Genomic DNA, 230,686 nt, shown 5'->3' on the forward strand with positions numbered 1-230,686 from the left:
GGCCGACTCGCTGCGCGCGCTCGATATCGGCGCGGTGCCGGTGGCCACGCCCACCGGACGCCTGGTCGGCGCCCAGGGCCTGCTGCTCGAGTCGAGCGGCTGCCGCCTGCACACCGGGCAGCGCTGCCGCATCGAGACCGTCGACGGCGAATGGCTCGACGCCCAGGTGGTCGGCTTTCGCGAAAAGATCTCGTACCTGATGCCGTTCAAGAAGGCCACGGGCCTGGCCACCGGCGCGCGCGTGCTGCCGGCGCCCGACAAGAACGAACTGATGATCGGCCCCAGCTGGCTGGGGCGCATGGTCAACGGCCTGGGCGAACCGATCGACGGCCTGGGCCGCCTGGGTGGCGACCAGCCCTTGTCCAGCACCCCGCCGCGCGTCAATCCCTTGAAGAAGACGCCGGTCGAAGAGCCGCTGGATGTCGGCGTACGCGCGATCAACAGCATGCTCACCATCGGCAAGGGCCAGCGGGTCGGCCTGATGGCCGGTTCCGGCGTCGGCAAGTCGGTGCTGCTCGGCCTGATCACGCGCCAGACCGTGGCCGACGTGATCGTGGTCGGCCTGATCGGCGAGCGTAACCGCGAGGTGCGCGAATTCGTCGAGCGTTCGCTTGGGGCCGAAGGCCTGAAGCGCGCGGTGCTGGTGGTTGCCCCGGCCGACGACAGCCCGCTGATGCGGGTGATGGCGACCGAGATGTGCCACGCGGTGGCCGCGCACTTCCGCGACCGCGGCCAGAACGTGCTGCTGCTGTGCGACTCGCTGACGCGCTACGCGATGGCGCTGCGCGAAGTCGCGCTGTCGCTGGGCGAGCCGCCGGCCACGCGCGGCTATCCGCCGTCGGTGTTCTCGAACCTGCCGCAGCTGGTCGAATCGGCCGGCAATGGCGAGAACCCGCAAGGCAGCATGAGCGCCATCTATACGGTGCTGGCCGAAGGCGACGACCAGCAGGATCCTGTGGTCGATTCGGCGCGCGCCATCCTCGACGGCCACATCGTGCTGACGCGCGAACTGGCCGAGCGTGGCCACTATCCGGCGATCGACGTCGCGCAGTCGATCTCGCGCTGCATGGCGCAGGTGGTGGGACAAGACCATGCGCTGGCCGCGCGCAAGCTGAAAGCCGCGCTGGCGAAACACGCACGCGTGCGCGACCTGATCCCGCTCGGTGCTTACGTGCCGGGCGCCGATCCCGAGACCGACCGCGCGGTGGCGCTGCAGCCGCAGATCGAGGCCTTCCTGTGCCAGGGCACGCGCGAAGCCGCGCCGCTGCAGGGCTGCGTCGACCAATTGAAAGCGATGATGGCATGAGCAAGCAGAACACCATCGACAGCCTCGGCACCCTCGTGCAGCTGCGTTCGACCCAGGTCGAGCGCCTGCAGCGCGAACTGGCCAGCCAGGAAGCGACCCGGGTACGCTACCAGAACAATCTGCAGCGCCTGACCAGTCTGGCGCTGGGAAGCGGCGCATCGGGTGCCAGCGTGGCCCTGGCGCCAGCGCTGGCCCTGAACTGCGGCGCCTACAAGCAGGGCGTGCTGGCGCTGGCCGACAGCCACCGGGTCGACCTGCAGCTGCACGAAGCGAACATGGCGGTCGCGCAGCGGCGCGTGCACGAAGCCTGGGCCAAACGCGAACTGCTGGGCAAGGTGCTCGAGCGCGCGCAGGACGCGCAGGCTTCGGTGCAGGAACGCGCGACCCGCAAGCGCGAAGACGAGATCGCCACCCAGTCGTGGATGGCGGGACGGGCGGCCTGACGCACGTCGTCACACCAAGGAGAAAGAAATGGCATCGGTAATCACTTCCCCCACCTATGACCCGATCACCACTGCGGCCGCGCTGGCCGACAAGTACGTGGCGGCACGACGTGACATCCTCGGCTCGCAAACGCTGCAGGCGAATGCCAGCGCACGTGGGCTGGCCGAACTGGGTTCAGCGATCTCGGCATTCCAGACCAGCCTGGCAACATTGACCGGCAGCGGCAAGACCATGTACGCACAATCGGTTGCGTTCAGCGACACGGCAATTGGTAGCGGCAGCGCCGACGCCACCGCTACATCCGGCACCTATGCCTTCTTTGTGAAGCAGTTGGCTACGGCCAGCCAGGTATCGATTGCTGGACTGACGAGCGACAAGGGCGTAGGTGGAGAACTGGCGCTCAACATGGGTGGCACGCTCGCCTTCAAGGTCGACCTCAATAAAGCAGACGCCAACAAGGACGGGTTCCTCACTCCGCGTGAACTTGCGGCGGCAATCAACTCCGCTCCGGGCAACGCATCGAAGGTTACTGCATCGGTGGTCGGCACGGGGACCACCGCAGAACTGGTTTTGACTGCCAAGGACACGGGTGCTAATAGTGCCATCACGCTCAATACCAGTGCCATCACCGGTCCCTCTAGCTTGAAAGCAAATGCAGGGGCCTTGCGTGTTCTGACCGTGGCCAAGGATGCGGTCGTGCACGTGGGCGCCGAAAGCGGCACCGCAATCGTCCAGGCCAGCAACACATTCACGAATATCGATGGCGTGACGATGACTTTTCGTAAGGAGCAAGCCGCTGGCTCGGCTCCGGTCACCGTCACCTCCGGGCCCAACAACTCAGCAACCACCGCCAATGTGCAGGCTTTCGTCGACGCCTACAACAAGCTGATGACGAGTCTGTCGGCCATGATTTATCCGGGCAATCCGTCAAGTGGCACCGTAGCCGGTACTTTTGCCACTGATGGCGGCGTGCGCGCCTTGCACGACCGTCTGGTAAGCATGATGCGCCCGGTGGGAGGGGCAAGCCTGGCTGCATACGGGATTGTCGCTACCAAAGACGGCACGCTTGAGGTGCGCTCCGATCGTTTGCTGGCTCAGCTCGCGATTACACCGAATGGTCTCGACAAGCTAATAGGCAGCAGCTCTGCCGCCAACCCCAGCGGTATTGCCAATGAAATGAACAATTATCTAAAGAGCTGGAATGATGCATCGAATGGTCAGATCAGCAAACGCTTGGCCGCCACCCAAGATCTGCAGGCATCGCTGACTGAGCGCGAAGCCCTGATCGACCAGCAATACGACGCCGCTTACCAGCGCTACCTGGCCCAATTCACGCAGCTTCAATCGGTACAAAGCATTATGAACAGCAATGTCTCGCTATTCGACGCCTTGTTCGGCAGCGATAAAGACTAGCGATTAACGGAATCCAAACATGTCCTATCAAGAAGCCTACGGCGAATACCACGCTGTCAACCTCGATGCGCAGACCTCGCACGCCTCGCCGGTGGAACTGGTCCTGCTGCTCACCGACGGCCTGCTCGACGAGCTGGCGCGGGCGCGCGCCCACATCGAAGCGCGCCGCTACGAGCAGAAGGCAGCCAGCATCGACAAGTGCGTCGAGATCATCAACGGCCTTTCCAGCTCGCTCGACTTCGACTCGGGCGGCGAGACCGTCGCCAACCTGGCGCGCATCTACGAATTCTGCGCCAACCACCTGAACGGCGCCGGCATCAAGCTCGATCCGACCATGGTCGACGAAGTGATCCGCATCCTGAGCACCATCCGCCAAGGCTGGAAAGGCGTCCAGGAACGCAATGGATAGAACCCGCATCATCGACCGGCTGGGACAACAGCTCGACGCGCGCCTGCAGGAAGCGGGCGCGCGCTCCGACTGGACCCTGCTGGAACCGAGCGTACGCGAACTGGCGCCGCAACTGCAGGCGCTGGCCGCACGCGGCCCGTGGAGCGGCACCGAACGCGCCGCATTGACGCGCCTGCGCGCGGCGCACGAACGCGCCGCCCAGGGTTGCGCCGTGGCTGCCGCCGGCATCGCCGCGCGCCTGGACGAGATGCGCAACAACAAGAAAGGCTGGATGGCCTATGCCCTCGCGGGCGAACACGATATGGACCGACCATGACTCTTTCGATGAACAGCGTTTCACTCAACACCGCCATGAACACGATCGGCCAGAGCGCCGTGGCGGCCGGCGCCGGCGTCGCGCCTGACGCCGGCGTGCCGGCCATCGACCCGCTGCTGGCCGGCCCCCTGCCCGCCGCCGCCGCACCAGCCCCGGTGCTGCCGTTCCAGCAGTGGATCGGCGTGGCTCCGGTCCTGCCCGACGCCGAAACACAGGCGCCGGCCGATCCGCTGCCCGCCGCCAACGACGCCGAGATGCTTGAAGCGCCCGAAACGGCGGAGCAGCCGGCCGACGCCTTGCTGCTGGCCGCCATGTCGGCGCCGCTGATGCCGGCCAGCCTGCCGTCGGCCATGCCAGCCATGATGAAGGCGATGCCGGGCGTGAAAACAACTCCCACCCAGGATGCCGCTGCCAATGCGGCGGCACCGGCGGCACCGGCGGCACCGGCAGTCGCTGCCGTGCTGTCGGCGCCGGCAAGCATCGCCCCGGCCAGCGCGCCGGCGGCGAATGAGCCGGCGCCGGCAGAGATCGTCCTGGCCGCCGCAACGCGCACCGAAGCCGCACTTGTAACGCAGGTACAAACGGCGGCAGCCGCGACCAAGAACGTGGCCGCCGCAGCAGCGCTGGCGCCCGACGCCGCGAACGCCGACAGCGGCACGGCAGACGCCGCTCCGACCGGCAGCAGCGTCGCCGTCGCGGCGCCCCAGCCGACCGCCGCGCGCGGCGCCGACAGCGTGGCGCTCTCGGGTCCACCGGCCGCATGGCGCCAGACCCTGCACGAAGCGCTGGGCGAACGCCTGCAATTGCAGGCCGGGCGCGGCGTCGAGCAGGCCACGATCCGCCTCGAGCCGCCGATGCTGGGCCGGATCGACATCGCGATCCGCCACAGCGCCGGCAGCCTCGAAGTGCACATCGCCGCCAGCAACGGCGAGGTGCTGCGCCAGCTGAACACGGTCAGCGACGCCCTGCGCAGCGACCTGGCCGGGCGCCAGTTCAGCAGCGTCTCGGTGAGCGTGAGCGAAACCCCGCGCGCCCAGGCCACGGCGCAAGCCGGCAACCAGCCAGGCCAGCAGAACCAGGCCGGCGCGGACGCCCAGGGCCGCGGGCGCCAGCCGGGCCAGGATGGGCGCAGCCCGGGCCTGGCCCTGAACGACGCCGGCGACGCCGACTCCCTCTTTTCCATGAACGGACGCGACTGAACCATCCATGAAAGCAAAACTGATCATCGCATTCGCCGGCGTCGCGCTGGCGGCAGCGGCCGCCGCGGGCGGCGCCATGTGGTACATGAAGCCGGCGCCAGCCGCCGGCGCGGTCGCGGCCAAGCCGGCGCCGGAAAAGTCGCTGACCAAGTACGTCACCCTGGACAAGGTGATCGTCATGCTGCGCCGCGCCCCGAACGAACAGGCCGCGCACTACCTGTCGGTCGACCTGGTGCTGGCCACCAGGCCGGAAGACGAAAAGACCACCAAGGAACACTTGCCGCTGCTGCGCAGTATCGTCGTGTCGGCGCTGTCGGCGCGCACCCTGGCGGAAGCGTCGAGCATGACGGTCGACCAGTATGCGGCCGAGCTGAACAAGACGTTCAACGCCAGCTACGAAAAGGAAAATCATGTGAAGCCGTTCACCGAAGTCATGATCGGCAAGCTGATCATCGAGTGATGCGGGACGCCACGTGGCCTACATGACCGACTACCTCGATCCCGCCGCCGCCGACTACGGCGACGCGGCCGCCAACGCCGGCATGAGCCCGGCCGAGGAAGGCCGCCACCTGCTGGCGTACGCGCCGCTGGTCAAGCGCATCGCGCGCCAGCTGTCGAGCCAGGCGTCGGGCGCGCTCGGGCGCGAGGACCTGGAACAGATCGGCCTGATGGGATTGCTGGAAGCGCTGCGCCGCTACGGCGCGCCGGACACCGGCTTTTCCAGCTACGCCGCGCTGCGCGTGCGCGGCGCCATCCTCGACGAGCTGCGGCGCCAGGACTGGCGCCCGCGCGCCGTGCGCCAGGACAGCCACCGCCAGCGCGACGCCCTGCGCGCCCTGACCCGCAAGCTGGGGCGCGAGCCGAACGAGAAGGAAGCGGCCGAGGCGCTGGGTCTCACGGCCGAGGAATACAACCAGTATCTGCTGGACGACAGCGCCGAAGAGATGCTGAGCTTCGACGAAGTGCTGCAGGAAGCGGTCAGCGAAGCGCATAGCACGCCCGGTCCCGAAGAAGGCTACCTGGTGCGGCGCAGCCTGGAACAGGTGCTGGGCAGCCTCAACGAAAAGGAGGGGCGCGTGATCCAGATGATCTACGAGTTCGAACTGAGCTACAAGGAAATCGCCGCCGTGCTCGACCTGTCCGACGCCCGCGTCTGCCAGCTGAACAAGAGCGCGCTGGCCAAGATGAAGGCCGCGCTGCAAGGCGCCTGACACCCCGACCAACAAGAGAAACAACAGAACTACCGCCAGAAAGGCATACGTCATGCAGCAATTACTCGGTATCGCCATCGTGCTCGGCGCCGTCTTCGGGGGCTTTACCCTGATGGGCGGCACCTTCGCCTCGATCTTCCACCCGGTCGAACTCCTGATCATCGGCGGCGCCGCCCTCGGCGCCCTGGTGCTGGGCAACCCGAAGCACGTGCTGGCCGAACTCGGCCACCAGCTGAAGAAGGTCGCCACGCGCAAGAAACACGATTCGGAATTCCAGCGCCAGCTGCTGCTCCTGATGTACGAACTGCTGCAGACCGCCGCCGGCGGCCTGAAGGCCCTCGACGCCCACGTCGAAGCCCCGAGCGAGAGCCCGCTGTTCCAGCGCTACCCGCGCATCCTCGAAGAGCCGAAGCTGCTGGCCTTCATCGTCGACAACTTCCGCCTGATGGCGATGGGCAAGATCAACGCCCACGAGCTGGAAGGCGTGCTGGAGCAGGAACTGGAAGCCATTCACGAAGAGCTGACCCAGCCGGCCAAGTCGCTGCAAAAGATCGCCGAAGCCATGCCGGGCTTCGGCATCCTGGCCGCGGTGCTGGGCATCGTGATGGCCATGTACTCGGTCTCGGGCGGCGCCGGTTCGGGCGAGATCGCCGAAAAGATCGGCGCCGCGATGGTCGGCACCTTCATCGGCATCTTCTTCTGCTACGGCCTGCTGGAGCCGCTGGCCAACATGATGAAGCAGAACGTGAATTCGGAAGCCTCGACCATGGAAACCGTGAAAGTGGTGCTGTGCACCCACGTGGCCGGCAAACCTGCGCTGCTGGCGATCGACGCCGGCCGCCGCCTGATCCAGCTGAACACCAAGCCCAGCTTCTCGCAGCTGGAGCAGTGGATCAACGCCATGGGCGGCGAAGACGAATCGCAGAACAAGCGGCGCCGCAGCGGCGACCGCATGGCGGGGTAACACGTGTCGAAGGCCAACGACAAACACGAATCGACCATCGTCAAGCGCGGCGGCGGCAAGCACCAGCACGACGAGCACGGCGGCGCCTGGAAGGTGGCGTTCGCCGACTTCTGCCTGGCGCTGATGGCGCTGTTCCTGGTGCTGTGGCTGATCGCCACGCGCGAGCAGCAGAACCTCGAGCAGATCGTGCGCGACGCCAACAACAGCGGCATGCTCGAGGGCCAGGGCCAGAAACCGGCCATCGCCACCGAGCAGAGCGGCAGCCTGATCGAACGCTTCGCCGTGCCGCGCACCGGCAACGGCGGCAGCGGCGATCCGGGCAGCCCGAGCGCGCCGAAAGTGGCCTACGAAACCCCGTCCGACCTGGCGGCGCTGTCCAAGGCGCTCACCGAGCTGTCCAGCAGCGCCGGCCTGGCCTCGAACCTGGCCACGGTGGTCACCCCCTACGGCCTGCGCGTGATGCTGCACGACACCGACCAGCAGGGCATGTTCATGCGCGGCAGCGCGCTGCCGACCGACCGCTTCGCGCTCCTGCTGCAAAAGATGGGCCCGCTGTTCGCGCAGATGCGCAACCAGATGCTGATCGTCGGCCACACCGACGCCAGCCGCTATGCGCGCGCCGACAAGGGCGGCTACTCCAACTGGACGCTGTCGACCGACCGCGCCCACGCCGCGCGCGCCAGGCTGCTGGCCGGCGGCATGCAATCGAGCAGCGTGCTGCAGGTGGTCGGCATGGCCGACCGCGGACCGCTGCATCCGGAAACGCCGCTCGACGGCCGCAACCGCCGCATCGAACTGCTGATCCTGACGACTGCCCAGTCGCGCGCCGTGTCGGCCATGTTCGGCGCCCCGGGCAGCCCGGGCACGGCGCTGGGCCCTGGCGCCACCGTCAGCCTGCCCGACGCGGCGGCGCTGGACACCCTGCGCGGCCAACTGCCGACCACACCATGACGATCCAATCGAAATCCCGAGGTAACCGCATGAAGATTACGGGTTCCCCAGTCTCCACCGTCAGCGTCGGCGCCGCGCGCGTCGACGTGTCCGCCGGCAGCGACGCCGCGCCAGCCGCAGCCGCCGCCGGCGCGCCGGCCGCGCTGCAGTCCGAAGTGCTCAAGCCGGCGGCCGAAGCGCTGCGCGCCATGCCCGACTTCGACGCCGCCCGCGTGGCCGAGCTGCGCGACGCGCTGGCACGCGGCGAGCTGCCGTTCGACCCGGCCCGCCTGGCCGGCCTGATCCAGAAATTCCACGGAGGACGCTGAGCATGGCCACCCTGACCCGCCAGCAGGCCAACGCCCTGCTCGCCAACGGCGTGCAGCTCGACCTGCGCGAAGCCGGCGCCGTGCATGCGCTGCTGGAACAGCAGTTCGAGGCCGCCGTGCGCCACCGCAGCAGCGAACTGTCGCTGCTGGCCGAACAGCTCGAGCCGCTGCTCGAAGGCATGGAAGCGCGCCGCAAGCAGCGCGTGTCGCTGGTGCGCGCGCTGGTCGGCGCCCAGGGCGGCATGGCGGATTATTTCGCCACGCTGCAGCCGGCGCCGCGCGCCACGCTGGAGAACGCCTGGGGTGAGCTTGAACGCATCGTGCGCGACTGCAAACAGGCCACGCTGCGCAACGGCAGCCTGCTGGCCGAACAATACTCGGTGATGCAGCGCGTGCTGCATGGCGAGGAGCAGATCTATGCGCCACGTTGATCTGTCGATGCCGTCGATCGCACCGACGGCGGCCACCAGCGCGACCAGCGCAACTCGCCCCACCGCCGCGATCGGCGGCGGCGAAGGCTTCGGGCGCACGTTCAGCGAGCTGCAGAGCGAGGTGATGCAGTTCATCGAAAGCGGCGACAGCGCCGCCAGTTCCCTGAACGCCGAAAGCGCCATGCTGCGCGCCCGCATTAGTGGCCTGCTGGGCAGCGAACCGGTCGGGCTCGAAGGAAAACTGGCCAGCGGCACCGGCGCGAATTCGCCCGCGCAGCAAGCTTTCCTGGACCGTATCGCGCCGTGGGCGCAGAAGGCGGCCGCGCGCCTGGGCGTGGCGCCGGAACTGGTATCGGCCCATGCCGCGCTGGAATCGGGCTGGGGCCAGCGTCCCCTGCGTGCGGGCGACGGCGCCGCCACCCACAACCTGTTCGGCATCAAGGCCGGCGCCGGCTGGGATGGCGCCACCAGCGATTCGGCCACCACCGAATACGTGAACGGCGCCGCCCTCAAGACGCGCGAACGCTTCCGTGCCTATCCGGACGCGGCTTCCGCCTTCGACGATTATGCGCGCATGCTGCTGGAAAACCCGCGCTACCGCGGCGCCCTGAACACCGGCAGCGACGCCCACGCCTTCGCGCAGGGACTGGCGCGCGGCGGCTACGCCACCGATCCGGCTTACGCGGCCAAGCTGGCCAAGGTGGCGGCCAGCCTGCAGGGCGGCGCCGAGTGAGCGCTTGGCCGGGCCATCACTCGCCCAGCGGCAGGTCGACCGGCTGCACCGCGCCGGCGCCGAGCACGCGCATGCGCACGATCTGGCCGCTGGCGCTGTTGCGCACCCGTACCACGGCGCCGCGCGCGCCGGCGTCCAGCGCCTCGCCCGCCATGCTGACCTCGATGCCGTCGTGGCTGGCCTGCATGATCACCTGGTCGCCGCGCTTGACCGCGATCGGCGCCGTCAGCTGGCTGGCGCGCAGCACTTCGCCCGCGCGCAGGCTGCGCCGCGTACTCTGGCCGACCGCCGCGTCGAGCACGCCGACCGGGTCGGAGATATTGGTCACATCGCGCCGCTCGAGCGTGACGTCGGCGTCGTTCAATGCCTGGTTGACGCCGACCGGCGCCGCCGTCACCGCCACCAGCGCCGAGATCCGCGCGCGCACCGTGAAGTCGTGGCGCCAGCCGCGCCCGTCCGGACAGCGCGCCGCGAAGCGCATGCGCGCCGGCTGGCGCGTATCGAGCGCCTCGACCGTGACCGGGGCGGTGCAGGCCGGCGCCGGACGCGCGCTGACGACGTTCAGTTCGAATGCCGGCTCGCCCAGCCCGCTGCCCGCCGCCTGGCGCTCGAGCTCCTCGCGCGCAGCATCTTCGATCTTCGACTCTATCTTTGCGGAAAGAGTTTGCGCCGACCATGCTGTCGTGCACAAGAGACAGGTTACAATACTTATTGTTGCCTTATGGAAAGCAATCATCGGACAATACGGATGGGGCGAAAAATCCCATTCTACCCGTTCACACTGCAGTTCACGGAGAAACGCCCATGTCGATTAATTTCAAAGAAGCCCTCGGCGTGCACGCCGACGCGCTGCAGCTGCGCGCCGAACGCACCCGCGTGCTGGCCGCGAACATCGCCAACGAGAGCACGCCCGGCTACACCGCGCGCGACATCGACTTCGCCTCCATGCTGCAGGAACGCATCGACGCCGAAGACGGCCTGCCGACCCTGTCGGAAGACGGCCCGCTGTTCCGCGTGCCCTACCAACCGAGCGCAGACGGCAACACCGTCGAGATCGGCGTGGAGCAAGCCGCCTTCTCGCAGAACGCCTCCGATTTCCAGACCAGCCTGACCTTCATCAACATGAAGCTGCGCGGCCTGAACAAAGCCATCACCGGCCAGTAACTGAACCGATAAGGAACGACAGAATGGGTTTCAAGGATATCTCCCAGATCGCCGGTTCGGCCATGGCCGCCCAGACCGTGCGCATGAACACGATCGCCAGTAACCTGGCCAACGCCAACGCCGTCGCCACCACCGAGGCCGATGGCTACCGCGCGCGCAAGCCGGTCTTCGCCGCCCTGGTCGGCGACGAAGGCGTGGCCCGCGTGCAGGTGCTGGACGTGGTGCAGTCGAGCGAACCGCTGCGCCGCGCGCACGAGCCGGACAATCCGCTGGCCGACGCCGACGGCATGGTGTACTACGCCAACGTCAACGAAGTGGCCGAGATGGCGGACATGATGGCCGCCTCGCGCGCTTTTGAAACCAACGTCGAAGTCATGGGCCGCATCAAGTCGATGCAGGCGTCGCTGCTGAAACTGGGAGAAGGCTGATCATGGTCACCGCCACCAACGCCTTCGGCCTCAACGGCAATTCGTCCAGCACCGTGAGCGACCAGGTCACGCCGAGCGCGGCCCCGGTCAGCGACAACAAGGACATGTTCACCAAGCTGCTGGTGGCCCAGATCCGCAACCAGGATCCGCTGGCCCCGTCCGACCCGAGCGAATTCGTCAATCAGCTGTCGCAGCTGTCGCAGACCGAAGCGCTGCAGCAGTTGAGCCAGACCACCGCCGCCAGCGCCAGCGTGCTGCAAAGCCTGCAGGTGCTGGCGATGGGCGCGCAGGTCGGCTCCGATGTCTCGGTGTCGACCAGCCGCGTGCAGCTCGACGGCGCGAAACTCTCCGGCACCATCCAGCTCGGCGGCGCCAGCACCCTGACCCACCTGGTGCTGACCGACGTGGCCGGCAAGCAGACCCGCATCGAACTGCCGCCGCACGGCGCCGGCGCCCAGGCGTTCACGATCGATCCAGGCGCGCTGGGCCTGCCGGCCGGCAAGTACAGCATCGCCGCCGAAGCCTCGGACGGCACCAAGCCGGGCGTCGAGATCGACGGCCGCCTGGACAGCGTACGGCTGTCGTCCTCGGGCGCGATCGTGATGCAGGTGTCCGGCGTCGGCGAAGTCGAGCCGGGCCTGATCACCGGATTCAAAGGCAAGACCACTCCCGCCGCGCTGGCGTCCCTGTCCACCGAAAACTAAAGGATTCCCCATGAGCTTCAATATCGCCCTGTCGGGCATCCAGGCCATCAACGAGCAGCTCAACGCGCTGTCGAACAACATCGCCAACGCCGGCACCTACGGTTTCAAGAGCAGCCGCGCCAACTTCGCGTCGGTGTATGCCGGCACCCAGGCCAACGGCGTGGAAGTGTCGTCGCTGACCCAGAACATCGGCCAGAACGGCAGCCTGTCGACCACCGGCCGCAGCATGGATGCGGCGATCCAGGGCCGCGGCTTCTTCACCAGCCGCGACGCCCAGGGCGTGATCTCGTACTCGCGCGTCGGCATCTTCTCGACCAACGCCGACGGCTACCTGGTCGACGCCACCGGCAAGAACGTGCAGGGCTATGGCCCGACCGTGGGCGGCGTGCTGGGCGTGATGGGCGACGTCAAGATCCCGACCGGCCAGATCCCGGCCCTGGCCAGCACCGGCGTCACGTACGTCGGCAACCTGTCGAATGACTGGACCAACCCGACCGTGGCCCCGTTCAACAAGGACAGCCAGAACAGCTACAACATGGTCAAGCAGTCGGTGGCCTACGATTCGCTGGGCACCCAGCACACGGTGTCGCAGTATTTCGTGCGCAGCGACGCCGATACCGTCAACGTCTACTACAGCGTCGACGGCCAGGCCACCACCGGCCCGCACGCCCTGGAATTCAGCGAGACCGGCCAGCTCGAAGCGGCATCGGTTACCGGCCCGGCAGTCACTCTGACGGTCGACGGCGCCGCGCCGCTGTCGGTCCGCTTCGACTACACCGGCACCACCAAGTTCGCCGGCGAAGCCACCACCACCACCAACCGCAGCAACGGCTACGCCTCGGGCACCTTTGTCGGCGTGGAGCTGGCCGAAGACGGTTCGATCGTCGCCAAGTACAGCAACGAACAGCAGCAGGTCGTGGGCACCGTGGCGATCGCCACCTTCCCCGACGAAGGCAGCCTGGTGCCGGTCAGCGACACGGCCTGGATCGCCAACAGCGCGTCCGGCGCGCCGCTGTACACCACCCCGGGCGTGGGCCTGGGCGGCAAGCTGTCGAAAGGCACGCTGGAAGGCTCGAACGTCGACATCACCTCGGAACTGGTCGGCCTGATGACATCGCAGCGCAACTACCAGGCCAACTCGAAGGTGATCACCGCCGAGAACCAGATGATGCAGTCGCTGATGCAGGCGCTGTAATCGAAAGACTGTCATGGACAAGCTGATCTTCACCGCCGTCAGCGGCGCCGAACGCACGCTGCGCGCGCAACAGGTGCGCGCCAACAACCTGGCCAACGCCGACACCCCGGGCTTTCGCGCCAACATCGAATTGGCGTCGGTGCAGGCCCTGGCCGGCTACGGCTACGACGACGTGCACCTGTCGCGCACCGAGGCCGACACCATCTCGACCCGCGCCGGCACGGTGCGCGAGACCGGCCGCGCGCTCGACGTGGCCTTGGCCGGCAACGGCTACCTGGCGGTCGACTATGACGGCGGCGAAGCCTACACCCGCGCCGGCGCGATCGACATCGACGCCACCGGCGCGCTGTCGGTCAACGGCCGCCCGCTGCTGGGCGAAGGCGGCCCGATCGTGCTGCCGCCGAACACCGCGGTCGACATCGCCCCGGACGGCACCATCTCGGTCATGCCGGAAGGCGCGACGCTGACCCAGGTGGTCGACCGCCTGCGCCTGGTGAGCGGCGCCGGCGCCGACCTGACCAAGAACGAAGCGGGCCTGATCGTGTCGCGCAACGGCGACCCGCTGCAGGCCGACCAGAACGTCACCGTGCGCAGCCGCGCCCTGGAAGGCAGCAATGTGTCGGCGGTCGAGGAAATGGTCGCCGTGATGAGCCTGAATCGCAGCTTCGAGATGCAGATGAAGATGTTCAAGGCCAGCGACAGCATGAACGAAAGCGGCAACCGCCTGCTCGGCGCGTAAGCGCGGGCCACTAACCAATACGGAGCAACCATGAATCCAGCAATGTGGATCAGCAAGACCGGCGTGCAGGCGCAAGACGCCAAGCTGCAGGCGATCGCCAACAACCTGGCCAACGTCAACACCGTCGGCTTCAAGCGCGACCGCGTCGTGTTCGAAGACCTGTTCTACCAGGTCGACGCCCAGCCGGGCGCGCAGAACGCCGACAACACCGTCAGCAACGGCGTCCAGCTCGGCAACGGCGTGCGCGTGGTCGGCACCCAGAAAGCCTTCACCAACGGCAGCCTGCAAACCACAAGCCAGCCGCTCGACGTGGCGATCTCCGGCGCCGGCTTCCTGCAGGTGCGCCGTCCCAACGGCGACCCGGCCTACACCCGCGCCGGCCAGCTGCAGGTCGACGCCAACGGCACCCTGACCAATGCCCAGGGCTTGCCGCTGGTGCCGCAGATCACGATTCCGCAGAACGCCAGCGCCGTCACCATCGGCGAAAACGGCATGGTCTCGGTGACCGTCCCGGGCCAGGCCGCGCCGCAGGAAGTCGGCCAGTTGAACCTGACCGCCTTCATCAACCCGGCCGGCCTGCTCGCCCTGGGCGACAACCTGTTCCAGGAAACCGCGGCCAGCGGCGCGCCCAACGAAGGCCGTCCGGGCGACGCCGCCTTCGGCAAGCTGAAACAGGGCGCGCTGGAAGGCTCGAACGTGCAGGTGGTCGAAGAGATGGTCGACATGATCGCGGCCCAGCGCACCTACGAGATGAACACCAAGGTGCTGTCGGCGGCCGACAATATGCTGCAATACCTGGCGCAGGCGGCGCGCTGATGAAAACCCTCGCCGCCGCGCTCCTGCTCGCGCTGCTGACGGGTTGTGCTTCGCGCGCGCCCGTGTCGATGCCGGACGACGACGACGCCATGCCATTGCAGCGCATGGCGCGCGGCGGCGTCTCGGGCGGCGTGTTCACCGCCGACACCGTGTCCCTGACCTCGGACAGCCGCGCCTACCGCGTCGGCGACGCCGTCACCGTGATCCTGCAAGAGACCACCCAGGCCAGCAAGCGCGCCGGCACCAGCATCTCCAAGGGCTCGTCGGTCGGCATCACGCCGCTGGCGGCTTTGGGCAAGGTGTACGACAAGGCGGCGATCGACATCTCGGCCGATCGCGATTTCCAGGGCGACGCCACCAGCACCCAGCAGAACGCTTTATCCGGCGCGCTGACCGTGATCGTGCAGGAAGTGCTGCCCAACGGCCTGTTGCGCGTGGCCGGCGAAAAGAACCTGATGCTGAACCAGGGCGAGGAATTCGTGCGCCTGAAGGGTTTCGTGCGCGCCGCCGACATCGACGCCGACAACCGCGTCTCGTCGCTGCGCGTGGCCAACGCCCGCATCGCCTATTCGGCGCGCGGCGCGCTGGCCGAAGCCAACACCCCGGGCTGGCTGACGCGCTTCTTCAACAGCCCCCTGATGCCGTTCTGAGGATTGCCATGAACTCCACCCGCCTCCTTCCCCCGCTGTTGGCCACTGTTCTGGCTGCCGTGCTGGCCGCCGGCGCCCTGCCCGCCCAGGCGGCGCAGGCGCTGCGCAACCTGGTCAGCGTCGAAGGCGTGCGCGAAAACCCGCTGGTCGGCTACGGCCTGGTGGTCGGCCTGAACGGCAGCGGCGACTCGACCCAGGTCAAGTTCGCCAGCCAGTCGGTGATCAACATGCTCAAGCAGTTCGGCGTGCGCCTGCCCGAAGGCGAAGACGCCAAGAACAAGAACGTGGCGGCCGTGATGGTCTCGGCCACCTTCCCGCCCGGCTACCGGCGCGGCCAGAGCATCGACGTCACCGTGTCGTCGCTGGGCGACGCCAAGAGCCTGCGCGGCGGCACCCTGCTGCTGACCCAATTGCGCGCGGCCGACAACGAAATCTACGCCCTGGCCCAGGGCAACGTGGTGGTGGGCGGCCTGAACGCCACCGGCCGCAGCGGCTCCTCGGTCACCGTGAATACCCCGACCGCCGGCCGCGTGCCGAACGGCGCCCTGATCGAACGCGAGATCGCCACCGACTTCGCCACCCGCCCGCAAGTGCTGCTGCGCCTGCGCCAGCCGCACTTCGAGACCGCCACCAACGTGGTCGAAGCGATCAACAAGCGCTTCGGCCAGATCGCCACCACCCAGGACGGCACCAGCGTCGAAGTCGTCGCGCCGGCCAATCCGACCGAGCGCGTCGCGTTCGTCGCGCGCCTGAACGCCCTGAGCGTGGAATCCGGCATCGAAGTGCCGAAGGTGGTGTTCAATTCGCGCACCGGCACCGTGGTCATCGCCGACGGCCTGCGCGTGAAAGCCGCCGCCGTGACCCACGGCTCGCTGAAAGTGATCATCTCGGAAAGCTCGCGCGTCAGCCAGCCGGGCCCGTTCTCGCGCGGCCAGACCGCGGTGACGCCGGAATCGAAACTGTCGGTGGACCAGGGCTCGGGCCAGATGTTCCGCTGGCCGCCGGGCGCGCGCCTGCAGACCATCATCGACACCGTCAACAGCCTGGGCGCTTCGCCCGACGACATCATGGCGATCCTGCAGGCGCTCGACCAGGCCGGCGCGATCGAAGGCGAACTGGTGGTGATCTGATGCGCATCGACGATTTCCGCAACCAGCTGGCCGCCCCGGCCGAGGCCTCGGTCGCCGCGGCCGCCGACCAGCCGTCGAACGACCCGGCGTACGTGGCGAAAGCCACCAAGGCCTCGGTCGAATTCGAACGCTTCTTCATCTCGCACATGCTGCGCACCATGCGCTCGTCGACGCGCGCCATGGCCGACGAAGACAGCGTGTTCAACAACCGCGTCAACCAGGACATGCAGGACATGGCCGACGACATCCTGGCCGGCAACCTGGCCGGACAGCGCGCCTTCGGCATCGCCGACGCCATCCTGCGCCAGTTGGCGCCGGACGCCAAGCCGGTCAAAAGCTGAGCCCGGGGCGCGCGTCGGCGCGTCATGACACTACTTCAGGCCCCGGACTTAATGAAAAGCAAGATCCGGTCGCCTTATCAGGTTAACCCTGTCTCCGAGAACGAACTCGCACCATGACGATCATCAATAATGCCCTGTCGGGCGCCCTCGCCGCCCAGATCGCCCTGTCGGCCAGCAGCCAGAACGTCGCCAACCTGCAGACCAAAGGCTATACGCGCCAGGCGGCGCTGTTGACCGCGGTCGGCCCGGACGCCAGCGGCAAGTCGCCCGGCAACGGTGTGCAGGTCAGCTCGCTGCTGCGCTTCTCGGACAACTACAAGAACCAGGCCATGTGGCGCGCCGCTTCCGAGCAAGGCGTGTACTCGCAGTCGCAGCCTTACCTGACCCAGCTCGAGAGCGTGATGGGCGACGCCTCGGCCAGCCTGTCGGCCGGCATCGACGACTTCTTCAAGGCGCTCAACGCGGTCGCCGGCGACCAGGGCTCGACCCCGCTGCGCGGCCAGGTCCTGACCGCCGCCGGCCTTCTGTCCGAACGCTTCAACGGCCTGAACAACGTGTTCAACGCCCAGCTGGCCTCGGTGCGCCAGCAGCGCAGCGCGCTGGTCGATTCGGCCAACGCCCAGATCGCCACCATCGCGCGCCTGAACCAGCAGATCGTCGAGACCCAGGCCGGCGGCGTGTCCGCCTCGAGCCTGATCGACACGCGTGACCAGGCGATCGACGAACTGGCCAGCAAGATGGCGCTCGAAGTGTCGGACAACCCGGACGGCAGCCGCGACGTGTCGCTGAAGACCGGTCAGGCGCTGGTGCTGGGCAGCGTGTACGGCACCCTCAAGGCAGCGGCGACCGCCGATTCGCCGCAGGAATTCAGCCTGTCGATCGCGGGCACCACCTTCGTGCTCGACGCCAACCGCATGGGCGGCCAGCTCGGCGGCCTGGCGCAGTACGAAACCAACACCCTGCTGCCGCTGCAGCAGGACATCGCCACCCTGGCCGAAGAGATCGCGAAACGCGTCAACGACCAGCTGGCGGACGGCTATACCGCGCCGGGCGTCAAGGGCACGGCACTGTTCGTCTACACTCCCGGCAGCGGCTCCGACATGCTGAAGGTCGTGACCGGCTTCAAGGCCGAAGATCTGGCGTTCTCGGGCGACGGCAATCCGGGCGACACCGGCAACCTGCAAAAACTGGTGGCGATCAAGAGCCAGCCGGTGACGCTGCCGGGCATCGGCACCGTCCTGCTGGGCGACGCCGACAGCCAGCTGCTGGGCAAGCTCGCCGTGGATAGCAAACTCAACAAGGCCGCGCTGAAGACCACCGAAACCATGCGCACCCAGTCGCTCGACGACTGGGCTTCGACCAGCGGCGTCAACGAAGACGAAGAAGCGGTCAAGCTGGTCGAATTCCAACGCATGTACCAGGCCAATATGCGCGTGATCTCGGTCGCCAACGCGCTGTTCGATTCCACCCTGGCGATGATGGGCTAAAGGAGACTGGCATGCGCATTGCAACTTCCCAATACCAGTCGACCATGAACCAGTCGCTCCAGATCAACCAGGAGCGCCTGTCGACGATCACCCAGCAGATGGCGACCAACAAGCGCATCCTGCTGCCGTCCGACGATCCGGTCGACAGCGTGCGCCTGGCGCGCCTGGCGCGCGAAGAAGCCACGGTGCAGCAGTACCGCGACAACATCGGCTCGCTGCAGCTGCGCCTGACCAAGTCGGAAGGCTACCTGAGCAATATGGTGGACGAGATGCTCAGCGGGCGCGACCTGCTGGTGTGGGCTTCCGACGGCGGCAACGCCCCGGACGACCTGAAGGCGATGATCGCGCCGCTGGAAACCCTGCGCGAAAGCCTGTTCTTCGCCGCCAATACCATCGACCAGGAAGGCAACTACCTGTTCTCGGGCACCGCGACCAAGACGGCGCCGCTGGCTTATGACAAGAATGCGGACCCCGGCGAGCGCTACAGCTACGTCGGCAACACCAATCCCCAGAACGTGGTGGTCGGCAACGGCATCACCCAGGCCGCCAACCAGAACCTGAAAGGCCTGGAAGACCTGCTGAACCACCTCGACCGCACCATCAGCACGCTGAAGAGCCCCGGCGCCTCGCCCAACGATCCCGCAGTGCGCGCCGTCCTGACTGGCGCCCTGGACGGCTTCGACAGCGCCCAAGCGCTGATCTCGGGCAAGGTCGCCAACCTGGGCGGCAGCCAGAACATCATCCGCTCGCTGGACGCCAACCACGCCAACATCAGCCTCTCGAACAAGATGGCGATCACCGACATCGGCCAGCTCGACGTCGGCGTCGCCGCCACCGAACTGAACGGCTATTCGACGGCGCTGCAGGCCACCTACAAGGCCTACGCCAAGATCGGCAATCTGTCCCTGTTCTCTGCAATCTGACGGCCATGGAAGCAGCTCTTCGCACCTCGTCTCTGACCTCGACCACGGCCACCGCCACCACCGGCAACGGCGCCCTGAACAGCGTCCTCAACAGCGCAGTCGTCAGCGGCAACACCGGCGCCCAGAGCACGCCGGCGACCGGACGCGCGGTCGCGGTGCGCACCCCCGACGCCGACAGCCGTCCGGTCACCCGCACCCCACCCGGCTCGGGCGCGCTCAAGCGCGGCATCGACTGGAACCAGAACCTGCAAAGCGAGGTCGCGCGCGCCCAGCAAGCGATCGACTACCTCGAACGCGTCGCCAGCCAGCTCGAAGCACTGAAGGCCGACCTCAGCAGCAGGATCTCGAACCGCGGCGGCAACGCACGCCAGCTCGAGGCCCGCGCCGCCCAGCTCGGCCGCACGCTGGACGCGCGCCGCAGCCAGGGCGGCGACGGCCTGGACGCCCAGCTCGAGTTCAACGACGGCCAGCCGGCGCAGCAGCGCTTCCGCATCGCCAGCCTCGACCTGGCCTCGCTGCAGGCAGCCGCGCCGCAGACGCTCGGCTTCTCGGTCGGCGCCGCCGGCGGCCCGCAGCTGTCGGCCACGATCGAACCCGGCATGACGGCGGAAGAAGTCGCCAAGCGCCTGGATCGCGCCCTGGCGCCGGTCAACGTGCGCGCCGGATTGGACCAGAACCGCCAGCTGGTGTTCACCACGCCGGAGTCGAGCTGGAGCGGCGTCAAGGACGCCATCGCCGTCACCGGCCGCGGCCGCGTCGACACGGCCGAAGTGCCGGCTTCGCTGGCGCCGCAGGAATGGGAACTGGGCAACGCTGACGCCCTGCGCCAGAGCCTGCGCGAAGTGGTGCAGGCGCTGGCGCGCGTGCGCCGCTCGCAGGACGCGGCCTCGATGGCGCTGAGCGCGGCGATGGCGCGTACCGCCCAGCCCGAGATTCCGACCGTCGAACTGGAACAGATCGCGCAAGACTTTTCGGCGACTGCCGCCAGCCATGACTACGAGTCGCTGCTGGCGATCACGTCGGCGCTGGTCGGCGTCAGCCGGGAGCGGGTGCAGGCGCTGCTCGGTCTGCGCTGATCCCACTCACGATCCCCAAAAAGCTCCGCGGCCCTGCCCCGGAGCTTTTTTTGTAGGGTTGGCGGCTTGCCGCCGACGCGTTCAACAGCGGTATGCGTTACTGCGATGCGTGCGCTGGCTGAACGCGTCGGCGGCAGAGCCGCCAACCCTACTCCCAATACTCTCGACGTAAAAAAAACCCGCTTGCAAAGCAGCGGGTTTTTCATTGGCAGGCAGCCGAAGCTGCCCATGCCACGGACGCTTACGCGCCTTCGCGGCTTGCCTTCTTGCGCTCGTGCTCTTTCAGGTAACGCTTGCGCAGACGGATCGATTTCGGGGTGATCTCGACCAGTTCGTCGTCCTCGATGAACTCGACGGCGTATTCCAGCGACATCTGGATCGGCGGCACCAGGCGCACGGCTTCGTCGGTACCCGACGAACGCACGTTGGTCAGCTGCTTGCCCTTGATCGGGTTGACGACCAGGTCGTTGTCGCGCGAGTGGATGCCGATGATCATGCCTTCGTACACCGGGGTGTTGTGCTCGACGAACATGCGGCCGCGGTCCTGCAGCTTCCAGATCGCGTAGGCGACGGCGGCGCCGTCATCCTGCGAGATCAGCACGCCGTTGCGACGGCCGGCCAGTTCGCCCTTGCTGTTGTCGACGGCGGCGTATTCGTGGAACACGTGGCTCATCAGGCCGGTGCCGCGGGTCAGGGTCATGAATTCGCCCTGGAAGCCGATCAGGCCACGGGCCGGGATCAGGTATTCCAGACGAACACGGCCTTTACCGTCGGATTCCATGTTCTGCAGGTCGCCACGGCGGCGGCCCAGTTCTTCCATCACGCCACCCTGGTTGGCTTCTTCGACGTCGACGGTCAGGTTTTCGTACGGCTCATGGCGCACGCCATCGACCATCTTGTACACCACGCGTGGACGCGACACCGCCAGCTCGAAGCCTTCGCGACGCATGTTTTCCAGCAGAATGGTCAGGTGCAGTTCGCCGCGGCCCGACACTTCGAAGGTGGTGTCGTCGTCGGTCGGCGACACGCGCAGCGCGACGTTGGCCTTCAGTTCACGCTCCAGGCGCTCGCGCAGCTGGCGGCTGGTGACGAACTTGCCTTCGCGGCCGGCCAGCGGCGAGTTGTTGACCATGAAGTTCATGGTCAGGGTCGGCTCGTCGACGGTCAGCATCGGCAGCGCTTCCGGGGTGTCCACGGCGCACACTGTCGAACCGATGCCGATTTCTTCGATACCGTTGATCAGACAGATGTCGCCGGCAACGGCTTCGTCGACCAGCACGCGCTCCAGGCCCTTGAAGTTCAGCACCTGGTTGATGCGGCCTTTGATCGGGGTCGAATCAGGGCCGTTCAGGACGATCACGTCCTGGCCGGTCTTGACGCGGCCACGGTTGACGCGGCCGATGCCGATCTTGCCGACGTACGACGAGTAGTCCAGCGAGGTGATCTGCATCTGCAGCGGGCCGTCGGGATTGTCGTCACGCACCGGCACGTATTTCAGGATGGCGTCGAACAGCGGCTTCATGTCGCCGCCGCGCACGCTTTCGTCCATGCCGGCGTAGCCGTTCAGGCCCGACGCGTAGACGATCGGGAAGTCCAGCTGCTCGTCGGTCGCGCCCAGCTTGTCGAACAGTTCGAAGGTCTGGTTGATCGCCCAGTCGGCGCGCGCGCCCGGACGGTCGATCTTGTTGACCACGACGATCGGCTTCAGACCCAGTGCCAGCGCCTTGCGGGTCACGAAGCGGGTCTGCGGCATCGGGCCTTCCTGCGCATCGACCAGCAGCAGCACCGAGTCGACCATCGACAGCACGCGTTCCACTTCGCCGCCGAAGTCGGCGTGGCCCGGGGTGTCGACGATGTTGATGTGGGTGCCTTCGTACTCGACCGCGCAGTTCTTCGACAGAATCGTAATGCCGCGCTCTTTTTCGAGGTCGTTCGAGTCCATGACGCGGGTGTCCACGGCCTGGTTCTCACGGAAGGTGCCCGACTGACGCAGCAGTTGGTCCACCAGGGTGGTCTTGCCGTGGTCAACGTGGGCAATGATTGCGATATTACGAATCGCGCGTTTGGTGTTTGACATGGTCTTATGAAAGTTGCGTGGTGTACGAAGGTGTACGTGACTGCCGTACGAAAGTCCGATACTGCCGACTAGTGCGATGTTTGCGATTTCGGAAACCGACTAGTATAGCATGGATAGTTTGTGCTCTTGCCGGAGAATAGCCGCAGCCTGTGACAGGCTGGTGACACTGCCGGGGCCGTGTCACCAGGATGTGGTTGTTGCGTCAAGGCGCGGTCGAAATCAGGCGCTCCGGGGCCAGGATCGCATATTCGCCCAATTGCCCGGTGCCGAGCAGGCGGCCATCGTGGTAGATGCGCACCCTGCCCTGCTGCTGCGGCACCTCGATCGCTTCCTTGCCCAGCGCCAGGCGCTGGCCCTGCAGGAAGCGCTTGGCCAGTTCGGCCGTGAGCTCGACCGATGGGAAGGTCGACAGCAGCGCATCGACCGGCCGCAACAGCGACAGCGGATCGGGATGGGCCAGCAGCGCGTCGAGCGTGATCATGCCGGTCACGTCCAGCGCGCCGACTTCGATGCGGCGCAGCGCGTTCAGGTGCGCGCCGCAACCGAGCGCGGCGCCGATGTCCTCGCCCAGCACGCGCACGTAGGTGCCCTTGCTGCACGTGACGCGGATCTTCAGGAACGGCGCGGCGTACTCGACCAGCGACAGCGCATGGATGGTGACCGGACGCGCTTCGCGCTCCAGCACGATGCCTTCGCGTGCGTATTCGTACAGCGCCTTGCCGTCGCGCTTGAGCGCGGAATACATCGGCGGCACTTGGTTAATCGGGCCACGGAAGCGCGCCAGCGCCGCTTCGATCTGCTCGGGCGTGACGTCGACCTCGCGCGTTTCGACCGCTTCGCCTTCGGTATCGCCGGTGGTGGTGACGATGCCCAGGTGGACAGTCGCCTCGTAGGTTTTATCGGCTTCCAGCAAGTCCTGCGAGAACTTGGTTGCCTCGCCAAAGCACAGCGGTAGCAGGCCGGTGGCGAACGGGTCCAGCGTGCCGGTGTGGCCGGCCTTTTTCGCGTTCAGCACGCGCTTGGCCTTGATCAGGGCGTCGTTCGACGACAGGCCGACCGGCTTGTCGAGCAGCAGCACGCCGTCGACCAGGTCGCGCGGCTTCTTCGGTGGGCGAGCGCTCACTTGCTTGTTCACTCCCGCTCTTCCTTGCTGCCTGCCTGGTCCTGGTTTTCTTCGTAGTCGGCGGCGCGGGTCGCGTTTGCCTGGTCGATCAGGGCCGACATCGCCATGCCGCGCACCGTGGAGGTGTCGTGGTGGAAGTGCAGCGACGGCAGCGTGTGGATGTGCAGGCGCTTGCCCAGCATGTTGCGCAGGTAGCCGGAGGCCTTGTTCAGGCCTTCCAGGGTCTGGCGCACTTCTTCCGGACTGTCCTTCAGCAGGGTGAAGTAGATCTTGGCGTGGGCGTAATCGGGGGTCAGCTGCACTTCGCTGATGGTGACCATGCCGACGCGCGGGTCCTTGAGTTCGAAGGCGATCAGTTCCGACAGGTCTTTCTGGATCTGGTCGGCGACGCGCAGGCCGCGCTGGGGAATGCTTTTGCTGTGTTTTGCCATGATGTTGCTCGGTCTATTCTTATCGTGAATCCGGGCGCCGTCGGGTACGGAGCCAAATAAAAGGGCCAGGCCCTTCGCGACATTCGCCGCAAAGCGTCCTGGCCCTATCGTACGCCAACCGAATGGGTTACAGCGTACGCGCCACTTCCTGCACTTCGAACACTTCCAGGACGTCGCCGACCTGGATTTCGTTGTTGCCCTTCAGCGACAGGCCGCATTCCAGACCGGCGCGCACTTCTTTCGCGTCGTCCTTGAAGCGCTTGAGCGAGTCGATCTCGCCGGTCCAGACCACGATGTTGTTGCGCAGCAGGCGAACCGAGGAGGAACGCTTGACCACGCCATCGGTGACCAGGCAGCCCGCGATCGCGCCGACTTTCGAGACCAGGATGACCTGGCGAATCTCGACCTGGCCGGTGATGGTCTCGCGCTTCTCCGGCGCCAGCATGCCCGACAGTGCGGTCTTGATCTCGTCGATCGCATCGTAAATGATGCTGTAGTAGCGGATGTCGACACCGTTGGCTTCGGCCAGCTTGCGCGCCTGGGCGTCGGCACGGGCGTTGAAGCCGATGATGACTGCCTTCGACGCGGTCGCCAGGTTGACGTCCGACTCGGTGATGCCGCCGACCGCCGCGTGCACGATCTGGACCCGCACTTCCGAAGTCGACAGCTTCTGCAGCGAACCGACCAGCGCTTCCTGCGAACCCTGCACGTCGGTCTTGACGATCAGCGGCAGGTTCTTGACTTCGCCTTCGGCCATCTGCTCGAACATGTTCTCGAGCTTCGCGGCTTGCTGCTTGGCCAGTTTCACGTCGCGGAACTTACCTTGACGGAACAGGGCGATTTCACGCGCCTTGCGCTCGTCGGCCATGACCATGACTTCTTCGCCGGCGCTCGGCACTTCGGTCAGGCCCTGGATCTCCACGGGAATCGACGGACCGGCGTTGGCGATCGCCTTGCCGTTCTCGTCCAGCATGGCACGGACGCGGCCGAACGAGGAACCTGCCAGCACGACGTCGCCGCGCTTCAGGGTACCCGACTGCACCAGAATCGTCGCGACCGGGCCGCGGCCCTTGTCCAGACGGGCTTCGACCACCAGGCCACGCGCCAGCGACTCGGTCGGCGCCTTCAGTTCCAGCACTTCGGCCTGCAGCAGCACGTTCTCGAGCAGGTCGTCGATGCCGGTGCCGACTTTCGCCGACACTGGCACGAATGGCGACTCGCCACCGTATTCTTCCGGCACCACGCCTTCGGCGACCAGTTCCTGGGTCACGCGATCCGGGTTGGCGCCCTGCTTGTCGATCTTGTTGATCGCCACCACCAGCGGCACGCCGGCCGCTTTCGCGTGGGCGATCGCCTCTTTCGTCTGCGGCATCACGCCGTCGTCCGCCGCCACCACCAGGATGACAATGTCGGTCGCTTTCGCGCCGCGGGCACGCATTGCCGTAAAGGCTTCGTGGCCCGGGGTATCCAGGAAGGTGATCATGCCGCGCGGGGTGTCCACGTGGTACGCACCGATGTGCTGGGTAATGCCGCCGGCTTCGCCCGAGGCGACTTTGGCGCGACGGATATAGTCCAGCAGCGAGGTCTTGCCGTGGTCGACGTGGCCCATGACGGTCACGACCGGCGCACGCGGCGTCGATTCGAACTCGGTATGCTCGCCCTGGTCGGCCAGGATCGCTTCCGGATCGTCCTCGGCGGCAGCGAAGGCCTTGTGGCCCATCTCTTCCACCAGGATCATCGCGGTTTCCTGGTCCAGCACCTGGTTGATGGTGCACATCTGGCCCAGCTTCATCAGCTGCTTGATGACCTCGGATGCCTTGACCGACATCTTGTGCGCCAGTTCCGCGACCGTGATGGTCTCGGGAACGTGCACGTCCTTCACGATCGCCTCGGTCGGGGCCTGGAAGTTCGATTCGCGGTCGTCGCCATGACCGCGGCGACCGCCACGGCCACCGCTGCGCCAGCCGTCACGGCCACCGCCGCCGGCAGGTGCGCCACGGGTCTTCAGACCCTGGCCGCCACGCTTCTTGTCATCCGACCAGGTCGACGACACATTGGCCGACTTGATCGACTTCTTGTCGCCCGGCTTCTTGGCGTCGTCCTTCTTGACTTCGCCCGGCTTCTTGTCGGCAGGCTTGTGCAGCGTGCCGGCAGGCGCGGCGGCCGGAGCGGCCGGCTTCGGCGCCGGTTCCGGCGCCTTGATCACGCGGCGCGGCTGGCTCATCATGGCCTTGATCTGCGCCACTTCGTCGGCCACGGCCTTGCGTGCGCGCTCGGTGGCGGCAGCGCGTTCGGCGGCTTCCTTGGCGGCGGCTTCGTTGCGCGCCTTCAGTTCGTCGGCAACGCGCTTGGCTTCGGCATTGACCTGCTCGTTGGCAGCGGTCGCGGCGCCGGCGGCGGCCGCTTCCTTGGCCGCGCCCGCAGCAGCGGCGGCAGCCTTCTCGGCCGCAGCCTTGTCGGCGGCGTCGCGCTTGGCTTGCTCTTCGGCTTCGCGCTTAGCCTGCTCTTCAGCGGCCTTGGCTTGCGCCTTTTCTTCGGCTTCCAGCTTGGCCAGGCGTTCCTGCTTTTCACGCAGGTCGGCTTCCTGACGCGCGATCAGCTCGGTCTGACGGCGTGCGTCTTCCTCGCGGCGCGCCTGTTCGGCGGCGTCGACGACCGGTGCTTCCGGCGCCTTGTTGGTGACCAGATCGTCGCGCTGGACGAAGGTGCGCTTCTTGCGCACTTCGACCTGGATCGTGCGCGACTTGCCCGACGAATCCGCCTGCTTGATCTCGCTGGTTTCCTTGCGCGTCACCGTGATCTTTTTCTTCTCGCCGGTGTCGCTTGCGCCGTGGGTACGGCGCAGGTGGTTCAGCAGCTTGTCCTTATCATCTTTCGACAAGGGATCTGACGTCGAGCTTTTCTCGACGCCGGCCGAACGCAGCTGGGTCAGCAGCAGGTCTGCAGGCATCTTCAGCTCGGTGGCAAATTGGGCTACGTTGTTACTCGCCATTCAGTCCTCTTTTCTACGTGTCGCGACAGATGATAAGAAATTACTCAAGCTTTGGCCGTTTCCACCAGGCTCCAGGCTTTCGCCTGCAGTGCTTTCGCCCGGTCGTCATACTTGCCATCGACCAGTTTCATCTCGTCGTCGGTCACATCATTAAATTCACTCTTGATCAGTTCGCGTGCACGGTCCGACGACAACGCCAGGATGGCGCCGAATTCGTCATAGGCGAGTGCCGCGAATGCTTCGACCGTCTTGATACCAGCCAGGCCAAGCTTGCCGGCAACGGTACGGTCCATGCCTTCCAGATTGACCAGGGCTTCTTCCATGCCCTCGAGGCCTTCTTCGGAAGCGATCGCTTCGGTCACCAGCGCGTCGCGAGCGCGGGTGCGAAGTTCGTTGACGGTGTCTTCGTCGAACGATTCGATTTCCAGCATCTCGGAAATTGGTACATAAGCGATTTCTTCAAGGCTCGAGAAGCCTTCTTCCACCAGGATGTCGGCCACTTCCTGGTCGACGTCCAGTTTTTCCATGAACAGCACGCGGATCGCTGCCGTTTCCTGGGCCACCTTGTTGGCCGATTCCTCGGCCGTCATGATGTTGATCTTCCAGCCGGTCAGCTCGGACGCCAGGCGCACGTTCTGGCCCGAACGGCCGATCGCGATCGCCAGGTTTTCTTCGTCCACGACGACGTCCATCGCGTGCTTTTCTTCATCGACCATGATCGACGACACATTGGCCGGAGCCAGCGCGCCGATCACGAACTGGGCCGGATCGTCCGACCACAGCACGATGTCCACGCGCTCGCCGCCCAGCTCGCCGGTCACGGCCTGCACGCGCGAACCGCGCATGCCGACGCAGGTGCCGATCGGGTCGATGCGCTTGTCGGCCGTGAACACGGCGATCTTGGCGCGCACGCCGGCATCGCGGGCCGCCGATTTGATCTGCAGCAGGCCTTGCTCGATCTCTGGCACTTCCAGTTCGAACAGCTTCATGATGAATTCCGGCGCGGTGCGCGACAGAATCACCTGCGGGCCGCGCATATTGCGGTCCACGCGCAGGATGTAGGCACGCACGCGGTCGCCGATACGCAGGTTTTCTTTCGGGATCATCTGGTCGCGCGGCAGGCGCGCTTCGATCTTGCCCGACTCGACGATCGCATCGCCGCGTTCCATGCGCTTGATGGTGCCGGTGACCAGCGAGTCGCCGCGCTCCAGGAAGTCTTGCAGGATCTGCTCGCGCTCGGCATCGCGCACGCGCTGCAGCACGACCTGCTTGGTGTCCTGGGCGAAACGACGACCGAACTCGACCGACTCGATCGGCTCTTCGATGTATTCGTCGACTTCGATGTCCGGAATCTGTTCCTTGGCTTCGAAGTGCAGGATTTCCTGGTCAGGCAGCTGCAGGCCGGCTTCGTCGGGAACGACGTGCCAGCGGCGGAAAGTCTCGAATTCGCCGGTGTCGCGGTCGATCGATACGCGAATGTCGACCTCGCCTTCATAGCGCTTTTTCGTGGCTTGCGCCAGCGCGAACTCGAGCGCTCCGAAAACGACTTCCTTGTCGACGTTCTTTTCGCGCGCGAGCGCATCCACCAGCAATAAAATTTCGCGACTCATGCTTTGCGACTCCTAAAATCCACCTGCGGCACCAAACGTGCCTTGTCCAATTCGGCCAGCGTAAATTCCAACAACGCCGCGCCATCTTTATCATCAAATTCCAGCCCGACCTTGTCGCCTTCGACGCCGCGCAGGATACCGGTATAGGTTTTCCGGTTGGCGGTGCCGGGCATGGCGACGCGCAGCTTGACCGTGCACTCGAGGCCGGCAAAGCGCGCAAAGTCGGCCAGGGTCCGCACCGGGCGATCGAGGCCCGGCGACGAAATTTCCAACCGTTCGTAATCGATGTTCTCCACCGTCAGCACGTGCGACAGCTGGTGGCTCACCGTGGCGCAGTCCTCGACCGTGATCGGGCCCTTCTCTTCCACCATGTCGGCCGGAAAATCGATGTACACGCGCAGAATCCCGCGCTCGCCCCGTTCGACTTCAACGAGTTCGTAGCCAAGGCCAGCCACCGTCGTGGCGATCAAATCAAACTGCTGCACGGTCCTTCTCCAGGGCTTTAAAACGATTTACCAAAAAAAAAATGGGCATCTGCCCATCTTTTTGTATTCACAACCCAACCAGATGAAAGCACTTGCACCAGATACACGCGTATTCGATACGCTGGATACCACGTTGGGAAGGACTTCGATTAGGCTGCAAATTATACGGCTTTTTCACTTATCCCGCAATCGCCGCACTAAAAATGAACAGCTAAACAACAGTTAACGCAACGTCATTGCCTAGCTACATTTTTATAACAATGTGGCACCAACAGCGGCGTAAATCGGGCACTCCGGCGCAGACCTGCGCCGAAGAAACCGATCAGTACGACCGTGAGCTCTGCCGGGCCGGTTTAGCCGCGGCGACCGCGGCGCGGCAGGCCGTGCTCGGAACCGCGCGGACCCTGGCCGCCACGGCGACCGCCGCCGCCGGCGCCGGCATAGCCGAAGGTGGTCTGCAGCGGATCCGGCTGGCGCGGACGGCTGGAGGTCGGACGGCCGCTCTGGCCGCCGGCACTGGCGTTACCGCCGAAACCACCCTTGCCCTTGCCGCCCTGGCCGCCGCCGTTCGGACGACCGCCCTGGCGTGGACCGGCAGGCTGCTTCACGCCCGGCAGCGGACCGTTCAGGATGCCCTGGCCGCGCTGCGCACCGACGCGCGCCACCGGCGGACCGAAAGGATCGACGTTGCGGTTGGCGTCGGCGCGGTCGATGCGGTTGCCGTCGGCACGGTCGCGGTTGCCGTCGCGCTGACCCTGCTCGCGCGCCTTGGCCGCCTTGGCGCCCTTGGCCTGCGCCTTCTCGCTCGGACCGCTCTTCTTCTCGATGCCGAACGCCGCCATGAAGTTGCGCACGTCGTTCTCTTCCAGCTCTTCCCAGCGGCCGCGCTTGAGCCCGGTCGGCAGGGTCATGGCGCCGTAGCGGGTACGGATCAGGCGCGAGACGGTCAGGCCGACCGCTTCGAACATGCGGCGCACCTCGCGGTTGCGGCCTTCGCCGATCACCACGCGGTACCACTTGTTGATGCCTTCGCCGCCGCCGTCCTGGACTTTCGAGAAGTTGGCCTTGCCGTCGTCGAGCTCGACGCCGGCGAGCAACTTCTGGCGCATGCCTTCTTCCAGCTCGCCCAGCGTGCGCACCGCGTATTCGCGGTCGATGCTGTAGCGCGGGTGCATCAGCCGGTTGGCCAGGTCGCCCGAGGTGGTGAACAGCAGCAAGCCTTCGGTATTGAAGTCAAGGCGGCCGACGGCCAGCCATTTGCCGGTCTTCATGGTCGGCAGGCGGTCGAACACCGACGGACGGCCTTCCGGATCGTCGTGGCTGACGATCTCGCCGGCCGGCTTGTGGTACACCAGCACGCGCGGCGGCTTGCTGCTCACGCGGCGCTGGATCAGCTTGCCGTTGATGCGCACCGCGTCGGTCGGCAGGATGCGCTGGCCGATGTGGGCCGGCTCGCCGTTCACCGACACGCGGCCGGCGACGATCAGTTCTTCCATGTCGCGGCGCGAACCCAGGCCGGCTTCGGCCAGCACCTTGTGCAGCTTCGGCGCGTCGTCGTCGGCGGTCAGGTCGCGGCGCGCGGCCTTCGGCGCATTGCCGCGGCCGCCTTCGCTGGCGTCGAACGCGTCCGAGGTGACGAACGAGAACACGGCGTCGGCCTCATTGCCCTTGCCCGGCTTGCCTTTGGCTTGCTGCTTGCCCTTGCCTTGCTGCTGGCGGCCGTTCTGCTGGCCCTGACCTTGGGCCTGGCCCTGGCCTTGCTGCTGGCCCGGCCTGGCGTTCTGCTGGCCACGCTTGCCCTGCTTCTGGTTGCGGCCACGGCTTTCGGGCTTGCCTTCCTGCGGCGCTTCGGCGGCCGGCGCCACGTCCTGCTGCGCGGCCTGGACCGGCTCCTCGGCGGCGACGGCGGGCGCGGCGGCCTGCTGCAGCGCTTCGCGCACGGCGCGCTGCTCGCGCATCTGGCGCGGGCCGCGCGGCTTGCGGGTTTCGGTCGAGGTCGCTTCAACGGCCGGCGCTTCAATGGCGGCTGGTGCGCTCTCGACCGGTGCTGCGGCCTGCTCTTCCCTGGCGGCCTTGGTGGCGCGCGGCTTGCGCGGCTTGGCGGCCGGCTTCTCGACGGCTTCTGCCGGAGCGGCAGCCGGCGCTTCTGCGGCAGGCGCGTCGGCGGTGTCGGCAGCGGCGGTCTTGCGGGTGCGCTTCGGCTTGGCCGGCGCTTCGGCGACGCCTTCCGCTGCAGGTGCAGCAGCGGTTTCGGCGGCGATTGCGGCCTTGGTGCGGCGCTTCGGCTTGGCGGCGGCGGTTGCGCCGGCGTCGACAGGCGTCGTCTCGGTTGGTTCAGTTGGATTCATCATTCGTGTCTTTATTGTGCAGACCCGTCTCGGCAATTCCGTCTCCTGTCGGGTCATGAATCGGCACTTCAACGGGTGAAGTATCTGTATCTGGTGCAATATCGGCGATGGCCGCGCCGGCATCCGCCTTGTCAAAGTTGTCGTTCAATGCCGCCTCCAGCGCTTCCAGGCTGCGGCTGTCGGGGCCTTCGGCCAGCGGCTGCAGCGGCGGCAGCTGGGACAGCGCATTCAAGCCCAGGTCGTCCAGGAACTGGCGCGTGGTGCCCAGCAGCGCCGGGCGCCCCACCACTTCGCGGTGGCCAACCACATCGATCCAGCCGCGGTCTTCCAGCATCTTGATGGTCTGCGAATTGACCGCCACGCCGCGGATCTCTTCGATGTCGCCGCGCGTGACCGGCTGACGGTAGGCGATGATCGCCAGCGTTTCCAGCGTTGCGCGCGAATACTTCGGCGGCTTCTCGGGCGACAGGCGGTCGAGATAGGGCTTCATCTCGGGCCGGCTCTGGAAGCGCCAGCCGGATGCCAGGCTGACGATCTCGATGCCGCGCCCATCCCAGTCCTGGCGCAATTCTTCCAGCAAGATCTTGATCGTGTCGGCGCCGACACCGGCGCCGACCGGGCGACCGCCCGCATCGACCTCGGCGAACAGACGCTTCATGCCATGGATCGTCATCGGCTCGCGGGCGCACAACAAGGCGGTTTCGAGGACGCGCTTGGCCTCGTCAGTATTCATATCGCAATGAAAGTCACATCAAACAAAACCGGTTCGGCCGGCATTTCCACAGGCAGGCGGTGCGGATCGGCACGTGCCGGCAACCATGGCATCTGGCCGCCGTCGTTTCGACGCTCTCTGTCGACCACCTGAAACCGGAAATCCAAGGCCCGGGCATGGACGCGCCGGGCTGACATACCATGACGGGCAAGGAACCCGCCGGAGGCGGCCCGCTTTGCGCGGCGGGCTGCTAGCTACTGATTTTGAAGCGGTTGATTTTAACGCGCATGCTCTTGTTCATGCCAGTGCAGACGCGGAACTCGGGCACCGCCGCGGACCAGGGGCCCCGGGGCGCGCGGCCTGGTGCGGCACGCGAGTGGAAGGCGTCTTTCTTGCAACTGGCGGCCATTGTAACCGATAAAACCGGCCAGTGGACAAGCGGGCGGCGGCGTCAAGCGCGATTCGCCCGATTGAATGGCGTCAGTCGGACAGTTTTTCCGACAAAATCGCCGACACGCCAAGAAACGCCGGGTACTCGGCGGTGATGACGTACACCGGCACGCCGGCCAGGTAATCCTTGAAGCGGCCCTTCTGTTCGAAGCGGGCGCGGAAGCACGAGTCGTGGAAACGCTGACCCAGGCGCGGCACGATGCCGCCGCCGATATAGATGCCACCCGAGGCGCCCAGCGTCACCGCCAGGTTGCCGGCCACGGTGCCGAGCATGCCGCAGAAAGCTTCCAGCACCTCGTTGCACAGGGCACATTCGCCACCCAGCGCGCGGCGCGCGATCTCGGGCGCGTCCAGGCGCTCGCCCGGACGGCCGGCACGATCGGCCAGGGCGCGGTAGATCAGCTCGATGCCGGCGCCGGACAGGAAGCGCTCGGCCGAAACGTGCTCGAACTCGCGCCAGGCGTATTGCAGGATCGCGACTTCCTGCTCGTTGGCGGGCGAAAAGGTGACGTGGCCGCCTTCGCTACGCAGCGCGGTCCAGCTTCCATTGCACGGGATCAGCCCGGAGACGCCAAGACCGGTACCGGCGCCGAGCAGGCCCAGCGGCGAATCCGGCTGCGCCGCACCGCCGCCGACCTGCACCTTCTGCGCGCCCAGATGCGGCAGCGAACGCGCCAGCGCCGAAAAGTCATTCACCACCAGCAGCGTCTCGAGGCCGCATTCCTGGCGCAGCGCTTCGGTCGAGAATTCCCAGTGGTGATTGGTCATGCGCACGTAGTCGCCGTTGACCGGATTGGCGATGGCGATCGCCGCGTGGCGGATCGCGCCGCCGTTGTCGGCCGCTGCCTGCAGGACCGCCGGCAGCGCCAGGTAGGCGCGCATGGCGTGGCCCAGCGTCTCGTGGGCCTTGCAGGCCAGCACTTCGACGTGGGCGATCCGGCCCGGCCCCAGCTCCAGCGCGAGACGGCAATTGGTGCCGCCGATATCGGCGAGCAGGCGGGCGCCGCCGGCGTGCTGGCGCGGTGCGGTCGAAGAGCTGGGCGAGAAAGCGGTCATTGCAAAACGTGTAAAAGCGATGGGGGCCAAGCTTACACAAGTTTCTGCATGCACAGCAAATGATTTTTGTAGTTTAGGTACAGGGTGCGCAACAGATTCGGTCCTGAGTAGCTAGCCGCAGTGCCACAGCGCGTAGTAGAACTACTAAACACCCTTGCCTTGGTGGGTCAGCAAGTCGCCGGATCGAGTTCCGGATCGGCCGGACGGCGCCCGTTCCACGCATCCAGCCCGCCCTTGAGCGGCCGCGCACGGTGGAAGCCGTTGGACACGAACTGGCGCGCCACCTCCGCCGCGGTGACGTCGTTGGGGCAGCTGCAGTAGACGACGATGTGGCGATCGCGGTCGAGCGAAGCCATCAGGTGCTCGGGCTGGCACGCCTTGAACACCAGCGCGCCGGGAATCGCCGCTTCCATCTGCTGCGCGCTCAGGCTGCGCGCGTCGATGATCAACGGGTCGCGCCCGCTGTCGATCAGGTCCAGCAGTTCGCCGACCTCGATCCGCTCCATCGCGTTGCGTGCGCGGTGGCGGCGGCGCTCGGCGTACTTGAAGGCGACGAACAGGCCAAGCAGGCCGGCCACCACCACCAGCGCCGTGCTGCCGGTGGTCGAGAGCGTGTCGAGCACGCCGTCGACGCTGTTGTGGAACCAGACCCCGAGCAGGATGCCGGTGCCGCTCCACAGCGCCGCGCCGGTAATCGAATACAGCAGGAATTCGCGCTTGCCGGTGCCGATCGCGCCCGACAGCGGCGTGGCCACGGTATTGAAGCCGGGGATGAATTTCGACACCAGCAGCGACTTGACGCCGAACTTGCGGAAGCGGTCTTCGGTCTGGTTGACGCAGGAATCGGGCGACAGCGAGATCTTGCACAGCAGCCGCAGGATACGCTTGCCGTAGAAGCGCCCGGCGCGGAACCAGAAATAGTCGCAGATCAGGCAGGCGCCGATCGCTGCCAGCCACACCAGGTGCCACGAGACATCGGCATCGACCGACAGCGCGCCGGCCACGATCAGGACCGGATAGGCAGGAATCGGCAGGCCGAACTGTTCGACCAGGACGATGGCGAACACGATCAGCACACCATACAGCTGAATCAATTCGGCTAAGTGGGGCATCCATGTAGTTTATCCCAATTCCCCGGCGCCGGCAGGACGCGCCCCAGGGCTTTGGCGGATGTGCAACGCCGCCGTTTTTTTGACCGGATCACCCCACTTTCGGGATGGCGGCCAGCAGCGAACGGGTGTAGGGATGACGCGGATCGCGGTATAACTGGTCCGCGTCGGCCAGCTCGACCACGCGCCCGGCCTGCATCACCATCACCTGGTCCGAGATGTACTTGACCACCGACAGATCGTGCGAGATGAAGATGTAGCTCATGCCGTATTCGTCCTGCAGGTCTTGCAGCAGGTTCAGCACCTGGGCCTGCACCGACACGTCCAGCGCCGACACCGATTCGTCGCACACCAGGATCTCGGGCCGCATGGTCAGGCAGCGCGCGATCGCGATGCGCTGGCGCTGGCCGCCCGAGAATTCGTGCGGGTAGCGGCCATAGGCGGCGTCCGGCAGCCCGACCCGGCCCAGCAGGCGGCGCGCCATGTCGATGCGCTCGGCGTCGCTGGTCCCGATGCGGTGGATGCGCATCGGTTCCAGCAGGATCTGGCCGACCGTGAAGCGGGGATTGAGCGAGGCGTACGGATTCTGGAAGATGATCTGGATCCGCCGCTTGTACGGCTGATAGTCGCGCGCGGACAAGGCCAGCAGGTCACGGCCCTCGAACATGGCCGTGCCGCCGGTCGCGCGGTGCAGGCGCAGCAGGGTCAATCCGACCGTGGTCTTGCCGGAGCCGGATTCGCCCACCACACCCAGCGTCTTGGCGCGTCCCAGCGTGAACGACACGTCCTTTACCGCCTGGAATTCGCGCTTGCCGAACAAGCCCTGGCGCAACCAGAAACTCTTGGACAGCTTGTTCACCACCAGCAGCGGCGGCTCGCCGGGCGTCGTGCCGCGCTCGCGCTGGGGCAGGTCCGTGACACTCCGCCCCGCCAGCACGTCGTCGATCACCGGCAGGCGCAGCGGCCGTGCATCGAGCCGCGGCCGGCACTGCAGCAATGCGCGCGTATAAGCGTCGCGCGGGGCGCCGAACACTTGCACCGCGCTGCCCTCTTCCCGCACTTCGCCATGGCGCATCACGATCACGCGGTCGGCGATCTCGGCCACCAGCCCCAGGTCATGAGTGATGAACAGCACCGCCATCCGCCGCGTCTTTTGCAGGCGCGCGATCAGCGCCATGATCTGCTGCTGGATGGTCACGTCGAGCGCGGTGGTCGGCTCGTCGGCGATCAGCAGTTTGGGTTCGCAGGCGATCGCCATCGCGATCATCACGCGCTGCTGCTGGCCGCCCGACATCTGGCTCGGATAGGCGTCGATCCTGGTAGCAGGATCGGGAATGCCGACCTCTTCCAGCAGTTGCAGCGTGCGCGCGCGCGCCGCGCGCCGGTCCATGCCGATGTGCAGGCGCAGCACTTCTCCGATCTGGAAGCCGATCGTGAACACCGGATTGAGCGAGGACATCGGCTCCTGGAAGATCATGGCGATGTCCTTGCCGCACAGCGCGCGCCGTTCCGCCTCCGGCAAGCCGAGCAGCTCACGGCCCTCGAAGCGGATGCTGGAGCCGGGATCGATGATCGTGGTCTGCGCCGGCAGCAGCCCCATCACGGCCAGCGAGCCGACCGACTTGCCGCTGCCCGACTCGCCCACCAGCGCCACGGTGGCGTCCTGCGGCACGTCGAACGATACGCCTTTCAGGGCCTCGACCGTGCTGGTCTTGCCGGTGCGGAAGGCAATGCGCAGGTCGCGCACCTGCAGCAGCGGTTCGTTTTGCTGGCTCATTTGATCTTTGGATCCAGTGCATCGCGCAGCGCGTCGGCGAACAGCGAGAAAGCCGTCACCAGGGTCGCCATCGCGCCGGCCGCGGCCGCCATCTGCCACCACTTGCCAAGAATCAGCTCGTTCTGCGCTTCGTTCAGCATGCTGCCCCACGAGACGGTCCCGACCGGCACGCCGAAGCCGAGGAAAGACAGGATCACCTCGGCCTTGATGAAGCCGACCGTCAGGATCGACAGCTGCACCAGCGCCACGTGCGCCACGTTCGGCAGGATGTGGCCGAACATGCGGCGCAGGCTGGAAGCGCCGATGGCGTCGGCCGCCATCACGTATTCGCGCGCCGTGTGCTTGATGTACTCGGCGCGCATCAGGCGGTACGGCCCGGTCCAGCCGGTCAGGCCCAGGATCAGCACGATGGTGGCCACGCCCTTCTGCTGCAGCACCGCGGCCACCGCCAGGATCATCAGGATCGCCGGAATCGCCGTGAAGATGCTGTAGAACCAGTTGAACAGATCATCGACCCAGCCGCCGTAGAACCCCGACACGGCGCCGAACAATGTGCCCAGCGTCACCGCCAGCAGCGCCGCCACCAGGCCGACCACGATCGAGGTCTCGCCACCCTTGATGGTCTTCTTGACGATGTCGTGGCCCCATTTATCCGCGCCGAACGGCAGCGTGGTCAATTTCTCCACCGGCGGATGGGTGGCCGCCAGCTGCGCCTTGAGTTCGGCCAGATCAGCCGCCAGCGGATCGAAGGCGTTCGGCGGCGTCGCGCGCGGCAATTGCGCCTGCGCCAGTGCGCGACCGGCGGCGTCGGCCCCGACGAAGGTCGGCGGCGCGTAGTTGACCGCCACCTCTTGCTCCCAGTCGTCGGCCACCAGGCCCATGCCGGACAGCAGCACCAGCAGCAGGCAGGCGGCCACGGTCGCCAGCGCCGCCATCGCGACACGGTCCGCGCGCAGGCGGCGCCAGGCCAGCAGCCACAGTCCGGCCGAATCGTGGGGCGCCGAATCATGGCGTGCGTTCATGGCGTCCTCATTTCAGCTGCACGCGCGGATCGACAGCCCGGTACAGCAGGTCGGCCAGCAGGTTGAATACCATGGTCGCGGCGGCCACGTACACCGTGATCGCCTTGATCACCGGAAAATCGCTGCGTTCGACCGCCAGGATCACCTCGCGCCCGATGCCGGGAATGCCGAAGAATCGCTCCAGCAGAAAGGCGCCGATCAGGAGCGCCGGCAGGCTGGCCATGACGTGGGTGATGATCGGGATCGCGGCGTTGCGCAGCACGTGCACCCACACCACGCGCCGCTCGCTCAATCCCTTGGCGCGCGCAGTACGCACGTAGTCCTGCCCGGTTTCGTCCAGCACGAAGCTGCGGTACAGGCGCAAGGTCGGCGCGATCGACACCGCCAGCCCGATGACGATCGGCAGCAGCGCATAGTGCAGCAGGTTCTGGCCGAGGCTGTCGCCCCAGCCCTGCACCGGGAACAGCCCGAGCCGATAGGCAAATACGTACTGGAACACCGAGATATACACCAGGATCGAGATCGACATCCCGACCGTGCACGCCACCATCACCGCGCGGTCGGTGAGCGAGCCGCGCACGAAGGCGATCGCCAGCGCCAGCGCGATGCCGAACAACGTTTCAAGCAAAGTGAGCGGCACCAGCACCGTCAGGGACGGCCCCAGGCGGCTGGCGATGATGTGCGACACCGGCTCGCCCGTGCTCCAGGCGTTGCCGAAGTCGAAGGTCAGGATCTGCTTGACGAAGATCCACAGCTGCACGTAATACGGCTCATCCAGGCCGAGCTGGCGCCGGATGTTCTCGATCGCCGCCGTGTCCGCCATCTTGCCGGCCAGCAGGTAGGCCGGATCGCCGCCGACCCAGTTGAACAGCACGAACACCAGCAGCACCACGCCGCCCATGGTCGGCAGCATCTGCCACAGCCGGCGCAGGACGTAGGGCAGCATGGCGTGGCGCCGGCCCGCGCGTCAGTCCTGGCGCAGGCGGCGCTGGCGCACGGCGGCGGCCAGGTTTTCCAGCACCTGCACGCTGGTGTCCCAGTCGATGCAGCCGTCGGTGACCGACTGGCCGTAGGTCAGCTCCTTGCCCGGCACCAGATCCTGGCGCCCTGCCACCAGGTGCGATTCGACCATCACGCCGACGATGCGGTCGTCGCCGGCCGCGACCTGAGCCGCGATGTCGGCGCACACCGGCACCTGGTTTTCCGGCTTCTTGGAGCTGTTGGCGTGCGAAGCGTCGATCATCAGGCGGCTGGCCAGACCGAGCGCCGCGATCTGCTTGCAGGCTTCGTCGACGCTGGCGGCGTCGTAGTTCGGCGCCTTGCCGCCGCGCAGGATGATGTGGCAATCCTCGTTGCCGGCGGTCGAGACGATCGCCGAGTGGCCGCCCTTGGTCACCGACAGGAAGTGGTGCGGCTGCGAAGCGGCCTTGATCGCCTCGGTCGCGATTCGGATGTTGCCGTCGGTGCCGTTCTTGAAGCCGACCGGGCACGACAGGCCGGAGGCCAGTTCGCGGTGCACCTGCGACTCGGTGGTGCGGGCGCCGATCGCGCCCCAGCTCATCAGGTCGGCGATGTACTGCGGGCTGATCACGTCCAGGAACTCGGTGCCGGCCGGCAGGCCCAGCTCGTTGATGTCGCGCAGCAGCTCGCGCGCCATGCGCAGGCCGTCGTTGATGCGGAAGCTGTTGTCCATGTACGGGTCGTTGATCAGCCCTTTCCAGCCGACCGTGGTGCGCGGCTTTTCGAAATACACCCGCATCACGATCTCGAGTTCGCCGGCGAAGCGCTTGCGCTGTTCGGCCAGGCGGTGGGCGTATTCCATCGCGGCCCTGGTGTCGTGGATCGAGCACGGGCCGATCACCACCATCAGGCGGTCGTCCTGGCCGTGCAGGATGCGGTGCAGGGCGACGCGGGCGCCGGCCGCGGTCTGTTCGGCGGCCGGCGTCACCGGGAATTCGCGGATCAGGTGCGAGGGCGGCGTCAGTTCCTTCATTTCGCGGATGCGGAGGTCGTCGGTACGCGGCATGCTGGTTCCTCTTGTCTTGGTGTTGCCTTGCTGTTGCTGGGCCTGAAAATAAAAAACCGCCATCGCTGGCGGTTTGTCTGGATGTTGCCGGGACCGTTACTGCGCGTACCCGCCGCTGTTCCACCGCCAGGGGCTGGAATGGCTAAAGTAAAAATAACGGGTAAAAAAAGCGTGGCGCATGGGCGTGGTCCGGTTAGGTCGAATTGACTATAACAACAACCCATGAACCTTGGCAAGCGCTTTGTCGGCCAACAAAAGCTTGTACAGACAACAATCGGTTGTACAAAAAGCACGCCCTACCCCCAGCTTGGCTGCGCCCTTGTGATACATCAGTCCCGTCCTGCGCTCGGATGCAACAGTCGATCCAGCCCCCGGCCGCGCCGCGCTATCCGGGAACCACCCATCCACCTGGAGTCAGGACCATGACTGAAACCCTGCTTTCCCGTACCGTGCGCCGCCTGTTCGCCGGCGGCGGCGCCGTCGGCCTTGCACTGGTCGGCCCCGTGCTGGTCGGCCCCGTACTTCTCGCCACCCCGGCGCCGTCGCAGGCGCAGGAGGCCGCCCAGGGCCCGGTCGCACGGGTCCAGATCACCGGCTCGAACATCCGCCGCGCCCAGGCCGAAACCGCCTCGAGCGTGCTGACCGTGAACCGCGCCGACATCGAGCGCTCGGGCAAGACCAGCGTCGCCGAGCTGCTGCAGACGCTGGCGGTCGACAACCAGGGCTCGGTGCCGATGACCTTCGGCAGCGGCTTCGCGGCCGGCGCCTCGGGCATCTCGCTGCGCGGCCTTGGCACGGCCTCGACCCTGGTGCTGCTCAACGGCCGCCGCATGGCGCCCTACGGCCTGGCCGACGACGGCCAGAAGGTGTTCGCCGACCTCAACGTGATCCCGACCGACGCCGTCGAACGGGTCGAGATCCTCAAGGACGGCGCCTCGGCCATCTATGGTTCCGACGCCATCGCCGGCGTGGTCAACATCATCCTGCGGCGCGACTTCCAGGGCAGCAGCGCGCGCGTGCTGGGCGGCACCGGCGAATCGGGCGACGGCCAGCAGCACAACGTCGCGCTGGCCTGGGGCTTCGGCGACCTCGACACCGACCGCTACAACCTGCTGTTCAACGTCGAGTACAAGCACACGCAAGAACTGCGCTACCGCGACCGCGCCGACCGCGACTACATCGGCCGGGTCGACCTGCGGCCATGGGGCTATTCGGCCCAGGAATTCCTGGGCGGCACCGGCGCCATCACCGGCAACAACGCGGCCGGCAACGCCATCAACGGCAACGTGCGCAACCCGGTCACGCTCGACTACTACAACCGCGGCAACCTGGCCGGCACCGGCTTCACCCGCACCTTCCCCGGCGCCGCCTGCAGCAACTTCACCAATCAGCCGCAGGGCGACCCCGGCGGCGGCTGCCTGGTCGACTCGTCCCTGCTGTACAACGAGATCCAGCCCGACAGCGAATACGTGTCGCTGTACAGCCGCGGCACGCTCAAGCTGCAGGGCGAGACCGAGGCCTATGCCGAGGTCAACGTGTACAACAGCCTGGCCCAGTCGCAAACCACGCCGAACCCGATCGCCGGCAGCGTCGGCTATCCGGGCGGGCCGGTCAGCAATGCCGGCGTCCAGCTCGGCGCCAGCCACCCGGACAACCCGTATTTCGGCACGGCTGCGCGGCTGCGCTACCTGCCGTTCGACGTCGGCCCGCGCACGTCCGACATCTCCTCGACCTTCGTGCGCGCCCTGATCGGCGCACGCGGCACCGAGGGTCCGTGGGAATGGGACAGCTCGCTGCTCTACTCGCGCAGCAAGGTCAGCAACGATCGCGACGGCTACCTGCAGCGCGACGCCACCTTCGCCCTGCTCGATCCGTCGCCCGCCAACGTGGCGGCGGCCCAGGCCAACCCCGGCTATCGCGCGCTGCCGCCCGGCACCTTCTGGCGCATCGCCGAGAACGCCGGCCTGAACGCGCCGGGCGTGTACGCGGCCCTGTCGCCGACCATCTCGAACGACGCCGAAACCGAGATCGCGCAAGTCGACTTCAAGGCCACGCGCGAGTTCGGCAAGCTGGCCGGCGGCGCGCTGGGGGTGGCGCTGGGCGCCGAATTCCGCCACGAATCGGCGTGGCTGGAGCCCACCGCCGGCACCGAGCGCGGCAACATCATCGGCCTCGGCTATTCGGCCTACGACGGCCAGCGCAACGTGACCGGCATCTATGGCGAAGTGCTGGCGCCGGTGCTGCCGGGCCTCGAACTCACCGGCGCCATGCGCTACGACCACTTCACCGACGTCGGCGACGCCTGGACGCCGAAGGTCGGCGTCAAGTGGAACCCGCGGCGCGAGCTGGCGCTACGCGCGACCTGGGCCAAGGGCTTCCGCGCCCCGAGCCCGGCCGAGAACGGCGTCGGCGGCCTGGCCGCGTTCGCCAGCGCCGCCGATCCGCTGCGCTGCGGACTCGGCGTGCAGCTGGCCTGCAGCGCCGGCTCGCTGGCGGTGATCACCTCGCCCAACCAGGACCTGAGCCCGGAACGCTCGAAGAGCTGGAACGTCGGCGCGATCTGGGACCCGCTGCCGCGCACCAGCATCTCGCTCGACTTCTGGCAGATCCGGCGCAAGAACGAGATCAACCAGCAGCAGATCGACGCCTCGATCGCCGCCGGCAACGTGGCGCGCGATCCGTCCACGGCCGACCCGAACATCCCGGGCGACCCGGGCGCGATCACGGCGGTGCTGGCGCGCTACGTCAACTCGGCCGAGACCGAAGTGCGCGGCATCGACCTCGACGCGCGCCAGGGCTTCGTGCTGCCTAGCGGCTGGGGCAACCTTACTTTTGATGCCAAGTACACCTACCTCGACAAGTGGGAGCGCACCGAGCAGGACGGCACCCGGCGCGACTATGCCGGCACCCACGGCAACTGCGACGTCAGCAATTGCATGGGCACGCCCGACCACAAGGTCAACCTGCGCGCCACCTGGGACCGCGACAACTGGCGCCTGTCGGCCAACCTCAACTACCGCGGGCCGATCGACAACACCTTCTTCAAGGACGATCCGGAAGGCTGCGCCAGCCACTTCGCCAACGGCCAGGACGCGCTGACCGATTGCGAACTGGCCTCGTTCACGACGGTCGACCTGGTGTTCCGCTGGAAGCCGCAGCCACGCTGGGAAGTGTACGGCTCGATCCAGAACGTGTTCGACAAGCAGGCGCCGCTCGATCCGCTGACCTATGGCGCGGTGTCGTACAACCCGCTGGACTACTACGGTGCGATCGGCCGTTTCTTCACGCTGGGGGCGCGTTACTCGTTCTGAATGCGGATGTCAGCTGATAGATGATCGCAGGGTGGACGGCTCTGCCGTCCACCCTGCGATCGTGGCGGTGGGATAGCTGCCCGATGAGGCTTCAGTGGCCCTCAGCCACCGAAGTGGTAGTTCAGCTCCACATACCCGGTCCGTCCCGCCGGGCTGTAGCTGCCGACCGCATAGTTGGGCCAGCCGCCCGTGGTGTCGTGCTTGATGCGGTCGAACACGTTGTTGACGATGGCCGACAAGGTCAGGCGGTCGCTGAAGCGGTACACGACGCTGGTGTTGACCAGGGTGGTCGGCGTCAGGTAGTCGGTCTGGGCCTGGTTCGGGATCTTGCCGTAACGGGTCGCGAACAGGGTGGCCGACCAGGCGTCGCGGTTCCAGTTCAGGCTGGCGGCCAGCTTGTCCGGCCAGTCCGAGCTGGTGAGCGAATTGAGTTCGTCGCGCAAGGTATCGGCGGCGAACTGCCTGGTACGGCGGGTCAACGTCTTCGAGTAATTGCCGCGCAAGGTAAAGGTGCCGAAGCCGGCTGTGCGCAAGGCATAACGCGCGCTGACGTCGATGCCGCTGCTTTCTTCCTGCGCCGCGTTGATCGGGTTGACGCGGATTTCGCGGATTTCGCCCGGACGCACCGGCGAATTGGCGGCGTAGCGGGTGATGCGCGAGATCGTGTCGACGCAGGTCGGCGAGCCGGCGTCGAGCGTCCCCAGGCGGCAGGCGGCTTCGTCGCGCAACAGCTGGTCGGCCGACAGATTGGTCACCAGGTCGTCGATGCGGATGTTCCAGTAGTCGACCGAGGCGTCGAAGCTGCTGGTTGGCGACCAGACGATGCCCGCGCCGTAGGATTTGCCCTGTTCCGGCTTGAGATCGGTGCTGCCGTATTGCACATAGTCGGCGCCCGGCGACACGTTGGCGAACTCGCAGCTGGCCAGCGGCTGGCCGCTCTGGCCGCAACGGTAGTAGTCGGTGGTGGACGAGTAATAGCCGGTGCCGCGCGCCTTGTAGATGTAGTTCATGTCCGGAGCGCGGAAGCTGGTGGCGTAGTTGGCGCGCACCAGCACCTCGCGCGTCGGACGCAGTTCCAGGCCGCCGTTGTAGGTGAACTTGCCGCTATCGCGCTCGGCGAACTCGTAGCGGTCGTAGCGGCCGGCCACGGTGGCGGTCAGGATGCGGTGCAGCGGGATATTCGCTTCGGCGCCGATGGCGTAGCGGTTGCGGGTGCCGGCGGTGACGGTGCTGTTCGGCGCCAGGTTGAAATAGCCTTGGTTGATGCGCTCGTCCGGCGCGTTGGTGAAGCCCTGGCGGCCGGCCTCGGCCACCACCGCCAGCTGCAGCGGACCGGCCGGCAGTTGCAGCAGTTCGCCGTTGGCGCTGGCCGACAGCGTGTGGGTCCACGACTCGTCGTCGCTCTCGGTATAGCCGGTGATGCCGCGGAACTCTTCCGGCGTCAGGCGCGTGGCCAGACGCGCCGGATCGGGCGCGTGGATGGCGACGCCGCTGGCGTCCACGCCCAGCTGCGGGCCGAGGAAGAAGCTGTCGATATTGGCCAGTGCGCGCGGCGTGCGGCCTTTGCTTTCATACCACGAGGCGCTATAGCCGGCTTCCCATTTCCAGCTGGTGCCGGGCACGATGCCGCGCGCGCCGAGCGAGGCGGCAACGGCGCCGTCTTCCCAGAAACGGTTGTAGTTGGCCAGGCCGCCCATTTCTTCCGGCGAGATATAGCGGGTCCAGGCTTCGTAGTGGCCGGTGTTCTGGTTCAGGAAGTAGCTGTTGCCGGTCGACTTCGAGGTCCATGATGGGCCGCGCGTATTGTTGACGGTGTCGTTGCGGCCCAGCAGGACGTCGGCGAACAGCGTGGTGTTCTGGTCCAGCTCGAAGTTGGCGCTGCCGAAGGCGTTCTTGCTGCGGTTCTGGGTCTGCACCGACCAGTAAGTGGGGCTGACCTTGTTGCTCGCGCAGTAGTTGCCGGTGCGCGAAGCGTAGTTGACCACGCTGCCGCCGAACAGGTCGCCCAGCGCCGCGCAATCCGGCGTGATGTAGCGGCCGACCGTGGCGTCGCGCCGCGACAGCAGGTTGGTCGGGGTGCCGGAACGCTCGGCCATGAAGTCGCGCTGGTAGGCGCCGATCGGATTGCGCTCGGAGAATTCGAGCGCGAACACGGTGTTCAGGCGCCCCGATTGCTGGCCACCCGTCAATTGCACGCGGCGCTCGGCGCCACCACCACGGCTGGTACCGCCCAGCTTGACGTTGACGTCGACGCCTTCAGCTTTTTTCTTGAGGATGATGTTGACCACGCCGGCGATCGCGTCCGAGCCGTAGATGGCCGAGGCGCCGCCGGACAGGATCTCGATGCGCTCGACGATCGACGACGGGATATTCGCCAGGTTGGTAAAGTTGACCGTGCCTTCGTAGGCAATCGGGAAATCGGCCAGGCGGCGACCGTTGAGCAGGATCAGCGTGTGGTTCGGGCCCAGGCCGCGCAGGCTGATGGTGTTGGCCGACGGCGTGAAGGTGTTGCCGAAGTCGGCGCCCTGCACGAAACCGCTGTTCTGCACCTGGTTGCTGAGCGCGTCGAACACGTTCTTGTAGCCCTGGCGCGTGATGTCGTCGCCGCTGATCACGGTGACGGCGGACGGGCCTTCGAGGGTGGTGCGGGCGATGCGCGAGCCGGTGACGACGACGGCGGCCGGCGCGGCGCCGCGCGCCGTCGCGGCCGCTCCAGTTGAAGACGACGCGCTCGCGCTATCGGTGGTGGCCGGCACATCGGTCGACGTCGGCGCGCTCTGGCCATGCGCCAGTGGCGCGGCGCCGAACATTGCGGCGGACAGGGCGGCGAAAAGTGTGGTGTGTTTCATGGTTGGCTTGTTGTTCTTGGGGGGACGCGAACTCTAACAAGCCGGTGCTGCGGGACGAACGAATTATTCTGAGCAACTTTATAAGATTTACGCACGAGAATGGTGCGCGCGCTATTTTTCGCTGCAGGAGCCCCAACAACGACAACGCCCGGCATGCAGCCGGGCGTCCTGTACGCGAACGCGCAAGGAAATCAGGCGGTGCCGCCCACCGTCACGCCGTCGATGCGCAGGGTCGGCTGGCCCACGCCTACCGGCACGCTCTGGCCTTCCTTGCCGCACACGCCCACGCCCGAATCCAGGCGCATGTCGTTGCCGATCATCGAGATCCGGTTCATCACGTCCGGACCGTTGCCGATCAGGGTCGCGCCCTTGACCGGATAGGTGATCTTGCCGTCCTCGATCATGTAGGCTTCGCTGGCCGAGAACACGAACTTGCCGTTGGTGATGTCGACCTGGCCGCCGCCGAAGTTCACCGCGTACAGGCCGTTCTTGACCGAGGCCAGGATCTCCTGCGGGTCCTTGTCGCCGGCGCGCATATAGGTGTTGGTCATGCGCGGCATCGGCAGGTGGGCGAACGATTCGCGCCGGGCGTTGCCGGTGATCGGCATCTTCATCAGGCGCGCATTCATCGTGTCCTGGATGTAGCCCTTCAGGATGCCGTCCTCGATCAGCGTGGTGCACTGGGTCGGGTTGCCTTCGTCGTCCATGTTGAGCGAGCCGCGGCGGTCCTGCAGGGTGCCGTCGTCGACCACGGTCACGCCCTTGGCCGCCACCCGCTGGCCGATCATGCCGGCATACGAGGACGAGCCCTTGCGGTTGAAGTCGCCTTCCAGGCCGTGGCCAACCGCCTCGTGCAGCAGCACGCCGGGCCAGCCCGGTCCCAGCACGATGGTCATCGGCCCTGCCGGGGCCGGACGCGCTTCCAGGTTGACGCAGGCCGCTTTCACCGCGTCGGCCGCATACTGGTCCAGCACTTCATCGGTGAAATAGGCGTAGTCGTAGCGTCCGCCGCCGCCCGAGGAGCCGACTTCGCGTCGGCCGTTCTGCTCGGCGATCACGGTCACCGACACGCGCACCAGCGGCCGGATGTCGGCCGCCAGCACGCCGTCGCTGCGCACTACCAGCACCACGTCGTATTCGCCGGCCAGGCCGGCCATCACCTGCACCACGCGCGGATCCTTGGCGCGCGCCATCTTCTCGACGCGCTCCAGCAACTTGACCTTGGCGGTGGCGTCGAGCGAGGCCAGCGGGTCGTGCGGCAGGTACAGCGAGCGTCCGCCGGTGTGCTTGGTGGCGGCCGCGATCTTGATGCGGCCGGCGCCGGCGCGGGCGATGGTGCGGGTGGCCGATGCCGCGTCCAGCAGGGCGCTTTCGGAAATCTCGTCGGAATACGAAAAGGCGGTCTTGTCGCCCGAGATGGCGCGCACGCCGACGCCCTGGTCGATCGAGAAGCTGCCGGTCTTGACGATGCCCTCTTCCAGGCTCCAGCCTTCGCTCTTGGTGAACTGGAAGTACAGGTCGGCGTAGTCGACCTTGTGCGTGAACATCGTCCCCAGTGCGCGCAGCAGCTTGCCCTCGTCGAGGCCAAACGGCGTCAACAGCACGTCGCGGGCGACGGCGATGGAGGAAAGATTCGGTTCGAATGGAGTCATGGTCGGTAAGCGGTCGTCAATAAGCGTTCGATTGGAAAGGTCATTGTGCCATATCCGCGCCATTCATACCGGCCATGCCCCATAGTAGGGCATGGAACAGGGCGGGCAACAGGCCAGGCAAGCCGCCCTGCAATATTTACATCTTGCGATGACGCAATGCCGGCAGGCTCTCGCGCACGCCGGCCAGGAAGTCCTCGTCGAGCGTGCCGCTGATCACGCCTTCGCCTTCCGGCAGCACCGCCTTGACCTCGCCCCACGGGTCGACCAGCATGCTGTGGCCGAAGGTGCGCCGTCCGTTGGCGTGCTTGCCGCCCTGGGCCGAGGCCAGCACGTAGCACTGGTTCTCGATGGCGCGCGCCCTCAACAGCACTTCCCAGTGCGCCAGGCCCGTGGTGTGGGTGAACGCGGCCGGCACCACGATCAGCGCGCACTCGCCCATCGCCCGGTACAGTTCCGGAAAACGCAGGTCGTAGCACACCGACAGGCCGACGCGGCCGAACGGCGCCTCGAACGTGCCGACGTTCTCGCCCGGCACGATGGTGCGCGCCTCGTCATACGATTCGCTGCCCTTGTTGAAACCGAACAGGTGGATCTTGTCGTAGCGGCTCACGCTGCGCCCTTGCGGGTCGTAGACCAGCGTGGTGTTGAGCACCTTGCCGTCCTGCGGCGACACCATCGGCAGCGTGCCGCCGACCAGCCACACGCCGTGTTCGCGCGCCAGCGCCATCATGCAATCCTGGATCGGACCGCTGCCGGGATGCTCGGCATGCGCCACCTTGTCGCTGTCGCTCATGCCCATGATCGGCCAGTATTCGGGCAAGGCAATGAAGCCGGCGCCTTCGGCGGCGGCCTGCGCGACCAGGCGGCGCACGGCGGCCAGGTTGTCGGCAACGTGCGGGGTCGACACCATCTGTACGGCGGCAACCGTCGTGTTCTCGATGCTCATCTCATTCCTTTCTGGCGTTGGCGGCCGGCTGCGGCGGCGCATCCGGCGGGGTGGCAAGCTTGGTGATGGTGGGCGACTTCCACGGCCCCGTGATCTGCATCTGGTACGTGAGCGCCTTCATCACCGGCGCACGCAGGAACAGCTGGGCCAAAAAGCCGGTCAGTCCGATCACCGGATTGACCGCCAGCCCGTACACCAGCGGCCCGGTGCCGAGATTGAATTCCGGGATCACCACCACCCGCAGGTTGGTCGATTCGTTGGCGATGTCGGCGGTGCCGTTCATCAGGACCGTGGCCGCCACGCCGTGCATCTTGAGGTTCTCGGTGCGCACCACCCCGCGCTCGATCACGGCGTCGGCGCTGATGCCGTCGAACGCCAGGCCTTCCGAGAACACGTCGTGGAAGTCCAGTTTCAACAGGCGCGGCAGCGCTTGCAGGCTGAGCACGCCCAGCAGCTTGGCCGCGCCCGGGTCCTGCTTCAGGAATTGTCCCGATGCGACGTCCATCTCGATCTGTCCCGACAGGCTCGGAATGTCCATCGCATACGGCAGCCCGGCCCACGAGATGTCGCCCGCCAGCTTGCCCTTGCCGCGCCCGATCGTGCCCGGGAAGCCGAGCCGGTCGAGCAGGCGTCCGGCGTTGTCGATGTCGAGCGCGAAGTTCAGGCTGGTATTGCTCTTGCCGTCCTTGGTCACCCAGCGCCCACTGGCCTTCAACTGGCCATCCGGGTTGCTCAGCGCCAGGCGCTCGATGCGCCACTCGCGCCCGGCGCGCGCGCGCACGTTGCTGGCGCGCAGGTCGAGGCGGCCGAACGGCTTGTTGAACAGCTCGAAGTTGTCGGCCACGATGTCGAGCGAGGGGATGGTGGCGGTAGCGCCGCGATTGGACTCGAGCAGGTCCTTGACCTCGGCCTCGGCCGACTCGGGAATCACGAGCGACGCCAGGCGCGCGGTCACCTTGCCCAGGCCGCTCGGGGTCTCGGCCCAGGTCACGTAGCCGCTGGCCTGGCGCGAATGCAGGTTGGCCTGCCAGGTGTCCTTCACATGGCTGGCGCCGACCACCACGTCGGCCATGCGCCGCTCGCCGATGGTCAGTTCGCCGACGCGCCCGGCCACCATGGTCGGCAGCACGTACTGGGCGAAGCCGGCGCCGTCGGCGGCAGAGGCTTCGGCAGCAGCGGCGTCATCCTCGCCGGCCGCCTCGCCCAGCCCGGCGATGGCGCGTCCGGCCGCGATCCAGGCGTCGACGTTCAGCGCCTTCATGTCGGCATGGATCATCATGCCTTCGTCCGGCTGCGGCGCCGGCGCGTTGACGCCGATGCCGCCACTGAGCAGGCGCCACGGAGCGCGGCCCTGTTTTTCGCGCACGTAGCGCGCCGCCACGGCCTTGCTTTCACCCAGCTCGATCCGGATCTCGTCACGGCCCAGGCCGTTGACGGTGGGTTCGCCCTCCAGCGTGAAGCGCAGCGGCAGCGCATCCGGCGCCGGCTTGTTCAATGGCGCCGGCAGTTCCAGCCCCAGGCCACTGAGGCTGGAGTCGACCGTGATCGTGCGCCGGCCCTCGCGCACCACGATCGCCCCGGTGTAACGCGCCTCGCCCGACAGTTTCTCGGCCAGGCGCCGCAGCGGCGCCATCGGCGCGGTGCGGCGCATGCCGTCAGCCGACAGCGTGCCGTCCAGCCGCACCACGGTGGCGCCGTCGCGCGCGGTGCCGCCGCTGACCGACAGCGGCGCGCCCAGGAAGCTGGCGCCGACGCCGTTCAGGTTGAAGCCGTGCTCGTGGAATTCGATCTTGCCCAGCGCCGCCTGCAGCGGCGGCAGTTCCGGGAACAGCGTCAGGTCGTTGTTCAGCAGTTGCAGGCTGCCACTGACCTTGGTGTCGTGCAGGTGCGACAGCGGCATGCGCAGCTTGAGGCCGAGCCTGGCGTTGCCGCTGGCGCGCGACTCTTCCGTGAAGTGGCCGATCCAATCCAGCACCGGCGTCGCCGCCACGTAGCCCAGGAATTCCTGTAGCGGACCGTTGCCGTTGCCGTCGATCTCGAGCGACATGTTTTCGTGCGCCAGCAGGTCGGGAATCACCGCCTTCACGTTGGACAGCGCCACGCCCAGCGTGCGCAGGGTCTTGCCGTGGATTTCCATGCGCGCGCGGTCGAACTCGATGCTGCCGTCGATCGCCTCGGCCAGCGGCCATAGCGGCGTGCCGTCCGGATGGCGGTGGCCCGGCGCATATTCCAGGCGCGCCGCTTCCAGCCGCCCGGCGACATTGAATTCGCCATCCCCCGACTTGAACGGGAAGCCGGCCAGGTCGCCGCGCAGGCGCAGGCGCGCGTCGCGCAGGCGCCCGCCCTGCAGCGCGCCGGCCAGCCAGTCATGCAGGCCAGGTGGCGTGGCCAGCGGCAGGAAGCGTCCGACCTGGCCGATCTCGAAGCCGTCCAGCTCGCCGGTGAAATCGGCCGTGCCCGGACCATGGCCGGGGGTGAGCGGCAGCACGTGGCGGCCCGATACTTCGCCGCTGAAACCGCCCTGGCGGAACGCCAGCTCCTCGACCTCCACCGTCACCTGTTTCTTCGGCTCGATGTTCCAGCGCGCGTTCAGGGCCAGGCGGTCGAACGGCATGCGCGCCTCGGCAAACCACGATGGCAGCAGCAACGCCATGCGCTCGGACTCGACCTTGATGCTGCCGCCGTCCTGGCTGGCGTCGACGCTGCCGCTCAGGTTCTCGAAGCCGGGCGTGGCCGGACGCGCCGGCAAGGCCGGCAAGCCCCCCGCGGCCGCCTGCGCCGGGCGCGCCGGCTGCGCATTCAGCGCCAGCGCGGCGACCTCGCCCTTGAGGCGGTAGCCGCTCACGTCCGGATAGCGGCCATCCCATTCGGCGCGCACGTCGACCAGGCGCCCGCGCGGCGCATAGTCGGCCAGCAGCTGGCGTTGCACCGCCGTGATCGGCAGGTACTGGGCCAGCGCCGCCAGCGCGCCCAGATCGAGCTGGCGCGCCTGCAGCACGGCGTGCTCCGGGCGTCCGGCGCGCGCCGGGCGCCAGCTTTGTTCGACGGTGGCCGGCGGCAGCGCGCGGCCATTGCGCGCCACCACGGCGAACTTTTCCAGACGGATGGTGTGGCCGTTGGCGCCGAAGGTCGGCTTGCCGTCCTGCGGGCCCGGCAGCAGTTCCTCGCGCGCCGACAGCCGTCCGCTGACGCGCGCCAGCGCCAGCGGCGCGATGTCCTTGCCGAGGCGCGCATGGACGTTGGCCAGCGCCAGGTCGGCGGTGAAGCCGGCCAGGCGCGCCTGGTCGACGCCCAGCCACAGGCGCAACGAGCCGCGGCCGCGCTGGACCTGGATCGGATAGTCGATGTGGCGGCGCCAGGCCGCCAGGTCGACCTCGCGCAGGTCGGCGTACAGTTCGCCCTTCCAGCGCGAGACGTCCGACGGCGCGCCGCCGAAGCGGTGGCGGAACTGGGCGCGCACGTCGATCGGACGCGCGAGCGCGCGCGGCGGCGTGGCCTTCAACGCGAAATGGTGGGTGCCCCAGCGATTGAGCAGGGCCAGGGTGACGTCATGCAGCGCCAGCGTGGGCGCGCCGCGTAATTCATCGGTCCAGTCGACGCGGCCGCCGCGGATCACGATCTCGCGCTGGCGCAGCAGCCAGTCGGCGCCGCCGCCCTTGCTTTCCTGGCGCGGGTCGATGCGCACCCCGGCCACCTCGAACACGCCGTCGCGTCCGCGCCGCACCGCCAGCCGCGGTCCAGTGATCTCGAGCGAAGCGAAGCGCGGCTCGAGCGCGGCTACGCTCCACCAGCCCAGCGTTGCTTCGACCTTCGGCAGCACCAGCGCCGGACGGGCGCGCGCATCGTGCAGGCGCACCCCGCTCAGCGACAGCGCCGGGCGCAGGCCGTGCCAGGAGGCGGCGATCCGTTCGATGGTGACCTTGCCGCCGATGGCGTGGCCGGCGGCCCGTTCGATGTCGTCCTTGTACAGGCCGATATTCGGCAGGATGGCGTAGCGCAGCACCAGGAACAGCACGGCCAGCGCGAAATAGACCAGCAGGACCAGCTTGACGGTGAAGCCGAGCACGTGGTGCGACGCCAGGTTCGCCATGCGATAAGCGGCGCGCGCCCTCCCCCAGCGCGTGGCTGGCGGGACGGATGCGGACGCCGCCTGCGGATCCGGGTTGTGCATCAAGGTGCTAATAACAAAGGCTCGCCGTAAATTTAACTCTTCAATGCCAACGCGCTCAAACAGGTCGCTTGCAACAGGCGCGGCGTCTACCTTACCATCGGTGCTGACCCAGGCAGCAAAGCGGGCCATTCTACCGCATCGACGGCGCGGCACAGCCGTTTTGACGCTGCTTTACAGCCAGTTCGGTGCGCCTTGCGGCCTGTTCGCCGCAGCTTTGGCGCAAGTTCGCCGCCGCGCGCCGCCTGCCGCCCCCAACCAATCCAGGACGACGATGACCCCAGCTTCCCCGGCCGCACCCGCCTCCAGCCCCGCTCCCGCTTCTGTCCAAGCTTCTGTCCCGGCTTCTGTCCCCGCTTCGGTCCCACTCCAGGCTGCCGCCGCCTCGCGCTTCGCCCAGCGCTGGCTCGACGCCGCACCGGAACGGCCGGCGCAGCTGGCCGCCCTGTCGGCATTATCGCTGGGCGGCGTCGATTTCCGCGTCCTGTTGGATCGCGAGCTGAGCCTCGGCCTGCCCCTTGAACGCGCCATGCGCCGGGTCCGCAACCTGTTGGTTAGTTCCATTATTGGTCGCGACCTGGCCGGCCTGGCCGACCTCGACGAGGTGGTGGCGGCGATGACCGCTTTCGCCGACTTCGCCATCCGCACCCACGTCGACACCCTGATGGGCGAGATGGTGGCCGCGCACGGCATGCCGCTCGGCGAAGAATCCGGCCGCCCGCAGCAGCTGATGGTGCTGGCAATGGGCAAGCAGGGCGGCGGCGAGCTCAACGTCTCGTCCGACATCGACCTGATTTTCGTCTACCCGGAGGACGGCGAAACGGCAGCCCAGCTTGACCTCGGCCAGCGCCAGCTGTCGAACCACGAATTCTTCGTGCGCCTGGGGCGGCGCCTGAACACCGCCCTGTCCGAGGTGATCGAGGACGGCTTCACCTTCCGCGTCGACATGGCGCTGCGCCCCAACGGCAAGTCGGGTCCGCTGGCGGCGAGCCTGAACATGGTCGAGGAATACCTGATCGTGCAGGGCCGCGAATGGGAGCGCTATGCCTGGGTCAAGGCGCGCGCGGTCACCGGCGAGCTTGACGACATCGCCGCGCTCGACGCGATCGTGCGTCCCTTCGTGTTCCGGCGCTACCTCGACTTCGGCGTGATCGACGCGATCCGCAACATGCACGCCCAGATCCGCGCCGAGGTCAAGCGCCAGGAGCGCCAGCATCCGGAGCGCAGCCACAACGTCAAGCTCGGCCGCGGCGGCATCCGCGAGATCGAATTCCTGGCCCAGGTGTTCCAGCTGATCCGTGGCGGACGCGACCCGGCGCTGCGCGAAAAATCGACCCGCAAGACGCTGCGCCTCCTGGCCGAGCGCGAACTGCTGGCGCCCGATACCGTGGAGCAGCTGTTGGAGGCTTACACCTTCCTGCGCAACCTCGAGCACCGCGTGCAATACCTGGAAGACGCCCAGACCCACACCCTGCCGACGGGCGAGGCCGACCGGCTGGCGGTGGCGCGCATGATGGGGTGCGCGGACGAAGCTGCGCTGCTGGCGCAGCTGGAACGGCAGCGCACCTTCGTCGCCCAGCAGTTCGACGCCATCTTCGCCGACAAGGAAACGCCGGAGCAGGACCCGGACGCCCCGGCCCTGGACGACGAGCTGGACAACCTGGATGCGCTCGCGGCGCGGCTGGCGCAACTGGGCTTCGACGACGCCCGCGCCGGCGCCGCGCGCCTGGCCGCGACACTGCAGGGCCCGCGCCTGGCCAGCCTGCCGGATGCCAGCCGCGCGCGCCTGACCACGCTGCTCGAATCGGCCCTGCCCCAGGTCGCCACCGTGGTGGGCGAGGCCGGCATCGGCAGCCACGCCGCCACCCTGGGCCGCCTGCTCGACCTGTTCGAGGCGATCGCGCGCCGCTCGGCCTACCTGGCGCTGCTGACCGAATATCCGCACACGCTCGAGCGCGTGATCCGCATGATCAACGCCAGCGGCTGGGCCGCCACCTTCCTCACCCAGCACCCGATCCTGCTCGACGAGCTGCTGGACGACCGCAACGAGGGCGCCGGCGACCTCTCGCAATTGGCCAGGCTGCTCGACGAGCATCTGAGCGAAGCCCAGGGAGACACCGAGCGCCAGCTCGACATCCTGCGCGAAGCCCATCACGCCCAGCTGTTCCGCCTGCTTGCGCTGGACCTGGCCGGCGAGTTGTCGGTCGAGCGCCTGGCCGACCACCTGTCGGCGCTGGCCGACACCATCGTCGGCGCCAGCGTCAAGCACGCCTGGAACACGGTGGCCAACCGCCACCGCGATGCGCCGCGCTTCGCCGTCATTGCCTATGGCAAGCTGGGCGGCAAGGAACTGGGCTATGTGTCCGACCTGGACGTGATCTTCCTGTTCGAGGACGACGACCAGGACGCGCCGCCGCTGTACGCGAAACTGGCGCAGCGCTTCATCACCTGGATGACGGCGCACACCGCGGCCGGCATCCTGTTCGACGTCGACACCGCCCTGCGCCCGGACGGCGCCAGCGGCATGCTGGTTTCCTCCGTCAACGCCTTCGAGCGCTACCAGAACGGCGCGGCCTGGATCTGGGAACACCAGGCCCTGACCCGGGCGCGCTTCTGCGCGGGCGAGCCCACCATCGGCGCGCGCTTCGAGGCGATCCGCGAACAGGTGCTGCGCAAGGACCGCTCGCAGCAGGAAGCGCAGCTGAAGGATGAGGTGACCGGCATGCGCAAACGGATGCGCGAGGCCAACGTCAACCGCAGCGCCCAGTTCGACCTGAAGCAGGACCCGGGCGGCATGATCGACATCGAGTTCATCGTCCAATACCTGGTGCTGCGCCACGCCCACGCCTACCCGCAGCTGACGGCGAACGCCGGCAACATCGCCCTGCTGCGCCTGTGCGGCGAGCTGGGCCTGATTGATGGGCAACAAGCAGCAGCGGTGGCCGACGCCTACCGGGCGATGCGCAAGCTGCAGCACGCGGTGCGCCTGCAGGGCCAGGACAAGACCCGGGTCGAGCCGGCGCTGGTCGGGCACCATCCGGACAGCGTGCTCGGGTTGTGGAAGGCGTGCTTTTCGAGCACAGAAAATTGACACTGTAATGACGCCGTTTCACAACGGTTGATCATATTTACCGTATGCACAATTGACACTATTCCATTGTCTCGGAAGAATGAAACATTGGTTTTTCTGAAACCAACGCAGCGGTTGCGCGCAGTCGGCGCAGCTTGTTCATTCCCCAAGGAGCATAACTAAAATGATGGAAACAGTCCTGTCCCGCTCGATCCGGCTGATTTGCCTGGGCGGTGTCGCAATGAGCATGCAAGCGGCCTACGCGCAGAACGCGCCGGCCACGGGCGCCACACAAACCGTGCAGGTGACCGGTTCGCGCATCAACGCACCGGGCGCCGAATCGCCGTCCCCGCTGCAGGTGCTGAGCGCAGCCGACATCGCGGCGTCGGGCGCCACCAACCTGCAGGAACTGCTGCTGGAAAACCCGACCCTCGGCACGCCGACCTACAGCCGCACCAACTCCAACTTCCTGACCTCGAGCGCCGGCGTCTCCACCGTCGACCTGCGCAACCTGGGCACCTCGCGCACCCTGGTGCTGGTCAACGGCCGCCGCTTCGTGGCCGGCGTGCCGGGCGAGACCGCGGTCGACCTGAACACCATCCCGACCGACTTCATCGAGCGCGTCGAACTGCTGACCGGCGGCGCCTCGGCGGCCTATGGCTCGGACGCGGTGGCCGGCGTGATCAACATCATCACCAAGCGCAACTTCAACGGTTTCCTGGCCGACGCCCAGATCGGCGAAACCTACGAACAGGGCGACGACCAGAAGCGCAAGGTCGGCCTGACCTTCGGCACCAGCAACGCCGACGGCACCGCCAACGTCATGGGTCACCTGGGCTACTCGCGCCAGGGCTCGGTGATGTCGCGCGACCGCGCCGCCTCGGCCTTCGACCAGTACACGCGCCTGGCCCGCACCGGCAACCCGGCCGATGCCTTCATCGCCGACCGACCCTACAACTCGAGCTTCGCGCCGCAGGGCACCTTCTTCCACGACACCGGCAGCTTCACCTACGACGCCGCCGGCAACCCGATCCCGGTCGCGACCAACGGCACCGCCACCCAGGCCGCCACCGGCTTCAACCGTTCGGCCTACCGCTCGATCGCGGTGCCGACCGAACGCTTCCTGATGGCGCTCAACGGCGACCTGCAGCTGAACCAGAACCACTCGGCCTTCTTCGAAAGCACCTACGCCTCGACCAAGGTCTCGACCACCATCGAGCCGTACCCGCTGGGCGCCGAAGACATCTACCCGGCCAGCGGCGGCCAGGTGCCGGCCGAATCGTTCGTGAACGGCGTCGCGGTGCGCAACCCGCTGGTGCCGCAATACCTGTACGACCGCATCAGCGACACCGACGGCGACGGCCTGCGCGACTATTACTTCACGCGCCGCATGGCCGACTTCGGCAACCGCACCAGCCGCGCCGAGCGCGACACCTTCCGCCTGGTCACCGGCCTGAAGGGCAATATCCTCAACAGCAGCTGGAACTACGAGGTGTACGGCGCCTACGGCAAGACCAAGGAAGCGCAGGATTCGAGCGGCCAGGTCAACGTGCTGAACTTCCGCAACGCGCTGGAAGCGGTGCCGGGCCCGAACGGCTCGGTGGTCTGCCGCGACGCCAACGCGGTGGCCCAGGGCTGCGTGCCGGCCAGCGTGTTCGGCTTCAACGCCCTGAGCCCGGAAGCGATCAAGTACATCGCCGCCCCGGGTTCGCTGCAAACTTCCACCACCCAGAAACTGGCGGGCGGTTCCGTCACCGGCGACCTGTTCGAGCTGCCGGCCGGCGCCGTGTCGATCGCGACCGGCTTCGAATGGCGCAAGGAAGAGTCGCGCGCCACCCCGGACGTGCTGACCCAGGCCGGCCTGAACGGCGGCAACGCGATCCCTGAAACCGCCGGCTCGTTCAGCGTCAAGGAACTGTTCATCGAAAGCCGCGTGCCGCTGCTGAAGGACGTCGCCTTCGCCAAGTCGCTGAGCTTCCTGGGCGCCTTCCGCGCCGGCGACTACTCGACCGTGGGCCGCACCAACAGCTGGAACGGCGGCTTCGAATGGCAGCCGACCAGCGACATCAAGCTGCGCGCCACCCGCGCCCTGTCGACCCGCGCGCCGAACATCAACGAGCTGTTCCTGTCGCCGAGCCAGGACTTCCCGAGCGGCCTGGTCGACCCATGCGTGGGCGTGACCGCCACCTCGACCGGCCAGTTCGATGCGGCCTGCCGCGCGGCGCCGGGCGTGCTGGCCAACATCAACGCCAACGGTTCGTTCACCCTGAACCAGTCGGACATCCAGGGCATCAGCGGCTTCAATCGCGGCAACCCGAACCTGATGGAAGAGAAAGGCCGCTCGACCACGGTCGGCCTGGTGCTCACCCCGCGTTCGATCCCGATGCTCAGCCGCATGAGCTTCACGGCCGACTACTTCAAGATCGACATCGCCGACGCCATCGTCAGCACCCCGCGCCAGTACGCGCTGCAGAACTGCTACAGCGGTTCCAACACCGCGTTCTGCGACTTCATCCGCCGCCGTCCGGCCGCGGTCGGCGCCAACAGCGCCGGTTCGCTGGACGAGATCGATACCGCCGTCAGCAACAGCGGCGGCCTGGGCACCGAGGGCGTCGATGTCACCGCCTCGTGGAACGACCAGGTCGGTCCTGGCCGCATGAACGCGCGCCTGGCCTACACCTACGTACGCGAACTGTGGAACCGTCCGCTGCCGGACAGCGAGATCGATCCGCAGGAAGGCGAAATCGGCTCGGCCAAGAACAAGGCCACCCTGAACCTGGGCTACCGCTGGAACGGGTTCAACATCCAGTCGACCGTCAGCTACATCGGCAAGTCGTACCTGGACGACCAGTTCCTGTTGCAGAACGAACTGGCGCCGCGTTCGATCGGCATCGGTTCGCGCACCTACACCGACCTGCAGGTGACCTACGCGCTGCACCGCACGACCGAGCTGTACTTCGGCCTCGACAACGTGTTCGACACCAAGGCGCCGCCGATCATCAGCGGCCTGCCGGGCAGCGACACCGGCACCGAGACCGATGCCGGCACCTACGACGCCATCGGCCGCCGCTTCTACGTCGGCCTGCGCGTGCGCCTGTAACGGTCTGCGCAGTCCTGTCGAAAACGCCCTGCGGGGCGTTTTCTTTGGCGCTGTCACCGCTTGGTGTTGAAAACACCGATCGCCGCTCGCAGCAAGTCATCCGCCGAGCCAATGCGCTCGCCGTCCAGGGCCCAGCGCCAGCCGAGATAATTCGGCAGGTAGCGCGAGGCCACGCCATTGACGCGCGCCAGCCAGTGCCGGAACCGCCTGTGATAACCGTTCACGTTCTGCACGTGCACGGCGCCGCGCACCCGCTCGCCCTGGCGCAGGTTAACGGCCTCATGAGAAATGCCGGCTTCGCGGGCAAAGGCGCGGTAGGCGCCATGGCTATCGGTCACCAGCAAGACGCTGGCATCGAGCACCGGCAGCAGGTGCCGGTGCAGTTGCGCCGCCGTGACGGCGCCGCGCCCGGGCACGAAATCGAAGGTCCGCCCGTCGCGGTCGCGCGCCACCAGCACGCAGTCGTGCTCCTTGCCGATGCCGCGGCGACCGGCGGCGCCTCCGCGCTTGCGTGCCGGACGCGTCATCTGGCGTGCGCCCTTCTGCGACTCGAGCAGGAACAGCTCATCGGCCTCGGCGATGCCGCGCAAGCCGTCGGGTCGATCGTGCTTGCCCAGGTGAAGAAAGCGGTGGCGCCAGCGAAAGCTGGTGTTGCGGTGTATGCCGACCGCCCTGGCGCCGGCGCGGACCGAACTCGAGTCGAGCATCTTGCCGAGGTAGTCGAGCCATTTGGAACGATGCCGCAGCCTGGCCAGCGGCGTGCCGGTCAGCGCCGTGAAGGTCTTGCCGCAAGCGCGGCAGCGATAGCGCTGCAGGCCACGATGCAAGCCATGCCGGTAGCATTTGGCGGCGCCGCAGTACGCGCAGTCGCAGGAGGCTGCGCGAGTGGCGTTGATCAGTGTGCAGACGCGGTCGAGGCCGACCGCCGGCTGGATCAGCGCCAGCAAATGCGCCCGCTGCTGCCTGCTCAGTTGCGACAATTGCGCCGACCATCGTTTGAAGGCTGCCGCTTTCATCATCGCTCCATCTGGTCCCGATACTCGTCAGACCACTTGGCCCCTCAGCAGTTCAATCAATTCAACACGCAACGGTGACAGCGCCTTTTCTTTTTTCCTTCGCGGTATGATGGCGGTTTTGCCGCGCGCGCGGCCCGTACGAAACAACAATGACCATCAAACTCAAGAACGACAAGGACATCGCCAAGATGCGCGTCGCCGGCCGCCTGGCCGCCGAGGTGCTGGCGATGATCAGGGAACACGTGGTGCCGGGCGTCTCCACCGAGGAGCTCGACCGCCGCTGCAACGAATACATCCGCAAGGTGCAGAAGGCCACGCCGGCCAATGTCGGCTACCACGGCTTTCCCAAGACCCTGTGCACCTCGATCAACGGCGTGGTCTGCCACGGCATCCCGAGCGACAAAGAGATTTTGCAGGACGGCGACATCGTCAACATCGACGTCACCGTGATCAAGGACGGCTGGCACGGCGACACCAGCCGCATGTACTACGCCGGGACGCCCTCGCCTGAAGCGAAAAAGCTGGTCGACACCACCTACGAGGCGATGATGGCCGGGATCCGCGCCGTGCGCCCCGGCGCGCGCCTGGGCGACGTCGGCCACGCGATCCAGAAGCTGGCCGAAGGCGCCGGCTTCTCGGTGGTGCGCGACTACTGCGGCCACGGCATCGGCCGCGTCTACCACGAAGAGCCGCAGGTGCTGCACTACGGCCGCCCGAACACCGGCCTGCTGCTCAAGGAAGGCATGACCTTCACCGTGGAGCCGATGATCAACGCCGGCGCCGACGACGTGATCTGCCTCGAGGACGGCTGGACCGTCAAGACCCGCGACGGCTCGCTGTCGGCGCAGTGGGAACACATGATCGTGGTGACCAGGAACGGCTTCGAGATCCTGACGCCGTGGCCTGACCAGAACTAAGCGGCTGATCGTCCATGCATGAAAAAGGGCCGGACCCCGCGAGGGATCCGGCCCTTTTTTCTGCCCGGCCAACAACGGCCGGGCAAGGCATCTACCAGGCTTAGAACTTGTAGTTGCCGGTCACGTAGATCTGGCGGCCCAGCGGATCGGCGTAGCGCGGGTCGAAGCCAACTTGATGGCCCGACGACGAACGCAGCGACAGTGGCGGCTTGCGGTCGAAGATGTTCTTCATGCCGGCGCGCAGCGTGAAGTTCTCGGTGAACGCGTAGCGGCCCTGCCAGTCGAAGGTCGTGAACGACGGCACTTCCAGGCGGAAGTTGCGCACGTTGGCGCCGGTGTTGAAGTTGAACACGGTCGCCGCCGCATCGGTGTAGCCGTTGCGGTAGTTGGCGATCAGGGTGTTCGACAGCTTGCCGGTATCCAGCGAGGTCGACAGGCGAATCACGTGGCGGAACACCACCTCGTTGTTCAGGCCGAAGAAGTTCAGGCTGGTGGTCCACTGGTCGGTGGTGCCCGGCACGGTGTAGTCCGACTTCAGCATGTAGGTGCCGTTCAGGGTCGTGGTCCAGGTGCCGATGGCGAGGCGCTGGCGGCTGGTCACGTCCCAGTCGATACCGCGGTAGTGCGATTGGCCGATGTTGAGCGGCGCGCGCAGGAAGGCCCAGTAGGTGTTGCCGGTCGCCGGTTCGGTGTAGGTGCTGAACAGCTCAGGCACCGACGCCGGGTTGGCCCAGGCCTGCTGCTCGCTGACCGAACCCACACGGTCCTTCATCTTGATGTCCCACAGGTCGAGGCCGGCCGACAGGCGCGCCGACGGTTCCCAGCGCGCACCGATGGTGTACTGCTTCGAGGTTTCCGGACGCAGGTCGGCGTTACCCGACGACAGCACGTTGTACTGGGTGGTGCCCGGACGGCACAGGGTCGCGTCGGCGATCGGGCAGCCCCACGAGGCGGCGGTGAAGCCGGCGTTGACCACCGGCTGGGCGATGTCGAGCATCGACGGCGCCTTGAAGCCGGTGCCGTATGAACCACGGAACAACAGCTGCGGCACCGGCTGGTAGCGGGCCGAGACCTTGTAGGTGGTCTTCGACTGATCCTTGCCGACCTTGCGACCGCTCAGCGCGTCGTCGATGGCGGCGATGTCGTCGTAGCGCAGGGCTGCCGTCAGTTCCAGTTCCTTGGTGATCGGGGCCAGCACTTCGGCGAACACGCCGATGTTCTCGCGCGTCATGTCATACGCGGCCGGCGCGTTGAAGTTGTAGATCACGCCGTTCACGGCATCGCTCGACGGCGTCTGCTCGTAGGCGTATTCGCGGTAGTCGCCGCCGACGGCCAGCTGGGCCGCGCCGCCGCCGAGGGCAAACAGTTCGCGCGAACCGCGCACGTCGAAGGCCTTCAGGGTGGTCGAGGCTTCACGGATCGAGCCGTGATAGACCGAGTTGTCGATGCGCTGCTGGGTCTCGGGGCTGAGCGTGGTGATCGGCGCGAACGGGTTGACGGTGCCGTCGGCCAGCAATGCGCGGAACTCGGTGTTGCGCATGTAGCCGCCGACGTAGCGTTCGTCGATCGAGTTCTGCGACCAGGTCAGCGCGGTGTTGACGTTCCAGCCGGCCACTTCGCCTTCGACGCCGATCACGGCGTGCTTCGATTCGGTGATGGTCTGGCTGTCGCGGGTGCCCCAGTCATACGCGCGGTAGTTGCCGGCGACGCTGCTGACCCGGTCGATCTGCGCCTGGGTCAGGTAGGGGCGCACGTACCGGTCGAACTGGGCCGAATTGGTGGCGACGGTAAACGGCGCGGTATTCGGCGCGATGCGCGCGGTCAGGTCGAAGCGCGAATAGGCGATGTCGGTGAATGCTTCCCAGTTGTCGCCGAGTTTCTTGGTGCCCTTGACGAAGAAGCTGTCACGCTTGTTCTCCGGCAGGATCTCGATGGTCGCGACCGAGTCGAAGGTGCAGTTCCGGGTGGTGGCGGTGTTGTTCGAGCTGACCACGTTCATGGTCGGGCAGTTGCCGTTGGCCAGCAGGTACGGCGAGAAGCCGACCGAGTCCATGCGCGGCACGCCGGCCGGATTGCGGAACGCCACCGTGACGTTGCCTGGCACCGAGGCAGTGCTGGTGTTGTCGTAGACGTAGTTGGCGCCGTTGTACGAGAAGCGGCGGTAGCCGGTGTTGGCGAAGTCGCGGTCGATCGCCTTGATCTGGTCCTGCTCGTCGCGGCGGTAGCTGGCCAGCACGTTCCAGCCGTCGGTGTCGATATCGCCCCAGCCGTAGGTGGCCGCGATGTAGCGCGAGCCGCCGGCGCGGCCGGCGGTCGGCTGGCTGTAGTTGGCTTCGATGTCGCCGCCCTGCTGATTCTTCTTCAGGACGAAGTTGATCACGCCGGCGATCGCGTCCGAACCGTACAGGGCCGAAGCGCCGTCGGTCAGGATCTCGACGCGCTCGACCGCGCTCATCGGGATTGCCTGCAGGTTGACTTCGTTGCCCGAACCTTGCGGCGCCAGGCGGCGGCCGTTGAGCAGCACCAGGGTATAGGATTCGCCGATGCCGTGGATCGAGGCCGAGACGCGGCCACCCGAGTTGGTGCCGGCGGCAACCGCGCCGATAGTGAAGCCCTGCATCGCCGGCAGGGTCTGGACCAGTTCGGCCACGCTGGTGGCGCCGGTCTTGGCGATGGCTTCCTGCGACAGGGGCTGGATCGGCAGTGCGCCTTCCACATTGATCCGCTTGATGGCGGAACCGGTCACTTCGACACGCTGGATCGGCGCGTCTTGTGCGATAGCTTGAGTCACTGCAAGGCCGGTCACCAGGCCGAAGGCGAGCCGCACTGCGCGGGCACCCATCTTCTCTTTCAACATCATTGCACTCTTTCTCTAGTATCAAGGTAAGGCGCGACGCGCTGCCAAGGCCGGACCGCCCCCGTCGTCACGACGCCGTTTGATTATGGCAAGAGTAGTAATGATGGAATAGCGCAACTTTTACGCGCAGATCGCCTGCATGTTTTGGTAAAAAATTAACTTTGTTCGTTTATGCACCCAGAATTGGCGCATCCTCGCCCAATATTGCCCTAACCTGCGTACATGTCGCCAATCGCGGACGCGTAAATATGTGAAAATTTAGCGCAAGAGTCTGTTGTGGAATCACAACTAAATCACGCTTTATTCGGCGGAAAGCCATTCGAAATGCATGAAATTCCACGCTCGGCACATCCAAGAAAAAATAGAGTGTCGCTCTCAAGCGCCATGAATTCTCTCCCGTACGACCATTTCTGGGGGCACAAACGGGAAAAATGCAGGAAAAGAAGTATATTTACACTTGTAAAGCCCACACCGGGGCTGTGTTACAAGCGCGCCCATGGGGAAGAAAAGACGGCGCAGGAGGGGTGTGAAAATGCGCATGGCGCAGCGTCCTTGCGGACACTGCGCCATGCCGGGAAGGCCACAGCCTTCCCGCCAACCCGCCGGCCGCAGCGTCCGGGACGGCGCGGCGGCGGGGCCGGTCAACTTAGAACTTGTAGTTGCCGGTGATGTACAGCTGACGGCCCAGCGGGTCGGCGTAACGCGCATCGTAGCCGACCTGGTGGCCCGACGAGGCGCGCAGCGACAGCGGCGGCTTGCGGTTGAACGCGTTCTTCAGGCCGGCGCGCAGCGTGAAGTTCTCGGTGAACGCGTAGCGGCCCTGCCAGTCGACGGTCAGGTACGACGGCACGTCCAGGCGGATGTCTTCCAGGCCACCGGTATTGGTGTTGAGCACGGTCGCTTCCGCATCGACGTAGCCGTTGCGGTAGTTGACGATGACCGAGTTCGACAGCTTGCCGGTGTCCAGCGTGGTGGCCAGGCGGATGATGTGACGGAAGGTCACGGCATCGTTGTCGCCGAAGCGGTTCAGGCTGTTGGTCATCAGCGCGCTGTTGGACGGATCGCTGTAGTCGGCCTTCAGCATGTAGGTGCCGTTCAGGGTCGCGCTCAAGGTGCCGATGCCGAGGCGCTGGCGGCCGGTCAGGTCCCAGTCGATGCCGCGGTTATGCGCCTTGCCGATGTTCAGCGGCGACTCGATGAAGGCCCAGTAGGTCTTGCCGGTGCCCGGTTCGGTGTAGGTCGTGAACAGCTCGCGGTAGGTATCGACGTTGTCCCAGGCCTGCTGCTCGCTGACATAGCTCACCGCGTCGCTGATCTTCACGTCCCACAGGTCGAGGCCGGCCGAGAATTTCGGCGACGGCTCGAAACGCATGCCGATGGTGAACTGCTTCGAGGTTTCCGGACGCAGGTTCTCGTTACCGCGCGACCATACGTTGTACTGGGTGGTGCCTGGACGGCACAGGGTCGCGTCGGCGATCGGGCACAGGCGTGGCGAGGCGGTGAAGCCGGCGTTGACCTGCGGCGAAGCGATGTCCAGCATGTCCGGGGCCTTGAAGCCGGTGCCGTACGAACCGCGGAACAGCCACACCGGCGACGGCTGGAAGCGCGCCGAGACCTTATAGGTGGTCTTCGATGCGTCCTGGCCAACCTTGCGGCCGAGCACGTCGTCGTCGATCGCCGAGATGCTGTCGTAGCGCAGCGCAGCCGACAGTTCCAGCTGCTTGGTGACCGGCATCAGCAATTCGGCGAAGGCGCCGACGTTGTCGCGCTTCATGTCGTAGGTGGCCGGGGCGTCGAAGTTGTAGATCACGCCATTCAGGGCGTCGCTCGACGGGGTCTGCTCGTAGTGGTACTCGCGGTAGTCCGCGCCGACTGCCAGCTGGGCCGCGCCGCCGGTCAGGGAGAACAGCTCGCGCGAGCCGCGCACGTCGGCCGCCTTCAGGGTGGTCGAAGCCTTGCGGATCGAGCCGTTGTAGACCGAGTCGCGGATCTGCTGCTGGACCGATGGCGAGCGCGCGCCGTCCGGTTCGAACGGGTTGATGGCGCCGCTGCCGATCAGGTTGCGGAATTCGGTGTCGCGCACGTAGCCGCCGACGTAGCGCTCGTCGATCGAGTTTTCCGACCAGGTCAGGGCGCTGTTCACGCTCCAGTCGCCCAGTTGGCCTTCGACGCCGGCCACCGCGTGCTTCGATTCGGTGATGGTCTGGCTGGCGCGGGTGCCCCAGTCATAGGCGCGGTAGCTGCCCGAGACTTCGTCGACGTTGGCCAGCTGGTCGGCGCTCAGGAACGGCGCCACGTACTGGTTGAAGTTGGCCGAGCCGAGCGGCACGCTGAACGGCACCGGGTTGGCGGCGATACGCGCGGTCAGGTCGAAGCGCGAATAGGCGATGTCGGTGAACGCTTCCCAGTTGTCGCCGAGCTTCTTGGTGCCCTTGACGAAGAAGCTGTCACGCTTGTTTTCCGGAACGATTTCCATCGCCTGGACGAAGTCGAAGGTGCAGTTGCGCGAGGTGGCGTCGTTGTAGATGCCCTTGTAGGTCATCGGCGCGCAGTTGCCGTTGCGCAGGCCATACGGCGAGAAGCTGATCGGCTCGCGGCCCGGCTGGTCCGGGTTCAGGAAGCTGACCGCGACGTTGGCCGGGTTGCCGTAGCTGCTGGTGGTGTCGTAGATGTAGCTGTTGCCGTTGCGGTTGAACGGAACCCAGGCCGACGAGGCGAACTTGCGCTCGGTGGCGCGGATCTGGTCCTGCTCGTCGCGGCGGTAGCTGGCCAACACGTTCCAGCCGTCGGTGTCCAGGTCGCCCCAGCCGTAGGTGGCCGCGATGTAGCGCGAGCCGCCGGCCTGGCCGGCGGTCGGCTGGCTGTAGTTGGCTTCGATGTCGCCGCCCTGCTGGTTCTTCTTGAGGACGAAGTTGATCACGCCGGCGATCGCGTCCGAACCGTACAGGGCCGAAGCGCCGTCGGTCAGGATCTCGACGCGCTCGACCGCGCTCATCGGGATCGCCTGCAGGTTGACCGCGCTGCCCGAACCTTGCGGCGCCAGGCGGCGGCCGTTGAGCAGCACCAGGGTATAGGCTTCGCCGATGTCGTGGATCGAGGCCGAGACGCGGCCGCCCGAGTCGGTGCCGGCGGCGGTGGCGGCGACGGTGAAGCCCTGCATCGCAGGCAGGGTCTGGATCAGTTCGGCAACGCTGGTGGCGCCGGTCTTGGCGATGGCTTCCTGCGACAGGGTCTGGATCGGCAGTGCGCCTTCCACGTTGATCCGCTTGATGGCGGAGCCGGTGACTTCGACGCGCTGGATCGGTGCATCCTGGGCGACGGCTTGCGCCGCGGCGACGCCGGCCACCAGGCCGAAGGCGATCCGCACTGCGCGGGCGCCCATCTTCTCTTTCAACATCATTACGCTCTTTCTATAGTTTCAACGGTAAGACCGATGCAGATCGGAAGACGATTTCGTCCCTTCGGCACGGCCCCGAAAATTGATTATGGCAAGAGCGTCAAAGATGCAATAGGGTAAGTTTGTAAGGAAACACGCGGACAGAAGCATGCGACAGGCATGAAAATACGCGAATTCTCACTTAAAAATATGTCTTCTCCGGCGAACAACTGTTTATCTTGCAGCTACATGCAATTTATATTGATGTCAATACAATGGTGGGAAAAAGCGAGAAAACGTTGCGGAGGTACAACTTAAGTGTGGTTTATTCGGTACAAGGTCACGCTACAGATCGTCTTTAAGCCGCCAGGCGCGAAAAAAAACGGCCCGGCGCCAGCCGGACCGCTTCCATGCAGCACTCAGAATGTATAACGTGCCGACACCGTGAAGTAACGTCCATACGGGTTATGCAGGCCTTCGTTGTAGCCGGCCAGAGGCGCGCCCGACGAGGCGCCATAGCGCGGGTCGAACGGCGCCGCCTTGTCGAACAGGTTCTGGATGTTCAGCGTCAGGGCCAGGTTTTTGATGCCGGTATAGGTATAGCCGACACCGACGCGCCACCATTCCTTCACTTTGCAGTCCGGGAAGAACTCGAGGTAGCGCGGCACCGCAATGCTGGCGCTCGGCATGGCGGCATTGGTGGCCGGCTGGTAGTGGCAGAACGGCCGCTCGTACTCGGTCTCGCCGTCGTACAGGCGCAGCAGCGACACCGGGCCGGTGTAGTTCAGGTTGGCGCTGAAGCTGTGCGCGCCTTGCTGCAGCGAGGCCGAGAAGTTGGTCTTCCAGCGCGGCAGGCCGATCGAGATCACGCTCCAGTCGGCGTAGCCGGCGTCATAGCCGACCAGGTTGCGCTCGGGCAGGCCATGTTCCGCCGTCGCCGTGTACGAGTGCATGTAGGCGGTGGTCAGCTTGGCGCTGAAGTTGCCCCAGTCGCCCAGATTCTTGCGCCAGCCGACGTCGATGTCGACCCCGCGCACTTCGATCGAGCCCTTGTTCAGCCACGGTTCGCGGATCATCAGGAGCGGACCGGTGCCGGGGATCGGATTGCCGGCAGCGTCCGTCACCCAGTTGAGCGGGTTGGTGTCGCGCACCACCAGGCCCGGATTGCTGTCTTCGTTGCGCAAGGCGTCGCTGGCCGAGCCCAGCGCCACTTCGTCCTCCTTGCGGATCTTGTAGAAGTCCAGGCCGATGTCGAGGTTGTTGAGCGGCGACAGCAGGATACCGAAGGTATAGCTCTTCGCGGTCTCGGGTTTCAGGTCGGGATTGGCGCCGCCGGTGCCCGAGGCCGACTTGTTGCAGTCGGCTTCGACCGCGCCCGGCTTCGGAGTTTCCTCGTCGGGCTCGCAGCGTTTCGGATCGTACAGGCCGGACAGGAAGAACTGGGCGCCGCCCGGCGTCACCTGCGACAGCGCCGGCGCGCGGAAGCCTTCCGAATAGGTGCCGCGCAGGGCCAGCAGCGGGGTCACGGTCCACTTGGCGCCGACTTTCGGCACGAAGTTGGTCTTGATGCCCGGGTACTTGTCCCAGCGGCCGGCGAAATCCATCTCGAAGTTCTTCAGGAACGGCGTGCGCATCTCGATGAAGGCCGATTTGACGTCGCGCTCGCCGTCGATGACGGTGTTCGCCAGGCCATATATCTGGCCGGTGGCGAGCAGCTCGTCGGGACGCATGATCAGCTTTTCGCGGCGCGCCTCGGCGCCCAGCGCCACCCCGATCGCGCCGCCGCCCAACTGGCCGAACTCGGTGCTGGCCTTGACGTCGAACTGCAGGATCGAGGATTTGTCCTTGCTCATGGTGCTGCGGAACAGGTCCGGATTGGCCGATACTTCCGCCAGCGTGGCGCCCGTGTTCAGGGTACGCAGCACCGGCAGGTAGAGGCGGCCATGGTAGCCGTCCTCGCGCCGCGCCTCGTTGTACAGCACCGCCGTTTCCCAGTCCCAGCCCAGGTTGGTGCCCTGCAGGCCGGCCATCAGGCGGCCGTTCTCGTTGATGGTCTCGCTGCCCGAGGGCGCGTTCTCGAAGCGGTAGGCGACCGAGGCGCGCGCGTTCGGGAATGGATTGTCCGGATGGCCGGCCGGCAGGATGGTCTGGTAGCTGGGGGCGATGCCGGTGGCGGTGAAGTTGGTCACCGGGGTGGTGCCGATCGTGATCGGCGCCAGGGTGTACTGGCGCTCGCTGCGCGCATACGCCGCTTCGGCGAAGGCGCGCACGTTATCGCCCAGCTTGAGCACGCCGCGGCTGATCAGGCTGGCGTCCTTGCCGGCGCCGGTGCCCTCAAGATATTGGTTGGTGTCGAAATTGCAGAAGGTGCGGCCGATGAACACGCTCTGGGCCGACAGGCCCATGGCGGTCGAGCCGACCAGCTGGCGCGACGGGTCGCAATTGGCGTTGTACACCAGGCGCTGGGCGGCGTTGGCCTGGGTGGCATTGAACACACCCGACCCCGGCGCCGTTTCGCGGTACACCGCCGGGACGCCCGAGACCGTGCTGCCGTAGGGCGTGGCATAGCGGTTGCTGAGCAGCCGGTACTGTTCGAACTCGATGTCCTTGACGTCTTCGCGCAGCACGCGGTCGCGCTCGGAGATGTCGCCGGTGATGAACACATTGTAGCCGTCGTTCTCGACGTCGCCGGCGCCGAGGAAGAAGTTGGCGCCCTTGCGGCGGAACTGGCCGTCGTCGTTGGCGCTGGCGCGCGCCGAGATTTCGCGGCCCTGGTAGTTGGACTTGGTGATGAAGTTGATCACGCCGCCGATCGCATCCGAGCCGTACACGGCCGAAGCGCCGTCGCGCAAAATCTCGACCCGGTCGATCGCGGCCAGCGGGATCGCGTTCAGGTCGTACAGGGTCGAGTTGCCGGCGTTCGGGTCGGCGTAGGCGGCCGGGGTCATGCGGCGGCCGTTGAGCAGGATCAGGGTCGAGCTCGAAGACAGGCCGCGCAGCGAGGCGGTCGAGACGCCGCGCGAGAAGCCGCCGTCGTTGGTGTCGAGATTGACGTCGGTGCCCATCGACGGCACCAGCCGCATCAGTTCGGTGACGGTGGCGGCGCCGGTCTCGCGGATCTCCTTCTCGCTGATCACCTGGATCGGCTGGGTGCCCTCTTTCTCGGTGCGCTTCAGGTTGGAACCGGTGACGTGGACGGTCTGGGCGCCGGCGCCGGCATCTTGCGCCAGCGCGGCAGGGAGCGGCGCGATGGCCAGCGATACGGCAATCACGCCCGTTTTCAACAGTGGCTTGTGCATGGTTTTCCTCTTGGCTTCGTTTTAGTTTTGAGACTGCTTCATGTACGCACGAAGTACATACATCAACTTAGTCTCGCAAACTTATGCCTACGAAGAAACAATTTTCTTAACAAAACCACATGGCGACTACAATTCTGTTGTAAATAGATAACATCACATGTTGTTTGCTGTTTTCCTCATAAACCCAATTATTATTTGCATTAAATGGATATTCTCCACGCATAAGACGAAAATCGCGCTTGCATATACATCGAGGAGAGGTGCCAAGTTAGTGCGTTCTTGCGCAACGGATACATACGATTGTGAACTTTCGCGCCGATTCCGACCTGGTCCGGTGCAGCAGCATTCAGCTTGCATGCGCCCTGCCCCGAACCTGTGCAACCATGAAAAAAGCCGCCCGGCTTGCACCGGGCGGCTTCTGGTCACGTCGACCGGATCGTTCGCGCGTCAGAAGGTGTAGCGCGCCGAGACGGAGAAGTAACGGCCGTACGGGTTATGCAAGCCTTCGTTGTAGCCGGCCAGCGGTGCGCCCGACGACGCGCCATAACGCGGATCGAACGGCGCCTTTTCGTCGAACAGGTTCTGGATGTTCAGCGTCAGGGCCAGGTTCTGGAAGCCGGTGTAGGTATAGCCCACGCCGACACGCCACCATTCCTTCACTTTGCAACCCGGGAACTCGCTCAGGTAGCCCGGCACCGCGACGCTGGCGCTCGGCATGCTGGCGCTGGTGGCCGGCTGGTAGTGGCAGAACTGCTGCGCATATTCCGTCTGGTTGTCGTAGCGGCGCGCCAGCGACACCGTGCCGGTGTAGTTCAGGTTGGCGCTGAAGGCGTGCGGACCGCGGGTCAGCGATCCCGACAGGCTGGTCTTCCAGCGCGGCAGGTCGATGCCGCTCGACAGGTTCCAGTCGAGCAGGCCGGCGTTGTAGCCCACCAGGTTGTGCTCGGCGTCGCCCGGCTCCTGCTGCAGCGTGTACGAGTGCATGTAGGCGCTGGTCAGCTTGGCGCTCAGGTTGCCCCACGCGCCCAGGTTCTTGCGGAAGGCGACGTCGATGTCGACGCCCTGCACTTCGACCGAGCCCTGGTTGGTCCATGGCTGGCGCACCATCAACAGCGGGCCGGTGCCGGGAATCGGATTGCCGTTGGCGTCCGTCACGAAGTTGGCCGGATTGGTGTCGCGCACCACCAGGCCCGGGTTGCTGTCTTCGTTGCGCAGTGCATCGAACGCGCTGCCCAGCGCGACTTCGCCTTCCTTGCGGATCTTGTAGAAGTCGAAGCCGAAATCCCAGTTGGCGGTTGGCGAGAACAGGATGCCGAACGAATAGCTCTTCGAGGTTTCCGGCTTCAGGTCCGGATTGGCGCCGCCGGTGCCGGATGCGGACTTGTTGCAGTCGATTTCGGTCGCGCCCGGACGCGGGGTTTCCTCGTCGGTCTCGCAGCGCTTCGGATCGTACAGGCCGGACAGGAAGAACTGGGCGCCGCCCGGGGTCACCTGCGACAGCGCCGGGGCGCGGAAGCCTTCGGCGTAGGTGCCGCGCAAGGCCAGGCTGTTGGTGACGGTCCACTTGGCGCCGACCTTCGGCACGAAATTGGTCTTGATGCCCGGGTACTTGTCCCAGCGGCCGGCGAAGTCCATCTCGAAGTTCTTCAGGAACGGCGTGCGCATCTCGATGAAGGCCGACTTCACGTCGCGCTCGCCGTCGATGATGGTGTTGGCCAGGCCAAAGATCTGGCCGCTGGCGAGCAGCTCGTCGGGACGCATGATCAGCTTTTCGCGGCGCGCTTCGGCGCCCACGGCCAGGCCGATGGCGCCGCCCGGCAGCTGGCCGAACTCGGTGTTGGCCTTGACGTCGAACTGCAGGATCGAGGCCTTGTCGTCGGTCGAGGTGCTGCGGAACAGGTCCGGATTGGCCGACAGTTCGGCCAGCGTGGCGCCCGCGTTCAGGGTGCGCAGGGTCGGCAGATACAGGCGGCCCTGATACGTGTCTTCGCGCCGCGCTTCGTTATACAGCACGCCGGTTTCCCAGTCCCAGCTGCCGGCGCTGCCCTGCAGGCCGGCCAGCAGGCGGCCGTTCTGGTTGATGGTCTCGGTGCCGCTCGGGGCGTTCTCGAAGCGGTAGGCGACCGAGGCGCGCGCATCCGGGAATGGATTGTCCGGGTGGCCGGCCGGCAAAATCGTCTGGTAGCTCGGCGCGATGCCGGCCGCGGTGAAGTTGGTGGTGACGCCGGTGCTGATGCCGATCGGCGCCGCGGTGTACTGGCGCTCGGTGCGGGCGTAGGCCACTTCGGCGAAGGCGCGCACGTTCTGGCTCAGCTTGAGCACGCCGCGGCTCATCAGGCTGGCGTCCTTGCCGGCGCCGGTGCCTTCCAGGTACTGGTTGGTGTCGAAGTTGCAGAAGGTGCGGCCGATCCACACGCTGGAGGCCGACAGGCCCATGCCGGTCGAGCCGACCAGCTGGCGCGACGGGTCGCAATCGGCGTTGTACACCAGGCGCTGGGCGGCGTTGGCCTGGGTCGCGGTGAACTGGCCCGAGCCGGGCGCGGTCTCGCGGTAGAACGCCGGCGTGCCGGAGACGGTGCTGCCGTACGGCGTGGCGTAGCGGTTCGAGAGGCGCTGGTACTGGTTGAACTTGATGTCGCGCACTTCGTCGCGCTGGACCCGGTCGCGCTCGGAGAAGTCGCCGGTGACGAACACGTTGTAGCCGTCTTGTTCCAGGTCGCCGGTGCCGGCGAAGAAGTTCACGCCCTTGCGCTTGAAGTTGGCGTCGTCGTTGGCGCTGGCGCGCGCCGAGATCTCGCGGCCCTGGTAATTGGACTTGGTGATGAAGTTGATCACGCCGCCGATCGCGTCCGAGCCGTACACGGCCGAGGCGCCGTCGCGCAGGATCTCGACCCGCTCGAGGGCGGCGATCGGGATCGAGTTCAGGTCGTACAGGGTCGAGTTGCCGTTGTTCGGGTCGGCGTAGGCGGACGGCGTCATGCGCCGGCCGTTCAGCAGGATCAGGGTCGAGGTCGACGACAGGCCGCGCAGCGAGGCGGTCGAGACGCCGCGCGAGAAGCCGCCGTCATTGGTGTCGAGATTGGTATCGGTGCCCATCGACGGCACCAGGCGGATCAGCTCGGTCACCGTGGTGGCGCCGGTCTCGCGGATGTCCTTGGCGGTGATGGTCTGGATCGGCTGGGTGCCCTCCTTGTCGGTGCGCTTCAGGTTGGAACCCGTGACGTACACGGTCTGGGCGGCTTCCGCGCCGGCGGTTTGCGCCGTGGCGAATGGTGTCGCGGCAAGCGCCAGGGCGACCGCGATCACGCTCTGCTTCAGGTGTGGAGTGTTCAAGTTTTTCCTCTCGGTGCAATGTCGTTTTCCCGGATCTGTGTCCGATATGCATGTTATGCATGCCGAATCAGTCTCTCAGACGAGTGCACGAAAAGAAATGTTTTTCCTATCGAAACCGTGAAAAATCACACTTTTGTTGTAAAAGCAAAACACTGAATATTATTCTCATGAATCTGAATATAGATATATGAAATTCTGCATCCTGACGAGAGTTTTCGACTTTCAGTCATTTTTTTACACAAAAATACGATACTCAAGTCGGTAAAAATATGGCATGCATACGTCATAAAACCATGAACTCGTGACATTTTCATCTCGTAGACACGGGTTCGGCTATCGCCCGATAGCGGCGCCACGGCTGCACGGCGCGAAAAAAAGCCCCGGACGCCTTGGCGGCGTCCGGGGCTGTACGAGCGACCGGAAGTCGTGCTCGAATGCGCTTATTTCGCGTTCATCAGCGCCACGGTGGTGTCCAGCATGCGGTTCGAGAAGCCCCACTCGTTGTCGTACCACGAGGTGACTTTCACCAGGCGGCCCGAGACTTTGGTCAGGGTCGCGTCGAAGTTCGACGATGCCGGGTTGTGGTTGAAGTCGACCGAAACCAGCGGATCGGTGTTGTAGGTCAGGATGCCTTTCAGGGCGCCTTCCGATGCGGCCTTCTTCATGATCTCGTTGATTTCTTCAACGGTGGTGTCGCGCTTGGCGATGAACGACAGGTCGACGATCGAGACGTTGATGGTCGGCACGCGGATCGCGAAGCCGTCCAGCTTGCCGTTCAGTTCCGGCAGCACCAGGCCGACCGCGGCGGCGGCGCCGGTCTTGGTCGGGATCATCGACTGGGTCGCCGAACGGGCGCGGCGCAGGTCTTCGTGCATCACGTCGGTCAGCACCTGGTCGTTGGTGTAGGCGTGCACGGTGGTCATCAGGCCGGTTTCCAGGCCGATCGCTTCGTTCAGCGGCTTGACCAGCGGCGCCAGGCAGTTGGTGGTGCACGAGGCGTTCGAGATCACGGTGTCGCTGGCTTTCAGCACGTCCTGGTTCACGCCGAACACGACGGTGGCGTCGACGTCCTTGCCGCCCGGGGCCGAGATGATGACTTTCTTGGCGCCGCCCTTCAGGTGGGCCGAGGCCTTCTCTTTGGTGGTGAAGAAGCCGGTGCACTCCAGCACCACGTCCACGCCCAGCTCGCCCCATGGGATCTCGGCCGGGTTGCGCTGCGCGAACACGCGGATCTTGTCGCCGTTGACGATCATGTTGTCGCCCTCGACCGTGACGGTGCCCGGGAACTTGCCGTGGGCGGTGTCGTAGCGGGTCAGGTGGGCGTTCGACTCGGCATTGCCGAGGTCGTTGATCGCCACGATCTCGATGTCCTGCTTCTTGCCGCCTTCGTAGAAGGCGCGCAGCACATTGCGGCCGATGCGGCCATAACCATTGATTGCAACTTTGATCGTCATGCTCTGCTCCTGATTTAGAAAAAAACTTTTTTGGAAACGAACAGTGTAGAACGGGCTGCCCCGAGGGGCAGCCCGTATCCGGCAAACCTTATGCGATCACCGCTTTGGCTTTCGCCACGACGTTCTCGACGGTGAAGCCGAAGTGCTTGAACAGCACCGGCGCCGGCGCCGATTCGCCGAAGGTGTCGATGCCGACCACGGCGCCTTCCAGGCCCACGTACTTGTACCAGAAGGCGGTCACGCCGGCTTCGATCGCGACACGCGGGGTGCCTTTGGTCAGCACACTTGCCTTGTAGGCGGCGTCCTGGCGGTCGAACACGTCGGTCGACGGCATCGAGACCACGCGCGCGGCGATGCCTTCCGCGGCCAGCGCGTCGAAGGCCTTCACGGCCAGTTCGACTTCGGAACCGGTGGCGATCAGGATCACTTTCGCATCGGCGCTGTCGCGCAGCACGTAGCCGCCCTTGGCGATGTCGGCCACCTGCGCCGCTTCACGCGCCATGAACGGCAGGTTCTGGCGCGAGAAGATCAGGGTCGACGGACCGTCCTTGCGCTGGACTGCCGCGCCCCATGCCACCGCCGATTCGACGGTGTCGCACGGACGCCAGTTGTCCAGGCCCGGGATCAGGCGCAGCGACGAGACGTGCTCGATCGACTGGTGGGTAGGACCGTCTTCGCCCAGGCCGATCGAGTCGTGGGTGAACACCGAGATCGAACGCACCTTCATCAGGGACGCCATGCGCAGCGCGTTGCGGCTGTAGTCCGAGAAGGTCAGGAAGGTGGCGCCGAACGGGATGAAGCCGCCGTGCAGGGCGACGCCGTTCTGGATCGCCGACATGCCGAATTCGCGCACGCCGTAGTTGATGTGGTTGCCCGCGATGCCCGAACGCACCGGCACCGATTCCTTCCAGTTGGTCAGGTTCGAGCCGGTCAGGTCGGCCGAGCCGCCCAGGAATTCCGGCAGGGTCGGCGCCAGCGCCTGGATCGCGTTTTGCGAGGCCTTGCGGGTGGCGATGGTTTCGGCTTTGCTCACGCAATTGGCGATCGCGGCGTCCAGCGCTTGCTGGAAATCGGCCGGCAGCTCGCCCTTCATGCGGCGTTCGAGTTCGGCGGCCAGTTCAGGGTAGGCGCCACGGTAGCCGTCGAACAGGGTGGTCCATTCGGACTCGGCGCGCGCGCCGCGTTCTTTCGCGTCCCATGCTTCGTACAGTTCGGCAGGAATGTCGAACGGGATCGGGTCCCAGATCAGGTGCTTGCGCACGGCCGCGATCTCGGCGTCGCCCAGCGGCGCGCCGTGGACCTTGTCGCCGCCTTCCAGGTTCGGCGAACCCTTGCCGATGATGGTCTTGCAGCAGATCAGGGTCGGACGGTCCGACTGCTTTGCTTTCTCGATGGCGGCATCGATGTCGGCGACGCTGTGGCCGTCGACTTTCGGGATCACGTTCCAGCCATACGCCTCGAAGCGCTTCTGGGTATCGTCGGTGAACCAGCCTTCGACGCGGCCGTCGATCGAGATGCCGTTGTCGTCGTACAGCCAGATCAGCTTGTTCAGGCGCAGGGTGCCGGCCAGCGACGCCACTTCGTGCGAGATGCCTTCCATCAGGCAGCCGTCGCCCAGGAAGGCGTAGGTGTAGTGGTCCACCACGTCGTAGCCCGGACGGTTGAATTCGTTACCCAGCAGCCATTCTGCCAGCGCCATGCCGACCGAGTTGGCGATGCCCTGGCCCAGCGGACCGGTGGTGGTTTCCACGCCCGGGGTGATGCCGACTTCCGGGTGGCCCGGGGTCTTCGAGTGCATCTGGCGGAAGTCGCGCAGGTCGTCCATGCTCAGGTCGTAACCGGCCAGGTGCAGCAGCGCGTAGTGCAGCATCGAACCGTGGCCGTTCGACAGCAGGAAGCGGTCGCGGTTGATCCAGCCCGGATTGGCCGGATTGTGGCGATAGTGCTTGTCCCACAGGGCAACGGCGATTTCCGCCATGCCCATCGGCATGCCCGGGTGGCCCGAGTTGGCCTTTTGCACAGCGTCCATCGCCAGCGCGCGGATCGCGTTGGCCATCAGGGTGGTGGTTTGCGTAGATTTCATGGAGATCGAGGATCAGGGATTGGAAGGCAGTGGGCCTGCGGCGGGCCGTAGCCCGTTATTTTACCAGAGCATGCGCGGCCGAAGCCGAAAGCGGTCTTCGCCGCAGTTGCATCTCCTGCCGTCATAAAAGAAAAAAGCCCGGTGCACGGGCACCGGGCTTTCGGGGTCGACGCGCCGATCAGAACCGGACGTTTGCACCCAGGGTGATGTAACGGCCGATCACGTCGTAGGTCTGCGGGAAGGTATTGCCCGCATTGACGCTGGTCGAACCGATCGAGCCGCCCACGATCGGCGGCTTCTTGTCGCCCAGGTTGTTCACCGACAGGGTCAGGCGCACGTTTTCGTTGAAGCGCCAGTTGGCGTTCAGGTCGACGTAGTGGTAAGCCTTGATGCTGGCGTAGGCCGGGAAGAAGTCGGTACCGCCCGGTTCTTCGATCACCGCGCTCTGGTAACGCCAGTTGTAGCCGACCGAGAAGGCGCCGACGTTCCAGGTCGTACGCTGGATGAACTTGCGCTTGAACATCGGACCGCTGACCACGTTGTTGCAGGCCACGCTGTAGTAACCGAGGCAGTCGCGCTCGAGCGAGGTCGGGGTGGCCTGGAACTTGTAGTCGGTGACGAAGTTCGCGCCCAGGCTCAGGTCGAGGCTGCCATAACGGCTGTCGAGACCCAGCTGGCTCATGTTGGCGCGGTAGGCCACGTTCAGGTCGAAGCCGGCGGTGCTCTGGGTGCCCAGGTTCGACTGCGGGGTCAGCACGCCGCGCGCCTCATTGCCGTTCAGGGTGCCGTTGATCGTGTTACGGCCGATCATTTCGCAATAGCTGTTGAACGTCAGGCCCGGGTTCAGGCCCGGGTTGTAGCAGCCGTCCAGGATGTCGGTGGTCGACGGCGACGAGACCGCGTCCTCGATCTCGATCTTGTAGTAGTCGACCGACATCGCCAGGCGCGGCAGCGGTTCGAGCACGAAGCCGAAGGTCCTGGTCTTGGCCGATTCCGGCCCCAGTTCCGGGTTGCCGCCGCCCAGGTTGTTGATCTGGCCCGACGACGGACCCGGCAGGCTGCCGATCTCGGACAGCGGCACGCCGGTCAGGCGGCACAGGTTGGCCAGGGTGCCGGCGGTATTCGCATCGCCCGCGCTGATGTTGCGGCCCTGGCACGGGTCGGTCGCCAGGTTCGACAGGCCGGTGACGCGCGGTGCGAACAGTTCGTTGACGTTCGGCGCGCGGGTCGCTTTCTGCAGCATGCCGCGTACGCGGAAGCTCTGCACCGGCGCCCATTCGCCGCCCGCTTTCCAGCTGCCGTAATTGGTCTTGCTGTTGGTCTTGAAGCTGGTTTCGCGGTAGCCCAGCTCGGCATTCAGCGAACGCATGAACGGCTTGTTCTTGACCAGCGGCACGAACATCTCGACCGCGTATTCCATCAGCTTGAACTCGCCGCGGCGATCCGGGGTCGGCGCGCCGGTGCCGAGCACCTCGCCCTGGATCTGCGAGGCGGCGTCGGACTGGGTATTGGCGGAGACCTTGCGGTGCTCGGCCATCAGCGACACGGCGATCGGGTCTTCGGCGAACGGGCTGCGGATGGTTTCGCCCAGATTGCCCGACACGGCCAGCTGGCCCACGTCCTGCTGCACTTTCTGGCGCAGCATGGTGGTCTGGTTGATGAAGGCGATCTGTTCCGGCGTGATGGTGCCTTCGGCGCCGAACACGTTCAGCGGCACGCAGCCGTTGGCCGGATTCACGCAGGCGGTGGTCGACAGCGCGTTCAGGGCCTGCTGCACGCGCGTGCCCGAACCCCAGTTGATGCGGGTCTGGGTCTGCTCGGCGGTGCCGCGGCTCCAGTAGGTGTCGTAGGTCCAGTCGCCGATCAGGTCGCCCTTCAGGCCGATCGTGTACTGCAGCGTCTTGTTTTCGAAATTGCTGTAGCGCGGACCCATCTCGGTGAAGCGGCGGTTGACCAGCAGCGGCACGTTGGTGGCGTTGCCGGCCACGCAATTGGCCAGCGGGATGCCACGGCGCAGGCACAACTGCTCGCGCATCGGCTGCGGAATGTACGGGTTGCCGATCGGGACGTTGTAGGTGTTGCCGAAAGTGCCGGTCTGGGCCAGCGCCGACATCACTTCGCTGCCGGTGTAGAACACGTCGGTATATACCTCGGCGTGGTCGTTGATGCGGAAGTTGGCCAGCGAGGTGACCTGTGTACTGTCGAGGCCGGTCTGGTAGTAGTTCGACGGGTTGGTGTTCCATGGCACTGCCGGCGACACCAGGGCGCCGGTGGCCGGGTTGATCTGCCAGTTGCCCGCCAGGGTGGTGGTGCCGCCCGGGCCGATGCCGGTCGAGAACACGCCCGGCACGGCGGTGAACGAGCCGGTCGGCTGGCCGGTCACGGAATTGAGGTTGATGACGCTGAAATCGCGCTCGCCCTGGGTCACCGGATCGGACTTGGTCTTGCCGATGCTCAGCACCACGTTGCCGCGGCCATCTGCCAGCGAGCTGCCCATGGTGAGGTCGGTGCGGCGGCGCTTGGTGTCGTGCTCGTCGGCGGTGGCGCCGTAGGTGGTGGTCAGGTCGACGCCGGTGAAGTTGCGGCGCAGATTGAAGTTGGCCACGCCGGCGACGGCGTCGGCGCCGTACACCACCGAGGCGCCGCCGGTCAGCACGTCGACGCGGTTGATCAGCGCGAGGGGAATCGAGTTGGTGTCGACCGTGCCGTTCAGGTTGAACGGCACGATGCGGCGACCGTTGATCAGCACCAGCGAGCGGTTCGCGCCCAGGCCACGCAGGTCGATCGAGGCGCCGCCGCCGGTGCCGTTGTTGGTGCCGGGGCCGGTGGCCGGGGTCGCCGAAGGCAGGGTCTTGAAGAATTCTTCGACCGCGATCGGCTGGGTGCTGCGGATTTCTTCCGCCGTGACCGACGAGATCGGGCTGTTGGAGGTAATGCCGGGCGAAGTGATGCGGGTACCCGTGACTTGCACGACGTTGGCGGATTGCTGCGCCAGGACAGGCAGCGAGGTCAGGCCCGCGACGACCAGGGTGAGACGTACAGCTCGCGTGATTGCTTTCTCTTTAATCATTCTTATATTCCCACGTATTGAACAACATGAAATGCGGCCAAACTTGGTGCTACGCTCTACGGCGATTCGAATGCCTTGCAACCTCCTTTCGACGGTGTCCCGGTGACGTATTGATGAGTATGTACGTACATCCATAGGACCATTTTTAATTGATTTATGTCAATGACATATAGCAATGTGTCGGAAAAATGACACGCACTTTTTGCCATATGCATATGCCTTGACTGCCGGCTTTTTTCAGGCCGTCTGTTCCATCGCGGACGGGCACACTACAATGCGCCGTTACCGATCTTTTCCAGGCCCCGCATGCCCCGCTTTTACTGCCCCCAGGCGCTCGTTCCCGGCGCCACCGTCGAACTGCCGGCCGACGTTGCCCACCACCTGCATGTGGTCCGGCTCCAGCCGGGCGCCACGCTCACACTGTTCAATGGTGATGGCGGTCAATACGTCGTTACCCTTGTTGAGTTATGCAAAAAGCGGGCCAACGTACATATCGACGCCTTCGAGGCGGTCGAGGTCGAGACCCCGTACGCGGTGACGCTGGCCCAGGCCCTGCCGGAAGGATCGAAGATGGACTGGATCGTCGAGAAGGCGGTCGAGCTGGGCGCGAGCGCGATCCAGCCGCTGGCGGCGCAGCGCAGCGTGGTGCGGCTGTCTGGCGAGCGTCTTGACAAGCGTCTGGCGCATTGGCAAGGCGTAATAGTTTCCGCATCAGAACAGTGCGGCCGCAACCGCCTGGTGCAGTTGCACGCACTGGCCGAGATCAAGCCGTGGCTGGCGGCACCCTCCCCGTCGCCACGGATTCTGCTTACGCCGCGCGCCACGCAATCGCTGGCCGGCTGGGCAAAGGCCAATCCGCCGCAGGCGGTGACGCTGATGGTAGGGCCGGAAGGCGGCTTCACGCCGGAAGAAGAAGACGCGGCACGGGCGGCCGGCGCGATTGCGCTGTCGATGGGGCTGCGCGTACTGCGCACCGAGACCGCCGGGCTGGCGGCGCTGACGCTACTGGCAGGTGCATGGGGCGGGATCTGATCCGCCTGTATCGGGGATGGTCAGAATTCGATTCTATTTGATGATCGAATGTCTTATTTATAAGCGCTGTTTTTCGAAAAAGGCCTAATCGAAGCCTCGATCAGGCCGCCGGGCATCGATATACATAATCACAGGACTGCTACGCACGCCTTTCCGGCAATTAAATAACATTGAGCGAAGTAAATGAATAGCCGTTTTTTAAATCACCCTTGGAGCGGATGAGATGTTCAAGATATATTAAGTTCTGATTTCTTCATGTCACACCCAGTTTGCAGATTCGATCTTAAAAGCGACTGCCACTCTTTCAGCCCCATGGATAAGGGTCGACAGGCGGTGGTGGCCCCTCCGGTGCTGTTGGATTTCCGCAAGAATAGTTCTCGATAACATAATTTTCTGTTCTTACACCCCATGACGTGAACATGCCATTGCATCCCAAATGCTCGTAGCCTACCCTGATCCCATGCTCGTCATAATAGTGAATAATCTCTCTTTCGGCTGGTGCCGTGTAGGCAGCGGTAGCAAAGAGCGCACCTGCTAATGCTAGACCACCCATGATTCCGTAACGATTTTTCATAATCCCTCACGCAAGGTTTGCATCGACAATCACTTTACACTTCCGATGGAAGAATTTCATCCTATCAATCGGCTAAAAACGAGTCAATGCAGCACTCATAGAGTGCCACTACAATCGAAAAAAAGATGCAGACATTGGCAGTACATAAATAATGATTTGCTGATCTAAGCCAAGATAAAATACTTTTCATTACTATGAGTACGGGATATTGCACTTGCTCCGGTTTGGGATCGATCACGAAAAGTTGATTTTTCGACATCGCCCCCACCAAACGCACTGAGGGATTTTCTGCGTCTATCAAGCATGATTAGATTATGGCGTCTGTCACAAAGATTCTTCGAACAGAGGTCGCTTTAGGTAATGTACCGAGGCGCATTTCTATCACTGTCGTCAACTCAAAATAAAACGACTCGGCTATCAACCTACTATTTTCACTTCAAGACCAGCACGTCCCTCGGTCGAACGCGCAAGCGTGCACGGCACTTCCTTTCGTTGGCGCCGTCGGTTTCGGCATAGGGTGAAGCTAAATCGACGGTACTTCTACCGTCACTACCGAGGCCAGTGTAAATGTCCCACGGATAATTCTTACGGACCGCAAGCTGGACCGCTCAGAAAGGAAACGTGTTGAATGGACAGAAGAATGAGGTATCTCACGTGAGCTAAATTGCACGTTAATCACGTGCAACTGCAGTGGACAAACTATCGCTGAGGTGAAGAGATGGACCGAGATCTGTCATCGAAACTAGATCCGCAAGCCCTAATATTAGCCATTCACACGCCATTTATCCCGCCTCCACTCGCCGTCATGGTATTAAGAATGGAGCCGGCAGTTGCGGGCCAGCAAGCGAGCGACCGGTTAGCGGACAAGGCAATACAAGTGCATAACGTGAATTCTTATCCCCAGGGCTTTCTGCAATCCATATCGCCAGCAAAGATGTGGCATCGTGCCAATTATCGAATTTTCTAGCACAGGCCGGGCTGGACATGGGTCGCCTCATCAGCTCCAAGCAATTGCTATGCAACACGATTAAACTCATCCATCTATGTTGGTGACAACGTAAACGAAAACGGCCCGGCCGAAAAATCGACCGAGCCGCATTGTGCAACGTTGCGGCCAGACAGCGCCGCAACAATTGCAATGCTCGCTTAGTTGAAGCGCTTGTTGTACTCGACCGTAAAGCGAGCCGCACGCGGCGCGGTGAAGTAGGTTGGCATTTCGTACTGTGCGTAACGTGCCAGGCCAGTGTTGTAACGCTCGTTGACCTTCGAGATCGATTGGTCGTTGAACACGTTGAACACGTCAACGCGCAGCGACAAGCCATCCACGATTGCCGGACGATAGGTTACGTTCAGGTCCAGGGTCTTCTCCCATGGCAGGCGGCCCAGGGTACCGCGCGGGACCAGCACATTCTGTTCGCCGGTGGCGCCCAGGCAGTAGCGCGAAGCCGAGTTGTAGTTAGGACCGTCGTGGCCGACTGCGCTGGTGATCGGGCTCGCGCCCAGGCACGAACGCGGACGACCCGATGCCAGCAGCAGGTTGGCGCCAACGTTGATTTCCTTGGTCACTTCGACGAAGCCGAATGCCTTGATCTGGTGCTTGCGGTCGTTCGGCAGCAGGCCGTCGGCGCCGACCATCAGCTCTGGATAATCCCAGGTCTGGGTAGCGGCCACGTCACCCTGGGCAGTCGCGGTATCCGACAGGGTCTGGCCTTCGGTGTTGCCGCGGCTGCGCGCCAGGGTGTAGTTCACCTTTGCGTACCAGCCATCGCGGAAAGCATGTTCCAAGAAGAAGTCCAGTGCGGCGTAGGTACGCTTCGGCTTGTCAAAGCCCAGCTCTTCCTTGCTCAGGTGGACTTCGGTGTAGGTGCCGTTGCCCGCGTAGTCGACCAGGAAGTCGTTGTCTTCGCCCGGGTTGAAGGTAGCGCAACCGAAACCTGCATAGTTCGAGGTGTCGATGTTGTTACGCGCGGCATATGCGTCGAATGGACGGTAGTCGCAGGTATCGTCGATGGTCGAACGCAGCTTGCGGTAGGTGAACTTGGCACCGAAGTTGTAGTTCGGCGTCAGCTGACGCTCCAGGCCCAGGGTGATTTCGTCCTGGTAAGCCGGCTTCATGTCTTGCGCAGCAACGGTCTTCGGATCCTTCGCCTGGCCGAATTCGTTGTTGGACGAACCCAGGCCGGTCAGCTGAGTAATGCCGGTCGGCTGGCCGTTGGCGTCGGTGCCGGTGTAGGCAAAGTACTGGGTGGTGTTTTGCGAACCGTTGGCGCCGCGCAGGGCCACCAGGCTCGGGATCGGCACCGTGTAGCGGCCGGCGCTACCGTAGATCTTGAACGAGCTGTCGCCGTTCACGTCCCACGCCACGTTCAGGCGCGGAGCGATCTGGTTCTTCATTTCGATGTACTTCACGCCGTCCTGGTTGGCGTTGTAGAAGCCTTCACGACGCACGCCGACGGTGACCAGGAGGTCCTTGGTCGCTTGCCAGCGGTCTTCCAGGTATTGCGCATCCTGGCCTGAGAAGGCATCCGAGACGGTCGAAACGATGGTACGGCTGACGTAGTAGCCTTGGCCTGCCAGGCCGCCATACTGTCCGAGCGCAGGGATGACGACGCCGTTGTCGCTGATCGGGCGGGTGATCTGCGGCGAGCCGTCCGCGTTGGTCGCGCGCAGGTAGGTCCAGAGACCGCCGCCCGCATAGGCGTCACCCGCGTTCATCGATGCGGCCTTGTTGTTGTCGAGACCGGCGCGCAGGGTGTGGTTGCCGAGCTTGTATTCCAGGTCCAGGCGCTTGGAGGTCACTTCATCGGTTGCGCCACTGTATGGGATGCTGCCGCTGACGCGCTGGCCGCCGACGTAGCTCAGGCCTGGTGCGCGGTTTTCCGGCGATGCGGTCACCTGCAGGATGCTTGGATCGTAACCGGTCGGCACATAGATGTGGTCGGCCTTCATCTTGCCGTACAAGACGTTGACGGTCAGGTCTTCGGTGATGTTGCCAATATAGCGCAGGCTGTTCAGCTTACCGCCGTTGGCGTGGAAGGGACCGAACTCCTGGTGGATCGACGAAGCGACGTTGGCACCAACTTCGCGGGTAGTGTAGTTGTAGGAACGGTAGGTCAGGTCCGACTCAGGCAGGTCGCCGATGGCAGTGAATTCCAGGCGATGATTGTCGTTGATGTTCCAGTCCAGCTTGCCGAAGTAGCGCTTGGTCGTGGTCTCGGCTTCGCGGAAGCCATTGCTGCCAAGGGTGGTCGACGCGGTCGAACCGTTGACCAGCTTCTGGTCACGCTCGTTTTGCTCGATCGCGGCGTACATGAACACCTTGTCTTCGATGATCGGACCGCCGACCCATGCCGCGTACTGCTTCTCGGTCAGTTCGTTGTCTTCGCGGCGCTGGAACAGCGTGCCGTCAGTGCGCGGGAACGCGCCGGTATTCGAATAGTACTGGTCGCGGTACTTGGCGCGGGTCGATTTCGGGGTGATCGACGCGTAGCCGCCTGCTTCCCAGACGTTGGTACCCGACTTGGTGGTGATGTTGATGATGCCACCGGTCGAACGGCCGAATTCGGCGCCGAAGCCGCCGGTCAGGATCTGTGCCTGCTCGATCGCGCCGTACGGCAGTTCCATGCCGCCCAGCTGGGTCAGCGAGTTGGTCACGGTCATGCCGTTGATGTAGTACGAGTTCTCCGATGCCGCGCCGCCGCCCAGGCTAGGACCGGCCGGGTAGCTCGGGTCGCTGCGGGTGGTGTTCGGTGCCAGCTGGACGATCGACTCGACCGAGCGGCCGACCGGCAGGCGTGCCAGTTCGCGCGAGGTGAAGGTCGCGCCATTGTTCGAGTTCGACACGTCGATACGGTTGCGGCGGCCGCTCACCTGGACGGTAGCGGTGCCGGCAGCAGGCGCTGCTGCTGCTGCGAAGTCGGCTTCGACGCCCTGACCGGCCAGGACTTCGACCTGGGTGGTGCCGACGGTTGCGCCGCCCTTGGTCAGGGTCACGGTATAGATACCGATCGGCAGGCTCGTAACACGGAAGTTGCCGTTCGCATCCAGGGTTGCGGTACGGGTTGCGTTGGTGCCGTTGTTACGGAGGGTAACGGTATCGGCGGTGCCTGCGGCGACCTTGCCGTAAGCAACACCCGAGGCGTTGGATTGCGCCATGGCGGTCGGCGTCATCGCTACGGTAATAGCACCAGTTGCAAAAGCCAACTGCAACGCACGAACCAAAACAGTATTTCTAAACATGTGATTTCCTATTAATTGTTAGCCTGCCGGCCTACACATCTCTCTGAACCAGGCTCTTTCGGCCCTGAGCTCCACCGCCGCCTAACCTCCACGACGCACAGCAACTTCTACATAGAAATGTTACTGAAGTTACAAATAAAAACACGTGGTGCATGCGAGTGTCAACGCTAAAAGTTACATTTGTGCATTTCTGCAACGATACGTTAACGATATGCAACGAATTGATATCTAGTGGTGCGCAAATGTGCAATTATGTGGCAGGGCTGCACCAAAAAAGACGGCATCCAAACAGCATGAAAAATCAAAAAAATGTGCGACTGCAAAATTTTCGTGTGGAAAATCTCGGAAAATTTTCGCAAGGATGGGTGCAGTCATCCGTTTGAAATATCTCCTGCCTGTGCTGCAGAGCACGGAAAACGATCACTCAGCGCATTAAGATATTCACGAAACAGCAGTAGACATCAAATGGCATTCCATATTCCGCTGTCGACACGGCGGCGTCAGACATGGAAACCGGCCCGTCATGTCACAGACGCCAGCATGGCCCACAAATAAAAAAACCGCCGGTTTCCCGGCGGTTTTCAGAGGTAACGGCAGACTGCCGGCACTGTCAGGACACTGTCGTCCCGATCAGAATTTGCCGTCGTACATCACCGATATGCGCGCATAGCGTGGCGTGCTGTACGACAGCGGCAGTTCGTACGTCGAGCTGATCTCGGTGCCCGAGTTGTACGCTTCGCTCACGCTTTCGATTTCCTGGCGGTTGAACACGTTGAACACGTCCAGGCGCACCTGCAGCCCTTTCAGGAACGACGGCTTGTAGGCCAGGTTCAGGTCGAGCGTGCGCTCCCATGGCAGGTTGCCCAGGGTGCCGCGGCCGACGACACGGTTCTCGGTTACCACGCTGCCCAGGCAGTAGAAGGTCTGGTTCTCGTAGTTCGGCGAGTCGCCCGGCTCCGGTTCGCTGCCGATGCAGCTGCGTGGACGGCCCGAGGCCAGCACGGCATTGGCGCCGACCGTCAACTCCTTGGTGATATCGAAGAAGCCGAAGGCCTTGATCTGGTGCTCGCGATCGTTCGGCAGACGGCCATAGGCGCCCAGCATCAGTTCCGGATAATCCCAGGTCGAGGTCACCGCCACGTCGGCCTGGCCGTTATCCGAGCGCACCTGGCCTTCAGTATTGCCCTTGTTGCGCGACCAGGTGTAGTTGACCCGGCCGTACCAGCCGTCGCGGTAAGGATGTTCGGCGAACAGGTCGACCGCGGCGTAGGTGCGTTTCGGTTTCGGGAAGCCCTGCTCGGCGGCGGTCAGCGACACTTCGGTCAGGCGCGACGGATCGCCGTAGAAGTCCACCATGAAGGTGTTGTCGCGGCCCGGATTGAACGTCTGGCAGGCATTGCCCCACAGTGGGTTGGTGATGGTGATGCCGCGCGCCTCGGCCCAGCGCGCGAATGGACGGCCATCGCAGAAGTCGTCGATGGTTTCCTTCAGTTCGCGGTACATGATCTTGCCGCCGAAGTTGAGGGTCGGCGACCAAGCGCGCTCGAAGCCGAGCGTGACTTCGTCCTGGTAGGACGGCTTCATGTCGAGCGCCGCCAGCGCCGCCACCACCTTTTCCTGGCCGTATTCGTTGTTCGCCGACAGCGGCTGGCTGAGCTGGGTCAGGCCGGTCGGATTGCCCTTGGCATCGATGCCGCTGTACGTGAAGTACTGGCTGGTGAAGGTCGAGCGGCCGGCGCCGCGCACCGAGATGTGGGTCGGGATCGGCACCGAATAGCGGCCGGCGGTGCCGAAGATCTTGAGGCTGGCATCGCCGTTCACGTCCCAGGCCGCTGCGAGGCGCGGCTGGATCTGGTTCTTCATCTCGAGGAAGGTGACCTTGCTCTCGTTCTGGTTCTTGAACGATTCGCTGCGCACGCCCAGCGTCAGCAACAGGTTCGGGGTTGTCTGCCAGCGGTCTTCAAGGTAGAACGCGCTTTGCTCGCCGAACGAATCGGTGACGCTGGTGAAGATGCCCTTGACCACGTAAAAGCCTTGCGGACCGTAGCCGCCGCCGGTCGCCACCGCCGGTACGGTATTTCCGCCCGGTCCGCTGATCGGACGGTTCGGGGTGCTGGTGAAGGAATAGGTCCAGCGGCCGCCGCCTGCGCGGTCGTCACCCGCGTTCTTCGACTCGATCTTGGTCTGGTCCCAGCCGCCGCGCAGCATGTGGTCGCCCAGGCGGTATTCGAGGTCGATACGTGCCGAATCGACGATGTCCTTGGATCCTGGCGCCAGGATGTTGGTCATTACCGATTGCGGATTGGTGTAGGTCAGGCCGGGCACCTGGGCAGTCGGCGTGAACACGATCTGGTACTGGTTCGGATCATAGCCTTCGAAGGTGTTTTCGTGCTTGGCTTCGGAGCGGCCATACAGCGCGGTCAGGGTCAGGTCCTGGGTCAGGTTGCCGACGTAGCGCAGGGTAGCGCTTTCGCCGCCGTTGTTGGCGACATTGACGCGTTTCTGGCGTGCGGTGACGACGCCGTTGCGCGAGCGGTCGGCATAATTGAAGCCGCTGTCCGCGTATTCCACCGTCGGGGTGTCGCCCAGGGCGGTCAGTTCGAGGCGGTGGTTGTCGGTGATGTTGAAGTCGATCTTGCCCATGTAGCGCTCGAGCTCGGTGTCGCGGTCACGCCAGCCGAAGGCGGTGTTCGAGGCCGCCGACGCAGTGCGGGTACCGTTGACGTAGCCTTCCTCGCGCTCGGTCATTTCGGCCGACAGGAACATGAACAGCTTGTCCTTGATGATCGGGCCGCCGACATAGGCGCCATAGATCTTCTGTTCGCGCGTGTTGTCGCGGCGCGCCTCGTTGAGCGTGCCGTCGGTAAGCGGATTGGCGCCGGTATTGGCATAGTAGAAGTCCTTCGGGCTGGCGCGCCACTTCTTCGGTTCATAGGCGACGATGCCGCCGGCTTCCCAGTTGTTGGTGCCGCTCTTGGTGATGATGTTCACCACCCCGCCGATCGAGCGGCCGAATTCGGCGCCGAAGCCGCCGGTCAGGATCTGCGCCTCGGCGATCGCGCCGAACGGCAGCTGCGCCGCGCCCAGGCCGGTCAATGGATTGGTGACCGGGAAGCCGTTGATGTAGTACGAGTTTTCGGACGCTGCACCGCCACCGAACGAGGCGCCGCCGGCGAAGCGGCTGTCGGCGCGGGTCGTGTTCGGCGCCAGCTGGATGATGGCGTCGAGGGTGCGCGCGATTGGAAGCGCGGCCAGCTGGCGCGCATTGAAGGTCGCGCCGCTGTTGACGCTGCTGACGTCGATGGTGCGCCGGGTGCCGGTCACTTCCACGGTCTGGACGCCGCTGGCCGGGAAGATTGCCTCGGCGTTGGCGCCAATACTGGTTTCGACTTCGACAGTCGAAATCACCTGGCCATCGCGCAACTGCGAGACACGGTAGACACCGGTCGGCAGCGAAGTCGCATTGAAGCGTCCCTGCGCATCGGGCGTCAGGGTGCGGCGCAGGCCGATGGCAGGGTTCTCGATCAGAACCTGGACGTTGCCGCCTGGCGCCACGGTGCCATACACCGAAGCGGTGGCGTTCGATTGCGCCATGGCCGGCGCCATCACGGCGACAGTCAGCGCAGCACTACTGAATGCCAATCCCAGCGCATGGACTAAAACGGTCTTTTTGAACATTGTGATTTCCTGTCTTGTGTCGGCGATTCTTGTGAAACGGCCGATCGTGGTTTTTGTTTGCGAATCACTGCTGCCAGCTTATTTCCTGCTTCTCTCTCGACTTCAACGAATCAATATTCACAAAATTGATAATTCGCAAAAGACGTATGGACATAAAACCATGAGGAAACTTGCAATGTCAACGCACTGAAATATAAATGTGTCCATAAACAACAGATCATGCAACACAGATAAATACACTAAATTTTCGTTGGTCGATACGGTGCTCGACTGCACTTTTTTGGCAATCTATCGCACCGTTTTGGCTATTTATGAAATTTTCTATCAGAGTGAAGCTTTTCTGATGAAAGGTTCGTTACATTGTTTCGACTCATACGATGTGCATTCAAACCATCTCATGCTGAATAGCTGACGGATAGATGATCAGGTAATATTTTGGCGACAATATAATTTTTACTTATAATGGATAATTGGAAGCCGCCAGCTTTCTGCATCCGAAAAGCAACGCTTTCTCTTGAAACTCTGCCGTCAGGGTCATGGAATGAAAGGCCGGCTGAAGTAAAATAGCGGTTTGCCCGTCACTTTTGTCGCCTCACCAGCGACCACCTCCATGCTCCGAATTAACGAACTCAAACTCCCCCTGAACCATCCGGAACCCGCCCTGCGCGAAGCCATCCTGGCGCGCCTGGGCGTGGCGGAAGCCGACCTGATCGACTTCACCGTCTTCAAGCGCAGCTACGACGCGCGCAAGAAATCCAGCATCGTGCTGATCTACTCGATCGACGCCGAAGTGCGCGGCGAAGCGGCCGTGCTGGCACGCCTGAAAGACCAGCACGTGATGCCCTCGCCCGACACCGGCTACAAATTCGTCGACGCCGCCAGGCCGGCGCCCGGCACGCCGCGTCCGATCGTGGTCGGCACCGGCCCCTGCGGCCTGTTCATCGCCCTGATCCTGGCCCAGATGGGCCTGAACCCCTTGGTGCTCGAACGCGGCAAGATCGTGCGCGAGCGTACCGTCGACACCTTCGGCTTCTGGCGCAAGCGCAAACTGAATACCGAGTCGAACGTGCAGTTCGGCGAAGGCGGCGCCGGCACCTTCTCGGACGGCAAGCTGTACAGCCAGATCAAGGACACCAAGCATTACGGCCGCAAGGTGCTGACCGAATTCGTGAAGGCCGGTGCGCCGGAAGAGATCATGTACGTCAGCAAGCCGCACATCGGCACCTTCCGCCTGGTGAAAATGGTGGAACAGATGCGCGCCGAGATCCAGCAACTGGGCGGCGAGATCCGTTTCGAGACGCGCGTCGACGACGTCTTGATCAGCGAAGAAAACGGCGTGCGCCAGGTGGTCGGCGTGCGCCTGGCCAGCGGCGAGGAGATTCCCACCCGCCACCTGGCGATGGCGGTCGGCCACAGCGCGCGCGACACCTTCCAGATGCTGTACGACCGCGGCGTGTACGTCGAAGCCAAGCCGTTCTCGATCGGCTTCCGGGTCGAGCATCCGCAGTCGCTGATCGACGTCTGCCGCTTCGGCCCCAACGCCGGCAACAAGCTGCTGGGCGCGGCCGACTACAAGATCGTGCACCACGCCTCGAATGGCCGTTCGGTGTACAGCTTCTGCATGTGCCCGGGCGGCACCGTGGTCGCGGCGTCGAGCGAAGAAGGCCGCGTGGTCACCAACGGCATGAGCCAGTACTCGCGCGCCGAGCGCAACGCCAACAGCGCGATCGTGGTCGGCATCACGCCGGAAGACTATCCGGGCCACCCGCTGGCCGGCATCGCCTTCCAGCGCGAGCTGGAGTCGCGCGCGTTTGTCCTGGGCGGCTCGACCTACGACGCGCCGGGCCAGCTGATGGGCGACTTCGTGGCAGGCAGGGCGTCGAAAGAATTCGGTTCGGTGACGCCGTCGTTCCGCCCGGCCGTGCACCTGACCGACCTGGCGCCGTCGCTGCCCGACTACGCGATCGTGGCGCTGCGCGAAGCCTTCGTCGCTTTCGACAAGCAGATCAAGGGCTACTACAAGGAAGACGCGGTGCTGACCGGCGTCGAGACCCGCACCTCGTCGCCGATCCGCATCAAGCGGGGCGAACAAGACCTGCAAAGCCTGAACACGCGCGGCCTGTTCCCGGCCGGCGAGGGCGCCGGCTACGCGGGCGGCATCATGTCGGCGGCAGTGGACGGCATCCGCGTCGCCGAAGCCGTGGCCACCGCGATGGCCGCCAAGTGATGCCCGCCGGGCGCCAGGGCGACGCTGCAACGGCACTCGGTCCGGGCCTGGCGATCCTGGCTTCGATGGTGTCGGTGAATGCCGGCGCCGCCTGGGCCAAGGGACTGTTCCCGGTCGTCGGCAGCGAAGGCCTGACCGCGCTGCGCGTCGGCCTGGCCGCCCTGTTGCTGCTGGCCGTAGTACGGCCCTGGCGCACCCGCGTCACGCGTCTCGACGCACGCAACCTGCTGGTGTATGGCCTGATGCTGGGCATGATGAACCTGTGTATCTACCGTGCGTTCGAACGCATCCCGCTCGGGATCGCGGTGGCGATCGAGGTCACCGGGCCGCTGGCGGTGGTGATCCTGGCCTCGCGCCACCTGCGCGACTTCGTGTGGGTGGCGTGCGCAGGACTCGGCCTGTGGCTGCTGCTCCCCTTGCGCGAAGGCGCGGCTGTTCTCGATCCGGTCGGGGTGCTGTACGCCCTGGCCGCTGCCTTCTGCTGGGCGATGTACATCGTGTTCGGCAAGCGTGTCTCGACCCTGAAAGGCGGCCAGGCGGTGGCGTGGGGAATGCTGGCGGCGAGCCTGTTCGCGGTGCCGTTCGGCGTCGCGCACGCGGGTGCGGCGCTGTTCACGCCGTCGATGCTGATGGGCGGGCTGGCGGTGGCGCTGCTGTCGAGCGCCCTGCCCTACACGCTCGAGATGATGGCGCTGGCGCGCCTGCCGCAGCGGGTATTCGGGATTTTGGTCAGCGCCGGGCCCGCGATCGCGGCGCTGGCCGGGTTCTTCATGCTGAATGAACGCTTGAGCACGGTGCAGTGGCTGGCGATCGCGCTGGTGATCATGGCATCCGGCGGCGCTGCGGCAACGGCCGACCGCCGCGCGTAGGGTTGGCGGCTACGCCGCCGACGCGGTGATGGTTGGCGGTGAGATCATCCGGCTCGAAATCGGAGCCGATACCGATCACCGCGTCGGCGGCGTAGCGCGGGGCCGCCTAGGCCAACCCTACAGCCACCCTGCCCGCTTGAAGCGCCGGTACAGGTAAGCGCACACGCCCACCATCACCAGCATCGCCATCGGATAGCCGTACTTCCATTTCAGCTCGGGCATGAACTCGAAGTTCATCCCCCACACGCCGGCGAATGCGGTGAACACGGCGAAGATCGCCGCGTACGACGCCAGCTTCTTGCTGACCTCATTCTCTTCGATCGCCACCATCGACAGCGTCACCTGGATCGCGGTGTTGATGGTGTCGCGCACCGCATCGAGGCGGCCGGCGATGCGGTACAGGTGGTCGTGCACGTCGCGGAAGTAGTCTTCGGTCTCGCGCACCACGTTCGGCACGCGCCCGCCATACAGGCGTCCCACCGCATCCATCAGCGGCACCACCGCGTGGCGCAGCGTCTGCGCCTTGCGCTTGAGTTCATACAGGCGCTCGACGTTGGCGCGCTGCTTGCCCTGCATGCCGAAGATGTGGTCCTCGATCGACTCGAGTTCGGATTCGAGCATGTCGACCACCGGGAAGTAGCGGTCGACCACTGCGTCGACCAGCGCATACAGCACGAAGCCGGCGCCCTTTTTCAATTGATGCGGCTCGCGTTCGGCGCGCGCACGCACGCCGAGGAAGCCCTGGTTGGCGTCGCGCCGCACCGACAGCACGTAGTTCTCGCCGGCGAACACGGCCAGCTGGCCGACGTTCAGTTCATCGCCCGCCAGCTCCACGATCTGGACCACGACGAACAGCGAGTCGCCATACTCTTCCAGCTTGGGACGCTGGTGGCCGCGCAGCGCGTCTTCCACCGCCAGCTCGTGCAGGCCGAATTCTTCCTGCATCAGCATGATGTCGGCCGGCGCCGGATCGCGCTGGGCGACCCAGACGAAGGTATCGGGTTGTTTCAGGTATTCGCTGATATCCTCGACCGGGATATCGGACAGCTTCTTGCCTTCCTGGTAGGCGACGCAGTTGATCAGCATTGCATTGGCTTGAGACAGGCGCGGCGCGCCGATGCAAGAGCTTACACCAAACGCGCCGCGTTCCCCATCTCGGCAGTACCAGGCTACTCGTCGCGCGCGCCGTCGATCCCCAGCTCCACGATCTTGCGCGTGATGGTATTGCGCCCGATCCCGAGCCGCATCGCGGCGTCGTTCTTGCGGCCGTGCGTGTGCTTCAGGGCCGTGCGGATCAGCGCCGATTCGAACTGGCGGCCGAGGATGTCCATCACGTCCATCTGCCCCGCGCTGAGCATGCCGGCCGCCTGCAGCTCCAGCAGGCCGATCCAGCCTTCCGGCGACAGCGCCGGCGCGGCCGGCGTGGCAAAGCCGGCCGCGGCCTGCATCACCACGCCGCCGCCGGACGCCACCGGCAGCGCACCGACCATGCCGTCGGCCAGCGGGACCGGATTGAGCGAACCGGGCGCCGAGCCCTGGGTCAGGTCGCGCGGCAGGTCCTTGATCTCGACCGTCTGGCCGGGCGCCATCACGGTGATCCAGTTGCACAGGTTTTCCAGCTGGCGCACGTTGCCCGGCAATTCGAGGCCGGACAGGAAGCGCATCGCCTGCTCGCTCATGCGCTTCGGTTCGACGCCCAATTGGTGTGCGCTCTGCACCAGGAAGTGGCGCGTCAGGATCGGGATGTCTTCGCTGCGCTCGCGCAGCGACGGCAGGCGCAGGCGGATCACGTTCAGGCGGTGATACAAATCTTCGCGGAACAGGCCGTCGCGCACGCGCTGCTCGAGGTTCTGGTGCGTTGCCGCGATCACGCGCACATTGGCCTTCACCGGCTGGTGGCCGCCGACGCGGTAGAAGTGGCCGTCGGACAGCACGCGCAGCAGGCGGGTTTGCAGGTCGAACGGCATGTCGCCGATTTCGTCGAGGAACAGCGTGCCGTCTTCGGCCTGCTCGAAGCGGCCGCGCCGCATCGCCTGCGCGCCCGTAAACGCGCCGCGCTCGTGGCCGAACAGTTCCGATTCCAGCAGGTCTTTCGGGATCGCCGCCGTGTTCAGCGCGATGAACGGCTGCTGCGCGCGCGGGCTGTGTTTATGCAGGGCGCGCGCCACCAGCTCCTTGCCGGTGCCGCTCTCCCCGGTGATCAGGACCGTCACGTTCGACTGCGACAGGCGGCCGATGGCGCGGAACACTTCCTGCATCGCCGGCGCATGGCCCAGGATCTCGGGCGTCTCGGCCGGCGCGGCTTCGACGCTGGCTTCGCGCAGGCTTTCTTCCAGCGCGCGCCGGATCAGGGACACCGCCTTGTCGATGTCGAACGGCTTGGCCAGGTAGTCGAAGGCGCCGCCCTGGAACGAGGACACGGCGGAGTCGAGGTCGGAAAAAGCGGTGATGATGATCACCGGCAGGCCGGGATGGCGCGCCTTGACCGCCTGCAGCAGGTCGATGCCGGATTCGCCCGGCATGCGGATGTCCGACACCAGCACTTGCGGGGTCTCGGTCTCGAACGCGGTGAGTGCGTCGCGCGCGTTGGCGAAGCTGCGGGTCTCCAGGCTTTCGCGGGCCAGGGCTTTTTCGAGGACCCAGCGGATCGATGCATCGTCGTCGACAATCCAGATTGGTTTCATGTATTCGTGCTTCCCGCAACTTGGATTCAATAATGGACTGACGCCCTCGCCCCGCCCTGCCTGATTTGCTTATGGCAGGGGCAGCAGGATCCGGAAATCCGTCAGTCCAGGCCGGCTTTCGCACTCGATCACGCCCAGGTGCTGCTGCACGAAGGTTTGCGCCAGCGTGAGCCCCAGGCCGCTGCCGCCTTCGCGCCCGGAGACGAGCGGATAGAAGATGCGGTCGCGGATGTCGGGTGCGATGCCCGGTCCATTGTCAATGATATGCAAGTCTAGTGCCAGCCCGTAACGGACCTTCGCCAGGGTGACCTGGCGCGCCACCCGGGTGCGCAAGGTGATCTCGGCGTCGCCCTGCGCGATGCGTCCCGCCAGCGCTTGCGCGGCGTTATGGGCGATGTTCAGCACCACCTGGATCAGCTGCTCGAAGTCGCCGCGGAATTCGGGAATCGAGGCGTCGTAGTCGCGCCGGATGGTCAGGCCTTGCGGGAATTCGGCCAGGATCAGGCTGCGCACCCGCTCGCACACTTCGTGGATATTGACGTCGCCGACGATGTGCGGCTTCCTGTGCGGCGCCAGCAGGCGGTCGACCAGGGTCTGCAGGCGGTCGGCTTCCTTGATGATCACCTGCGTGTATTCCTGCAGATCGGCCAGATGGTGCGGCGGCAGCTCGAGTTCGAGCAGCTGCGCGGCGCCGCGGATGCCGCCCAGCGGGTTCTTGATCTCGTGCGCCAGGTTGCGGATCAGTTCCTTGTTGGCCTGGCTCTGGTCGAGGATGCGCTCCTCGCGGTCGAGCTTCAACTGCTGCACGTTCTCGCGCAGCTCGATCAGCAAGGTAGCGTCGCCCAGCGCGCTGACGATGCCGTTCACGTGCAGCGGCTCACGTCCGAGGCGCAGCAGGGTCAGGTCCTGGCGCAGGTCGGCGTACTGGTGCGCCAGCGCCTGGGTGGCCAGCTGACTGAGCTCGGCGCCGTTGGTGAACAGCTCGTACAGGCAGTGGCGCTGCAGGGATTTCAGCGACAGCTCCATCATGTTCTCGGCCGCCGGATTGGCATAGTGCACGTGGCCGTCGGCGTCGAGCAGCAGCACGGCCGAGGCCAGCAGGTCGAGGCCGGTGAAGCGGGCCGGGTCGTTCGCTTCGTGGGCGGAGACGGTGACGTTGGGCGGGACGTTCATGGTGGTGGTATTTGTGTAAGAGAGGCTTACCGGATATTGCCGATCTCGCGCCGCAGGGCTTCGATATTGCGCTCGGTGCGGCCGATCTCGTCGCGCATCGAAGCCACACGCTCCTGGTACTTGGCGTAGTTGCGCTCGTTGCCCTGGCGCTCCGGCTCGCCGTTGTTGAAGGTGCGTTTCAGGTCGGCCAGCTTCTTTTCTTCGATGCGCAGTTCGTCGCCCAGGATCTCGCGCCGTTCGTCGTCGCGCGCGCGCTGCTGCGAGGTTTCCACGCGCGGGAAATTGGCCGGCGAGGTGCTCGGCGCCGGCGCGCTTGAACTACTGGAGCTGCTCGGCGGACGCGGCGCCGGTATCGGCGGCGACGATGCCGGCATCGACGGGCCGGTATCGATCAGCTGGCACTTGCCGACCTTGACGTCGGTGTACAGCGGGCGGCCGTTGGCGTCGACGCAGCGGTAGATCTGGGCCTGGGCGAGATTCGATAATGGCAGCGCCAGCGCGGCCAGCGCTGGCAGCAAGACACGGCGGAATACGGTGTTTGTCATTCGGATCACTCGAGAAGCTGCACACGCAGCGTGCAGGCATTGTAGTCGCGCCCGACTATACCCGAAGCAACAAAAAAAGCGGGGAAAGCCATGGCTTTCCCCGCTTTGATCACCTTGCCGCAACGCGAACGACGTTCTTAAACAACGCCCGCGTTGGCAATGGATTACGACCGAATCTTACGACGAATAGTACATGTCGAATTCAGCCGGGTGCGGGGTCATGCGCAGACGCTGCACTTCGTTCATCTTCAGCTCGATGTAGGCATCGATCATGCTGTCGCTGAACACGCCGCCGCGGGTCAGGAACTCGCGGTCCTTGTCCAGGGCTTCCAGCGCTTCTTCCAGCGAGGCGCACACCGTCGGGATCAGCTTGTCTTCTTCCGGCGGCAGGTGGTACAGGTCCTTGGTGGCGGCTTCGCCCGGGTGGATCTTGTTCTGGATGCCGTCCAGGCCGGCCATCATCAGCGCGGCGAAGCACAGGTACACGTTGGCCAGCGGATCCGGGAAGCGGGTCTCGATGCGGCGGCCTTTCGGGTTCGCCACGTGCGGGATGCGGATCGAGGCCGAACGGTTGCGGGCCGAGTAGGCCAGCTTGACCGGGGCTTCGTAGCCCGGCACCAGGCGCTTGTACGAGTTGGTGCCCGGGTTGGTGATCGCGTTCAGCGCGCGGGCGTGCTTGATGATGCCGCCGATGTAGAACAGCGCGGTTTCCGACAGGCCGGCATAGCCGTCGCCGGCGAACAGGTTCTTGCCGTCTTTCCAGATCGACTGGTGCACGTGCATGCCCGAGCCGTTGTCGCCGTTGATCGGCTTCGGCATGAAGGTCGCGGTCTTGCCGTAGCTGTGGGCCACGTTCCAGATCACGTACTTCATGTTCTGGGTCCAGTCGGCGCGCTCGACCAGGGTCGAGAACTTGGTGCCGATTTCGTTCTGGCCGGCGCCGGCCACTTCGTGGTGGTGCACTTCGACCGGGATGCCCATCGATTCCAGGATCAGCGACATTTCCGAACGCATGTCCTGGAAGCTGTCGACCGGCGGGACCGGGAAGTAGCCGCCCTTGACGGTCGGACGGTGGCCGCTGTTGCCGCCTTCGATTTCCTTGTCGGTGGCCCACGACGACTCGTCCGAATCGATCTTGACGAAGCAGCCCGACATGTCGATCTTCCAGCGGATCGAGTCGAAGATGAAGAATTCTGGTTCCGGGCCGAAGTAGGCGGTGTCGCCGATGCCCGACGACTTCAGGTAGGCTTCGGCGCGTTTCGCGATCGAGCGCGGGTCGCGGTCATAGCCCTTGCCGTCCGACGGTTCGATCACGTCGCACTGCATGAAGATGGTGGTCTCTTCCATGAACGGGTCGAGATTGGCGGTGTTCGGATCCGGGATCAGGAGCATGTCCGAGGCTTCGATGCCTTTCCAGCCGGCGATCGACGAACCGTCGAAGGCGTGACCGGATTCGAATTTGTCCAGGTCGAAGTGCGACACCGGCACCGTCACGTGCTGTTCCTTGCCGCGGGTATCGGCGAAGCGTAAATCAACGAACTTGACTTCGTTGTCCTTAACCATTTGCATTACATCTGCGGCCGACTTTGCCATTCGGAATCTCCTAATTGAAAAAGGGATGTCGGATCATGCGGTCCGACAACTTATATCCTATTGAAGCATGAAGCGTGCCAAGCCTGCGGCAACGCCGTGCCCACCGTTGCGCATGAGCTCATGCACAAATCATTCTTGGGGAAAAAACCAGTTTACCCATAAAATCGCGCCAACCGGGGTGTTGGGCGAGATTTTTGCTCAGCCCGCTTGATCGCACCACCTTGGTGCAAATCACCATCAGCGCACCATCGCAGCGCAGGATACACTGATCCACGATGGTGCACCGCCAGCCAGTGCTCGAAAACGGAACAGAACTCATGACCAAAGAAACTATTTTAGACGTGGCGCGCGAACGTGGTGCCGGCCTGCCCTATGCCGGGGCGGTCACGCCGCAGGAAGCGTTTGCATTGCTGCAGGCCGATCCGAACGTGAAATTGGTCGATGTGCGTACCAATGCCGAACGTGACTGGGTGGGACGGGTGGCGTTGCCCGAGCAGCAACATGTGGCGGTGGAATGGGCCACCTATCCGGGTGGCCAGCCGAATCCGGGATTCGGGCCCCAGCTCGAGCAGCAGGTCGCGGACAAGGACCAGCCGCTGCTGTTCCTGTGCCGCTCCGGGGTGCGCTCGCGCCACAGTGCACGCGTGGCGACTGAGCTCGGCTACAAGAACGCGTTCGACATCCTGGAAGGCTTCGAGGGCGACCGCGACGGCGAAGGCCATCGCAAGACGATCGGGGGATGGTGCAAGGCGGGCCTGCCCTGGGTCGGCGCTTGATCATCCATTAACCAAAAAACCGTCGTTCCCGCGCAGGCGGGAACCTCAGTTTGCATGTATCGTTGCCTACTTATGCATGAGAGGCAGCGCAACGAACTTGGGTTCCCGCCTGCGCGGGAACGACGGTCTTCAGGCTGACAAAAAAACGGGCTTGCCAATAACCCTCTTCAGCGGGCCGGCAATACCATCAGCTGCAGCCCGGACGCGTTGTCCGGCGCACGATATACACGCTGGGTCGCCTTGCGGAAGTCTTCCGGCTTGGCTTCCGGAATGCGCATGAAGGTCTGCGGATTCAGGTCGATCAGCGGGAACCACGAACTCTGCACCTGCACCATGATCCGGTGTCCGCGGCGGAAGGTGTGATTCACGTCGCCCAGGCCGTAGCTGATCGCTTCCACCTTGCCCGGCACGAACGGCTCGGGCTTCTCGTAGCTGTTGCGGAACTTGCCGCGCAGCGGATTGCCGCGCACCAGTTGCTGGAAGCCGCCCAGGTTCACGGCCGGCGGGCCGACGTCCTTGCGGCTGCGCTCAGCTTGTTCACTGGGATAGGCGGCCGGATACACGTCGATCAGTTTCACCACCCAGTCGGCGTCGGTGCCGCTGGTCGACACGAACAGCTTCGGAATCACGCTGCCCGCCACCGTCACGTCTTCTTCCAGCACCTCGCTCTGGTACACCAGCACGTCGGGACGGGTGGCGGCGAAGCGCTGGTCGGACACCATGTATTCCTTCGGCACACCAAGGGCCGGATAGCCGATGTACGGCACCGGGCGGCGCGGGTCGGCCACGTATTCGTCGTAGCCGGCGCCGCTGCTCGCTGCGGGCTGGGTCCAGCTCAGGCTGCCGTTGGCGCCGAAGTACAGCGTGCGCGCCCTGGCCGGCTTCGGCGGCCAGGCGGCGTAGCTGCGCCAGACGTTGGAACCGGTCTCGAACACGGTCACCGGCGCCAGCGCCCTGGCCGGCTTGACGCCCTTCAGGTGCTGCTCGAAGAACGGGAACTGGATCTCGCGCCGGAAGTATTCGCTGGTTTTCGCGTCGAAGCGCACATGGCCCAGGCGGGCGCCATCGCCGCGCGCCCAGCCGCCGTGCACCCAGGGGCCGATCACCAGCGAGTTGCTGGTATTCGGGTTGTGGCGCGCGATCGCGTCGTGGATGGTGAACGGTCCGTGGAAATCCTCGGCGTCGTACCAGCCGCCCACGGTCAGCACCGCCGCCTTGACGTTCTTCATGTGCGGGCCGATGGCGCGCGACTGCCAGAACCCGTCGTAGGTGTCGTGCTCGATGTTCGGCATGAACAGTTCGCGCTGCTTGGCGCTCATGGCGGCGGCAATGTTCGACAGCGTCAGGCGCTTGAGGAAGAAGTCGTAGCCATCCGCTTCGCCGTAGTCGAAGTCGGCCCAGGTCTTGGGCAGCGGGGTCGGGTTCTCGACCGCGGTAAAGGCGGCGTAGAAGTCGAAATTGCCGGCCAGCTTGAAGGCGCCGCCGTGGTAGGAATCGTCGCCCATGTACAGGTCGGCAATCGGCGCCTGCGGCGAGGCGGCCTTGATCGCCGGGTGCGAGTCGATGATGCTGGCGGCGGTATAGAAGCCGGGATAGCTGATGCCGAGGATGCCGACCTTGCCGTTGTTGTTGGGGACGTTTTTCAGCAGCCAGGCCACGGTGTCGTGCATGTCCTCGCTCTCGCGGCCCTCGCCTTTTTCCAGCCTGGCCTTGCCGTGCGGCGTCATTTCCTGCCACCTGCCCTCGGACATATAGCGTCCGCGCACGTCCTGCTCGACGAAGATGTAGCCGGCCTGCTCGAACTCGGGCGACGGGCCGAGCGACTCGGGCATCCAGTCCACGCCGTAACGCAGCTCGCCCTGGGCATGGGTGCCGGCGCTGTACGGGGTGCGTTCCATCAGGAAGGGATAGGCGCGCGAACCGTCCTTCGGCACGTAGACCGTGGTGAACAGGCGCACGCCGTCGCGCATCGGGATCCGGAATTCGTACTTGGTGTAGTGCTCGCGCACGCTGCGTTTGGCGGCAGGCGCTTCATCGGCAGCGTCCCTGGCGACGGCCAATGGCGCAGTTGCGCAGGCGAGCAGGCTGCTCAGGACGAGAACGGAAAACGGACGGCGGATCATGGCTTCCTTCGAAACGGAGAACTGGGCCGCCAGTGTAATCCGATTCCTCAAGGAATGACCATGCTGGAATGCCCAGCCGCTCAGCTCGCTACTTCGGCGATGCAAGGTTCGGCCGCGCGCCAGGCCACGCGGTTGCGCCCCGCGGTCTTGGCCTCGTACAGCAAGCCATCGGCCGCTTCGACCCAGGTCGAGGCGCTGCAATCGTCCTGCGCCGGCCGCGCGGTGAACACGCCCAGGCTGGCGGTGACGTGGCCATACGGACTGTCGGCATGCTCGGTGCCGATGGCGGCGACCGCGCTGCGGATGTTCTCGGCAACCAGGCGCGCGCCCTCCAGGTCGGTGTCGGGCAGGATCACCACGAATTCCTCGCCGCCATAGCGCGCCGCCAGGTCGGTCGGGCGGCGCGTGCCGCCGTCGATCGCACGCGCCACCCGGCGCAGGCATTCGTCGCCGGCCACGTGACCGTAGCGGTCGTTGAACTTCTTGAAGTGGTCGACGTCGATCAGGATCAGCGAACACGGCTGGCCGTTGCGGCGCGCCCGCTCGCGCTCGGCGCCCAGGGTGATCTCGAAGTGGCGCCGGTTGGCCATGCCGGTCAGGCCGTCGCTGTCGGCCAGCACCTGCAGTTCTTCGTTCTGCTGCTCCAGCTTGATGCGCGCGCGGCGCAGCTGGTCTTCCAGCGCCTCGCGCACCTTCAGCTGGCGCACCATGCGCAGCGCGCCCCAGCCCAGCAGCGCCAGCGCCACCAGCACCACGCCGCTCATCTTGACCACCACGATCCACCATTCGTGCAGGATTTCCTCGCGCGAGATGGCGATCGCCACCACCAGCGGGAAACCTTCGACCTTGCGATAGCTGTACAGGCGCTCGACGCCGTCGATCCTGGCGACCCGCATCGCGGTGCCGGCCACGCCCATGGTGCGGTACATGTCGAAGATGGCGATATTGCTGACGTTGGTGCCGACCATCGATTCCTTGAACGGGCGGCGGTACAGCAGCGTGCCGTCGTCGATCGCCAGCACGATGGTGCCGGTCTGGCCGACGTCGAAACTGTCGTAGAAATTGCCAAAGAAACTCAGCTTGAGCGAGGCCATCGCCACGCCGCCAAAGCTGCCGTCCGGGCGGTCGATGCGGCGCGACAGCGGGATGGTAAGAATGCCGGTCGAACGGCTGCGGATCGGCTTGCCGATATAGGTGCCGCGCCCGGCATGGGTCTGGTGGTAGCGGAAATACTCGCGGTCGGCATTGCTGCCCTCGAGCAGGTGCGGCAGCGAGGTAGCCAGCCGTTCGCCGTCGGCGCCGTAGATGAACAGTTCCTGGATCTGCGGCGTCACGGTGGCGATATGGGTCAGGCGCGCGTGCAGGTGCACGGCCGGGGTGCCGTCCGGGCTGCCGGCCATCTCGCCGTTCTCGGCGCGCTCGACCATTTCATCGAGCACCGCATCGCCCAGCTCGATCGTGCGTTCGGCATGCGAGGCCAGCGCCCGCGCCATATTGGCGGTGCTGGTGCCGGTGCCGTCGATCTCGGCCTGGCGCGCGGCGAACAGGCTCCACATGTGCAGGCACACCAGCAGCAGCGAGATACCGCCGATCAACGTGATCGTACGCTTGACCATCGGTTTGCACATCTGGTCCAGACGATCGATATGGGATTGGGAAAAATCTAGCATGGGCGCGGTCGATTATGAGAGGAACGGCGCGGGCCACGTCGATCACTATCGGTCGACCAACTCACGCAACATCCATTTCCACACAGCAAGCAAACACTGTATCACATCCTTTGCCGACTTTTCGCATTTTGCTGATTGCGTGGAATGAATACAACGTTCCTGGACAAGCGCCCTGCCCGGCGCCTTCAGCCCGGAGATGCCGAAGCCTGCGGATCGACCGCCGGGTGAACCGGCACATCCTCGACCTGCGCTCCACCACGTACGCGCTCGCGCACCAGGTGAATATGGCTGCGCAGGCGGTACAGCTCGTCGGCATAGGCGAGCGGCACCGAAATGTGGTTGACCCGGTCTTCCAGCCCGTCCAGGCGCCGGCCCAGGTCCTTGCGTACCGCGTCGCCGGGCGCGGCGCCGCTGTCTTCATAGGCCTGCTCGATGGCGCGCAATTCGCCATACCAGCGATACACGCGCGAGCGCACGCGCCAGACATAGATCGGCGGCACGATCTTGGAGAGCGGGATCAGCAGCGCGGTCAGCGCCACCACCACCACCCACAGCCGCTCGGCAAGGTTCGCCAGCCAGAAGCGCATGTAGCGCTGCAGCAGCGGCGGACCGTCGCGGTAGTAGCGCGCCGCCTCGGGCGCGACCGGAATCTCGGTGTACTTGGGCGATGGGAATTGTCCCTGCTGCTGGAACCAGCCGGCGCCGCCATGGATCTCGCCGGCCGACTTCACCAGCAGGCCCACCAGCGCCGGATGCAATTCCTCGCGCGCCACCAGCGTGGCGGTGGGCGCGATCAGGTGGTAATCCTGGGCCGGGATGTTGCGCCCCAGGTCGACGATCCCGCGCGGCAGCACCACGTGGGTCAGGAACGGCAGGCGCCGGGTATAGGCTTCGGCCTGGGAAAAGTCGAACAGCCGGATGCCGGGCGTTTGCAGCAGCATCTGGATCAGCGGCGCTTCCGGCGCCGAGCTGAACACCAGGCCGTCGATGCGGCCGGCCAGCAGTTCGACCGTGGCCGGGGTGTCGGCCAGGTCGCCGGTCTTCAGGTCTTGCGGGGCAATGCCGTTGGCGTCCAGCACCTGCCGGATCAGGCGCGGCACGCCGGTGCCTTCCGGGCCCAGGTTGATGCGCTTGCCGCGCAGGTCGGTCAATTGGCGTACGTTCGCCCCTTCGCGCAGGAACAGCCACACCGGCTCGGTGAACAGGCTGCCAAGCGAAACCAGGCCAGCGCTTTCGATGTCGTCTTGCCCTGCCTGGTCGGGATCGGTCGAGCCGCTCTGCACGAAGGCGACGTCGGCTTCGCCGCGGCGCAGGCGTTCCAGGTTCTCGCGCGAGCCGAGCGAGCTCTGCAGCGTGACCCGGATCTCGTCCCGGGCCAGCAGTGCCGCATAGCGCTTGCCGAACTGTTCGTAGGCGGAATTTTCCTGGCCGCCCGCCAGGCGCAGGCTGCGCGGCGGGGCCGGGTCGACCCACCAGTAGGCCAGCAATACCGCACCGATCACCAGCAGGATGGTGGGGCCGGAGGCGACGATCAGGTCACGCAGCGAGACGATGCTGAAGTTCTGCAGGCGCGAGGAAACGGCGTTGCGGGCGCGGCCGATGTATCTGGACGCGCCCTGCTCTTTCTTGCTCAACGCACGCACTGGCGCGGCGCCGCCGCGCCTGGCGCCGGGACCGGCGGTTCGATCATCGGCATCAGGCTCGGCGCCAGCGTCACCAGCAATTGCACCGGCAGCGCGCTGGTGAAGTCGTAGTGCTCGGACTGCGGACCGTGCACGTAGGCGGTCATGCTGCCGTAGAAGCGCTCGCCGATGTTGAACACGAAGGCGGCCGAGCGGTTCACGTAGCGCGACTCGATCAGACGGCCGCCGCGCGCATACACGTCGAAGCGCTGGTCGCCGGTGCCGGTCTTGCCGCCCAGCGCGATCACCTGGCCGTCGGCCTGCACGAAGGCGGTTTTCACGCGCTTGGCGGTGCCGTCCGAGACCACGCCCTGGATGGCGTCGGCCACCGTGCGCGCGACTTCCGGCGCCAGCACCTGCTCCTTGCCGCCGCCCTTGTTACGGCGCACCAGGGTTTCGTACGGCGTGTCCTTGGCGAAGTGCAGCGAGTCGATGCGCTCGACCGGTTTGCGCACGCCGCCGTTGACGATGATGCCCATCAGCTCGGCCAGCGCGGCCGGACGGTCGGCCGAGGCGCCCAGCGTGGTCGCGAACGACGGCACCAGCGAGTCGAACGGGTAGCCCATCTTCTTCCACTGGGCGTGGATCTTGAGGAAGGCTTCCACCTCCAAGAGGCCCGCGATGCGCTTGTCCTGGGCGTTCTTGCGGCTGGTCTTGAACAGCCACTGGTAGACCTCCTGGCGCTCCTTGACGCTGGCGGCCGTGACTTCGGACCAGGTCGCCTTCGGATGGGTGCGCAGGTAGCTCACCAGCCACAGTTCGAGCGGGTGCACCGAGGCCACGTAGCCGCGGTCGGCCAGCGACATATTGCGCGGGTCGTACATCTCGTACATCTTCGGGATGCGTTCCGGATCGACTTCGTTGGCGGATGGCAGGGTGGCGTTGATGAAGGCGCCGAACTGGTCCAGCGTGGCGTTCGGCACCACGGTACGGTGTGCCGCCGCCAGCTTGGAAGCCAGCGGACGCACGCCGGAGAACAGCAACTGGTCCACTTCGGCCGGGGTCTTGCCCTTGTACTTGTTCCAGAACTTGGCCAGGAAGTCCTTGCCCTCGTTGTCGGCGAAGCGCGCCAGGTAGGCCGCGCGGCGCGGATCGTTGGCGTCGGCCAGCAGCTGCGCGGACGAGCCCGGCAGCTGGAACATGTAGTAGCGCACCACGTCGCGCATCATGCGCACGAACACCAGGTTGGTCGAATTGCGCAGCGCCTGGTGCACGTCCATGATGCGGCTGTCGTCGAGCTTGCTGAAGTTGCCGAAGGTGTGCAGGCCGCCGCCGGTCATGAAGCGCTCGCCCGGGCTGGCCGAATACTTGCGTTCCATCGCCGCGTGCAGCATCGGCGTGAGGCCGCGATCGGCACCGTCGGGGAGCGCCTTGAAATACTCGAGCGCCCATTGCGACATGCGGTCCTTGGCGTCGACTTCCACGCCCATCAGGCCGATCCGGTCCATCGGCTCGAAGCGCTTGTGCAGCTGGTCGACGATGTCGAGGTAGGTCACCAGGGTGCGCAGCTTGGCGGTCGAGCCGAGATCGAGCTTGGCGCCTTCGTTGATGTCCAGTGGCTGGTCGTAGTTGTCGGTCTGCACCCGCAGGTAATTGACGTGCTCGCCGCGCTCCATCAACGTGAAGCTGTACACCACTTGCGCCGGGTCGCCGTTGCCGAGCAGGCCCTTGCCGGTCAGGCCGGCCTGCTTGGCGTGCTCGGCATCGGTCAGGGCGCGCAGCGCCGCCGTCACCGCCTGCTGGGCGTTGCCGTCCAGGGTCGAGACCACCGACAGATCCAGGCGGTCGACGTTGTACAGGCGCGAGTCGCCGATCAGGTAACCGAGGTGGTTGCGCACCGCGTTGGCGGCCTTGCGCGACACGAACGCGTCGGCCGGCGGCGCCGCCACGCCGCTGTGCAGCGCCGGCTTCAGGCGCGCGCCCAGCGCGGCGTCACGCAATTGCGGCGAGATCACGCCGGCCTGGGCCAGCACGCGCAGGTGGCTGTTGGTCAGCGTTTCCAGGTCTTGCTCGCCGGCGCCCAGGTAATAGGCAGGACGGCGCTGGGCGATCATCAGCGACAGCGCTTCCTTGTAGGCCAGCACTGCATCCGGGCTGGTCATCGGGCCCTTGAGCATGCCGTTGACCTTGTCGAAGTCGCGCCCGTACCAGACCCACAGGCCGTCGCCGATGCCGTTGACTTCGCCATAGCCGCCCTTGGCCGACAGCGGCACCGTGTTCAGGTAGTCGAGCACGATCTGGCGCCGCGCCCTGGACGTGTCTTCGCCGTCCTGGTAGGCGCGCAGCGTGGCCGACGACATCTGGATGATCTTGTCGGTCAGCGAACCGGTGCGCCCTTCCGGCGAGTGGCGGTATTTCTCGATCTGGGTCGCCAGCGTGCTGCCGCCGGCGACGCGCCCGGCGCCGCCCAGGCCGACGCTGGACAGGGTCTTGTCGAACACGGCTTTCGAGAAGCGGTCCCACTCGACTGCCGGGTTGCGGCGCGGGTTGCTCGGGTCGAGCAGTTCGCGGTTCTCGATGAACAGCAGGCTCTGCACCAGCAGCGGCGGCGCGGCGTTGAAGTCGTGGTAGAAGCGCTCCGGGAAGCGCGAAGTGAACAGGGGCTGGGCGCGGCAATCGAGGATCTCGAGGCCGACCTTGGTCTTTTCGTGATAGGTCGCGTACAGGCCGAGGTCGTGCATCTTGACCATCTTGGGCGAGATACGCGCCTGCGCCGCCACCGCGTAGTCGCGCTGGCCGAGGCGTTCCAGGTAGTGCGGCAGGCCGGCGTAGCCGAGGCGGGTGTCGTAGGGGCTGGCGTCCGGGAAGCGGATCGAATCGCTGGGGCCATTGCCCATGCGATAGGTCAGCTCGCTGGCCATGTCGGAGAAGATTTTCGCTTGCAGCCTGGACGTGCGCGTCTCGAGCATTGCCCAGCCGGCCAGCAGCAGGAGCAGCAACAGCAGGCCGAGCGCGAGCCACAGCTTGAAGCGGCGCTTGCGCGGACGCGGTTCCCCGGACGGGTCGGACGGGCCGCCCGGTTCGCCCGGCGCACCGCCGCCCGGCGCCAGGTGCGGGAAGGCTTCGTACAGCGGGACGTCGTTGCCGGCGGCCGGTGCGGCAGCGGACGCGGAAGCGGCCGCACCGGCGGCGAGCGCAGGCGCGCCTGCCGCCGTTTCGCTGGCGGCGTCGATCGACGGCTCGCGGCGCGCGGAGGCTGCGCGTTTGCCGAACACATTACTAGGCCGTGCTAGACGGCGAATACTTTCCATGATGGCTTAACCGGTCTGAATCAAAATGCTTTGCAATCCCCGCCAACCTGCTCGCCATCGGTGTTTGCTGCTGGTCCGTTCGAGTGATTGTGGTCTCTTTAGTTCGCACAATCGGCAGGGCAATCGAACTCCGGATCATGCCCTCCGTAGGCAATATTCCACCACATCAATACGACCGGCGCGAGACGCCGTTTAACATATTTGACGAACACAGAATATTTTCGCAAAAAAACAACGGGCGCCCCGGGCGCAGGGGAACAAGACTTGGCTGGGTGACATCCCTTCTTGCAAATGCGCTATCGCATCTCGGTGCGAGCCTCGCTCAGCGCGTGCCACCATCGCGGTCCAGTGCGTTCAACGCGCCAGCCGCGGCATCGGTGCACAAGCGCGGCAATGCGACGGATCGCCGTTACGGCGCCGGCACTGCTTCCTGCGCGCGCAGCTGTTCCAGTGCCTGCAGGCAGTAATACTGGAACCACAGCCCAGCGAACAGGAAGATCATGATGTACAGCCACACCGACACCATGGCCAGCACCGGGAACAGCAGGATCGAGAAGATCGCGCCGCCCATCCAGGCGATGCCGGGCAGCGCCCCGGCCAGGCCGGAAGCGAAACCGATCGCCAGCAACGGCGTGCGATGGCGCCGCATCAGGGCCTGGCGCTCGGCCGCGCTGGCGTGCGCCGCCAGCGCGTCGTAGCTCATCACGCGCGAGGTCACCCAGGCCCACAGCGCCGCCTGCACCAGCCAGGCCAGCGGCGGCACCGCGTACAGCGGCAGCGTCAGCAGCCACAGCAGGGCAAAGACGATGGTACTGCCGAGGTTGATCCCGAGGCTGCCGAAGAAGCTGCCGCCCTCCTTCTTTTCCAGCTTCGGAAACTGGCGCCGGCCGACGTGGCGCTCGATCGCCGGCATCGCGATCACGCCCATGAACAGCAGGTTGGACGCGATCATCAGCGGCAGCAGCAGCGCGATCGCCAGGAGCGGCACCACCATCACCTTCAGCATGCCCATGCCGAGCATGGCCAGCACGCTGTTGCTGGTCTCGTGGGCGCCGTAGGCTTCGAACGTGCCTTGCAGCCAGTCGATCAGCGGCTGCGCCCCCAGCCACAGCAGCACGCCCCACAGCGCCAGCGACAGCAGCAGCGGGGCCAGCGACAGCAGCAGCATGCCGCCGCTGAACTGCGCACGCAGTGCGCGCCGGTAGGCAGCGAGCACGCCTTTCATGGCGACACCTCGGGCGCGTGGGTGGCTAAGCGGGCGGCGGCGGACATGCGGGCTCCTGATGAGGATGTCGGGATTGTCATTTTACGCACAACTTCGCCGCCGGCAGCCATGGGCTTGCCGCGAACACGATGGCGCCAGCGGGACACGCATGGCGCTTTGGAGACCCATGGACTACAATCGCCGTTCAATCTGAACAACAAGGAAGACCATGTCCACCACCACTACCGATTCTGGCCTGCAATACGAAGAACTGATCGCCGGCAGCGGCGACGAAGCCAAGGCCGGCCAGCACGTCACCGTGCACTACACCGGCTGGCTGCGCAACGACGACGGCACCCAGGGCGCCAAGTTCGATTCGAGCAAGGACCGCAACGACCCGTTCCAGTTCGCGCTGGGCGCCGGCCACGTGATCCGCGGCTGGGACGAAGGCGTGCAGGGCATGAAGGTCGGCGGCCTGCGCCGCCTGACCATCCCGGCCAGCCTGGGCTACGGCGCGCGCGGCGCGGGCGGCGTGATTCCGCCGAACGCGACCCTGATCTTCGACGTCGAACTGCTGGCTGTCTAAGCTTCGCACTGCAGCCGCCGCTGCAGTGTCGACCAATGCGCGCGCCTGCTTCGGGCACGGCGCGTGCATTTGAACTTCCCTTCTAAAATGCGGCCGTTTCAGCCGCCCGCGCGCCCCTCCTGCGCTAAGATGCCTGCCACATTGTCCAAGCGACAATATCGCAATCAACCATCATCACGGGAGTTTCCATGAGCTTGCAGGAACAGTTCAACCAGGCGCAAATCGATTCCAAGAACCTGTCCGAGCGTCCGGACAACATGACCTTGCTGAAGATCTACGCCCTGTTCAAGCAGGGTTCGAGCGGCGACGCCAGCGGCGAGCGTCCGGGCATGACCGATTTCGTGGCGCGCGCCAAGTACGACGCCTGGGCCAACCTGAAGGGCACCTCGCAGGAAGAGGCGCAACAGCAGTATGTCGATCTGATCGAAGAGCTGAAGGGCTGATTGCCGGAAGCTCGGTCGCCTGTACTGTTCAGTCAGGCGCCAGCACATGACTGTCGTCCCCTGCGCGCGGGACGACCTTGTTCACGCCGCCGTAAATACCCGCCGCATCTTGTCCGCCACCTTGGCCTCGATCGCCGGCGCGAACGCCCCCATGAAGAAGCCGAGGCGGATCCGCATCGCCGCACGCTGGTGTTCCAGCGTCAGCGCCCCTTCCACGCCGCTGCGCTCGAAGCGCAATACGTCGCCGTCCCATTTGCAGTCCAGTCCATATTCCGCAGCGATGCGCTGCGCCACCTGCTCGGCCGCCGAACGCGCCGCGTCCGGGCTCAGGCTGTGTTGCTGGACGATGCTAATTTCCGCCATCTAAACAATCCTTCCTAGTCGATTCCACACAATCCGCCATGATGCCACTCGAAGCCGCCTCATGCCAGAGCTCGCTACTCTTGAAGGTGTCGAGCGGCATCAATTGATGAGTCTCAAGGCGTGCCCGGCCCGGCGCGCGACCATGAAAACGCATCCCGTCATTACGCGAGGAGTCGACATGGAATTGCCCGCCTTGATGCCCCATCAGTTGATGCCTGATCCGCTGATGCCCGATCCCCGAATCTCCGACAACGGGGCCGACGACGGCCCGCCGGTCGAGGCCGAGCCGCTGCCGCACGCCTTCGGTGCGCGCGTCCTGATGTGGAAGCAGGACCCGTCGGTGGACGAGATCGGCACCCGCAAGGCTTACCTGCCCGGGGTGGTGCTGGCCGGTCCGCGCGACGCCCGCATCGCGCCCGGCGAACCGGGCATCGCGGCGGTCGAGCCGAACGCCTTCGGCGATTTCGTGCCCCAGCCCGACACGCCCGGCTTCGACGCCGTGCACACCTTCGCCGTGGTGCGCCAGACCCTGACCATGTACCAGCGCGCGCTGGGCGCGGCCGGCGTCGCCATGCCGCTGCCGTGGCAATGGAACAGCAGCGTCGACACCAGTCCGCTGCGGGTGTTCCCGCACGGCCTGCCGGACGTGATGAACGCCTTCTACAGCCGCGCCCAGGGCTGCCTCAAGTTCGGCGATTTCGTTCCCGCCGGCGGCGGCGAGCGCGTCTACATCTGCCGCTCGTTCGACATCGTGGCCCACGAGACCGCGCACGCGGTGCTGGACGGCATCAAGCCGCGCTGGCTGCAGGCCGACGCCCCGCCCCAGACCGGCGGCCTGCACGAATCCTTCGGCGACCTGAGCGCGATCTTCCTGGCCCTGTCCCAGTTCGACCAGTGCGAAGCGATCGTGGCCCAGACCAAGGCCAGCCTGCACGACAAATCCTACCTGACCGACATCGCCGAGCAGTTCGGCGTGGCGCTCGGCACCGGCACCGGCCTGCGCAACGCCGACAACGACCTGCGCCTGGGCCAGGCCGGCACCCAGGTGCACGCCATCTCGCAGGTGTTCACCGGCGCCGTGTACGACGTGCTGGCCGACCTGTTCGCCTACGAGCGCGCGCCCGAACGCGAGGACGACGCCGCCGTGCTGCACCGGGTGGCCGGCTACCTGGCCGGGGTGCTGCTGCGCGCCCTGATTGCGTCCCCCGAAGAAGCCGCCACCTTCGCCGACGTGGTCAACGCCATGCTGCAGGCGGTGGCGCAGGACGGCAAGCCGCCCGCCTACAGCGGCTTCATCCGCAACCAGTTCAGCCGCCGCGACGTGGTCGAGGCCGGGCATGGTGCGGCCCTGGGTGCGGGAATCGGCGGCACGGTCGGCGCCCCCCTCGGGGCCGCGCTCGGCGCCGGCGCCGACTTCCTGTCCTGCATCCCGCTGGCGGCCAAGGTGTGCGACGCGCCCGGCGCGCGTCAGGACCGGCGCGCCTGCTGCGGCACCATGCAGCTGGCCGAGTACGCCAACGCCGAAAGCCTGCTGGCCGGCGAGGCGCGCCTGCTGGCGCGCTGGTGCGCCGAGCACGGCCGGCATGGGCCGGCGCTGCCGGGGATCTCTCCGGGCAGCCGGCCGGGAATGGCGCCGGGCGCGGCCGCCGCCGTGCCCGCATCGGGCCTGCCGGCGGCGGCGGGCGCGCTGGACGGGACGCTGCTGGCATGAAGATCAGCGCCCGCGCCAGCGGCGGCTTCGCCGGCCGCGATCAGACGGTCGAGCTCGATACCACCGCCCGCCCCGACGGCGCCGCGCTCGAAGCGCTGCTGGGGCGGCTCGACTTCTTCTCGGCCGCGCCCGCATGCGCGGTCGGCGCCGACCTGCCGCGCTGGGAAATCACGGTCGAGGACGGTGCGCGCTGCCACACCGTGTTCCTGAGCGACGATGGCGGCACCGCCAGTGAGGCCGGCAGCCATGTCGGCGACAGCGCCGGCAATCGTGCAGACCTCATCGCAGGCAATGGCGCCGGCAATAGCGCCGGCACCAGCGCCGACTGGCAAACGCTGCTCGGCCACCTGCGCCGGCTCGCCTGAAACGGTAGCGCGCGCCCTGTTCGGGGGACGCTGCGCTACCATTCCACGGCGCCGGAACCGCACGCCCGTGCGGCTGGGCCATCATTTGCTTATGTGGAATGTATATATAGGCGAATTTGTGGGAAAACCTGAATTGCCCTAAAATACAGTGCTTTGCCATGTCCGGCCGGCCTATTCACGCATCTGCGCCCGGCGACGCGACACTCCACCAATTGATAGGACTGTTATGACCCACGTTGTCACCGAATCGTGCATCCGTTGTCGTTACACCGACTGCGTCGATGTATGCCCGGTAGATTGTTTCCGGGAAGGCCCGAATTTCCTCGCCATCGATCCCGACGAGTGCATCGACTGCGCCGTCTGCGTGGCCGAATGCCCGGTGAATGCAATCTACGCCGAGGAAGACGTGCCTGGCGACCAGCAGCAGTTCATCAAGCTCAACGCCGACCTGGCCCGTTTCTGGCCTTCGATCACCAAGACGAAGCCGGCCCTGCCAGACGCGGAAGAGTGGAAAGACGTCAAGGACAAGCTCGACCAACTGGCCCGCTGATGCGCCTTCGCGCAACCCGTCCGGCGCCGGCGGCGCGCGGACGCTCGCGGCGCCCGCACAGGGTCGTTTTGCATGGCAGTGCTGGCTGCCATCGCCTCACCAATCAAAAAACACAGGAAGCTTAGCGCATGACTATCAATGCCACCCAGGACGCGGGCAGCATCGCTCCCAACAGTTCCTTCGCCGGCGCCATCGAAGCCGATGCCGTGATCATCGGCGCCGGCCCGGTCGGCCTGTTCCAGGTCTTCGAACTCGGCCTGCTCGAGATCAAGGCCCACGTCATCGATTCGCTGGCGGCCGTCGGCGGCCAGTGCGTGGAACTGTACCCGGACAAGCCGATCTATGACATCCCGGCGGTGCCGATCTGTACCGGCCAGGAACTGACCGACAACCTGCTCAAGCAGATCGAGCCGTTCGAGCCGACCTTCCACCTGGGCCAGGAAGTGACCACCGTGCAGCGCCGCGAAGACCAGCGCTTCAACGTCGAGACCACGCTGGGCACCCGTTTCATCACCAAGACCATCTTCATCGCCGCCGGCGTCGGTTCGTTCCAGGCGCGCACGATCAAGGTCGACGGCATCGACAAGTTCGAGAACGAGCAGCTGTTCTACCGCGTCAAGGATCCGGCACTGTTCGAAGGCAAGAACCTGGTCATCTGCGGCGGCGGCGACTCGGCCCTGGACTGGGCCCTGAACTTCGTCGGCAAGGCCGAATCGGTGGTGCTGGTGCACCGCCGCGACGACTTCCGTGCGGCCCCGGCATCGGTGGCCAAGATGAAGGCGCTGTGCGACGAGTACGAGATGCAGCTGATCACCGGCCAGGTCACCGGCTTCGACGAGAAAGACGGCCAGCTGAGCGAAGTGAAGGTCACCGGCGCCGACGGCGTCACCCGCCGCGTGCCGCTGGACATGCTGCTGGTATTCTTCGGCCTGTCGCCGAAGCTGGGTCCGATCGCCGAATGGGGCCTGGACATCGAGCGCAAGCAGCTGAAGGTGATGGACACCGAGAAGTTCGAGACCAACGTGCCGGGCATCTTCGCCGTGGGTGATATCAACACCTACCCGGGCAAGAAGAAGCTGATCCTGTCGGGCTTCCACGAAGCCGCGCTGGCCGCCTTCGGCGCCGCGCCGTACATCTTCCCGGACAAGAAGATCCACATGCAGTACACGACGACCTCGCCGAAGCTGCACAAGATCCTGGGCGTCGAAACCCCGGTCTTCGACTGATTTCCAGTCTGCAGTGCGTAGTCCGCATCGTCGTGCCGAGCGTTCAGTAACTTCGGCACGACGAAGCCCCCTCGAATGCCCCGCCCAGCGGGGCATTTTTGTTTATGTGGGGCGGCCCACCAACGGCGGGCGGGCAAATATGCTACAAGTGCAGCATACATAAGGGATGCCTAAGTCCTTGTTTCCACAGGCCAACGCAATTCCCCTATAATGATTTGAAGCAAGCCGCAATTGTTTGCGACGCGCTGTCACCCCGAAGGAATACCCTATGCTTTATCAACTGCACGAGATGCAACGCTCCTTCCTGACCCCGCTGATGCAGTGGGCCGATGCGTCCTCCAAGCTGTTTTCGAATCCCGTGTCGCCGTTCGCGCACACCCCGTTTTCCCAACGTATCGCCGCCGGTTACGAGCTGATGTACCGCCTCGGCAAGGAATACCAGAAGCCGGCCTTTGGCCTGGACACCACCACCATCGCCGGCAAGGAAGTCGCGATCCACGAGCGCACCGTGCTCGAGAAACCGTTCTGCAAGCTGCTGCACTTCAGGAAAGACCTGCCGGACGCCGAATTCGCCGCCCTCAACCAGCCGAGCGTGCTGGTGGTGGCGCCGCTGTCCGGCCACCACGCGACCCTGCTGCGCGACACCGTGCGCGCGCTGCTGGTCGAGCATGACGTCTACATCACCGACTGGACCGACGCGCGCATGGTGCCGCTGGCCGCCGGCCCGTTCCACCTCGACGACTACATCTTCTACGTGCAGGACTTCATCCGCCACCTGGGCCCGGAAGTGCACGTGATCTCGGTGTGCCAGCCGACCGTGCCGGTGCTGGCCGCGATCGCCCTGATGGCCAGCAACGACGACCCCAAGCTGCCGCGCACGATGACGATGATGGGCGGCCCGATCGACCCGCGCAAGTCGCCCACCGCGGTCAACGACCTGGCCATCGAGAAGCCGTTCTCGTGGTTCGAGAACACCGTGATCTATGCGGTGCCGGGCAATTACCCGGGCTTCGGGCGCAAGGTGTATCCGGGCTTCCTGCAGCACGCCGGCTTCATCGCCATGAACCCGGGCCGCCACGCCCAGTCGCACCGCGAGTTCTACCAGCACCTGGTGCGCGGCGACGACGATTCGGCCGAGGCGCACCGCCAGTTCTACGACGAATACAACGCCGTGCTCGACATGCCGGCCGAATACTACCTGGACACCATCAAGACCGTGTTCCAGGACTTCAGCCTGCCGAAAGGCACCTGGGAAGTCGGCGGCCAGCTGGTGCGTCCGCAGGACATCAAGAATGTCGCCCTGCTTACCGTCGAAGGCGAGCTAGACGACATCTCGGGCCTGGGCCAGACCAGCGCCGCGCACGGCCTGTGCAGCAGCATCCCGCCAGAGAAGAAGCTGGAGTTCGTGGTGCCGAAGGCCGGCCACTACGGCATCTTCTCGGGCCGCCGCTGGCGCGAGATCGTGTGTCCGAAGATTACCGGGTTCATCCAGGCGAACCGCTGACCGGGAGCGCCGGTCATGAAAGATGCCGTGGTACGCCACGGCATTTTTTTATCCCTGGTTCGTGCATCGCCTGTCAGCGCGTCCAGATGCTTGCCAGATTACAATCGACATACACCGTACCGGGCGATGTTGTCATGGACGGGTTGGCAATGATCTTCCCGGTGTAGCCCGGGGCGACCTTGCCATGCAGTGATATGCGATCCCAGGTGCGCGCGGTTGTTCTCTGTACGCGATCCACTTCGTGATCGAATAAAAACAAAGTCCCCGTAGAATTTGAATCGATCACATTCACGGTAGCATCGACGTCCCGTATATAACCTTCGGCCTCGGCGCCTTGGTGGTAGAAATGGACATAGGCACTGTGTATGCAATCGCCGGACACGTCCACCCGTACCCGTACGTTCTCCACATTACCGGTACTGGCGCCATTCGTAGCGAGAGACACCAGCCCATTGCTTCCGGGCCAATTCAGGCTGTTGGACGTCGTGATCGCGATGTCGCCCTTCCGTAACGAACATGCAATGAAGGCGCGCCTGACATTATGGCAAACCAGATCGACGTTGACGTTCTTCATGATGAAGCTCGCTCCCACGCCATAGTACGCATGGCGTACTTCGCCTTGTACGCTGATATCCGAAAGATGTCGCTGACTCGATGCATTGTTATTGGACGCGAATAGCCCGACAACGCTTTCGGCATAGCAGTCGACCATGCGCAAGCCGCTGCTGGCCTGGTCTGCCTGGATGCCGACGCAATACATCCCTCTCCAGTTAAGCCATGGACTGAATCCCGGATCCATAAAGCTGGCGCCGGCAATAGTGACGTTGGAGAAATTGAAGAAATAAAACATATTGGGCACGACCCGTGCCGACGTCGTTGCCATGAACGTGGCGCCATAGGCCGAGATGGCGACGTTGCGCACATTACGGCACAAGATGATGTAAGCCGGGTCGGCGTGGCTGCCAAAATCATAGAGGCCGGGCGGAACGAACAAGATGCCGCCGCCGCGGCGTTCGAGCGCAGCCAGGGCCCGACGGAAGGCGCCGGCGAGGATGGTCCGTCCGGTGCCGGGTACGCCGCCAAAGTCGGCCAGGCTCACGCGATTGGACGGCACCGCAGCGCCGCCGGTATCGCCCACCTTGCCGCGCTTCCTGATCCTCGGCGGCGCATCCTGCAAACGCAGCGGCCACAGGCATGCCGCGCCCGCGCTCGCACCGCCGATCAGAAAACGGCGTCGCCCGCGCGCATATCCGGTTCCAATCCTCATCTGCCGCCTCCGTCTGGCCACCCGACACTACCGCGTCCACTTTGACAGAGAACTGCAGTCTTTTCATGCCATCGGCACAGGCTCTTGATCTGTCAGTAGCGTGCAAAGAGGACAGGTTCGGGCAGCGCGGCATCGACCGTCCGCCGGCGGACGTGATTGGCAGCGCAGAAGGCGGGATGCGAGACGGCCGCTAGCGCACCACCTGCGCTACCCGGCCGGTAGCGATCGCTACCAGCGCATAACTGCCGCCGGTCTGCACCCACTGGTGCCCGCGCGGCGGCTTGGCCAGGCGCAGCGAGCGCCAGTTCTCGACTACGTATTGATGCGTCTGGTAGCGTGCCGGCAGGCGTTCGCCACGGCGCAGCTCACCATCCGATTCGACGCTGCGGTACGGCCCCGCCTTCAGCGCCGCCGGCTGCACCTGGGCCGGCGCGCCCGGGTTCGCCGCACTGGCCGGTGCGCCGCCCGTGCGCGGCTGCAAGCCATCCCCGGCCGACATCAGCGCGGCGAAGATCAGCGGCGCAATCAACTCGTTCATCTCGGCCCCCTCGGTCAGTGAGCCGCCAGTACACCAGCGTATCGGGGCCGCGTCTGTTAGCTCGAACACGTACATTACAAACGGCTGAGCTCGAGTCGATCGAAACGGATCGCCTTTGCGCAAGCTCAAGCCACGCCGAGTGCCGCGCGCCGACGACTGTTTTGGCGGATAATGTCGGCTTATCAGATTTGAATCGCCGATTTTCTCCGCCGTGACCAAGCCCCTCGCCGACCAGCTCGAAGACCTGCTGCCGCAGACCCAGTGCACCAAATGCGGTTATCCCGCCTGCCGTCCGTACGCCGAAGCGATGGCGCGCGGCGAAGCGGAGATCAACCAGTGCCCGCCGGGCGGCATCGAAGGCGTGCGCCGCCTGGCGGCCGCCACCGGGCGCCCGGTGATCCCGATCAACCCGGCCAACGGCGTCGAGCGTCCGCGCCCGGTCGCCTTCATCGACGAGTCGCTGTGCATCGGCTGCACGCTGTGCATCCAGGCCTGCCCGGTCGACGCCATCCTGGGCGCGGCCAAGCAGATGCACACCATCCTGCCCAGCCTGTGCACCGGCTGCGACCTGTGCGTGGCGCCGTGCCCGGTCGACTGCATCGCCATGGTGCCGGTCACCGGCGCCGCCACCGGCTGGGACGCCTGGTCGCAGGCGGACGCCGACGCCGCAAGAAGCCGCCACGACTTCCGCAGCGCGCGCCTGCAGCGCGAGCGCGAAGAGAACGATGCGCGGCTGGCCGCCAAGGCGGTGGAGAAGATGCGCGCCGTCACCGCCGAAGCCACCAATACCCCGGAAGAACTGGCCGAGAAGGAGCGCAAGCGCGCCATCATCGCCGCCGCCATGGAACGCGCGCGCCTGAAGGCCGCCGGCAACCCAGACAAGACCTGAACGATGAACCCCGCCAAACGCCTCGAGATCTTCACCCGTTTCCGCGAAGCCAATCCCCATCCCACGACCGAACTCGAATTCACGACGCCGTTCGAACTCCTGATCGCGGTGCTGCTGTCGGCGCAGGCCACCGACGTCGGCGTCAACAAGGCGATGCGGCGCCTGTTCCCGGTGGCGAACACGCCGCAGGCGATCCTGGATCTCGGCATCGACGAACTGAAAAGCTATATCGCGACCATCGGTCTGTACAACACCAAGGCCAAGAACGTGATGGCCACCTGCCAGATCCTGGTCGAGCAGCACGGCGGCGAAGTGCCGCCGCTGCGCGAAGCGCTGGAAGCCTTGCCGGGCGTGGGCCGCAAGACCGCCAACGTGGTGCTGAACACGGCGTTCGGCCAGCCGACCATGGCGGTCGACACCCACATCTTCCGCGTGTCCAACCGCACCAAGATCGCGCCGGGCAAGAACGTCGACATCGTCGAGCAGAAGCTGCTGAAATTCGTGCCCAAAGACTTTTTGCAAGACGCCCATCACTGGCTGATCCTGCACGGGCGCTACACCTGCGTAGCGCGCAAGCCCAAATGCTGGAACTGCCTGATCGCCGACCTGTGCGAATTCAAGGACAAGACCCCGGCGCCGAGCGGGGTGCACGACCCGGCGCTGGACGCTCAGGTCGATGCCGCCGTTGCGGCAGTCTCTGCCGCAAGCTGAACGCTAGAGGCGGGTTTCCCCGGTCGCGAACGAGGCGCGCGCGATGCGCCCGTCGACCACTTCATACACGCACAGCATTTCCACAGTCCCCTTCCCTTCAGGGAAGTTGCGGGTGACGATCTCGAGGTCGGTGACGAAGTTGTCGAGCACCGTGCGCGACAGCAGGCGCGCATGCAGGTCCGGTTCCACGAAGCGCGCTTCGTAGCGCGGGCGGATCTGGTCGTGGCCCGTGGCCAGCAGCGCGCCGTGCAGGGCGAATTGCTGCGCATCCGGCGCATAGGTGGCCATCAGGGCGTCGAGGTCCTTGGCGTTGTAGGCGTCGAGCTGGGCCTGGACCACGGCGAGTGGAGACATCGGCATACGTTCTTTCGATAAAAAAGTCGCACCGATTCTACAACAGCACCAGGTTGTCGCGATGGATCAGTTCATGGCCTTCGACGAAACCGAGGATGCTTTCGATCTCGCCCGATGAATGGCGCATGATGCGCCGCACTTCGCCGCTGGCGTAGTTGCTCAGCCCGCGTGCCAGCGGCCGGCCCGCCTCATCGACGCAGGTCACCACCTGGCCGCGTCCGAATTCGCCCTTCACCGCCAGCACCCCGATCGGCAGCAGCGACTTGCCGTCGCGCGTGAGCTTCGCGGCGGCGCCGGCGTCGATCACCACTTCGCCGGCCGTGTGCAGGTGGTCGACCATCCATTGGCGCCGTGCGGTCAGGCGCCCGGTGGCGGCGCGCAGTTCGGTGCCGATCGCTTCGCCGCCGGCAAGCCGGGTCAGCACGTCGGGCTCGCGGCCCCAGGCGATGATGGTATGCGCGCCCGAGCGCGCCGCGCGGCGCGCCGCCAGCACCTTGGTCAGCATGCCGCCGCGCCCGATGCTGCTGCCGGCGCCGCCGGCCATCGCTTCCAGCTGCGGATCGCCCGCCTCGGCCTGCCCGATGAGTTGCGCGTCCGGGTCCTTGCGCGGGTCGCTCGAGAACAGGCCGCGCTGGTCGGTCAGGATCACCAGCGCATCGGCCTCGATCAGGTTGGCTACCAGCGCGCCGAGGGTGTCGTTGTCGCCGAACTTGATCTCGTCGGTAACGACCGTGTCGTTCTCGTTGATGATCGGGACCACTTTCAGGCGCAGCAGCGTGCTCAGGGTCGAGCGCGCGTTCAGGTAGCGCTCGCGGTCGGCCAGGTCGGCGTGGGTCAGCAGCACTTGCGCGGTGGCGACGTCGTGGGCGCGAAAGCTCGACTCGTAGATCTGGGCCAGGCCCATCTGGCCGCAGGCGGCGCAGGCCTGCAGTTCATGGATGTCGGTCGGGCGCTTGCTGAAGCCGAGGCGCAGCATGCCTTCGGCGATCGCGCCCGAGCTGACCAGGATGACTTCCTTGCCGAGCGCGCGCAGGGCGGCGATCTGCTGCGCCCAGCGGGCGATGGCGGCGTGGTCGAGGCCCCTTCCCTCGTCGGTGACGAGCGAGGAGCCGACCTTGACGATGATGCGGTTGGCTTGCTGAAGTACGGAGTGAGCGGAGTTGGCTGGATTCATGGCGACAGGATTTTCCCTCGCGGGCGCAGCGCCAGCAGGGAAAGTCCTGCCAGCAGCTCGACCGCGCAGACGACGAATAATACCCCCGTGGGCAAGCCGATCGCGAAGGCCGCCACCAGGCGGCCGGCCGGCTGGGCCAGGAGGAACAGGGCAACGAGGTCGCCGAGCAGCGGCTGGTCGCCGTGCCGGGAAGCCAACAGCGCCAGTCCCGCGGTAGCGAGACGGATGCCGACATAGATGGCGTAGAACTGGCTGTAGCCGTTCACGCCGACGAGAAACAGGCCCATCGCCGACGCGACGCGGTCGGGATCGAGCATGGCCACCAGGGCGGCCAGGGAACTGACGGTGGCGACCAGCGACAACAGCCGGGCGCGCAGCCCGGCACGCGACCACGGACCGTCGGCGCTTGCTGCGGCGGCAGTTGCCGTGGCCTTGGCAGTGCGTGGAACGCCGGCGCTCAAATCAGTCTTCGAGGATCTTGAAACGAGGATCGTCCGGATCGATCGACGAAATGCCGCGTGCTTCCTCGGTCATCGAGACTTCTTCGGCACGCTGTTCCGAGTGGCGCTTTTCTTCCAGGTGCAGGTAGATCGCGTTGATCAGGTCCTGGCAGCCTTCGCGGTTCAGCGCAGAGATCTCGAACACCGGGCCCTTCCACGCCATGCGCTTGACGAAGTCCTTGACGACCTTCTTGCGCTCGGACTCTTCCACCACGTCGAGCTTGTTCAGCACCAGCCAGCGCGGCTTGTTGAGCAGCTCTTCGTCGTACTTCTCGAGTTCCTTGACCAGGGCCTTGGCTTCCTTGACCGGATCGGCCTTGGCATCGAAGCCCGACAGGTCGACGATGTGCAGCAGCAAGCCGGTGCGCGCCAGGTGGCGCAGGAACTGGTGGCCCAGGCCGGCGCCTTCGGCCGCGCCTTCGATCAGGCCCGGGATGTCGGCGATCACGAAACTCTTTTCGTGCGACACGCGCACCACGCCCAGGTTCGGGTGCAGGGTGGTGAACGGATAGTCGGCGATCTTCGGCTTGGCGTTCGACACGGCCGTGATGAAGGTCGACTTGCCGGCATTCGGCATGCCCAGCAGGCCGACGTCGGCCAGCACCTTCAGTTCCAGGCGCAGGGTGCGGCGCTCGCCATCCTTGCCCTCGGTCTTCTGGCGCGGTGCGCGGTTGGTCGAGGTTTTAAAATGGATATTGCCCCAACCGCCCTCGCCGCCTTTGGCCAGCAGTTCGGTCTGGCCGTGTTCGGTCAGGTCGGCGACGATCTCGCCGTTCAGGTCGTCGACGATCAGGGTGCCGACCGGCATCCGGATGGTGACGTCTTCCGCGCCCTTGCCGTAGCAGTCCGAGCCGCGGCCCGGTTCGCCGTTGCGGGCGGTGTGGGTTTTCGAGTAACGGAAGTCGACCAGGGTGTTCACGTTGCGGTCGGCAACCACGTAGATCGAGCCGCCCTTGCCGCCGTCGCCGCCGTCCGGACCGCCGAATGGGCGGAACTTTTCGCGACGGAACGAGGCGCACCCGTTGCCGCCGTCGCCAGCGATGACTTCAATTCTTGCTTCGTCAATAAACTTCATGATTGTGACCGCTTAAAAACTAAAAAGGCCCTACCGTGGGCAGAGCCTTTCGATGGAAGGCTTACGCCTTGCAAAGAAGCGCCGCATGATGCGGCGCTGAGTGCTATTACGCTGCGACTGCTTCGTTGGCAACGACGGTCACGAATTGCTTCGAGCCCACGCCTTGCTTGACGAACTTGACGGTACCGTCGACCAGCGCGAACAGGGTGTGATCCTTGCCGGTGCCGACGTTGGCGCCAGCGCGCACCGGGGTGCCGCGTTGACGGATGATGATGCCGCCGGCGTTGATCGCCTGGCCGCCGTAGACTTTCACGCCGAGGCGTTTGCTTTCTGAGTCACGGCCGTTGCGGGTAGTACCGCCGCCTTTTTTGTGTGCCATTGTATTACTCCTTGATGACTATGCTGGGAACCGGACGGCGATTAGCCGTTGATCGAAACGATCTGGATTTCGGTGAAGTTCTGGCGATGGCCCTGACGCTTCTGGTAGTGCTTACGACGGCGCATCTTGAAGATACGGACCTTGTCGTGACGACCATGCGAAACCACTTTCACCAGCACCGTTGCACCTTCGACCAGCGGAGCACCAAACTTGATGCTGTCGCCCGCGCCAACGGCGAGGACCTGATCGATCGTGAGTTCGGAACCAATGTCAGCCGGTATCTGTTCTACTTTAAGTTTTTCACCAGCGACAACTTTGTATTGCTTGCCACCGGTTTTTATGACCGCGTACATGATTTGAAACCTCATCAAATGTTAAAAGAATCCCTGGCGCAGATGAGCCGCACTGCTGCGCTGAACTGTTTGAAAGCCGGGGAACAGGGGATTATACATGGGACAGGCATGTGCGTCAAAGCCGATTGCGCTTTGCGCCGGCGCCTGTTGCAACGGCGGCGTAAGGACGGTGCGCGCCCCGCCGCGCCATAGGGAGAACGCGGCCGCGGCATAGGACGCATTTCCCTTGCATGTCGTATAATCGCCGCACTCATATACAATCCATCGCCTGCAGGTTCGCCTTGTCCGCCGCCAATCAACACGCCCAACAGAACACCATCGTCCAATCGATCGCGCCCGACATGGAGGCCGTCAACACGGTGATCCGCCAGCGGCTGCATTCCGAAGTCACCCTGGTGAACCAGATCGCCGAGTACATCATCAGCGCCGGCGGCAAGCGTATCCGCCCGGTGCTGGTGCTGCTGCTGGCCAATGCCTACGGCTACAAGGGCGAGGACCACCACGAACTGGCGGCGGTGGTCGAATTCATCCATACCGCGACGCTGCTGCACGACGACGTGGTCGACGAATCGTCGATGCGGCGCGGGCGCCAGACCGCCAACGCCTTGTTCGGCAACGCAGCCTCGGTGCTGGTCGGCGACTTCTTGTACTCGCGTTCGTTCCAGATGATGGTCGGCCTGGACAATATGCGCGTGATGCGCATCCTGTCCGACGCCACCAACGTGATCGCCGAAGGCGAAGTGCTGCAGCTGCTGAACATGCACGATCCGGACGTGACCGAAGCGGCCTACCTCTTGGTGATCCGCTCCAAGACCGCCAAGCTGTTCGAAGCCGCCGCCGAACTCGGCGCGCTGGTGGCCGGCGCCAACGATGAACAGATTGCCGCGGCCGGCGAATACGGCCGCTCGCTCGGCACCGCCTTCCAGCTGATCGACGATGTGCTCGACTACGCCGGCGACGCCGCCGAGATCGGCAAGAATCTGGGCGACGACCTGCGCGAAGGCAAACCTACCCTGCCGCTGATCTGGCTGATGGAGCACGGCAGCGCGCAGCAGCGCGAGCTGGTGCGCAGCTGCATCGAGCAAGGCGACGAGCAGCAGTTCGACGCGGTGCTGGCGGCGGTGACCTCGAGCGGCGCCCTGGATTACACCCGTTCGCAGGCCGAACAGGCGGCGCGGCGCGCGTCGGCGTCCATCGCCGATCTGCCCGACAGCATCTACAAAAACAGCCTGCTCCAGCTCTGCAGCTTCGCTGTTGACAGGAACCATTAAGATTATTATAGTAATGCCTTCCCGGGATGGCTGTAATGACGTCCCGAACCGTCGGGGTGTAGCTTAGCCCGGTAGAGCGCTACGTTCGGGACGTAGAGGCCGGAGGTTCGAATCCTCTCACCCCGACCACAGAATTTATCACACGACAGCGGCCGCCGGGCCGCTGTTTTCGTTTACGCCTGCGCTATCGAATATTTCCCTGAAAATGAGTCTACGGACCGAAGAGTGCGGGGTCTCTGCATTAACCGGGGTTTGGCACACTTCATCTTGCGCGGCTCGTTTACACCACCAACTGCCGTGCTGATGTGAGCATTAGACTTATTACCCTTTTTTTTGGATAAGGATCTCTACCGACAATCACAAATTTGGCATATCCTAGCGGTAGACATGGTTAAGAAGGATGTGCATGGCGGGCGAAATTATTCGGTTAGGTGACAAGACAAGCCAAGACGGTACCGTGGTGGAAGGATCACTGACTGATATCTGCATGGGCAAGCCGATCGCGTACATCGGCCACCAGACCTACTGCCCCAAGTGCAAGGGAAACTATCCGATCATAGAAGGTGTACTCACCACCACCTTTTATGGCAAAGGCGTAGCGGTAGCTGGTATGAAGACGGCTTGTGGTGCTGTGTTGCTGGCCAGTCAATTTACCGACGTTGTCGAATGCGGATCGGGCACCAGTGCCAGCTCTAGCGTGACTGCCCAAAAAAGGGCTGACGCGGCAACAGCGAGGGCGGCGCAAGCAATTCCTTCACACAATGCCGCGCAGAGTGGCAGTGAGGACGACGAAATTGAAATCGAGCATTTTTATAGCCTGGTCGGTGAAGATGGCAAGCCAGTCGATGCCTACTGTTACGACCTGCGCATGGCCGATGTCTTACACACCAAAGCGGGCATTTATACAGATGGAGAAACGGTCAAGATCACCGGCGCCGGACAGTCTTGCCTTATCACGTGGCTCGACAGGGATGGTGGATTGCGGGGATGAGTGACACTAACACCATCAGTAAAGAAATGCGTATTCTGGCAGCCATGGCTTATGGCGAGGCCTCGCCGAAGGATGTGCCAGAAGAGATCAGCGCCATCGCGTATGTGCTAGTACGCCAGCGAAATGCGCGCGGGTATTCGGATATGAGCACCTTCGTTACGTCCGACAAAACGTTTTCCTTCGTCGTCAAGGACGGCAACGCGCGCTACAAGAAATTCACGAATGCCAGCGAAGCAGAGATCGCCAAGGATGCTGGCATGAGCGCTGCGCTTGACGCAGCGAAGAAGGCACTCGCATACGAGGGTGCGGATTTTTCGAACGGCGGCTATTTCTGGGATGGCGCCGATATCAAGTCCAATTACAAAAATCATTTTAAAGTGAAACATGGGATCCAGTTTTCCGATCCTACACATAACATCTATGACATCAAGGAATCGACCAAGCTGGTTATCATCACCAAGACGATAGTCAAGAAGAAAAAAGGCAAGGTGATCAGTTCGGAAACAGTGGAAGTAGCCAGGTACGACCACATCTATGTTTCCACCGCCGCATATGGCGGCACAATCTTCTGGAAGCACAATCCGGCCTATATGAAAGCCACCGGCGCAAAGGAATACAAGTGAAAGCACTCTTTGCTGGACTACTACTGGGCGTCCTCACCGCGCAGGCCTGTGCCAGGCCCAGTCCTGCTGTCGTAGACGCCTGCCTGCGCACCGAGAGCGTGTCGCCCAAGGTGCGTTACACTTCGATAACAGCAGACGCCTTCCAGGTAACCGAAGATGAAGAAGCGGGGAAAACCGATATCACACTGCAACACGGCCCCGACACCGTCGGGACCTGGGAAATAAAAAAACCGCAAGCGTTCGGCTTGGTATTCAATGGGAAGGAAACGCCTCTGTCACGTGTCACGCGCCTTGACAAGCGCAAGCCGCCTGCAGTGTTCAATCCGTATGAAGCGATATGGGGCGAGGCGCGCGAAGGCAGCAAGTCATACATTTGCGCCACCTTCAACTTCGACGGTTTGGGAAAGAGCGGCAGTTTCCAGAACATGCGCGGATTGTATCTGATCGAGCGTAAGGCGCATGACGGTGCTACGTTCTATGCGTCAGGCAATATAGCCGTGAGCGAAAAATAATACTATCGCCAGGTATGTATGCGGTATGCGGCCGTCACCTACGAGGTAGAAGCGCCCCGCCAGGCGGTCATCAGCCGAGTGATTCTCTGCGTTTCGGATGCTACACGGGAAGTCGGTTTATGTGACCGTCCAGCAATATCGTGCATAGTGTAGTACTGCTTTTAAAAAAAAGCCATAACTCGCATGCCTTCAGGCTTTCGAATCTCGCGTTTATTATTCGGGACGTAGAGGCCGGAGGTTCGAATCCTCTCACCCCGACCACAGAATTCTACGCGATCTCGAGGTCGCAAAAAAACAGCCGGCAATGCCGGCTGTTTTGTTTTGCGCGTCTGCTTTCTCTGCGCACCCATTCCTGAATGACGTACTGCGCGCCCTCCGCGGGTTGGCGGCGGCATGCCGCCGCCAACCCGTGTCAGGTCGCGGAACCGCTTACGGCGCGATGCCGACGGTGTGGTTCAGGTTGTTGAAGCCGGTCGACGCTTCCCAGGTGTTGGTGTTGGCCATCTGGATCGCGTATTCCGGACGATCGCGCAGCGACGATGCGGCATCAGGCAGGTGCAGCATCACCGAGTACGAACCGCGCGGCATGTTGGCCGGCAGGGTGACGGTCTCGCTGATGTTCACCGTCTGGCCCGACAGCCAGCGGCGCGCATCGGCATTCAGCTTGACGCGGTACAGGGCGCCGCCGGAAGTGTTGCGGAACACCAGTTCCACCGGACGGCTGTTGAACGGCGAAGCCCAACCCTGGTTCTGCACTTGCAGGTTGATGCTGAAGGCGCCGCCCGGCTTGGCGCTGCCCGAGTAGGAACCGTTCTTCATCACGAAGCGGTAGCCGAGCTTCTGGTCGACCTGGGTGAAGCAACCCTGCGAACGCCACTTGTCCAGCACCGCGGTGTTGTAGTCCATGTTCAGGTACGCCCAGTGGAAGCGCGTCATTTCGCTGACCGCGGTCGGGCAATCGCTGCGCGGCGCGGTATAGGCACAGGTCTCGCCGCCCGAGGCTACGTAGTTGGTCTCGGCTTGCAGGTACGGGAACTCGACCGACGGGTTGATGTAGGTGCCGTAGTCAGACGAGTTCGACAGGAAGCAATCGTTGTGGTGGCCCAGGCGTGCCTTGGCAGTGCCGGTATACGCTTCGCCCGCGGTCAGCGCGGTCGGGCTGTACAGCTTGGTCTTGAACAGCGGCATGCGCAGCTGCACCTGGCGGTCAGCCGGCACCACTTGCAGCAGCTTGTCGACCACCGACTTGCGGTCGGCCTGGTTCTTGGCGGTCATGTTGTAGCTGTCGCCATAGTTCTGGGTGTTGCCCCATTCGCCCCAGCTACCGATCAGGCCGGCTTGCACGATGGCGATTACGTCCTTGTTGTTCGAGAGGTAGGGCGCCAGCTGGGTCAGGTGGGTGTTGACCATGGCCGGGGTGGCGTCGACCGGCGAATTGTTGTCGTTGTAGGCGAAGCGCACGATCGCTTTCAGGCCCGACTTGCGCACCGTGTCCATCTGTTGCTGGAACAGGCTCAGGGTCTGCTGGTTGATCGGTTGGTTCACGAAGTTACGCAGGTAGAACACGCACAGCATCAGCGATTCGCCGCCCGAGGTACGGAAACCCGTCAGCTGCGACTGGCTGAGCGGGGTTTCGCAACCGACGTGGCGATAGAAGCCGCGCTCGGGGTTGGTGATGACGGCGTTGCTGGCGGTATAGTTGACCGTGGCGCCGCCCGGGTTCGGTGCCGGGGTCGGCGTCGGCGTCGGCGTCGGCGTCGGGGTTGGGGTTGGCGTCGGGGTAGGCGCCGGCGTCGGGTTGGTGAAGCTCACGCGCAGGATCGGCGACACATAGGTCGGCGCATCGGTTTGCGCCATGGCGGTGATGGCGCCGATGTTGCCGATGTCGGCGCGGGCCACGGTGACCGAGGCGACGCCATTGGCGGTGGTGTTGGCCACGGTCTTGACGAAGGTCCAGCCCCAGGCGCCGTTGTTACCGGTGTACTGGTACAGGTTGCCGTTTTCGATCAGGTAGCCGGCGCCGATGCCGTTGATCGGGTAGCCGCTGGTGGCGATGCGGTCAGTGTCGATGTAGATGCGCACCCAGGTCGGCTTGGCGGTATAGGGAATCTTGAAATAGGCATTCCTGGTGTCGCTGCTGGCAACCGTCTGGACTGCCGTGGCCGATGCCACCGGGGCAGCCGCAGCCTCCGACATGGCGAAGGAGCTGGATGCGAGACCGGCGCAGAGGAGCATGACGCTGAGCGGACGGCGAGCGAAGGAGGCGGAAGATGTTTGAGCTTGGAACATGAAAACAATCGCTTTTCAAAAAAAATGACGAACACTGGGTGCGAGACGTCCCGACCGCCCTTGCAATGCAATGGCAGGGATTACCCGCAGAAAATCAGCGCGAACCGTCCCGCCGCCGCTTGCAGAGCAAATGGCGGGAACAGACCCGCAGGAATGACGTAAAAGGAACTGACCGGACCAGGTCAGCGTGTGACGGGGATAGCGCTACAACGAGCGCTACGGTAAATGATCGACAAGGCGGGACAGAAGCATCGGTTCACCACAACGTACAAGAAAGACCACCAACGAAGACCCCTGAAAAGATTTCTCCTTCCACTAAGTTAAATTGCGTTCTGTCATATGAACTCCTCGATGTCCAGATTACGTACCGTTAGAATTTCCTCGCATCATTAAGTTCCCCGGATAAAGATATTTATTTGAGGAAGTCTGATGTCTCGTCGGTGATTCCATCCTGCGTAAGGTATATGTTCGGATCCTAATTCCCGCTAAGCTCTTTGATCTCTGTCATAGAACTCGCCGAAAATTTCGGATAAAGGAGCACGTTGGAGCGGGTTTCTTCGCGGTTAGTTCCTCAAAATAAGAAAAATTTTTTCTTGGGGAAAATGAAATGTTGCAAGAACGGCTCAGTGGGTTGCAATGAATCAATACGCAAGGTGAATTGCACCTCATGCATATCGAATCAAGAGTTTCAGTGGGGATATTGGAATAAGGAAACTAATCGCTCGCGCGCATGCCTTAGATAATCCTGCGCTTGCTGCGGAATGGAAAGACGTGGGTGGTCGGCCTATTCAAGCTCGGCCAGTGTGGAACGCGCAATGCCTGTTGAATCGATCACTCGGAAGCCGGCCCGGCCGGCTGGTGCATGCAGGCATGCCTTGTATCTACCAGCATCAGCGCGGGGAGTCGGCCACGGATGCAGGGCTCTGGCGCGGCGTGGCAGACTGCGGTCGGGCGCTGAACAAGTCTTCCCACATGTGCGAAATCCTGATGATCGAAAACCGTTGGCGCGCCTCGACGGCGCGGGAGGCGAACGCCGAGCGCAGCGCTGCATCGCGCATCAGCCGGTCGAGTTCGCCGTGCAAGGCCCCGGCATCGCCCGCCGCCACCAGCAAGCCATCGATCTGGTGCCGGATGATGTCGCGCGGTCCGGTATCGCAATCAAAACTTACCGCCGGCAAACCATAGGCCATGGCCTCGACCAGCGTATTGGGAAAGCCTTCGAAGTGCGAGCTCATCGCGTACAGGTCGGCGCGCGCGTACCAGTCGCCGACATTGCCGACCGAACCTGGCAGCAAAACACGATCCTGCAGTCCCAGCGCGCGTGCCTGCGCCGCCAGCTCGGCGCGTAGCGGCCCGTCGCCGACGATGACCAGGTCCCAGTCCGGATGGGCGGGCGCCAGCCGCGCGAACACGGCGATCAGGGCGGCGAAATTCTTTTCCGCGCTGAGGCGCCCGACACCGAGCACGATGCGGCGCCCTGCCCCGCACAAGGCCGCAGGATCGACGTGCGGCACGTGTTGCGCCAGGGGCCAGGACACGGGATTCGGAATGACCAGGATCTTGCGCGCCAGCGAATGCGCCGCCAGCCAGGCCGCACACTCCTGGGTCAGCGCCACCACCGCGTCCAGCCGCCCATAGGCGTGGCGGCGCAGCGTTTCCCAGATGATGCCCATCGGCGACTTTGGCGGGAAATTGTGTTCGGAACCGATCGTGCGCAGGCGCGCCATGCCGCGCGCCGCCAGCGCCAGCACGACGTTGGCGGTATGCATCGCCGACAAGGCCACGTCCGGGCGCACCGCGCGCAGCACCCGGCGCAGGGCGTGCACCCGGCGCGCGGTGCGCCAGAATCCGGCCAGCACGTTGCGCCGGTTGCCGGGCAGGTCGAGCGCGATGCGGCGCACCGCCGGGTCGAGCGCATAGAAGTCGCGCGCCCGCGACGCCACCGTCACCAGCGTGATGTCCCAGCCAAGCGCCACCCAGTGGTTGGCCAGGTTGGCGACGACGCGCTCGGCGCCGCCGTTTTCGAGGGAATGAATATAGATCAGCAATCGCATAGGAAATCCGCTTTCTCGGTGCCGGCCATGCGGCCATCCGCTGGCTTGTGCGCGCCTGGCGCGGCCGTGCGGTTCAAGGTGGCGAAGGTGGCGACGGTGGCGCCTCCATCATCGCGCGACCGCTGACGGCGCTGTTCGCGGCCGCCGTGACGGCGCAGCGGCGCGATCAATCCGCGATTTTGTTCTTGAAAAAGTAAAACGACTTGAATGCATATCTGGCCCACGCTTTCTGCTTGTGACGGTGCAGGACGTTCTTGAGGTAGCCAAGGTATCCGCTGGCCGCGGATGTCAACACCCGGTCCAGGTTGCGCAGCATCCTGGGATAGGAGCGGTAAATGGTCAGTTCATCCATACAGAGCGGCACGCCGAGCATGCGCTTCTTGAAATCGAATACGCCGCCGCCGAGATAGAATTTCCTGGCGCCGCGCCGGATGCTTTCGCAAATCGTCTGGTGCACCGACAACTTGCCCAAGCCGTATTTTTCGTACCTTGGGTCGTACCCGGTCACTTCGCCAAAACAGCTGGTCCCGACACGGTAATTGATGGAGCCGGCGCAGATGCGGCCGTCGATCAGGAACACATTGACGAACCCGCAAGCCCGGACCAGCGCCAGGATACGGTCGATATCGTGCGCGATGTTGACGCCCTGAGCATGGAGCTTTTGTTCGCTGAAGCGAATGATGTCGCGAACATATTGCTCATCCACATCTTCATTCACAAAGAATTCGGATTTGAACGTCAGAAAATCCCTGACCACGTTGTTCATCTGATGCCTGAGTCCGGCCCGCGTCGACTTTCCTATACTCGCGGTATATTCCTCCGGCTTGCCGGGCAGTGTGATGACGTAGGTTGATTTCGAATCATGTTTTTGTACTGGAAAAGCGAAGCCGCCGATCTCGGCTTTTACTGCCTTGAAACTGATGACGTCAATGCGTGCGAACCGGCTGAAAACGTAGCGCGCGAAGCGATCCAGTTCGGCCTGCTCGACCTCGATCATTTCGTTCAGGACCTCGACGCTGCGGCCCTGGCAGGTAAATAACAGGATCGTGTGCGGATGGCCCGGGCGCCGCGCGACATAGCAATTGGCGTGAAGCAGCGACCTGAATATCCTGAAGAACGGCAGGGACGCGTGCAGGGTTTCATAGGAACGGACGAGTTCCTTCTCAACAAAAGGAGGAATCTCGTACATATAGCAGGAAACAGATTCTTCATTCGATTGAACCAAATCACGGGTATTCATGTTTCTGGTCTCGGTTGACATCCATCCCGTTGCGCGCGCGGCCGCAAGCTAAAGCACGCGCTTCTTCGCTAAAACCGCAGGTCTCCATCACCGTGCGCAAGGCGTCATCGAGGACGCCGCGGTAGTACACGCTCACATCGGATTTTCGCCCGTGCAGATCGGTCACGATCTGGAGCAGGAAATCCCGTATCAGGCCGTCTTTTCCCAGGTCGCGATGGACGTACAGGTTCGACAGCACGATGGCGTCCGCTGCCGGCGCCCTGTCCATGCCGGCGTCTGCCATCTCGGCACCAGGAAAACCCGCCTGAGCCCAGCAACAGATCTGCAGTTTTCCGTCCCGGACATGGCTGTATACATCGCACGACCTTTCCATGCGCCGCATTGCGGCGCTCAGGAATTCGCGGTAATCGAACGATGCGCCAAGCGCGTCGAATCTCATCACATCGTGCAATCTGTTTCGGGAAATTGACAGATCGTTTTCCGGACCAGACGCAACCATGCCGCCGTGCCTGAATAGCTTTGCCTGAACCGGCGCGCGGCGGCGCAAGGCCGCATACAAGACTTTCATTCCACCCCGATGCTTCAGCTTCTGGATGGCGGCCATGATCGCGTCCGGACGATAACCTGCGTTCTGCAACTTGTCTTTCACTACGCCAGTCGCCGCCAGGACCGTTTCATCGCGCCAGCGCCGCGTTTGATTTGCATACACGGTGAGCCCGAATACGACATCGTGATCGGTCGCAAAATGCTCCTTGTAGCGGTCTCCTCCCGGCGTCAAATCGAGCCACGGGATATGTTCGTCAGCCAGATGCACGCCCAGCATCGCCAACAGCAGATTGCCGGGCGAGTGCGCGGCACATGCCGGATCGTGGGTATTGATGCCCAGATGGACCGCGCGCCCGTGGGTCAACAATCCGATATGCGATGCGGCAATCGCCTCGCCCACGCGCAAGACCGACACGTGCAGCATGCCTTTCTCGTGCAGCCCGATATAGAACGGCTTTTTTGCAGGGTCGTCGGTGAACGGCATGCTGCGATACAGTGCGGCCTGCCTGAAGTCGTACTGCATGCACATCTCGTCGAACGCGGCGACGAATTCGCCGTGCCCGACCACGTGCTCGAAGCGCACCGCCGCACCCCGTCCCAGCCGGTTGAAATTCTGGCGGTGATTCTTTTTATTGCGCTGGCGCGCCATGGCGGCCGCCTCGATCCTCATCAGCGGCCGCCGGTACCGGTGCAGGGAAAACGGCGCGCCAACGTTGCCTCCCGCTTGAAACGCATCGAGCGGCATGCCGGGCGGCAGATAACGCAGCTGCAGATCGGCAGCCGGATACGCGCTGCGCAGCGCGCGTATCGCCGCCAGGATAAAGGACGCATCCCGGTCCGGGCGCTGCATCCAGCCCTGGTATTCGGCCTGGTGGTCTCCTGCCCCGCTCAGCTTTCGACCGCCCCGGTGCAGGGCCAGCGTCAGCAGGCCGGACAAGGCGCCGCCGTCGTCTTCGTCGAACACCACCACCGGCAGGTAGCGCGCGCGATAACAGCGGTACCAGGTGAGGACGAAGTCCGGATGCTGGCACGCCGTGACCCAGGGGCAGGCCGCGTACAGCGTCCGCCACCTCGACTGGAAGGCGTCGGTGCCGATACGTTCAAGCGCATCCGCTCCCGTCAGCAGCGTCACTCCCATAGTTTCTCCACGACGAGCCTCAACCATCATCCGCATGGCGCATCAGTCCCGTTCCAGCCGGTCCACCGTCGTCTTCACGCGCTGCACCGAGCGCTCCCTGCCGGCCGCCTCGAGCTGTCCGATGGTGCTCAGGTACTTGGCGATCACGATGTTCTCGTCGAACTGCGCCATCACCTTGTCCCGGCCGGCCATCCCCATCCGCAGGCGCTGCTCGTCCGAAAGGCGCAGCATGGCCAGCATCTTTTCCGCCAGGTCGGCCGCGTCGCGCACCTTGCACAGCAAGCCGTTCGACTGGTGATCGACCACGTCCCTGCAACCGGCGACGTCGGTGGCGATGATCGGGCGCGCCATCGCCGCCGCTTCCAGCAGCGAATGGGACACGCCCTCGCGGTAGGACGGCAGCACGATGCAATCGGCGTTGCCCAGGTAGGGCCGGACGTCGTCGGCCTCTTTCAGGTACTGGACCAGGCCGTTCCTTTCCCAGTCCATGATGCGCGCCAGCGGAATCGAATTCGGATTCTTCGTGTCGACCGGGCCCAGCAGTTGAAACTGGACCGCGGGCAGGTACTGGCGCACGATCTTCGCCGCGGCCGCGAATTCCTCGACTCCTTTATCCCTGAGCATTCTCGACACCAGCAGGAAGCGGAACGGGCGCCCGCTCCCCGCCGGCGCCAGCGGCACGAAATGCTGCAGGTCGATCCCCGAGCCGGGCAGCACGTCCGCCACGCCGGGCTGGGCCAGGCCTTCCTGCACGAACAGGTTGCGGTCGTCCACGTTCTGGAAGAACACCCGGCGCGACTTGCGCAGCGACAGCCGGTACAGGCGCTTGACCAGGCTCGTCAGCAGTGTGTTCCTGATGAAGGTTGCGCCCAGCCCCGCAATATTGTTGATCACCGGGATCTCGAGCCCGTGCGCCGCGATCGATCCGTACACGTTCGGCTTGATGGTGTAGCCCAGGTAGGCCAGCGGGCGCACCGATTGCAGCACGCGCCAGTACTTGATCAACAGCGCCAGGTCGCGTCCCGGACTGGTGCCGTTGTTGTCCATCGCCAGCATCTTGAAGCGACAGCCGAGCGCGGCCAGGCGATGCGCGTAGCCATCCTCGGGCGCCATCACCATCACGTCATAGCCCTGCCGGATCAGCGCCTTGACCAGCCCGGCACGAAAATTGTGAATATTCCATGCAGTGTTCACCGACATAACGATTTTCTTGTTCATCATCTTGCATCCTCGATCATGTTGCTGGTCTCACGCTCATGCGCTTTCATGCGGTTCGCTCCGATCGTGTGCGTCATCCGGCAGCTGTCCGCGCCGACGGCGGCGCCTTGCCGCGCGGTCGCCATGCCAGGCGTCCGGTGCGGTGTTCAAGACGCAGATTGCTGCGCAGCTTGCTGCGCTGTCAGCTGGGATAACAGGAGGCCAGCGCCGCCGGCTCGCGCTGGCCAGGGGCGCCGGTCGATTGCTGTTCGAGCCAGGACTGGAACATCAGCACGTCCCACAAGTGGTATTGCCAATTGCGCTGGCCGGACAGGTGTTCGTGCCACTTCTGGCGCAATTGGATCGGGTCGAAATAGCCTTCGCTGCGCAGGCGGGATTCGTCCAGCAGGTCTTGCGCCCACTCGCGCAGCGGTCCGCGCAGCCAGTTGCCGATCGGCACCCCGAAGCCCATCTTCGGCCGCTCGATCAGGGCCGGCGGCACGTACTTGTAGAGCACCTGGCGCAAGGCCCATTTACTGACGCCATCGCGCAGCTTCAGCGACTGCGGCAGCTGCCAGGCGAACTCGACCACCCGGTGGTCGAGGAAGGGAATGCGCGTCTCGAGCGACACGCTCATCGCCGCGCGGTCGACCTTGACCAGGATGTCGTCCGGCAGATAGGTGAGCAGGTCGAGCGCCATCATGCGCTGGATGCCGTCCAGGCCCGGCAAGGCCGGCGTATCACCGCGCAGCAGGGTCGGCGCCTCGCGCGCGCCGATCACCAGCGCGGCCGGGTCTTCCCAGTGCGACACCAGGCCCAGGTACAGCTGGTCGAGGGTGGCGTTGGACAGCACCTGGGCGCCCTTGTGCAGCTTGTCGCCGGTGTTGGCGAAGCGCAGCGATTGCGGCAGGAAGCGCGCCGTCCTGCGCGCCAGCCGGTTCCAGGTCTCGACCGGCACCCGGGCAATGCCCCTGGCCGCCAGCCGGCGCAGCGGCAGCGGCGCGGCATCCACGGTTTTCCAGAGTCTGGCCGCGAACTGGTAGCGGTTGTAGCCACAGAACAGCTCGTCGCCGGCGTCGCCCGACAGCGACACGGTGACGTGCTGGCGCGCCAGCTGCGACACCAGGATGGTCGGCAGCTGGGACGAATCCGAAAACGGCTCGTCATACACCGACTGCAGGCGCGGGATCAGCGCGCGCGCCCCCTCGGCCTGCACGTACAGCTCGGTATGCTCGGTGCCCAGGTGGGCCGCGACCGCCTTGGCATATTCGGCTTCGTTGTAGCCTTCTTCATGAAAACCGATCGAGAAGGTCTTGACCGGGCGCGCCGACTGCGCCTGCATCAGCGCCACCACGGTCGACGAATCGACCCCGCCCGACAGGAAGGCGCCAAGCGGGACATCGGCGATCATCTGGTCCTGCACGGCCTGGCGCAGCAAGCCTTCCAGGGTGTCGACCGCCTGCGCCGCGCTGCCGGCGAACGGCGCCGCCGCGCCGGCCACGGCCTGGCGCGCGCCCGACCAGTAGGTGGTCAAGCGCGGCTCGCGCGCCTGCGCCGACACGGTGAGCAGGCTGCCCGGCGCCAGCTTGGCGATGCCGCGGTAGATCGAATACGGCGCCGGGATATAGCTGTAGCGCAGCTGCAGGCACAGGGCATCGCGGTCGATGCGACCCTCGAACGCCGGGTGCGCGCGCAGGGCCTTGAGTTCCGATCCGAACAGGAAAGCGGCGTTGGCGCCGCGTCCCTGCCAGCCGTAGTACAGCGGCTTTTCGCCGATCCGGTCGCGCCCCAGCGTCAGGACGCCGGCGTGCCGGTCCCATACCGCGAAGGCGAACATGCCGACGGCGCGCTCGACCGTCTCCTGGATGCCCCAGGCGTCGAAACCGGCCAGCAGCGTCTCGGTGTCGGAGCGGCCGCGCCAGTCCGGCGCGCGGGCGCCGGACTCGAGCTGGCGCCGCATCTGCAGGTGGTTGTAGATCTCGCCGTTGAATACCATCACGTAGCGCCCGGACGGCGAATGCATCGGCTGGTGGCCGGCCGGCGACAGGTCGAGGATCGACAGCCGGCGATGGCCGAGCGCGACGCCGCGTTCGACGTCGCACCAGTAGCCGGCGTCGTCCGGGCCACGGTGGCTGATGGTGTCGGTCATGCGCCTGACCAGGGCCTGCTGTTTGCCACGCTCGTGCAGCGGCGCCGCCGCCAGAAATCCACTCAGTCCGCACATCAGAATTCCCCTCTCGCGATGACGTTTTCGTAAATGCGCTCGAAGCGCTCGCGCACGTGGCGCATGTCGAACATGGCGCGGATGCGTTCGCGCGCCCGTTGTCCCAGCTGGGCGCGGTAGTCGGCGCCGAGCACCATCAATCCGGTCACACCGCGCGCCAGCGCATCGGGATCGGCCTTCGGCACCAGCACGCCGGTGTCGGCCATCAGGACGGCGACGTCGCCGACGTCGGTGGCGACGCACGGCAGCCCCATCGCCATCGCCTCGCCCACCGCGTTCGGAAACGCTTCGGTGCGCGACGACAGGCAGAAGATGTCCATCGCCGCCAGGCACACCGCCACGTCGGCGCGTTCGCCCAGCAGCACGAAGCGCCCGGCATGGCCGGTGGCCGCGATCCAGCGCATCAGGTCGGCGTTGTCGGCGTCCAGGTTCTTGCCGACCATCAGGAAGCGCAGGCGCTCATGGCGCGCCGCCAGCTTGCCGGCCGCGGCCACGAAGTTGGCGTGGTCCTTGTCGAGGTTGAAGCGGCCCAGCGTGCCGAGCACGATGTCGTCGGCCGCGAAGCCGAACTGGCGGCGCAGGCTGCTGCGCTGCGAGCGGTGCGGGGTCAGCAGCGACAGGTCGAATCCATTGCCCACCACCACCATGCGCGCCGCGTCGTAGCCGGCCAGCGAATGCGAGCGCCGCGCCGCCTCGGCCACGCAGACGATGGTGTGCGGCACCCAGCGCGACAGCGTCGCGCACAGCTGGCGGATGAAGGAGGTGGCGCGCGCGCAGCCGCCGTCGACATCGGTGGTGCGGATGCCCCAGATCACGTTGCGGTTGCCGGCGATGCGCGCCGCCAGTCCGCCCAGGAAGTCGGCGTGGTACAGCCAGGTCTGGACGATGTCCGGGCGCAGCGTGCGCACCAGGCGCACCAGCTGCAGGGCGTGCGACAGCGGCGAACGGCGCAGGTCGAGCACGATCAGCTTGATGCCGGCCTCGGCGAAACGCGCGTACATGCCGCCGCCGGGCGTCAGCGCGATCACCGTGTGCTGGTACTGGCTGCCGCGAAACGCCAGGATCAGGCGGTAGAGCGCGTTTTCCGCCCCGCCGACCGCCAGACCGGTGATCACGTGCAGGATATGGCGCTTCATCGGGCGTGTCATTGCGGATCCCGTCCCTGCGCACGGTGGATGGATGCGGCCGGCGGCGCGGCGAAGTCGCCCATGCTGCGGCTCTGCATGCCGTAGGTGTCGGCCAGCACGTGGTAGTGCCCCAGCACGCCGTCGAGCAGGGCCAGGTTCTGTTCGAGGTTGGCGCCGAAATTGTGCGGATGCCACCACAGGTGGAACACGCCGCCGGAACGGGCCGCCGACGTCATCTCGCGCTTGAGCCGGCGCACGCACAGCGCCATCAGCGGGCGCCGCCGCGCCGTCCATGGATACAGGAACAGGCTGGCCGGCAGGTTCACCAGCGCGCCGTGCCGGCGTTCGCGCACGGCGCGCGCGCCGCTCAGGGGCAGGCAGGCGTCGGCAAAGCGGGCGATGCGGCCGGCGATGCCGCCGATTACGGCGTCGCCGTTGCGGTACAGCCAGTGCTCGGCGTTACCCCGGTACACCTTGATGCCGGCCTCCGGCAACACCGACAAAAAGTCGCCGACGATCTGGTTGCGCGGCAGTACCAGGCTGCGCAGGCTGGCGCCCATCTCCCCGGCCATCGACTGGGCGCAGGCCAGGTCGGCGGCGAAGTGGGCGGGCGTGGCGCCCGCTTCGTTGCAATAGAAGTGGCTGTAGGTGTGCGAGGCGAGTTCCTGGCCGTCGGTGGCCAGGATGCGCTCGACCAGCGGCCGGGCGAAGAACAGCTTGTCATGCTCCTTGACCAGGCTGTCCAGGGCATACGGCGAGACGCCGGGTCGCGCGTAGGCCGGCAGGACGGACGGCCGCACTTCGCGCCAATGCTTGTAGTTGCGGCACATGATCATCCCGACGGTGGCCCAGGTCACCCTGAGCCGGTGGCGGTCGAACAGCGCCAGCAGCCGCGGGATCGCCTGCCATTCGCCCAGCACGTTGCGGCCATAACTGGCAACCGTCTGCGTATTGCTGACTCCCCAGAACAGCTCGAAGTCGAGGGAGATCACAAATTTTGCACTAGTCATGAAGTCGCACCGAATACGGCTCCGTTGAAGTTGCGTTGTTCAGGCTTGCCCGCGCGGCGGGCCATCGGTCCATGGAATCGGCCCCTTCCTGTGCCTAGTTGAAATCAAGGCGAAAGTGGCCAGCCAGTAGGTTGCGGAATCGAACATCAGGTGCGTGAACAGCGTCATGAACACGAACAGGAAGACCATCGCGATTTGCAAGCCGCGCTCTTCGAAAAAATTCCCCTTCCACAAAATCACCACCAGCCAGAGCCACGCGCCAATCCCGAACAAGCCGTATTCGGCGGCCAGCAACAGCAGCTGGTTATGGGTGCTGCCGCGGTGCGACCAGAACAGGGTTGCTCCCGCACCGGCACCAAAAATCGGGTTTTGTAAAAACATTTCCCAGCTGGCGCGAATGACATCGGCGCGTTCCTCCGAGCTGTCATCATCGAACGTAAAACTGAAGAAGAAATTGAGACGAGCCAGAAGATTGTTCGAGGCGTCTTCGAATTCCTGGCGCGAATGGAGATAACTTTCGAAATGGCCGACGAATGCCAGCGCTATTGCCAATACAACCCCCGCGGTAATCAGGGAAGACCGGGGCAATACTTTCTTCACCACCAGAATAAACAGCAGCAAACCCCAGGCGATGATCGAGGAACGCGAGAATGTCGTGAGCACCGCACCCCCGGACAACAGGAACAGCGGCAACCGGTAGCGCATCGCGGTGACTGCGCAGCCAAGCAGGAACACGTGCAGGATCGCCTCGCCGGCCATGGTGGGATTGATGAACATCGCCGCGGCGCGTCCGAGTACCGCGCCATTGGTATCGACGGCATACCATTGCCCCGGGTTGAAGAAATCGACCATGACGGCGCACGGCAACGCGATCATCAGGATCGTAAATACGTAAAGATAGGTTTTCCGGGCCGACAAATAGATCGCGAATCCGAGAAAGATGGCGAACAGCACATATTGCGCGCGCGTTGACACCAGCGATTGCCGTGCCTCCCCGACGTTATCGGACAAGTTCACGCCCGCCAATTCGCCGCTGGCGTTGAAACCCATCATGTGGATGAGATTCAATAACAGGAACATCGACGCCCATGCCACGAAAGGCGTCATCAGGTAATTGCCGAACGCCCGGTAATGCCAGGCCATCAGCGGCGCAATCAACAAGAACACCGCAAAGAAAATGTATTTGGGAAGCAAAGCCGCATTCAACACGTACAGATAAATCGGCAGGTTCAGGTAAATCGCACCCAGCGCCCCGCCCAGCAACAGGGTCTGGTACCAGACCAGCAAGCGCGCGCCGCGCGCCGACGTCGCAGCAGCGCTCGCCTGCGGCTTAAAGCTTCCCGGATGAGCGGACGTCGTCGACCCCATGCTTCACCTGTCCGCCATCGACGCCTTGCCCAGCGCGTTCGCCCTGGCCGGGCTGGCCGCCAGCTCGTCGAACAGCGCTTCCCACCTGGCGGCCACCTGTTCGATCGAAAAGCGTCTCCTGGCATCGCGCGCCCTGGCGCCGAAGGCCTGGCGCAGCGGCGCGTCTGCCATCAGGCGGCCGAGCGCCGCCGCCAGCGCCACCGGATCGCCGGGAGGCAGCAGCAAGCCGTCGACCTCATGCCGGATGATGTCGCGCGGGCCGGTGTCGCAATCGAAGCTGACCGCCGCCAGCCCATGCGTCAGCGCCTCGGCCAATGTGTTCGGGAACCCCTCCGAGTGCGAGGTCATCACGTACAGGTCGGCACGCGCATACCACGCGCCGACATTGCCGGCGATGCCCGGCATGAGCACCCGTTCGGACAGTCCGCACTGGCGCACCATCGCTTCCAGCGAAGCACGCTCCGGCCCTTCTCCCAGGATCACCAGGCTCCAGTCGGCGTGCTCTCTGGCGAGCTGGGAAAAGGCGCGCACCAGCAGCGTGTAGCCTTTCACCGCATCCAGGCGGCCCACCGCCAGCAAGACATTGCGCCCGGCCAGCGGCAGCGCATCCGGGCTGATGCGCGGCGGATGGTCGGGCAAGGGCCAGACCGTGGCGTTCGGGATCACCGCCACCCGCCGCGCCGACGAATTGTGCTCGATCCAGCGCGCGCATTCCCGGGTCAGGGCCACCATCGCGCCAAGCCGGCCGTACATCGTCCGGCGCAGCCGGGTCCAGATGACGCCGAGCGGGGCATGCGGCGGGTAATCGCGTTCGGAGCCGACCGTGACCAGGTGCGGCAGGCCGCGCGCCGCCAGCGCCAGCAAGACGTTTGGCGTACTCATCAGCGACAAGGCGACGGCGGGCCGCAGCCGCGCCAGGACCGCCCGCAGCGCGCGCACCCGGCGTGCGTTCTGCAGCACGGCGTGCAGGAGATTGCTGCTGTTGCCCGCCAGCTCCAGGCAGATCCGCCGCACCTGGACATCGAGCACGTGGAAGTCGTCGGCGCGCGACTGCAGGGTGACGAGCGTGACGTCCCAGCCGCGCCGCGCCCAGAAATTGGCCAGCGTCGCAGCCGTTCTCTCGGCGCCGCCCCCGGCCAGGCTATTGGTGAACAGCAGGATCTTCAATTGACACGCCTCACATGAAAAATCAGCTCACTGACGGGTCACTGCCGCCGCCCAGCGCGCAGGACCAGCCAGAAGAAGGAAGCATTCAGCCCATACACGAACATGGTCGCGAGGGCGATGCCGTTGATGCCGAGCAGCGGCACCAGGGCGATGTTGCCGGCCACCTTGCCGATGCAGCCGAGGATGCCGGACCAGAAGATCAGTCCGTACCTCCGCTGGCTCAGCGCATAGCTCACCAGCACCATCGACGAGAAATAGAACGGCAGTTGCGGCAAGCCGTAGCGCAGCACCTCGGCCACGATGCGGGTGTCGTCGGCGCTGAACTGGCCGCGCTCGAACAGCAGGCGGATGATGGCGGGCGCCAGTACGTAGCCGGCCAGCATCGCCGCGATGCCGGCCATGAACATCAGGCGCGCCCAATGGGCAGCCACCCCGTACACGCTGCCGTCGCGATCGGCCTTGGAGCGCGAGAACACCGGCAGCGTGGCGCGCGACACCGCGATCGCCGCCAGGCTCAGGATCAGCGACAACACGCGGTTGGCGTAGCCGAGCGTGGCGACCGAGCCGGTGCCGAGCCGCACCGCGTAGAACTGGTCGATGATCACGGTGAAGCTCATCAAGGCCTGGCCGGCCAGCATGATGCCGAAGCCCTGCCAGAACGGGCGCCATTCGGGCGCCGCGCGTGTGAACGCGGGCGCCTCCACTTCGTTGCGGCGCGCCGTCGCCACCAGCAGCGCCAGCAGGTGGAAGGCGCCGCCGACCACGGTGCCCCAGACCAGCGGCCCGATGCCGGGATTGGCGAACGCCAGCACCGCGGCGGCGATGAAAATGGTCGGCACGCAATCGAGCAGCGTGTTCACATGGCGGCTGGCAGACAGCATCCAGGCCGACTGCAGCGCAATCAGCAAACCCAGCGGCAGCAACAGGACCAGTCCTGGCAGCGCGGCCAGCGCCAGCTGCGCCGACTGCGGCGGCAAGCCGCTCTTGCCCGTGACCAGCATGGCGTGCATGCCGAGCCAGGCCAGCACCGCCAGCACCAGCCCCGCCAGCAAGGCGAATCCGAACAGCTCAGCGCGAAAGCGCGGGATAGCGCCTGGCTCGAGCGTGCGCATGCGCGCCGCCAGCGGCACCAGGGCGGCGGTGAGCACGCTGGTCCAGATGCCGATCGGCCACGACAGCAGGTTGTAGATGAACCCATAGGCATCGACCTCGGCCGCCAGGCCATAGCGCCAGGCCACCGCCATTTCCTTGGCCGCGCTCATCATCTTGCCGAGCAAGGTGAACAGCACGACCGTCAGCATGCCCCTGAAGATGGCCGCGTGCTGCGGATCGGCGACCCTGAATCGCGCGCCCAGAGCGTTCAGCGGATTCACATCAACCCCTTGGGCCGCCATTGCCGAGTCACCATGCGCTCGCTTCACGCATTGCTCGACACGGACCCGCGCGCGGCAAGCAGCCCGGCGTCGACCGGCAGGTAATCGGCTGCGGTAGCGCGGTCGTGCATGGCCTGCGCCGGCGCTGCCTGGCGCATCCTGTCGATGTACCAGGGCACGGTGACCCTGAGGCCGTCATACAGGCGGTAGCCGGGCGCGTAGCCCAGCTGGCGGCGGGCCTTGCCGATGTCGGCCTGCGAGTGGCGCACGTCGCCGGGCCGGAACGCGGTGTACACCGGGTTGCGGCTGACGTCGACGCCGTTCGCTTCCAGGATCTGCTTCAGGTATTCGAACAAGCCGTTCAGCGTGGTGGCATCGCTGACGGCCACGTTGTAGATCTCGCTGCCGGTCTCCCTACCCTCCTCGCGCGACACCGTCGCGGCCAGCAGGTTGGCCTGCACCGCATTGTCGACGTAGCAGAAATCGCGGCTGGTATTGCCGTCGCCATTGATGATCACCGGCTTGTCCTCGATCATCGCCGCGATCCATTTCGGGATCACCGCCGCATAGCCGCCATTCGGATCCTGGCGCTTGCCGAAGACGTTGAAATAACGCAGGCCGGTGGCGCGGAAGCCATAGCAGCGCGCGAACACGTCGGCATACAGCTCGTTGACGTACTTGGTCACGGCATACGGCGACAGCGGCCGGCCGATGTTCGGTTCCACCTTGGGCAGGGCCGGATGGTCGCCATAGGTCGAACTCGATGCCGCGTACACGAATGACGCAACCCGCGCATCGCGCGCCGCGACCAGCATGTTGAGGAAGCCGTTGACGTTGGAGTCGTTGCTCACGACCGGATCCTGGATCGAGCGCGGCACCGAGCCGAGGGCGGCCTGGTGCAGGACGTTGTCGACCCCGGCCACCGCGTCCCGGCAGGCGCCGGCATCGCGCACGTCGCCGCGGATGAAACGAAAGCGCCGCCACTGGCTTTCGCTGACCTGGGCGCGCACTTGATCGAGGTTGTGGGCGTAACCGGTCGACAGGTTGTCCAGCCCGACCACTGTCTGATCCAGGCGCAGCAAGGCCTCGAGCAGGTTGGAACCGATGAAGCCGGCGCACCCCGTCACCAGCCATGTTTTCGGATTGCTTCGCAGGTTTGATTGAATCCATTCAAATTTGGTCATGAATTTCTTCCTGTCAGGTTTGCGCTTCGGACCAACAACTCCAGCCGGAACAGGGCTCGGTCAGATCGCCCTGCTCCGGGTTTGCGGCCGCAGGCCGAGGATCACCGCCGGATTGCGGCAGCGTCCCCAGTGCCCGCGCACCAGCCGCATGTACACCGCCACGTAGGCCACGACCTGGACCAGCACCAGCAGCACCGCCATGACCGTGCTGCCGCCGACCAGGATGGCGCTGGTGGTAGCGATCGCGAGCCAGCCGGTGACGAAACAGGCGACGCCGGCATTGCGCATCCAGGGATACCTGTCGGCGCTGATGCGGTGGCAGGCGATGCGGCGATAGAACAGCGAATGCAGGTGCAGACGGTCCGGGGCGCCGACCAGCGCACTGCGCAGCAGCTTGCGGCGATACATGCTGAACAGCACTTCGATCACCGGATAGGCGTAGATCGCCAGGATCTGCCAGGCATTGATCCCGGGATTGCGCACGATGGTGAGCACCGCGATCTCGGCGGCCCAGAAACCGATGAAATAGGCGCCGCCGTCACCCATGAACAGGCGCCCGGTCGGGTAATTGAGCAGCAGGAAGCCGACCGTGGCGCCCATCCCGGCCAACGCCAGCTGCGCCACCAGCAGGTCGCCGCCCTGCCATGCCAGGAACGCGGCGCCGGCCAGCATCACGAACACGGTGCCCCCGGCCACGCCATGGAAACCGTCGACGATATTGATCGAATTTGTGACCCCGACCACGGCGAAGGCGGTCACTGCCAGCGACAGCGGCACCCAGCCGAGCACGCCGTCGAGCACCCAGACGTCGAGCCGCGGCAGGTGCGCGCCCAGCAGCCAGGCGGCCAGCACCGCGCTGACGAACACCGAGCACAGGCGCGTTCGCACCGACACCCGCTTGGTCAGGTCTTCGATGATCCCGGCCAGGAAAGCGGGCGTGGCCGCCAGCACGAACTTGAGGATGATCAGCCGGGTTTCGTCGCGCACGGCGTCCGGGTAGTCGTTGAAACTGCCGAACAGGGCGACCGCGAGCACGCCGCACAGCAAGGCGATGCCGCCGGTGCGCGGCACCAGCATCTTGTGCACTTTCTGGATGCCGCGGACATCGACATCGAACGAAAAGCGTCCGTGCCAGCGTTCGGTGGCGATATTCAGATAACAGACGGCCAGGCTGACCAGCAGTGCAATTGAAAATGTTTCCAGAAGATCCGATGGAAACCACCTTGAAAATGCGAATTCATACCCACGGTAAATCACGCCCTCAACCGCCATGACAAGCTCCAATGGTTAAATCGCCCATGCACAACTACTTTAGCAAAATCGCTGAAGTAAAAAGGTGGGAAAATTCGATCGGTATTGGGCAAGCCAGCGATGTCACATGCCTTTTTATAATCGGTTCATTCAAGAAAATATTCTCGTCCAAAAAAAAATGCCTGCAATATGCAGGCCAATCGGGAATATGAATAAGGACGGTATAAAGAGAGAAATAATGCAGCGCCGTTTGAGGCGCGTGAAACGGCAAGCCGAAACCATTACGGCCGCGGTCAGCTTTCCGTGGATTTTTTCTCTCGCCCATCGTCGCCGGATTCGGTGAGTCCGGCGCCCGCCATCAAGCGCCGCACGCTGTCGAATTCGCGTGCGCCTTGATGGCGTCCGACGATGGCGTTCTTCAACATCGACGCGGCGACGCCCAGCAGCAAGCCGAGGAAGACGGCCATGATGATCCGGGTCGTCAAGCCCATCGTCACCGCCTGGGTCGGCACCTCGGCCTGGTCCACCAGGCGCACGTTGACGTTGTTCGACAGCGCCAGCGCATCGAGCTTGTGGCGCGCATTGAGCAGCGCGATGTTCATTTCGTTGTTGATCTGCTTGTCGCGGTTGACGATCACGATCTCCTGCTGGGCCGAGGCGATGGTCTTGCGCTTGGCCTCGATCGCTTCCAGGTCGCGGTGCAGTTCGGCGATGTGGCGGTTGACGGTCACCACTTCCGGGTGCAGCTCGGCGAAGCGGCTCGACAGCTCCACCCTTCTCTGCTCGCGTTCGGCCAGCTTGGCCTGCAGCGCCACTGCCTGCTGCGCCAGCAAACGGGTTTCCTCGCCCAGGTCGGAGGTGCCGTGCAGGCGCAGCACCTCGTTCAGGCGCGCATCGAGCTTCTGCAGGCGCTGCTTCGATTCCGCCACCTGCTGGTCGTAGAACTGCAGCTGGTTCTTGGCGTCAAACGTCTTTTGCGCCACCTGCTGCTGTATGTATTCCTTGCCGACCGCATTCAGGATGGCGCTGATCAGCTCCGGCCTGGAGCCGCGCAGCGACACCCCGATCACGTTCGACTGCTTGCCGCGTTCGGAAATCGTCAGCGAGCGCTGCAGCTGTTCGACCACCTGGAAGGTGGAGCTGCGCGTGATCACGAACTGCGCGCCCGGCCGTGCGTGGACGGCCGACACCAGCAGCACAATCGGTCCATAGCGGGTCGAGACTTGCGCCACCTGGCCGACCCGCCCTGTCAATCGCACGCCGAGCTCCTCCTGGCCAAGGGTGAACGCGTCGCGCCCGGTGACGCTCAAGACGAACGGCCGCTGCAGCATGGCCTTGGGCACCTCGAACGAAGCCACCTGCACATTGTCCGCGCCCCAGACGTAGCCGCCCTGGCCGAACAGGCCCGGGGTCGAGATGTTGCGGTTCTGCCCGGCGATGCAGGCGCCGACCACGGGAAAGCGTTTCGGTTCCACGCTCATGTCGAGCCGCAGCGAACTGACCACCCGGGTCAGGATCGAGCGCGAGCGCAGGATTTCCACTTCGGTGGCGGCCGGCACGTCGACCTGGAACTCGCCCGAGGGCGGCGCGTTGCGCTTGATCTGGATCAGGATGTTTGCTTCGTACATCGGCGTCTGGATCAGCGCGTAGACGATGCCGAGCGCCGTCACCAGCGCCGCCACGCCCGCGATCAGCCAGCCGTTCCTCAGTATCTCGGCGTAGTGAAAAAAGGAGTCGGACAAGCCGCCGCCGTCCCTGCCCTTCTTGCGCAAGTGTTGCAGATATCGGTTCATGGCGCCGGCTCACGCATGCGGCTGGGCAAAGCGTTCGCTGCAGGAGCGCAGCGCCTCGGCAAACCCGCGCGCCGCCGAGTCCGCAGGCGACGGCCGGCCGAAGTTGAGATACAGGGGCGTGCGGTAACTGCAGCCGCCAGCGACCGGGAGAACGCGCAGTCCCTTGCCGTCGATCTGTTGCTGCACCTGGTGGCGCGGCAGCCAGGCATAGCCGACGCCCTGGCCGAGCACGCTGATGGCGCGCTCGAGACTGCTCACGCTCCAGGAGCGCGCATGGCGCGCCGGATGGCTGGCGGCGTCGGCCGGGAAGTAATCGTTGGCGTCGGAAATCACCAGTTGGCATTGGGTATTCAGGTCATGCAGGGTCAGTTCGCGGCGCAGGCCGAACAGGGGGTTGTCGGGATGCGCCACCGCCACATGCTCGATCTCGATCAGTTCGTCGCCGACGAAGCCGAATGCCATACGGGTGCTGATCGCCATGTCGACCGTGTTGTCGCGCAGGGCCTGGGTGGCCTGCTCGGGCGTGGCTTCCTTGACCCGCAGCCGGATGCCGCGCGCCAGCGCCGAGGTCTTGCGCAGCGCCAGCGTCAGCAGGTCGGCCGGGAAGCTGGGGTCGACCGCCAGCCGGATCTCGGGGCCCCAGCCCTGGCGCAGGTGGTCGGCCAGCTCTTCCAGTTCGATCGCATGCCGCACCAGGTCGCGCGAGCGTTCCAGCAGGATCTTGCCTTCCTCGGTGATGTGGGCCTTGCGGCCTTTGAGCTCGAGCAGCGGCACGCCCAGTTGCTCCTGCAGCTTGGTGACGGCATGGCTGATGGTCGACTGGGTGACGTGCAGGCTGTCCGCCGCGCCGAAAAAGCCGTCGAAGTCGATCACCGCATTGAACATCTTCCATTGCTTGAGGCTGATCCGCAGATTCCTGGCCTTGCCCGCGGCGGATTCCATGGGCGCAGGCAGCGCCATGGCGTCGATCAGTTTTTCGGAATTCAAGGTTCTGCCTAATGGATCATTCATTTTCATGTCGACACCAACCATCCATGAACATACATTGAATATATTGATCTATTAATACTATGCGGATTGAGCGCATGCCATCCGACGAAAACCAGTCGCCGAGTCTTGACACTGCGGGAAAGTGCACCGTTAATGAATATTCCGTGTGATATTTTATTCGCCGATCATTCGGAAAAACTGACCGACATGATCTACTGAGCGGTTCGGCAATTTCCTATTACCAACAACACCGAGGCGGGAATTGCGCGAATGTTTTTCACGACGCGGAGATACCATGAAGTCCATTCCGTTGAACTCATATTAAGAACTACGGCATTCAAACGTCTGCGCACGCTCAAATGATGAATTCAATTGGACTGAATGCGACATAAATTCCTATAAGCAGGAGATTTATGGGAACGTTTTAATTTGAAAACTGCGCGATAAGGCAAGCGGCGTCGCGCACGGCCAGCCGGACTGTCCCTGCGACCGATCAGCATGCAGGACAACGCCACTGGCCTTATCATAGGAGGGCTTCGGCCGGCCTCATTCATCTTTGCCGGCTGGCATCTCAACCTCCAACAAAGGAACACCATGTCCGAAAAACTCGTCATCTCCACCGCCGAAGGCAGCTTCGACTGTTACGTGGCCCGTCCCGACGTCGTCGGCACCTATCCCGTCATCATTGTTCTGCAAGAAATCTTTGGCGTGAACGAAGGCATCCGCAGCATCGCCGACGGCTATGCCGCCAAGGGCTATATCGCGGTGGCGCCGGACCTGTTCTGGCGTAATGCGCCGGGCGTGCAGCTGTGGGAAGGCAACGAGGCCGATGTGGCCAAGGCCTTCGAACTGTACAAGAGCTATGACTTCGACCACGGCGTGCGCGACATCGCCGCCACCATCAGCGCCGCACGCACGCTGGAAGGCGCCAGCGGCAAGGTCGGCGTCACCGGCTACTGCCTGGGCGGCCTGATGACCTGGCTGAGCGCGACGCGCACCGATGGCGACGCCTTCGCCGCTTATTATGGCGGCGGCATCGACCAGTACCTGTCGGAAGCCAACGACATCGGCGCGCCGATCCTGGTCCACCTGGCCGGCGACGACGCCTACATCAAGCCGGATGCCCAGGAGCAGATCAAGGCGGCACTGGCCGGCAAGGCCGACGCCGAAGTGCACATCTATCCGGGCTGCGACCATGCATTCGCGCGTCCGGGCGGCAGCCACCACGACGCAGCCGCGACCCAGCTGGCCAACAGCCGCACCGACGAGTTCTTCGCGCGCACCCTGCGCTGACCGCGCCGTACCGCCTGACGGAAACGGGATGTCCCGGACTGTCAGGCGGCGACGCTGCTGCGCACATTCAGCAGCAGCGTCCTGATCTCCGGCAGGCACGAGCCGCAATTGCCGCCCGCGCGCAGGCAGGCGGTGACGTCCTGCGTGGTCTTGAGCTCCTTGTCGCGGATCGCGGCGCAGATGGTATTGCGCCCGACGCCGAAGCAGGAGCACACGGTCGGCCCCGGATCGGCGCCCTGCGCTGGGGGATGCCCTGCCAGCAGCGTGGCGCGCTCGCGCGGGCCCAGCGTCTCTTGCGCGAACAGTCCGCCCAGCCAGGCGCGCGCCGGCAGGTCCGGCCGGCGCGCCACGAACAGGCAAGCCTGCAACCGTCCCTCCACCAGCAGCGCCGCGCGCAACATCCCTTCCGAGCGGTCCTGGTATTCGATCCAGTCGCTGTCCTCGTCCGCCCCCAGCAGTGCGCGCGCCGCTTCGAACGTCATCGGCTCGCGCCCGCCCAGCTCATAGCGCACGAAACCGCTGCCGCGCACCCGGGTCCAGTGCGCAACCCGTCCCATGTCCAGATCCTCGCGGCTCAACACGAAGCCGTACCAGGCCACGCCGAACGGCTCCACCCGCACCGGCGTGTGCTTGAATTCCGGCTCGCCCGAAACCGGGTCGACTTCAGGATTGACCAACGCGCCGACGCGCGCGTCCGACGCATTGGCGCCGTTCCAGTGGATCGGCACGAAGGCCGCGCCGCGCGCGATGCCGCCGCCGTGCGCCACGCGCGCCACCATCGCGCCCCAGCGCGACGTCACGCGCGCCAGCTCGCCCTCGCGCACACCGGCCAGCAGGGCGTCGTGCGGATGCAGGTCGACGAACGGTTCTGGCGCGTGGCCGGCCAGACGTGGCGACTTGCCGGTGCGCGTCATGGTGTGCCACTGGTCGCGCAGGCGGCCGGTGTTCAGGACCAGCGGATACTCGCCGCCGGGCGCGTGCGCGGGCAGGCGCGGCGCGCTGGCGATGAAGCGCGCCTTGCCGTCCGGGTGGGAGAAGCGGCCGTCGCCGAACAGGCGCGCTGTGCCTGCGCCCTGCGCCAGCACCGGCCACTGCATCGGCGCCAGCGCATCGTAGGCGGCGCGGTCCATGCCGATCAGCGCATCGAGCCGGAACAGCCGATGACAATCGTCTTCTGCATTGCGCCAGGCCGACAGGCGCGCATGCTCGTCGAAGATCTCGTGCGCGCCCGTGTAGTCGAAGCCGGCATGGCCCATGCGCCCCGCCACGCCGCACAGCGCCTGCCAGTCGGCGCGCGCCTCGCCCGGCGCAGGCAGGAAGGCGCGCTGGCGCGAGATACGGCGCTCGGAATTGGTCACCGTGCCGTCCTTCTCGCCCCAGGCCAGCGCCGGCAGCAACACGTGCGCGTACGGCGCCAGGTCGGCGTGCGCGCTCACGTCGGACACCACCACCAGTTCGCAGGCGGCCAGCGCGCGCCGCACCTGGTCGGCGTCCGGCATGCTGACCACCGGATTGGTGGCCATGATCCACACCGCCTTCACCGTGCCCGCCTCGATCGCGCGGAACAGGTCGACCGCCTTCAGGCCCGGCTGGTCGGCCATGCGCGGCGCGCTCCAGAAGCTGCGCACGGCCTCGCGGTGACGCGGATTGTCGAGGTCCAGGTGGCTGGCCAGCATATTGGCCAGGCCGCCCACTTCGCGCCCGCCCATCGCGTTCGGCTGGCCGGTCAGCGAGAACGGGCCCATGCCCGGCTTGCCGATGCGGCCGGTCAGCAGGTGGCAGTTGATGATGGCGTTGACCTTGTCGGTGCCGCTGGTGGACTGGTTCACGCCCATCGAGAACGCGGTGACGATTTTTTCGGTGCGCGCGAACAGGTCATAGAATGCGCGCATCTGGCCGGGGTCGACGCCGCAGGCGCGCGCTACTTCATCGACGTCGCCGCCGGCACGGGCACCCTCCAGCGCCGCGTCGAACCCATTCGTGTGGGCGTCGATGAAGGCGCGATCCGCAACGCCGGCATCGGCCAGGTAAGCCAGCAGCCCGTTGAACAGGCGCACGTCGCTGCCGGGTTTCAACGGCAGGTGCAGGTCGGCCAGTTCGCAGGTCGCGGTGCGGCGCGGGTCGAGCACCACGATGCGCAGCTCGGGCCGCGCCTCCTTGGCTTTGGCGATACGCTGGAACAGCGTCGGATGGCACCAGGCCGCGTTCGAGCCGACCAGCACGATCGCATCGGCCAGCTCGAAGTCTTCGTAGCAGCCCGGCACCACGTCTTCGCCGAAGGCGCGCTTGTGGCCGGCCACGGCGGACGACATGCACAGGCGCGAATTGGTGTCGATGTTGGCGCTGCCGACGTAGCCCTTCATGAACTTGTTGGCGACGTAGTAGTCCTCGGTCAGGATCTGGCCCGAGACGTACAGCGCCACCGCGTCCGGCCCATGTTCGGCGATGATGCGCGCGAAGCCGGCGGCCACCGTGTCCAGCGCCTCATCCCAGCCGGCGCGTTCCAAAGCACCGTCGCGGCGCAGCTGCGGATATAGCAGGCGTCCGTCCAGGCTGAGCGTCTCGCCCAGGGCAGAACCCTTGACGCACAGGCGCCCCGCATTGGCCGCGTGCTCGCCATCGCCTTCGATCAGCGCGCCGCCGCCCTCCAACGGCGTGGCCTTGACGCCGCAGCCGACGCCGCAATAGGGACAGGTGGTGCGGACCGCTTGCGGGATGATCGGCATGAACATGGGGCGTCTTCTTTCTTCAGGCGGCCTGCGCCTCGCATAGCGCGGGACCGAACAACAATCGATCGCGCAGCGCCGAGACGTCGGCGCCGCGCTGAATCAGGTCGAAATACCAGGGGCCGTCAGCGACGTCGCCGTACAGCACCGCACCGGTCAGGCGCGCACCGTCCAGCACCAGCCGCTTGTAGACGCCGGCACGGCGGTCGCGCAGCACCAGGTCTTCAGTGCCGGGGCCACCGACGATGTCGCCGGCCGAGTACAGGTCGATGCCGGTGACTTTCAGCTTGGTGGCGGTGGCCTGCTGCACGTAGCGGCGGTGGCCGCAGCCGGCCAGGTGGGCGGCGCACACGCGTGCCTGGTCCCAGATCGGCGCCACCAGGCCGAAGGTGGCCTTGCGGTGCTGCACGCACTCGCCCACCGCGTACACGCGCGGGTCGTAGCTTTGCAGGGTGTCGTCGACCACGATGGCGCGCTCGACGTGCAGGCCGCAGTCGCGCGCCAGCGCCACGTTGGGGCGCACGCCGGCCGCCATCACGATCAGCTCGGCCGGCAGCTCGTCGCCGTTGGTGAAGCGCACGCCGGTGACTTCATCTTCGCCAAGGATGGCGGCGGTCTGCACGCCCAACAGGATGCGCAGGCCACGATGTTCGAGCGCGGCTTTCAGCAGCAGCGAAGCGTCGCCGTCGAGCTGCTGGTTGAGCAGGCTGCCGGTCAGGTGCACCACCGTGACGTCCATGCCGCGCTTGAGCAGGCCGTTGGCCGCCTCCAGTCCCAGCAGGCCGCCGCCGATCACCACCGCGCGTCCGCCGCGTTGCGCGGCCGCCAGCATGATGTCGACGTCATCCAGGTCGCGAAAACCCACCACGCCCGGCAGCTGCGCGCCCGGCACCGGCACGATGAAGGGTTGCGAGCCGGTCGCCAGCAGCAGGCGGTCGTAGGCGACTTCGCGCCCCGAGCGTGCACGCACGACGCGGCGGCGGCGGTCGATCGCCACGACCGGGTCGCCCGCATAGAGCGTGATGCCGTGCTGTTCATACCAGCTGCGCGGATGCAGCACGATCTCGTCCGCCGTCTTTTCTCCGGCCAGCACCGGCGACAGCAGGATGCGGTTGTAGTTGACGCGCGGCTCGGCGCCGAACACGGTGATGTCGTACATGTCCGCGTCCAGCGCCAGCAGTTCTTCGACCGTGCGCATGCCGGCCATGCCGTTGCCGACCACCACCAGGGAAGGCTTCAGGCCGCGACCCATACCCTGCCCCCGTCGATGCGCGCCGGATAGCTGGCCACCGAGTGCGCCGGCGCTTCCAGGCATTCGCCGCTCTGCAGGTCGAAGTGCTGCTTGTAGATCGGCGACGCCACCACGATGCGCTCGCCGATGCTGCCGACCAGGCCGCGCGACAGCACGGCCGCGTCCGAGATCGGGTCATAATTGTCGATCGCGAACACGCGCGGCGCGGCGTCGCCGACGCGGAACACGGCCACCTGGCGGCCGTTCAGCAAGGCGCAGACGCCGGTGTCGGGCACGATCTCGTCCAGGCTGCAGACGGCGGTCCAGTTGTCGAGTTGAAGATCACGGTGCATGTCGTTCTCCTGAGATTTAGGCGGCGCTGGCGATGGAGATCACGCGGCGGCGTTCTTCGCCCGTGGCCGGACGCACCTGTCCGCGCTCGGGCACGAACACCACGTTGCTGTCGCCCTCCGCGCTGTTGACGAAATGGCGGAAGCGGCGCCGCACTTCCGGATTGGTAACGGCTTCCTTCCACTCGCAGGCGTAGGTGTCGACCACGTGCTGCATCTGCGCCTCGAGTTCGTGCGCGATGCCCAGGCTGTCGTCGACCACCACCGCCTTCAGGTAGTCCAGGCCACCTTCAAGGTTCTCGCGCCAGGTGCTGGTGCGCTGCAGGCGTTCGGCGGTGCGCACGTAGAACATCAGGAAGCGGTCGGTGAGGCGCACCACTTCTTCCTCGGTGAGATTGGAGGCGATGAGTTCTGCGTGACGCGGCTTCATGCCGCCGTTGCCGCACACGTACAGATTCCAGCCCTTGTCGGTGGCGATCAGGCCGACGTCCTTGCCCTGCGCCTCGGCGCATTCGCGGGTGCATCCTGAGACGCCGAACTTGATCTTGTGCGGCGCGCGCAAGCCCTTGTAGCGGTTCTCCAGGGCGATGGCAAAGCCCACGCTGTCGCCCACGCCGAAGCGGCACCAGGTCGAGCCGACGCAGGATTTCACCGTGCGTAGCGACTTGCCGTAGGCGTGGCCGGACTCGAAGCCGGCGGCAATCAGCTCTTCCCAGATGCTTGGCAGCTGCTCGACGCGGGCGCCGAACAGGTCGACCCGCTGGCCGCCCGTGATCTTGGTGTACAGGCCGTATTTCTTGGCCACCATGCCGACCGCGATCAGGCCGTCGGCCGTGACTTCGCCGCCCGGCATGCGCGGCACCACGGAATAGGTGCCGTCCTTCTGGATGTTGCCGAGGAAGTAGTCGTTCGAATCCTGCAGGCTGGCGTGCTTCGGTTTCAACACGAAGTCGTTCCATACCGAAGCCAGGATGTTGGCAGCGGTCGGCTTGCAGATATCGCAGCCCAAACCTTTGCCGTGGCGCGCCAGCAGTTCGCCGAAGTCCTTGATGCCTCCAACGCGCACCAGGTGGTACAGCTCCTGGCGCGAGTACGCGAAATGTTCGCACAGGTGGTTGTTGACCGCCACGCCCAGCTTCTTCAGTTCCGCGTTGAGCACCTGGGTTACCAGCGGCACGCAGCCGCCGCAGGCGGTGCCGGCCGTGGTGCAGCTTTTCAGTGCGGCGACGGTGGTAGCGCCGCCGGCCACCGCTTCGCACAGCGCGCCTTTGCTAATGTCGTTGCACGAGCAGACCTGGGCCGTCGCCGGCAGCTTGTCGACACCAATGGCAGGCCGCGCCGTGCCGGTCTCCGGCAGGATCAGGTATTCCGGCGCTTCCGGCAGCTCGATCCGGTTCAGCATCGTCTGCAGCAGCGTGCCGTAGGCCGCCGCGTCGCCCACCAGCACGCCGCCCAGCAGGTACTTGCCGCAGCTGGAGACCACGATTTTGCGGTAGGTTTGACGACGTTCATCAAGGAACTGATAGCTGCGGCTGCCCGGCGTGACGCCATGAGCGTCGCCGATGCTGGCCACGTCCACGCCCATCAGTTTCAACTTGGTGCTCATGTCGGCGCCCGCGAAGCTTCCTTCCGCGCCCAGCATGTGGCGGGCGGCGGTACGCGCCATGTCGTAGCCCGGCGCGACCAGGCCAAACAACTGGCCATTCCACAGGGCGCATTCACCAATCGCGTAAATAAGAGGGTCCGACGTCAGGCAGCGCTCGTCGATGGCGATGCCCCCGCGCGCACCGATCTGCAGAGCGCAAGCGCGCGCCAGTTCGTCGCGCGGGCGGATGCCGGCCGAGAACACGATCATGTCGGTGTCCAGGTGGCTGCCGTCGGCGAACTGCATGCGGTGCGTGCCGCCCTCGCCATCGACGATGGCCAGGGTGTTCTTCCCGGTGTGCACGCCGACGCCCAGTTCCTCGATGCGGGTGCGCAGCACGCGCGCGCCAAGGTCGTCGACCTGCACCGCCATCAGGCGCGGCGCGAACTCCACCACGTGCGCGTCCAGGCCCAGGTCGCGCAGCGCCTTGGCGCATTCCAGCCCGAGCAGGCCGCCGCCGATCACGACGCCGGTACGCGCGCGCGCTCCACACTCCCGCATCGCTTCCAGGTCTTCGATGGTGCGGTACACGAAGCAGTCCTTGCGATCCGCGCCCGGCACCGGCGGCACGAACGGGTAGGAGCCGGTGGCCAGCACCAGGCGATCGTAAGCGACAGACGAGCCGTCCGCCAGCGTCACGCTGCGCGCCGCACGGTCGATCGCCACCACCTTGCTGCTCAGGCGCAGCACCAGGTCCTCGCGCTCGAAGAATCCGGGCGTCACCAGCGACAGGTCGTCGGCGCTCTTCCCGGCGAAGAATTCGGACAGGTGCACGCGGTCGTAGGCCGGGCGCGGTTCCTCGCCCAGCACCGTCACGCGCAGGTCGCTACGGCCGCTGGCGGCCAGGGTTTCGACGAATTTGTGGCCCACCATGCCGTGGCCGATGACGACGATATGCATTTCGCTGCTCCTTGTGTTCATGCCGCGGCCGGGGCGCCGATGGCCGCCTTGCTGCCGAAACGCGCCGCCACCGCGCACAGGCTGGCCACCAGCACCAGGCCGCCCAGGATGGACAGCGTCTGCTTGATGTCGCCGGTGCCCTTCATCAGGAAGCCGGCCGCCACCGCGCCGACGTTGCCGCCGGCGCCGACGATGCCGGCCACGCCGCCCAGCGCCTTGGGCGCCACGAACGGCACCAGCGCATAGGTGGCGCCGCAGGCCATGTGGGTGAACAGGCCGAACACCAGCATCGCGATCACGGCGAACGCCACGCCATCGGCCCCGGCGAACCACAGCAGGCCGAGGCCCTCGCCGATCATCAGCACGAACAGCACGGTGACGCGGCGATTCAGGTCGCCGTTGGCGGCGGCGCGGTCCGACAGCCAGCCACCCAGGGCGCGCGCGAACAGCGCCAGCAGGCCGAAGCTGCCGGCCGCCATGCCGGCCTGCGCCAGCGACAGGTCGAAGTGCTCGACGTAGTACACGGCGGCGATGTTGTGGATGAAGATCTCGATGCCGAAGCAGGCGCCGTAGGTGACGAACAGCAGCCAGGCGCGGTGGTTGCGGCAGCCCTCGACGAAGCTGGCCCAGCCCCCCTTGCTGCCGCCCTCCGGCATCTGGCCTTTTTTGCGCAGCTCGTCGTAGTTGCCGGCCGGGCAGTCCTGCGTATAGCGCCAGTAGAAGAACGCCATCACGATCATCATCACGCCCGGCACCACCAGCGCCACGCGCCAGCTCATGGCCTGGCTCACGCCCAGCATCACCACGGCGGTGAGCAGCAGCGGCATGATCGCCTGCGCCGCGCCGCCGCCGGCGTTGCCCCAGCCGGCGGCGGCCGCGTTGGCGGTGCCCACCACCTTGGGTCCGAACATGACCGAGGTGTGGTACTGGGTGATCACGAAGCTGGCGCCGACCGCGCCGATGCCGAGGCGCGCCAGCAGGAAGGTTTCGTAGCTCTGCGCCATCGCCACACCCAGCACCGGGATCGATCCGAGCAGGAGCAAACCGGTGTAGGTCTTGCGCGGCCCGTAGCGGTCGCACAGCGGCCCCACCAGCAGCCGCACGAAGATGGTGATCGCCACCGCCGCGATGTTGATGTTGGCGATCTGCTCCACGCTCAGGCCGAACTCGCCCTTGATGACCGGCATCAGGGGCGCGCAGGCGAACCAGGCGAAGAAACAGATGAAGAAGGCCACCCAGGTCAGGTGGAAGGCGCGCATCGGTGCGCCCGTGAACGAGAAGAGCTTGATGCTGTCCGCTTTGCCGGCCATGTCGTTTCCTTTGAAGGATGCACGTAAATAAGCACTGCACGTCGAAAACAAAAAGGCGTCCGCGCTCCTGCCGTAAGAAGCAGAGAGCTGCGGACGCCTTTGTCCTGTGCCGGCCCCTCGTTAGGCCGGCGCTGAATTGAAGAGGATCGCCGTTGATCCTGTCAGGAATAAGTGCAAGAGCCGTGCCAGCGAACGGTTACTGGGACCGTACTGGCAACGCACGGCCGGCATGCTGCATCGCGGTGCACCATTCCCCAGAATGATGCACGCGCGCGCACCGGTTCAAGATCCGGGCGCGCCCGGGTCAACCGAATGCGCCGGTTGAATACGCCGCCGGATCGCTGCCGTCCCACACCCGTCCGTCGATCAGGGTCGAGCTGCGCAACACCTCGCCTGGCAGCGCCACGCCGGCGCGCTCGGCCGCCTCGCGGTACAGGTCGATGCGGTTGACCTGCCCGGCCACCGCGCGGTAGTCCGGCGCTTCGTCCTGGGACAGTCCCCAGCGCCGGTGCTGGGTCATGAACCACATGCCGTCCGACAGCCACGGGAAGTTGGCTTCGCCGTCGGCGTGGAAGCGCAGGCCGTTGTGGCCCCGGCCTTGCCAGTGGGCGTCATCGGCATGGCGCCCGGCCAGGCAGAACTGCAGCGTCTCGCGCGACGCGTTGACGTAGGCCGGGCTGGCCAGCACCTCGGCCGCCGCCTCGCGGTTGGCGCGCGAGGCGTCCAGCCAGCGCGCCGCTTCCAGCAAGGCGGCGATCACGGCGCGGCAAGTGTTGGGATGGGTCGCGGCGAAATCGGCGCGGACGCCGAGCGCCTTGCCCGGATGGTTCGGCCATACCTGTTCGCTGGATGCGGCCAGGATTCCGGCGCCGTCGCGCAGCGCGCGCTGGCCCCACGGCTCACCGGCGCAGAAGCCATCCATGTGGCCGGCCGCCAGGCTGGCCGCCATCTGGTTCGGCGGCACCGTCACCAGCCGGCAGTCGCGCAGCGGATCGACGCCGGCGGCGGCCAGCCAGTAGGACAGGAACATCGCGTGGTTCCCGGTCGGGAAGGTATGGGCCAGCGTCAGGCGCCGCTGCTCTCCGTGCGCTTCTTGCACCAGGCGCGCCAGCGCCGCCGGGTCCTGGGCCGCCGCCGCCAGCGCGCGCGACAAGGTGATGCCCTGCCCGTTCTGGTTCAGGTTCATCAGCACCGCCATGTCGCACTGCTGGGTGCCGATGCCTGCCTGGACGCCGTACAGCAGGCCATACAGCACCTGGGCCGCATCGAGCTGCTGGCCCAGCAGGCGGTCGCGCATGCCGGTCCAGGACATCTCGCGGCTGAGCGCGAAGCGCACGCCATATTGTTCGTCGAAGCCCAGTACCGACGCCATCACCAGCGGCGCGCAGTCGGCGAGCGGCATGAAGCCGATGCGCACGGTTTCCAGTTCGGGACGGTCGGTGCCGGCGATCCAGGCGCCTTTGCCTGCCAGTGTCATAAGTCTCCTTTTGTTATATAGAGGCGGTGCGTTCAGCCCAGCAGGTCTTCCACATCGATCAGGCGCTGGGCGACCTCGGCCAGCTTCAAATTCTTGTTCATCGCCAGCGTGCGCAGGCGCGCGAAGGCCTGCTCCTCGGTCAAGCCGTGACGCGCCATCAACAGCCCTTTGGCGCGGTCGAGCACCTTGCGCTCCGCCAGCTTCTGGCGCGCGTCGCTCAATTCGTCCAGCAGGCGCTGTTCGCGCCGGAAGCGCGCCAGCGCCACGTCCAGCACCGGTTTCACCCGTTCGGCCTGCAGCCCGGCCACGATATACGCCGACACGCCGGCTTCCAGCGCCGCATCCATGCTGCTCGGCGCGTCGTCCTCGGTGAACATCACGATCGGCCGGCGCGCGGCGCGGGTGGCGATCACGATGTGCTCCAGCACGTCGCGCGCGTCGGACTCGCTGTCGGCGATGATCAGGTCCGGCTGCAGCTGGGCGATGCGCTCGGGCAGGAACACGTCGGCCGGCAGCGAAGCGACCAGGTCGTAGCCCGATTCCAGCAGGCCGATGCGCAATGCCGTGCTGCGCCGGGCCTGGGCGGCCTGGGCCTGATCCGGGTCTGCGCCCACGAGTGTGGCGGAAAACACGACAACGATCCGCAAGGGTGGCGAGGGCTTGTCTGGCGATTTCATGTCCTTCTGTTATGCAAGATTCGCACCACCTACCGGCGGTCACAATCGACCATGCCCTTCTTATATATTTACCGATGCTCAAGATATACGCCGGAAGCATATCTTGCTCGAGAGCAACTTAACAATTATTCGCGATGGTGATCGTAGGAATCATCAATGGAAAGTTCGTTTATGACGCGGGCCTCCCTATACTGCAACGCAACAACGACATTATTCATTTAGGAGGTCAATCATGACTGCAGCCATCAAACGCATCAGCTTCTTCGCCGCCGCCATCGCGGCCGTCAGCAGCTTCTCGCAAGAACTCTACGTCGCCCACGGCGGCTACGCTCCGGCAGTGCGGGGTTAATCACATGCACCCGCTCGAATACCTCACCGTTGCTCTGGCTGTCGTCGCCGTCGCCGCTCGCGTCGCCATGTTCCTGCCGCGTCCGCCGAAAGGCCCGTTCAAGGCAATCTAAGCTGTTCGGAACTACCTGACGCTGCAGCGCAACACGCTGCTCCGCGTCCGCATTCTTCTCGCGCCGGCCGTACGCACGTACCGCCGGCGCTTGTGTTTACAGCAAAAAAAACCTTCCCCGATCCGCTCGTCGCGTTGGCAGCCTGCGCTAGAATGCACCTCGCATTTCTGGCAAGAAAGCCATCCTTCCATTGAGAGACCCGACGATGCGACCACCTGCTTTGACCTTATCGACCCTGTTCGCCGCGCTGATCGCGCTGCCGGCAGCGGCCGCCCCCACGCCGATCACCCTCGACCAGGCCATGTCCAACCCCGACTGGATCGGCACCCCGGTGGAAGCCGCCTGGTGGAGCTGGGACGGCAAGCAGGTGTACTACAAGCAGAAGCGCACCGGCTCGCCCGTGCGCGACACCTGGCTGGCCGCGGCCGGCAAGCCGCGCCTGGTGGCGGACGCCGAACTGGGCAAGATCGACAGCGCCGACGTCACCTATGACCGCGACCACAAGCGCATGCTGGTGCTGCGCAACGGCGACCTGTTCGAACGCGACCTGAAAAGCGGCGCCCTGACCCAGGTCACGCGCGGCGCCGCGCGCCTGGAAGCGGTGCAGTATTCGAGCGACGAGCGCGCCGTGCAATACCGTATCGGCAGCGACTGGTACGTGTGGGACCGCGCCACCAGGGTGGTCGGCCCGGCCGCCCTGCCGCGCGCCGCCAAGGACCCGAACGCGCCGGAAGACGATAGCTACCGCGCCACCGAACTGCGCCTGATCGGCCACCTGCAGCGCCAGAAGGACGACCGCGACGCCCTGCGCGCCCGCAGCGACGAACTGCGCCGCGTCGACGCCTCGATGGCCCCGACCCCGGTCTACTTCGGCGACAAGGTCACCATCGAAGGCAGCTCGCTGTCGCCCGACGGCCGCTGGCTGCTGGTGGTCACCCAGGCCAAGGGCGCCGACAAGGGCCGCGCCGGCAAGATGCCGCGCTACGTGACCGAATCGGGCTACGAGGAAACCGAAGACGTGCGCGTGCGCGTCGGCCGCAACATGCCGGTGGCGCAGCAACTGAAACTGGTCGACCTGCGCACGAATCGCGTGCAGGACATCGCGTTCGATGCACTGCCGGGCATCGCCGTCGATCCACTGGCCGACCTGCGCGCCGCCGCAAAAAAAGACCCGCTGAAGGGCAACCGCCCGGTGCGCATCGCCGACGGCGCCGACGCCATCGAATGGAGCGCTAACGGCGCCAGGGTCGCCGTGATGGTGCGCGCGGTCGACAACAAGGACCGCTGGATCGCCGGCGTCGACCTGGCCGCCGCCAAACTGCAGCCGCTGCACCGCCTGAGCGACAAGGCGTGGGTCAACTACGACAACGCCGAGTTCGGCTGGCTGCCGGACAACCGCACGCTGTGGTACCTGTCCGAGGAGAGCGGCTACTCGCACCTGTACACCCAGGACACCGCCGGCAGCAACGCCGCACGCGCCCTCACCAGCGGCAAGTGGGAAGCCAGCGACGTGCGCTGGACTCACGACGGCGGCACCGCCTACATGCTGTGCAACCGCGCCACCCCGGGCGACTATGAAGTCTGCGCCGTCAACGCCAAGTCGGGCGCGCTGCGCGAAGTGACGCAACTGGACGGCGTCGAGAAATACACCTTGTCGCCGAACGAGAACCAGCTGCTGGTGCACTGGTCGGCCAGCTACATCCCGGTGCAGATCGCGACCGTGCCGGCATCCGGCGGCGCCGCGACCAAGCTGACCGACACCCGCTCGCCCGAATTCAAGGCGCGCGAGTGGATCGAGCCGCAGTACGTGGCGGTGCCGTCCAGCGCCGGCGGCGACCCGGTATGGGCCAAGCTGTATCGTCCGGCCCAGCTGGATCCGAACAAGAAGTACCCGATCGTGATGTTCGTGCACGGCGCCGGCTACCTGCAGAACGTCAGCCGCCGCTACTCGAACTACTTCCGCGAGCAGATGTTCCACAACCTGCTGGTGCAGAAGGGCTACGTGGTGCTGGACATGGACTACCGCGCCTCGAAGGGCTACGGCAGCGCATGGCGTACCGCGATCTACCGCCAGATGGGCCACCCGGAACTGGACGACTACCTGGACGGCGTCAAGTACATGGTGGGTCAGCAGCAGGGCGACGCGGCCAACGTCGGCGTGTACGGCGGCAGCTATGGCGGCTTCATGACCTTCATGGCGCTGATGCGCGCACCCGAGGTGTTCAAGGCCGGCGCCGCGCTGCGCCCGGTCACCGACTGGACCACCTACAACCACGGCTACACCGCCAATATCCTGAACACACCCGACATCGATCCGGAGGCGTACAAAAAATCGTCGCCGATCGAGTACGCCGCCAACCTGAAGGGCCACCTGTTGATCGCGCACGGCATGATCGACGATAACGTGTTCTACCAGGACTCGGTGCGCATGGCGCAGCGCCTGATCGAGATGAAGAAGGACCACTGGGAGCTGGCCAGCTACCCGCTCGAGCGCCACGGCTACGTGCAGCCGGAAGCGTGGTACGACCAGTACCGCCGCATCTACCAGCTGTTCGAGCGCACGCTGAAACAGCCCGCCGGGCAGTAACAAGGTAAGATCGAGGCGCCCCGCGGGGCGCCTTTTTTCATTGCCAATCGTTGTTACGCATGCCGATGCCACGCTCGAACACCACCATCTTCGTCGCCACCCTGCTTGCCGCCACCCTGCCGGCGCACGCCTTCCAGACCGCGGATCCGAACTTCAAGGGCTTGCCCGGCGGCGGCGGACTCGATGCGCAGCGGGTGATGGAAATGCGCTATGGCGAAGCCGCCAAGGCGGCGCCTGAAGTTTCAAAGCCCTCATCATCGGCGCCTGAATCGTCGGACGCGCCGTCCGCGCCAACGCCATCGTCAGCAGCGCCTGCGCGCGAAGCGCCGGCCTCGCGGCCGATGCCGGCCGCCACGGCGGCGCGCGTGAAAGGCGCGCTCGCCACCGTCTGGATCGAGCGCAGCGGCAAGGCCGACGAGGCCCGCGTCCCGGTCACCTTCGGCCAGGTCTTCGCACCCGGCGCCCTGCCGCGCGGCGCGCGCCTGGCCGGCAAGCTGGCCGACGGCGACTCGGTAGCCCTGCAGACCGACGTCAAGGCGCGCCACGCGGATGGCTCGGTACGGCACGCGATCGTGTCCGCCATTCTGCCGGCGCCGAAGGACAAGCCGATTGCGCTGGGACTGATGAAGGTCGACGGCGCAGCGAATGCATCGAAAGACGACGCCAACGTCGCTGCCCTGCTGCGCGCCGGTCTCACCGCCAGCGTGAAAGCGACCGTCGACGGCATGGCCTACGGCGCCTCGCTCGACAAGCTGCTGGCGCGCGGCAAGCCGGTGGCCTGGCTGGCCGGCCCGGTGGCGCACGAATGGCAGGCCAGCGCGCCGCTGGCGACAAGCGACGGCAAGGAACACCCGCACCTGGCGGCGCGCTTCGCGGTGCGCTGGTATCCGGCGCTGAAGAAAGCGCGGGTCGACGTCACGGTCGAGAACAACTGGGCCTTCGAGCCGGCCCCGCAAGCCTTCACCTACGACACCGAAGTCACGGTGGGCGACAAGCGGGTGTACGCGAAGAGCGGCCTGAAACACTTCCACCACGCGCGCTGGCGCAAGGTGGCGTGGTGGGGCGGCGAACCGGCGCTGTACCTGCGCCACGACCCGCGCCAGCTGATCGACACGCTGGCGCTGCCCAACTACGACCCGGCGCTGCGCATCAGCGACCGCGCGCTGGCCAACCTGTCCTCGCGCTGGGAAGGCGAACGGATCGAGCCGATGGGCGTCGGCCTGGCGCTGCCGGGCATGCCGACCACGGGCGGACGCATCGATATCGGCCTGCTGCCAGGCTGGGCGGTGATGCATTTGCTGAGCATGGACCCGCGCGCGGCCACCGTCAGCATGGGCACCGCCGACCTGGCCGGCAGCTGGTCGATCCACTACCGCGACCGCCGCACCGGCAATCCGGTCAGCCTGCTCGATTATCCGTACATGACCATCGTCGGCAACATGTCGGACACGCGCAATCCGGCCACCGGCAAGCACGAGAAATTCCCGGCCTGCGCCCGGCCGGACGCCTGCAAGAGCGCCAACTTCCATGACACCTCGCACCAGCCGAATTTCGCCTACTTGCCCTATCTGCTCAGCGGCGACTACTACTATCTCGAAGAGCTGCAGTTCTGGGCCCAGTACAACGCGTTCTGGTCGAATCCCAACTACCGCGAGCACCGCAAGGGGCTGCTGAAACCGGGCCAGGTGCGCGGCCAGGCCTGGTCGCTGCGTTCGCTGGCGGAGGCGGCCTACATCACGCCCGACGGCCATCCGCTCAAGCCGCACTTCACCGAGATCGTCAACAGCAACCTGGATTGGTACAACGCCGAATACCCGAACAACCCGGACGCCAATGCGCTCGGCTTCATCGCCGGCGGGCCCGCCATCGTGTACCGCAAGGCCACCGCCCTGGCGCCGTGGCAGGACGACTTCTTCACCCAGGCCGTCGGCCACGCGGCCGATCTCGGCTTCGCCAAAGCCAGGCCGCTGCTGCGCTGGAAAGCAAAATTCCCGGTGGCGCGCATGACCGGCGAAGGCTTCTGCTGGATCGACGCCGCCAACTACAACCTGCCGGTGCGCGAGGCGGCCAAGGCGCCCTACTTCAAGACCATCGCCGAAGTATTCCGCGCCAACCGTGCGCCGGAAGTCGTGTCGCTGCCCTGCGGCAGCGGCGAGATGGCCGCGGCGCTCAAGCTGAAGGTCGGCGAAATGAGCGGCTATGCCAGCTCGGCGATCGGCTATCCGTCCAACATGCAGCCGGCGCTGGCGTATGCGGCCGATGCGCTGGGCGAACCGGGCCGCAAGGCATGGAGCAAGTTCATGGCACGCGCGGTGAAGCCGGATTACAGCGGGGCGCCGCAGTTTGCAATCGTGCCGCGGGGTGAAGCGGATGCCGACTGAGGTTCCACAGTTTTTCCAAGCCTGCGTGGGTTGGGCCGCGGATTCATCGAGACCCTGGATCAATATGAAATTCATCGTCAATCACCGCCTGGCTGTTCTCTTTGCCGGATGCGTGTTGCAGTCGGTAGCCACGGCCGCCGATGTCGTTCCCCTCACCTTCATCAATTCGCTTCCTTTCGCCACCGTCAAGATCGGCGCCACGGCGTCGCAGCTCATGATCGATTCGGGCGGCTCGCTCGGCATCTCGATCCCGGAGCAGACGATCAAGGACGCGGGCTCGGTGCAACTGCTGGAGCAAACGACCAGGTTCCGCGACCTGGGTGGACAGGTATACGAGGTCCAGAACCTGGTCGCCAGACAGGTCACGGTCGGAAAGACCGAACTTGGCCCGGTCGAAGGCCGGGTCCATGTCCAGTGGGGCGGTGCGCCGGAGGGACAGGACGCGGCACTGACGAAGGCGCGGCAAGCCGGCGCGATGGATCTTGCGGCATTCGGAAAGCGCCCGGTCATGTTCGATTACCGTCTGGGGTCGCTGTCGGTGTATGAGCCGGGCGAAGGGCCGCAGACCGGTCAGCCAGGCTGACAGGAATTACGCCTCGAATCCGGGAGAATCGGCCCCAACATCACACTGATCGTGAACGGCAAGCCGCTCAGGTTCGTGCTGGATACGGGAGCGCAGATCAATCTCGTCAATGCGAGCAGTCTTGCAGCTGTCGCCACGGAAACGGCGTGCCAGGCTGCGCCGGCGGAAAGTCAGCCCTGCGATCCCGGGGAACTGGGAACGGTCCAGGATGGCAATGGCCGGTCGCTCGGGAAATTGACGGCGCAACGGATTGATTTGCATGGCGCCCCCTTCGACGGCATCCTGGGCGCGCCGTTTTTCCAAAGCCATACAGTGCTGTTCGATCTGGCCGGGAACCGTTTGCTGATTGCGCCTGCCGATGCCGGGTGCATGAAGTCGCACTGATCAGCTATTCAATCTCTCGCGCTGGCTTTTTTTGCTGGCCATGGGATGGAAGAATCGAGATGTCGTCTTGCGGCAACCGATGCGACCGTGACATTCCGTGAGCGTTTCAAGGCAGCAAAGGTGCTATCTTGCCTGGCAACAATAATGGGCCACCTGTAGCTGCAATGGCTCGACTGCATGAAAACGAAACTGGCATGGAAATCTCAATTCTGATCCTGGTCCTTCTGGTCGTGGCGATGCTCTTCGTTGCGCCAATGATCAAGGGTGCTCCTCGCACTGACAACTATCAAGCGCGCGAGCTGATGACGGAGAATGAAGCCGAGTTCTTCGGGCGTCTGGTCGTCGCGCTACCGGACCATTACATCTTCCCTCAGGTCGCCATGACCGCCCTCATCGAGGCAGCCAGCCGCGACAAGAAACAGGCGCATGCCGACCGCTTGCGGATCGCGCAACAGCGTGCCGATTACGTCGTGTGCGACAGACGGTGCAATGTGGTGGCCGTGGTCGAACTGGATGACCGCACCCACTCGCGCCACAAGGACAGGATGCGCGACGCGCGACTGCGCAGGGCAGGGATTCGCACGGTACGATTCGAATCGAAAAGCAAGCCAAGCGCCCAGGCAGTGCGCACTGCCGTGCTCGCGGCCGGCGCCGTCGCGGAAGCCGCCCAACCCCGCCTGGCCGCATAAGCGAACAATCCGGCTGCTGCCACGAACTGTAATGACAGGCTGATACCATGCTGCGTTCCGCCAACTTCATATTCCGTCCATTCACGCCCGACGATGCGCCAGGCTTTGTGGATGCGGTAGTCGAATCGTCTTCAACATTGACGCCATGGATGCCATGGGCGACCCCGCACTATTCTGCGGCCGAAGCGCACGCCTGGATAGCGCGATGCCAGCAAGGATGGCAGGATCGAAGCGGTTTCGAATTCGGCATCTTCGATGTCGCATCCGGCGTATTCGTCGGCGGATGTGGCCTGAACCAGCTCCATCGCCTGCACGAATTCTGCAATCTCGGGTATTGGGTACGCCAATCCTTCCATCGGCGCGGCGCGGCGACCGATGCGGTGCGCACGCTCGCGCGCTTCGGCTTCGAGGAACTCAAGCTTGGCCGCATCGAAATCGTCATCGGCGTGGGCAATACGGCCAGCCTGGGCACCGCAAGAAAAGCCGGCGCCATCGAAGAAGGCGTGGCGCGCAACAGGCTCAAGCTGGGCGAGCGCTTCGTCGATGCTCACATGCTGGCACTGGTACCGCCCTTGAAGCCTGGCTGACCCGGTCCGAGAAAATCGAGCAGCGTCAGCGCCACCACCTTGGTCGCGCGCCGCAAGTCTTCCAGCAGCAAGCGTTCGTCCGCCTTCTTGGCATTCGCCTCTTCCACCGTGCGATCAGGCTCAGTGCCGACAAGTGGACACGAACTGGACGCTAGCTGCTGCTCGGCCCGTGTCCGCTTGTCGGCACTGATCTTTGAACCCGAGGCGTTGGCGATCGTCGGCGCTTATCTGCCCGGCTACCGAAGACAAGGGATGCATGTACTCCAGTTGCCTGAGGATCTCCTGCCTGATCTGCCAGCATAGCGTGCCGGGATCCTTCCAGAAAGGCCAGAGCCCAGTGTTCTCGATCGCATGCCTCCAGGCGTCGAGCGCACCCTGCGCCCTGAACTGTACCGGATAGGGGCGGCCAAAAATCCACGTTATGGGGCTGCGTACCAGCGCTGACCCGATGTTAACGAATCCATTCAACGACGCTGGCTGTCGGCCAAGCGTGCCTGTCGCACGCGCTTGCCCTTGCCGTTTCAGGTCCTTCGGCATTGCCAGCCTCCTCAAAATAATTGCCAGAAAACTTTAGACATGGCACAAGGAAACGTGTTGATGGGGGACAAATTCTGCTTGGCAGCCTCAAGGTAACGTGTCCGCTGAACTTTCATGCGCGCTACGGCCGCGGACCATCGGAGGTAATCAATGGGCGAAAGCCAGAAAATCGCGGTCGATGCCGCGCTGTCGGCATTCAGCGGCGCATCGCAACACAACCGGCTCATGCGGCTCGACTTTCCATTCAAGGACGGGCCACCGGCGATCCTTCTGCCTAACAAGCTGGTCGCTCATGAGGAAGTCTCGCGCAGTTTCCGCTTTGACGTCGAGGTGCTGTCAGACGATCCGCGCATCCCTTTGAAGAAACTGATGGGCCGCATGGTGACCGTCTCCCTGGTGCGGGACGACGGATCACTGCGCTACTTCAACGGCTACATCACTGAGTTCCGTTTCCTGCGCAGCGATGGGGGTTTCGCCTTTTACCAGATGGTGCTCGAACCGTGGCTCGCGTTTGCCCGCCTGCGCAAGGATAGTAGGTCGTTCCACAATAAAAACGTGCTCAAGGTCACCGAGGATACCCTCAAGCATTATTCCCAGGCCGAATGGGACATGAAACTGACTGGCGACGATCCGCAGCTTACCGTCGCGAACCAGTACAACGAGACCGACTACAACCACCTGCACCGGCGCTGGGAAGCGCTGGGATTGCACTACTGGTACGAACACAGGTTCGACGGCCACAAGCTCATGATCTCGGATGACAGCTTCCTGGCCAAGCCAATCGACGAGGAAGCGTACTGGATTTCGTTCCACGACAAGGGCGGCTCGCGCGAAGACGACGGCATCCATACGTGGACGGCAATCCGGCGGCTCGGCTCCGGCAAGACCACGCTCGCCTCGTTTGACTACAAGAATCCCAGGGCGCAACGCGTTGAAGCCGCTTCGATGAACCAGCAAGGCGACGTCTTCCCCTACGAAATCTACGAGGACCTTGGTGCCTATGGATTTCGCCTGTACGCCGACGGTGCACAGCTGGCGGGCCGGCGCATGGACGAAGCGGAGAAGGACACGCAATATTTCGAGGCGGCGGGCAACGAACGGTGCGTGCTGCCCGGCCGCGCGTTCAAGCTCAGCGGCCACTTCAGCGCCGAGGCGCGCTCGCGTCGATACGATGCCAAACCGCGCAGCAGCATCGAGAACCGTTTCTACCTGATCCTGGCCGCCGACCATGAGGTATCGAATAATTATCAGGCCGGTCCTGATGCACCCTCGCATTACGAAAACCGCTTTACGTGCATCCGCCAGGATATTCGATGGCGTCCCGGTCGCAACTTCAACAGCGAGCCTGTCATCTATACGGGGCTGCATACCGCCATCGTCGTCGGCCCGGCAGGCGCCGATATCCATACGGACGGCTACGGACGCATCAAGCTGCAGCCTCACTGGGACCGGCTGGGCAACTACGACGAAAAGAGCTCACCCTGGATCCGGGTATTGAGCCCGGCGGCTGGCAGCGAATTCGGGCAGATCCGGTTGTCCCGCGTCGGCGAGGAAGTAGCCGTCGTCTACCCAAATGGGAATATCGACCATCCGCTAGTACTCGGCGCGCTCTACAACCAGGCACACATGCCGCCGTGGTCGCTGCCGGAACAGCAGTCGCTGGCCGGCCTGCGCAGCCGAGAGCTTGGGGGCGGAAGGCGGGGCAATCACCTTGTTCTCGATGACACCAAGGAGAAGATTCAGGCGCAGCTGAAAAGCGACCATCAGTGCAGCCAGCTGTCGCTCGGGCACATCACGCGCATCGAAGACACCAGCGGGCGCAAGGACGCACGCGGCGAAGGTTGGGAGTTGCGCACTGATGGGCATGGCGTGGCGCGCGCCGCCAAAGGGCTATTGATCACAACTGAAGCGCGGCAGACAGCACGCGGCCCGATCAAGGACATGGGCGAAACGGCAAGGCGACTGGATGCAGCGCACAAGCTGCACGATGACCAGGCGACAGCCGCACTGCAGGGCCTGGCCCAGGAAAGTGGGCAGCAGCATGACGTTGCCGATGTGCTCAAAGCGCAGAACGACGACGTGCACGGCACTGGCGAGCCTTTCCCCGAGCTATCCCAACCCCATCTGGTCCTTGCCAGCCCGACCGGCATCGAGACCACGTCCGCACAGTCGACCCACATCGCCAGCGCCGAGCACACGGCGCTAACGGCCGGACACAGCCTCTCGATCGCAACGGGCGAGAGCCTGTTCGCAAGCATCAGGCAGACCTTCCGCCTGTTCGTCCACAAGGCGGGCATGAAGCTGATTGCGGCGTCCGGCAAGATCACCGTGCAGGCGCATGACGACGACATCCAAGTCATCGCCAACAAGGTCCTGTCCCTGATCAGCCAGTCTGACTGGGTCGACATCAGGGGAAAGAAAGGGGTGCGGCTGCACGGCCCCGGCGCCATGGTTGAAATTACCGACCGCATGCAGGTGTTCGCGCCCAAGCCGGCACTATTCCACGGCAACCTCGAAACACTCGCTCCGCAGAATCGGCCGCAACCATCGACCGAGCACAAGGTCACCATCACGGAGCCGAAGACGCCGGACGATCCGAAGCAGCTCCTGTTCATGCTGCAAACCCATCCTGGAAGCGGACGCCCGTTTGCGAACGTCCCTTACACCCTCTACAAGAACGGCAGTCAGGTCGACGAAGGCATCACCGACGACCTCGGCCGTATCGCCATCGAGCATAGGAGCGGGACACCGGGCTACTCAGTCGAGCTGGCAAACGGCGAAAAGTTCGATCTCAAGGCTTGGGAAAAGTTTGACCCCAAGGACAAAGCCTTGCACACCGAGCAGCTTCTCTCGAACCAGGGCGCGCGTGCGCTCGATGATTCGGCGGAAGGCCGTACTTACTCCTGAATTGGCAGCGAACTGAAGAGGAAATCTCATGAGCTCTGAAAAGTATCTGCGAACTGAAAAGGTTCACATCGACGAAGTCAGCTGCAAAGCGACAAGCACTATTCAATGGTTTGCGGAAGACAAGAACAAAAACGGAAATACCACCCATCCCATCACGCACAACAACAAGCTCAGCCTGCTGATATGCGGCCAGGAAGGCTTCGCAGCGATCGCGAAGGACATAGCGGAAGCAAAGGAAAGCATTGACCTGGTGTGCTGGGGTTTCGATCCAGGAATGGAACTATCGCGAAACGAATACAAGTGGATCTGGCCACGGTCCGAGACCTATGGAGATCTCCTGATTGCAGCAGGAAGACGGGGTGTACGTGTCCGCTTGCTGATCTGGTATAGCTGGCTCGGTGGCAAGAAGCAGAAACACATGCCGGGTCACACCCATGACAAGAACCCTTGGTGTACTCAGGAGGGGGATGTCGCAGCTCAAAAAATAAATGCCAAAGCCAGCGTTCAACTGATACGCGAGCACGCACGGGAGAAACGCCATAAAAAGGAGTGGAACATTTCGGGCGACAAACTCGCCGCAATGGCACGAGAAGAGTATTGCTGCAGCTGGTACAAGGCGGCATTCAAGAATCAGCTGCAAGGCATCAGTATCCGTCTGCGTGATGGAGATTGCAACAAGAACGAAGCATCGCTCGGGCGCGAACTCAACAAGCCGGATTTTTCTGAAAATTACCTGATGGAGCATCACGGGACCCATCACCAAAAACCGATACTCATCGATTTCGCCTACAACAAAGGAGAAAAAGCAGTCGGTTACGTGATGGGATTGAACTCCCTGACCGGCTATTGGGATACCGAAGAGCATTCCGTCGAAAATCCCCTGCGCGAACAGGGTGGAGCCAAGACGCTAAAAGAGAAAACGCAGGGTGTAAAAGACTTGCATGATTTCGAGACGCAAAAGCCCTACCGTGATTACGCTTGCCGGATCGAGGGTGGACGGGCACTGATACCCCTTCACGAGAATTTCGAGAGTGCCTGGGAGCGTGCAGGCGGCGGTGCCAGGACGAAGCCATACGTGTGTACCACCCCACCGACCGCTCTGCTGCGCAAGGCAGCAAGCGGTGACTCGACGGTACAAATCGTCCGGACCCAACCCGAAGAAGACGATTTCACCATCAAGGACATCTACTTCAATGCGACCCGAGTTGCCGCAGGGGGGACGGGCTACCTGTACCTCGAGAACCAGTATTTCCAGTACCAGGAGTGGGCCGAACAGCTGCTTGCGGTGCGCAAAAAGGTGATCGCCGGGTGGAACCGCAACTGCGCGAAGATCGGTAAGGGCGCTGAAGACATCCCGATCATGCATGTCTTCGTCGTCATCCCGGCCCCGGAAGCGAAGGAGATGATTCCCCGTACCTATGAGACTCTGGCTCCCCTGGGTCAACAAGAGGGCCTGACCGGGCAGGTCAACATGATCGACCAAGCCAATCAGAAGGCCAAACTTCAGCAAGGCGCGTCGAAGCACTCCTTCGGGGTCATCGACAGGGGGGCACCCGCGCAGCAGGCCTTACCTGAAGTTGTCTCGGCTGCCAACAAGATTGACAAGCCTTCCGAGCTTATCCTCAAAGAGACATACGGCTTACGAGTGTGCGTCGCCGTCCTCAACGCCTGCGAATTCAATCAGGCGCGGCGCCAGTGGCGCTATCGCGAGATCTACATTCATTCCAAATTGCTACTAGTCGACGATGGCTTTTTCACGCTCGGCAGTGCGAACCTGAACCAGCGCAGCATGGTGGTGGACAGCGAGATCAACCTTGCCACCAATGACCCGCGCCATGCGACTGCACTGCGTAAACGAGTCTGGTCGCAACTCGCGACCGAAAAAAATAATGGTGGAAATGCGACGCCCCAAGAAATCAAGGAAACCTTCAAGGAATGGGTAAAGCTCATGAAAAAAAACAAGGACAGACAGAAGGCGGACCCGACCGATCCGATTGGCAAACAGATGAAGGGCTTCATCGTCCCACTGGACGATGGACGAAGCTCGACCATACGAGTTGCTTGAACCATGCCTATTCATGCCGCCTTTTCCCCGCCGCGTTGCTGCCATTTGGCAACTCTTCTTCTCACACTTACTCTTCTGACGGCCTGCGACATGGACAAGAACAAGGTTTCTGGATACATGCAAGAATTGGCGCCCTTCGATCCCCACATTGCTTCCTTCGACTGCCAGACCGAAGCGAGAAAGGTGCCGCCGGTCGATGCCCAAGCCGAGGACTGGTTCCTCGAGGCACGCGCGCTGGAAGATCATTCGACCTTCTATGCAGATCGCGACTACAAAAAGATCGTCCGGTTGACCCGCCAGGCCGCCGATCGGCATCATTGGAAGGCGATGCTGAACCTGGCCAGCCTGTACGTGGAAGGGCGCGATCCGCCGCATGGCAAAGACGCGGCGCTGATGCTGGTGTCGCAGGCCGTGGAATTGGGCATTCCAGCCGCCTATGACCGGATGGGCACCTATTATCTTAATGGCACAGGCGTAAGCGCCAATGCCGACCGCGCCTATGCCTTTTTCCAAAAGGCGGCCCAGATGGGCAACCCGCAGGCGATGGCCTTCCTTGGCGAGAAAATGGATGCCGGCGCAGACGGTCTCAAGCCTGGCTACTGGGGCAACATCCCGATTGCGATCAAAATGTTCGAATGCGCGCTGGCCCAGGGTTACGGCCCGGCCGCGGTGGAGATGGAGCCTATGTATGCAATCCCGCGGGCACCGAACGGAAAGGGACTTGGCAGGGAAACCCCGGAAACCCGCGACCGGGTGATGCGTGCCCTGCATGAGGGCGTGAAGGGCGGCTGCAAGTACTGTGCGGATAGATTGTTCCTTGAGTTCGCTCGTCCGGACGAGCTGGAAAATATGTTCGTTCCCTTCATCGACAAAGCACGCGGCCAACGCTATGACATGCTTGGTGACGCACTCAGTTTCAATCCCGACCGCCGCTTCCCCAACCTCGACAAGATCCTGCCGCTGCCGCCAGCTGCGCTGCCGCCCTGGGATGGCACACGCGAAAGCCTGCTCGCGGCAGCCATGGCTGTCGTGCCCGCGCCAAATACCCCGGCACCTACCGAAGCCTCGCTCAGGAAGGGGCGCTACTTCCTCGACAGTGCCTATGTCCTCCGGCCGATAGCGGAAACAACGGGCGCAGCTCAGGCGCCAGTCGCCAGCTACTGGCAACCAACTGCGCCGCAAGAAGCGGCCGAGGTGCGCGCCTTCCTTGCCGGCATCCCGCCCGGCCTCTACGGCAAGGGCGAAGCGTTCGAGCAGCCTCGCTTCCCGAACGGCATGGAATTGAAAGCCAGCGACGGCATCGTCTGGCAGCGCGTGCTCACCGTACGGAATGACAACGGCGCGGTCACACCGCGCACCGCGCTCAGGCTGTCGCGTCAAGTCACACGGCTCGAACCGCCGGCCGAATGTAACGGGAACAAGGAGTGCCGGATCACGGGTACTTGGCAACCATGGCTTGCACCAGGCCATCCTCTAGAACAGGAAGTCAATCAAGCGTGGCGGCAGCGCTGGCTAACTGCCGGACAGCCGTTTCCGGACCCGAGGCGTGATTGGATGCTACCTTTGGACAGTGCGGAATTAAAGTGGCACCTGCTGGAGGCGGAGACGCCAGTAGAGAAGTAACTTACGCTAGCCATGTCGAAAGGTCGCGCTCGCGCAACTTCTTTGCTCCGGGCAAGGTAGCGCAGCGAGCCGGCTCATCAATTAGTATTGGGAGGTAACTGAGCATGAAGCATGAGAGGCGTGGTGTAATTCGATTGAATGACAAGACGGACCACGGTGGCCAGGTTGTTTCCGTTTCGTCCGGTACTATCGTGATGGGTACTGAAGCAGCACTTGCCGACGATGTTACCTTCTGCCCCAAATGCAAGGGGCAGTTTCCTATCAAGCCGGACGGTGCCGGCGCCAAACACAAGGGGCGGCCCTATGCGTATAACAACGACCTCACCGCTTGCGGTGCGAAGTTGATTTCGTCGATATGAGCGGCCTGGCCACCCTTGAATCTCCCCGGATTTTGAGGAGCGTCCATTGTTAAGCGCCGTGCACGCTCGACCAGGTGAATTGTCAATTCAAGGCACAGCGGCCGAACCAGCTGTGGGTGAGCGATTTTATGTATGTCTCTACATGTCGGGGCTTCGTGTACGTCGCCTTCGTCATCGACGTCTTTGCCCGCCGGATTGTGGGTTGGCGAGTGAGCAGTTCGATGCGGACCGACTTCGTGCTCGACGCGTTGGAGCAGGCACTGTACGACCGTCAGCCCGAGCGCAGCGACGCCCTGGTCCACCACAGCGACCGCGACTCTCAATACGTCTCTATCCGGTACAGTGAGCGTCTTGCAGAGGCCAGCGTAGAGCCGTCTGTGGGCAGCAAGGGCGACAGCTACGATAACGCCCTGGCCGAGACCATTAACGGGTTCTACAAGGCTGAGCTGATCCACCGCCGCGCTCCGTGGAAGACGCGCGAAGCCGTGGAACTGGCCACGCTGGAATAGGTATCCTGGTTCAACCACCATCGCCTGCTGGAGCCACTCGGCTATATACCGCCGGCGGAAGCTGAGGCAAACTATTACAAGCAGTTGAGAAGTCAGGCTATCCCGGCCTGACTCACACTCACCGGCCTCCACGAAAGCCGGGGCGATTCATTGCGTCGTCTACCGGCCAGAGACATTCTGTTGTCATGTGCCTTGCCGCTTAGCCAAAACTCCTACTATCGGGAATGAAAATACAGCGCCTGCCTTTTCGCTTACCTCGGTCGATACCTCACTACTGACGCCGTTCGCAATCGCTAGAAAACCTGGCTGCTTATAAAGCCGAATAACTACTCCGAATTAAGAAAATCGAGCAGCGTCAACGCCACCACCTTGGTCGCGCGCCGCAAGTCCTCCAGCAGCAAGCGTTCGTCCGCCTTCTTGGCATTCGCTTCTTGCACCGTGCGCGGCCCGGCGCCGTACAGCACCGCCGGGATCCCGCGCTCGCCGTACAAGCGCGCATCCGCATACAGCGGCGTGCCGACGGCAGGAATCGCCTCGCCGATGACGGCGCGGCCGTGACGCTGCAAACTCGCCACCAGCGGCGCCACGCCCGGCAACGGACGCAAGGCCTGCGACAGCAGCAGGCGCCGGATCGACAGCGTGATGCCGGGAATGTCACGCACCGCATCCTCGATCAGCGCGCGCGCCTGCGCTTCCACCTGCACCGGATCTTCTTCCGGAATCATGCGCCGGTCGAGTTTGAGCGTCACCGTGCCCGGCACCACGTTGGTATTGGTGCCGCCGTCGATGCGCCCGACGATCATGGTCGGCGAACCAATGCCGGCCACGCTGCTGCGGATCTTCTTCAACGCCGGCAGCTCGCCGTAGATCGCATTCAGGATGCGCGTGGCCGCCTGCAGCGCGTCGACCGCCAGTTCCGGCATCGCGCCATGCCCGGCCTTGCCGTGCACCGTGACTTCGAGCTGCAGGCAGGCGTTGTGGGCGGTGACGATGGCGTAGCTGAAACCGGCCGCGATCACGTAGTCGGGCCGCGTGACGCCCTGCTCCAGCAGCCACTCCGGCCCCAGCAGGCCGCCGACTTCTTCGTCGTAAGTGAAGTGCAGTTCCACCGCGCCGGCCAGCGGCACGCCCAGCGCTTCCAGCGCGCGCACCGCAAACACATAGGTGGCGAAGTCGCTTTTCGAAACCGCCGCCGCGCGCCCGTACAGGTAGCCGCCTTCGATCTCGGCGCCGTACGGCGGATGGGTCCAGCCCGCGCCCGGCGGCACCACGTCGCCATGGGCATTGAGCGCCAGCGTCGGCCCGCCGGCGCCATACGGCCGGCGCACGATCAGGTTGACGATGCTGGCCATGCCGTAGTCGCGCACCTGTTGCGCCGGCGGCGCATGGCGCTCGACCGGCCAGCCGGCGCCCTCCAGCAGTGCCGCCACCGCCTCGGCATGCGGCGCGGTGTCGCCCGGCGGATTGTCGGTGGGGATGCGCACCACCTGCTGCAGAAAGGCCACCTGCTGGTCGAAGTGCGCGTCGATCCAGGCCAGCAGCCGCGCGTGCAGGGTCGTGTTCATGGCGCGTCTCCGGTGTGCGCGCCGGCCTCGAACCAGGCGCCAACCTGGGCCCGCTCGGCGTCGGTCATGTGGGTCAGGTTCGCCAGCGGCATGGCCTTCAGTTGCACGGTCTGCTGGTAGATGCGCGCCGCGTGCTGGCTGACCAGCGCGGGTGTGTGCAGCATCACGCCGGCGGGCGGCGCGGCGAAGCCGGGCTGGGTCGGCTGCGCGGCGTGGCACGACACGCAGCGCTGGTCCATGATGGTGCGCACCCGGGCGAAGCGGGCGGCGTCGCCACCGGCGGGCGACGCCGCCTCGATCCGGGCCGGTGCGCCAGGCGCCAGCAGCACTGCCAGCGCCAGGAGCACGGCCACGCCGGCCGCCGGATACTGCCATGCGATGCGGCCGCGATGGCGCAGGTTGAAGAAGTGGCGGATCAACACGCCGGCCAGCATGATCGCGCCCAGCACCGCCCAAGCGTGCGCGTGGTTGTAAGTCATCGCATAGTGGTTGCTGATCATGATGAACAGCACCGGCAGCGTGAAATAGTTATTGTGGACGCTGCGCTGCTTGGCCTTGATGCCGTGGACCGGGTCGGGCTTGTGCCCGGCCAGCATGGCATTGACCATCTTGCGCTGGCCCGGGATGATCAGCATCGCCACGTTGGCCACCATCATGGTGCCGATCATCGCGCCCACGTGCAGGTAGGCTGCGCGCCCGCTCAGGAGCTGGGTCAGCACCCAGCTGCTGCCAACCAAAAACAGCCAGATCACGCCGCCAAACATCAGTGGCCGCTGGCCCAGCGGCGAACGGCACAGCAGATCGTAGACGATCCAGCCGGCCACCAGGCTGCCCAGGCCGATGCCCACCGCCTGCAACGACGTCAGGTCGGCCACGCTGCGGTCGACCATCATCGCGCGCGCGTTCAGGTAGTAGACGATCACCAGCAGCGCGAAGCCGGACAGCCAGGTGGTGTAGGCCTCCCACTTGAACCAGTGCAGCTCCGTTGGCAGTTCGCCTGGGGCCACCAGGTACTTCTGCGGGTTGTAGAAACCGCCCCCGTGCACCGCCCACAGTTCGCCCGACACGCCCTTCTTCGCCAGATCGGAATCCGGGGCCGGCGGGCGGATCGAGTTATCGAGCCAGACGAAATAGAACGAGGCGCCGATCCAGGCGATGCCGGCGACGATGTGCAGCCAGCGCACCAGCAGGTTGAGCCACTCGAGACCGTACGGCGCCAGGTATGCGAAATCCATGCGTTTCCTTTGAATGCGAATGCGATGACACTGAGGTGAGCGATGTGCTGCGTGATGCCGCCTGCATGGCGCGCGCGGGGGGCTTGCCGTGCCTTGAAGATACGCCGATTTCAATTTCTGCAACATGAAAACTAGCGTATATTCGACATATCCCCCACGATATACACACCGCCTTTACCGCCATGGCCAGCCTGCCCCAGCACCTCGACCTGCACCTGATCCGCATCCTGTACCTGCTGCTGGTGGAGAAGAACGTGTCGCGCGTGGCGCTGAAGCTGAACCAGCCGCAGCCCTCGATCTCGGCCTCGCTGCGCAAACTGCGCGAGCTGACCGGCGACCCGCTTTTGGTGCGCGGCGCGCGCGGCATGGTGCCGACCCAGCACGGCGAGAGCCTGCTCAAGCCCGCCAAGCGCATCCTGGACGAAGCCGAGAGCCTGTTCGTGCGCAAGGCGCCGTTCCTGCCCGAGGAGGCCGCGCGCACCTTCCACATCGCCGCGCCCGACTACCTCGACATGCGCTTCCTGCCCAACGTGGTGGCGGCGGTGCGGCGCGGTTCGCCCAACAGCAAGGTCGTGATCCACAGCCTGGGACCGGGCAGCGACTACCTGCGCATGCTGTCCGACGGCGAGATGGACCTGGTTGTCGCCAACTGGGACGAGCCGCCCGCGCACCTGCACATCTCGAAGCTGTTCGAAGACCCGATCATCTGCACCATGCGCGCCGACAGCCCCTACGCCAAGCGCACCGCCGCCGACGCGATGACGCTCGACGACTACCTCGGCCTGCCGCACGTGGCGCCGACCCAGATGCTGCCCGGCTACCACGGCGTGATCGACGCCTTCCTCGAACGCCAGGGCCTGCAGCGCAAGGTGGCGGTGGAGTCGCCCTACTTCGGCGTGATCCCGTACATGCTGACCCAGAGCGACCTGGTGCTGACCACCGGCCGCCAGTTCATCCGCGCGTTCGAGAAGACCCTGCCGCTGAAAAGCTTCACGCTGCCGCTCAAGTTTCCGCCGATGCGCTTCTACCAGCTGTGGCACCAGCGCGTGCACGGATCGACCGAACACAAATGGCTGCGCGACCAGGTCAGCGGCGCGGCGCGCGCGCTGACGCAGGACTAGCAACAGGTATATCCGCGCGCCGAGTGCGGTCATGCCGGCGCCGATATGCCGGCCTGGTTGACCAGGACGTATCATCGAATGCTTCGACTGCGGAGGTGCCATGACCACGATCCAGAGCCTGAACGATTGCGACGCCGCCGGCTTCGTCGACGCGCTACGCGGCATCTACGAGCACTCGCCCTGGATCGCCGAGCGGGCCGCCGCGCGCCGGCCGTTCGCCAGCCTGGCCGCGCTCAAGCTGGCGTTGCAGGATGCCGTCGATGGCGCCGCCCCCGCCGAACGCCTGGTCCTGCTACGCGCCCATCCCGAACTGGCCGGCAAGGCCGCCATCGCCGGCCGGCTGACGGCGGAATCGACCGGCGAACAGGCCGGCTCGGGCCTGGACCGCTGCTCGCCCGACGAATATGCGCGCCTGCACGATCTCAACGCGCGCTACAACGAACGCTTCGGCTTTCCCTTCATCCTCGCGGTCAGGGGCCCCACCGGACGCGGCCTGACGCGGCAAGCCATCATCGACACCTTCGCCCGCCGCGTGACCAATCAGCCGGCCGACGAACTGGCCGAAGCCCTGCGCCAGGTGCACCGCATCGCCGAGATCCGCCTGAACGCGCTGCTCGGCGCCGAGCCGGCACTGGGCGCGCTCGTGATGGACTGGGCCGAGCAGCTCGGCGCCGTCAGCGACGACGAATCCGGCCTGACCTGCGCCTACATGACGCCGGCGCACCGGCGCACGGCGGCACTGATCGCAGGGTGGATGGAGGATAGCGGCATGACGGTCCACGTCGACGCCGTCGGCAACGTGGTCGGGCGCCATGCCGCAGCCGACGCCGGCGCGCGCACCCTGGTCACCGGCTCGCACTACGACACCGTCCGCAATGGCGGCAAGTACGACGGCCGCCTCGGCGTCCTGCTGCCGATCGCGCTGGTACGCCAGCTGCACGCGCGCGGCGAGCGCCTGCCCTATCACCTGGAAGTGATCGCCTTTTCCGAAGAAGAAGGCGTGCGCTTCCGCAGCACCTTCCTCGGCAGCAGCGCGGTAGCAGGCAGTTTCGACCCCGCGCTGCTCGATGCAGTCGATGCCGACGGCACCAGCTTGCGCGCCGCGCTGGAAGCGGCCGGCCACGATCCGGCGGCGATCCGCGCCATCGCGCGCGATCCGGCCAGCCTGCTCGGCTTCGTCGAAGTGCACATCGAACAGGGCCCGGTGCTGCTCGAACGCGGCCTGCCGCTGGGCGTGGTGAGCGCGATCGCCGGCAGCTCGCGCTACGTGGTCGAGCTGAGCGGCGTCGCCGGCCACGCCGGCACCACGCCGATGGCCATGCGGCGCGACGCCGCCGCGGCCGCCGCCGAGATCGTGCTGCTGGTCGAGCGGCGCTGCAGCGGAAACGGCTCGCTGGTCGGCACCGTCGGCCAGCTCGAGGTGCCGGGCGGCTCGGTCAACGTCATCCCCGGCCGCTGCCGCCTGTCGCTCGACATCCGCGCCGGCGACGACGCGCTGCGCCTGGCCGCGGTGGACGACATCCTGGACGGGATCTCCGCCATCTGCGCCCGGCGCGGCATCGATGAACGATTGTGGAAGCTGCTCGAGATCGACGCCGTGCCGTGCGCGCCGCGCCTGATGGACGGCCTGGGCGCGGCGATGGCACGCGCCGGCCTGCCGCGCTTCGACCTGGCCTCGGGCGCCGGCCACGACGCCATGCGCATGGCCTCGATCACCGACGTCGCCATGCTGTTCGTCCGCTGCGGCAACGGCGGCATCAGCCACAACCCGCTCGAGACCATGACCGCCGACGATGCCGACATCGCCGGCCGCGTGCTGCTCGACTTCCTCAAGACATTAGGCTGACCGTCAGCGTCGCGCACGTCCCATCATCAGCGCACCATATACGAGGGCCGCGATCGCGACGCCGACGAACCAGGCATAGGTATAAATCGTCTGGAACGCCTCGCCCACGTCGGGGAAAGCGCTCGGGAAGGCCGCGTTCAGGAAGCCCGGGATGTTGGGCGCGACGCCGGCCACGAAGGCCACGATGGCGGCCATGTTCCAGCCGTTGCCGAAGCCGTAGGCGCCGTCGTGGCGATACAGCTGCTCGACCTCGAGCACGGTCTTGCGAACGGCATAGTAGTCGACGATCAGGATGCCGGCGATCGGTCCCAGCAGCGCCGAATAGCCGACCAGCCAGGTGAAGATGTAGTTCTGGGTCGATTCCAGGATCTTCCACGGCATCATCACCAGCGCCAGCCCGGCCGTGATGTAGCCGCCAGTGCGGTAGCTGATGCGGCGCGGCGCCAGCGCCGAGAAGTCGTAGGCCGGCCCGACCAGGTTGGCGGCCAGGTTGACGCTGACGGTGTCGACCAGCAGCACGATCAGCGCCACCAGCACCGCGATGCCGATCATGCGGCTGGCCAGGTCGACCGGATCCCACAGCGCCTTGCCGTACAGGACCACGGTGGCCGAGGTGACGATCACCGCCAGCGCCGCCAGCAAACCCATCGGCGCCGGCAGGCCGATCGCCTGGCCCAGCACCTGGTCGCGCTGCGACCTGGCGAAGCGGGTGAAGTCGGGAATGTTCAGCGCCAGCGTGGCCCAGAAACCGATCATGGCCGTGAGCGAAGGCCAGAACGCGGACCAGAACTGGCCTTCGCGCCGGCCGCCCGGCGCAAACTGCGAGGGCTGATCGAGCAGCGGGCCGAAGCCGACCGCCCGTATTTCCAATTCCTTGTGCACCCACCACAGCAACACGAAGCAGATCGCGATCTTCAGCGGCGCGGTCCAGGTCTCGAGCTTGCGGATCGACTCCATGCCGTGCACCACGAAATACAGCTGGATCGCCCAGAACGCCAGGAAGCAGCCCAGCTGTGCGCCGTTGACGCCGAGCCAGGCCAGCGGCGCGCCGCCGATCGGGGCGCCGTTCATCACACCCAGCAGCGTGTAGATCATGCTGCCGCCGAACCAGGTCTGGATGCCGTACCAGCCGCAGGCGACGATGGCGCGCATCAGCGCCGGCAGCCGGGCGCCGCGGGTGCCGAACGAGGTGCGCGCCAGCACCGCATAGGGAATGCCGTACTTGGCGCCGGCGTGGCCGATCAGGAGCATCGGCAACAGCACGATGGCGTTGGCGAGGAACACCGTCAGCACCGCCTGGCGGCCCGACATGCCCTCCTCGACCAGGCTGGCGGACAAGGTATAGGCCGGGATGCACATCACCATGCCGACCCACAGCGCGGCGAAGTGGTACCAGCGCCAGGTGCGCTGGGCGGCCGTGGTGGGGGCGAGGTCGTCGTTCCAGAGGTCGGGATCGGTGTCGGGTTGCTGTTGCGTGGTCACGGGCGCGGGCCTTTCAAAAACGGTGCGCGCGAGTGTACCGGAATGCTAGCGACGGCGCGCCTCGTTGGCCGACTGCGCCGCCGCGGCCCGTCAAGCCTGCAGGTCGGCGTGGATGGCCTGGGCCGCGCGCTCGCCGTGGCGCAGCGCGTCGCCGATCCCGAGCCGCGCCGCCACGCAATCGCCGCCGGCATAGATGCCCGGCAGCGCGCTGCGGAAGCACCCGTCGACCTGGATCCGCTCGCCTTCGTGCGACAGGCTGCGCAGCGCGTCGTCCGGCGCCAGCCCGGCCGCCGGCGCGCGCCCGACCGCCTTGAATACGGCGTGCGCGGCGATCTCGGTGAAGCCGCCGGTGTGGACCAGGCAGCCGTCCAGCATGCGGGTCTGCTCGAAGCGCACCGCCTCGACCGCGCCGTGCGCGTCACGCAGCACCTCCAGCGGCGCCAGCCACGGCCGCACGCGCACGAAGTGTTCGCGCGCGGCCTGCATGGCGTCGTCCGGCGGCAGCGCGTGGCGCAGCGCCAGCGTCACGTCCCGGGCGCCGAGCGTCTTCAGGCGCGCCGCCAGCGCCACCGCGCCGTCGCCCGAGCCGATCACCACCGCGCGCTGTGGAACTGACTGTACCGCCGGCTCGTCGCCGGCCACCACGGCGGCAACCGCGCGCGCCGCGTCGCTCAGGCCGGCCGGCGCCGGACCGCTCAAGCCCAGCACGCGCGCCATCGCCAGGCCGATGCCGAGATACACGGCGTCGTGGCTCAGGTGCAGCGCGGACAGGTCGAGGTTCTCGCCCAGCTTGCGGCCATATTCGACGCGGATGCGCCCGACGGCCAGCAGTTGCGCGAACGCGTCCTGCTCGGGCAAAGCCAGCACCGACAGCGTCTCCAGCATGCGCTCGCGCGAACGCGCCTCGTACAGCACCACGCCGTTGCCGAGCATGGCCAGGCGGTGCGCGCAGGCGACGCCGGACGGGCCGGCGCCGACCACGGCCACCAGCCTGCCGGTCGGCGCGGCCGCTTCGGCGTCCAGCCACGCGGCAGTCTGCGCCAGCACGGCGCGCGGGTCGGTCAATGCGTTCATCTTCTTCTCTCTCTTTATTGTTGATGTTGGCCGGAGATGTGTGGGGAGCCGTTCACTGCGGCTCCTTTTACCTTGCTGCCCTGCTAGCCCAGGCGCCTGAGCACCGCCGCCAGCTTGCCGAACAGTTCGTCGACGTGGCGGCGCTCCAGCACCAGCGGCGGCGACAGCGCGATGATGTCGCCGGTGGTGCGGATCAACAGGCCGTCGGCGAAGGCCGCCTTCAGCGCGGCGTAGCCACGCGCACCCGGCTTGCCTGGGATCGGTTCAAGTTCGACGGCCCCGATCATGCCGATCGAGCGCAGATCGATTACGTACGGCAGGCCGCGCAGCGCATGCAGCGCATCCTCGAAATACGGCTGCAGGGCGCGCGCATTCTCCAGCACCGCCTGTTCGCGGAACACCTCCAGCGTGGCCAGCGCGGCGGCGCAGGCCAGCGGGTGGCCGGAATAGGTGTAGCCGTGGAACAGCTCGATGCCCGGCGGCGCATCCATGAAGGCGTCGTGGATGAAGCCCTTGCTGAACACGGCGCCCATCGGCACCGCGCCGTTGGTGATGCCCTTGGCGGCGCACATCATGTCCGGCTCGACGCCGAAACAGTCGCCCGCGAACGGCGTGGTGAGGCGTCCGAAGCCGGTGATGACTTCGTCGAAGATCAGGAGGATGCCATGGCGGTCGCAGATGTCGCGCAGGCGCTGCAGGTAGCCCTTCGGCGGAATCAAGACGCCGGTCGAGCCGGACACCGGTTCGACGATCACGGCGGCGATGGTGGACGGGTCGTGCAGCGCCACCATGCGCTCCAGGTCGTCGGCCAGCTCGGCGCCGAACTCCGGTTCGCCGCGCGCGTAAGCATTGCGCTCCAGGTCGTGGGTGTGGCGCAGGTGATCGGCGCCCGGCAGCAGCGGGCCGAAGTTTTTCCGGTTGGCGCCGATGCCGCCCACGCTCAGGCCGCCGAAGCCGACCCCGTGGTAGCCGCGCTCGCGCCCGATCAGGCGCGTGCGGCCGCCCTCGCCGCGCGCCTTGTGGTAGGCCAGCGCGATCTTGAGCGCGGTGTCCACCGCCTCCGATCCGGAGCCGGTGTAGAACACGTGGCCGAAGCGGTGGCCGGAAAATTCCATCAGCTGCTCGGCCAGGTCGAAGGCGGCCGGGTGGCCCATCTGGAAGGTCGGCGCGTAATCGAGCTGGCCGGCCATGGCGGCGATCGCGGCCGTGATCCTGGGCTGGCCGTGCCCGCACGGCACGCACCACAGGCCGGCGGCGCCGTCGAGGATCTGGCGGCCGTCGACGTCGCGGTAATACATGCCTTCGGCCGACACCAACAGGCGCGGGTCGCGCTTGAAGTCGCGGTTGTTGGTGAACGGCATCCAGAAGGATGACATCGAGCGCGGCCTGGACTGGTTCATGTTGATCTCCTCGACTCGGTGACACCGACATCAATGCAGTTTGAACAATATTCGGGCTTCTGGCAACCACAACGGCGCTGCAACCGGCCGGCGCTCTCGCACACCGTTGTTCACATGGCGCACAGCAATGGTATGCTACCGCTTACCACATTGACAACGCCGAGCATGTCGACCTATTTCACCCCTGTCCTGACCACCGATCGCCTGGTGCTGCGCCCGCTGAAGACGGAAGACGCCGCCGGCCTGTTCGCCATCTTTTCCGACCCCGCCGTGGTGCGCTTCTGGAGCACCGAGGCGTGGACCGACATCTCGTTCGCCGAGACCGCCATCGCCCGGGCGCAGGAAGGCTACCGCGACGAAACCGACATCCACTTCGCGGTCGAACTGGTGCGTGGCGGACAGCTGATCGGCACCGTCAAGCTGCACCACTTCTTCAACCAGAACAATCGCTGCGAGCTGGGTTACGCCATCGCCAGCGCGCACTGGGGCCAGGGGTATGCGAGCGAGGCGATCGGCGCGGCGCTCGAGCACGGCTTCCGCGAGGTTGGGCTGAACCGGGTGGAAGCCGACATCGACCCGCGCAACCAAGCCTCCGCCCGGGTGCTGGAAAAACTCGGCTTCCGCAAGGAAGGCTACATGCCGCAGCGCTGGCTGGTGCACGGCCAGTATGCCGACACGGTGAACTACGGCCTGCTGCGCAGCTACTGGGACGAGCGCACGACGGTGCGCGGATGACGATGCGGAGCGGGACGATGAAGACCTTGACGGCATGCGCGGCACTGACCCTGGCGGGCCTGGCCGGCGCCTCGCCCTCGGTGGCGGCCCAGGCCACGGTGCCGGCCTGGCGCGACGTGACCGTGTATGCGGCCGACGCCGCCTACCCGGCCGCGCTGGCGCGCCGCGGCGTGCAGGGCGAAGCGGTGGTCGAACTCACCGTCGACGCCGAGGCGCGCGAGCGCACGGCCACGGTACGCACCTCGTCGCGCTCGGCCGAGCTGGATGCGCTGGCAGTGACGATGGCCAAGCGCATGGACATCGCCGCCCTCGATGGCGCCAGCGGCCTGGTGCGCGTGCGCTTCTTGAAGGACCACAGCACCACGGTGGCCACCAAGACCTGCGCCGACTTCAACGTCGACGCGGCCTACCAGGCCGCTACCTTTCCCGAGCGCAGGCTGCGCGAGATGCCGATCATGATGGACAGCATCGGCATGCTGATCCACAGCCTGCACCGCGCCGGCACGCCGCGCACCTTCCCCGCGGTCGAGCCGCTGATCGACGCCACGGTGGCGGCCTGCGCGCGCACGCCGTCGTCGGGCATGCTGGACGTGATGCGCCAGGAAGCGCTCAAGCTGATCGAACAGTAGGCGCGCAGGCCGTATTGACGGCGCCGCGCGTTACCGTTCATCCTCCGGCACGACCGTTCGACCCAGCCGGCATGCACTTCGTCGGATCGCCGTTGGCGCCGGCGCCGCGCGCGCCTACAGTAGACGCGTCAATCACCGAGAAGGATACGCTCGCATGAAAACCATCCATACGCCCTCCAGCCGCTTCAAATCGATCCTGCGCGACATGGAAGTCGCCGGCCGCGCCGGCTGGCGCCTGGCCAGGTCCGGCGCCCGCACGCTCAGCCGCATGCCGTGGCCGGTGCTGCTGGTGGCCGCGGTCGCGCTGGCCGCCCTGCTGACCATCGTGCCGCTGGTTCTCGGCCTGTTCATCGCGCTGCTGGTGCTGAAGTTCGTCGCCGGCATCGTGTTCAACCGCGGGCCGCGCGATATCGAGGTCTACAAGCCGCACGATCCGCAGTCGCAGGGATAAGCGGCATGCCTGCAACCCAGATCAACCGCGCCCTCGACTTCGTGCGCGACGCCGTGCGCGAAGCCGGCGCGCTGTGGTGGCGCTTCTTTGACTGGCTGGCGCTGGTCGAATGGCGCCAGCTGTACCTGATCTGGTTCCTGGCGCTGGTCACCGGCTTCTTCTTCGCCGTCTCCGAGCCGGCGATCTGGTTCGTGCTGATCTCGTTCGGCGTCAAGGTGCTGGCCGGCGGCAAGCGCCGCGCCGAACTGCTGGCGCGCGAAGCGTCGGACAAGGCGAACGTCGCCACGCTGGAACGGCGGCTGATGGAAGCGCAGATGGCCACGCTGCAGGCCCAGGTCGAACCGCACTTCCTGTTCAACACCCTGGCCCTGATCGGCCAGCTGATCGAGACCGACCAGAAAGAAGCCGCGCGCGTGCACGGCTACCTGATCGAATACCTGCGCGCCTCCCTGCCGCAGATGCGCAGCAAAAATGGCAAAGGCAGCGGCGGCACGCTCGGCAAGCAGGTCGAGCTTTCGCGCGCCTACCTGGCCATCATGCAGGCGAGGATGAAGGAGCGACTGGCGGTGCGCTTCGAAGTGCCCGACTTCCTCGGCAGCGCACCGTTTCCGCCGATGATGCTGCAGACCCTGATCGAGAACGCCATCAAGCACGGCCTGGAACCGAAGATCAGCGGCGGCACGATCGTGGTGCGGGCGCGGGTGGAAGGCGCGACGCTGCACGTCGACGTGTGCGACGACGGCGTCGGCATCGACCTGCATGCCGGCGAAGGCGTGGGCCTGGCCAACATCCGCGAGCGCCTGGCGCTGTTGTACGGCAAGGCGGCCGAGCTGGCGATCGAGATCCCGCCCGGCGGCGGCGCCTGCGTGTCGATCCGGCTGCCGTACCGCATGACCGAGGACGATTGAATTGAACCCGACCGCCCTGATTGCCGACGACGAGGCGCCGATGCGCGACCAGCTGCGCACGCGGCTGCAGCAGGCCTGGCCCGGACTGCGCATCGTCGCCGAAGCGGCCAACGGCCTGGACGCGGTGACGCTGGCCGGCGAACACCGGCCGGACATCGTCTTCCTCGACATCCGCATGCCCGGCATGGGCGGCATCGACGCCGCGCGCCAGCTCTATGACCGCTGCCACATCGTGTTCGTCACCGCCTACGACCAGTATGCGATCGACGCCTTCGAGCACGGCGCGATCGACTACCTGCTCAAACCCGTAACACCGGACCGGCTGGCGACCACGGTGGAACGCCTGCAGCGGCGCCTGGAACGGCAGCCGCAGGACATCGGCGCCCAGCTGGCGCAGTTGGCGCAACTGAGCGACCGCCTGCTGGGTGGGAACGCGCCGGCGGCGCGCCCTGCGTACCTGCGCTGGATCCAGGCCCAGTCCGGCCAGAGCCTGCGCATGGTGAGCACGCGCGAAGTGCTGTTCTTCCAGTCGGACGAAAAGTATACGCGGGTGCAGACCGCCACCGCCCAGCACCTGATCCGCAAGACGCTCAAGGAGCTGGAAGAAGAGCTCGATCCGGACGAGTTCTGGCGCATTCACCGCTCGACGCTGGTGCGGGTCGACGCCATTCTCGAAGTGCGGCGCGACCTACGCGGACGCCAGATGCTGCGACTGCGCGATTACGCGGAAGAGCTGGAAGTGAGCCGTAATCACGGGGCGCTGTTCCAGCAGATGTAGGCCAAGCCTCAACCCTAACCCTGTGCGGTAGGACGGACGATGACTTCGCCGACGTCAATATCGTCGGGTTGGGCAATCGCGAATGCAATGGCGTTCGCGATTGCCGCCGGCGGCATGGCGATTTTTTCCATCGCGGCAACGATGGGCGCTTTGGCATCGGCGTCCGCGATCGACTCGGCGAAATTGGTGCGGGTGAAGCCGGGCGAAACAACGGTGACGCGCAGGTGTTCTCCCGCCTCTTGCCGCAAGCCCTCCGAGATCGCACGCACGGCGGATTTGGTCGCACAATACACCGCCATGTTCGGCACAACCCGGTAGGCCGCCGTCGAACATAGATTGATGACATGCCCGAAGCCCTGACGCCGGAACACCGGCAATGCGGCGGCAATGCCGTTCAGGACGCCTTTCACGTTCACATCGATCATCTCATTCCATTCGTCGACGCGCAGCGCGTCGAGCGGCGCCAGCGGGCCAATGCCGGCGTTGTTGACGCAGACATCGAGCTTGCCGAAGCGCTCCACTGCCAGAGCGACGATCGCGCTCAGATCGGCGTGGCGCCTGACGTCGATGCTGGCGTGAACCGCCTGCCCGCCCGCGTCGTTGATGCGCTGCGCCAGGGCCGCCAGCTTGCCGGCATGGCGCGCGCCCAGCACCACCCGGCACCCTTCGCTGGCGAGCAGCAATGCGGTGGCTTCGCCGATTCCGCTGCTGGCGCCCGTGATCATGATGACCTTGTCCTGAATGTGCATGTTTCCCCCCGGCGTGAGTAGATGACGGTATTGGCGCGACCATTGGCCAACGCGCTGGAGACGTGATCTTCGCACCGGGTGCCTGGTCGATATATGATGTATCCACCCGAATTATTCATTGATCGTACATATCCATGGATCCGCTTTCCGGTATCTTTTCCTTGCTGACGGTACAAAGCGCACTGACAGCCCGCATCGAGCTGCGCGGCCCATGGGCACTGCGCTTTCCCGAGTACCGGCATGTCAAGTTCACGGGGGTCCTGGAAGGGCAATTCTGGCTGTGGTTCGACGATGGCTCGCCGCCACTGAAGCTGGAAACCGGCGACTTTTATCTGATGACGCGCGGACTGCCTTACTGCGTCGGCAGCGATCCGACCCTGACACCCGAGGATGGGCGGGCCTTCCTGGCCCGGCATGCAGGGCCGGACGGGATCGTGCGTTCTGGTGACAGCGGCCAGACAGCCATCGCGACCGGCGGCCGCTTCACGTTCGAGGGCGACGGCAGCGATCTTCTCTTGAACCTGCTGCCACCGCTGGTCCATGTCCAGGCTGGCGCGCCGGGTGCGGCGCCATTGCGCGCGGTGCTGGAATTGCTGCGGCTGGAGTCGGCGGCAGCGCTGCCGGGAGCATCGGTCGTGTCTGCCAGCCTGGCGAGCCTGATCCTGATGCAGATCCTGCGCGCACAGCTGGCAACAGCAGTCCCGGCTGCAGGATGGCTGGGGGCGCTGGCCGATCCCCGGATCGGCAAGGCCTTGAGCCTGATGCATGCGCAATTCGCGCGATGCTGGAAGGTGGAAGAGCTGGCGTCGGAGGTGGCCATGTCGCGCACCGCGTTCGCCGAGCGCTTCCGGCGCCTGGTGGGCGTGCCGCCGCTCGCCTACCTGATCGACTGGCGCATGTCGGTGGCGGGCGCCGCACTAAAGACGGGCGCCAGTCTGTCGCAAGTGGCGGAACATGTCGGCTACGGTTCAGAGGCTGCCTTCAGTGCCGCGTTCAAGCGGGCTACCGGGCAAAGTCCCGGGCAGTACCGGTCGCGGCGGGCCGGGCAGCAGGTGCCGTCAGTCGATCCGGAGCGCCGGATCTTGCCCCTGGCACTCAACGCTGGTGCGGATTGCCCCGATTTGTGAAGTGCGGCGTGATATGCGTGAGCGGCCGATGCTGCGACTGCGCGCAGAGCGAACGTCAGGGCCCCGGCAGCCGAGCCCGTTCGTGAGGCTGCTCGCCCAGGCGGTTTTCCTTTACTTCTCGCCCAAGAAAACGACAAGTTCGTCATATCCGCCTATACGCTGCCCGTCGATATAGGTCTGCGGCGTGGTCTGGACGCCCTCGTCCTGCATGAAGGCATCGACTTCGCTTCGGGTAGTCAACTGATGATCCTCGACCTGGTAACCCGCCCGTTTTAATAATGTCAGCGACTCGACGCCAAATGGACAAATATGTTCTGGGGTGACCATGCGGTGCAGTACAGCTTGTTTCGATTCGATTGTCATGTTTACCTGTTTCCTTAAAGGCTAAGTTTTTTGTGGCAATGAGACGAGCCAGCAGATCGTGGACTTGAGGTTAGGCCGCTAGTGCCGGCGGCGCCGTGCGTCACCGCACGCACGGCTGTGATCACGTGGTCAAGCGCTGGAAGCCCCCTTCCGCCCTCGCCGTTCAGTTGGCGATTTCATCGTCACGTCATATTAAAAAAATAAGCTGGCTCGCACTCAAATAATCGGAGCCAGGCATGACTTCATCGATTTCGCGTCGCAATTTCCTGTCCCAGGGCGGGGCCTTGGTGGGCAGTTCGGCATTGGGCGGTTCCCTGCTGCTCGAAGGTTGCGGCGGCAGCAGCAACCCTGTGTCGATCGGTGTCAGCGAGAGTGAACGGCCCAAGATGCCGTCGGGAATACAGTTCGGCGACATCACGGACAACCGGGCGATCATCTGGAGCCGAAGCGACCGCACTGCGCAGATGATGGTCGAATACGATACCAGCGACCGTTTCAGCAATCCGAGCCGCATCGTTGGTCCTACTGCCAGCGACGCCGCCGATTTCACGACCCGTGTCGACCTGAGCGGCTTGCCCGCCGGCCAGACGGTATTCGTCCGCGTGCGCTATGTGGATCCCCACAATCCAAAAATCGAAAGCGAAACCATCTCGGGTCAATTCAGGACCACGCCGCCGGCCGATGCCACCCGGCCCGTGCGTTTTCACTGGAGCGGCGACCAGTGCGGCCAGGGCTGGGGCATCAACACGGATTTCGGCGGCATGAAAATCTATGAAGCGATGCGTTTGCGCGACCCGGACTTTTTCATCCACAACGGCGACACGATTTATGCCGACGGCCCGATCCTGGCCCAGGTAACCGCGGAAAACGGAAAGATATGGCGTAATCTGGTCACCGAAGAAGTCAGCAAGGTCGCGGAAACGCTGAAGGAATACCGTGGGCGCCATGCCTACAACATGATGGACGCGAACTTCCGCAAGTTCGCGGCCCAGGTGCCGCAGATCTGGCAATGGGACGATCACGAAGTGACGAACAACTACAGCGCCGCCAAGGATTTATCGAGCGATGCGCGTTACACCGAAAAAAGCATCGCCACCCTCACCACCCGCGGCCGACGCGCCTTCCTCGAATATGCGCCCATGCGTTATTACAAGCAAAGCGAACCGCAGCGCATTTATCGCACCATCTCGCACGGTCCGCTGCTGGACGTATTCGTCCTGGACATGCGCACCTACCGTGGTCCGAACAGCACCAACCTGCAAACCGTGGAAGACGCCAGTTCGGCGTTCCTGGGGAGGGAACAGGTGGAATGGCTGATCGCCAGGCTGAAGGCCTCGAAAGCAACCTGGAAAGTCATCTCCGCCGACATGCCCATCGGCCTGAATGTCGGCGACGGCAGCAACGCCCAGGGTGAAGCCGTGTGGGAAGCGCTCGCCAACGGCAACGACGGCGCTGCGCTCGGCCGCGAACTCGAAATGGCCCGCCTGCTCAGCAGTATCAAGGCAGTTCCGAACGTGGTCTGGATTACCACCGACGTCCACTATTGCGCCGCCCACTACTACGATCCGGCCCAAGCGCGGTTCACGAACTTTTCGCCATTCTGGGAATTCGTCGCAGGCCCGATGAATGCAGGAACCTTCGGTCCGGGCGTGCTCGACAAAACCTTCGGGTCCACCGCGGTATTTTCGAAAAGCCCGCTGATCCAGAACTCCTCGCCATTTGCTGGCTACCAGTTCTTTGGTGAGATCAATATCGACCCTCGCACCAAGGCGATGAAGGTCGAGCTGTTCAACCTCGACGGCATCTCGCAGTTTGCGCAGACGCTACCGGCGGCGGGCGTGTAAGGTCCAGGCGTTCTACGCCTGATTGGCTGGATTCGGATAGTTGTTCTTGACCCGCACATAATGTTCGGCCGAGTAGCGCAGCCAGGCCTTCTCTGCATCGGTCAACGGCCGCACTTTTTCGGCCGGCCGTCCCATGTACAGGAAGCCGCTTTCCAGCGTCTTGCCCGGCGGGACCAGGCTGCCTGCGCCGAGCATGACGAGGTCTTGCACGACCACGTCATCCATCAGAATGCTGCCCATGCCGATCAGGCAGTCGTTGCCGATGCGGCAGCCGTGCAGGATCGCCGAGTGGCCGACCGTGACATAGTCGCCGATGATCAATGGCGAGCCCTGCGGCTTGTGCGGCGTACGATGGGCGACGTGGCCCATCGTCAGGTCCTGGATATTGGTCGAGTGGCCGATGACGATGTCGTTGACGTCGCCGCGCAGGACGGCATTGCACCAGACCGACGAATCGGGACCGATGCGGACATTGCCGATGACCTGGGCTGAGTCGTGAAGGTAGACGCCGTCACCGATTTCCGGAATGGCGTCGAGGTAAGGAGAGATTGGCATAGCCGAGAATATTGCCAAACAAACAGACTCAGTACAAGCTCCCTTTCCGCGTGCTCAAGGCAGCTGCCGCGCGGAGCGCAGCCGTTCGATCGCCGTCACCATCGTCGCCTCGGTCTGCACCGCCTCGGTAAACCCGGCACGCCGGATCTTGCCCATGTCCGACACCATGTCGAACTCGGTATTGAACACGAAGTCGCCGAACCACCACCCCACCAGCTTCTCGTAAGGCAGCGACTGCAGCCCGTGCCGCTGCACCAGCCGCTGCCATGCATCCGCCTTGAGCGGCATCTGCTTGGCCAGCGAGAACGGCTGCGGCGCGCCGACTTCCATGTCGAATGCCGCAGCCACGTGCTTCCACACACGCTCCCAGCGGAACGGTTCGTTGACCAGGTTGAAGGCTTCGCCTGCCGCCATCGGATCGAGCGCCGCCCAAACGCTGGCGCGCGCCATCCAGTCGGCGTCGGTGGTCTGCGCCAGCACGCCCGAATACACCTTCTCGCTGCCCGGAAAACGCAGCGGCACGCCGACCGCCTTGCTGAGCGCCGCAAACACCCCCATCACCATCACGATGTTCATCGGGTTGCCGGCAATGTCGCCCACCACCACGTCCGGTCGCAGGATCGACCATTCGAAATCGCCGGCGGCGCCGCGCTCGCGCAGCAGGTCTTCCTGGACGTAATAGAAATTGGGCGTCATGTGGCGCGGATCGTCCTCGTAGAACGGCGCGCGGGTCGGCCCCAGGTGCACGCCATACACCTTGGCGCCCTGGTAGTGCACCACGCGCTGCAGCGGCGCGCCGACCGCCTTCAGGCCGTCGAGCAGGTTGCGCAGCATGCCGCCGTTGATGCGCTCTTCGTCGAGCAGGTCGGCGCCGCCCTTCAGGGCCGCATAGAACACGTGGGTGGTGTCGCGCGCCGCTTCCAGTGCGCGCGCGGTGGCTTGCGCGTCGAGCAGGTCGACCTTGATCGTCTCGACGCCGTCGACGAAAGTGCGTGGCAAGGCGCGCACCTGCCAGTCCGGACGCCCTTTCAGCTCGCGCACGACCGCGTTGCCGATGATGCCGCTCGCGCCGACCACCAGCGCAGTGTATTGACCAGCCATGTTGTGCTCCCCTTGATAACAAGCGCAACAGCATAGCGCTCTATGGCGAAACGCGTCGGCCAGCAGCGGCTTTCAGCTGGAAAGCACGATTTTCACAATCAGGCTAGAATCCTCGAAGTTTCTATAGCGCACTATATATTGCATTTATGACATCCCTTGCTATCCCTCCCCTGTCCATCGTCGATGGCGCTACCGTGCGTCTGTCCGAACTGATGAGCGCATTCAGTTACGCGCTCGATATTACCGAGGGCCAGCCCGAGGGACATTGCATGCGTGCCTGCTGGATCGGCGTGCACATCGGCCGCGAAGCCGGCCTGTCGCCGTCGCAGCTGCGCGAGCTGTACTACACGATCCTGCTGAAAGACCTGGGCTGCAGCAGCAACGCGGCGCGCATCTTCGAGCTGTACATGAGCGACGACCGCCAGTTCAAGCACGACTACATGAGCATGGGCGACAGCCTGCCCGAGGCGCTGTCGTTCGTGCTGTCGCACGCCGGACTGCAGGCGCCGCTGGCGCAGCGCTTCCGCAGCATCCTGAAGGTGGTCGCCGGCGGCGAGCGCCTGGCCTGCGAACTGGTCAGCACGCGCTGCCAGCGTGGCGCCGAGATCGCGCGCCTGCTGCGCTTTCCGGAAAGCGTGGCCGAAGGCATCTTCGGCCTGGACGAGCACTACAACGGCAAGGGCCGTCCCAACCGGGTGCGCGGCGACGACATTCCGCTGTATTCGCGCATCGCCCTGCTGGCCCAGGTGGTGGACGTGTTCCACACCTCGGGCGGACGCGATGCCGCGATGGCCGAAGTCAGGCGCCGCGACGGCCGCTGGTTCGATCCGCGCCTGGTGCAGGCATTCGAGGCGGTGGCGACGAGCAATGGGTTGTGGGCCGGCCTGGCCGATCCTGAACTCGAACGCGCCGTGGCCGATCTGGTACAGGCCGAGCACGAGTTGCCGGTCGACGACGACTACCTCGACGACATCGCCGCCGCCTTCGGCCAGGTAGTCGATGCCAAGAGTCCATATACCAGCGGCCACAGTGCGCGCGTGGCGCGCTACACCGACCTGATCGCCGAAGGCTTGGGCTTGCCACCGGCACGCCGGCGCTGGCTGCGCCGTGGCGCCCTGCTGCACGATGTCGGCAAGCTCGGCGTGAGCAACAGCGTGCTCGACAAACCGGGCGCGCTCGACCGCAACGAGTGGGACGCAGTCAAGCAGCACGCCATCTACAGCGAACGCATCCTGGCGCGGGTGCGCGCCTTCGCCGAGCTGGCGACCATCGCCGGCGCCCACCACGAACGGCTCGACGGCAACGGCTATCCGCGCGGCCTGGCGGCGCCGGACATCGCGCTCGAGACGCGCATCATCACCACCGCCGACATCTTCGACGCCATCACCGCCGAGCGTCCGTATCGCGCGGCGATTCCCGTGCCGCAGGCGCTGGAGATGATGGAAAAGACGGTCGGCACGGCGCTCGATCCGGACTGCTTTGCGGCGCTCAAGCGCGCGCTGGCGCCCGAAGCCCTCGCCGCCTGAAGCGCGCCTGCGTCAGCCGAACAAGCCTTCGTCCGAACCGTCGCCATCGAAAAAGCCGCCCGGACTGTCGTCCACGTTGTCGGCCACGCTGTCGTCAAGCGCGCTGTTGGGTTCGTCGATCGCGCCCAATCCGGCCTGGTCGGCCAGTGAGCTGCCGGACTGGTCGGCCACACTGTCCGCTCCCGCGCCAGCGGCCGCATTATCGGCCAGCAAGTGGTTCGAGGCATCATGGCCGTTGTTGCCGAGCAGATTGCCGATCCCGTGGAACAAGAAGCTGCCGGCTGCCACGCCGGCCGCCGTCGCCGCCACCGTCCCCAGCATGCTGCCGGCGCCGCCGCGCATGAAGCCGCCCTGAGCCGGTGCCGCGGGCGCTGCCTGCTGGACCGGCGCGGCTCCCTGATAGCGCCCGCCTTCCATGCCCGGCACCGGATTCGACGGACGGCTCTGCGCCGAGTTGCCCCAGGCATTCGGATCGAGGAAGCCGCCGGCGCTCTTGCCGCCCTGGCTCTCGAGCTCGGCGATACGGTTCTGGGCATTGCCCAGCGCTTGTTCCACCAGCAAGGCGCGCTGCACCAGCAGGTAGGCCGCGTCCGGCTGCTGGGCCACGGCGCGCTGGATCAGCGCATCGGCTTCCGGGTCTTTCGCCACGCCGCGCGCCTGGACCAGCTGGTTCAGGAAATCTTGCAACTTTTGTGTGTCGGATGCATTCATGGTGGAACTCCTGTTGGACGGTTCGGATAGACCCTATGTTGTGGATCAGTCATCGCGATTTCAAGTTCAGCGGCGCACTGTTACCATTGGTTTACGATCCACCGTTCCAGGAGATGCGATGAATTCGACCGTGGTTCCCAGCCTGCGCTACCGCGATATGCCGGCGTTGATCGACTGGCTGTGCAGCAACTTTGGATTCGAACGGCGGCTGGTGGTGCCGGGCGCGGACGGCTCGGTCGTCCATGCCGAGCTGGCGCTGGGCGGCGGCCTCCTGATGCTCGGTACCCACGCCGACGACGCCTACGGCGCCCTGCTGACCACGCCCGAGAAGACGGGCGGACTGCAGACGCAGACCATCTGGCTGCACGTGGAGAACGCGGACGAGGTGTATTCGCGGGTGGTGGAAAGCGGCGCCGCCATCCTGCAGACCATCGACGACGTGGCGCAAGGCGGGCGCGCTTTTACTTGCCGCGATCCGGAAGGCCATGTGTGGCAGGTCGGCACCTACGATCCCTGGGCCGGCTGAAAGGCGGCCGGAAGTCGGGCCGAGACTCGCTTGCAGCGGCGCTTGTTTGCTATGCTAGCGCCCTGGCGCCGCTCCCTGCGAGCGGCCGGATACATTTCGAAGGAAGCAGAATATGGTCTCGCTGCAAGAGCAGTTACTGAAAGCCGGCCTGGTCGACAAGAAAAAGGTCAAGCTGGCCAACCAGGACAAGAGCAAGCAACACAAGGAAGCGCTGCGCACCGGCGTCGACAAGGTCAACGAGTCGCGTGAAGCGGCGCTGGAAATGCAGCGCAAGAACGCCGAACGCGCGCGCGAGCTGAACGCCCAGCGCGATGCCGCCGCGACGCAAAAGGCGATCCTGGCGCAGATCGCCCAGCTGGTGCAGCAGAACAAGCAGCCCAAGGGCAAGGGCGACGTGCCCTACAACTTCACCTTCGGCACCAAGATCGAGCGCATCCACGTAACGTCGCAGATCGTCGAGCACCTGGTGGCCGGCCGCCTGGTGATCGTGCACATGAACGGCAGCTTCGAGCTGGTGCCGCGCGTGATCGGCGAAAAGATCGCCCAGCGCGACGCGTCGATCGTGGTGCAGATCAAGAAAAAAGTGCAGGAAGTGGAAGAGGACGATCCGTACGCGGACTTCAAGATTCCGGACGATCTGATGTGGTGATGCCTGCGGTGCGCGACCAGCTATCGGCGCGCGCACCGCATCATTGAACCGTTACGGGTTCAGATCACGTCCGCCAAACGCATTCGGCAGCTGCTCGGCAGCCGTGGTCTCGAACACATCCCCTTTCAGGTTGGTCAGCACCACCGGCAGTTCATTCCCACCCAACTCCAGGATCACCTGGCGGCACGCGCCGCACGGTGCGATCGGGCCTTCGGTCTGGCCGATCACGGCCAGCGCCGCGAAGTCACCCGGCCGGTAGCCGGCCGCGATGGCGCTGAACAGCGCCGTGCGTTCGGCGCAGTTGCACAGGCCATAGGCTGCGTTCTCCACGTTACAGCCGCGGAACACGCGGCCATCCTTGCATTCCAGCGCCGCGCCCACCTTGAACTTCGAGTAGGGGGCGTAGGCCAGTTCGCGCGCGGCGCGCGCTTCGTCGATCAGTTTTGCGTATTTCATGTGTCACCTCTTACGGACGGATGGTGCGGTGGATCATCGGCTCGGCCGCCGGTTTCTCGAGCGCGATCACGTACGCGGCCTGCACCGCGCGGATCGCGCGCTCGGCCGCTTCGTGCGAGCGCGCATGGACCAGCGCCAGTGGCTGGCCGACGGCGATCTGATCGCCCAGTTCCACCAGATCGGTGAGACCGACCGCGAAGTCGATCGTATCCTGCGGACGCACACGCCCGCCGCCCAGCGCCACTACCGCCAGGCCCAGTTCGCGGGTGTCGACCGACGCCGCGTAGCCCGCCTGAAGGCTCGGTACCGGCACGATCACGGGCGCGGTTTCCAGGTACGCGTCCGGCTTGTCCATCAGGTCGGCCGGTCCGCCCAGGGCCGTGACCATGCGCGCGAAACGCTCGGCCGCTTCGCCCGAATCCAGCGCCGCCTGTAACTTGGCGCGCGCTTCCTCGTCGCTAGACGCCAGGCCCGAAATCACCAGCATCTCGGCGCACAGCGCCATCGTCACTTCATGCAGGCGCGCGGGACGCGATTTGCCGGTCAGGTAGTCGATCGCGACGCGCACTTCGACCGCATTGCCAGCCGCGTGGCACAGCGACTCGTTCATGCCGGTCAGGATCGCCGAGGTGCGCGTGCCGGCGCCGTTGCCGACGGTGACGATGCTCTCGGCCAGTTCGAGCGACTTTTCCGGGGTCGGCATGAAGGCGCCGCTGCCGACTTTCACGTCCATCACCAGCGCGTCCAGGCCGGCGGACAGCTTCTTCGACAGGATCGAGCCGGTGATCATGGCCACCGATTCGACGGTCGCCGTGGTGTCGCGGATGCTGTAGAAGCGCTTGTCGGCCGGCGCCAGCTGGGCGGTCTGGCCGATGATGGCCACGCCCACGTCTTTCACCACCTGGCGGAACTTGTCGGGATCGGGCACGGTGCTGTAGCCCGGGATCGAATCGAATTTATCGAGGGTGCCGCCGGTGTGGCCCAGGCCGCGGCCCGAGATCATCGGCACGAAGCCGCCGCAGGCCGCGATCATCGGCCCCAGCATCAGAGAGACCACGTCGCCGACGCCGCCGGTCGAGTGCTTGTCGACCACCGGGCCCGGGAGATTCAGCGACTTCCACTCCATGACCTGGCCCGAATCGCGCATCGCCAGGGTGAAGGCAACGCGTTCGTCCATCGTCATGTCGTTGAAGTAGACGGCCATCGCCAGCGCGGCGATCTGGCCTTCGGTGACGCTGCCGTCAGGGATGCCGCGCACGAAGAACTGGATTTCCTCGGCGGAGAGGATGCCGCCGTCGCGCTTCTTGCGGACGATTTCTTGGGGAAGGAACATATACGTATCTTTCAAAAACGTAGGGTTGGCGGGTCCCCCGCCGACGCGGTGATAGTTACAGGCAAGATCATCGAAAACGATATCGGAGCCACCACCAATCACCGCGTCGGCGGCAAAGCCGCCAACCCTACGTACAACAATATTTTCTAACGCCGTCGTTACACGCCGTACGGAATCCAGACGTTCTTGACCTGGCTCGCATGCTGCAGCACCGTGCGGCCGCACGCCTGCTTGGCATCGAACCAGTCGCGGCCCTTGGCGCCGCCGACCCAGGTGCGCTTCAACGACTCCGCCGACAGACGCTCGACTTCCGCGCAACCTTCCGCCGAACCATCGTGACGCCACACCGCATCCACGTCATGGTGCGACGCCAGCGTGCGCGCCAGTTCGTCGGCCGAGCCAGTAACGATGTTCAGCGCCCCACCCGGCAGGTCCGACGTATCCAGCACCTGGTACAGGTCGGTGGCCGACAGCGGATACGCTTCCGACGGCACCGCCACCACGCGGTTGCCCAGCGCCAGCGCAGGCGCCACCAGCGAGATGAAGCCCAGCAGCGGGTTCTCGTTCGGGCACACGACGCCGATCACGCCGACCGGTTCGTTCAGCGCCACGGTGATGCCGTGCATCGGCGGCTGGTGCGCCGCGCCGTCGTACTTGTCGCACCACGCGGCCCAGTAGAACAGGCGCTCGATCGAGGCTTGCACTTCACGTGCAGCATCCTTCGAGCCGGTCTGCTGGGCGATGCGCCCGGCGAATTCGTCGGCGCGGATCGCCAGGTTCTCGGCGATGTAGTACAGCACCTGGGCGCGGTTGTGCGCGGTCGCCTTGGCCCAGCCGGACGCCTTGTGCGCCGCTTCCACGGCGTTGCGGATGTCCTTGCGGCTGCCCTCGCCCACGTCGGCCAGGAACTCGCCATTGGCGCCGTTGATCGCGCGGCTGTAGGCGCCGTCAGGGCGGGCCTGCTTGCCGCCGATGTAGATCTTGGCAGTGCGGTCGACCGCGAACGGGTTGTCGCCTTCGGCCTGCTTGACGCGGCCTTTTTCTGCGATCACTGGCGCAGCCGGGCGTGCGTCTTCCGACAGCGGCACCAGGTACTCGACCATGCCTTCCTTGCCGCCTTCGCGACCAAAGCCCGATTCCTTCACGCCGCCGAAGCCGCATGCCGCGTCGAACTGGTTGGCGGTGTTGATCCACACCACGCCGGCCTTGATCTGCGGCGCCACGTCCAGCGCCAGGCTGATCGACTCGCTCCACACGCAGGCGGCCAGGCCGTACACGGTGTTGTTCGCCAGTTGAACCGCTTCGCCCGGAGTGCGGAAGCTCATCGCCACCAGCACCGGTCCGAAGATCTCGGCCTGGGCCACGGCGGCCGAGGTCGAGGCGCCGGTGATCAGGGTCGGCAGATACCACGAACCGGTGGTCGACAGCTCGACATTCGGCTGCCACACTTCGCACCCTTCGGCGCGGGCCGATTCGACCAGCCCGTGGATGCGCTGCTGCTGCACCGGATCGACCAGCGCGCCGATGTCGTTCGATTTATCCAGCGGCGAGCCGACGCGCAGGTTCTGCATGCGCGCCTTGACCTTGGCGATGAAGCGCTCGTAGATCGACTCCTGCACCAGCAGGCGCGAACCGGCACAGCACACCTGCCCCTGGTTGAACCAGATCGAATCGACCAGGCCCTCGACCGCCGCATCCAGGTCGGCGTCGTCGAACACGATGAACGGCGACTTGCCGCCCAGTTCCAGCGACAGCTTCTTGCCGCTGCCGGCCGTGGCCTTGCGGATCAGGCGGCCGACTTCGGTCGAGCCGGTGAAGGCCAGCTTGTCGATGCCCGGGTGATTCACGATCGCTTCGCCCACGCGGCCGTCGCCGGTGACGATGTTCACGACGCCCGCCGGCACGCCGGCGCGCTGGCAGATCTCGGCGAACAGCAGTGCGGTCAGCGGCGTGTACTCGGCCGGCTTGAACACGACCGTGTTACCGGCGGCCAGCGCCGGCGCGATCTTCCACGCCAACATCAACAGCGGGAAGTTCCACGGCACGATCTGGCCGACCACGCCGACGGCGCGATAGTCGGCGAATTCTTCCGACTGCAGCTGGGCCCAGCCGGCGTGATGGTAGAAGTGGCGCGCGGCCAGCGGCAGGTCGGCATCGCGCGTTTCGCGGATGGTCTTGCCGTTGTCGAGCGTCTCGAGCACCGCGAACAGGCGCGCGTGCTTCTGCAGAAGGCGCGACAGCGCGTACATGATCTTGGCGCGGCCATGGCCGCCCAGTGCCACCCAGCCCGGCTGGGCGCGGCGGGCGGCGGCGACGGCGCGTTCGACGTCGTCATTGGTGGCTTGCGTTACCTGCGCCAGTTCGGCGCCGTCGGCCGGGTTATTGGTGGCGAAGGTCTCGCCGGCCTCGCTCCAGGCGTTGTCGATGAACAGGCCGAAACGGCGGCCGTGCTGATCCAGCCACGCGAGCGCTTCCTTGGTGGTCTCGAGAGCGGGGCCGTAATCCATGGTCTGAAGAATCTCTTTAATTGTTGGCATGACGAATCCGGAAAATTAGGGTTGCGCGTGGCGGTGAGCGGCCGAGTAATTCCCGGTCACGTAGTGCTCCAGCTGGCGCTCGATGTCGGTCAGCAGGCTCGAAGCGCCGATGCGGAACAGGTGCGGCTGCAGCCAGTCGTTGCCCAGTTCTTCCTTCATCACGGTCAGGTATTGCAGCGCCGACTTGGCGGTCGAGACGCCGCCGGCCGGCTTGTAGCCGACCTGGAAGCCGGTCTGCTCGTAGTAATCGCGGATCGCGCGCACCATCACCAGCGACACGGGAATAGTGGCGTTGACGCCTTCCTTGCCGGTCGAGGTCTTGATGAAGTCGGCGCCGGCCATCATGCACACCCACGAGGCTTTCGCCACGTTTTCCAGCATCACCAGGTCGCCGGTGGCCAGGATCGCCTTCACGTGGGCGTCGCCGCAAGCCTGGCGGTAGGCCACCATCTCGTCGTACAGCGCCTGCCAGTTACCCGTCAGCACGTGCTGGCGCGTGATGACGATATCGATCTCGCTTGCGCCGGCGGCCACCGACAGCTCGATCTCGCGCAGCTTGGTTTCCATGCTCGACAGGCCGGCCGGGAATGCGGTCGACACGGCGGCGATCGGAAGACGACCCTGCAGCACCTTGACGGCCGGGGTGATCATTTCGTGATACACGCAGACGGCGCCGGTGCTCAGGCTATCGAGGCCGAGAGCCTGCATCAGATCCGCGCGCAGCGGGCGCATCGCCTTCATGCACAGGCGCTCGACACGGCCCGGGGTGTCGTCGCCCGACAGCGTGGTCAGGTCCATGCACTCGATGGCGCGCACCAGCCAGGCGGCCTGGTATTCCTTCTTGACCGTGCGGCGGTTGGCCAGGCTGGCGGCGCGGCGGTCGGCGGCATTGCGGTTGATCTTGATGCTGTTGACCAGGCCCAGGTCCAGGCCCTGGGCGACGTTGCGTTTGAAGTCCAGCGGCTGGCTCATAACAGTGCGGTTCCGTTCGAAAGTGGTTTGACGCCAAGGTGCTTGGCCAGCGTGGCGCCGATGTCCGAGAAGGTGTTTGCCGTCGGCAGTTCCTGCGGCTTGACGCTCGGACCGAAGAAGATCATCGGGATGTGTTCGCGGGTGTGGTCCGAGCCCGGCGCGGTCGGGTCGCAGCCATGGTCGGCGGTGATCACGACCAGGTCGTCGGGCTGCAGCTTGGCCATGAATTCCGGCAGGCGCGCGTCGAGTTCGTGCAGCGCATTCGAATAGCCGGCGACGTCGCGGCGGTGACCGAAGTGCATGTCGAAGTCGACGAAGTTCACGAACGTCAGCGATTTCGAAGGCGCCTCGTCCGCGACTTCCAGCAGGCGGTCGAACAGCGCCATATTGTCCGGGCCCTTCACCAGGCGCGTGACGCCCTGGCCGGCGAAGATGTCGCTGATCTTGCCGAGGGCGATCATCTCGCCGCCGGCTTCTTTCACATGGTCGAGCAGCGTCGGCGCGGTCGGCGGCACGGCGTAGTCGTGGCGGTTCGACGTGCGCTTGTAGTCGCCATTGGCGCCCGTGAACGGACGCGCGATCACGCGGCCGATGTTGTACGGCTTGACCAGCTCATACGCCGCTTCGCACACCTGGTACAGGCGCTCGAGGCCGAAGTGCTCTTCGTGCGCGGCGATCTGCAGCACCGAGTCGGCCGAGGTGTACAGGATCGGTTTGCCGGTCGCGACGTGCTCGTCGCCCAGCTCGTTGATGATGGTGGTGCCCGAGGCGTGGCAGTTGCCCAGCCAGCCCGGCACGCCGGTCAACTCTTGCAGTTTGTCGGTCAGCTCTTGCGGAAAGGTCGGCACCGTCTTCGGGAAGTAGCCCCAGTCGAACAGCACCGGCACGCCGGCGATTTCCCAGTGGCCGCTCTGCGTGTCCTTGCCGGTCGACTGCTCGCGCGCGACGCCCCAGGCACCCAGGAAGCCGTCGCGCTGCTCAAAACCGGCGGCCCACTCGCCGCTGGCCTTGTGCGCGGCCGCGGCCAGGCCCAGTTTCTCGAGATTCGGCAGCGACATCGGCTTGCCCTCTTTCGCCGCCCATTCGGCGATGTGGCCGAAGGTGTTGGCGCCCGTGTCGCCGTATTTGTCGGCATCGGGCAGCGCGCCCAGGCCGAAGGAATCAAGCAGGAGGATGAATGCGCGTGACATGGTCTTCGCTCTCTCGTCTGAATGGTTTAAGCGGCGGCGCGTGGGGTCTTGCCGAAGCGCTCGATGAAGGCCGGGATCAGCGCCACCATGTCCTGGGCCGCGATTGCCGCGTACTTCAGGGTCTGGTCGTGCGACAGCGCGAACGGCGAGAGGCCTTCGGCCAGGTTGGTGATGGCCGACACGGCGGTCACTTTCAGGCCGCAGTGGCGTGCGGCAATCACTTCCGGAATCAAGGACATGCCGACCACGTCGGCGCCCAGCGTTTTGAAAGCGCGGATTTCGGCGACGGTCTCGAAGTGCGGACCGGCGGCGGCCAGGTACACGCCTTCGTGCAGGGTGATGCCCTTCTCTTGCGCGGCCGCCTTCACTTCGGCGCGGGTGTCGGCGTCGTAGGCGTTGGACATGCTGAAGAAGCGCGGGCCGAAGCGGTCGTCGTTCGGGCCGGCCATCGGGCTGCCCGGCAGGAAGTTGATGTGATCGGTGATCGCGACCAGGCTGCCGGCGTCGGCTTCGACGTTCAGCGAGCCGGCGGCATTCGTCACGAACAGCAGTTCGCAGCCGATTTCCTTCAGCGTGCGGATCGCCGAGGTCATCACGCCCGGGCCGTAGCCTTCGTAGAAGTGGCCGCGGCCCTTCATGCAGGCGACCGGCACGCCGTTCATCTCACCCAGCACCAATTCGCCGGCGTGGCCGTGCACGGTGCTGATCGGGAAGCCCGGCAGCTCGGCGTAGCCGATCGACACGGCATCAGTCAGTTGCTCGGCCAGCACGCCCAGGCCGGAACCGAGGATCAGCGCCACGCGCGGCGTGAAGCCCGGCTTGCGGGCGCGGATGATGTCGGCGGCTTCGAATGGGGTATTGCTGGACATGATATTCCTTGTCGATGAATGTGTTGGGGACGTTGCGGAGAGGGTGGCCTGGAAATTGCGAGGCCGTAAGTCTGAGGTCAGCTAACTATTATAACTATGCATGAAGGCCGATATGTATGGCAAATACCCTTTTTCTTGCCGATTTATATCTTTTTTAGATAAGTCTATTCAGAAATTATTGCTATGCATACACTGCTTCATGCAGGTCGCCTGCAGCTGCACCGGGTCGTTGACACAAATCAAACAAATGTCTAGGATGGACAAACAAATGTCAGAAAGCCGAGCTTGAGCGCGATGCCAAAAAAAGAACAATTATTCGAGCTGATCCGCTCCAATCCCTTCATCTCGCAGCAAGACCTGGCCGCCCAGCTCGGCCTGTCGCGCTCCGCCGTGGCCAATTACATCGCCACCCTGGTGCGCGAACGCCGCATCCTCGGGCGCGCCTACGTGCTGCCCGACCACCGTCCGATCCTGTGCATCGGCGCCGCCAACCTCGATCGCAAGCTGCGCACGCTCGGCCCGCTGGCCCTCGGCACTTCCAATCCTGCGCGACAAAGCGAATCGTTCGGCGGCGTGGCGCGCAACATCGCCGAGAACCTGGTGCGCCTGGGCGCGCCGGCGGCCCTGATCACGGCCGTGGGCAGCGACGCCTCCGGCCGCTCGCTGCTGTCGCACGCCGACCAGGCCGGGATCGACACCCGCGGCGCGCTGCGCATCGACGGCGCCGCCAGCGGCACCTATACCGCGGTGCTGGACCAGGATGGCGAGATGCGCGTGGCGCTGGCCGACATGGCGATCTACGACGCCCTCACCCCGGACTTCTTCGCCACCCGCGAGCAGCAGCGCGCCGGCGCGGCCCTGATCGTGGCCGACCTCAACCTGCCGCGCGACGGCGTCGCCGCCCTGCTCGACGGCGCGCGCGATGACGGCGTGCCGATGGTGATCGTGGCCGTGTCGGAACCGAAGATCGAGCGCCTGCCCAAGGACTTGCGCGGCCTGCGCCTGTTGATCCTGAACGAAGGCGAACTGGCCGCGCGCGTCGGCCGCACCCTGAACAACAACGCCGACATCGCGCGCGCCTGCGATCAGCTGCGCAAGGACGGCGTGCAGGACGTGATCGTCACGCGCGGCGCGGCCGGCGTCAGCTTCACGATTCCCGGCGGCCTGAATACCCTGGCGGCAGCGCCGGTGCGCGTGGTGGACGTCACCGGCGCCGGCGACGCCTTCGCCGCCGCCGTGGCGTGGTCGCTGTACGAAGGCGACACCGACCTCGCGCGCGCCTGCCGTCGCGGCCTGGCCTTGTCCAGCATGACCATCGCCTGCGAACACACCGTCTGTCCGCACCCCGACTTCAGCCGTCTCGACGGCTTCAACGAACCTCTTTTCACGAATTGACCATGCAATCCTTCCTCCTGTTCTCGCCCGAAGTGGCGGCCGCGCGCGCTGCCGGCAAGCCGGTCGTCGCGCTCGAATCGACCATCATCTCGCACGGCATGCCGTACCCGCAGAACGTGCAGACCGCGCGCGAAGTGGAACAGGTGATCCGCGACGCCGGCGCGGTGCCGGCCACCATCGCCATCATCGACGGCAAGATCTGCGTCGGCCTGTCGGAAGAGCAGCTCGAGACGCTCGGCTCCTCGCCCGACGCGCTCAAAGTCAGCCGCCGCGACCTGCCGTTCGTGCTGGCGCAGCGCCGCCTGGGCGCCACCACGGTGGCCGCCACCATGATCTGCGCCCAGCTGGCCGGCATCGAGGTGTTCGTCACCGGCGGCATCGGCGGCGTGCACCGCGGCGCCGAGACCAGCTTCGACATCTCGGCCGACCTGCAGGAGCTGGCGCAAACCAGCGTGGCGGTGGTGTGCGCCGGCGTGAAGTCGATCCTCGACATCGGCCTGACGCTGGAATACCTCGAGACCCACGGCGTGCCGGTGATCAGCGTTGGCCAGCCCGGCTTCCCGGCCTTCTTCACCCGCGAGAGCGGCTTCAAGGCAGACTTCCAGCTGGACGAGCCGGAAGCGCAGGCAGCCTTCATCCGCACCAAGTGGCAGCTCGGCCTGGCCGGCGGCGTGGTGGTGTCGAACCCGGTGCCGGCGCAATTCGCGATGGAACCGGGCGAGATCGACGGCATCATCGCCCAGGCGCTAGCCGAGGCGGAGCAGCAGAACGTGACCGGCAAATCGGTGACGCCGTTCCTGCTGGCGCGCATCAAGGAGCTGACCGGCGGGCGCAGCCTGGCCACCAATATCGCGCTGGTCAAGCACAACGCCCTGGTCGGCGCGCGCCTGGCCGTCGCCCTCAACCACAAGGCCGCCTGACTTCGCGACGGCGCAGCGCACATGTCGATCGACCTGAAACAGCTGAAATACTTCCTGGCGGTGGCCGAAGAAAAAAGCTTCAGCCGCGCCGCCGAGCGCCTGCACATCTCGCAGCCGCCCTTGAGCCAGCAGATCATGAAGCTGGAAAGCGAGCTTGGCGTGCGGCTGTTTACGCGCACCACGCGCAGCTTCGAACTCACCGTGGCCGGGCGCGCGCTGATGGTGGAAGCGGCCGAACTGCTGGGCAAGATGCGCATGACCATCGAGACCATCCGCCAGATCGACCGCGGCGAGGTGGGACGGCTGCGCGTCGGCATCGTCGGCTCGGCGATGTGGGGACCGATTCCCGGCTTGCTGGAACAGTTCCAGACCCAGTTTCCGCGCGTGACCTGGACCATCCACGAACTCGGCCCCAACGACCAGTGGGAAGCGCTGCGCAATAAACAGATCGACGTCGGCTTCTGGCGCGAGCCGCGCATCGAGGCCGACGTGCTGAAACAGGCCAACCTGCGCCAGGAACTGTGCTTCCGCGAGAACGTGTGCGTGGCGGTCAACGAGCGCCATCCGCTGGCCGCGCGCGAGTCGATCGCCCTCACCGAGATCGCCGGCGAGCCCTTGCTGACGCTGCACCTGGACCAGTCGGCCGAGCCGCGCTACCTGATCCAGTGCTGCGTGAACGCCGGCTTCGAGCCGACCATCTTCCAGGAAGCGGCCGAGCCGCAGACGCTGCTGGCCATGGTCGGCGCCGGCCTGGGCGTGGCCTTGATGCCGGAGACCACCAGCCGCATCGGCTGGCCAGGCGTGCGCTTCCTGCCGATCCACGCCAATGCGCCGTCGGCCAACCTGTACATCAGCTATCCCTCGCAGGACGACGCGCCGGTGGTGCGCGCCTTCCTCAAGATCCTGTTCCCCGACGATCCGCCGGCCTAGGTCAGCCATCTCCTCCACGCCCATGATTCGACCCGCCTTGAGCGGGTCGTTGTGCATTTTCTGCACCGCAATTGTCCCGTTGTTGCCGTAGAAACTCGGTATCAAGAGCGTCGAAACCCTCGCACGATTGAGTTCAATTAACTATTTTTAAACATTGCCTCCGGTATGATGGTTATCAAATTCATCAATTTTCACGGGATTCCGTATGACTACAGCGACGCGGCGGTACGGTGGGCTCGACATCGACACATACGAAGGTGCCCGCGATTACTCGGATGAGCTGAACACGATGCGCGACGAACTGGAAGCGCGCATCGACACCCTGCTGGCCGGCGGCGAACGCAACGACCCCCTGAAGGCCGCCATGCGCGCCTCGGCCCTGAGCGCCGGCAAGCGCATGCGCCCGCTGCTGCTGATGCTGGTGGCGCGCGACCTCGGCTGCAATTCACCGGCCCTGGTCGACGTCGCCTGCGCGGTAGAACTGGTGCATGCGGCGTCGCTGATCCTGGACGACATGCCGTGCATGGACAACGCCAGCCTGCGCCGCGGCAAACCGGCGATCCACGTCCAGTTCGGCGAAGACGTCGCCATCCTGGCTTCGGTCGCCCTGCTCAGCCGCGCCTTCGGCATCCTGGCCCAGGCCCAGGACATCACCCCGGCCACCCGCTCGCGCCTGGTCGCGGCGCTGGCCCAGACCGTGGGCGACCAGGGCCTGGTGCGCGGCCAGTTCGAAGACTTGCATGGTGGCGCACGCACGCCCGCGCAGATCGCCACCACCAACGAACTCAAGACCGGCCTGCTGCTCGGCGTCGCGGTCGACATGGCCTCGATCATCTGCCACGCCGACGAGCGCGTGGCGCAGCAGCTGCGCGCCTTCGCGCTGGCCGCCGGCCAGGCGTTCCAGATCAAGGACGACCTGCTCGACGGCCCCGGCAACGACAGCGCCGTCACCGGCAAGGACACCGGCAAGGATGTCGGCAAGGCCACCCTGATCAATACCCTGGGCCAGGACGAAGCCAAACGGCGCCTGATGGACTGCCTGCAGGAAGCCGACCGCTGCCTGGGCGCGGCCGTCGGCGCCAAGGGCCGCACGCGCGCTTTCGTGAGCGGCCTGTTTGCGCAAGGCGCCAAAAAGCGCGCGGCGCTAGAGGCCAAGCCCGAGGTGCCGGTGGCGCGCGAGCTGCGCGTGGCCGAGCTGCGCGTCTGAACGCTCCCGGCGGCGCTTCGCCACGTCACGAAAGAGGAATCCGCATGGCGCATTTCGCCGTGGTCGCACCCGCGTTCTACAGCCACTTCAACTCGCTCTCGAAACTCGCGCTGGCGCTGGTCGAACGCGGGCACCGCGTCACCTTCATTCATCGTCCCGATGCGGCGGTCTACGTGCGCGACGCGCGCATCGGCTTTCACGCGGTCGGCGCCGCTACCCACCCGCAAGGCTCGCTCGGCGAATCGCTGCAGCGCGCGGCCAATCCCGGCAGCCCGCTGGGCCTGCGGCGCGTGATCCTCGACATGGCCGACAGCACCGCCATGCTGTGCCGCGAACTGCCGGCCGCGCTGCGCCTGCTCGAGGTCGACTACCTGATCGCCGACCAGATGGAAGCGGCCGGCGGCCTGGTCGCCGAAGGCATCGACATGCCGTTCGTCTCGGTCGCCTGCGCGCTGCCGGTCAACCGCGAGCCGGGCATCCCGCTGCCGGTGATGCCCTTCGTGTACGAGGACAGCGAACGCGCGCGCAAGATGGTCGAGGGCAGCACGCTGGTGTATGACTGGATGATGGGGCCGCACCGGCGCGTGATCGCCGAGCAGGCGCGCAACTTCGGCCTCAGTCCACGCGACAACCTGCACCAATGTCTGTCGCCGCTGGCGCAGATCAGCCAGACGGTGGCCGGCTTCGACTTCCCGCGCCGTGAACTGCCACCGCACTTCCATCACGTCGGACCACTGAACGGCGGCGCGGCCGCGCCGACCCACGCGGGGCTGCCGCCGATCGACCACGATCGTCCCTTCGTGTTCGCCTCGCTCGGCACGCTGCAGGGCCAGCGCTACGGGCTGTTCCGCCGCATCGCCCATGCCTGCCGCCAGCTTGACGTGCAGCTCCTGATTGCTCACTGCGGCGGCCTCGATGAACGCCAGGCGCGTGCGCTGGAACGCATCGGCAGCACCCGCGTGTGCGCTTTCGCCCCGCAGCTCGAAGTGCTCAAGCGCGCCGACGCCATCGTCTCGCACGGCGGCTCGAACACGGTGATGGAAGCGATCGCCGCAGGGGTGCCGATCCTGGCACTGCCGGTCGCCTTCGACCAGCCGGGCGCCGCGGCGCGCATCGAGCACGCCGGCATCGGCCTGCGCGCCTCGGCACGCGTCTCGACGACGTCCCGCATCCGCGACCAGCTGCGCCGGCTACTGCACGAACCCCTGTTCGCCCAGCGCATGGCGCCGCTCGCCGAAGAGATCCGCCAGGCAGGCGGCGTGGAACGCGCGGCCGACATCGTCGAAGCGGCATTCGGACTTCAGCCACTGATGGCCAGCCATGGGTGACGCCGCTACTGCCTACGACCTGATCCTGGTCGGCGCCGGCCTGGCCAATGGGCTTGTCGCCCTGCGCCTGCGCGAGTTGCGCCCCGAACTGCGCATCCTGATGCTCGAACAGGGCGAGCAGGCCGGCGGCAACCACACCTGGTCGTTCCATGACAGCGACCTGACGAACGCGCAGAACGACTGGATCGCGCCGCTGGTGTCGCACCGCTGGCCGCGCTACGACGTGGTGTTCCCGGAATTGACGCGCACCCTGCACGGCGGCTATGCCAGCATCGAATCGCGCGATTTCGCGCGCGTGCTGACGCCGACGATGGCGGAGGCCTTGCGCACCGGCGTACAGGTGGCGTCGCTCAGCCCGACCCAGGTCACGCTGGCCGATGGCCAGACCCTGCACGCGCGCGCCGTCATCGACGGCCGCGGCATGCGCGCCAGCAGCCACCTGGCGCTGGGCTATCAAACCTTCCTCGGCCAGGAAGTGCGCCTGGCCGCGCCCCACGGCTTGAACGGACCGACCATCATGGACGCCAGCGTGGCCCAGCAAGGCGGCTACCGCTTCGTCTACCTGCTGCCGTTCGGCCCGGACCGGGTGCTGATCGAAGACACCCATTACGTCGACAGCGCCGCCTGGGAACCGCAGCGGCTGCGCGCCAACATCGGCGCCTACGCCGCCGGGCGCGGCTGGCACATCGACGAAATCGTGCGCGAAGAACAGGGCTCGCTGCCGATCGTGCTGGCCGGCGACTTCGAGCGCTACTGGGACGAGCTGGAAGGCGTGCCCACGGTCGGCCTGCGCGCCGGCCTGTTCCACGCCACCACCGGCTATTCGCTGCCGCACGCGGTGCGCCTGGCCGAGCACATCGCCGGGCTGCCCGATGTATCGGCGCCGAGCCTGTTCGCCGCCGTCCGCGACCATGCGCGCCAGGAATGGCAGACGCAAGGCTTCTTCCGCATGCTCAACCGCATGCTGTTTTTGGCCGGCAGCCCCGACAACCGCTGGCGCGTGATGCAGCGTTTCTACAGCCTGCACGCGCGCCTGATCGCCCGCTTCTACGCGGCCGAACTGACCTTCGCCGACAAGGCGCGCCTGTTGACCGGCAAGCCGCCGGTCCCCGTGCTCGAAGCCTTCACCGCGGTCCGCAAAACACACCCTTACCAGATCAGGAAAGCAGCATGAACCAGATGAGAATCGATCCCAAGACTGCGGTCGTGGTCGGCGCCGGCTTCGGCGGACTGGCCCTGGCCATCCGGCTGCAGGCGGCCGGCGTGCAGACCACCCTGCTCGAAAAGCGCGACAAGCCGGGCGGCCGCGCCTACGTGTATGAAGACCAGGGCTTCACGTTCGACGCCGGCCCCACCGTGATCACCGATCCGTCGGCGATCGAGGAACTGTTCACGCTGTGCGGCAAACGCATGGCCGACTATGTCGAGATGCTGCCGGTGGCGCCGTTCTACCGCCTGTGCTGGGAAGACGGCAGCCACTTCGACTACGCCAACGACCAGGAAGCGCTGGACCGCCAGATCCACGCGCGCAATCCGGACGACGTGGCCGGCTACCAGCGCTTCCTGGCGTATTCGAAGGCGGTGTTCGACGAAGGCTACCTGAAGCTGGGCGCCGTGCCCTTCCTGTCGTTTCGCGACATGATCCAGGCCGGCCCGCAGCTGGCGCGCCTGGAAGCGTGGAAGAGCGTGTACGGCATGGTGTCGCGCTTCGTCAAGGACGAGCAGCTGCGCCAGGCGTTCTCGTTCCATTCGCTGCTGGTGGGCGGCAACCCGTTCGCCACCAGCTCGATCTATACGCTGATCCACGCGCTCGAGCGGCGCTGGGGCGTGTGGTTCCCGCGCGGCGGCACCGGCGCCCTGGTCAAGGGCCTGGTGCGCCTGTTCCAGGACATGGGCGGCAAGATCGAACTGAACGCCCCGGTAGCGCGCATCGAGACCCAGGGCAACCGCGTCACCGGCGTGCGCGTCGAGGATGGCCGCCTGTTCGGGGCCGATAGCGTGGCGTCGAACGCCGACGTGATGCACACCTACGACAAACTGCTCGGCCAGCACCCGCGCGGCGTGAGCCAGGCGGCGTCGATGGACAAGAAACGCTGGAGCAATTCGCTGTTCGTGCTGTACTTCGGCCTGGACAAACACCACGCGCAGCTGCAGCACCACACGGTCTGCTTCGGCGCGCGCTACAAGGGCCTGATCAAGGACATCTTCAACGGCCCGCGCCTGGCCGACGACTTCTCGCTGTACCTGCACGCCCCGTGCGTGACCGATCCGTCGCTGGCGCCGCCGGGCTGCGGCAGCCACTACGTGCTGTCGCCGGTGCCGCATCTGGGCAATGCGCCGATCGACTGGGCAGTCGAGGGTCCGCGCTACCGCGACCGCATCTTCGACTATCTCGAGAAGCGCTACATGCCGGGCCTGCGCAGCCAGCTGGTCACCAGCCGCTTCTTCACCCCGGTCGACTTCCGCGACCAGCTCAACGCGCACCTGGGCTCGGCCTTCTCGCTGGAGCCGATCCTGACCCAGAGCGCCTGGTTCCGCCCGCACAACCGCGACGCCGAATTGTCGAACCTGTACCTGGTCGGAGCCGGGACGCACCCGGGCGCCGGCGTGCCGGGCGTGATCGGCTCGGCCAAGGCCACCGCCGGCCTGATGCTGCAGGAGGTGCACGCATGAGCGAAGCGCTGATGGCGCACGCGACCCAGACCATCGAGGTCGGCTCGAAAAGCTTTGCGGCCGCGGCCAAACTGTTCCCGCCCGCGACGCGGCGCAGCGTGCTGATGCTGTACGCCTGGTGCCGCCATTGCGACGACGTGGTCGACGGCCAGGAGCTGGGCTTCGGTATTACCGCGCCAGTGGCGCACGATCCGCGCGCCGAACTCGATCGCCTGGTCGACCAGACCCGGCGCGCCTACGCGGGCGAACCGATGCACGACCCCGCCTTCGCCGCCTTCCAGGAAGTGGCGCTCGGCAGCCAGATCGCGCCACGCTACGCCTTCGACCACCTGGCCGGCTTCGCCATGGACGTGGGCCAGGCGCGCTACGAGACCATCGACGACACGCTGCGCTACTGCTACCACGTGGCCGGCGTGGTTGGGCTGATGATGGCCTCGATCATGGGCGCACGCGAAGGTGGATTCAATGAGCGGGTACTGGACCGCGCCTGCGACCTGGGCCTGGCCTTCCAGCTAACGAACATCGCGCGCGACATCGTCGACGACGCCGCCATCGGCCGCTGCTACCTGCCGGCGCAATGGCTGCGCGAAGCCGGCATCCCTCCCGCCGAAATCGGCCTGCCGCAGCACCGAGCGGTGCTGGCGCGGGTGGCGGCGCGCCTGGTCGACCATGCCGAGCCGTACTACGACTCGGCCATGACCGGCATCGCCGCCCTGCCGCTGCGCAGCGCGTGGGCGATCGCCACCGCGCGCAACGTGTACCGCCAGATCGGGGTGGAAGTGAAGCGGCGCGGCGCGCGCGCCTGGGACGAGCGGGTCGGCACCTCGAAAGCGGCCAAACTGCGCCTGCTGGCGCTGGGCGGCGCCCAGGCGCTCAGTTCGCGTCTTCGAGCGAGGTCGCCGGCGCGGCGCGATGGCCTGTGGCTGCGTCCCGGTCGCGCCGATGAAGCGATGCCGGTTGGCGGTCTTGCAGCTGACGCTTGAGCTTGGCCACCGGCGGCGCGTACAGGAAGCCGAACGACACCGCGCCGTCCTTGCCCGGCACCGCGTGGTGCATGCGGTGCGCCTGGTACAGCCGCTTGAAGTAGCCGCTCTTCGGCACGTAGCGGAACGGCCAGCGCTGGTGCACCAGACCGTCGTGGGCGACGAAGTACAGGGCGCCGTAGGCGGTCATGCCGGCGCCGATCCACTCCAGTGGATGCGCGCCGCGGGTGCCGAACCAGATCAGGGCGATGGCCACGCCCGCGAAGACGACCGCGAACAGGTCGTTCTTCTCGAACCAGCCGGTGCGCGGCTCGTGGTGCGAGCGGTGCCAGCCCCAGCCGAAGCCATGCATCACGTACTTGTGCGCGACGATGGAAAACACTTCCATGAAGGCGATGGTGGCAAGGACGATGAGCGTGTTGGTCAGCACGGTGGGCATGATGAGGTGGTTAAAAGGCAAGAATCAGGAATGGCTACAGCCTAGCACGGACGCCCCCGCGCACGGGCCGGCAGCACGACAACAAACGCCGTCAAAGGCGATACACGAACAATTCAGTCAACCATTGGAGTCTTCATGAAGGTCTTTCGTTCTTTCAGCCGTCCCCTGCTCTGCTCGGCCCTGCTCGCCGCCTGCGCGTGCGCATCGGCCGCCAACGTCGAGGTGCGCGTCACGGGCGTGGTCGCCGGCAAAGGCAAGGTGGCGGTGGCCGTGTGCGACAAGGACACCTTCCTGAAAGACTGCAAGTATTCGGCCAAGGCGCCGGCCAGGGAGGGCGAGAACGTCATCACGGTGAAGGAGGTGCCGGCCGGCACCTGGGCCGTGCTGTCCTACCAGGACGAGAACGATAACGGTGAGCTGGACCGCAACATCGTCGGCATCCCGAAAGAGAACTACGGCTTCAGCCGCGATGCGCGCGGCCAGTTCGGCCCGCCGAGCTTCGAGGAGGCGGCGTTCACGGTGAACGGCGACACGGCGCATGCCGCGATCAGGCTGCGCTGACCGTCCGCACGCATCGGTCTGCCGTCTGCTGTCGGGTTGTGCCATGATATGCTCCCAACCTATTTGCCAGAAAAATAATGTCTCTTGCGCCAGCTCCTCACGAACCAGCGGTTGACAGCGCCACCGGCTCCAATCTGCGGTTCAAGGAACTGTTCGAACAATCCCCGCTCAGCCTGCAGCTATTGGCGCCCGATGGACGTACGATGCGGGTCAACACGGCGTGGGAAAAACTGTGGCAGATCCATGAGGGTTCGGCGCTGAAGCAATTCGTGCTGAGTCCCGATTACAACGTCCTGCGCGATCCCCAGCTGGTCGAGAGCGGCATCGCGGCACTGCTGGAACAGGCGGTCAGGGGCGAGCCGGTCCTCATTCCGGCCGTGCACTACGACGTGGCGGCACTGGATGGCCGGGGCCCCGCGCGCTGGGTGACGGCGCGCGCGCATCCGATCAAGGACGAGGCTGGCAATGTCTTCGAAGTCTTGCTGATGCACGAAGACATCACCGACAAGCTGGAAGCGGAAAACGCCCTGCGCATGCGCGAGGAACGGTTCCGCTCGCTGGTAATGGCAACCTCGCAAATCGTCTGGAGCAATACTCCGGACGGCCGCGTCGACGAAGACTCGCCCTCGTGGCGCGCGTTTACCGGGCAGACCTACGAGGAGTGGCGCGAATTCGGCTGGCTGGAAGCGGTTCATCCGGACGACCGCGACGCCACCAGACGCCTGTGGCTGGCCTGCGTGGCCAGCAAGTCGCTGTTCGAAACGCGCTATCGCCTGCGTCGCGCGGACGGCGCTTACCGCTGGACCGAAGTGCGCGGCGTGCCGATCGTCGATGCGACCGGGTCGATCCGCGAGTGGATCGGCACCAATACCGATATCCATGAAACCGTCATGGCCGAAGCCGAACTGGCGCAGCGCCTGGAGCGCGAACAGCGCAACGCCGCCCTGCTGGCCAAGGTCGCGCACGCGGCGCGCAAACTGCAGACGGTGCTGTGGGACGGCGACATCGCCGAGGTTCTGGTCAGCGAAGTGCGCGACATCCTGCAGGTACACCAGGCAGTGGTGTCGATCACCGAGGGCGCCAACTGGTCGCAGGCGATCAACGCGGTGTCGCTGTCGGACAAATACGCCCCCTACCGCGCCTATGCCGAAAGCACCGACGGCAGCGGCATCTATGCCGAGGTATGCCGCACCAACCAGCCGCTGCGGCTGACCCAGCAGCAACTCGAAGCGCATCCGCAATGGAAAGGCTTCGGCAGGCATGCGGCTGCCCATCCGCCGATCCGCGGCTGGCTGGCGGTGCCCCTGATCGACCGCACCGGCAAGAACATCGGGCTGATCCAGGCATCGGACAAGATCGAGGGCGAATTCTCGGCCGAGGACGAAGCGATCCTGGTGCAGCTGGCGTCGATCGCGGCCAACGGCTTCGAGAATGCGCGCCTCTACCAATCGCTGCAGGAACAGGACCGGCGCAAGGACGAATTCCTGGCGATGCTGGCCCACGAGCTGCGCAATCCGCTGGCGCCGATCGCGGCCGCCTCCGAAATGCTCAAGCTCGGCACCGCCAGCGAAGAACGGATCCGCCGCTCGAGCGAAGTGATCGGCCGCCAGGTGCGGCACCTGACGTCGCTGATCGACGACCTGCTCGACGTCTCGCGCGTGACGCGCGGCTTGATCGAGCTCGACCGTGCGCTGCTGGACCCGATGGCCCTGGTCGCCAGTGCGGTCGAGCAATCCCAGCCGCTGATGACGGCGCGCGGCCACAGCTTCGCGATCGAAGGAGACGCCAATGGGGCGCGGGTCGTTGGCGACGCCAACCGGCTGGTGCAGGTCATCGCCAACCTGCTCAACAATGCCGCGAAGTACACGCCGAACGGCGGCGCGATCGTGCTGACGGTGGCGCGCGACGGCGACGTCCTCGCGATCAGCGTGCGCGACAACGGCACCGGCATCGACGCCAGCCTGCTGCCGCGCATCTTCGACCTGTTCACGCAGGCCGAGCGAACGCCCGACCGCGCCCAGGGCGGACTCGGGATCGGCCTGGCGCTGGTGAAGACGATCGTTTCGCTGCACGATGGACAGGTCAGCGCGCACAGCGGCGGCCCGGGCGCCGGCAGTGTGTTCACGGTCACGCTGAAGGCGGCCTGACTTCACGCCTCACGCCAAGGCGGGTGCCGCCGTTTCACAGGTAGAATCCGGCTTCGATTCACGCGATACGAAAGCAAACGATGAAAAAGACCGACCTGGCAAAGAGCGACGCCAAGAAAATCATGAACCAGATGGCGGCCAAGGGCGCCGCGTTCGGCGCCGCCGCCAAACCGTTCGACCGGCGCGAGCAGCGCGAACGCGAACGCGCGCTGGGCCTGGTGCCGTTCGCCGTCAAACTCAATGGCGACCTGGTGGCGCAACTGCAGGCGCTCGCCAGGGAACGCAATGTCGAGATGAACGATCTGGTGGCCGAACTGCTGCAAAAAGGCCTGGCTGCCTGAGGACAAACCAGGCACGGCCCATCAACAATACGGAAAAAGTCATGGAAAGCACGGACCAGCGTTACCTCATCCAGCAAAACAAGCGCGTCGCAGAGGGCCAGTCGGCGCCGGTATTTGCCAAGGTCATGCGCAGCAAGGACGGCAAATTCGAAGGCGTCTCCTTCATCAAGAACAAGGAAAAAGCGACTGTCCTGACCATCGCCGAAGCCGAGGAAGCGATTGCCTGGGCCACGAAAAAGAAAGGCAACGCCCACGAATATGATACCAAGATCATCTGCGTCGGCCAGTAACGGCGCGAGGTCGTCTGGAACACGTGCGCAGTGCCAGCCATGTTAAATTGTTTGCAATAGTTCATTCTTTTTCAGGAGAGCACATGCAACGATATTCAGCAGCGATCGTGGGTGGATTGATTGCCGGCGTGGTGACCACGGCCGTCATGAAAGCGGGCCGCAACAGCGGCCTGCTGACAAAGACGCTCGACCGCGACGCCGTCGACTGGATCGACGACGTTACCGGCTCGCGCGCGGTGATCGGCGACAGCGGCACAAGCGCCGTCGAATTCGTTAATCACCTGGGCGCATCGGCCGCATTTGCCGCCGCCATTCCGGTGCTGCGCGATCTGGCCCCGTCGCTCTCGCCAGTGGCGCTCGGCACCCTGTATGGCACGGGGCTGTACGCCGTGAATATCGGCGCCATCGCGCCGGTACTCGGCATTACCGAAGGTGAAGTCAAGGCCGGTCCGCGCAAGGCGGCCGAGCGCTGGGCGATTCACGTCCTGCAGGCCGTGGTCACCGCCGTCATTGCCGAGCGCTTGACCGACACGCCACGCCGCTGATGCGGTACGCGTGGCGTTCAAGCCACGCTAGGCCTGGTTCAGCGTGCGCGAATTGGCATTGGTGCGAAACACGATCGGTTGCTCGATCACCTGCGCCTTGTCCAGCCCTGCCCCGGGCTGGCTGGCGAAACGGATCACCTGATCCACTTGGCCGCGCTTGGGCGACTTGCTGCACACGGGATCGGTGGCCGCCGCGTCGCCGGCCAACATGAACGCCTGGCAGCGGCAGCCGCCCAGGTCGCGTCCCTTTTCGTCGCAACTGCGGCACGGTTCCTGCATCCAGTCATTGCCGCGATAGGCATTGAAGCCGTGGCTGGTGCGCCAGATCTCGGCCAACGCCATATCGCGCACGTTCGGCAGGTTCAATCCGGGCAGGTCGCGCGCGTTATGGCACGGCAGCGCCACGCCATCGGGCGCCACGCCAAGAAACACCGAACCCCAGCCATTCATGCAGGCCTTGGGCCGGTCTTCGAAATAATCCGGCACCACGAACAGCAGCTTGCACGCCGCACCGATGCGTTCGCGGTACTCCTCCACCACGCGCTCGGCCTCGCGCACCTGATCGCGCGTCGGCATCAGCTGAGCGCGGTTCTTCATCGCCCAGCCATAATATTGCGTATTGGCCAGCTCCAGGTATTCGGCGCCGAGCGCCAGCGCCATGTCGATGATCTTGCCGACGTGCGGCAGGTTATAGCGATGCAGCACGCAATTCATCACCATCGGGTAATCGTATTGCTTGATCAGCTTCGCCACTTTCATCTTGAGGTCGAAGGTGCGGGTGCTGCTCAGGAAGTCGTTCAGTTCGCGCGTCGAATCCTGGAACGACAACTGGATATGATCCAGCCCCGCGTTCTTCAGTGCCGCGATGCGCGTTTCATTCAGCCCGACGCCCGAGGTGATCAGGTTGCTGTAGAAGCCGAGCCGGCGCGCTTCAGCAACCAGTTCTTCCAGGTCGTCGCGCATCAACGGTTCGCCACCGGAAAAACCCAGCTGCACCGCGCCCAATGCGCGCGCCTCGCGCATCACGCGCACCCACTCACCGGTGCTGAGTTCATTGCGCACCGCGTCGTAATTGAGCGGGTTGTAGCAGAACGCGCAATGCAGCGGGCATTGATAGGTCAGTTCGGCCAGCAGCCAGAATGGCGGCGACACCGTCGGCGCGCCCGGGGTGGCTTGGTTCGGCAGCATCACTCGATCCATTGATGCTGGTAGGCGTGGGCCAGCAAGCCCTCGATATCCGGTCGCAGATTGGTGGCCTGGAATTTGGTTTCCAGGTCGCTGACGATCTGGTCGACCGGCGTGTTGCCGTCGCAGCACTTGAGGATCTCGGCGGCGCTGTTATTCAGCTTGACCATGCCTTCCGGATACAGCAGCACGTGGCATTGCTGGGCCTCTTCCCATTGCAGGCGAAAGCGGCGGTTCAGCGCCGGGGTAGCGGGAAATCGCGGTTGGTTCATGTCGGATAGGCTTTTTCGATGGCGTCCAGCATGGCCCACAGGATGTCCAGCTTGAACTTCAGGATGTCGAGCGCGCGCTGCTGTTGCTCGCGCGTGGTGAAATAGTCGAGGGTCACGCTCAAGCCATGCTCGACGTCGCGCTGGGCCAGTGGAATGCGGCTGCGGAAATACGTCAGGCCTTCCGATTCGACCCACGGATAATGGGTCGGCCAGCCGGCCAGCCGGTCCTTGTGGATCTGCGGCGCGAACATTTCGGTCAGCGACGAACACACCGCTTCCTGCCACGGCGAACGGCGCGCGAAATCGACGTAGGCGTCGCAGGCGAAACGCACCGCCGGCACCACGTGCTGCAGCGACCACAATTCGGCGCGTGGAATACCAGCCGCTTCGCCCAACTGGGTCCAGGCTTCCATGCCGCCCTGGGCGTCGCCCTGGTAATCGTCGTAGCCGTCGTGATCCAAAATGCGCGCGATCCACAGCCGGCGCGTGGCGCGGTCGTCGCAATTGGACAGGATCGCCGCATCCTTTTTCGGAATGATGAACTGGTAATAGAAGCGGTTGGCGATCCAGCCGCGGATCTGCTCCGGCGAGCACAGGCCGGCATTCATGCGCAGGTTGAATGGATGGTGGATATGGTAGGCCTTGCCCATCGCGCGCAATTCGCGTTCGAATTCCTCGCGCGACCAGGGTTCCAATCCGGCCGCGCTGTTATTGAATGCGGACGTCATAGATCGATTTCCATCCCGTCGAAAGCGACCTCGATGCCATGCGCGGCCAGTTCGGCGCGTTCGCGCGAATCCTCGCGCAGAATCGGGTTGCTGTTGTTGATGTGAATGAGGATCTTGCGGCGCGCCGGCATGCGATCGAGCACCTCGATCATGCCGCCCGGTCCCGACTGCGGCAGGTGGCCCATCATGTGCGTGGTCTTTTTCGACAGGCCGAGCGTGATCATCTCGTCGTCGCTCCAGCAGGTGCCGTCGACCAGCAGCACGTCGGCCTGGCGCATGGCCTCTTCCACGGCGTCGGTCATGTGGCCCAGGCCCGGCGCATAGAACACGCGCGCGCCGCTGGCGGCGTCATGCAGCATGAGTCCGATGTTGTCGCCCGGGTGCGGGTCTTCGCGGTGCGAGGAATACGGCGGCGCCTTGCTCAGCAGCGGGATCGGGAGCAAGCTCGTGTCGCGCAGCGGCGCGATCGAGAGCGCCGCGCCATCGAGCGCCAGCGGGCGCGCGTCGACGCCGCAATAGTGGCCGAGCACGCGGGTCAGCGGCAAGGCCTGCGACAGGTCGGCCAGCACTTCCTGGGTGGCGTACAGGGGTAAGGGCGAGCCGCGCTCGCGCAGCATCAGCAAGCCGGTGACGTGGTCGATCTGGGCGTCCATCAGCAGCACCGCGGCGATGCCGGTGTCGCGCACGGCGCGGGCCGGCTGCAAGACAGGGTTGGCGCGGATCTGCATCAGCACGTCGGGCGAGGCATTCACCAGCAGCCAGTCGACGCCGTCGTCGCTGACGGCGATCGACGATTGGGTACGGCTCACCGCCTGGATCGTGCCTTTGCGCACGCCATCGCAGTTCAGACAATTACAGTTCCACTGAGGAAAACCTCCCCCGGCGGCGGAACCAAGTACACGGATTTTCAACGGCGCATCCAACCTTTCGAAACGACCGGCGCACGATAAAAGCAAGTGCCGACCAGGCTCGCACCTGTCGGCACTTGCCGGCGTTACGCATTAACGATTGAAGACATACATCGTGATTTCAAAACCCCAACGAAAGTCGATTGCCTGAGGTGTTTCCCAGCTCATAGAAGCCTCCTGTTGAATGGATGGTGATGTCAAAGATGCGACCGTAGCCGCTCACAACGGCTACGCTTTATTGTGACTTAGTATTAATTATTTTGCACAAGATCGCGCTGCTGTTGTGTGGGCGTACTTACTGCAGGTAGCCGGCCAGCCAGGCATCGGTGGCGATGCTCGGTCGCGCTTGCAAAGTCGCGCGCAACGGCGCACGATGAGATCGACCAGCCGAGCCACTTCAACCAGGAGACGGATGATGATCAAGGTGAGCGTGATGTACCCGAACGGCCCCGACGCCCATTTCGACGAAGCGTACTACCGGGACCGGCACATGCCGATGGTGAAGGAACTGATGGGAGACTATTGCAAGTACTACACGGTCGACCGGGCGCTCGCCGCCGGCACGCCCGAGACGAATGCGCCCTACATCGCCATGGGCCACTTGTTCTGCGAGTCGGTCGATGCGTTCCAGGCCGGATTCGGCCCGCATACGAAACAGATCATGGGCGATATTCCCAACTACACCAACCAGAAACCGATCATCCAGATCAGCGAAGTGCTGGTGGGTTGAGTTGATTGGACGGTGTGGTCAAGCGGACCGTATCGAACCGGTCGACTCAGTGCGTCGCTCCGCCGACCTCGACCACATCGTCCGCCACGCCCAGCGTCATCTCGACGGCAATGCGGATACCGGCCACGATATCGTCCAGCGCCATCGACGGCGGCGAGTCAAGCCGGCCCTCCACCTGCTCCGGCAGGAACGGCACGTGAATGAAGCCAGCCTTGATCGGCAATGCCGCGACGTGATGCATCAGCCCGTAAAACACGTGATTGCACACGAAGGTGCCGGCAGTCTGCGACACCCCGGCAATCAGGCCGCGGTCGCGTAATGCACGCACGATCGCCTTGATTGGCAGCGTCGAAAAATAGGCCGCCGGACCATCGTCGACAATCCGCACATCGACCGGCTGCTGCCCGTCGTTATCGACAATCGACGCATCGTCGACATTGATCGCCACCCGCTCGACCGAGATCTCGGCCCGCCCGCCGGCCTGTCCCACTGCGATCACGACGTCGGGATGCAGTTCCGTGACCAGCGCCGCGATCGCCTCGTTGGCGTCGCCGAACACGCACGGCAACTGCCGCACCTCGACCCGGAAGTGATGGCCGCCGGCCTCCCCTTGCCAGCCTTCCAGTGCGCGCACCGCCTCCCACGCCGGGTTGATGGTCGCCTTGTTGAACGGCTCGAAGCCGGTAAGCAGAACGGTCTTGATCATAGGTTCATCAGGAAGTAGAGCAGGAAGATGTTCGCCACCAGCAGCGGCAGTGCGGTCGGAATCTGGGCGCGGATCACCGCGTTCTTGTCCGGCAGTTCGAGCAGCGCCGCCGGGACGATGTTGAAGTTGGCGGCCATCGGCGTCATCAGGGTGCCGCAGTAGGCGCTGAACATGCCGATCGCCGCCATCACGGCCGGATTGGCGCCGTACACGCCGACCAGCACCGGGATGCCGACCCCGCCCGCCATCACCGGAAAGGCCGCGAAGCCGTTGCCCATCACCACCGTGAACAGCGCCATGCCGAGACAGAACACCGCCACCGCGACAAAGCGCAGGTCGAGCCCGATGTACGAGGTGGTCAGGTGCGCCACCGCCTTGCCGACGCCGGCTTCGGAAAACAGCAATCCCAGCACCGCCAGCACGTGCGGCAGCACCACCGCCCAGCCCATGGCGTCGATCAGGCGCCGCGCCTCGCGCACGCCCTGCAGCGGCGTGGCGCGCGTCAGCCAGCAGGCGGTGAGCAGCGCCACCAGCGCGCCGCAGCCCAGGCTGGCCAGGGTCAGGTGGGCCGGGTCGAGCAGCGGCAGGCCGCCGACGTGCACGTCCTTGAGCACGGTGGCGCAGGCCACCGTCACCAGCGGCAGCAGCAGCGCCGGGATGAACAGGCGGTTGCCCAGGCGCGCGGCGCTGGCGCGGCGGGCGTCGTCGGACAGCGGCACAGGTTTACCGGCACGCACGCCGCCGAAGCCGGCCAGCAGCGCCATCGCGATCATCAGCGCGCCGATCCAGGCCGGCGCGATGCGTTCGCCAGCCAGGTACAGGGTGGCGTACAAGCTCCAGAACAGCGCCGTGGTGAAGCGGCGCGGGTTGCTGCGGTCGAGCAGGTTCATCACGCCGACCGCGCCCAGCAACAGGCCGACGACGATGTACAGATGGTCGATGGTCAGCGTCATGCGGCGGCCTTCTCCGCATTGGTGTGCGTACCCAGTTCGCGCCGCAGCTGGGCGTCGAGCCGGCGCAGGTTCCAGGCGTGGATGACGAAGGCGCTGATCGCGGTGGGGATGCCCCACAGCGCGATGTGCAGCGGATTCACCTCGATGCCTTCGGCCTGCAGGATGGTGTGCATCAGGACGATGGCGCCAAAAGCGACAAAGATGTCTTCGCCGAAGAACAGGCCGACGTTGTCGGTGGCGGCCGACATGGCGCGGATGCGGTGGCGCAGGCGTTCGGGCAGCGCGCCGTATTGCGCTTCGGCGGCCGCCTCGGCCATCGGCGCCACCAGCGGGCGCACCATGTTCGGGTGGCCGCCCAGGCTGGTCAGACCCATGGCGGCGGTGCTTTCGCGCGCGAACAGGTAGACGATCAACAGGCGCCCGGCGGTGGCGGATTTCACGCCGGCGATCACGGCCTGGGCGCGGTCGCGCAGGCCGAAGCGTTCCAGCAGGCCGATGGCGGCCACCGGCAGCAGCAGGATCAGGGGCAGGTTGCGGGTCTTGACGAAGGCGTTGCCGAGCGACTCGAGCAGCGCCACCAAGGGCATGGCGGCGGCAACGCCGGTGACGCCGCAGGCCGCCACGGCGACCAGCACCGGATTGGCCCGCAACAAGAAGCCCGCGACCACGACTGCCACACCGAGCAGCGGCCACAGGTTGACGCTCGAATCCATGCACTCTCCGGCTGGTTATGTAAGCCGGGCAATCTTACCGCATGTTCACGGACGCCCTGGGGCGGTTTTTCAGTCCGGGCGGACCGGGTTGGTGGCGAGGTCGCCCACCACCGTGTTCCATGGACGCACGTGGAAGGCGCGCACCAGGCCGTGGGTGACGTAGGGATCCCGGGCGGCAAACAGCTGCACGGTTTCGGCGCTGTCGGCCTGGAACACCAGCACCGCCTGGTCGGCGGGGTCGGCCACCGCGCCTGCCAGGATCAGCTCGCCGCGTTCCTGCGCTTCCCAGGCCAGTTTCAGGTGGGCGTCGCGGAACTCGCCGCGGCGTTCGAGGTAGTCGGGGGCGAGGTCGTACATCAGCAGGAAGTGCACTGGAGTCTCCAAAGGTGGCGGCGATCGGGGCCGGGGTTGTGTGGATGGTACTGGAATTGGGACGGAGTATGCCGTCTGCTTGCGTTGGGCAATCGTGGGGGTGCGCTGGTGCAGTCCGTTCGCCCGTTCGGGTGCTGCGGAGGAACTTGAATCCCCGCCCGACCACCACCGTTCCGCGCACCTAAAATGTTGGATTAAAACAACTTTTTACCCACCACGCATCGCCGATCCGGCAGTGATACATGCCGCACACAACAAAACTGCTGAGCAGGCGTAGACTACTTCCATGGACACCTCGAAGAAAATGGCGGCAGGGATCACCGGATTTGCCAGCATGCTCTGGCTGGGGCTGACGGCTGCCGTCGCGGCCAACCAGCGCCGCCTGGTGTTCAACCCGACGCTGGAACGCGAGGTCAAGAGTCCACGCTCGAGCGGCCACCGCACCCGCCCGGTGGTGCTGCGCGCCAAGGACGGCACCCGCCTGTGCGGCTGGCTGATGACGCCGACCATTCCCGGCCCACGTCCCGCCGTGCTGTATTTCGGCGGCCGTTCCGAAGAAGTCTCGTGGGTGGTGCGCGATGCCGGCAAGCTGTTCCCCAACATGACCGTGCTGGCGATGAACTACCGCGGCTACGGCGAGTCGCAAGGCATCCCGGCCGAGATCCACATGATCGAGGACGGCTGCCTGCTGTTCGACTGGCTGGCCACGCGCGGCCAGGTCGATGCGCGCCGCATCGCGGTGGTCGGCCGCAGCCTGGGCTCCGGCGTCGCGGTACAGGTGGCCAAGGAGCGCCCGGCCCATTCGGTGGTCCTGATCACGCCCTACGATTCGATCCTGGCGATCGCCAAGCGGCGCTTCCGCGTGATGCCGATCGAGTACATGCTGCGCCACCGCTTCGAGTCGATCAAGCACGCTCCTGCTCTCAAGGCGCCGACCTACGTGCTGCGCGCCGCCAGCGACGACGTGGTGCCGCACGCGAATACCGACCTGCTGGTGGCCAAGCTGGGCCGGCTGGTGGCGGACGATACCGTCCCCGAGTCGGACCACATGAACATCCCTTACCTGGACAGCACCCAGGACATGATCGCCGGCTTCCTCACCCGCCAGTTCGCCCAGCCGGTCGAGCCGGCGATCGCCGCGGCCGCTGATGCCGCCGCTGCCGCACCGGCCACCGTATTGACCGAAGAGCCCGCAATCGCGGCGGCCAGCGCCGTGCCGATCACCGTCACCGATACCCCGCCTGCAGCCAACGGTCCGATCCTCCCCGCCCCTAACCTGCCCGAAAAAGCCTCCGCCTGACAAAATAATTGCAAAAGTTGTCAGCAGTTATATTTCCATCGAATAAATTGGCAAGTAAAATCGTATTTGTCATCAACTTGTAGATTGATGCATATTTGACAGCTTGCGCTGTGATAACCCGTGTTCGCCTTGAAAACAGGCGCGCCGGTCGCCCAGTGCCCCGTAGGTTCGCCGGAAGCCTTGTTGCTGACATGCGACATGGGCTTGTTTCCGCCGAAAGAATTGGTCGCCAGATACAAATCGTAACCCCCAGCGGTCCCTTGGGCTGACACAATCGCGCAGCGCGGTGCAGCCCGGTGCAGCAGCCTGCCTTGCCGTCGCGCGCTGTCGCAGCAGGTGCAGCAGGTGCAGCCCATCCCATCGCCAGCCGCGTGGCGGGTACAATATCGCTATTCCAGGAGCTCATACATGAAATTCAAGCAACTCAGCGTGACCATTGCGGCGCTGTGCGTCGCCGGCAGTGCGATGTCGGCGCCGGCAGCAGGTCCGATCGCCGCGCCCAAGCTGGGCGTGGTCTACGATGCTGGCGGCAAGTTCGACAAGTCGTTCAACCAGTCGGCCTACGAAGGCCTGCAGCGCTTCACCAAGGAAACCGGCGTCAAGGTGCTGGAAGTGCAGGCCAACAGCGATACCCAGGCCGAACAGGTGATGCGTGGCCTGGCGCGCAAGAAGATCGACCTGATCGCGGCGATCGGCTTCTCGCAGACCCAGGCCGTGCAAAAAGTTGCCAAGGAATTCCCGAACGTGCGCTTCGTGCTGATCGACAGCATCGCCCAAGGCGCCAACGTCAATTCGGTGATGTTCAAGGAACAGGAAGGCTCCTACCTGGTCGGCACCGCCGCCGCGATGGCGTCCAAGACCAAGAAGCTGGGCTTCGTCGGCGGCATGGACATTCCGCTGATCCGCGCCTTCGCCTGCGGTTACGCGCAAGGCATCAAGGCCACCGCGCCGAAGGCCGAGATCGTCCAGAACATGGTCGGCACCACCGCCGCCGCCTGGAACGACCCGGCCAAGGGTGGCGAACTGGCGCGTGCCCAGTTCGACCGCGGCGTCGACGTGGTGTTCGCGGTGGCCGGCGGCAGCGGCATGGGCGCGCTGCAGATGGCCAAAGAGAAAGGCAAGCTGGCGATCGGCGTCGATTCGAACCAGAACTACCTGCACCCGGGCACGATGCTGACCTCGATGGTCAAGCGCGTCGACGTGGCGATCTACGATTCGTTCAAGTCGGTGCAGAACGGCACCTGGAAAGGCGGCGTCACCTATAAAGGCCTGAAAGAAGGCGGCGTCGACTGGGTGCTGGACAAGGACAACCGCAAGGTCGTCACGCCGGACATCGAAAAGCGCGTGATGGGCGTGCGCAACGATATCATCAACGGCAAGATCAAGGTGATCGACTACCGCGCCGGCAGCAGCTGCCCGGTCTGATCTTTTAACATCCCATGACGAAGCGCGCCGCACCGGTTGCTCCGGTCCGGCGCGCTTTTGAATGATGCAACCTCCACATTACGACAGACCGCAATGCAGCCAGCCGTAGAATTTCGCAACATTAGCAAGGCCTTCGGGCCGGTGCAGGCGAACGCCGACGTCAGCTTCTCGATCGCCAAGGGCTCGATCCATGGCGTGATCGGCGAAAATGGCGCCGGCAAATCCACCCTGATGAGCATTCTGTACGGCTATTACCACGCCGACAGTGGCCAGCTCGTCATCAATGGCGCCGAGCAAAAAATCCGCTCCAGCCAGGAAGCGATCGGCCTCGGCATCGGCATGGTCCACCAGCACTTCATGCTGGTCGAGAACATGACCGTGCTCGACAACGTGATGCTGGGCACCGAGGGTGGCTTCAAGCTGTCGAAAAAGCGCGCCGAGACCGAAGCCAAGCTGCGCGAGATCTGCACCCGCTACCACCTCGACGTCGATCCGCTGGCCGTCATTTCCGACCTGTCGGTCGGCGCCCAGCAGCGCGTTGAAATCCTGAAACAGATCTACCGCAGCGCCGAGATCCTGATCCTGGACGAGCCGACCGCCGTGCTCACCACGCAAGAGATCGCGTCGCTGTTCGACATCCTGCGCCTGTTCAAGGAACAGGGCAAGACCATCATCCTGATCACCCACAAGCTGGGCGAGATCATGGAGATCACCGACCAGGTGACCGTGATGCGCGCGGGCCGCGTGGCCGGCGCCGTCGCCACCGCCGATACCTCGAAGGAGCAGCTGGCCAATATGATGGTCGGCCGTCCGATCGAGGGCAACCTGCCGCGCAAGCCCTACTCGCCGGGTGCGTCGGTGCTGGCCGTGGAAAACCTGCAGCTGAAAGATGCCAACGGCGTCCAGCTGCTGGCCGACATCGCACTGAACGTGCGCGCGGGCGAGATCGTCGCCATTGCCGGCGTCTCCGGCAACGGCCAGAGCGAACTGATGGAAATCCTGTCCGGCATGCGCCTGCCGACCTCCGGCACGGTGACGATGGAGGGCAAGCCCCTGCCCTTCGCCGGCCGCTTGAACGCCGACGGCCTGCCCGCCACCTTCCGCAATCTCGGCATCGGCCACGTGCCGGAAGACCGCCTGCGCGACGGCGTGATCAAGGATTTCTCGGTGATGCAGAACACCGTGTTCGGCTACCAGGACCGCGTCACCAACGGCGCCGGCCTGTTCGACTTCAAGGCCATCGCCGCGCGCTGCGCCCACTTGCTGGAAGAATTCGACGTCCGTCCGAAAGACCCCAACGTGCGCATCGGTTTGCTGTCCGGCGGCAACCAGCAGAAGGTCGTGATCGCGCGCGAAGTCTCGGCCGCACCGAAGCTGATGCTGGTCGGCCAGCCGACCCGCGGCGTCGACATCGGCACCATCGAAAGCATCCACACCCAGCTGCTGCGCCTGCGCGACGAAGGCGTGGCGATCCTGCTGGTGTCGACCGAGCTGGAAGAAGTGCGCGCCCTGGCCGACCGCATCGTCGTGATGTCGGGCGGCCGCGTCACCGGCGAGCTGAATATTGACGAATTCGACACCACCCGCATCGGCCTCTTGATGGGCGGGATGCACAAATCATGAAAACCACTGAACTCCCACGCTGGGCCTCGGGCTTCGTCCTGCCGGTCCTGAACCTGCTGTCCGCGCTCCTGGTCGCGGCCCTGGTGATCCACCTGCTGGGCGAAAGCCCGGTCGAGTCGCTGCAGATCCTGGTCAACAGCGCCGTGCTCAATCCGGAAGGCCTGAGCTACACGCTGTTCTACGCCTCGACGTTTGTGTTCACCGGCCTGGCCGTGTCGATCGCGATGAAGGCCGGCCTGTTCAACATCGGCGCCGAAGGCCAGATGTACCTGGGCGGCCTGGGCCT

Annotated in this window: 185 protein-coding genes, 1 tRNA gene and 1 pseudogene (2 of these 187 only partly in view); 89 read left to right on the top strand and 98 right to left on the bottom strand. The window is 65.2% G+C overall.

Features of this window, described 5'->3' with window-relative positions; genetic code table 11:
- The 13 genes in view from fliI to QPK27_RS02965 are tightly spaced (at most 52 nt apart) and all read left to right on the top strand, a layout consistent with a single transcriptional unit that may run on beyond the window.
- Positions 1-1,306 carry the 3' portion of a flagellar protein export ATPase FliI gene (gene fliI / locus QPK27_RS02905; RefSeq protein WP_290416705.1) on the top strand. Its footprint begins 11 nt before the window's first position, so the window shows 1,306 of its 1,317 coding nt (coding positions 12-1,317); the start codon falls outside the window, past its left edge; the stop codon is at positions 1,304-1,306.
- The gene (locus tag QPK27_RS02910; protein WP_290416706.1) at positions 1,303-1,749 is read left to right on the top strand and encodes a flagellar FliJ family protein; all 447 of its coding nucleotides are present in this window, start codon (positions 1,303-1,305) and stop codon (positions 1,747-1,749) included. The genes fliI and QPK27_RS02910 overlap by 4 nt, the downstream gene beginning before the upstream one ends.
- Positions 1,750-1,777: 28 nt before the next feature.
- Positions 1,778-3,163 (top strand): flagellar filament capping protein FliD, encoded by a 1,386-nt coding sequence (gene fliD / locus QPK27_RS02915; RefSeq protein ID WP_290416707.1) that lies wholly within the window; start codon positions 1,778-1,780, stop codon positions 3,161-3,163.
- Between the two features lie 19 nt (positions 3,164-3,182).
- Positions 3,183-3,572, top strand: coding sequence for a flagellar export chaperone FliS (gene fliS, locus QPK27_RS02920; protein WP_290416708.1), 390 nt, complete (start codon positions 3,183-3,185; stop codon positions 3,570-3,572).
- Positions 3,565-3,888: a hypothetical protein gene (locus QPK27_RS02925; protein WP_290416709.1), complete on the top strand. Its 324-nt coding sequence runs from the start codon at positions 3,565-3,567 to the stop codon at positions 3,886-3,888. The genes fliS and QPK27_RS02925 overlap by 8 nt, the downstream gene beginning before the upstream one ends.
- Positions 3,885-5,087, top strand: coding sequence for a flagellar hook-length control protein FliK (locus QPK27_RS02930; protein ID WP_290416710.1), 1,203 nt, complete (start codon positions 3,885-3,887; stop codon positions 5,085-5,087). Before QPK27_RS02925 ends, QPK27_RS02930 begins: the two co-directional genes overlap by 4 nt.
- A gap of 7 nt (positions 5,088-5,094) precedes the next feature.
- A complete protein-coding gene (fliL, locus tag QPK27_RS02935; protein WP_290416711.1) occupies positions 5,095-5,547 on the top strand; it encodes a flagellar basal body-associated protein FliL in 453 nt (150 codons plus the stop codon).
- Positions 5,548-5,569: 22 nt separating this feature from the next.
- Positions 5,570-6,298: a FliA/WhiG family RNA polymerase sigma factor gene (locus tag QPK27_RS02940; protein ID WP_290416955.1), complete on the top strand. Its 729-nt coding sequence runs from the start codon at positions 5,570-5,572 to the stop codon at positions 6,296-6,298.
- Between the two features lie 52 nt (positions 6,299-6,350).
- The gene (motA, locus tag QPK27_RS02945) at positions 6,351-7,262 is read left to right on the top strand and encodes a flagellar motor stator protein MotA (protein ID WP_290416712.1); all 912 of its coding nucleotides are present in this window, start codon (positions 6,351-6,353) and stop codon (positions 7,260-7,262) included.
- 3 nt (positions 7,263-7,265) lie between these two features.
- Positions 7,266-8,213: a flagellar motor protein MotB gene (locus QPK27_RS25415; protein WP_290416713.1), complete on the top strand. Its 948-nt coding sequence runs from the start codon at positions 7,266-7,268 to the stop codon at positions 8,211-8,213.
- 29 nt (positions 8,214-8,242) lie between these two features.
- Positions 8,243-8,521: a flagellar biosynthesis anti-sigma factor FlgM gene (flgM, locus tag QPK27_RS02955; RefSeq protein WP_290416714.1), complete on the top strand. Its 279-nt coding sequence runs from the start codon at positions 8,243-8,245 to the stop codon at positions 8,519-8,521.
- Between the two features lie 2 nt (positions 8,522-8,523).
- On the top strand, positions 8,524-8,952 hold the full coding sequence (flgN, locus tag QPK27_RS02960; RefSeq protein WP_290416715.1) for a flagellar export chaperone FlgN: 429 nt from the start codon (positions 8,524-8,526) through the stop codon (positions 8,950-8,952).
- Positions 8,939-9,685, top strand: coding sequence for a glycoside hydrolase family 73 protein (locus QPK27_RS02965; protein ID WP_290416716.1), 747 nt, complete (start codon positions 8,939-8,941; stop codon positions 9,683-9,685). Before flgN ends, QPK27_RS02965 begins: the two co-directional genes overlap by 14 nt.
- A 16-nt stretch (positions 9,686-9,701) precedes the next feature.
- On the opposite strand, the gene flgA is transcribed toward QPK27_RS02965, so the two are convergent.
- Positions 9,702-10,376 carry a flagellar basal body P-ring formation chaperone FlgA gene (gene flgA / locus QPK27_RS02970; RefSeq protein WP_290416717.1) on the bottom strand — a complete coding sequence of 225 codons (675 nt, stop codon included), beginning with the start codon at positions 10,374-10,376 and terminating at the stop codon, positions 9,702-9,704.
- Between the two features lie 113 nt (positions 10,377-10,489).
- Between flgA and flgB the strand changes: the two genes are divergently transcribed.
- The 12 genes from flgB to QPK27_RS03030 all read left to right on the top strand — a co-directional run bounded on the left by flgB (position 10,490) and on the right by QPK27_RS03030 (position 20,338).
- Positions 10,490-10,849: a flagellar basal body rod protein FlgB gene (gene flgB, locus QPK27_RS02975; protein WP_290416718.1), complete on the top strand. Its 360-nt coding sequence runs from the start codon at positions 10,490-10,492 to the stop codon at positions 10,847-10,849.
- 23 nt (positions 10,850-10,872) lie between these two features.
- Positions 10,873-11,277 carry a flagellar basal body rod protein FlgC gene (gene flgC / locus QPK27_RS02980; RefSeq protein WP_290416719.1) on the top strand — a complete coding sequence of 135 codons (405 nt, stop codon included), beginning with the start codon at positions 10,873-10,875 and terminating at the stop codon, positions 11,275-11,277.
- Between the two features lie 2 nt (positions 11,278-11,279).
- Positions 11,280-11,981: a flagellar hook capping FlgD N-terminal domain-containing protein gene (locus QPK27_RS02985; RefSeq protein WP_290416720.1), complete on the top strand. Its 702-nt coding sequence runs from the start codon at positions 11,280-11,282 to the stop codon at positions 11,979-11,981.
- A gap of 10 nt (positions 11,982-11,991) precedes the next feature.
- Entirely contained in the window at positions 11,992-13,176 is a 1,185-nt protein-coding gene (locus QPK27_RS02990; RefSeq protein WP_290416721.1) for a flagellar hook protein FlgE, read from the top strand.
- A 13-nt stretch (positions 13,177-13,189) separates the two neighbouring features.
- Entirely contained in the window at positions 13,190-13,915 is a 726-nt protein-coding gene (locus QPK27_RS02995) for a flagellar basal body rod protein FlgF (protein WP_290416722.1), read from the top strand.
- A gap of 30 nt (positions 13,916-13,945) precedes the next feature.
- On the top strand, positions 13,946-14,731 hold the full coding sequence (flgG, locus tag QPK27_RS03000; RefSeq protein WP_290416723.1) for a flagellar basal-body rod protein FlgG: 786 nt from the start codon (positions 13,946-13,948) through the stop codon (positions 14,729-14,731).
- Positions 14,731-15,381 carry a flagellar basal body L-ring protein FlgH gene (flgH, locus tag QPK27_RS03005; RefSeq protein WP_290416724.1) on the top strand — a complete coding sequence of 217 codons (651 nt, stop codon included), beginning with the start codon at positions 14,731-14,733 and terminating at the stop codon, positions 15,379-15,381. Before flgG ends, flgH begins: the two co-directional genes overlap by 1 nt.
- Before the next feature lie 8 nt (positions 15,382-15,389).
- Positions 15,390-16,511, top strand: coding sequence for a flagellar basal body P-ring protein FlgI (locus tag QPK27_RS03010; protein ID WP_290416725.1), 1,122 nt, complete (start codon positions 15,390-15,392; stop codon positions 16,509-16,511).
- Complete coding sequence (locus QPK27_RS03015) at positions 16,511-16,852, top strand: rod-binding protein (protein WP_290416726.1); 342 nt, start codon at positions 16,511-16,513, stop codon at positions 16,850-16,852. The genes QPK27_RS03010 and QPK27_RS03015 overlap by 1 nt, the downstream gene beginning before the upstream one ends.
- Positions 16,853-16,965: 113 nt before the next feature.
- Positions 16,966-18,339, top strand: coding sequence for a flagellar hook-associated protein FlgK (gene flgK / locus QPK27_RS03020; RefSeq protein ID WP_290416727.1), 1,374 nt, complete (start codon positions 16,966-16,968; stop codon positions 18,337-18,339).
- 11 nt (positions 18,340-18,350) lie between these two features.
- A complete protein-coding gene (gene flgL / locus QPK27_RS03025; RefSeq protein WP_290416728.1) occupies positions 18,351-19,262 on the top strand; it encodes a flagellar hook-associated protein FlgL in 912 nt (303 codons plus the stop codon).
- A 5-nt stretch (positions 19,263-19,267) separates the two neighbouring features.
- Positions 19,268-20,338 (top strand): hypothetical protein, encoded by a 1,071-nt coding sequence (locus QPK27_RS03030; protein ID WP_290416729.1) that lies wholly within the window; start codon positions 19,268-19,270, stop codon positions 20,336-20,338.
- 241 nt (positions 20,339-20,579) lie between these two features.
- On the opposite strand, the gene typA is transcribed toward QPK27_RS03030, so the two are convergent.
- The 14 genes from typA to aroG all read right to left on the bottom strand — a co-directional run bounded on the left by typA (position 20,580) and on the right by aroG (position 39,556).
- The gene (gene typA / locus QPK27_RS03035; protein ID WP_290416730.1) at positions 20,580-22,415 is read right to left on the bottom strand and encodes a translational GTPase TypA; all 1,836 of its coding nucleotides are present in this window, start codon (positions 22,413-22,415) and stop codon (positions 20,580-20,582) included.
- A 202-nt stretch (positions 22,416-22,617) separates the two neighbouring features.
- Positions 22,618-23,538 (bottom strand): tRNA pseudouridine(55) synthase TruB, encoded by a 921-nt coding sequence (gene truB / locus QPK27_RS03040; protein ID WP_290416956.1) that lies wholly within the window; start codon positions 23,536-23,538, stop codon positions 22,618-22,620.
- 8 nt (positions 23,539-23,546) lie between these two features.
- Positions 23,547-23,969, bottom strand: a complete 423-nt coding sequence (rbfA, locus tag QPK27_RS03045) for a 30S ribosome-binding factor RbfA (protein WP_290416731.1) — start codon at positions 23,967-23,969, stop codon at positions 23,547-23,549.
- A gap of 127 nt (positions 23,970-24,096) precedes the next feature.
- Complete coding sequence (gene infB, locus QPK27_RS03050) at positions 24,097-26,961, bottom strand: translation initiation factor IF-2 (protein WP_290416732.1); 2,865 nt, start codon at positions 26,959-26,961, stop codon at positions 24,097-24,099.
- Between the two features lie 44 nt (positions 26,962-27,005).
- Complete coding sequence (gene nusA / locus QPK27_RS03055) at positions 27,006-28,571, bottom strand: transcription termination factor NusA (protein WP_290416733.1); 1,566 nt, start codon at positions 28,569-28,571, stop codon at positions 27,006-27,008.
- Entirely contained in the window at positions 28,568-29,056 is a 489-nt protein-coding gene (gene rimP / locus QPK27_RS03060; RefSeq protein WP_290416734.1) for a ribosome maturation factor RimP, read from the bottom strand. The genes nusA and rimP overlap by 4 nt, the downstream gene beginning before the upstream one ends.
- Before the next feature lie 353 nt (positions 29,057-29,409).
- Complete coding sequence (gene rluB, locus QPK27_RS03065; protein ID WP_290416957.1) at positions 29,410-31,404, bottom strand: 23S rRNA pseudouridine(2605) synthase RluB; 1,995 nt, start codon at positions 31,402-31,404, stop codon at positions 29,410-29,412.
- Positions 31,391-32,137: an SMC-Scp complex subunit ScpB gene (scpB, locus tag QPK27_RS03070; protein ID WP_290416735.1), complete on the bottom strand. Its 747-nt coding sequence runs from the start codon at positions 32,135-32,137 to the stop codon at positions 31,391-31,393. Before scpB ends, rluB begins: the two co-directional genes overlap by 14 nt.
- A 459-nt stretch (positions 32,138-32,596) precedes the next feature.
- Entirely contained in the window at positions 32,597-33,622 is a 1,026-nt protein-coding gene (locus QPK27_RS03075; protein ID WP_290416736.1) for a glucokinase, read from the bottom strand.
- 167 nt (positions 33,623-33,789) lie between these two features.
- Positions 33,790-34,734, bottom strand: a complete 945-nt coding sequence (locus tag QPK27_RS03080; RefSeq protein ID WP_290416737.1) for a VTT domain-containing protein — start codon at positions 34,732-34,734, stop codon at positions 33,790-33,792.
- An 88-nt stretch (positions 34,735-34,822) separates the two neighbouring features.
- Positions 34,823-36,508 carry an ABC transporter ATP-binding protein gene (locus tag QPK27_RS03085; protein WP_290416738.1) on the bottom strand — a complete coding sequence of 562 codons (1,686 nt, stop codon included), beginning with the start codon at positions 36,506-36,508 and terminating at the stop codon, positions 34,823-34,825.
- A complete protein-coding gene (locus QPK27_RS03090) occupies positions 36,505-37,530 on the bottom strand; it encodes an ABC transporter permease (RefSeq protein ID WP_290416739.1) in 1,026 nt (341 codons plus the stop codon). The genes QPK27_RS03085 and QPK27_RS03090 overlap by 4 nt, the downstream gene beginning before the upstream one ends.
- A gap of 7 nt (positions 37,531-37,537) precedes the next feature.
- Positions 37,538-38,476 (bottom strand): ABC transporter permease, encoded by a 939-nt coding sequence (locus tag QPK27_RS03095; RefSeq protein ID WP_290416740.1) that lies wholly within the window; start codon positions 38,474-38,476, stop codon positions 37,538-37,540.
- 21 nt (positions 38,477-38,497) lie between these two features.
- Positions 38,498-39,556 carry a 3-deoxy-7-phosphoheptulonate synthase AroG gene (gene aroG, locus QPK27_RS03100; RefSeq protein WP_290416741.1) on the bottom strand — a complete coding sequence of 353 codons (1,059 nt, stop codon included), beginning with the start codon at positions 39,554-39,556 and terminating at the stop codon, positions 38,498-38,500.
- Positions 39,557-39,978: 422 nt separating this feature from the next.
- Between aroG and QPK27_RS03105 the strand changes: the two genes are divergently transcribed.
- Positions 39,979-42,867 carry a TonB-dependent receptor gene (locus QPK27_RS03105; RefSeq protein ID WP_290416742.1) on the top strand — a complete coding sequence of 963 codons (2,889 nt, stop codon included), beginning with the start codon at positions 39,979-39,981 and terminating at the stop codon, positions 42,865-42,867.
- A gap of 101 nt (positions 42,868-42,968) precedes the next feature.
- Here the strand turns inward: QPK27_RS03105 and QPK27_RS03110 are convergent, their stop codons facing one another.
- The 4 genes from QPK27_RS03110 to QPK27_RS03125 form a co-directional block, all read right to left on the bottom strand.
- Entirely contained in the window at positions 42,969-45,716 is a 2,748-nt protein-coding gene (locus QPK27_RS03110) for a TonB-dependent siderophore receptor (protein WP_290416743.1), read from the bottom strand.
- 191 nt (positions 45,717-45,907) lie between these two features.
- On the bottom strand, positions 45,908-47,368 hold the full coding sequence (tldD, locus tag QPK27_RS03115) for a metalloprotease TldD (RefSeq protein ID WP_290416744.1): 1,461 nt from the start codon (positions 47,366-47,368) through the stop codon (positions 45,908-45,910).
- 136 nt (positions 47,369-47,504) lie between these two features.
- The gene (locus tag QPK27_RS03120) at positions 47,505-48,314 is read right to left on the bottom strand and encodes a carbon-nitrogen hydrolase family protein (protein WP_290416745.1); all 810 of its coding nucleotides are present in this window, start codon (positions 48,312-48,314) and stop codon (positions 47,505-47,507) included.
- Between the two features lies 1 nt (position 48,315).
- On the bottom strand, positions 48,316-52,485 hold the full coding sequence (locus tag QPK27_RS03125; RefSeq protein WP_290416746.1) for a YhdP family protein: 4,170 nt from the start codon (positions 52,483-52,485) through the stop codon (positions 48,316-48,318).
- Between the two features lie 271 nt (positions 52,486-52,756).
- Here QPK27_RS03125 and glnE point away from each other — a divergent pair, with 271 nt between their 5' ends.
- Positions 52,757-55,573, top strand: a complete 2,817-nt coding sequence (gene glnE, locus QPK27_RS03130) for a bifunctional [glutamate--ammonia ligase]-adenylyl-L-tyrosine phosphorylase/[glutamate--ammonia-ligase] adenylyltransferase (protein ID WP_290416747.1) — start codon at positions 52,757-52,759, stop codon at positions 55,571-55,573.
- Positions 55,574-55,793: 220 nt separating this feature from the next.
- A complete protein-coding gene (locus tag QPK27_RS03135; protein WP_290416748.1) occupies positions 55,794-58,652 on the top strand; it encodes a TonB-dependent receptor domain-containing protein in 2,859 nt (952 codons plus the stop codon).
- A gap of 53 nt (positions 58,653-58,705) precedes the next feature.
- On the opposite strand, the gene QPK27_RS03140 is transcribed toward QPK27_RS03135, so the two are convergent.
- Positions 58,706-59,668: an IS1595 family transposase gene (locus QPK27_RS03140; RefSeq protein ID WP_290416958.1), complete on the bottom strand. Its 963-nt coding sequence runs from the start codon at positions 59,666-59,668 to the stop codon at positions 58,706-58,708.
- A 149-nt stretch (positions 59,669-59,817) separates the two neighbouring features.
- On the opposite strand from QPK27_RS03140, the gene map reads away from it, so the two are divergent.
- Entirely contained in the window at positions 59,818-60,585 is a 768-nt protein-coding gene (map, locus tag QPK27_RS03145) for a type I methionyl aminopeptidase (protein WP_290416749.1), read from the top strand.
- Between the two features lie 100 nt (positions 60,586-60,685).
- Here map and QPK27_RS03150 read toward each other — a convergent pair whose 3' ends face one another.
- The 7 genes from QPK27_RS03150 to QPK27_RS03180 all read right to left on the bottom strand — a co-directional run bounded on the left by QPK27_RS03150 (position 60,686) and on the right by QPK27_RS03180 (position 80,057).
- A complete protein-coding gene (locus QPK27_RS03150; protein WP_290416750.1) occupies positions 60,686-63,445 on the bottom strand; it encodes a TonB-dependent receptor in 2,760 nt (919 codons plus the stop codon).
- 643 nt (positions 63,446-64,088) lie between these two features.
- Positions 64,089-66,842, bottom strand: a complete 2,754-nt coding sequence (locus QPK27_RS03155) for a TonB-dependent receptor (protein ID WP_290416751.1) — start codon at positions 66,840-66,842, stop codon at positions 64,089-64,091.
- Positions 66,843-67,237: 395 nt separating this feature from the next.
- A complete protein-coding gene (locus QPK27_RS03160) occupies positions 67,238-70,117 on the bottom strand; it encodes a TonB-dependent receptor domain-containing protein (protein WP_290416752.1) in 2,880 nt (959 codons plus the stop codon).
- Between the two features lie 447 nt (positions 70,118-70,564).
- Positions 70,565-73,450 carry a TonB-dependent receptor domain-containing protein gene (locus tag QPK27_RS03165; protein WP_290416753.1) on the bottom strand — a complete coding sequence of 962 codons (2,886 nt, stop codon included), beginning with the start codon at positions 73,448-73,450 and terminating at the stop codon, positions 70,565-70,567.
- Between the two features lie 440 nt (positions 73,451-73,890).
- Positions 73,891-74,904, bottom strand: a complete 1,014-nt coding sequence (gap, locus tag QPK27_RS03170; RefSeq protein ID WP_290416754.1) for a type I glyceraldehyde-3-phosphate dehydrogenase — start codon at positions 74,902-74,904, stop codon at positions 73,891-73,893.
- Between the two features lie 88 nt (positions 74,905-74,992).
- Positions 74,993-76,987, bottom strand: coding sequence for a transketolase (tkt, locus tag QPK27_RS03175; protein ID WP_290416755.1), 1,995 nt, complete (start codon positions 76,985-76,987; stop codon positions 74,993-74,995).
- 178 nt (positions 76,988-77,165) lie between these two features.
- Positions 77,166-80,057: a TonB-dependent receptor domain-containing protein gene (locus QPK27_RS03180; RefSeq protein WP_290416756.1), complete on the bottom strand. Its 2,892-nt coding sequence runs from the start codon at positions 80,055-80,057 to the stop codon at positions 77,166-77,168.
- Positions 80,058-80,363: 306 nt separating this feature from the next.
- Here QPK27_RS03180 and QPK27_RS03185 point away from each other — a divergent pair, with 306 nt between their 5' ends.
- Positions 80,364-81,089 carry a 16S rRNA (uracil(1498)-N(3))-methyltransferase gene (locus QPK27_RS03185; RefSeq protein ID WP_290416757.1) on the top strand — a complete coding sequence of 242 codons (726 nt, stop codon included), beginning with the start codon at positions 80,364-80,366 and terminating at the stop codon, positions 81,087-81,089.
- Between the two features lie 304 nt (positions 81,090-81,393).
- On the opposite strand, the gene QPK27_RS25420 is transcribed toward QPK27_RS03185, so the two are convergent.
- The 3 genes from QPK27_RS25420 to QPK27_RS03195 all read right to left on the bottom strand — a co-directional run bounded on the left by QPK27_RS25420 (position 81,394) and on the right by QPK27_RS03195 (position 89,580).
- On the bottom strand, positions 81,394-81,663 hold the full coding sequence (locus QPK27_RS25420) for a DUF6289 family protein (protein ID WP_374047002.1): 270 nt from the start codon (positions 81,661-81,663) through the stop codon (positions 81,394-81,396).
- 1,146 nt (positions 81,664-82,809) lie between these two features.
- On the bottom strand, positions 82,810-85,818 hold the full coding sequence (locus QPK27_RS03190) for a carboxypeptidase regulatory-like domain-containing protein (RefSeq protein WP_290416758.1): 3,009 nt from the start codon (positions 85,816-85,818) through the stop codon (positions 82,810-82,812).
- A 714-nt stretch (positions 85,819-86,532) separates the two neighbouring features.
- A complete protein-coding gene (locus QPK27_RS03195; protein WP_290416759.1) occupies positions 86,533-89,580 on the bottom strand; it encodes a TonB-dependent receptor plug domain-containing protein in 3,048 nt (1,015 codons plus the stop codon).
- 610 nt (positions 89,581-90,190) lie between these two features.
- Between QPK27_RS03195 and QPK27_RS03200 the strand changes: the two genes are divergently transcribed.
- Positions 90,191-91,807: an NAD(P)/FAD-dependent oxidoreductase gene (locus QPK27_RS03200; RefSeq protein ID WP_290416760.1), complete on the top strand. Its 1,617-nt coding sequence runs from the start codon at positions 90,191-90,193 to the stop codon at positions 91,805-91,807.
- Positions 91,807-92,676 carry an EamA family transporter gene (locus QPK27_RS03205; RefSeq protein WP_290416761.1) on the top strand — a complete coding sequence of 290 codons (870 nt, stop codon included), beginning with the start codon at positions 91,807-91,809 and terminating at the stop codon, positions 92,674-92,676. Before QPK27_RS03200 ends, QPK27_RS03205 begins: the two co-directional genes overlap by 1 nt.
- A gap of 117 nt (positions 92,677-92,793) precedes the next feature.
- Here QPK27_RS03205 and corA read toward each other — a convergent pair whose 3' ends face one another.
- The 5 genes from corA to glnA all read right to left on the bottom strand — a co-directional run bounded on the left by corA (position 92,794) and on the right by glnA (position 98,671).
- Entirely contained in the window at positions 92,794-93,762 is a 969-nt protein-coding gene (gene corA / locus QPK27_RS03210) for a magnesium/cobalt transporter CorA (protein ID WP_290416762.1), read from the bottom strand.
- An 83-nt stretch (positions 93,763-93,845) separates the two neighbouring features.
- Positions 93,846-95,360 carry a nitrogen regulation protein NR(I) gene (gene ntrC, locus QPK27_RS03215; RefSeq protein ID WP_290416763.1) on the bottom strand — a complete coding sequence of 505 codons (1,515 nt, stop codon included), beginning with the start codon at positions 95,358-95,360 and terminating at the stop codon, positions 93,846-93,848.
- A 69-nt stretch (positions 95,361-95,429) separates the two neighbouring features.
- Entirely contained in the window at positions 95,430-96,533 is a 1,104-nt protein-coding gene (gene glnL / locus QPK27_RS03220; RefSeq protein WP_290416764.1) for a nitrogen regulation protein NR(II), read from the bottom strand.
- A gap of 26 nt (positions 96,534-96,559) precedes the next feature.
- Positions 96,560-97,078: a DUF4124 domain-containing protein gene (locus QPK27_RS03225; RefSeq protein WP_290416765.1), complete on the bottom strand. Its 519-nt coding sequence runs from the start codon at positions 97,076-97,078 to the stop codon at positions 96,560-96,562.
- A gap of 177 nt (positions 97,079-97,255) precedes the next feature.
- Complete coding sequence (gene glnA / locus QPK27_RS03230) at positions 97,256-98,671, bottom strand: type I glutamate--ammonia ligase (RefSeq protein WP_290416766.1); 1,416 nt, start codon at positions 98,669-98,671, stop codon at positions 97,256-97,258.
- Positions 98,672-98,988: 317 nt separating this feature from the next.
- Here glnA and QPK27_RS03235 point away from each other — a divergent pair, with 317 nt between their 5' ends.
- Positions 98,989-99,447 carry a rhodanese-like domain-containing protein gene (locus QPK27_RS03235; protein ID WP_290416767.1) on the top strand — a complete coding sequence of 153 codons (459 nt, stop codon included), beginning with the start codon at positions 98,989-98,991 and terminating at the stop codon, positions 99,445-99,447.
- 167 nt (positions 99,448-99,614) lie between these two features.
- On the opposite strand, the gene QPK27_RS03240 is transcribed toward QPK27_RS03235, so the two are convergent.
- The 5 genes from QPK27_RS03240 to QPK27_RS03260 all read right to left on the bottom strand — a co-directional run bounded on the left by QPK27_RS03240 (position 99,615) and on the right by QPK27_RS03260 (position 109,398).
- Entirely contained in the window at positions 99,615-101,570 is a 1,956-nt protein-coding gene (locus QPK27_RS03240) for a CocE/NonD family hydrolase (protein ID WP_290416768.1), read from the bottom strand.
- A gap of 80 nt (positions 101,571-101,650) precedes the next feature.
- Positions 101,651-103,240 carry a GGDEF domain-containing protein gene (locus QPK27_RS03245; RefSeq protein WP_290416769.1) on the bottom strand — a complete coding sequence of 530 codons (1,590 nt, stop codon included), beginning with the start codon at positions 103,238-103,240 and terminating at the stop codon, positions 101,651-101,653.
- Between the two features lie 185 nt (positions 103,241-103,425).
- A complete protein-coding gene (locus QPK27_RS03250; protein WP_290416770.1) occupies positions 103,426-104,874 on the bottom strand; it encodes a TAXI family TRAP transporter solute-binding subunit in 1,449 nt (482 codons plus the stop codon).
- A complete protein-coding gene (locus QPK27_RS03255) occupies positions 104,871-108,173 on the bottom strand; it encodes a transglycosylase domain-containing protein (protein WP_290416771.1) in 3,303 nt (1,100 codons plus the stop codon). The genes QPK27_RS03250 and QPK27_RS03255 overlap by 4 nt, the downstream gene beginning before the upstream one ends.
- Positions 108,174-108,582: 409 nt before the next feature.
- Positions 108,583-109,398, bottom strand: a complete 816-nt coding sequence (locus QPK27_RS03260) for an EI24 domain-containing protein (protein ID WP_290416772.1) — start codon at positions 109,396-109,398, stop codon at positions 108,583-108,585.
- 208 nt (positions 109,399-109,606) lie between these two features.
- Between QPK27_RS03260 and QPK27_RS03265 the strand changes: the two genes are divergently transcribed.
- Together QPK27_RS03265 and QPK27_RS03270 are read left to right on the top strand one after the other, a co-directional pair.
- The gene (locus QPK27_RS03265; RefSeq protein WP_290416773.1) at positions 109,607-109,963 is read left to right on the top strand and encodes an FKBP-type peptidyl-prolyl cis-trans isomerase; all 357 of its coding nucleotides are present in this window, start codon (positions 109,607-109,609) and stop codon (positions 109,961-109,963) included.
- A gap of 188 nt (positions 109,964-110,151) precedes the next feature.
- Positions 110,152-110,406 carry an acyl-CoA-binding protein gene (locus QPK27_RS03270; protein ID WP_290416774.1) on the top strand — a complete coding sequence of 85 codons (255 nt, stop codon included), beginning with the start codon at positions 110,152-110,154 and terminating at the stop codon, positions 110,404-110,406.
- Between the two features lie 81 nt (positions 110,407-110,487).
- On the opposite strand, the gene QPK27_RS03275 is transcribed toward QPK27_RS03270, so the two are convergent.
- Entirely contained in the window at positions 110,488-110,769 is a 282-nt protein-coding gene (locus QPK27_RS03275) for a polyhydroxyalkanoic acid system family protein (protein WP_290416775.1), read from the bottom strand.
- A gap of 226 nt (positions 110,770-110,995) precedes the next feature.
- Between QPK27_RS03275 and QPK27_RS03280 the strand changes: the two genes are divergently transcribed.
- The 5 genes from QPK27_RS03280 to QPK27_RS03300 all read left to right on the top strand — a co-directional run bounded on the left by QPK27_RS03280 (position 110,996) and on the right by QPK27_RS03300 (position 116,125).
- Positions 110,996-112,480 (top strand): hypothetical protein, encoded by a 1,485-nt coding sequence (locus QPK27_RS03280; RefSeq protein WP_290416776.1) that lies wholly within the window; start codon positions 110,996-110,998, stop codon positions 112,478-112,480.
- Positions 112,477-112,845, top strand: a complete 369-nt coding sequence (locus QPK27_RS03285; RefSeq protein WP_290416777.1) for a protealysin inhibitor emfourin — start codon at positions 112,477-112,479, stop codon at positions 112,843-112,845. The genes QPK27_RS03280 and QPK27_RS03285 overlap by 4 nt, the downstream gene beginning before the upstream one ends.
- 226 nt (positions 112,846-113,071) lie before the next feature.
- Complete coding sequence (fdxA, locus tag QPK27_RS03290) at positions 113,072-113,395, top strand: ferredoxin FdxA (RefSeq protein WP_005668458.1); 324 nt, start codon at positions 113,072-113,074, stop codon at positions 113,393-113,395.
- Between the two features lie 128 nt (positions 113,396-113,523).
- A complete protein-coding gene (locus QPK27_RS03295) occupies positions 113,524-114,621 on the top strand; it encodes an NAD(P)/FAD-dependent oxidoreductase (RefSeq protein WP_290416778.1) in 1,098 nt (365 codons plus the stop codon).
- Between the two features lie 268 nt (positions 114,622-114,889).
- The gene (locus QPK27_RS03300) at positions 114,890-116,125 is read left to right on the top strand and encodes a polyhydroxyalkanoate depolymerase (protein WP_290416779.1); all 1,236 of its coding nucleotides are present in this window, start codon (positions 114,890-114,892) and stop codon (positions 116,123-116,125) included.
- Positions 116,126-116,198: 73 nt separating this feature from the next.
- On the opposite strand, the gene QPK27_RS03305 is transcribed toward QPK27_RS03300, so the two are convergent.
- Together QPK27_RS03305 and QPK27_RS03310 are read right to left on the bottom strand one after the other, a co-directional pair.
- Positions 116,199-117,392 (bottom strand): hypothetical protein, encoded by a 1,194-nt coding sequence (locus QPK27_RS03305; protein ID WP_290416780.1) that lies wholly within the window; start codon positions 117,390-117,392, stop codon positions 116,199-116,201.
- Between the two features lie 190 nt (positions 117,393-117,582).
- On the bottom strand, positions 117,583-117,930 hold the full coding sequence (locus QPK27_RS03310) for an RcnB family protein (RefSeq protein WP_290416781.1): 348 nt from the start codon (positions 117,928-117,930) through the stop codon (positions 117,583-117,585).
- Between the two features lie 199 nt (positions 117,931-118,129).
- On the opposite strand from QPK27_RS03310, the gene rsxB reads away from it, so the two are divergent.
- On the top strand, positions 118,130-118,819 hold the full coding sequence (gene rsxB / locus QPK27_RS03315) for an electron transport complex subunit RsxB (protein ID WP_290416959.1): 690 nt from the start codon (positions 118,130-118,132) through the stop codon (positions 118,817-118,819).
- 3 nt (positions 118,820-118,822) lie between these two features.
- Positions 118,823-119,530, top strand: coding sequence for an endonuclease III (nth, locus tag QPK27_RS03320; RefSeq protein WP_290416782.1), 708 nt, complete (start codon positions 118,823-118,825; stop codon positions 119,528-119,530).
- 3 nt (positions 119,531-119,533) lie between these two features.
- On the opposite strand, the gene QPK27_RS03325 is transcribed toward nth, so the two are convergent.
- The 6 genes from QPK27_RS03325 to rplU form a co-directional block, all read right to left on the bottom strand.
- The gene (locus tag QPK27_RS03325) at positions 119,534-119,884 is read right to left on the bottom strand and encodes a nuclear transport factor 2 family protein (RefSeq protein WP_290416783.1); all 351 of its coding nucleotides are present in this window, start codon (positions 119,882-119,884) and stop codon (positions 119,534-119,536) included.
- A gap of 37 nt (positions 119,885-119,921) precedes the next feature.
- Entirely contained in the window at positions 119,922-121,058 is a 1,137-nt protein-coding gene (gene proB / locus QPK27_RS03330) for a glutamate 5-kinase (protein WP_290416784.1), read from the bottom strand.
- A complete protein-coding gene (locus tag QPK27_RS03335) occupies positions 121,055-121,519 on the bottom strand; it encodes a hypothetical protein (RefSeq protein WP_290416785.1) in 465 nt (154 codons plus the stop codon). Before QPK27_RS03335 ends, proB begins: the two co-directional genes overlap by 4 nt.
- Position 121,520: 1 nt before the next feature.
- On the bottom strand, positions 121,521-122,633 hold the full coding sequence (gene cgtA, locus QPK27_RS03340) for an Obg family GTPase CgtA (RefSeq protein ID WP_290416786.1): 1,113 nt from the start codon (positions 122,631-122,633) through the stop codon (positions 121,521-121,523).
- A 106-nt stretch (positions 122,634-122,739) separates the two neighbouring features.
- A complete protein-coding gene (gene rpmA, locus QPK27_RS03345) occupies positions 122,740-123,012 on the bottom strand; it encodes a 50S ribosomal protein L27 (RefSeq protein WP_005668438.1) in 273 nt (90 codons plus the stop codon).
- 41 nt (positions 123,013-123,053) lie between these two features.
- The gene (gene rplU / locus QPK27_RS03350) at positions 123,054-123,365 is read right to left on the bottom strand and encodes a 50S ribosomal protein L21 (protein WP_005668436.1); all 312 of its coding nucleotides are present in this window, start codon (positions 123,363-123,365) and stop codon (positions 123,054-123,056) included.
- A 281-nt stretch (positions 123,366-123,646) separates the two neighbouring features.
- Here rplU and ispB point away from each other — a divergent pair, with 281 nt between their 5' ends.
- From ispB to QPK27_RS03375, 5 genes are all read left to right on the top strand, one after another.
- Positions 123,647-124,636, top strand: a complete 990-nt coding sequence (gene ispB / locus QPK27_RS03355; RefSeq protein ID WP_290416787.1) for an octaprenyl diphosphate synthase — start codon at positions 123,647-123,649, stop codon at positions 124,634-124,636.
- A gap of 52 nt (positions 124,637-124,688) precedes the next feature.
- Positions 124,689-124,765, top strand: a tRNA-Pro gene (locus tag QPK27_RS03360).
- A gap of 277 nt (positions 124,766-125,042) precedes the next feature.
- On the top strand, positions 125,043-125,627 hold the full coding sequence (locus tag QPK27_RS03365) for a PAAR domain-containing protein (RefSeq protein ID WP_290416788.1): 585 nt from the start codon (positions 125,043-125,045) through the stop codon (positions 125,625-125,627).
- Positions 125,624-126,250 (top strand): hypothetical protein, encoded by a 627-nt coding sequence (locus QPK27_RS03370; RefSeq protein WP_290416789.1) that lies wholly within the window; start codon positions 125,624-125,626, stop codon positions 126,248-126,250. Before QPK27_RS03365 ends, QPK27_RS03370 begins: the two co-directional genes overlap by 4 nt.
- On the top strand, positions 126,247-126,762 hold the full coding sequence (locus QPK27_RS03375) for a hypothetical protein (protein ID WP_290416790.1): 516 nt from the start codon (positions 126,247-126,249) through the stop codon (positions 126,760-126,762). Before QPK27_RS03370 ends, QPK27_RS03375 begins: the two co-directional genes overlap by 4 nt.
- 429 nt (positions 126,763-127,191) lie before the next feature.
- Here the strand turns inward: QPK27_RS03375 and QPK27_RS03380 are convergent, their stop codons facing one another.
- The 15 genes from QPK27_RS03380 to QPK27_RS03450 all read right to left on the bottom strand — a co-directional run bounded on the left by QPK27_RS03380 (position 127,192) and on the right by QPK27_RS03450 (position 148,710).
- Positions 127,192-128,958: a DUF4832 domain-containing protein gene (locus QPK27_RS03380; RefSeq protein WP_290416791.1), complete on the bottom strand. Its 1,767-nt coding sequence runs from the start codon at positions 128,956-128,958 to the stop codon at positions 127,192-127,194.
- A gap of 983 nt (positions 128,959-129,941) precedes the next feature.
- The gene (locus QPK27_RS03385; RefSeq protein WP_290416792.1) at positions 129,942-131,105 is read right to left on the bottom strand and encodes a glycosyltransferase family 4 protein; all 1,164 of its coding nucleotides are present in this window, start codon (positions 131,103-131,105) and stop codon (positions 129,942-129,944) included.
- A gap of 166 nt (positions 131,106-131,271) precedes the next feature.
- Positions 131,272-132,345, bottom strand: coding sequence for a GNAT family N-acetyltransferase (locus QPK27_RS03390; RefSeq protein ID WP_290416793.1), 1,074 nt, complete (start codon positions 132,343-132,345; stop codon positions 131,272-131,274).
- Positions 132,332-134,029 (bottom strand): GNAT family N-acetyltransferase, encoded by a 1,698-nt coding sequence (locus QPK27_RS03395; protein ID WP_290416794.1) that lies wholly within the window; start codon positions 134,027-134,029, stop codon positions 132,332-132,334. Before QPK27_RS03395 ends, QPK27_RS03390 begins: the two co-directional genes overlap by 14 nt.
- A 42-nt stretch (positions 134,030-134,071) precedes the next feature.
- Positions 134,072-135,250: a glycosyltransferase family 4 protein gene (locus tag QPK27_RS03400; protein ID WP_290416795.1), complete on the bottom strand. Its 1,179-nt coding sequence runs from the start codon at positions 135,248-135,250 to the stop codon at positions 134,072-134,074.
- A gap of 178 nt (positions 135,251-135,428) precedes the next feature.
- The gene (asnB, locus tag QPK27_RS03405) at positions 135,429-137,450 is read right to left on the bottom strand and encodes an asparagine synthase (glutamine-hydrolyzing) (RefSeq protein WP_290416796.1); all 2,022 of its coding nucleotides are present in this window, start codon (positions 137,448-137,450) and stop codon (positions 135,429-135,431) included.
- Positions 137,450-138,586 (bottom strand): glycosyltransferase, encoded by a 1,137-nt coding sequence (locus QPK27_RS03410; RefSeq protein ID WP_290416797.1) that lies wholly within the window; start codon positions 138,584-138,586, stop codon positions 137,450-137,452. The genes asnB and QPK27_RS03410 overlap by 1 nt, the downstream gene beginning before the upstream one ends.
- An 8-nt stretch (positions 138,587-138,594) precedes the next feature.
- The gene (locus tag QPK27_RS03415; protein WP_290416798.1) at positions 138,595-139,587 is read right to left on the bottom strand and encodes a hypothetical protein; all 993 of its coding nucleotides are present in this window, start codon (positions 139,585-139,587) and stop codon (positions 138,595-138,597) included.
- Between the two features lie 39 nt (positions 139,588-139,626).
- Positions 139,627-140,955 (bottom strand): O-antigen ligase, encoded by a 1,329-nt coding sequence (locus QPK27_RS03420; protein ID WP_290416799.1) that lies wholly within the window; start codon positions 140,953-140,955, stop codon positions 139,627-139,629.
- A gap of 3 nt (positions 140,956-140,958) precedes the next feature.
- Positions 140,959-142,122, bottom strand: a complete 1,164-nt coding sequence (locus tag QPK27_RS03425; protein WP_290416800.1) for a glycosyltransferase family 4 protein — start codon at positions 142,120-142,122, stop codon at positions 140,959-140,961.
- A gap of 38 nt (positions 142,123-142,160) precedes the next feature.
- On the bottom strand, positions 142,161-143,495 hold the full coding sequence (gene murJ / locus QPK27_RS03430; protein WP_290416801.1) for a lipid II flippase MurJ: 1,335 nt from the start codon (positions 143,493-143,495) through the stop codon (positions 142,161-142,163).
- A 44-nt stretch (positions 143,496-143,539) separates the two neighbouring features.
- Positions 143,540-144,679 carry an NAD-dependent epimerase/dehydratase family protein gene (locus QPK27_RS03435; RefSeq protein WP_290416802.1) on the bottom strand — a complete coding sequence of 380 codons (1,140 nt, stop codon included), beginning with the start codon at positions 144,677-144,679 and terminating at the stop codon, positions 143,540-143,542.
- Positions 144,680-144,739: 60 nt separating this feature from the next.
- The gene (locus QPK27_RS03440) at positions 144,740-145,951 is read right to left on the bottom strand and encodes a glycosyltransferase (RefSeq protein WP_290416803.1); all 1,212 of its coding nucleotides are present in this window, start codon (positions 145,949-145,951) and stop codon (positions 144,740-144,742) included.
- Between the two features lie 272 nt (positions 145,952-146,223).
- Complete coding sequence (locus QPK27_RS03445) at positions 146,224-147,723, bottom strand: Wzz/FepE/Etk N-terminal domain-containing protein (RefSeq protein WP_290416804.1); 1,500 nt, start codon at positions 147,721-147,723, stop codon at positions 146,224-146,226.
- Positions 147,724-147,732: 9 nt separating this feature from the next.
- Positions 147,733-148,710 (bottom strand): LysR family transcriptional regulator, encoded by a 978-nt coding sequence (locus QPK27_RS03450; protein WP_290416805.1) that lies wholly within the window; start codon positions 148,708-148,710, stop codon positions 147,733-147,735.
- A gap of 597 nt (positions 148,711-149,307) precedes the next feature.
- On the opposite strand from QPK27_RS03450, the gene QPK27_RS03455 reads away from it, so the two are divergent.
- The gene (locus QPK27_RS03455; protein WP_290416806.1) at positions 149,308-150,006 is read left to right on the top strand and encodes a dienelactone hydrolase family protein; all 699 of its coding nucleotides are present in this window, start codon (positions 149,308-149,310) and stop codon (positions 150,004-150,006) included.
- Positions 150,007-150,047: 41 nt separating this feature from the next.
- Here QPK27_RS03455 and QPK27_RS03460 read toward each other — a convergent pair whose 3' ends face one another.
- The 7 genes from QPK27_RS03460 to QPK27_RS03490 form a co-directional block, all read right to left on the bottom strand.
- Positions 150,048-152,738, bottom strand: coding sequence for a nitrate reductase (locus QPK27_RS03460; RefSeq protein WP_290416807.1), 2,691 nt, complete (start codon positions 152,736-152,738; stop codon positions 150,048-150,050).
- A gap of 16 nt (positions 152,739-152,754) precedes the next feature.
- A complete protein-coding gene (locus QPK27_RS03465) occupies positions 152,755-153,984 on the bottom strand; it encodes an NAD(P)/FAD-dependent oxidoreductase (RefSeq protein ID WP_290416808.1) in 1,230 nt (409 codons plus the stop codon).
- Positions 153,969-154,316: a nitrite reductase small subunit NirD gene (gene nirD / locus QPK27_RS03470; protein WP_290416809.1), complete on the bottom strand. Its 348-nt coding sequence runs from the start codon at positions 154,314-154,316 to the stop codon at positions 153,969-153,971. The genes QPK27_RS03465 and nirD overlap by 16 nt, the downstream gene beginning before the upstream one ends.
- Positions 154,317-154,332: 16 nt before the next feature.
- Entirely contained in the window at positions 154,333-156,858 is a 2,526-nt protein-coding gene (gene nirB, locus QPK27_RS03475) for a nitrite reductase large subunit NirB (protein WP_290416810.1), read from the bottom strand.
- Between the two features lie 17 nt (positions 156,859-156,875).
- A complete protein-coding gene (locus QPK27_RS03480; RefSeq protein WP_290416811.1) occupies positions 156,876-158,168 on the bottom strand; it encodes an MFS transporter in 1,293 nt (430 codons plus the stop codon).
- A 304-nt stretch (positions 158,169-158,472) separates the two neighbouring features.
- Positions 158,473-159,645, bottom strand: coding sequence for a CmpA/NrtA family ABC transporter substrate-binding protein (locus QPK27_RS03485; RefSeq protein WP_290416812.1), 1,173 nt, complete (start codon positions 159,643-159,645; stop codon positions 158,473-158,475).
- 32 nt (positions 159,646-159,677) lie between these two features.
- The gene (locus tag QPK27_RS03490) at positions 159,678-160,322 is read right to left on the bottom strand and encodes an ANTAR domain-containing response regulator (protein ID WP_290416813.1); all 645 of its coding nucleotides are present in this window, start codon (positions 160,320-160,322) and stop codon (positions 159,678-159,680) included.
- A 666-nt stretch (positions 160,323-160,988) separates the two neighbouring features.
- Here QPK27_RS03490 and QPK27_RS03495 point away from each other — a divergent pair.
- The 6 genes from QPK27_RS03495 to QPK27_RS03520 all read left to right on the top strand — a co-directional run bounded on the left by QPK27_RS03495 (position 160,989) and on the right by QPK27_RS03520 (position 167,994).
- Positions 160,989-163,370 (top strand): prolyl oligopeptidase family serine peptidase, encoded by a 2,382-nt coding sequence (locus QPK27_RS03495; RefSeq protein WP_290416814.1) that lies wholly within the window; start codon positions 160,989-160,991, stop codon positions 163,368-163,370.
- 65 nt (positions 163,371-163,435) lie between these two features.
- Positions 163,436-165,751 (top strand): hypothetical protein, encoded by a 2,316-nt coding sequence (locus QPK27_RS03500; RefSeq protein WP_290416815.1) that lies wholly within the window; start codon positions 163,436-163,438, stop codon positions 165,749-165,751.
- A gap of 64 nt (positions 165,752-165,815) precedes the next feature.
- A complete protein-coding gene (locus QPK27_RS03505; protein WP_290416816.1) occupies positions 165,816-166,334 on the top strand; it encodes a hypothetical protein in 519 nt (172 codons plus the stop codon).
- 51 nt (positions 166,335-166,385) lie between these two features.
- Positions 166,386-166,718 carry a hypothetical protein gene (locus QPK27_RS03510; RefSeq protein ID WP_290416817.1) on the top strand — a complete coding sequence of 111 codons (333 nt, stop codon included), beginning with the start codon at positions 166,386-166,388 and terminating at the stop codon, positions 166,716-166,718.
- 194 nt (positions 166,719-166,912) lie between these two features.
- Entirely contained in the window at positions 166,913-167,407 is a 495-nt protein-coding gene (locus QPK27_RS03515; RefSeq protein ID WP_290416818.1) for a DUF2726 domain-containing protein, read from the top strand.
- Between the two features lie 47 nt (positions 167,408-167,454).
- Positions 167,455-167,994, top strand: coding sequence for a GNAT family N-acetyltransferase (locus QPK27_RS03520; protein ID WP_290416819.1), 540 nt, complete (start codon positions 167,455-167,457; stop codon positions 167,992-167,994).
- Here QPK27_RS03520 and QPK27_RS03525 read toward each other — a convergent pair.
- Complete coding sequence (locus QPK27_RS03525) at positions 167,955-168,101, bottom strand: hypothetical protein (protein WP_290416820.1); 147 nt, start codon at positions 168,099-168,101, stop codon at positions 167,955-167,957. The two genes, QPK27_RS03520 and QPK27_RS03525, sit on opposite strands and share 40 nt — an antisense overlap.
- Before the next feature lie 580 nt (positions 168,102-168,681).
- Here QPK27_RS03525 and QPK27_RS03530 point away from each other — a divergent pair.
- From QPK27_RS03530 to QPK27_RS03550, 5 genes and pseudogenes are all read left to right on the top strand, one after another.
- The gene (locus QPK27_RS03530) at positions 168,682-171,438 is read left to right on the top strand and encodes a type VI secretion system Vgr family protein (protein WP_290416821.1); all 2,757 of its coding nucleotides are present in this window, start codon (positions 168,682-168,684) and stop codon (positions 171,436-171,438) included.
- A gap of 28 nt (positions 171,439-171,466) precedes the next feature.
- Positions 171,467-173,503, top strand: a complete 2,037-nt coding sequence (locus QPK27_RS03535) for a phosphatidylserine/phosphatidylglycerophosphate/cardiolipin synthase family protein (RefSeq protein WP_290416822.1) — start codon at positions 171,467-171,469, stop codon at positions 173,501-173,503.
- A gap of 90 nt (positions 173,504-173,593) precedes the next feature.
- On the top strand, positions 173,594-175,126 hold the full coding sequence (locus QPK27_RS03540; protein WP_290416823.1) for a tetratricopeptide repeat protein: 1,533 nt from the start codon (positions 173,594-173,596) through the stop codon (positions 175,124-175,126).
- A 104-nt stretch (positions 175,127-175,230) separates the two neighbouring features.
- Complete coding sequence (locus QPK27_RS03545) at positions 175,231-175,485, top strand: PAAR domain-containing protein (protein WP_290416824.1); 255 nt, start codon at positions 175,231-175,233, stop codon at positions 175,483-175,485.
- 53 nt (positions 175,486-175,538) lie between these two features.
- A pseudogene (locus QPK27_RS03550) lies at positions 175,539-176,105 on the top strand (IS3 family transposase); the annotation flags it as partial.
- Between the two features lie 215 nt (positions 176,106-176,320).
- Here QPK27_RS03550 and QPK27_RS03555 read toward each other — a convergent pair.
- Together QPK27_RS03555 and QPK27_RS03560 are read right to left on the bottom strand one after the other, a co-directional pair.
- Positions 176,321-177,559, bottom strand: coding sequence for a M20/M25/M40 family metallo-hydrolase (locus QPK27_RS03555; RefSeq protein ID WP_290416825.1), 1,239 nt, complete (start codon positions 177,557-177,559; stop codon positions 176,321-176,323).
- Positions 177,556-178,794, bottom strand: coding sequence for a urate hydroxylase PuuD (locus QPK27_RS03560; RefSeq protein ID WP_290416826.1), 1,239 nt, complete (start codon positions 178,792-178,794; stop codon positions 177,556-177,558). Before QPK27_RS03560 ends, QPK27_RS03555 begins: the two co-directional genes overlap by 4 nt.
- Before the next feature lie 182 nt (positions 178,795-178,976).
- On the opposite strand from QPK27_RS03560, the gene QPK27_RS03565 reads away from it, so the two are divergent.
- Together QPK27_RS03565 and QPK27_RS03570 are read left to right on the top strand one after the other, a co-directional pair.
- Entirely contained in the window at positions 178,977-179,915 is a 939-nt protein-coding gene (locus QPK27_RS03565; RefSeq protein ID WP_290416827.1) for a LysR family transcriptional regulator, read from the top strand.
- A 100-nt stretch (positions 179,916-180,015) separates the two neighbouring features.
- Entirely contained in the window at positions 180,016-181,761 is a 1,746-nt protein-coding gene (locus QPK27_RS03570; RefSeq protein ID WP_290416828.1) for an allantoate amidohydrolase, read from the top strand.
- Between the two features lie 3 nt (positions 181,762-181,764).
- Here the strand turns inward: QPK27_RS03570 and QPK27_RS03575 are convergent, their stop codons facing one another.
- The 3 genes from QPK27_RS03575 to QPK27_RS03585 form a co-directional block, all read right to left on the bottom strand.
- A complete protein-coding gene (locus tag QPK27_RS03575; protein ID WP_290416829.1) occupies positions 181,765-183,243 on the bottom strand; it encodes an NCS1 family nucleobase:cation symporter-1 in 1,479 nt (492 codons plus the stop codon).
- 90 nt (positions 183,244-183,333) lie between these two features.
- Entirely contained in the window at positions 183,334-184,317 is a 984-nt protein-coding gene (locus QPK27_RS03580; RefSeq protein WP_290416830.1) for an FAD-dependent oxidoreductase, read from the bottom strand.
- An 83-nt stretch (positions 184,318-184,400) separates the two neighbouring features.
- Positions 184,401-185,717, bottom strand: coding sequence for an aspartate aminotransferase family protein (locus QPK27_RS03585; RefSeq protein WP_290416831.1), 1,317 nt, complete (start codon positions 185,715-185,717; stop codon positions 184,401-184,403).
- A gap of 165 nt (positions 185,718-185,882) precedes the next feature.
- Between QPK27_RS03585 and QPK27_RS03590 the strand changes: the two genes are divergently transcribed.
- The 5 genes from QPK27_RS03590 to QPK27_RS03610 all read left to right on the top strand — a co-directional run bounded on the left by QPK27_RS03590 (position 185,883) and on the right by QPK27_RS03610 (position 189,218).
- Positions 185,883-186,452 carry a GNAT family N-acetyltransferase gene (locus QPK27_RS03590; RefSeq protein WP_290416832.1) on the top strand — a complete coding sequence of 190 codons (570 nt, stop codon included), beginning with the start codon at positions 185,883-185,885 and terminating at the stop codon, positions 186,450-186,452.
- A gap of 17 nt (positions 186,453-186,469) precedes the next feature.
- A complete protein-coding gene (locus QPK27_RS03595; RefSeq protein ID WP_290416833.1) occupies positions 186,470-187,081 on the top strand; it encodes an energy transducer TonB in 612 nt (203 codons plus the stop codon).
- A 154-nt stretch (positions 187,082-187,235) separates the two neighbouring features.
- Positions 187,236-187,532 carry a hypothetical protein gene (locus tag QPK27_RS03600; RefSeq protein WP_290416834.1) on the top strand — a complete coding sequence of 99 codons (297 nt, stop codon included), beginning with the start codon at positions 187,236-187,238 and terminating at the stop codon, positions 187,530-187,532.
- A 5-nt stretch (positions 187,533-187,537) separates the two neighbouring features.
- Positions 187,538-188,440 carry a sensor histidine kinase gene (locus QPK27_RS03605; protein ID WP_290416835.1) on the top strand — a complete coding sequence of 301 codons (903 nt, stop codon included), beginning with the start codon at positions 187,538-187,540 and terminating at the stop codon, positions 188,438-188,440.
- A 1-nt stretch (position 188,441) separates the two neighbouring features.
- Entirely contained in the window at positions 188,442-189,218 is a 777-nt protein-coding gene (locus tag QPK27_RS03610; protein WP_290416836.1) for a LytTR family DNA-binding domain-containing protein, read from the top strand.
- A gap of 14 nt (positions 189,219-189,232) precedes the next feature.
- On the opposite strand, the gene QPK27_RS03615 is transcribed toward QPK27_RS03610, so the two are convergent.
- Positions 189,233-189,967: an SDR family oxidoreductase gene (locus tag QPK27_RS03615; protein WP_290416837.1), complete on the bottom strand. Its 735-nt coding sequence runs from the start codon at positions 189,965-189,967 to the stop codon at positions 189,233-189,235.
- Between the two features lie 134 nt (positions 189,968-190,101).
- Here QPK27_RS03615 and QPK27_RS03620 point away from each other — a divergent pair, with 134 nt between their 5' ends.
- Entirely contained in the window at positions 190,102-191,094 is a 993-nt protein-coding gene (locus QPK27_RS03620) for an AraC family transcriptional regulator (protein ID WP_290416838.1), read from the top strand.
- Between the two features lie 111 nt (positions 191,095-191,205).
- Here QPK27_RS03620 and QPK27_RS03625 read toward each other — a convergent pair whose 3' ends face one another.
- Complete coding sequence (locus tag QPK27_RS03625; protein ID WP_290416839.1) at positions 191,206-191,457, bottom strand: glutaredoxin domain-containing protein; 252 nt, start codon at positions 191,455-191,457, stop codon at positions 191,206-191,208.
- Positions 191,458-191,693: 236 nt separating this feature from the next.
- Here QPK27_RS03625 and QPK27_RS03630 point away from each other — a divergent pair, with 236 nt between their 5' ends.
- Positions 191,694-193,301: an alkaline phosphatase gene (locus tag QPK27_RS03630; RefSeq protein WP_290416840.1), complete on the top strand. Its 1,608-nt coding sequence runs from the start codon at positions 191,694-191,696 to the stop codon at positions 193,299-193,301.
- Between the two features lie 12 nt (positions 193,302-193,313).
- Here QPK27_RS03630 and QPK27_RS03635 read toward each other — a convergent pair whose 3' ends face one another.
- Positions 193,314-193,856, bottom strand: a complete 543-nt coding sequence (locus QPK27_RS03635; protein ID WP_290416841.1) for a gamma carbonic anhydrase family protein — start codon at positions 193,854-193,856, stop codon at positions 193,314-193,316.
- A gap of 54 nt (positions 193,857-193,910) precedes the next feature.
- Positions 193,911-194,957 carry an SDR family oxidoreductase gene (locus QPK27_RS03640; RefSeq protein WP_290416842.1) on the bottom strand — a complete coding sequence of 349 codons (1,047 nt, stop codon included), beginning with the start codon at positions 194,955-194,957 and terminating at the stop codon, positions 193,911-193,913.
- A 194-nt stretch (positions 194,958-195,151) separates the two neighbouring features.
- On the opposite strand from QPK27_RS03640, the gene QPK27_RS03645 reads away from it, so the two are divergent.
- Complete coding sequence (locus QPK27_RS03645; RefSeq protein ID WP_374047006.1) at positions 195,152-196,483, top strand: HD-GYP domain-containing protein; 1,332 nt, start codon at positions 195,152-195,154, stop codon at positions 196,481-196,483.
- Between the two features lie 12 nt (positions 196,484-196,495).
- Here QPK27_RS03645 and QPK27_RS03650 read toward each other — a convergent pair whose 3' ends face one another.
- Positions 196,496-197,194 (bottom strand): DUF2076 family protein, encoded by a 699-nt coding sequence (locus QPK27_RS03650; protein WP_290416844.1) that lies wholly within the window; start codon positions 197,192-197,194, stop codon positions 196,496-196,498.
- 118 nt (positions 197,195-197,312) lie between these two features.
- Here QPK27_RS03650 and QPK27_RS03655 point away from each other — a divergent pair, with 118 nt between their 5' ends.
- Entirely contained in the window at positions 197,313-197,720 is a 408-nt protein-coding gene (locus tag QPK27_RS03655; protein ID WP_290416845.1) for a VOC family protein, read from the top strand.
- A 112-nt stretch (positions 197,721-197,832) separates the two neighbouring features.
- Positions 197,833-198,369: a DUF2058 domain-containing protein gene (locus QPK27_RS03660; RefSeq protein WP_290416846.1), complete on the top strand. Its 537-nt coding sequence runs from the start codon at positions 197,833-197,835 to the stop codon at positions 198,367-198,369.
- Between the two features lie 51 nt (positions 198,370-198,420).
- On the opposite strand, the gene QPK27_RS03665 is transcribed toward QPK27_RS03660, so the two are convergent.
- The 6 genes from QPK27_RS03665 to xapA form a co-directional block, all read right to left on the bottom strand.
- Positions 198,421-198,825, bottom strand: coding sequence for a cytidine deaminase (locus QPK27_RS03665; protein ID WP_290416847.1), 405 nt, complete (start codon positions 198,823-198,825; stop codon positions 198,421-198,423).
- Between the two features lie 10 nt (positions 198,826-198,835).
- On the bottom strand, positions 198,836-200,158 hold the full coding sequence (deoA, locus tag QPK27_RS03670) for a thymidine phosphorylase (RefSeq protein WP_290416848.1): 1,323 nt from the start codon (positions 200,156-200,158) through the stop codon (positions 198,836-198,838).
- Between the two features lie 158 nt (positions 200,159-200,316).
- Positions 200,317-202,695, bottom strand: a complete 2,379-nt coding sequence (locus QPK27_RS03675) for an aldehyde dehydrogenase family protein (protein WP_374047007.1) — start codon at positions 202,693-202,695, stop codon at positions 200,317-200,319.
- Positions 202,696-202,710: 15 nt separating this feature from the next.
- Positions 202,711-203,667 (bottom strand): deoxyribose-phosphate aldolase, encoded by a 957-nt coding sequence (gene deoC, locus QPK27_RS03680; protein WP_290416849.1) that lies wholly within the window; start codon positions 203,665-203,667, stop codon positions 202,711-202,713.
- Positions 203,664-204,857: a phosphopentomutase gene (locus tag QPK27_RS03685; protein WP_290416850.1), complete on the bottom strand. Its 1,194-nt coding sequence runs from the start codon at positions 204,855-204,857 to the stop codon at positions 203,664-203,666. The genes deoC and QPK27_RS03685 overlap by 4 nt, the downstream gene beginning before the upstream one ends.
- A gap of 26 nt (positions 204,858-204,883) precedes the next feature.
- The gene (xapA, locus tag QPK27_RS03690) at positions 204,884-205,726 is read right to left on the bottom strand and encodes a xanthosine phosphorylase (protein WP_290416851.1); all 843 of its coding nucleotides are present in this window, start codon (positions 205,724-205,726) and stop codon (positions 204,884-204,886) included.
- Positions 205,727-206,020: 294 nt separating this feature from the next.
- Between xapA and QPK27_RS03695 the strand changes: the two genes are divergently transcribed.
- From QPK27_RS03695 to crtB, 8 genes are all read left to right on the top strand, one after another.
- On the top strand, positions 206,021-207,121 hold the full coding sequence (locus QPK27_RS03695) for a carbohydrate kinase (protein ID WP_290416852.1): 1,101 nt from the start codon (positions 206,021-206,023) through the stop codon (positions 207,119-207,121).
- Positions 207,122-207,123: 2 nt separating this feature from the next.
- On the top strand, positions 207,124-208,041 hold the full coding sequence (locus QPK27_RS03700; RefSeq protein ID WP_290416853.1) for a pseudouridine-5'-phosphate glycosidase: 918 nt from the start codon (positions 207,124-207,126) through the stop codon (positions 208,039-208,041).
- A 21-nt stretch (positions 208,042-208,062) separates the two neighbouring features.
- Entirely contained in the window at positions 208,063-208,971 is a 909-nt protein-coding gene (locus QPK27_RS03705) for a LysR family transcriptional regulator (protein ID WP_290416854.1), read from the top strand.
- Between the two features lie 205 nt (positions 208,972-209,176).
- A complete protein-coding gene (locus QPK27_RS03710) occupies positions 209,177-210,178 on the top strand; it encodes a polyprenyl synthetase family protein (RefSeq protein WP_290416855.1) in 1,002 nt (333 codons plus the stop codon).
- A 44-nt stretch (positions 210,179-210,222) separates the two neighbouring features.
- Positions 210,223-211,506: a glycosyltransferase gene (locus QPK27_RS03715; protein ID WP_290416856.1), complete on the top strand. Its 1,284-nt coding sequence runs from the start codon at positions 210,223-210,225 to the stop codon at positions 211,504-211,506.
- The gene (crtY, locus tag QPK27_RS03720; RefSeq protein ID WP_290416857.1) at positions 211,499-212,680 is read left to right on the top strand and encodes a lycopene beta-cyclase CrtY; all 1,182 of its coding nucleotides are present in this window, start codon (positions 211,499-211,501) and stop codon (positions 212,678-212,680) included. The genes QPK27_RS03715 and crtY overlap by 8 nt, the downstream gene beginning before the upstream one ends.
- Positions 212,677-214,179, top strand: coding sequence for a phytoene desaturase (locus tag QPK27_RS03725; protein WP_290416858.1), 1,503 nt, complete (start codon positions 212,677-212,679; stop codon positions 214,177-214,179). Before crtY ends, QPK27_RS03725 begins: the two co-directional genes overlap by 4 nt.
- Positions 214,176-215,162 carry a 15-cis-phytoene synthase CrtB gene (crtB, locus tag QPK27_RS03730; protein ID WP_290416859.1) on the top strand — a complete coding sequence of 329 codons (987 nt, stop codon included), beginning with the start codon at positions 214,176-214,178 and terminating at the stop codon, positions 215,160-215,162. The genes QPK27_RS03725 and crtB overlap by 4 nt, the downstream gene beginning before the upstream one ends.
- Here crtB and QPK27_RS03735 read toward each other — a convergent pair.
- Entirely contained in the window at positions 215,053-215,601 is a 549-nt protein-coding gene (locus tag QPK27_RS03735) for a sterol desaturase family protein (protein ID WP_290416860.1), read from the bottom strand. The genes crtB and QPK27_RS03735 overlap by 110 nt on opposite strands.
- A 135-nt stretch (positions 215,602-215,736) precedes the next feature.
- Here QPK27_RS03735 and QPK27_RS03740 point away from each other — a divergent pair, with 135 nt between their 5' ends.
- The 5 genes from QPK27_RS03740 to QPK27_RS03760 all read left to right on the top strand — a co-directional run bounded on the left by QPK27_RS03740 (position 215,737) and on the right by QPK27_RS03760 (position 219,485).
- A complete protein-coding gene (locus QPK27_RS03740; protein WP_290416861.1) occupies positions 215,737-216,162 on the top strand; it encodes a DUF2141 domain-containing protein in 426 nt (141 codons plus the stop codon).
- 77 nt (positions 216,163-216,239) lie between these two features.
- Positions 216,240-218,309 carry an ATP-binding protein gene (locus QPK27_RS03745; RefSeq protein ID WP_290416862.1) on the top strand — a complete coding sequence of 690 codons (2,070 nt, stop codon included), beginning with the start codon at positions 216,240-216,242 and terminating at the stop codon, positions 218,307-218,309.
- Between the two features lie 80 nt (positions 218,310-218,389).
- Positions 218,390-218,650 carry a hypothetical protein gene (locus QPK27_RS03750; RefSeq protein WP_290416863.1) on the top strand — a complete coding sequence of 87 codons (261 nt, stop codon included), beginning with the start codon at positions 218,390-218,392 and terminating at the stop codon, positions 218,648-218,650.
- A gap of 41 nt (positions 218,651-218,691) precedes the next feature.
- Positions 218,692-218,940, top strand: a complete 249-nt coding sequence (locus QPK27_RS03755; protein WP_290416864.1) for a hypothetical protein — start codon at positions 218,692-218,694, stop codon at positions 218,938-218,940.
- Positions 218,941-219,023: 83 nt separating this feature from the next.
- Positions 219,024-219,485 carry a hypothetical protein gene (locus QPK27_RS03760; RefSeq protein ID WP_290416865.1) on the top strand — a complete coding sequence of 154 codons (462 nt, stop codon included), beginning with the start codon at positions 219,024-219,026 and terminating at the stop codon, positions 219,483-219,485.
- A gap of 27 nt (positions 219,486-219,512) precedes the next feature.
- Here QPK27_RS03760 and pqqE read toward each other — a convergent pair whose 3' ends face one another.
- The 5 genes from pqqE to pqqA form a co-directional block, all read right to left on the bottom strand.
- Entirely contained in the window at positions 219,513-220,673 is a 1,161-nt protein-coding gene (gene pqqE / locus QPK27_RS03765) for a pyrroloquinoline quinone biosynthesis protein PqqE (protein WP_290416866.1), read from the bottom strand.
- A complete protein-coding gene (pqqD, locus tag QPK27_RS03770; RefSeq protein ID WP_290416867.1) occupies positions 220,673-220,942 on the bottom strand; it encodes a pyrroloquinoline quinone biosynthesis peptide chaperone PqqD in 270 nt (89 codons plus the stop codon). The genes pqqE and pqqD overlap by 1 nt, the downstream gene beginning before the upstream one ends.
- Entirely contained in the window at positions 220,939-221,670 is a 732-nt protein-coding gene (gene pqqC / locus QPK27_RS03775) for a pyrroloquinoline-quinone synthase PqqC (RefSeq protein WP_290416868.1), read from the bottom strand. The genes pqqD and pqqC overlap by 4 nt, the downstream gene beginning before the upstream one ends.
- The gene (pqqB, locus tag QPK27_RS03780) at positions 221,667-222,581 is read right to left on the bottom strand and encodes a pyrroloquinoline quinone biosynthesis protein PqqB (RefSeq protein ID WP_290416869.1); all 915 of its coding nucleotides are present in this window, start codon (positions 222,579-222,581) and stop codon (positions 221,667-221,669) included. Before pqqB ends, pqqC begins: the two co-directional genes overlap by 4 nt.
- Before the next feature lie 90 nt (positions 222,582-222,671).
- Positions 222,672-222,746 carry a pyrroloquinoline quinone precursor peptide PqqA gene (pqqA, locus tag QPK27_RS25425; RefSeq protein ID WP_374047009.1) on the bottom strand — a complete coding sequence of 25 codons (75 nt, stop codon included), beginning with the start codon at positions 222,744-222,746 and terminating at the stop codon, positions 222,672-222,674.
- A gap of 247 nt (positions 222,747-222,993) precedes the next feature.
- Here pqqA and QPK27_RS03785 point away from each other — a divergent pair, with 247 nt between their 5' ends.
- A complete protein-coding gene (locus QPK27_RS03785; protein ID WP_290416961.1) occupies positions 222,994-223,308 on the top strand; it encodes an EthD family reductase in 315 nt (104 codons plus the stop codon).
- A 46-nt stretch (positions 223,309-223,354) separates the two neighbouring features.
- Here the strand turns inward: QPK27_RS03785 and pcp are convergent, their stop codons facing one another.
- From pcp to QPK27_RS03805, 4 genes are all read right to left on the bottom strand, one after another.
- Complete coding sequence (pcp, locus tag QPK27_RS03790) at positions 223,355-224,011, bottom strand: pyroglutamyl-peptidase I (RefSeq protein WP_290416962.1); 657 nt, start codon at positions 224,009-224,011, stop codon at positions 223,355-223,357.
- The gene (locus QPK27_RS03795; RefSeq protein ID WP_290416870.1) at positions 224,011-224,967 is read right to left on the bottom strand and encodes a DUF979 domain-containing protein; all 957 of its coding nucleotides are present in this window, start codon (positions 224,965-224,967) and stop codon (positions 224,011-224,013) included. The genes pcp and QPK27_RS03795 overlap by 1 nt, the downstream gene beginning before the upstream one ends.
- The gene (locus QPK27_RS03800) at positions 224,964-225,680 is read right to left on the bottom strand and encodes a DUF969 domain-containing protein (RefSeq protein WP_290416871.1); all 717 of its coding nucleotides are present in this window, start codon (positions 225,678-225,680) and stop codon (positions 224,964-224,966) included. The genes QPK27_RS03795 and QPK27_RS03800 overlap by 4 nt, the downstream gene beginning before the upstream one ends.
- 69 nt (positions 225,681-225,749) lie before the next feature.
- On the bottom strand, positions 225,750-226,052 hold the full coding sequence (locus QPK27_RS03805) for a YciI-like protein (protein WP_290416872.1): 303 nt from the start codon (positions 226,050-226,052) through the stop codon (positions 225,750-225,752).
- A 286-nt stretch (positions 226,053-226,338) separates the two neighbouring features.
- Here QPK27_RS03805 and QPK27_RS03810 point away from each other — a divergent pair, with 286 nt between their 5' ends.
- The 4 genes from QPK27_RS03810 to QPK27_RS03825 all read left to right on the top strand — a co-directional run.
- Entirely contained in the window at positions 226,339-227,352 is a 1,014-nt protein-coding gene (locus tag QPK27_RS03810) for an alpha/beta hydrolase (protein WP_290416873.1), read from the top strand.
- A gap of 408 nt (positions 227,353-227,760) precedes the next feature.
- Complete coding sequence (locus QPK27_RS03815) at positions 227,761-228,777, top strand: BMP family protein (RefSeq protein WP_290416874.1); 1,017 nt, start codon at positions 227,761-227,763, stop codon at positions 228,775-228,777.
- Positions 228,778-228,870: 93 nt separating this feature from the next.
- Positions 228,871-230,400, top strand: coding sequence for an ABC transporter ATP-binding protein (locus QPK27_RS03820; protein WP_290416875.1), 1,530 nt, complete (start codon positions 228,871-228,873; stop codon positions 230,398-230,400).
- Positions 230,397-230,686, top strand: the beginning of a protein-coding gene (locus tag QPK27_RS03825) for an ABC transporter permease (protein WP_290416876.1). Its footprint extends 802 nt past the window's final position; 290 of the gene's 1,092 nt are visible here — the first part of the coding sequence; it begins with the start codon at positions 230,397-230,399; the stop codon falls past the right edge of the window. The genes QPK27_RS03820 and QPK27_RS03825 overlap by 4 nt, the downstream gene beginning before the upstream one ends.

Origin of the sequence: Massilia sp. YIM B02443 (assembly GCF_030411955.1) — a bacterium.
Taxonomy (GTDB): Bacteria; Pseudomonadota; Gammaproteobacteria; order Burkholderiales; family Burkholderiaceae_D; genus Telluria.

Excerpts from the sequence above, each read along its gene's own strand:
- QPK27_RS02910 (WP_290416706.1), top strand. The coding sequence starts at position 1,303 with ATGAGCAAGCAGAACACCATCGACAGCCTCGGCACCCTCGTGCAGCTG.
- fliD (WP_290416707.1), top strand. The coding sequence starts at position 1,778 with ATGGCATCGGTAATCACTTCCCCCACCTATGACCCGATCACCACTGCG.
- fliS (WP_290416708.1), top strand. The coding sequence starts at position 3,183 with ATGTCCTATCAAGAAGCCTACGGCGAATACCACGCTGTCAACCTCGAT.
- QPK27_RS02925 (WP_290416709.1), top strand. The coding sequence starts at position 3,565 with ATGGATAGAACCCGCATCATCGACCGGCTGGGACAACAGCTCGACGCG.
- QPK27_RS02930 (WP_290416710.1), top strand. The coding sequence starts at position 3,885 with ATGACTCTTTCGATGAACAGCGTTTCACTCAACACCGCCATGAACACG.
- fliL (WP_290416711.1), top strand. The coding sequence starts at position 5,095 with ATGAAAGCAAAACTGATCATCGCATTCGCCGGCGTCGCGCTGGCGGCA.
- QPK27_RS02940 (WP_290416955.1), top strand. The coding sequence starts at position 5,570 with ATGACCGACTACCTCGATCCCGCCGCCGCCGACTACGGCGACGCGGCC.
- motA (WP_290416712.1), top strand. The coding sequence starts at position 6,351 with ATGCAGCAATTACTCGGTATCGCCATCGTGCTCGGCGCCGTCTTCGGG.
- flgM (WP_290416714.1), top strand. The coding sequence starts at position 8,243 with ATGAAGATTACGGGTTCCCCAGTCTCCACCGTCAGCGTCGGCGCCGCG.
- flgN (WP_290416715.1), top strand. The coding sequence starts at position 8,524 with ATGGCCACCCTGACCCGCCAGCAGGCCAACGCCCTGCTCGCCAACGGC.
- QPK27_RS02965 (WP_290416716.1), top strand. The coding sequence starts at position 8,939 with ATGCGCCACGTTGATCTGTCGATGCCGTCGATCGCACCGACGGCGGCC.
- flgB (WP_290416718.1), top strand. The coding sequence starts at position 10,490 with ATGTCGATTAATTTCAAAGAAGCCCTCGGCGTGCACGCCGACGCGCTG.
- flgC (WP_290416719.1), top strand. The coding sequence starts at position 10,873 with ATGGGTTTCAAGGATATCTCCCAGATCGCCGGTTCGGCCATGGCCGCC.
- QPK27_RS02985 (WP_290416720.1), top strand. The coding sequence starts at position 11,280 with ATGGTCACCGCCACCAACGCCTTCGGCCTCAACGGCAATTCGTCCAGC.
- QPK27_RS02990 (WP_290416721.1), top strand. The coding sequence starts at position 11,992 with ATGAGCTTCAATATCGCCCTGTCGGGCATCCAGGCCATCAACGAGCAG.
- QPK27_RS02995 (WP_290416722.1), top strand. The coding sequence starts at position 13,190 with ATGGACAAGCTGATCTTCACCGCCGTCAGCGGCGCCGAACGCACGCTG.
- flgG (WP_290416723.1), top strand. The coding sequence starts at position 13,946 with ATGAATCCAGCAATGTGGATCAGCAAGACCGGCGTGCAGGCGCAAGAC.
- flgH (WP_290416724.1), top strand. The coding sequence starts at position 14,731 with ATGAAAACCCTCGCCGCCGCGCTCCTGCTCGCGCTGCTGACGGGTTGT.
- QPK27_RS03010 (WP_290416725.1), top strand. The coding sequence starts at position 15,390 with ATGAACTCCACCCGCCTCCTTCCCCCGCTGTTGGCCACTGTTCTGGCT.
- QPK27_RS03015 (WP_290416726.1), top strand. The coding sequence starts at position 16,511 with ATGCGCATCGACGATTTCCGCAACCAGCTGGCCGCCCCGGCCGAGGCC.
- flgK (WP_290416727.1), top strand. The coding sequence starts at position 16,966 with ATGACGATCATCAATAATGCCCTGTCGGGCGCCCTCGCCGCCCAGATC.
- flgL (WP_290416728.1), top strand. The coding sequence starts at position 18,351 with ATGCGCATTGCAACTTCCCAATACCAGTCGACCATGAACCAGTCGCTC.
- QPK27_RS03030 (WP_290416729.1), top strand. The coding sequence starts at position 19,268 with ATGGAAGCAGCTCTTCGCACCTCGTCTCTGACCTCGACCACGGCCACC.
- typA (WP_290416730.1), bottom strand. The coding sequence starts at position 22,415 with ATGTCAAACACCAAACGCGCGATTCGTAATATCGCAATCATTGCCCAC.
- rbfA (WP_290416731.1), bottom strand. The coding sequence starts at position 23,969 with ATGGCAAAACACAGCAAAAGCATTCCCCAGCGCGGCCTGCGCGTCGCC.
- infB (WP_290416732.1), bottom strand. The coding sequence starts at position 26,961 with ATGGCGAGTAACAACGTAGCCCAATTTGCCACCGAGCTGAAGATGCCT.
- nusA (WP_290416733.1), bottom strand. The coding sequence starts at position 28,571 with ATGAGTCGCGAAATTTTATTGCTGGTGGATGCGCTCGCGCGCGAAAAG.
- rluB (WP_290416957.1), bottom strand. The coding sequence starts at position 31,404 with ATGAATCCAACTGAACCAACCGAGACGACGCCTGTCGACGCCGGCGCA.
- scpB (WP_290416735.1), bottom strand. The coding sequence starts at position 32,137 with ATGAATACTGACGAGGCCAAGCGCGTCCTCGAAACCGCCTTGTTGTGC.
- QPK27_RS03075 (WP_290416736.1), bottom strand. The coding sequence starts at position 33,622 with ATGACCGCTTTCTCGCCCAGCTCTTCGACCGCACCGCGCCAGCACGCC.
- QPK27_RS03080 (WP_290416737.1), bottom strand. The coding sequence starts at position 34,734 with ATGCCCCACTTAGCCGAATTGATTCAGCTGTATGGTGTGCTGATCGTG.
- QPK27_RS03085 (WP_290416738.1), bottom strand. The coding sequence starts at position 36,508 with ATGAGCCAGCAAAACGAACCGCTGCTGCAGGTGCGCGACCTGCGCATT.
- QPK27_RS03090 (WP_290416739.1), bottom strand. The coding sequence starts at position 37,530 with ATGAACGCACGCCATGATTCGGCGCCCCACGATTCGGCCGGACTGTGG.
- QPK27_RS03095 (WP_290416740.1), bottom strand. The coding sequence starts at position 38,476 with ATGCTGCCCTACGTCCTGCGCCGGCTGTGGCAGATGCTGCCGACCATG.
- aroG (WP_290416741.1), bottom strand. The coding sequence starts at position 39,556 with ATGCCGCGTACCGACGACCTCCGCATCCGCGAAATGAAGGAACTGACG.
- QPK27_RS03105 (WP_290416742.1), top strand. The coding sequence starts at position 39,979 with ATGACTGAAACCCTGCTTTCCCGTACCGTGCGCCGCCTGTTCGCCGGC.
- QPK27_RS03110 (WP_290416743.1), bottom strand. The coding sequence starts at position 45,716 with ATGAAACACACCACACTTTTCGCCGCCCTGTCCGCCGCAATGTTCGGC.
- tldD (WP_290416744.1), bottom strand. The coding sequence starts at position 47,368 with ATGACTCCATTCGAACCGAATCTTTCCTCCATCGCCGTCGCCCGCGAC.
- QPK27_RS03120 (WP_290416745.1), bottom strand. The coding sequence starts at position 48,314 with ATGAGCATCGAGAACACGACGGTTGCCGCCGTACAGATGGTGTCGACC.
- QPK27_RS03125 (WP_290416746.1), bottom strand. The coding sequence starts at position 52,485 with ATGCACAACCCGGATCCGCAGGCGGCGTCCGCATCCGTCCCGCCAGCC.
- glnE (WP_290416747.1), top strand. The coding sequence starts at position 52,757 with ATGACCCCAGCTTCCCCGGCCGCACCCGCCTCCAGCCCCGCTCCCGCT.
- QPK27_RS03135 (WP_290416748.1), top strand. The coding sequence starts at position 55,794 with ATGAGCATGCAAGCGGCCTACGCGCAGAACGCGCCGGCCACGGGCGCC.
- QPK27_RS03140 (WP_290416958.1), bottom strand. The coding sequence starts at position 59,668 with ATGAAAGCGGCAGCCTTCAAACGATGGTCGGCGCAATTGTCGCAACTG.
- map (WP_290416749.1), top strand. The coding sequence starts at position 59,818 with ATGACCATCAAACTCAAGAACGACAAGGACATCGCCAAGATGCGCGTC.
- QPK27_RS03150 (WP_290416750.1), bottom strand. The coding sequence starts at position 63,445 with ATGATGTTGAAAGAGAAGATGGGTGCCCGCGCAGTGCGGCTCGCCTTC.
- QPK27_RS03155 (WP_290416751.1), bottom strand. The coding sequence starts at position 66,842 with ATGATGTTGAAAGAGAAGATGGGCGCCCGCGCAGTGCGGATCGCCTTC.
- QPK27_RS03160 (WP_290416752.1), bottom strand. The coding sequence starts at position 70,117 with ATGCACAAGCCACTGTTGAAAACGGGCGTGATTGCCGTATCGCTGGCC.
- gap (WP_290416754.1), bottom strand. The coding sequence starts at position 74,904 with ATGACGATCAAAGTTGCAATCAATGGTTATGGCCGCATCGGCCGCAAT.
- tkt (WP_290416755.1), bottom strand. The coding sequence starts at position 76,987 with ATGAAATCTACGCAAACCACCACCCTGATGGCCAACGCGATCCGCGCG.
- QPK27_RS03180 (WP_290416756.1), bottom strand. The coding sequence starts at position 80,057 with ATGATTAAAGAGAAAGCAATCACGCGAGCTGTACGTCTCACCCTGGTC.
- QPK27_RS03185 (WP_290416757.1), top strand. The coding sequence starts at position 80,364 with ATGCCCCGCTTTTACTGCCCCCAGGCGCTCGTTCCCGGCGCCACCGTC.
- QPK27_RS25420 (WP_374047002.1), bottom strand. The coding sequence starts at position 81,663 with ATGAAAAATCGTTACGGAATCATGGGTGGTCTAGCATTAGCAGGTGCG.
- QPK27_RS03190 (WP_290416758.1), bottom strand. The coding sequence starts at position 85,818 with ATGGCGCAATCCAACGCCTCGGGTGTTGCTTACGGCAAGGTCGCCGCA.
- QPK27_RS03195 (WP_290416759.1), bottom strand. The coding sequence starts at position 89,580 with ATGTTCAAAAAGACCGTTTTAGTCCATGCGCTGGGATTGGCATTCAGT.
- QPK27_RS03200 (WP_290416760.1), top strand. The coding sequence starts at position 90,191 with ATGCTCCGAATTAACGAACTCAAACTCCCCCTGAACCATCCGGAACCC.
- QPK27_RS03205 (WP_290416761.1), top strand. The coding sequence starts at position 91,807 with ATGCCCGCCGGGCGCCAGGGCGACGCTGCAACGGCACTCGGTCCGGGC.
- corA (WP_290416762.1), bottom strand. The coding sequence starts at position 93,762 with ATGCTGATCAACTGCGTCGCCTACCAGGAAGGCAAGAAGCTGTCCGAT.
- ntrC (WP_290416763.1), bottom strand. The coding sequence starts at position 95,360 with ATGAAACCAATCTGGATTGTCGACGACGATGCATCGATCCGCTGGGTC.
- glnL (WP_290416764.1), bottom strand. The coding sequence starts at position 96,533 with ATGAACGTCCCGCCCAACGTCACCGTCTCCGCCCACGAAGCGAACGAC.
- QPK27_RS03225 (WP_290416765.1), bottom strand. The coding sequence starts at position 97,078 with ATGACAAACACCGTATTCCGCCGTGTCTTGCTGCCAGCGCTGGCCGCG.
- glnA (WP_290416766.1), bottom strand. The coding sequence starts at position 98,671 with ATGGCAAAGTCGGCCGCAGATGTAATGCAAATGGTTAAGGACAACGAA.
- QPK27_RS03235 (WP_290416767.1), top strand. The coding sequence starts at position 98,989 with ATGACCAAAGAAACTATTTTAGACGTGGCGCGCGAACGTGGTGCCGGC.
- QPK27_RS03240 (WP_290416768.1), bottom strand. The coding sequence starts at position 101,570 with ATGATCCGCCGTCCGTTTTCCGTTCTCGTCCTGAGCAGCCTGCTCGCC.
- QPK27_RS03245 (WP_290416769.1), bottom strand. The coding sequence starts at position 103,240 with ATGCTAGATTTTTCCCAATCCCATATCGATCGTCTGGACCAGATGTGC.
- QPK27_RS03255 (WP_290416771.1), bottom strand. The coding sequence starts at position 108,173 with ATGGAAAGTATTCGCCGTCTAGCACGGCCTAGTAATGTGTTCGGCAAA.
- QPK27_RS03260 (WP_290416772.1), bottom strand. The coding sequence starts at position 109,398 with ATGAAAGGCGTGCTCGCTGCCTACCGGCGCGCACTGCGTGCGCAGTTC.
- QPK27_RS03265 (WP_290416773.1), top strand. The coding sequence starts at position 109,607 with ATGTCCACCACCACTACCGATTCTGGCCTGCAATACGAAGAACTGATC.
- QPK27_RS03270 (WP_290416774.1), top strand. The coding sequence starts at position 110,152 with ATGAGCTTGCAGGAACAGTTCAACCAGGCGCAAATCGATTCCAAGAAC.
- QPK27_RS03275 (WP_290416775.1), bottom strand. The coding sequence starts at position 110,769 with ATGGCGGAAATTAGCATCGTCCAGCAACACAGCCTGAGCCCGGACGCG.
- QPK27_RS03280 (WP_290416776.1), top strand. The coding sequence starts at position 110,996 with ATGCCCGATCCCCGAATCTCCGACAACGGGGCCGACGACGGCCCGCCG.
- QPK27_RS03285 (WP_290416777.1), top strand. The coding sequence starts at position 112,477 with ATGAAGATCAGCGCCCGCGCCAGCGGCGGCTTCGCCGGCCGCGATCAG.
- fdxA (WP_005668458.1), top strand. The coding sequence starts at position 113,072 with ATGACCCACGTTGTCACCGAATCGTGCATCCGTTGTCGTTACACCGAC.
- QPK27_RS03295 (WP_290416778.1), top strand. The coding sequence starts at position 113,524 with ATGACTATCAATGCCACCCAGGACGCGGGCAGCATCGCTCCCAACAGT.
- QPK27_RS03300 (WP_290416779.1), top strand. The coding sequence starts at position 114,890 with ATGCTTTATCAACTGCACGAGATGCAACGCTCCTTCCTGACCCCGCTG.
- QPK27_RS03305 (WP_290416780.1), bottom strand. The coding sequence starts at position 117,392 with ATGAGGATTGGAACCGGATATGCGCGCGGGCGACGCCGTTTTCTGATC.
- QPK27_RS03310 (WP_290416781.1), bottom strand. The coding sequence starts at position 117,930 with ATGAACGAGTTGATTGCGCCGCTGATCTTCGCCGCGCTGATGTCGGCC.
- nth (WP_290416782.1), top strand. The coding sequence starts at position 118,823 with ATGAACCCCGCCAAACGCCTCGAGATCTTCACCCGTTTCCGCGAAGCC.
- QPK27_RS03325 (WP_290416783.1), bottom strand. The coding sequence starts at position 119,884 with ATGTCTCCACTCGCCGTGGTCCAGGCCCAGCTCGACGCCTACAACGCC.
- proB (WP_290416784.1), bottom strand. The coding sequence starts at position 121,058 with ATGAATCCAGCCAACTCCGCTCACTCCGTACTTCAGCAAGCCAACCGC.
- cgtA (WP_290416786.1), bottom strand. The coding sequence starts at position 122,633 with ATGAAGTTTATTGACGAAGCAAGAATTGAAGTCATCGCTGGCGACGGC.
- rpmA (WP_005668438.1), bottom strand. The coding sequence starts at position 123,012 with ATGGCACACAAAAAAGGCGGCGGTACTACCCGCAACGGCCGTGACTCA.
- rplU (WP_005668436.1), bottom strand. The coding sequence starts at position 123,365 with ATGTACGCGGTCATAAAAACCGGTGGCAAGCAATACAAAGTTGTCGCT.
- QPK27_RS03365 (WP_290416788.1), top strand. The coding sequence starts at position 125,043 with ATGGCGGGCGAAATTATTCGGTTAGGTGACAAGACAAGCCAAGACGGT.
- QPK27_RS03370 (WP_290416789.1), top strand. The coding sequence starts at position 125,624 with ATGAGTGACACTAACACCATCAGTAAAGAAATGCGTATTCTGGCAGCC.
- QPK27_RS03380 (WP_290416791.1), bottom strand. The coding sequence starts at position 128,958 with ATGTCGGAGGCTGCGGCTGCCCCGGTGGCATCGGCCACGGCAGTCCAG.
- QPK27_RS03385 (WP_290416792.1), bottom strand. The coding sequence starts at position 131,105 with ATGCGATTGCTGATCTATATTCATTCCCTCGAAAACGGCGGCGCCGAG.
- QPK27_RS03390 (WP_290416793.1), bottom strand. The coding sequence starts at position 132,345 with ATGAATACCCGTGATTTGGTTCAATCGAATGAAGAATCTGTTTCCTGC.
- QPK27_RS03395 (WP_290416794.1), bottom strand. The coding sequence starts at position 134,029 with ATGGGAGTGACGCTGCTGACGGGAGCGGATGCGCTTGAACGTATCGGC.
- QPK27_RS03400 (WP_290416795.1), bottom strand. The coding sequence starts at position 135,250 with ATGATGAACAAGAAAATCGTTATGTCGGTGAACACTGCATGGAATATT.
- asnB (WP_290416796.1), bottom strand. The coding sequence starts at position 137,450 with ATGTGCGGACTGAGTGGATTTCTGGCGGCGGCGCCGCTGCACGAGCGT.
- QPK27_RS03410 (WP_290416797.1), bottom strand. The coding sequence starts at position 138,586 with ATGAAGCGCCATATCCTGCACGTGATCACCGGTCTGGCGGTCGGCGGG.
- QPK27_RS03415 (WP_290416798.1), bottom strand. The coding sequence starts at position 139,587 with ATGACTAGTGCAAAATTTGTGATCTCCCTCGACTTCGAGCTGTTCTGG.
- QPK27_RS03420 (WP_290416799.1), bottom strand. The coding sequence starts at position 140,955 with ATGGGGTCGACGACGTCCGCTCATCCGGGAAGCTTTAAGCCGCAGGCG.
- QPK27_RS03435 (WP_290416802.1), bottom strand. The coding sequence starts at position 144,679 with ATGACCAAATTTGAATGGATTCAATCAAACCTGCGAAGCAATCCGAAA.
- QPK27_RS03440 (WP_290416803.1), bottom strand. The coding sequence starts at position 145,951 with ATGGCGGTTGAGGGCGTGATTTACCGTGGGTATGAATTCGCATTTTCA.
- QPK27_RS03445 (WP_290416804.1), bottom strand. The coding sequence starts at position 147,723 with ATGAACCGATATCTGCAACACTTGCGCAAGAAGGGCAGGGACGGCGGC.
- QPK27_RS03455 (WP_290416806.1), top strand. The coding sequence starts at position 149,308 with ATGTCCGAAAAACTCGTCATCTCCACCGCCGAAGGCAGCTTCGACTGT.
- QPK27_RS03460 (WP_290416807.1), bottom strand. The coding sequence starts at position 152,738 with ATGTTCATGCCGATCATCCCGCAAGCGGTCCGCACCACCTGTCCCTAT.
- QPK27_RS03465 (WP_290416808.1), bottom strand. The coding sequence starts at position 153,984 with ATGGGTCGCGGCCTGAAGCCTTCCCTGGTGGTGGTCGGCAACGGCATG.
- nirD (WP_290416809.1), bottom strand. The coding sequence starts at position 154,316 with ATGCACCGTGATCTTCAACTCGACAACTGGACCGCCGTCTGCAGCCTG.
- nirB (WP_290416810.1), bottom strand. The coding sequence starts at position 156,858 with ATGCATATCGTCGTCATCGGCCACGGCATGGTGGGCCACAAATTCGTC.
- QPK27_RS03480 (WP_290416811.1), bottom strand. The coding sequence starts at position 158,168 with ATGGCCGGCAAAGCGGACAGCATCAAGCTCTTCTCGTTCACGGGCGCA.
- QPK27_RS03485 (WP_290416812.1), bottom strand. The coding sequence starts at position 159,645 with ATGACACTGGCAGGCAAAGGCGCCTGGATCGCCGGCACCGACCGTCCC.
- QPK27_RS03490 (WP_290416813.1), bottom strand. The coding sequence starts at position 160,322 with ATGAAATCGCCAGACAAGCCCTCGCCACCCTTGCGGATCGTTGTCGTG.
- QPK27_RS03495 (WP_290416814.1), top strand. The coding sequence starts at position 160,989 with ATGCGACCACCTGCTTTGACCTTATCGACCCTGTTCGCCGCGCTGATC.
- QPK27_RS03500 (WP_290416815.1), top strand. The coding sequence starts at position 163,436 with ATGCCACGCTCGAACACCACCATCTTCGTCGCCACCCTGCTTGCCGCC.
- QPK27_RS03505 (WP_290416816.1), top strand. The coding sequence starts at position 165,816 with ATGAAATTCATCGTCAATCACCGCCTGGCTGTTCTCTTTGCCGGATGC.
- QPK27_RS03515 (WP_290416818.1), top strand. The coding sequence starts at position 166,913 with ATGGAAATCTCAATTCTGATCCTGGTCCTTCTGGTCGTGGCGATGCTC.
- QPK27_RS03520 (WP_290416819.1), top strand. The coding sequence starts at position 167,455 with ATGCTGCGTTCCGCCAACTTCATATTCCGTCCATTCACGCCCGACGAT.
- QPK27_RS03530 (WP_290416821.1), top strand. The coding sequence starts at position 168,682 with ATGGGCGAAAGCCAGAAAATCGCGGTCGATGCCGCGCTGTCGGCATTC.
- QPK27_RS03535 (WP_290416822.1), top strand. The coding sequence starts at position 171,467 with ATGAGCTCTGAAAAGTATCTGCGAACTGAAAAGGTTCACATCGACGAA.
- QPK27_RS03540 (WP_290416823.1), top strand. The coding sequence starts at position 173,594 with ATGGACAAGAACAAGGTTTCTGGATACATGCAAGAATTGGCGCCCTTC.
- QPK27_RS03545 (WP_290416824.1), top strand. The coding sequence starts at position 175,231 with ATGAAGCATGAGAGGCGTGGTGTAATTCGATTGAATGACAAGACGGAC.
- QPK27_RS03555 (WP_290416825.1), bottom strand. The coding sequence starts at position 177,559 with ATGAACACGACCCTGCACGCGCGGCTGCTGGCCTGGATCGACGCGCAC.
- QPK27_RS03560 (WP_290416826.1), bottom strand. The coding sequence starts at position 178,794 with ATGGATTTCGCATACCTGGCGCCGTACGGTCTCGAGTGGCTCAACCTG.
- QPK27_RS03565 (WP_290416827.1), top strand. The coding sequence starts at position 178,977 with ATGGCCAGCCTGCCCCAGCACCTCGACCTGCACCTGATCCGCATCCTG.
- QPK27_RS03570 (WP_290416828.1), top strand. The coding sequence starts at position 180,016 with ATGACCACGATCCAGAGCCTGAACGATTGCGACGCCGCCGGCTTCGTC.
- QPK27_RS03580 (WP_290416830.1), bottom strand. The coding sequence starts at position 184,317 with ATGAACGCATTGACCGACCCGCGCGCCGTGCTGGCGCAGACTGCCGCG.
- QPK27_RS03585 (WP_290416831.1), bottom strand. The coding sequence starts at position 185,717 with ATGAACCAGTCCAGGCCGCGCTCGATGTCATCCTTCTGGATGCCGTTC.
- QPK27_RS03590 (WP_290416832.1), top strand. The coding sequence starts at position 185,883 with ATGTCGACCTATTTCACCCCTGTCCTGACCACCGATCGCCTGGTGCTG.
- QPK27_RS03595 (WP_290416833.1), top strand. The coding sequence starts at position 186,470 with ATGAAGACCTTGACGGCATGCGCGGCACTGACCCTGGCGGGCCTGGCC.
- QPK27_RS03600 (WP_290416834.1), top strand. The coding sequence starts at position 187,236 with ATGAAAACCATCCATACGCCCTCCAGCCGCTTCAAATCGATCCTGCGC.
- QPK27_RS03605 (WP_290416835.1), top strand. The coding sequence starts at position 187,538 with ATGCCTGCAACCCAGATCAACCGCGCCCTCGACTTCGTGCGCGACGCC.
- QPK27_RS03615 (WP_290416837.1), bottom strand. The coding sequence starts at position 189,967 with ATGCACATTCAGGACAAGGTCATCATGATCACGGGCGCCAGCAGCGGA.
- QPK27_RS03620 (WP_290416838.1), top strand. The coding sequence starts at position 190,102 with ATGGATCCGCTTTCCGGTATCTTTTCCTTGCTGACGGTACAAAGCGCA.
- QPK27_RS03625 (WP_290416839.1), bottom strand. The coding sequence starts at position 191,457 with ATGACAATCGAATCGAAACAAGCTGTACTGCACCGCATGGTCACCCCA.
- QPK27_RS03630 (WP_290416840.1), top strand. The coding sequence starts at position 191,694 with ATGACTTCATCGATTTCGCGTCGCAATTTCCTGTCCCAGGGCGGGGCC.
- QPK27_RS03635 (WP_290416841.1), bottom strand. The coding sequence starts at position 193,856 with ATGCCAATCTCTCCTTACCTCGACGCCATTCCGGAAATCGGTGACGGC.
- QPK27_RS03640 (WP_290416842.1), bottom strand. The coding sequence starts at position 194,957 with ATGGCTGGTCAATACACTGCGCTGGTGGTCGGCGCGAGCGGCATCATC.
- QPK27_RS03650 (WP_290416844.1), bottom strand. The coding sequence starts at position 197,194 with ATGAATGCATCCGACACACAAAAGTTGCAAGATTTCCTGAACCAGCTG.
- QPK27_RS03655 (WP_290416845.1), top strand. The coding sequence starts at position 197,313 with ATGAATTCGACCGTGGTTCCCAGCCTGCGCTACCGCGATATGCCGGCG.
- QPK27_RS03660 (WP_290416846.1), top strand. The coding sequence starts at position 197,833 with ATGGTCTCGCTGCAAGAGCAGTTACTGAAAGCCGGCCTGGTCGACAAG.
- QPK27_RS03665 (WP_290416847.1), bottom strand. The coding sequence starts at position 198,825 with ATGAAATACGCAAAACTGATCGACGAAGCGCGCGCCGCGCGCGAACTG.
- deoA (WP_290416848.1), bottom strand. The coding sequence starts at position 200,158 with ATGTTCCTTCCCCAAGAAATCGTCCGCAAGAAGCGCGACGGCGGCATC.
- QPK27_RS03675 (WP_374047007.1), bottom strand. The coding sequence starts at position 202,695 with ATGCCAACAATTAAAGAGATTCTTCAGACCATGGATTACGGCCCCGCT.
- deoC (WP_290416849.1), bottom strand. The coding sequence starts at position 203,667 with ATGAGCCAGCCGCTGGACTTCAAACGCAACGTCGCCCAGGGCCTGGAC.
- QPK27_RS03685 (WP_290416850.1), bottom strand. The coding sequence starts at position 204,857 with ATGTCACGCGCATTCATCCTCCTGCTTGATTCCTTCGGCCTGGGCGCG.
- xapA (WP_290416851.1), bottom strand. The coding sequence starts at position 205,726 with ATGTCCAGCAATACCCCATTCGAAGCCGCCGACATCATCCGCGCCCGC.
- QPK27_RS03695 (WP_290416852.1), top strand. The coding sequence starts at position 206,021 with ATGCCAAAAAAAGAACAATTATTCGAGCTGATCCGCTCCAATCCCTTC.
- QPK27_RS03700 (WP_290416853.1), top strand. The coding sequence starts at position 207,124 with ATGCAATCCTTCCTCCTGTTCTCGCCCGAAGTGGCGGCCGCGCGCGCT.
- QPK27_RS03705 (WP_290416854.1), top strand. The coding sequence starts at position 208,063 with ATGTCGATCGACCTGAAACAGCTGAAATACTTCCTGGCGGTGGCCGAA.
- QPK27_RS03710 (WP_290416855.1), top strand. The coding sequence starts at position 209,177 with ATGACTACAGCGACGCGGCGGTACGGTGGGCTCGACATCGACACATAC.
- QPK27_RS03715 (WP_290416856.1), top strand. The coding sequence starts at position 210,223 with ATGGCGCATTTCGCCGTGGTCGCACCCGCGTTCTACAGCCACTTCAAC.
- crtY (WP_290416857.1), top strand. The coding sequence starts at position 211,499 with ATGGGTGACGCCGCTACTGCCTACGACCTGATCCTGGTCGGCGCCGGC.
- QPK27_RS03725 (WP_290416858.1), top strand. The coding sequence starts at position 212,677 with ATGAACCAGATGAGAATCGATCCCAAGACTGCGGTCGTGGTCGGCGCC.
- crtB (WP_290416859.1), top strand. The coding sequence starts at position 214,176 with ATGAGCGAAGCGCTGATGGCGCACGCGACCCAGACCATCGAGGTCGGC.
- QPK27_RS03735 (WP_290416860.1), bottom strand. The coding sequence starts at position 215,601 with ATGCCCACCGTGCTGACCAACACGCTCATCGTCCTTGCCACCATCGCC.
- QPK27_RS03740 (WP_290416861.1), top strand. The coding sequence starts at position 215,737 with ATGAAGGTCTTTCGTTCTTTCAGCCGTCCCCTGCTCTGCTCGGCCCTG.
- QPK27_RS03745 (WP_290416862.1), top strand. The coding sequence starts at position 216,240 with ATGTCTCTTGCGCCAGCTCCTCACGAACCAGCGGTTGACAGCGCCACC.
- QPK27_RS03750 (WP_290416863.1), top strand. The coding sequence starts at position 218,390 with ATGAAAAAGACCGACCTGGCAAAGAGCGACGCCAAGAAAATCATGAAC.
- QPK27_RS03755 (WP_290416864.1), top strand. The coding sequence starts at position 218,692 with ATGGAAAGCACGGACCAGCGTTACCTCATCCAGCAAAACAAGCGCGTC.
- QPK27_RS03760 (WP_290416865.1), top strand. The coding sequence starts at position 219,024 with ATGCAACGATATTCAGCAGCGATCGTGGGTGGATTGATTGCCGGCGTG.
- pqqE (WP_290416866.1), bottom strand. The coding sequence starts at position 220,673 with ATGCTGCCGAACCAAGCCACCCCGGGCGCGCCGACGGTGTCGCCGCCA.
- pqqD (WP_290416867.1), bottom strand. The coding sequence starts at position 220,942 with ATGAACCAACCGCGATTTCCCGCTACCCCGGCGCTGAACCGCCGCTTT.
- pqqC (WP_290416868.1), bottom strand. The coding sequence starts at position 221,670 with ATGACGTCCGCATTCAATAACAGCGCGGCCGGATTGGAACCCTGGTCG.
- QPK27_RS03785 (WP_290416961.1), top strand. The coding sequence starts at position 222,994 with ATGATCAAGGTGAGCGTGATGTACCCGAACGGCCCCGACGCCCATTTC.
- QPK27_RS03795 (WP_290416870.1), bottom strand. The coding sequence starts at position 224,967 with ATGACGCTGACCATCGACCATCTGTACATCGTCGTCGGCCTGTTGCTG.
- QPK27_RS03800 (WP_290416871.1), bottom strand. The coding sequence starts at position 225,680 with ATGGATTCGAGCGTCAACCTGTGGCCGCTGCTCGGTGTGGCAGTCGTG.
- QPK27_RS03810 (WP_290416873.1), top strand. The coding sequence starts at position 226,339 with ATGGACACCTCGAAGAAAATGGCGGCAGGGATCACCGGATTTGCCAGC.
- QPK27_RS03815 (WP_290416874.1), top strand. The coding sequence starts at position 227,761 with ATGAAATTCAAGCAACTCAGCGTGACCATTGCGGCGCTGTGCGTCGCC.
- QPK27_RS03820 (WP_290416875.1), top strand. The coding sequence starts at position 228,871 with ATGCAGCCAGCCGTAGAATTTCGCAACATTAGCAAGGCCTTCGGGCCG.